The organism is Paraburkholderia sp. MM5477-R1, assembly GCF_050436385.1.
GTDB lineage: Bacteria > Pseudomonadota > Gammaproteobacteria > Burkholderiales > Burkholderiaceae > Paraburkholderia > Paraburkholderia tuberum.
The window spans coordinates 1-230,686 of the sequence record NZ_JBNDMC010000004.1; the positions used below are offsets into that span (position 1 = coordinate 1).

The following is a 230,686-nucleotide window of genomic DNA, read 5'->3' on the forward strand; positions in this document are numbered from 1 at the left end:
AACGGCTATCGGTGCACGATTCACTGGGAAGATCAGGACGTGCTGATGGGCCAGTTCCCAAAGCTCATCGTCTCCAATCGCCTCTACGAAGTGGATCGGGATCGCTACACATGCAGTGGCGGTGTCGCGCCGCTGGACCTGATGGTGCATCTGCTTGGCATGCCACCCGGCAGCCGTTCGCTTGCCGCACGCGTGCTCGAATTGCTCGTTGCAGAACGACGCAGTCACGAGCAACAGCAGCGGACATCGCTTCGCCAATACATGGGCGCGGAACATACGAAACTCGACGAAGCTTTGCAGATCATGGAGAGCAATGTCGAGGAAGCGCTCTCGGTCGCGGAGGTAGCTTCGTATCTGGGCGTCTCACAGCGCCAGCTTGAGCGCTGGTTCAACGATCGGACAGGTAAGACGCCGGCTCAGGCCTATCTTGAGATTCGCCTGCTCCGCGCCCGCCAGTTGCTATACCGGACGGGCAAGCCGCTCGAAGAGGTCTGTTCACGAACAGGCTTCACATCACTGACGCACTTCGCGACGCGTTACAAAGCACAGTTCAAGATTTCGCCCATGGCGGACCGTCGGCGATACCAGAACGCATTGTAAGGCAGCACCCGCCACACAGTTTCCTTGCTCCAGCCCACGCACGATCGCTGCGGCGGAGGCGCACGCTCGTTGAACAGGCCAATCCGACAGCTAAACGAGCTCACGGAGGTAAACCCTCAATGTCGAAATTGAGGATCGTCGTGTCGTTTTCGAAAACGTTCTAAATCCCCGACCTTCTACTATTCGCTCACACCTGCTGGCGTTTTTTCACCAAGGAGCGAGCGCATGAAACTGGAAAATCTGATTCGGATTGAGAATGGCGAGAAGGTGAAGCACACCTTCTCGGATGCGGAGTATGCGAGCCGCCAGGGCAAGCTGCGCGCATTGATGTCCAACGAGAATATAGATGCCGTGCTGTTCACGTCGTATCACAACATCAACTATTACGGGGACTTCCTGTACTGCTCGTTCGGCCGTAAGTACGGGCTCGTCGTAACGCCGAACAAGGTGGTGTCGATCTCGGCAAATATCGATGGCGGCCAGCCGTGGCGTCGTACGGTCGGCGACTACAACGTGGTCTACACCGACTGGCAGCGCGATAACTTCTTCCGTGCCGTGCAGCAGGAAATCGACAACAAGGGCCGCGTCGGCATCGAGTTCGATCATGTTCCCGTGGATGTGCTGGAAAAGCTCAAAGCCGCGCTGCCCTCTGTCGAATTCGTCGATATCAGTGCGCAGACGATGCACATGCGCATGATCAAGTCCGCTGCAGAAATCGAGGTCATCAGGCATGGCGCCAATGTGTGCGATGTGGGGGGAGCGGCGCTTGCCGCCGCTGTTCATGAAGGTGTGCCCGAACACGAAGTCGCGCTCGCGTCGACCCAGGCGATGGTCCGTGAAATCGCCACGCGTTTCCCCGATTCAGAGCTGATGGACACGTGGACGTGGTTCCAGTCCGGCATCAACACGGACGGCGCCCACAACCCGGTGACCACACGCAAGGTGCAGAAGGGCGACATCCTGAGCCTGAACTGCTTCTCGATGATCGCCGGTTACTACACGGCCCTCGAGCGCACGATGTTTTTCGACCACTGCTCCGACGAGCACCTGCGTTTGTGGAAGGTCAACGTCGAAGTGCACGAGGCGGGCCTGAAGCTGATCAAGCCGGGCGCGCGATGCAGCGATATCGCCCACGAACTGAACAGGATTTACGCGGAGTACAACCTGCTGCAATACCGCACGTTTGGCTACGGCCACTCGTTCGGTGTGCTCTCGCATTACTACGGCCGCGAAGCCGGGCTCGAACTGCGCGAAGACATCGACACGGTGCTCGAACCGAACATGGTCATTTCGATGGAACCGATGATCATGCTGCCGCAAGGCCTGCCTGGCGCGGGCGGTTATCGTGAGCACGACATCCTGGTGGTGGGCGAGAAAGATGCAACCAACATCACCGGATTCAGGTACGGCCCGGAGCACAACATCATCAAGGCCTGAATCTAAGCCTGTTCCGGTCTCATTCGAATCACCCTGCGGCTACGGCCGCAGGCACCCCAGGATGTTGCAGGAGACGTTTCAATGTTTTCAAAGGAACAAACCATTGCTGGGTTCGATCCGGAACTGTCTGACGCGATGCGCCTTGAGCGCCAGCGTCAGGAAGTTCACATCGAGCTCATCGCATCGGAAAACTACACCAGCCCCCGCGTGCTCGAAGCGCAGGGCTCGGTGCTCACCAACAAATACGCCGAAGGTTATCCAGGCAAGCGTTACTACGGTGGCTGCGAACATGTCGACGTAGTGGAGTCACTGGCGATCGCGCGTGCGAAGCAGCTCTTTGGCGCAGATTATGCGAACGTCCAGCCGCATAGTGGCTCGCAGGCGAACGCCGCGGTCTATCTGGCATTGCTGAGCCCGGGCGACACGATTCTCGGCATGAGCCTCGCACACGGTGGTCACCTCACGCATGGGGCGAAGGTGTCATTTTCCGGCAAGCTCTATCACGCAGTCCAGTACGGCGTCGATACAGAAACCGGCCTGATCGATTACGACGAAGTCGAGCGCCTGGCGGTCGAATACCAGCCGAAAATGATCGTGGCGGGTTTCTCCGCCTACTCGCGTGTTCTCGATTTCGCGCGTTTCCGGAAGATCGCGGATCGCGTCGGCGCCTTACTCTTTGTCGACATGGCACACGTGGCAGGACTCGTGGCGGCAGGACTATATCCGAATCCTGTGCCGTTTGCGGACATCGTCACGACGACTACCCACAAGACGCTGCGCGGCCCGCGCGGCGGGCTTATTCTCGCCAGAGCCAACGCCGAGATCGAAAAGAAGCTCAATTCGATGGTTTTCCCCGGAACCCAGGGCGGGCCGCTGATGCACGTCATCGCGGCGAAGGCCGTCGCGTTCAGGGAAGCCCTCGGCTCCGACTTTGTCGAGTACCAGAAACAGACGCTGGCGAATGCGCGCGCGATGGTTTCGGTATTCGTCGAGCGCGGCTATGACGTGGTGTCCGGCGGCACGGACGATCACCTGTTTCTTGTCGACCTGGTCGCGAAAGGAATCACCGGCAAGGACGCGGACGCGGCACTGGGCCGTGCGCACATCACGGTAAACAAGAATGCGGTGCCGAACGATCCGCAATCGCCGTTCGTGACGAGCGGGATCCGCATCGGCACACCTGCCATCACGACACGCGGATTCAGGGAGGTTGATGCCGTGCTGACCGCCGCGCTCATCTGCGACGTGCTGGACAACCTCGGCGATGCCCAGGTCGAGCAGCGCGTGCGCGAACAGGTGGCGAAGTTGTGTGCGCGCCTGCCGGTATACGCTGGACTTTAATGAGAAAGCCATGAACGTCAGCACCTTCGATCTCTTCAAGATCGGCATTGGGCCCTCGAGCTCTCATACCGTCGGGCCGATGATCGCGGCTTGCCGGTTCGCGACCCGCATGCGCGACGCCGGAAAGCTTGGTGAGGTGAGCGCGATCCGGGCGGACCTGTACGGCTCGCTCGGCGCCACCGGCAAGGGACACGGCACCGACAAGGCTGTGCTGCTTGGGCTCGAAGGGAATCTCCCCGATGCGATCGATCCCGACTACGTGGAAACCCGGTTGGCTCATATTCGCTCAACGAAGTCGATCGAAGTCGCTGGAGTCCAGCAGATTGCCTTCGACGAGAAGACGCAGATGGTGTTCCTGCGCCGCGAGGTGCTGCCGTTCCACGCTAATGGAATGCGCTTCACCGCTTTCGACGCAAGCGGCAAGGTGGTCGACGAGCAAGTCTATTACTCGGTTGGGGGCGGCTTTGTTGTTGACGATGCAGGGGAGCGCCTCAACGGCCAGGAAGGTGCCACACGGGTTCCTTATCCGTTCAGGACAGGTGTCGAACTGTTGCGCATGTGCGGCGAGAGCGGCCTGTCTATCGCAGGGTTGATGCTCGCCAACGAAGCAACCTGGCGCACGCCCGAAACCGCGCGCCAAGGGTTGCTGAAGATCAGGGACGCGATGTCTGCAGCGATCGCGCGCGGATGCTCGATGGAAGGCACCTTGCCGGGACCCATGAAGGTGAAGCGACGCGCGGCCGATCTGTTTCGGCAGTTGAAAGCGCAGTCAGAAGAAAGCCTGCGCGATCCGCTATCGATGATTGACTGGATCAACCTGTACGCGATGGCGGTGAATGAAGAAAACGCCGCTGGCGGACGGATCGTCACGGCGCCGACCAATGGAGCGGCGGGGATCATTCCGGCTGTCCTGCAGTACTACGTCAAGTTTGTGTCCGGTTCCAACGACGATGGCGTTGTTGAATTCCTGCTGACGGCCTCTGCGATCGGGTTGCTCTACAAGGAAAACGCGTCGATCTCGGGCGCGGAGGTCGGCTGCCAGGGCGAAGTCGGCGTCGCGTGCTCGATGGCGGCCGCCGCGCTCGCCGCGGTCCTCGGCGGATCACCAGAACAGGTCGAAAACGCCGCTGAAATTGGCATGGAACACAACCTGGGCATGACCTGCGATCCGGTGGGCGGCCTGGTGCAGATTCCCTGCATCGAGCGTAACGCGATGGGCGCAGTGAAAGCTGTGAACGCCGCCCGCATGGCACTGCGCGGCAATGGCAAACACTACGTATCGCTGGATAAGGTCATCAAGACGATGCGCGAGACAGGCGCCGATATGAAGACCAAGTACAAGGAAACCTCACGCGGGGGCCTTGCGGTCAACGTGATTGAGTGTTGAGGAGACAGACGATGAGCCGGTATTCGATATTCAGTTTGTTGCGCAACGGGTTGTCGTATCACGAGAACTGGGAGCGCGCATGGAAGAGCCCCGAGCCGAAGAAGGAATACGACGTGGTGATCGTCGGCGGCGGCGGCCATGGTCTTGCCACCGCGTACTACCTCGCGAAGGAACTCGGCGTGCGTAACATCGCGGTGCTGGAAAAGGGCTGGATCGGCGGCGGCAACACGGCGCGCAATACGACAATCGTGCGCTCGAACTATCTGTGGGACGAGTCGGCCGCGCTGTACGAAAAGGCTCTCCAGTTGTGGGAGGGGCTCTCGCAGGACATCAACTACAACGTGATGTTCAGTCAGCGCGGCGTGATCAATCTCGCCCACACGCTGCAGGATGTGCGCGACACCGAACGTCGCGTCAATGCAAACCGGCTGAACGGCGTCGATGCTGAATTCCTCACCCCCGAGCAGATCAAGGAGATCGTGCCGGTGATCAACCTGCACAGCCGTTATCCGGTGCTGGGCGCCTCATTCCAGCGCCGCGCCGGTGTAGCCCGGCACGATGCGGTCGCATGGGGCTATGCGCGCGGTGCGGACCAGCATGGTGTCGACATTCTGCAGAACTGTGGCGTGACCGGCATTCGCCGGGCCAACGGCGCAGTGGTCGGAGTCGATACCGTCAAAGGCTTCATCAAGGCGAAGAAGGTCGCGGTGGTCGCAGCAGGTAACAGCAGCGTGCTCGCGGAGATGGCGGGGATCCGCCTGCCGCTTGAAAGCCATCCGCTGCAGGCACTGGTGTCCGAACCGATCAAACCGATTGTTAATACGGTGATTATGTCGAATGCGGTGCACGCCTACATCAGTCAGTCCGACAAGGGTGACCTCGTGATCGGTGCGGGCGTCGACCAATACACCGGATATGGCCAGCGCGGTAGTTTCCACACCATCGAAGGCACGCTCCAGGCGATTGTCGAAATGTTCCCGGTGTTCTCGCGCGTGCGGATGAACCGGCAGTGGGGCGGGATCGTCGATGTGTCGCCGGATGCGTGTCCGATCGTCAGCAAGACAGACGTGAAAGGACTGTACTTCAACTGCGGCTGGGGCACGGGGGGCTTTAAGGCCACACCGGGTTCCGGGTGGGCCTTCGCTCACACCATTGCAAACGACACACCGCATCCGCTGAATGCGCCGTTCTCTCTGGACCGGTTCTACACCGGCCATCTGATCGACGAACACGGCGCGGCAGCGGTCGCGCACTAACCAGGGAGAGATCCATGTTGCTCATTCAATGCCCCTGGTGCGGGCCGCGCGCCGAGTCCGAATTCTCGTACGGCGGCGAAGCCGAGATCGTGCGTCCGCTCGACACCGAGAAGCTTACTGACAGGGAATGGGGCGAGTACCTGTTCATGCGCAAGAACACGCGTGGCCTGCACCGTGAACAGTGGAACCACGCGCAGGGATGCCGCCGCTGGTTCAACGCCGAGCGCGATACGGTGACGTACGCGTTCAGGTCGGTCAGCAAGATCGGCGTTCCGGAAGAAGGAGAATCAGCATGAACCAGCAGAACCGTTTGCCATCGGGCGGGCGCATCAATCGCGCGATTCCCCTGACGTTCACGTTTAACGGCCGCACGTTCCAAGGCTTTCAGGGCGACACGCTGGCGTCGGCGCTGCTTGCCAATGATGTGCATTTCGTTGCGCGCAGCTTCAAGTACCACCGGCCGCGCGGCATCGTGACCGCGGGCGTCGAGGAACCGAATGCGCTGGTGCAGCTCGAGCGCGGCGCCCACACGATCCCGAACGCGCGTGCGACGGAGGTCGAGCTCTATCAGGGGCTCGACGCGACAAGCGTGAACGCGGAGCCGAGCCTCGAACACGATCGCATGGCGATCAACCAGAAGTTCGCCCGATTCATGCCGGCCGGCTTCTATTACAAGACCTTCATGTGGCCGCGCAGCTTCTGGCCGAAGTACGAGGAACGCATTCGCCACGCCGCGGGTCTGGGCAAGTCGCCGGAGGTAAACGACCCGGGCCGCTACGACAAGCGCTTTGCGCATTGTGACGTGTTGATCGTCGGCGCGGGTCCAGCGGGACTGGCTGCGGCACGAACGGCGGGCGCGAGTGGCGCGCGGGTCATTCTGGTTGACGACCAGCCCGAACTGGGCGGAAGTCTGCTGTCGGGCACAGAAAAGATTGACGGCAAGCCGGCCAGCGACTGGGCGCGCGCGATCGAGGCCGAGCTTTCGTCTATGCCGGAAGTGACAGTCATGAGCCGTAGCACTGCGTTTGGCTATCAGGATCACAACCTTGTCACAGTCACACAACGTCTGACCGACCATTTACCCGTTTCAACGCGAAGCGGCACGCGTGAACGGCTCTGGAAGATCCGCGCGAAGAAGGTGATTCTCGCAACGGGCGCACATGAGCGGCCGCTGGTCTTTGGCAACAACGACCTGCCCGGCATCATGCTGGCGTCGGCGATCTCGACGTACCTCAACCGTTACGGCGTTCTGCCAGGTCGGCGTGCGGTGATATTCACAAACAACGACGAAGGGTATCGCGCCGCACTCGATCTCAAGATACACGGGGCAGACGTGACGGTTGTCGATCCTCGCGGCGCTAGCGCGGGTGCGCTGCCGCAACAGGCAGCGCGCAGCGGGGTCGCCATCGTCAACAACGCCGTTGTGATCGACGCAGGCGGCAAGGAACGCGTGCGCAACGTCACTGTTGCCCGCTATGCACAGGGACGCGTGGGGCAGCGCATTGCGACGCTCGGCTGTGACCTGGTGGGCATGTCGGGTGGCTGGAATCCCGTGTTGCACCTCTTTGCGCAGTCGGGCGGCAAGGCACTCTGGAACGACGACAAGGCTTGCTTCATTCCGGGCGCGGGGGTCCAGGAAGAATGCAGCATCGGTGCCGCTCGCGGTGCGTTCCAGCTGCCGGAGACGCTCGATGATGGCGTCAAGGCTGGTCGACGGGCTGCCCGGTTCGCGGGCTTACCAGATCCTGCCGTGCAGCAGTGGCAGGCGAAGGTCTCGAATGAACAACCGCTGTTCCCGCTCTGGCTGGTTGCGAACTTGGATAAAGCATCGCGCGGTCCCAAGCGGTTCGTTGATTTCCAGAACGACGTGTCGGCGTCTGACATTCTGCTCGCTGCACGCGAGGGCTATCACTCCGTCGAGCACGTCAAGCGCTACACGGCGATGGGTTTCGGCACTGATCAGGGCAAGCTTGGCAACATCAACGGGATGGCGATCCTCGCCCAGGCACTGGGCAAGACGATTCCCGAGACCGGCACAACGACGTTCCGGCCGAACTACACACCGGTGACGTTCGGCACGATCGCCGGGCGTGAACTCGGTGACTTTCTCGATCCGGTCCGCAAGACCTGCATCCATCCGTGGCACGAGGCGCATGGCGCGGCGTTCGAAGACGTCGGCAACTGGAAGCGCCCGTGGTACTACCCGAAAAACGGCGAGGATCTGCACGCGGCGGTGGCGCGCGAGTGTCTCGCGGTACGCAACAGCGTAGGCATTCTGGATGCGTCGACGCTCGGCAAGATCGACATTCAGGGCCCGGATGCAGCGACGCTGCTCAACTGGCTGTACACGAACCCCTGGAGCAAGCTGGAAGTCGGCAAATGCCGCTATGGACTGATGCTCGACGAGAACGGCATGGTCTTCGATGATGGTGTGACGGTGCGCCTCGGCGAACAGCACTACATGATGACCACGACCACGGGTGGCGCCGCGCGCGTGCTGAACTGGATGGAGCGCTGGCTGCAGACGGAATGGCCGAATCTGAACGTGCACCTGAGCTCCGTGACAGATCACTGGGCGACCTTCGCGGTGGTCGGGCCGAACAGCCGCAAGGTGTTGCAGAAGGTGTGTAAAGACATCGACTTCGCGAACGCGGCATTCCCGTTCATGACGTATCGCAACGGGACGGTATCCGGCGTGGCTTCACGTGTCATGCGAATCAGCTTCTCGGGCGAGCTGGCGTACGAAGTCAACGTGCCGGCGAACTTTGGGCGCGGCGTATGGGAAGCGTTGATGAGCGCTGGGCGTGAGTTTGAAATCACACCCTATGGCACGGAAACGATGCACGTGCTGCGTGCGGAGAAGGGCTACATCATCGTCGGTCAGGATACCGATGGGTCGATCACACCGTTCGACCTTGGCATGGGTGGCATGGTCGCGAAGAAGGACTGCCTCGGCAAGCGCTCGCTGTCGCGCTCGGATACACAGAGTGCGGGACGCAAGCAGCTCGTTGGACTGAAACCGGTGGACCCCCGCGTCACGCTGACCGAAGGCGCGCAGATCGTAACCACACCTGCGACACAGGGCATCACGCCAATGCTCGGCCATGTAACGTCGAGCTATATGAGTCCGATCCTGAAGCGGTCGATTGCACTGGCGGTCGTCAAAGGCGGCCTCGAGAGGATGGGGCAACGCGTATTTGTGTCGATGTCCGCCACACGCTGTGTCGAGGCGGAGGTGTGCAGTCCTGTTTTTTACGATCCGGAAGGGGTACGTCAGCATGTTGAATGATCTGGTTCAGGAGTCGCCGCTCGTCGGTATTGAAGCGCGGATTGCCGCTGCATCCGGCGGCATATCACGACGCTTTCGGTTCACCGAGCGGCCGTTCGTCACGCTTCTCACATTACGCGGCAACGGTATCGCGTTTGATGTGGCCGTGCAGCGCGTGCTGGGCGTCCCATTGCCGAAGCAATCCGGTGGTCGCGTAACGGCGGGTGAACGCGCAGTGTGGTGGATGGGGCCGGACGAGTGGCTGATCCAGTCTACCCAGGATATGGCCGTTGAACTCGAACGCGCCTTGCGCGAAGCGCTTGACGGACAACACTACGCGGTCGTCGACGTCAGTAGCGGTTACACCGTAGTCGACATTTCGGGGAGCCATGTGCGAGAGGTGCTGGCAGGCGGCTGCCCGCTCGACCTGCATCGACGCGTGTTCGCAGACGGGCAATGCGCCAGTTCGCACTTCTTCAAGGCAGGCATCACGCTGTGCCGTGACGGGGATGACCGGTTCCAGATCATCGTGCGGCGCAGCTTTGCCGAATACTGCTGCCTGATGCTGCTCGATGCGGCGCAGCCGTATCTTGCATAACAGGCGCGGCGGTTGTCCCACGGCATACAGAGGAGATTGTTCGATGAAACATCCGGATGCAGGACTGACCGTCGAATGGGAGATCGTGATCGACCAGTTGCGGGCACAGACGCGAATCGGGATCCACAATCATGAACGCGTAGCCCAGCCGGTGGTGATTGATGCGGTACTGCATTGTCGAAGTCAGGCGCTCCCGGAGGAGATCAGCGAATGCCTTGATTACGACGCGTTCTGCCGGATGCTGTGCGCCTACCTCGATGCGCAGACACACACGGACCTGGTCGAGCAACTCGCCGCCGATCTGCTGGTGTTGGCGTTCGACCGCTTCGCGATGCTCGAAGACGCCATGCTCACGCTCTACAAGCCGCACGCGGTGCGTTCGGCGGCGCAGGTGGGCGTGCGGCTGCGCTGGAGTCGTCATGACTATCTGCGCCGGCACGCCCACCATGGTGCCGCACACGTTGCCGAAGCCACGCACGCCTGACACAGGCCACATACGGAGTCGCCATGACTGAAACCACTACGAAGCGCACGGATCGGGCGCCACAGTTCGCGCTGACCGTCACCTGTCCGAGCGCACCGGGGCAGGTCGCTGCGCTGGTGCGATTTCTCGATGAGCGCGAATGCTATATCGACGAATTCGATGTGTTCGACGATGAGTTCACTGCCCGTTTCTTCGTGCGGTGCATTTTTCACTCCGCATCGACGCAGCAGCTGGACGTTGCGTCGTTGCGCGAAGAGTTTGCGAATGTCGCTAACCGGTTCGACATGGCGTGGACGATCCACGACATGTCAGTGAGACCCAAGGTGCTGATCATGGTGTCGAAGCTCGACCATTGCCTTGCCGACCTGCTGTTCCGCTGGCGCATGGACGAACTGAAGATGGACATCATCGGCGTGGCCTCGAACCATCCGGATCTCGAACCTGTTGCGGCTGCGAACGGCATCGCGTTCCACCATCTGCCGCTGACGGCCGAGACCAAGCCGCAACAGGAAGCGCAAGTATTGGCCCTGGTAGAGCGGACCGGTGCTGAACTTGTCGTCCTCGCACGTTACATGCAGGTGCTGTCCGCCGGGCTGAGCGCGTCCCTCGCGGGGCGCGCAATCAACATTCATCACTCGTTCCTGCCCGGATTCAAGGGCGCGAAGCCTTATCACCAGGCGCATGCGCGCGGGGTGAAGCTGATCGGCGCAACGGCGCATTTCGTGACCAATGATCTCGACGAAGGGCCGATCATCGAACAGGTCGTGGAACGCGTCACTCACGCGTACGACCCCGACCGGCTGCTCGCGACCGGACGTGATATGGAGTGTCTCGCGCTGGCGCGCGCCGTCAAGCTTTCTATCGAGCATCGAATCTTTATCAACGGTAACCGAACCGTCGTACTTCAGTAGGAACACGCCGGTGAAGCGGACTCAAGAGCCGCAGCCGAAAACGCAGCAATCTCACGATTCATGTTTGGAGACAACAAATGAGTAACAGGAAAGCGGTTTCAGGGCGGCAGGCGGCAACTGGCGTCATCTCACAGGTCGGCGTGCCGCCGCCGTTTGCTTCGGCCAATCGTCAGGCCGCCCCTGTGCCAGATCGGCGTCTGCTCAAGCGCGCTGCGATGGCCAGCTTCATCGGCAATTTTGTCGAGTGGTTCGATTACGCGTCCTATGGCTATCTCGCGACCATCATTGCGGTTGTCTTTTTCCCCAAGACTGACGCTGCGACGGGGCTGCTTGCCGCTTACGCCGTATTTGCGATCTCGTTTATCGTCCGACCCATCGGAGGCATCGTCTGGGGGCATTTCGGCGACAAGATCGGGCGCCGGACAGCGCTGTCGCTCTCGATCCTGATCATGTCGGCTTCGACCTTCGTGATCGCGTTCCTGCCAACCTATGCACAGGTTGGCGTCATGGCACCGATCCTTTTGCTGCTGGTTCGAGTTATCCAGGGGTTCTCAGCTTCCGGTGAGTATGCAGGGGCATCAGCATTCCTCGCCGAATATGCGCCAGAGGGCAAGCGGGGCGTCTATACCAGCATCGTGCCGGCGAGCACGGCGGCGGGCCTCCTGTTCGGATCGATATTCGTGGCGGTTCTGCACGCTGTGCTCACGACTGAGCAGCTCCAGTCTTTCGGCTGGCGCCTGCCATTTCTGCTCGCAGCACCGTTCGGACTGATCGGACGCTACATCCGGGTGCGCCTGGAAGATACGCCGAAGTTCAAGGCACTCGAAGCGTCGCACCACGTTGCGCGCGCGCCGGTCACGGAATTGCTGACTGTACATCGCGGTAAGATGTTGATCGCGTTTGGGGTCACGTGCCTGAACGCGGTGGCGTTCTATCTGGTGCTGAGCTACATGCCCACCTACCTGTCGACCGAGATGGGGATGGGGAAAACGCAATCCTTTATTGCGGCCACCATCTCTCTTGCCGCCTACATCGGCTTCATCTTCATTATGGGGGCGCTGTCGGACCGCGTCGGTCGCAAGACGATGCTGATCGGTGCTTCGGTCCTGTTCGCCCTGTTGACGGTACCGCTTTTCAAGGGACTCGTCGGTGCCAGCTTCATGACGATCGTGCTGATCCAGATCGCGTTTGGCGCGCTGCTGACGATGAACGACGGCACGCTACCGTGTTTCCTGTCAGAGATCTTTCCGACGCGCGTGCGTTACAGCGGTTTCGCGTTCAGCTTCAACGCAGCAAACGCGTTATTCGGCGGCACGGCACCGTTCGTCGCGACCTGGTTGATCCATGCGACCGGCAGCAAGTTGGCTCCGGCGTGGTATATGGTCGGCGCGGCAGGCGTCGCTTTGATAGCCATGCTCGCGAGTCGGGAGACATCGCGCGGGCCGCTCGCCGACTGAATGCCATCGGACTGAAGTCAGGCCCCGCTTGCTTCGATTGGCTCTGCCTGAGCGGATCGAAGCGAGTCGGCCGGTTGCGTCGCAGGAGGAGTTGGGCAGTAGAATTCCGAAAAAAATCGCTCATGAATGATGTGTTGAAGACGCTAGCGACGTGCGTTTGCATCTGACGCTGCCGGCCACGGGGGCAGTTGCGGGCCGACGATATCGTCTCAATCGCCTCGGTGTACTGGCGGCCCCATAAACCTTGCCATGAAGCAGACAGGAGAGCGTAGTGCCATATGTGGTGTTGGACAGGACGCCACCGATCCATTCAATTTGACATAAAAGAAATTAGCGAAGTTTGATCTGTAGTACTGAGTAACCCAGCTGGACCTAGTCGCGGTTGGAGCGGCGTCGATCACCGCTCCAGACTACTCATCACTGGCGCCGCGGTGTCAGTTGATTTCCAGAAATCCAATGCGGTCTAAAGGAGAACCGTTGCCAATCAACGCGAGCGCCATGTTGGCTTTCGCTACCAGATCGAGCGGTCGAAGATTTTGCACGTAGTGCCCGTGCGTTATGCGGTCCATGCCAGCACCAGCAAGTTTCGCCACTGTGCGCAGGCTGGCTGCCAGCGCCACGCTATCGAGCCGGCCACCGTGTAGAACGAGGTTTCGTTGACGGTATAACCGGTGAAAAGATTCGCCGATCGAATCTCGGATTGTTTGCAATTCCTGACCGGGATTAGCAAGATGCTTCTTTATCCGAGTAACTGCTGCTTGCTCCGGCACCCGTGGCATTGGTGGCATTCGGTCCTCAAGTATCATTCGAGCCAGGATCCGGCAACGCTCGCGATTCGTTTGTACGCCGTCAAGCTCGGCTCGCACGTCGACGTGAAGGTCTTTCCGATGCGACAACGCCGTAAGCTCAGCCCTGGGAAATGAGCACGTGCCAGCCTAACCTGTCCAGCGAGGTGGGGTGGACCATCCCATTAGTGGCATTTTGCATTTATCGCCTGCGATGCTACTCGACCGTTGGCGGGGTCTCAATCGCAACGCTCGATTCGTTCAAAGGACGTATTGGTGATACGTTCCAGCGCCCGGGTCCCGTCCGACGTGGCGTCATCCTCGGACTGGAAACCCAGTTGGTTATAAGCGATTACCTGAAATCCGAAACCATGTCCGCGTGGGACGGTGATGCCCCAATGCCAGGCGCCATCTTCGGCGAATACGTGAAGAGTGCCGGGTTTTCTATTCATTACGCGCCGCAGCGTAGACATCGCAGTTGCTCTCACGAAGTGTTCATTTGCAGAAGTCGTTTGCAAGCATCAGATTGTCGATTCGCCCCGTTGTTGCGAACAGCCCGGCAGCGCTTGCGACCAAGTGCGGATCGTGCTTGACCCACCTTCCGTGTCCCAGTTCGCTGCCGCGGTCCCAACGCAGCTCAGGGCTGATACCAGCTGCCCTCGCGCAAAGTACCAGTGGCCGGACCTGCAGGCCCGACTCGACCTGCCCCGAACGAACCGGAGAGGCTGTCCGGAGTCAGGCTTCTCGCATCCCCTCATGCTTTTCGTCCGGCCCGCGATCGTTAGCAGTTCACTGCGGTGATCGAAGATGAAATCCGCTTACCGCCATGCGACGCACATGCGCCTCGTCTACCTCCACGCCCAACCCCGCTTTCTCCGGAAGATGCGCTACCCCCTGCCGCACAAAAGAAGAAAAATCGGTCGGGTCCTCGGCGAGCCGTAACGTTGACATAAAGGCGTGGCCGACGTCGACGAGATTCCCTATGGTTACGGCGTGCTGCAATGACGCGGCTTGCGTCACGCCGAACTCAATCATCGAATTCATGTAGCAGGAAATCCCAAACGCCTGTGCTACCGCCACAATGCGCTGAGCGCGCAAAGGGCCTCCATTTTTGCTGCTCTTAACACTGAAGACACTAGCGGCGCCGGCGCTTGCGATCCGCGCCGCATGCGAGAGTCCGGCCACTGCTTCGTCGGCCGATATTGGAAGCCTAGTGTCCCTGGCCAACGACGCCGCGCCCTCAAGATCCGCCTTTTCCAATGGCTGTTCGACGAACGCAAGACGGGAGCCACTAACTCCTTCCAGAAACTCACGCGCTTCCTCGCGGTTCCACCCTTCGTTGGCGTCGGCGATCAGCGTTATGCGGCTCCCGTAACGCCCCTCTAGCTCAGACACCCGTTGTATCTCGTCACGTATTGGCGACGTGCCCATCTTTAACATAAAGCTCGTGAAACCTTGCTCAATCCGCTCGTCGATCACGCGGATATCGTCCTCGTATGTACCATTGCTGAGGGGCCAAAGCACCGGAAGCGACTTCCGCAGCGCTCCCCCCAGCAGCGTTGCAACGGGGACACGAAGCCGCTTGCCGAGTATATCAAGCAGAGCCATCGTCACAGCTCCCTTGGCGCTGAGGTGCCCAGCGAGCCGCGTGTCGAGTTCCTCATCAATGCACCCTGGGGCTGGAGACAACGACGCCAGGACTGCAGGCAGCAGCGACTCTTTCAGGGCACGTGCAGCATCGCTGGACGTGCCGCCGGTAAAGGCGTCGTAAGGATTGGCCTCGCCCCAGCCTACGACGCCATCGGCGTCAGTCAGCTTTAGCAATACGGCGCGTGTCGAAACCAGTGTTCCTTCCGACAGCTTGTACGGGGTTACAAGCGCCGCCTCAATTTCGAACACCTCGGCTGCGACAAGCCGCGCCATCGAAGTAACGTCGGATCCATCTAGCATCACATCTCCCCACAAACGGTCACAGACAGAGAATCACGCATCCGCACAGTACGAACCGCAGACGCTGTTCTCCTCTGTCTTTTTGAATTACGGCACTTCCCTCTCGGTCAAAGTACCGGCTTCATTCGCATCCCAAAGCACGCGCGAAAATGAGGTGAGCGCACGTTCGCCCTGTATCGCGTTTTACCCAAAAAAGGCGATATTTTCGAGCGCCTGTAGCTTACGTCTGTGGTGGATGTGGCCTCCATGCAAGCATCAGATTGTCGATTCGCCCCGTGTTGCGAACAGCCCGGCAGCGCTTGCGACCAGGTGCGGATCGTGCTTGACCCGCCTTCCGTGTCCCAGTTCGCTACCGCGGTCCCAACGCAGCGCAGGGCTGATACCAGATGCCCTCGCGCAACGTAACAGTGGCCGGACCTGCAGGCTCGACTCGACCTGCCCCGAACGGACCGGAGAGGCTGTCCGGAGTCAGGCTCCTCGCATCCCCTCATGCTTTTCGTCCGGCCCGCGATCGTTAGCAGTTCACTGCGGTGATTAAAGATGAAATCCGCTTACCGCCATGCGACGCACATGGGACTCGTCTACCTCCACACCCAATCCCGCTCTCTCAGGAAGATGCACTACCCCCTTGCGCACGAATGAAGAAAAATCGGTCGGGTCCTCGGCGAGGCGTAACGTTGACATAAAGGCATGGCCGACGTCGACGAGATTCCCTATGGTTACGGCGTGCTGCAGTGAAGCGGCTTGCGTGACGCCGAATTCAATCATCGAATTCATGTAGCAGCGAATCCCAAACGCTTGGGCCACTGCCGCAATGCGCTGAGCACGCAAAGGGCCTCCATTTTTGCTGCTCTTGACACTGAAGACACTAGCGGCACCGACGCTTGCGATCCGCGCCGCATGCGAGAGTTCAGCCACCGCTTCGTCCGCTGAGATCGCAAGCCTGCTGTCCCTGGCCAACAGCGCCGCTCCCTCCAGATCAGACTTCTCCAACGGCTGTTCGACGAACGCAAGCCGGGAGCCACTAACTCCTTTCAGGAACTCACGAGCTTCCTCGCGGTTCCAGCCTTCGTTAGCGTCGGCGGTCAGCGTTATACGGCTCCCGTAACGCGCCTCCAGGTCAGCCACCCGTTGTATCTCGCTACGTATTGGCGACGTACCCATCTTTAACGCGAAGCTTGAGAATCCTTGCTCAATCCGCTGGTCGATCACGCGGATGTCTTCCTCGGATGTACCATTGCTGAGCGGCCAAACCACTGGAAGTGACTCCCGCAGCGCCCCGCCCAGTAGCGTTGCAACGGGGACACGGAGCCGCTTGCCGAGTATATCGAGCAGAGCCATCGTCACAGCCCCCTTGGCGCTGAGGTGTCCAGCGAGCCGTGTATCGAGTTCCTCGTCGATGCAACCGGGGGTGGGAGCCGAAGATGCCATGACTGCAGGCAGCAGTGTTTCCTTTAGGGCACGTGCAGCATCGCTTGCCGTACCTCCGGTAAAGGTATCGTAAGGATTGGCCTCGCCCCAGCCCTCAACGCCATCGGCGTCCGTCAGTTTGAGCAATACGGCGCGTGTTGACACCAGTGTTCCTTCCGACAGCTTGTATGGGGTAACAAGCGCCGCCTCAATTTCGAACACCTCGGCTGCGACCACCCGTGCCATCGCATTAACGTCGGATCCATCTCGCATCACATTTCCTGGAAAAGGTCACAGACAGAAGATTAGTCATCTGCAGATCCACAGGCGCTGTTTCTTCTATCAAATTTAATTACTGCGCTTAGCACCTGGTAGAAGTGCCGGTTTAATTGGCAGATGCCCAAAGCACGCACGAGAGTCGGGTGGCCCGCGCCAATCGCCTTTCGCGAAATATCAGCAGAGGCGATTATTCTCCAGTACCGGAAGCTTAAGATCCACTTCATGGTGGATGTGATCTCCCGGAAATTATTCGAATCGGCCTAAGCAAGCAAATCCTACGTCGTTTAAACGGCTCAAACCACACCCGCCAACCCATCATGAATTTTTCGGTGTAGATAGCTTCATACTTCTCCTACTAGAGATAACTAGCCTTCGTTGCTCGTGCGTCGGTCCACTTCGTCAAATCTCACCTCCGCGAGACAGGTCATCAAGCTTGACGCATTCCCCGCTCGGGCTTGGTGTACGGCCTCAACGGTCTCGTTCTGCTGTGCCGGAAGGGCGACAAGGCGCGTCGCCATCTTGAACTTCGACTCGAGCTCCTGCCAGGTAACATGCTCGCCCTTGCCCTTCGGAACGGTATCTCCAGAGGTAAACGTTCCGCTGCCACACGTGATAGTCACGCGCGATAGCGTTTGCTGCGGATATACCGCTTCAATATCTGCGCTACACGACAGCAAAACTCTTCGAGCAAGAGCAGATACCTCATTGCGATTCAGAGCCCCCCCGCTGAGTGGCAGCAAGGCCTGCGGCCCGAAAAGAGCTACGAGTGCGAGACAGTAGGGGATGCTATATTGGATGTCCGGCAGATTTTGGGGCTCACACCTGTTTTCAAGACGCATTGCATCGTCGTAAATTTCGACTTTAATTTCTTGAATATCTGGCGCTTTGATTTTGTTCTTTGCCATTAACTCCTGCAGCGCATCCAGCGGACCGTGGATGTGTCGGCAGCAGGAATAGAATTTGAAATAGCTATCCCTGATGCGTGAACCGGAACGAATAACCTCGTCGAGATCAACGGGAAACTTGTAATGACGAACACTATCGAGAATATTTCGTGGTCCGGTCATGCCCTTCTGAGCCGCCTCCAGGGCATTTAGGCCTGTTACGACAGACCAAGGAATCCCCTCCTTTACGTCACTGCCTTCGGGGAGCGGGTCATGGGGCGCAGGAGCACTCATAAGCGCGCAGTTCGGCGCCGCTTCCCCCGCAATTGCAAGTGCGTGCGCCAATACACGTCTGCCGATGTCACGGAGCGCGCCAGCTGTCGCGACTACAGCATAGGGGGCCCAAGTTCCGGTCGTACCATAGGATGTGCGCGCGGTAGCGATCGTCGCACCGACCTGGTAGCCGATAACAATGGCTCGCACGATTTCGTCGAATGTCGCGCCGACTTCATGGGCCACGGCGAAAGCGGTGGGAATAACCGCTGCTCCGAGATGGCCGCGCGCCACTGGATCCCCGTCGTCAAGATCGAGCGCCGAAGCGGCGGCGCTGTTCGCCCAAGCGGCTCCAATGACGGAACTGGCGGCGCCTGTGAACCAGATCGGTACGCGCCCAGGCCGAAAGGTTTCCAGAGCTAAGTCGCGGCTGACGACCGCGATCTGCTCATAGATGCCTGCCCCAGCCGCACTCATGAGATCAAAAATATGCATTATGGCGACATCCGAAACGTGCTGCGGAACAGGCCTGTCTCGAGCCTCTTCGACATAGGATGCGAACAGGTCGACGACTGTAGTGTGCGGGTCCCGATATGCCACCGGCGACTTCATAGCTGCTTCCTCTTCATAGGGTCCTTCCTCGTATCATGCACGGCTCTTCGAGATTTCTCTCCCGAACCTTCTTCGCTTTGCTCAATGAGCTCGTTCCTGCTTCCATTGTGCGAGATTTCTCCGCAGAAGTTGCGCGGGTGTGCAGTAATCTCGATATATAGTCGCTTTTGGTCCCAAGCACGCGAAACTCCACGTTGGAATTGGCGGGAATTTCAGGGAGTCACGATCTGATACGGAAAATACTTTTTGGCAATCTTGCTGAGCGTGCCATCCTGTTTCAAGGAGGCGATAGCCTCGTTAAGGCGAGCTTTGAGCTCCGGATCCTGCTTGCGGACGCCGAAAGCAACTCCGCGGCCAAATATCTTCTCATCGGTCAGTGGCGGGCCAACGAGCGCAAACCCTTTGCCTTCGGGCTTGTTCAGAAAATTGTCCTCCGCGCTTTGCTGCGACTGCAAGGCAGCATCAATTCGACCGGCGGCCAAGTCCGCGTATACCTGGGTTTGACTCGGATATGTAACTACGACAGCGCCACCCGGCGCCCACTTCTGTTCTGCGTAATATTGCTGCGTTCCACCTTGTTGAACACCGACGCGCTTACCTTTGAGCGATTCTACGTTCGGCAGGATGTGACTGTCCGAGCGCGCCACCAAACGGGCCGAGGTCGCGTAAATAACGGATGTGAAATCAATTACTTTTTCGCGCTGTTCCGTGGCCCACATGTCCGAATTGATGGCGTCAAACTTCCGCGCCTGCAACGCGGGAATGAGGCCATCGAACGAATTTTCAACCCAGACGCACTTCACCTTGAGCTTCGCGCAAATAGCATTGCCGATGTCAATATCGAAACCTGCCAATTCTCCGCTTGGCAGCTTATATTCAAACGGCGGATAGTCTGCTTCAATGCCGAAGCGCAGAGTATCTGTGGCGCATGCAGAAGACGCCAGCAAGCAAAGCACAGTGGAGGCTACCAGTTGTCTCATCTCCGCTCCTTTCTTTATATATCGAATTTGTGATTGGTTAAGCTATTCATTTAAAACATACGACTTTCGGTAGTACTTTTGGCTCAGTGCGAGCCGCCCAGCGACGTAACGAAGGTCAGGAAGCCTCCTCTGCGCCAATCCGGCCGCGTCCTGGGCCGGCCGGCAGCTTGTGGCGCACTGTGCCGACGTCCTCGTGTACTAAAGGACCGGGCCGCTCGCCCTGCTGCGCGCAACGATGCGTGCGCAATTCAGCGGGCCGCGCACCTGGATCGGCGCGGACCGACGAGTGCCGCCACGCGGCCACATGATCGCCGAGATATCTCATCGAGAGGCCGAGCCTCATTTTCCGTCTTTCATCATTTCGACACCTCAATTGCGGATTACGCCACCCGACAATGCATGAGCGGCATGAGCAGGATGGTGTGCTGCCGACGTGAACGACACAATGCCGTCAAAATAGGTCCGGTATTCGAAATTCGTATAGGGGGTTTTCCCCCCATATGGCTCGGCTCTGCAATTCAGTGGCCTCGCTGAACGAACTTAATGCCAGCCGCGACTATGGACCGAGCAGGCCTTGACTCGGCGAACACGCGTCGGATGCCGGTGCAGTACGGCGCACGGAGCAGGCCCACGGCCGTCGATAGGGCCGGCACCACCGTCGCGCTGCACCTGCCGAAGGCTGGCAACGATGTCGCCCCAAGGGCGCGAAGCGCTGCAATGAGACAAGCACCGCGCACACCGATAACGATGCAGGGTTTTTCGCATGGGCAGCACATCCGGCCAGTTTCAGCCTCGCCTCAACGAAGTAAGGGAATGCCCTTATCCACTTTTCAAATAGACGGCCGCCTTTGGCGACATTGTTTATCGGACGGTGAAGCGCGATCATTCACCCATGCCGCCATGTTCCGGGCGGACCAGTCCAAGAATGGGAGCGCATGCAATGACTAAATTGGAATTTAGGAGAAACCAAAATGAAAATTAAAACGCTGCTGGTCGCCCTGTGCGCAACGTCCATTCCATTTGCGGCATTCGCGTACGATGGAAAGGAACTTAAGTTCGGAGTCGACAGCGCTTACCCGCCATTTGAGTCGAAAACCCCGAGTGGCGATCTCGTTGGATTTGACATCGATCTGGGTAATGCAATTTGCGCGAAGCTCAAGGTGAAGTGCGTCTGGGTTGAAAACTCGTTCGACGGCATGATTCCCGCGTTGCAGGCCCGCAAGTTCGACGCGATCAATTCGTCAATGTCGCAGACCGAGGAGCGCGCGAAGGCAATCGATTTCAGCCACAAGATATACGCCAACTTCGAAGCGCTGGTTGTAAGGCGCGGCTCGGCTCTGGTGGCAACGCCCGAATCGCTCAACGGAAAGCATATCGGAGTCTTGCAGGGAAGCACACAGCAAGCCTATGCACGGAAGCATTGGACGAATGGCGTTGACATTGTGCCCTACCCTTCGCAAGACCAGGTGTGGAATGACCTCGCGGGTGGGCGGCTCGATGCGGCACTGGCTTCGGGGCCGACCGCTGAATCGGGATTCCTGAAGACTTCGCAGGGTCGTGATTTCGGTTTCGCGCGAGGTCCGGCCATCCACGACACCGCCATCTTCGGTCCCGGCGTCAGCATCGGTGTGAGAAAGGGTGACAGAGCCCTGCTCGACGCAATCAACGGTGCGATCGACAGTCTCCGCAAGGACGGGACGTATGACCGAATTGCGAAGAAGTACTTCACATTCGATATTTACGGCGGTTAATCGACGTCAACTGCCCAGCAAAACAGACCGCGTGCCCGACCCAGGGTTGCGCACAAAGAAGCATCGTGCCCCACAATATAACCTTTGGAGACCTTAATGAAAATGAAACTTCTTGCAGCTTTCGTGATGTCAGCCGCCGCAGCTCCCACAATGGCCCAAAGTACCGTGACGCTCTACGGTCTGATCGATGAAGGAATCAACTATACGAACAACGTCGTTGGCAACAAGCTGTTCGAGCTCCAGAGCGGTACGGTCCAGGGTAAGCGGTGAATTAGGCGCACATGGTTTCCTGGGGCGGGACGGCGCAGTATGTGTCCACCTAACTGACAGGTGGACACATGACGCAGAATCCCTCAGATCCCTTGAAGCTTGAACCCGTCGGCGTGAGCAGTGATGGCCGGCGACGCCACTGAAACCGAGATTGTCGCCGCCTTTCTTTGCCGCAGTCGTTGTGCCGTCGCCGTGAATGATCGACAGATCGAGCAACTGGTCCTGCTGGAGTCGGCGTACTGAGGCCAGAAATATCGCGTCGAAACATCCGCTCGCCTGCCGGCGACGAAAGATCCGGTAAATGCTCGTCGGATGGATTTCGCGTCGACCCTGCTGATTCCTGTCGATCGGCAGCATGTGCCACTGGCAGCCAAGGTACAGCGCCCTTCAGGATGTAGTTGAAGATCCTGTACAACGGCAGTCGCGGCAGCGGGCCTCGACGACCCCGTGACAAATGAGGCAAGACAAATTCGTTGAATTGCGCTTCGCTCAATTCCACCGGAATCCGTTGTCGGGCTTGGCGTTGGGCCATTTTCCATCAGCAAAGCGATGGATTCTAGCCGCTTCGACGACAACCGCTCCAATCCCTTACCCAGCCGGCCTCTCCGCCCGTTTTAACCCCTCTGCAACCAGTAGCATTGAGGACTGACATGGCTTCCGAAAAACTCAAAGCAGCGATCATCGGCTCCGGCAACATCGGCACGGACCTGATGATCAAGATCATGCGTCGCAGCTTGCACCTGGAAGTGGCGGCGATGGTCGGCATCGACGCCGCTTCCGACGGTCTCGCGCGCGCCGCGCAGCTCGGCGTCGCGACAACCCACGAGGGCGTTCAGGGATTGGCGCGTTTGCCGGTCTTCGAGGACATCGAGTTTGTGTTCGATGCAACCTCCGCCGGCGCGCATGTGAAGAACGACGCTTTCCTGCGCGCGCTCAAGCCCGGCATCCGGATGATCGACCTGACGCCCGCCGCGATCGGCCCGTACTGCGTGCCGGTCGTCAATCTCGATGCGCATCTCGATGCGCCGAACGTGAACATGGTCACGTGCGGCGGGCAGGCGACCATTCCGATGGTGGCGGCGGTGTCGCGCGTGGCGAAGGTCCACTATGCGGAAATCGTCGCATCGATCAGCAGCAAGTCGGCTGGCCCCGGCACGCGCGCGAACATCGACGAGTTCACCGAGACCACGTCGAAGGCGATTGAAGCGGTCGGCGGCGCGGCGAAGGGCAAGGCGATTATCGTGCTGAATCCGGCCGAGCCGCCGCTGATGATGCGCGACACGGTCTATGTGCTGTCCGAACTCGCGGAGCGCGCGCAGGTCGAAGCCTCGATCGAGGAGATGGCGCGCGCGGTGAACGCGTATGTGCCTGGCTACCGTCTCAAGCAGAAGGTGCAGTTCGACGAGATTCCTGCCGACTCGCCGCTCAACATCCCCGGACTTGGCCGCTTCGGCGGACTCAAGACCTCGGTGTTCATTGAGGTCGAAGGCGCAGCACACTATCTGCCGGCGTATGCGGGCAATCTGGACATCATGACCTCCGCCGCGCTCGCGACCGCCGAGCGCATGGCCCAATCGCTCGCGAACGCGTAGGGAGCACACCGACATGGGCAAGAAGCTTTATATCTCCGATGTGACGTTGCGCGACGGCATGCACGCCATCCGCCATCAGTACTCAATCAAGAACGTGCAGGACATCGCACGCGCGCTCGACAAGGCGAAAGTGGACAGTATCGAAGTCGCGCACGGCGATGGTCTGCAAGGCTCCAGCTTCAATTACGGATTTGGTGCACACAGCGATCTCGAATGGATTGCGGCGGCGGCCGACGTCGTGAGCCACGCGACCATCGCGACACTGCTGTTGCCCGGCATCGGCACGATTCACGATTTGAAGGCCGCGTATGAGGCGGGCGCGCGCGTGGTGCGCGTCGCGACGCATTGCACCGAAGCGGACATTTCGATGCAGCACATCGAATATGCGCGTGAACTCGGCATGGACACGGTCGGCTTCCTGATGATGAGCCACATGACGACCCCGGAAAACCTCGCCGTTCAAGCGCAGAAGATGGAGAGCTACGGCGCGACCTGCATCTATGTCGTGGACTCGGGTGGCGCGATGAACATGAGCGACATTCGTGCGCGCTTCAGGGCGCTTAAGGGCGTGCTAAAGCCCGAAACGCAGACCGGCATGCATGCCCACCACAACCTGTCGCTCGGCGTCGCCAATTCGATCGTCGCGGTGGAAGAAGGGTGTGACCGCGTCGACGCGAGTCTCGCCGGCATGGGAGCGGGCGCGGGCAATGCGCCGCTCGAAGTGTTCATCGCCGCGGCGCAGCGTCTGGGCTGGAACCACGGCACTGACCTGTACACGCTGATGGACGCAGCCGATGACATCGTGCGTCCGCTGCAGGACCGTCCGGTGCGCGTCGACCGCGAGACGCTCGCGCTCGGTTACGCAGGCGTTTATTCGAGCTTCCTGCGTCACTCTGAGGTGGCCGCGAAGAAGTACGGCCTGAAGACCGTCGACATTCTCGTCGAACTCGGCAAGCGCCGCATGGTGGGCGGCCAGGAAGACATGATCGTCGACGTCGCGCTGGATTTGACGCGGGCACTCGAAAGCCAAAGCTGAAGCAGCACTCGCGGCGCCTGCGCTTGAACGCAGCCGCCGCGTGTTCGCAGATCCTGCCAACAGCGTATCGGAGAGTGAACCATTCCGAATTAGTAAGGACTTTCCCTATCTCGGCGGATGATTGAGACTCGCCAACCCATCCGCGAAGGAGAAAGTCATGGACACGATTACTCGAATCGGCGTGGATCTCGCCAAAAATGTGATGCAGCTACACGGCGTGGACAGCATAGAGCGCGTGGTGGTGAAGAAAGCGATTGCACGGTCAAAGTTGCTGGCAGGTTTGCGAACCTCGCGCCTTGCCTGGTCGCGATGGAAGCGTGCAGTGCGGCGCATTACTGGGCGCGCCGGTTGCGCGCGCTCGGGCACGAAGTCCGGCTCATCGCGCCCCAGTTTGCAGCCCCGTATCGTAAAGGCGGCAAGCACGTGAAGAACGATGCGCTAGATGCCGAGGCGATCTGCGCGGCGGCAAGCCGCCCGCAAATGCGCTTCGTGACGATCAAAACGCCCGAGCAGCAAAGTGTGCTCGTGATACACCGCATGCGAAATGGTTTCATCGAGGAGCGCACCGCGCTGGTCAACCGGCTACGCGCTCTGCTGGTTGAATTTGGCGTATTCCTGCCGCAAGGCATCGACGCATTGCGCGCCCGCTTCGTCGAGGCACTCGAGGACGCGAGCAACGAAATGAATGGTTCGGCGCGTACCGCGCTCATGCGAGGTCTGCAACACTGGCAAGCGCTGGATCAGGAAATCGCCTGGTTCGACGCGCAGGTCGCTGCCCACGCGAAAGCCGACAGCGAAGCGCAGCGGCTGATGGCCATCGTGGGTGTCGGCCCTCTCACCGCATCAGCGGCGATCGCGACCGTCGGTGATGCGCGCCAGTTCAAGAACGGACGACAATTTGCCGGCTGGCTTGGCGTGGTGCCGAAGCAGGCGAGCAGCGGCGGTAAGACCCGGCTGGGCCGTATCACAAAACAGGGCAACGACTATCTGCGCACGCTGTTTTACCAGGGTGCACGCTCCGCCGTCATGACGGCCCCTCGACGCAACGACCGCCTGTCGCGCTGGATCGTCCAGTTGCGGGCACGGGTCGGCTGGTACCGCACGCTGGTCGCCGTGGCCAACAAGCATGCGCGGATCCTGTGGGCGATTCTCGCCAAGGGCGAACGCTTCGATCCGTCACATGTTCCGAATGGCCGTGCTACCGCCGACCATGGCACCGCATGAAGATTCGGGCGCACGATGAACCGGTACTGCAGTACACCTCGCAAGGTGTCTTCGTAATCAGGAACGCAAAGCAAGGATAGCGACAGGTCAGACCGGCAGCAGGCGAACTCGACCAGCCCCCGGGCGACAGTTGTATGTACGCCGTTTTCCGGATGGGGTCCTGCTGCGCGGTTACTATCCGGGCCCGGGCGCGCGATGACTACGCCCATGAAGTGCGACTCTGACCGGGATATCGCACGATCGAAGACCATGGGGCGCAAGAAGATTGCGCAGGTGCGGGAGATTGCCGCTACGAACGGATGGTTGGGGCGCGAAGCGGCTTTACCTGACGAACACGTAATGGCCGCTTTACTGGATCGCAAAGAGGCGCCGCTACCATCGAGTTGCGTTTCAACTTTGGAGCCGTGGCGGGAGCAGATCACCAAGTGGCGGGCAACCGGAGTTCAATGCACGACGATCCACGCCACGCTCGTTCGCAACCACGGACACGGCGGCAGCTATTCGTCGGTCTATCGGTTCCTTCTGCATATAGACGCATCGCACACGCCCGACGTGCCGCTGCGCCTGGAATTCAAGCCGAAGCGGCACAGGTTGATTTCGGCGCCGGTCCGATGATGGCCGACGCGCTCACTGGCGAGATCCACAAGACATGGTTCTTCGTCATGACCCTGGCCTGGTCGCGCCACCAATATGTTGAGTTTGTACGGGACCTAACGGTAGCGACCTGGCTGGGATGTCACCGGCAGAGTTCAAGCAGATGGTGCCAGTCGCGCCCGTTACGTGCAAGACGTGATGCGTCCATGCATAGGACCGCTCCGACTTCGCCAGCACACAGTAGTGCCACGAGACGCTCGAAGCCAGGCCGGGCGACTGCGCCGCTGGCAGAACGGCCCATATCGTCATCGATAACCTCGACATCGCGAAATCCCCGGACATAGACCACCGCTTTACGCTTAAGAAGGAGCTCAGGCAAACGATCAACGTTCGTCATCGTTATGCTCCTTTGGCGTGGTAACGCCGGCGGCCTGCATCAGCAGGCTCGCCAAATGGGTGATTGCTTTTGCGCGCTGTGCCGCGTTCATCCTCTGCAGTTCGAGGGTGTTCCGAACGTCATGTTCATCTGACGCGGTATCGACGGTAACGATCGCAGACTTGCTGGAACGGCGTTTGGAAGCTTGCCCATTGCGTTTCTCCCGGACGATGTAGGAACCGTCCGGGGAGTTTCCTCGCAAATGCTGATCAGCAAGCAACTGATGCAGGTTACGCAACGCCGCCAAAGTGACCTTGGGTTCACCTGACTCCATGGCAGAGCATACTGCCGCATCCAGCATCCCCTCTGCCACCATTCGCACTACACCTGGGTCGGCCTCGATGTGAACTACACGCCCGCCGCCGCGCTGGTCAATGTCCCTGACCTTGACGCGGCGACCGTACAGTGGATGCCAGCGATAACGAACTTCAAGTTCCTGCCCGATATGGGCAGAATGAACGGGCAATGGCAGATGCCGAGTCAAGACAGGCATGGGTCGCATGGCAGGCGCCTGGATCAATGACGCACGTCGGCGTCGGGGGCAAACAGGATGCACCCGGACTGTCAATCCTGTTCCTTTGATCAGCAACGTGACAACACCCCAAAAGCGCTTATGCGCTGCACGCATAAGCGCTTATCCTGGCTGGCCTCGATCAACACCGTCATACCACGAAGTTAGAACTTGTGGCGGATTGCAGCACGGATCACGAACTGATTCTGCGTCGACGAAGCATCCGCGGCACCTGGGACATAAGCCAGGTCCAGTGCGGTGTTCGTTTTGTCGCCAGCCACCTTCTGATACGCGCCCTGAAGGTAAAAATCGGTCCGCTTCGAGAGGTTGTAGTCGGCCATCAGACCAACCGAGTGGATCTTCGGGCTCTCTGTCCCCGACGAAGCCTCGAAGCGCTCAAGTGTATAAACATATTGCGCACCCGCATAGAAAGCTGGGGTGAACTGGTACTTGAAGTTCAGTTCGAAGTTCTGGAACTTGAGCGCGTTCAGCGTACCGGTAGTCGGCAGAATCGAGCCGGAAATGTAGGTCGTCGAGAGCGGCGAGGTAATGTCCGTTTTCGTGTACACGAAGCCAGCGGTTGCGGAGCCGAAGGTATAGTTGACGCCACCGCCGAAAATCCGCAAGCGCTTGGCGAGGAAGTTCTCGTCACCACCGTTATTGACCGCACCACCGGCGCTCGCTGATGGGTTGTTGGCCTGCAGATAGGCTGCGGCAACCAGCAAACCACCGTTCGCATACTGGCCGCCGAGGCTGTATTGACGGTTGTTCGCGAAGTTCGTGTCGTTGCTGAAGCTGTACGTTCCACCAAACTGGAAGCCCGCAAAGGTCGGGCTCGAGTACTTGACCGTGTTGTTCACGCGGAACGTGTTGTCGGTGTTGTCGTTGTCGTACGGATGCGCGAACAGATAGCCGGCCCAATTGCCGTTCGCCGTGGTCTGTGCGAGGTAGTCGACGAGCGAATCGTACTGGCGCCCCAAGGTGACCGTTCCGAAACGGCTGTCAGAAAGCCCCACAAAGGCCTGCCGGCCGAAACCCAGGCCGCCCTCCCCGAGCTTCCCGTTGTTGACATTAAAACCGCTCTCGATCTGGAACAGCGTCTTGACGCCGCCGCCGAGATCCTCCGAGCCCTTCAGCCCCCAGCGGCTGCCTTGCGCGTAACCGCTCTGGAGTTCATATACCTTGTTGCCGCCTACGTTGTTGGTGTAGTCAAGACCTTCGTCGATGAGCCCGTAAAGGGTAACAGTGCTCTGAGCAAAGGCAGGCACCGCAGACGCAGCAACGATTAATGCAACCAGCAGCTTTTGCTTCATCTCCAAACTCCATTATAAGTTATATTTAATGTAATTAATTGACTTCTCACACACATTAATATGTATATCTAAATAAATAATATACGCCACCTCCATATATATAAATAACGCACACTCAAAGATTTTATTGCAGGGAAGGATGCGATATCAGGATCGACACCAATCCTCGCAACTTAGCGCGCTCGTACTTGTAAACACGGGGCTGAGCGGGTAGGATGCAGGCTGTCGTAGTCCTCATTATTTCACGATATGAACTCGGGTTATCCCTATACTGAGCGAGTTCATCAGCTACCTTCATTCGGCGGAACTGCGCACGCGTCATGTTGCCGATCCGAGGCATTTCATCCGTCGCCACAAGCTGGATTTCACCACACTGATCAGTTGGTTTCTCGGCTGCAACCGTGCCTGCGTGCAGACGGAGCTCGACCGCTTCTTCGCGGTGCTGCATAACCAGGCCGAACTGGTGCGAGGCGCAAGCGCCCAGGCACTTTACAAAGCCCGGCAGAACCTGCCGCACACTGTGTTCACCGATCTGACGCGGCATCTGCTTGCGCTCGCCGAACAGCACATCGGCATGCCGCGTTGGCATGGGCTGCGTGTAGTGGCCGTCGACGCGAGCGATGTGAGGCTGACTTCGCGCGATGCCACGCGTCGCGTGATCCAGTTTGCCAAGGTCTTCGCGCTGTACCTGCCCGGCGTCGAGATGATGTTGCATGCGACGCTGTACGGCACTGATACCGGCGAGCGGCAGATGCTGTTCGAGCACCTTGATCTGCTGGGCGAAAATGATCTGCTCGTGCTCGACCGCGGTTATCCCGCCTCGTGGCTGATGACCGCACTCCAGAGGCGCGCGATCAAATTCTGCATGCGTATTGACGGAATCGGCGGCGCTGCCGTCACGACGTTCCTGCGCAGCGGTGCAGCCGAGGCAATCGTCACGTTGCCACCGCCAAACCGCCCGGACGCGAGCGACTACGAAATTGAACGCGAGCCGGTCACGGTGCGCCTGATCCGCCTGCCGACACCCGAGGGCCGCGTGCGAGTGCTCGCGACCAATCTGCTGGATACATGCACCTGGCCTGCCGCCGGCTTCGCCGCGCTGTACCACCAGAGGTGGCGAATTGAGGAAGCGATCAAACGGATCAAGCATCGACTTGATCTGGAGGCCGCCTCCGGACTGAGCTGGCTGACGCATCAGCAGGATCTCGCGGCGAAGATCCTCAGCGACAACCTCAGCGCGCTGCTGTGCCTGGAAGCACTCCGCGAACGCGACGGCGTGATCGGCGAAGATACGCCTACCGTGCTCGGCTCGTCCAGCGGCGCACTGCTGAAGCTCAACCGCACTCGCGCATTTGCCCACATCCGCCAGTGCTTGCCTCGCTGGCTGCGCGATCGCTGCGCGCCACCCCTCGATGATCTGATTCGTCCGCTTCGTCATATCGCCGACAATGTCATTCGCTTCGTTCCAGACCGGGCACGACCTCGTCCCTCTCAACCCAAGCCACACAAGGCATTCGCCTCCAAGGCCGTCATGTAGTCATCCTTAAGTTGCGAGGATTGTGCTCGTAGCGGGCGACCAGCGACGACCCTGCGCCAGGACTCCAATGTGCTGCGCCCTACTTCGCCAACGCCCCGGTCACTGTTGGGATCTCACGCGTCCGACGCGATTTCGCGCCGCACCTGCGCGGAGAGTTAAAGTAGCCGCCCCAGAACACTTAAGACCCGCCGACGAAGCGGCCTTCCGCCGCAATGTCACTAAGTGGCTTGCGGTCACTAGGCATTTCCCTTGCCCGGAGCGAATCCGGAAGCAACGTTGCATCCCCGGCTCGGCCCAAGGCTACGCATGCTTCCACTGCAAAGTTGTCGGGAATAGCCAGATCATTCCGGATTTTTTCGCTGTTGATCCCAGCAAGGGCATGAGCGCCCCAGCCCGAGAGGCTAGCTTGCAGCGCAAGGAACGCCCAGGCCGCTCCTGCGTCGAACGAATGCGTAAGTAAAGGCACTTCTTCGTCCTTCCCAGGCATCCGAAATGTACACATTGACGCGACCACAATGATTGCTGCTGCGCGGGTGGCCCATAAACGATTGAAGTCACTCAGAAAGGACAGGAACATCTCCCAGGATTCTGTGTCCCGGCGGGCGTACATGAACCGCCACGGTTGCGCGTTGTAAGACGAGGGGGCCCAACGGGCAGCTTCGAGAATAGTGAGAAGCGCCCGCTCATCGATAGGATCTAATGTGAAAGCGCGAGGAGACCAGCGCTCGACAAACTGCGCATCAATTGGATAATCAGGTTTGCGAATTATATGGATAGCCATAGTCGGAATTTGATAACAGTCTATTCAAGACCAAAAACAGATCATTATGTGAGACGGACTTTTCTAGAGTTACTGCATTTCCGCCCAGGTCTGAACATATTCAGGCGATCAATCTAGGCCGCCTACGCGACTGCCGGGTTAAAAGCGTCTGGGCAGAGTCATTCATGGAGTTTGCAAGCTGCTGCGACTTCAGCTAACCATCGATCACGATGCTGCTTCATAAACGAAACAAATGCTCGCCCCACTTTCGACAACGGGCGACACTTCGGGTATAGCAGCCCAACCCTGAAGGTGATACACGGGTCCACGAGTCGAACATCGACCCGGTCAAGGTATCCGTGAACACTGAAAGGATCGATAAAACCGACACCCATTCCTAGTGCGGCCAACTCGCATGTCGAGTGAGAGAATGACGTATCGATACGCATAACACGGCTTACGTCTCGCGATTCAAATAGACGATCAACATGCGGCCGGTCTTGATAGTGCGCCGTGGTTGAGATAAATGAGCAACCTTCGAAATCCTCAGGTGAAAGCGTCGACTTTTTACCGAGATTGTGTCCCTTCTTCATAACCGCGTAGTAGGGAATGTTGCAGAATTCGTCTACCGAAAGATCTTCGCGGTCGTAAGGTACTTCTGCAAGACCAAGATCGATTCTTTCCGTCGCAATCCAGTCTTCCACCTTCGTGGAAGTTTGAACATCCAGTGAGATATCAACGTCTGGGTGAGCTTCGCAAAACCGGGCTATGACTGCCGGCAAAAAAGTTATTCCGAGGGCAGGCATGCATGCGATCGAAATGCCGCCTACGCGAAGTTTCCTCACATCAGCGGCAAGTTCTCCGATCTTTTGGTACGCACGGAATGTGTTCTCTACTTGCTCGTGGATCATCCTGCCTTCAGGCGTCGGCACGAGCCTGCCAGCAGCGCGGTTAAACAATGTCACGCCGAGCTCCTTTTCGAGCTCGGTGATCAAGCGACTCACCGATGGCTGAGACAGCCCCAGTAGATCCGCCGCACCATTTACAGTGCCGACCATCATGGTCGTGCGGAACGCTTCAAGTTGCCGGATGTTCATGATTTCCCAAGTGACTGTCCCCTTTCAGCAACCATCATCTATGGTTCGGACCGACATCGCAAGGGCGTGTCGGCCATGGTATTCACATGATCGAGGATTGCTGGTCCTTCTAAGTCGACACCGCCCAATCAAGCGCGCTTAAGACGAACGATCACACCGGCCGGCCAAGTTGAACGGGCAATCAAGACGCCTCGCATCAAGAGATTGATATCAATCCCTTAGACAAAAATCTGCAGTTTTATCTGCGATCATGCCGGACGCATACTCAGTGACATGACCGCACCAGCGTCTGCCAGTCAAATTCTTAGAGGCGCGCTTCGTGCAAAACCACGTTCGTGCCACAGAAGGCATCCCGCATCGACAGTCTCATTGAACGCAATCTCTCTAATTACGCCAACGATGATGGAGTGAGTGAATCCGTCATGCCGATCGCTGATTTCGCAGTCCAATGCGACGGTAGCATCAAGCAGGATCGGTGCACCGGTCTCGAGAGATGACCATTTGTTGGCGGCGAAACGGTCTTGCCCTTTGCGCTTGCGAAACGTATCAACGAGCCCGCAGTGCGCTGTCGAAAGAAGATTCACGGCAAAACTACCTGCGCCCAGGATTGCATCGTGGGACGAAGCGCACTTGTTCACGCAGACGATGACCGACGGTGGGTCGTCGGAGAGACTGCATACCGATGTCGCGATGAGGCCGACCGGCTTTGCGTCGCGCATTGCGGTAATAACTGTAACACCGGCAGCGAACAACGACATCGCCTGCTGGAAGTTACCTTTGGAATCGATGGTTTGCATTTCGGTCACCTGACTAGACTATGACGGATCACCCACGCTTGTAGACACTGGGTTTGAGCCCAAGGTTCTCGCGCAGAGTTCGTCCTTCATATCGGTCCCTGAACAACCCACGGCGGCGCAGTTCCGGGATGATGAAATCGCTAATGTCGTCCATACCGCCCGGAAGAATGGCCGGGCAAAAATTGAAGCCGTCTGCGCCATCATTCTTGAACCACTCTTCCATTTCATCAACGATGTCGCTGGCGGCTCCGATCACCAGGCGTACCGAGAAAGTCGATGCGACGCGCTGATAGAGTTGTCTAATTGAGAGGTTCTCGGCACGAGCCATCTCCAACAGGTTTGATGCAAGGCTCCTGAGTTTCTGCCCACCGACGTCTGGCACCGGCCCGTCGAGCGGATAGCCGGATAGGTCGCCGAGCGCGTTATAGAGCTCGGCCAGGCCGCTCAGCGGGTGGATAAGCTCCTGAAGCTGGTCGAACTTGTCTTGTGCCTCCTGCCTGGTCCTACCGACGAACGGTGTAATGCCCGGCATGATCAACAACTCGCCTGGCTCGCGACCATACTTCGCGAGCCGCCCCTTCAGATCGCCGTAGTAATCTTGCGCATGTTTCAGATTATGCGAATTGCTATAGACCACATCCGCGCATCTGGCGGCAAGCTCACGTCCGGCCTCGGAAGCTCCGGCCTGCACGATGATCGGCTCTCCTTGCGGAGTACGCGCGGAATTCAACGGGCCCCGTACCTGGAAATGCTTGCCCTTGTGGTTCGGCACGTGCAACTTGTCTTCGTGATAGAAAAGTCCGCTTTTCTTGTCTCGAACGAACGCGTCCTCCTCCCAACTCCGCCAAAGGGATCTGACAACGTCGACGAATTCGTCGGCTCGTTCGTACCGCTCTTCATAGGCAAGGTTCTCGTTCCTGTTGAAGTTTTGAGCTTCCTCATCTGACCACGAAGTGACGACATTCCATCCGGCGCGGCCGCCGCTGATGTGATCGATCGAAGCGTATTTCCGTGCGACGTGAAACGGTTCGTTGTAGGTGGTTGAGGCAGTTGCCACTAACCCGATGTTTGACGTGGTTGCACCCAGTGCGGCGAGAAGCGTGATCGGTTCCAACTCTGCATTCCGCATGTCACGCGCAAGAGATCCTTTCGGGTTGTCATTGGCGCGGATCCCAAGACCGTCAGCAAAGAAAACCATGTCGAGATGCGCCGCTTCCGCCTTGCGGGCCGTGTTCAGGAAATGTGCAAAGCTCAGCGCTCCGTCCGCCGGCACATCCGGATGCCTCCAGGCGCCAACGTGATAGCCGAGATATCTCATCGAAAGGCCGAGCCTCATTTTTCCGTCTTTAGTCATTGCATGCGCTCCCATTCTTGGACTGGTCCGCCCGGAACATGGCGGCATGGGTGAATGATCGCGCTTCACCGTCCGATAAACAATGTCGCCAAAGGCGGCCGTCTATTTGAAAAGTGGATAAGGGCATTCCCTTACTTCGTTGAGGCGAGGCTGAAACTGGCCGGATGTGCTGCCCATGCGAAAAACCCTGCATCGTTATCGGTGTGCGCGGTGCTTGTCTCATTGCAGCGCTTCGCGCCCTTGGGGCGACATCGTTGCCAGCCTTCGGCAGGTGCAGCGCGACGGTGGTGCCGGCCCTATCGACGGCCGTGGGCCTGCTCCGTGCGCCGTACTGCACCGGCATCCGACGCGTGTTCGCCGAGTCAAGGCCTGCTCGGTCCATAGTCGCGGCTGGCATTAAGTTCGTTCAGCGAGGCCACTGAATTGCAGAGCCGAGCCATATGGGGGGAAAACCCCCTATACGAATTTCGAATACCGGACCTATTTTGACGGCATTGTGTCGTTCACGTCGGCAGCACACCATCCTGCTCATGCCGCTCATGCATTGTCGGGTGGCGTAATCCGCAATTGAGGTGTCGAAATGATGAAAGACGGAAAATGAGGCTCGGCCTCTCGATGAGATATCTCGGCGATCATGTGGCCGCGTGGCGGCACTCGTCGGTCCGCGCCGATCCAGGTGCGCGGCCCGCTGAATTGCGCACACATCGTTCAGGCGGCCGCGTCCTGGGCCGGCCGGCAGCTTGCGGCGCACTGTGCCGACGTCCCCGTGTACTAAAAGACCGGGCCGCTCGCCCTGCTGCGCGCAACGATTCGATCCTCCATATCGCTTGTCCTGCATAAGCTTGTTGTTTTAAATCGCGGCGCGCGCATGGCGCGTCTCTATAACGGCTCCGGCGGCAACAATCCGACCGGCGCCGACTGCAAAGGAGATAAGATGCCGAACAGAACCAACACCCTTGACGCCGGTGTCTGCGCGACGCCCGTAAAAAATTCGGTCCGCGATGTCATCGCCGCCAACTTCGGCACGTTTTTCGAATGGTTCGACCTGCTCGTATATCGGTGAGCGGTTACCTGCCTGCCAGACGGCATACAGTGAATCCGTTCCTTCAGGTAATTGCCTAGCGTGCCATTCGGGCAATGAGAGTCGACATTCGCCGGCGATCAAATGATCTGCAAGTCGTGATTGTGGACAAGGGCGAAGGAGGCGTACAGGACCCACACATACACATGACACAATGGATGAGAGTGACAGCGCTGCGCCCGTGCTTGCGCACGAGGGCGCTCCACAGTCCGGAAATCCTTACCAATCGTTGTTACCTCTGGCGTGATCACGACTGGCAGCGCAGGCGCGGCAGGCCTAGCGCGCTTCCTACGCGGGGCTTCGTCGGACGCCCACGATGGATCACACGGAACCGCACCGCGCAAAATGAGGCTATTTCGATCCGGTAAATATGAGGAAACGCGAATCGACCGTGCAAGAATGCGCCGATCAGACCACCGCCTGAACCTGGATCTCGACGAAAATGTCTTCGCCCGCCAAACGCGATTCGACCGTCGCTCGTGCGGGCGGGCACTCCTTGTCGACCCATGCCTCCCATGCTTCATTCATCTCGTCGAAAGTACGAACGTCCCTCAACCAGATGTTCGCAACCGCGATGCGGGACTTGTCAGTTCCGACCGGCTGCAGATAACTGTCGATCTGAGCAAGGACGTCTGCTGTTTGCTCCCTGACACCGCGGGTCGTGTCTCGGGCGGTCAACCCCGATAGAAACGCAAAGCCATTGGCCACCAGAGCTTTGCTCAGCCTTCCTGTATTTCCTTGACGAATGATCATAAATTTCTCCGCTAAAGGATGAAGTGTCAGTCGCCGCATAGGTCGCAGGCGAACTACTTCCTGGCGATTCAGCCCCGCCTATCCGTAAATTGTCGGTTCCCAAACCGGAAGATGTATGGAAGATACTGCGTGAGGCATGGTCCTTCGGTGTGCGGATGTCAGCGTTATGGACGTTTGCCGCCCAGCAAACCCCAGGTGGCCGAAGTCCACCGCACGGTTCATGCGCGCATTACTTGCATAGCGTTTTATCGGTTGCAGCATCCTTGATCGCCTGGTGCTCGGTATGGTCGCCAATTGCCGCCAACTGGCCAAGTGTAAGAGGCTTTATGGGTGGTCTGATTCGGTAGTAGCCCGCGACTTCCGGGGAAACATGACGCTCTCGCGCGATAATCTCCGTGACTGTCAGTCCGCATAGTCGGCCCTGGCAGGGTCCCATGCCACATCGAGTGAACGCCTTCGTCTGATTGGGACCAACGCATCCGAGCGCGACCGACCGCCGAATCTCGGCCGCAGTGACCTCCTCGCATCTACAGACCAGCACGTCGTCTGCCGGAATTCGTGTTTCGTCGCCGGGTCGATACAACGCTTCGAGAAACGCCCGGACGTGAAGGTGCCCGGCAAGCTCCGAGCGTGCCCTGGCGACCCGCTTCTCAAACTCACCTCTTTCGATCCTGCCGTGACGCCGGCCTATCTCCAGCCCACAGACTTGTCCCTGCGTCGCCGCAGCCTTCGCTCCGGCGATGCCGCCTCCATCGCCTGCAACGAAGATGTCCGGTACGTCCAGTTCAAAAACATCGTTGCGCTTGGGTACCCAGCACAGCTGGCTCGTGTCCCAATGATGCGATGCCTGAAGCGACCAGGTGATCTGCGTATTCGGCACAATGCCCTGATGCAGCAGTATCAGGGCAGCTTCAATGCGTTGACGCTTCCTGCCTGCAATGAAGGTCAGTGCTGTGGCAACCGGCTTTCCTTCAACACGCAGTCCCGCTGCACCTCGGTACACCGGTACGCGTGCCGTTCGGAGCGCTCCCAGCAAGTTGAGGCCTTTCGTCAAGTCTCGCCACCCCAAGAGGGCGCTCCACCAATGTTTCGCCGCTCTGAATTTATCTGCAAGACTAGTGGTCTCGACGAAGGCACGGATGGGCACGCCCGCGCGCAAGTACTGCCAGGCGAGCAGATAGAGTAGTGGTCCACAACCTGCGAGCACTACCGGCTGCCCGGGTACCGTGCCCGATGCTTTCAGCAGAATCTGCGCGGCACCGGCGGTCATCACTCCGGGCGTAGTCCAGCCGGGAATCGGAAACGGTCTTTCCATTGCGCCCGTGGCGAGCACAATGTAACGGGCCAACAGGGACTTGCTCTGACCTCGTTGCGTGTAATGTACCGCACGCTCTTTGCTGACCAGCCATACCTGAGCGCCGGTTTCATGGCGAACATTGCTTGCGGAGAAGGCCTCAGCGATAGTGCTTCCAGACGCGTAGTCCGGCCCGAGCAAGTTAATACGTTTTTCGTCGGCGCGGGTAATAGACCGATAGATCTGGCCGCCAACGGTCATTTGTTCGTCAAGGAGCACAACCTTAAGTCCCGCGTGCGCGGCAGTGGTCGCGGCACTCATGCCTGCTGGTCCAGCACCGATAACTACGACATCAACTGATTCTGGCATCATCACTGCTATCCCTTTCCGCCAATTGTGCTTGCTGACTCAGCGCTGGACTGGAACATCACCTGTCGCGCGCCTTCCTGGGAGCGAATGACCATACCGTCACGCGCGCTTTCGAGACAGCTCTGGCAGTTCGGAGAACCGTCAATCTCGACGAGACATTCGAAGCAGACACCCATCATGCAGTAGGGTGCCCGCGGGGATCCGCTCACGGGCGTGCTGCGGAAACGTCGGACACCCACGGCAAGGAGCGCGGCAGCCAGGTTCATTCCGTCAGGCACTTCATAAGGTGCATCGTTGAAGGTAATGCGCACCTTCGGACCTTCAATCGTCAGTTGCTCGAAGAGCGCTTCAGTCGACATGGGAGAAAGATTCAAAATGATTTCGGAAGCGATCGGCAGAAAACGCCTGCAAATCCGGAACCCCACGCCCCCCGGTTATCCAACCCCCAAGCCGCAGCGCGTGTGCCGCGGCAAGCGTTACCCCGCTATGGCAGCTGATATTGAAGGCCCCTGGACAAATCACAGACTCCTGGTATATCGGGAAACCATCCGGAGTCATCACACGGAGTGCACCCCATGCTCGCACGAGCCGGACATCACGAAGCAGTGGAAAAGCTTTCACCCCACGCATTGCTATCTCTGAGAGCACGTCAGTTGTGACACCCTTATCGAAGCCGACGTCCTCAAGTGAGTAGCCCAATTGAACGGTGCCTTCAGCCGTCTGCCGCACTGTGGTGGTTGGAAAGCGAAGGAACGTCGCGACGCGCTCGCTAATGAGGACTTGACCGCGTATCGGCACGACGGGAGCCTGCAATCCGACCATGGGCGCAAGGTCCTTGTTGCCTAAACCCGCCGCGAGCACGACACGCGCAGAGGACCAGCGCCCTCGCTGTCCGTGTACAACGAATCCGCCGGGTTGTGAATCGATGCGCGCTACCCTCTCGGAGTTAACGAGATGTGCATTCCGGTTGGCCAGGCATCGTCGTAAGCCGAGCAGTAGCTTGAGCGGGTTCACGTGCCCGTCCATCGGCGTATATGTTGCGCCAGCGACGGACTCGCCAATTTGCGGTATCCGGGCCTTCAGGTCCGCGTGGCTGAGAACCTCAAAAGGATAGTCGCCACCGGCTTCGTTCGATAGCTGCTGCAGCTGCTTTTCACGCTCCTCGAGCTCTTCGTCCGAGAAACATAAATCGAAACCGCCCGGCTGCAGCAACTGAGTGTCCACGCCGGTTTCATCGCGCAAAGCGTCGGCGAATGATGGCCAGAGCGCTGCGGATTTCCGGGTCCATGCAGCGTAGGCGGGCTGTCCGAAACCTTTACCCTGCACCCAAACCAGTCCAAAGTTGCCCACCGACGCGCCAAACGCGTCGTCACCCTCGTCAATAACGAGTACTCGAGCGCCCTCGCGGGCGATGCCATAAGCGACAGCAGACCCGACCAGCCCACCGCCGACGACAATCGCATCATAGAGGCCTGCCAAATGGTGTGTCTCCATACTGCGTCCTTGCGCAAGATACTGATTTCGCGCTGTGGCCCGATCCCGCTGGTTGCGCCAGGCGCAGTCGAGAAGAAGATGGCCACCGGCTTTGCCTGGAGCGTCTTCGCTCCTAGCCTAGCCACACGCGTAGTAGCACGGATGTTGACGGCCCCGCCCTATGCAGTCAAATACGAATATAATGCAATGCTATGCCAAAACGAGATAGTCCAGACGAAGCTCCGTCAAATCGAGGCCTTCCGCGCAGTGATGCAAGCCGGTTCAACGACTGGCGCTGCAGAGGAGCTGCATACTTCACAGTCGAATGTGAGCAGGCTTATTACTCAGCTGGAAGCTGATACGCGGCTTGTTCTCTTCGAGCGCTCCGGTGGACGTCTCAGTCCAAAACCGGAAGCAAAAGCTCTGTTTCGCGAGGTTGAGCGCGTCTTCGTCGGGCTGACAAGACTCGCGTACGCGGCTGACAGTATTCGCAATCTTGGCAGCGGCCGCCTCCGCATTGCGTCAATCCCCGGCATCGGGATGAGCTTCCTTCCGAGAGTCGTGCAGCGTTTCAGGCGGTCCCGACCTGATGTGACCGTATGGTGCACCACTGGCCCTGTTGGGATCTCACGCGTCCGACGCGATTTCGCGCCGCACCTGCGTGGAGAGTTAAAGTAGCCGCCCCAGAACACTTAAGACCCGCCGACGAAGCGGAGCCGGCACATCCGGATGCCTCCAGGCGGCAGCGTGATCGCCGAGATATCTCATCGAGAGGCCGAGCCTCATTTTTCCGTCTTTAGTCATTGCATGCGCTCCCATTCTTGGACTGGTCCGCCCGGAACATGGCGGCATGGGTGAATGATCGCGCTTCACCGTCCGATAAACAATGTCGCCAAAGGCGGCCGTCTATTTGAAAAGTGGATAAGGGCATTCCCTTACTTCGTTGAGGCGAGGCTGAAACTGGCCGGATGTGCTGCCCATGCGAAAAACCCTGCATCGTTATCGGTGTGCGCGGTGCTTGTCTCATTGCAGCGCTTCGCGCCCTTGGGGCGACATCGTTGCCAGCCTTCGGCAGGTGCAGCGCGACGGTGGTGCCGGCCCTATCGACGGCCGTGGGCCTGCTCCGTGCGCCGTACTGCACCGGCATCCGACGCGTGTTCGCCGAGTCAAGGCCTGCTCGGTCCATAGTCGCGGCTGGCATTAAGTTCGTTCAGCGAGGCCACTGAATTGCAGAGCCGAGCCATATGGGGGGAAAACCCCCTATACGAATTTCGAATACCGGACCTATTTTGACGGCATTGTGTCGTTCACGTCGGCAGCACACCATCCTGCTCATGCCGCTCATGCATTGTCGGGTGGCGTAATCCGCAATTGAGGTGTCGAAATGATGAAAGACGGAAAATGAGGCTCGGCCTCTCGATGAGATATCTCGGCGATCATGTGGCCGCGTGGCGGCACTCGTCGGTCCGCGCCGATCCAGGTGCGCGGCCCGCTGAATTGCGCACACATCGTTCAGGCGGCCGCGTCCTGGGCCGGCCGGCAGCTTGCGGCGCACTGTGCCGACGTCCCCGTGTACTAAAAGACCGGGCCGCTTGACGTGCCTGCAACTATCCAGATAGAACTTGCGAAAACGGCGGCCGGGTTTGGTGCCAATCGCCAGCGGCCAAAGGTCCGGCATTTGGAGACCGTCAGGCTAACCAATGCCCATCGGAAAAGGGGCCGTTACCTATTCTGTTCTCCCACGCCTCTGTTGAAGGAGATGTGGGACAAGACGCTGCTGCGTGCCCGGTGAGTCCCCCTTCCGAGCCGCCGGGGATTTTCCTTGCCGCCTGGGTGACTGAATGGTTGCCGCACAACAGAGATGCGGGGGCTTTCGGCTCGCCGTTTTCTACCTATAACAAGCACGGAGACGCATGTGTTTCTATTCGGATTTGGTCCGCAGCTGCTCGCCGGCACTGTGCGGACAATTGAATTGTCGGTGCTGTCGCTTGCGGCCGCGGTTGTCCTTGGCCTCATGGGCGCCGTCGCGAAGCTCTCGCTAAATCGTGGTTTTCGCGCAATCGGCTCAGCGTACACGACCTTGATACGATCGGTACCGGACCTTGTCCTGATGCTCCTTGTCTTTTACAGCATCCAGATTGCGGTCAACAATCTTACCGACGCCCTGGGTCTCGCGCAATTTGACATCGACCCGTTCGCGGCAGGCGTCCTGACACTCGGCTTCATCTATGGAGCCTACTTCACGGAAACTTTTCGGGGCGCATTCCTTGCAGTGCCGCGCGGGCAACTGGAAGCGGGCGCCGCCTACGGAATGAATGGGGTTCTTGTTTTCCGGCGCATCCTGTTTCCTCAAATGATGCGCTTCGCACTTCCGGGCATCGGCAACAACTGGCAGGTTCTGGTCAAGGCGACTGCGCTTGTCTCCATTATCGGCCTGGCAGATGTCGTAAAGGCCACACAGGATGCGGGTAAGAGCACGTTCAAAATGTTCTTCTTTGTTATGTGTGCCGCGCTCATCTATCTCGCGATGACAACCATCTCCAATTTCGTGCTGTTCAGGCTCGAGAAACGATTCTCGACTGGCGTTCGTCACGCGGAACTCTAAGCTCATGATCGATATCCTTACACAGTTCTGGCGCGCTTTCCTGTATTGGGACGGGCAGCGCGTCTCCGGCCTCGCCGTCACCCTCTGGCTGCTGGTGGCGTCTCTCGTAGTCGGCTTCCTGATGGCGGTGCCCCTCGCGGTGGCTCGTGTCTCCACGAATCGCGGCATAAGCATGCCCGTGCGTTTCTACACGTATGTCTTCCGGGGCACGCCGTTGTACGTGCAATTGCTTCTGATCTATACGGGTATTTATAGCTTCGACTTTATTCGGTCGCATGAGCTTACCGATGCCTTCTTTCGAAGCGGTTACCACTGCGTAATTGTTGCGTTTGCGCTTAATACGTGCGCCTACACGACCGAGATATTCGCTGGCGCGATGCGCTCGATGTCTCACGGTGAAGTTGAGGCCGCACGCGCCTACGGAATGAACTGGTTCACCCTGTACAGACGCATCATCATCCCTTCCGCGTTGCGAAGGTCCCTGCCTCTTTACAGCAACGAGGTAATCCTTATGCTGCATGCCACCTCGGTTGCTTTCGCGGCCACCGTGCCTGACATCCTCAAAGTCGCCCGCGACGCCAACTCTGCAACCTACCAGTCGTTCCAGGCGTTTGGCATTGCCGCGCTGCTTTACATGACCATCTCCTTCGCCCTGGTCGTTGTCTTCCGGCGTGCTGAACGCCACTGGCTCGGCTACCTCTGACCGCGTGCTCACTAAGCTTGCGCGTCGGTGTCCAGCCAAGGTGTCCGACACACCGGTGCTTTAAAACTAACGATAAGGGATCAGAATGTTGAGGGTCACGACTCAGACAGAAGCTTGCAAGTTAGAAGTTCACGACATCCACAAGCGCTTCGGAGACCACGAGGTACTCAAGGGCGTATCCCTGAACGCAAAAAGGGGCGACGTTATCAGCATCATCGGGGCAAGCGGCTCGGGAAAGAGTACGTTTCTTCGTTGCATCAACTTTCTTGAGCGACCGAACTCCGGGCGCATCTCGGTCGATGGCCAAGCGGTAAAGACGAACACCGATAAATCCGGCTATCTCGACGTCGCGGACCCGAAGCAGCTGCAGCGTATCCGGACGAAGCTCTCGATGGTGTTCCAGCATTTCAATCTCTGGGCGCACATGAACGTTCTCGAGAATATTATTGAAGCGCCGGTACATGTGCTCGGGCTGTCACGTCGCGAGGCGGAAGAGCGCGCGCGTGAATACCTGGAAAAAGTCGGACTCGCACCGCGCGTGGAGAAGCAGTATCCCTCGCATCTTTCTGGCGGCCAACAGCAGCGTGTCGCGATTGCTCGCGCGTTGGCGATGAACCCTGACGTGATGCTGTTCGATGAACCAACATCTGCGCTCGACCCGGAGCTGGTAGGTGAAGTTCTCAAGGTAATGCAAAAGCTCGCAGACGAAGGACGCACAATGATTGTTGTTACGCATGAAATGGGGTTTGCCCGCAATGTATCGAATCATGTGGTGTTTCTTCATCAAGGACGCACGGAGGAAGAGGGGCTTCCTGAGGAAGTACTGAGCAAGCCACGCAGCGAACGACTCAGGCAGTTTCTCTCTGGCAGCCTGAAATAGCCCGCGACCGTGAGAAAACTGCAGTCAACGTCTGACATGTGATCGGTAATACGAACCACTCCGATTCGAATCGGAGTCTCGCCGCCTGCTGCGAACGTGCCGGAAACGGGTAGCATATCGCTAACCCTTATTATCGATAGGGTTGCATTTTTCGATGAAACTCTCGTTTCGAGAAACGCGCCACACCTGACCGGCAGCTCCGCTGCACCGGCGGACGCGGCCGTCCGGAACGTGAGCTCGAAGTCCGGCCGGCACCACAGGCTTGGACCGCCGGGCTGCCGCACCTCGCGATCGAACAGCGGTTTGCCAAGCGTCACCTCGACGCCGCGCGTCCTGACCCACTCCATCACACGGAACAGGCATTCGAGCGTGAGGCGCTCGTACCGGCTGTCCAGCGGCACCGGCTGCCGGAACGAGTACGCGTGCTGCGCGAACGCTTCGCGATATCGCGCGCTGCCCTCCCGGTCGCGATCGACGACGGCCAGCACCCAGTACGGTGGCTGCGTGAGCCGCTGGTCCCGGCCGCCGGCCCGGATGCCTTTCTCCGGACGTACGATGCGTTCGCCCAGGCGCGTGCGCTTGATGGCGGCACCGTCGCGGATCTCGTCGGCCACAAACAGCAGGAGCGCGCTACGCGCTTTCTTCTCCGGCCATGGCAGCGCATCGATGGCGGCCATTTTCTCGTTGATGCTGGTCCACGGTTCCGTAAAAAGCACCTGCCCCAAGGTCAGCTCCGGACTCATCGCTTCCGCGTCCGCATACGGCTTCAGGCGCTCCCACGAATTCGTCTTCTCCTTCAGCACGTCGACGTGGACGGTGGCAAAGCCGGCATCGTCCAGCAACGTATGCATGATGCGGCCCAGGCGCGGCAGGCGTCGCCCCGTTTCACCGGTCCCACTGGCCGAACCGCCCGAGCCTCCCGGACGCGCCGCGCCCTCGTGCTCGTCATCAAGGTAGTCGAGCGCGTCGCCGACCGGCTTGAGCGGATTGTGCCGACCGGGTGGCACGGCGGCATCGTCCGGCTCGTCCTCCGGCTCCGGCTGTTGACGGAAGGAAGCCAGCGCGCAGCGATGCTCGCCGTATCCGTGCATGCGCACGAAATGACGCGGCCCCTCTTCGCGGACCCGGGCCGTCAGCCGCGGTTGCGTAGTGGCTCCCGGCCAGCAGTCGCACTCGAGCCATTGCCGTACGTGCCGCCCGTCGTGCATCTCTTCAAGTATGGCCAGCACGCGCTCAACGTCTCCGGTCTGGACGTCCTGCCCGGCGCCGCAGAACCTGCGCACCGCGGCGGTCTCTTCAGCGCTGAGCGGTCGCTTGACCCTGTCAGGGTGGTCCCGGTCAATCAGGCGAATGGGTGTCTGTCCTCAGTGTGCATGACGCGTGAGCATCGCGAGACTGCGCACGCTGGCGAGCGACGCATCGTAGCCGCGCAGCGAGCCGTGCAGCTGACGGGTCACCGGTTGTGTCGCGACGCTCGTCGCGCTCGTCGATATCCCGGTTCCGACAGTGGGCCGCGATGGTGGTTCCGGCCAGAAGGTAAGCCGCTCGAAGCGGATGATGCGCGATGAGTGACTGTTCATCCGGACAAGTCCGTCTTCAACCAGCGTGCACAGCATGTCGTTGACGTGCGCGGTCGAAGTGTCAAAGCGCCTGGCCAGCTCACCCGCCTGATAGGCGCGCCCTGGCTTCATGAGCCGGAGCAGTTTTCCGGAAGTGAGTTTCATCGTGTTCTCCTCCACACCGCCGGGCAGTGTACTGCGGCCAGCGCTTGCCGACCATAGCCCGTTCAGTGATGCCGGCGCCGGTCTGATTCCCCGGTTCGATTTCCACGGGTCGACTTCATACGACGAACGACTGCTGGCCCCGCATCATGCGCCGCCGTCCTGTTTCTTCATCAGCGCGGCATGGTGATTCATCGCGGCGGCTGCGCTGCTGAACGCGCCGAACTGCTCGCCGGCGCATAAAAGCGTCCAGCGTGACTTGCCGTTGATGATCCGGTTGGTGATCGACCAGCCGCCCGGATAGACGAATTCATACGGACTGTTTTGCGTCCAGCCTTTACGCTCCGTCATGACGGGCCGCAAAGAGTAGCGCGTCCGGATTGCCCGCAGCCGCAGCCTTGCGCACAAGATCAAGACCTTTCGCCTTCACCTGCGACGCCATCAGGTTCCGGCCGAGCGTGATGAAGCGCCCGGGATGCGCGCAGTCCACCAGGATCCGGCGCATGATGAACATCGCCGTCGGCTCGCCCGCGTCCGCCTGCAGTTCCAGCAGTCCCGGATAATCCGGCCGGAAGTGCGTCGCCAGCCAGGTTCCGGCGACGGGGTTGCCGGCGTTCATCGTGGACTCCATCGCAGACCGCGTCTCGCGGTTCTCAACCGACTGCGCCCATGTCTGGACCGGCCTGCGCGGATCGGTGCCGACCATCCAGAGAACGGCCAGCACGCCAGCGAAAATCCCCAGCCGCCTGAGGCGTCTGCGCGCGGCAGGATCGGGGTTGAGCAGCAAGGCTATGCGTTCCGGCCAGCCGATTGAAGCGGCAGCCTGACGCCGGGCCAGGGTGGGTGGGTGGGTGGGTGGGTGGGTGGGTGCATTTTTCATTGCATGGTTCTCCTGTGGATGCTGTTGCGGCGACGGATTTCAACCGCGGCTTATGGATATTGGAAAAAACGCCGGTGACGCGAGAACGCCACCGGCGCGAATCCTGGCGGCCCGAGGGCGCCGCCGGGCTGAGGGATGCATTCACGGCCCGTTCTCGACACCGCCGTACTTCGAGTTGACCGAGCTTTTCTGGTCGCCGCCGACCGATTTGCACTGGTTCAGGAAGTCACCGCGGGCGCTCGATGTCCCGCTCAGATCGAAGTGGCCGTGGTGATACTTCACGATTGAAAAGTAGTTCGCCTCGTACTGGCTGCAGTCGCTGCCGCCACTCCCACCGTTCATCAGCCCGGCAAGACAGAGCACCGCACCGCACGCGTCCTCATTGTGGTCGGCGTGCGCCGGTGTGCTGATGAACGGGCCGACCAGCAGCGCGCCGGCCAGAAGCATTCCCAGAATCGTTTTCATGGTGTGTCCCCCTGCATCACAGCAGTCCGTGCAGCATCGCGAACGCGCCCAGAGTCACGACGGCCGATAACAGTGCGGCGCCGCCCATCCATACCGCGAGTTCGAACCGCGTAAGGGCCGACCTGCTGGTCCAGCCTTCCTCGCGCAGCACGTCCCTCAGCAACTGGCGGCTGCGCCCATTGGCCTCGTCGTACTGCCGCAGCGAGATTTCACCGAGCAACTGGTCGCGAGCCTGCGCGAAACTCACCGCCTGCGCCAGCACGTCGGCACTCGATTCGGAAAACTGCTTCAGGAACTGTTCGTGGCGCGACGCATACCGCAGCAGGGTCAGCTCCCCGTCATCCTTGAACTGTTTGCCGCTTGCCTCGAGCAGTTGCGACAGGTCTTTCACGTCGCGGCGCAGGAGCGACAGCTCGCCAAGCACCGCCCCGATCAGTTCCTCGCGGATCGCATCGTCTGGTGCGCCCATCAGTGCACCAGTACATCAAAGACCGCATCAAGTTCCGAAGCCGCCCGGTTCGCGAGGCGCTTGAGCGCAACCATCTGGCGGATGTAGGCGCGCTGGGCTTCGGGCGCGCCCTCCTCCATCGCCTTTGCATTCCATGCCACATAATCCGTGGGGTCGTCGCGGATTTCGATGATTGACCTGTCGAACGGCTTGATCTTTTCGAAGATCGGGTTTTCGTAGATGACCGCCTCGTTGTTCAGGACGAAGCCGCCTTTGCTCTGGTGATGATCGAATATCCGCAGGAACGCCTTGCGAAGGTCGGATTTCGTGTCGACCGTGTTAAACAGCAGCCGGATCCTGTCGGGTCGCACGCCAAGATCGCGCAGCTCGTCGAGCGTCGCGATGGTGTCGACCTGCTGTTTGGCCACCGGGACGGTGGGAACCACGAAGATATCGAAATCCTCGTGTGATCCATCGTAACGTTGCATAAGACCGATGAAGTCTTCGACGTTCGATGCGCCTACGTCAACGACGACGTTCTTCAGCATCATCATCTGCTCCTGCAGTTCGTCGAACTGGCTGCCTCGAAGGGCGTCCTCTTTTTCGTGATCGTCCGAGTTGATCGATTCGATCGCGATGACCTGCGCGCCTTCGAGGCGCGGTGCGAGAAGATGACGGGCGACGGTGCTCTTGCCGACGTTCCCGGAAAAGTTGATGACTGCAATCTTCATAATGTCCTGCTCCTGTTGTTCAATCTGACGATGACGGTCGCGAGACGAGCGCGGCCGCCCGTAGCGATCTGCCGCTTTACGGTTCCATTTCGAGGGTCGGCCCGTCGTGTTCGGCGGTGTGCGACTGCGGGTCCCGTCCAGGCTCCCGCGACGCAGGTTGCGTCGACTGCGGTGCGGCCTGCCGTGTCGCATGAACCAGCCCCCGCTGTTCGCGCGCGATCTGCTCGCGCACCGCCTCGATGGTCGCCTCGCTGACCTGCGGCATCGGCACCTCGAGCGGCCGGTTAGCGGCGCGCGCCCCGGCCACGGCGCTTTCGAACTCCCCCATCAGCTTCTCCTGCTGCTGCGCCGGCAGACCCTTGATCTCGTCACGCAGCACCTCGCGCGCGGCCTGCGCCTTGATGCGTTCGCGCGCCTCATCGAGGGTCTTCCGCTGTTCCTTCGAGTATTCCCAGTCCCCGTTCAGGAAGCGTTCGCGCGCCTCATCGATCCGACGGCGCTCATCCACGTCGCGTCGCACGCTGGCCAGCGCCTCGCGCTGCACACGCGTGGGCAGACCGGGTACATCCGGCGAGGACACCAGCCATTCGTTGCGTCGGCTCCCGACCGACTTTGGGGCGAGTTCATTACCCTTGTCATCGAACTGACGCTGCTGCGTGGTTACCGTTTTACTGCCGCCCTTTTCCAGCTCGATCCGCTGACCGGGTTGCACACCGCTTTCGCCGATCGCGCGTTCGAGATCCAGTCCCCACACGGTGTGTTCACCGCTGGCCGTGCGCACGGTCGCGTAATAGCTCCGGTTCTGTTTCGGATCGTGATTGAACGGTGCCGCGCCGTGCGCGACCAGTACGCCCGCGGTCACGCCAGCCGCAGACTGATCCAGCGGCGGCGAGGCCGGTTGGGAACCCGCTGTGGGCTGATCTGGCTGCGGCGGCTGCCTGTCAGCCTTCAGGTCAGTCTTCAAGTCAGCCTTCGCGTCAAGCTTCGATCTCGTCTGCGCCGGGCCGCGGCTCGCCTGCCGGGACGCCGGGATCGGACCGGCGACTGCCCCGCTGGCGGGATCCTGCACGGGCTTGCCCGGGCCCACGGTATCGGGTTTCTGGCCGTCAGCTGTATCCAGCGAGTTCGTGCGGGCTGCCTCGCCGTGATTCGATCTGTCCGCGGCGCCGATGCGCATCGCCTCGCGCGCGGCGGTCAGCGCGGCCCGATCCTGCGCAGCAGGTTTGAAGCCGCGTGTTGGCACGCCCGCAAGCTCGGCCGCAATCCACGCCTGCCGGCGGAATTCCTCGCTGCCCTTCAGTTGCAGCTCGCCCCAGTGCTTCGCCTTCGCGACTTCGACCATGTGCGCGATCACCTCGCGGTCCTCGCTGGCCGTGGCGAGTGAACGGCCCTTGTCCTCGAAGTGCACCGTCTCGCTTTTGCGATCGAGAAACTTGCCCTCATGCGCGACATAGCAGTTACTGACCGACTTCGGCAGGTCATAGCCGGTCTTCTCGAAAACCGGCTTCGGCCGGACGCTGTTCTCCGGACCGTCGCCCTTCTTCCCGAGCGGTCTGCCAGTGCCGACGGCCGGCTTCACCGCCTCGTCGGTCGCCGTGTCGGCGGTTGTGTCGGTCGCGACGTTGGGTGCGGCGTTGGATGCGACGTGGGGCAATGCATCGCCCTTGAGAAGCCTTTCGGCCTTCTCCCGATCGGCCGAGCGGATCTTCTTCAGGTGCTCTCTGGTCGCGTGATCAACAGGCGTGTCGGGACCGCCGGGCACGGCGCGCGCGTCCGCCTCGTTCGCCGGCGGCGTAGTACGGGCGCGGATTGACGACGCGTCGCCCGTGTTGGCCGCATCGCGTTCGCGGTAATCAATCTGGTCGGCGGGAAATTCGATTTCGTTCATATCGTCACTCCTTGAGGTTCAGGCTGCGACTGAGGTGCTGCGGTTTGCCCCGACACGGCGGCCGCCGCGTCCGGCAGGACTTCACGCAGATAGGGCATCAGCTGGAAGAGCGATGCACGGATGCTGTTGCGGTTGGCGAGGTGTGCCGGCGCCAGGACACCGATCTCGTGTTCGCGAACATTTCGGACGTCTAGCGCCTGCCCGGCGGACTGTGGGGCCGCGGCTGCGGCCGCAGCGGCCTGCTGCGCGCGGCGCGTGGCGTTCTGCGTCTGCCACCACTGTTCGACGTCGATGCTGGGCACGGGTGCGCACAGCTCACGCGCGACGAACGCGGCATGTTTCATCTGTGTTTCGTCCGGCAACTTCGGACCGAAACCGAACCACGCGCGACGGCGGTTGGTCTTCTCCAGCTTTGACATCACCCCTTGCAGATAGGGGCTCTGCCGCACGAGCCGGTCGACGAGTTCGGCGTCTTCATAAAAAAACGCCTTCTCGCACAGGATCGGCTCGCACCCTTCGATCGTGATGATCTGCTTGTTGTGCTTCAGGGCGCGCAGCTCCTGCGGCATCATCAGTGCCCTGCCGTGCTCCGATTCGTTGGTGCTGGTCGACGAACTGCGGCCGCGACTGCGGCTCTTCGAGCGCGCCATGAGCGTGAAGGTCCCCAGCATCTTCGAGTACTCTTCCGACTCCTTCACCGTGCGCGGCGCGTAAAGGCTGCGCATCTTGCAGTTGATCGCCAGCGTTTCGGCACCGTGCTTTCCATACAGCTTCGGATCCTCGAGTTGGGACATGCCCTGGAAAATCAGCATCAGCCTCAGGTTGTAGCCCGCAATGAACGCGTTGGCCGTCTCGATGATGTCGATCTTGCCGGGCGCTGCAAACTCGTCCAGGATCAGCGCACACTGGTATTTGAGCGCGGGATTTTCCGCAGGCAGCTCACGCGTGTTCAGATCGATCAGCTGCGAGAAGAAGAGATTGACCAGCAGCGCGCCGGCTTTCAGGTCCCCCGGCTTGATGCCGACATAGATCGACATGCGTTTTCTGCGGACATCAGCCAGATCGAAGTCCGAGCGGCTGGTCGCCGCGTCGACCACTGGATTGCTGAAGACGTTCAGCGGCGCGGTCATCGTCGATACGATATTGGCAAACGCCTCTTTCGATTGCGACAGGAAGCGGTTCAGCGCATCGAGACATTCGAAGGTCAGCGGCGGCAGCCCCCCGGTCGCCGGAGTCGCGTGAGCGGCATCGGCGCGCGTGCTGACGATCGACGAGATGTGCTCGCGGATCGCACGGCCCTTGCCGGAGGCCTGTCGCAGCACCTCGCCGAACGTGCACGGCAGCGATGGCGTTTCCAGCAGGTACAGCACGATGCCGATGAACAGGTTGCGCGCGTTATCGTTCCAGTACTTCAGACGCGCGTCGACGTTGGACGGATACAGGTGTTCGCCGATCGTCATCACGTCGCCCACTCGCGTATACGGCGCGCGGCGCTGGATGTATTCAAGCGGGTTGTACGCGTGCGAACGCCCGTCTTCCGAGAACGGCGCCCACAGCCAGGTTTCGTGACCGCACGCCCGCCGGTAGCCGGACGTGTACAGATAGTTCTCTTCCTTGATGTCCTCGACTACGACCGAATCGGGATAGGTGAGAAGATTCGGGATCACGAGCGACGTGCCCTTGCCGGAGCGGGTGCCGGCAGCCGCCATCAGGAAATCCTGGCCGTAGTACTTCAGGTATTCACCCTTGTACTTGCCCACGATGAACGGCGGATACAGGTGTGGCGAAGTCGTCATGGCTATTTCTTCTCCAGCAGGCCCGCTTTCACGATGTCACCGCGGGTGGCGAACCGGGCTTCGCCAAACTGCGCGAGGCGCTTGCGGCCCGACATGAGCGCCATTGTGATCACAGCCACCGGCAGGCACGTGATAACCACCGACAGCAGCGTGCATGCCTTGAGCGCGCGTACCACCGCGGGCACGTCACCGTAGGCGTGCCAGTAGTCGTACAGCGTGAATACGCCCACACTCCCCTCAGGCAGCTTCTGCATCTTCGCGAAAAGCTCGCCGGCGGCGAACTGGCCGAGGAACGCGAAGCCGCCCAGGATCAGCAGGAAGACCACGACGGGGATCAGGATTCGAAGAGGTTTGGGCATGACGGGTCCTCAATGGGTGGGCGCGTCGACTCATTCGCAGTCTTTCCCATCACGCGTCCTGGAGTCCGGTAACGCGAGTTGCCTGTGCAACCGCATCGCGTCGCGTACTTTGCGGAAAGGGCCGTGAGACGCATTGCCCCGGGCGTGGCGGCACAGATCGACGGGCTCCCACAGCAGGTAGCGCCACTCGTCGTAGACCAGGTACCGCGCGATCGACCAGCCCGACGGGTGGACTAGGGCGAAGTCGCCCGACGGGCGCCATCTGCACAGACCGGGATCGTCGGCGGCCGCTACAGCGCCCACCTCGGCGACGTCCATGGCGCTCATGAGGTGCACCCCAGCAATTGCGCCTTGCCGATCGGGTCGTACCAGATCTCGGACAGGCGCTTGTCGCACATGAAGAGAACCAGGTCCACGGTCACGCGGACCTGTTCCATGATGAATTGCCAGTCGAGCGTCTGGCCCACCACGCTCTGTTTGACGAGTGTGGCGATCCGCGACGGTGCGGAGCGTGCGTCATTGCAGTGGACGGTCGTGATGCCACCGGGCGTGCCGGTGTTGAGCAGCGTCATGTAGTCCCACGTTTCGTCGCCGCGCAGCTCGGCGAGGAACACGCGGTCGAACTTCATGCGCAGCGTCGAGCGCACCAGTTCCTTCGCGGGCAGTGCGTCGCTGAAGAACAGGTGCACGCGGTTCGGATGATTCGGCAGCGACAGCTCAGGCGTATCCTCGATCGTGCCGATGCGCTCGCCGGACGGAATCAGGTCCGAGAGCGCCTTGTTCAGTGTCGTCTTGCCGGAGCCGGTGCCACCGGCAAGCACGATGTTCAGCCGGTTTGCGACGGCGAGCTCGAGCATGCGCGTCACATTGCGCTGGCTCTTCGCTTCCAGCATCTCAAGTTCGAACGGCGCCAGGTCAAGTGTCGCTGGCATGGCGCGACGCGGCGAGACGTCGCGATAGCCCTCGAACCAGCCGTTGCGCTCATACTCGGCGACGGAAAAGCGCACGTTCGACGGGATGCGGATCGTGATCGAAATGGTGTCCTGCTCGCACGCCGGCTGCATCAGCACGTGCCCGCGCTGGCCGTCGGGCAGCACCACGGGGTGAATCGGCTCCTTGGTGGAGAACCTGCCGCCCTTCATGACCGTCAGCGCGTTGGCGAGCTTGAAGCACGCATCGAGCGTGCAGGCGGGCGCATCGTGCCGCTTCCAGCTGCCACTGCCCTGCGTCCAGATTTCGCCGGGCCGGTTAATGGCCACCTCAGTGAGGCTGCCGTCGAAGAAGTTCGCGATGCCCATCTGTTTGAGGAAACTGCGGGCGATCGTGCCTTTCTCGATCACATCGATAACAACGGCGCTCATTCGTACTCCTTGTCAGCAGGTAGACATACCCGGTCGCGGACCGGGCGCCAGTCGGGGGGCAGTTAGTCGGACGGTACGGGTCAGCGATGCGTGACGACACCGTCCTGCGGCTCGATCCGCACGGACACGCGGTACGGCTGCCGGTCGTCCGGCACGCTACTGGCCAGCTCACGCAGCGTCTGCGCAGGCGACGTCGAAATCACGGTCGCAACAAGGGAGGCTAAGGATGCAGCCGGGCGCGTCATGTTCCAGACTGCAACACCACTCACGAGCGCCACACCCAGCGCCCATGCAGGCCAGACGGGAAACGGACGTTGTGGCCTCGGGGTTGATGGTGGGGCGTCGGCCGGACGGTTAGTTGCAGCAAGTTCCGTTGGCATGCCGGCTGGATGCGCAGGATCAGCGAGCGCGGGCAACGCGCTATCACCCCATTCGGACAGCGTGATCCCGATACGCGCGCCGACGCTGTGCAGCAGGTTGCGACGCAGTGCCACTGACATGTCGTCGATGCGGCAACCGTCGAGCGCCATGCAATTGTCGAACGCGTGCTCGTCGGCGATCTGAAGAAGGGGCAACGTATCGGGAAGCCGACGCCCACGCCGCGCATCGACCCGTTCGGCCAGTTGCCGGACCGTGTTGCCGTAGAGGCAGAAACGCAGGGCATCGCGCAGCTTCGCCTCGAACATGTCACGATCGAGCCCGTGCAGGGGAAAGTCCTCGGGAAAGGTGATCTTCAGGTTCATGCGTGTGCTCCTCACTGCTGTCCGGTTAGCTGACCGTTCTGGCCGACCGCGTTACCCTGCGCCGGGTTACCCTGCGCATCAACGTTCTCGTAGACGCTGCCCAGATCGATGTCGCGTGCGACGAAGATATTGATCACCGAGCCCTGGTTCGAATACGCCGTCGGCGGGATGTTGATCGTGCTGCGCAGCGTCTCGGCGGCCACGTCCTGCGTAGCGTTCGAACTGTTCGACAAGGTGATCGTCTGGCCCGCTCCGATCGCCTTGTTCGCGAGCGCCTGACCAAAGTCGCCGATCAGGCTCACCATCAGCGCTCCCTTGAAGCGCTGCCAGAAGTGCTCGTCGACCCAGGCCGGGATGCCGGCTGCGCCGAGCGGATCGGTCGCCGGCGAATTCAGCGGAATGCGCACGCCACCGTCATCGATCTCGTCCCAGATCGCACCGATCACACCCTGTCCCTGGATGACCGCGTCGCGCTGCTCGCCCTTGGCGGTGGCGCCCTTGCGGACCAGCAGGGTCGTGCCATCGTCGGACCAGACGTCCTGCGCGATCGGGCAGCCGATCAGGCCCGGCCGGTCGGTGCGGATGGCCGTCGCCTGCCCGCAGCGGATCATCGTGTTGCGACTGAGCAGGTAGTGCCGGTTCGGCCGGAATGAGGCCTGCATCGGCTGCAGCTTCGAAGGCTGCAACGACTGGTCGAACGACGAACCCTTGCTGTCGCCCGCGTCCGTCCTGTTCGGCGAACTGGACGGCCCCCCTGCACTGCCACCACGCAGCGCCGCCATGCCCATCGACTTCGCCAGGCCGGCCAGTCCACCGGCGTCATGACTGGGCGCTCCGTCATTGCCGGCACGGTTGCCCTCGTTGTCACCTGCGGTTTCATTCGAGGCCACCGGGCCATCGTCGCTCCGGCCAGACCCGGTGTTCCCGCCCGAAACGAGCACGCTGCCCTGCAGGCGGCGCTCGGCCGGCGTGAGCGGCCGCGGCTGGTTGCTCGCCGCAGCCTGTACGTTCGTCTGCGATGCCGCGCCGGCCGGTGTCGCCAGGCGGGAATTCGCCGCAGCCGCAGCCTCTGACGCTGCGCGGGCCTGATCAGCCTCCGCTTTCCTGATCCGATCCTTTTGCGTCTCGAGATCCCCGCCCGCGTCACTCGCGCCGCTGTCTTTCGGCTTGCTGAGCGCCGCCTGCTTCGCATCCTGATGTTGCTGAAAGAGCCGCTGCAGATAGATCGTGACGCCCGACGCACCCAGCGCAATCACGGCCAGCGCGACCAGCACCAGGCGCAGTTTGCCCACCCGCGTCTTCCGGCGACCCGGCAGATCGAGCGAAGGCTGCGGGGCGGCGTTGGCAGGTGCGGGCCGATGCGCCGCATGTTCGATTTCGTTTCGTTCCGTCATGCCCTGTACGCTCCCTGATCAGTTCGCCGATGCGCCGGCATGGTCGCGCTCGATGCGCGCGCTGTCCGGCACCGACGAGCCCGCCCGGTTGTAATGGCCATCGGGCGAATAGCCATCGTTGCGAATGCCCAGCACCGACTGGCCGTAGCGGATGACAAACGACTGCGACACCTCGTGCACGACGACCGTGTCGCCCTCCATGTGGAAGTTCGCGGTCGCCTCACTGCCGTCTGGCAGCTTCGTGAAGATCGTCGGCAGGTCCCGCGCGGTCGCATACTTGAAGTACGTAAAGCGGCCGTCGTCCCAGAGCGCGGTCGGCGCGAGTGCGCGATCACCGCGCATCATGTACTGCATGTTCGCGGCCGATGCCGATGTCACCGCCTGGGCAGCGGCTCTCCGAACCGCGTTCGCCCCTCCCGCGATCGACGCCGGCACGGCCGGCCCGTTGCCCTGCTGTCCACTGAGCGCCGCGCTGACCGCCTCCTGCCGGCGCTGCTGCGCCGCAGTCAGCTTCGCTTTCGTGTCGGGATAGTCGAATCGCAGCATCCACGTCGCCGGCTGGCCGCCCGACACGTCGGCAAGCGAGAGGGAATAGGTGCGCCGGTTGGTGACGAGCACAAGATTGGTTTCCGGCTGCAACGCACCCGGCTTGAGCAGCGCCCCGCTATCGTTGATGGCCACGTGCCATGCCTTGCCATCTCCGATGCCTTCACCGCTGTCGATGATGTGTTCGCCCGGTTCGAACTGGATCATCACCACGCGCCCCGGCATGGTGGCGACGCGATACGCCTGATTGGGGTCGTAGGTCGCACACTGGATATGCGGATCCGAACCGCAGCTGCGCGGTGTCTCGAGTGCCCTGGCGTGCGACGAAGCGAAGGCGAGACCCGCGGCGATGGCCACCACGGCGGGCGGCATGCGAAAGAATCCAGCCTTCACGATGCGTTACCCGCTGCGGGCGTCGGCGATGACGGTGTATCCGCCGGCACCCGCGTCCAGTCGCGCGTGACCTCGTAGCTCGTGCAGCGAAAGCCGTCCGGGTCGATGTCCTGCTGGACCTTTTTCTCCGGCACGTCCACGCGCCCGAACGCCACTGTCGCAATCCAGTAGGTCGGATCAGGCCGCTTCACCGCGGGGTTCAGCGGAATCAGCTGCCGCGAGAAAAATACCTGGGCAGTCGAGCCGACGAACGTGATCGAGCCGACGCGCGCAAGCACGCGCACCTGATCCTTCAGCAGCTTGAGTGGTCCGGCGGGGCCGCGCACGAGCGCGTCGTAGGCTTCCTGCTCGTGCTCGTCGCTCATGAACATGACGGCCGCGTGCGTGTCGGAGATCGTCTCCCAGTCGTAGCCTTCGCGCAGTTCGACATAGCGGCGCAGATCCGCGCGGTCTGTCTTCTCGGTGAAGCTCACGTGACCGGTGGCCGTCGTGGGCAACACATCCACGTTGCCGTTCGAATCGTTCACGCGCAGCACGGCGGGCGGATTCGGTCGCTTCAGGAGTCCTAAAGCTGTCATGCCGAAAACAGCCGCGAGCGCCACACCGCCCGACAGCATCGAGCGCCGATCGGCGATCCGTGCCTTCTCTTCGGCAGCCTCGACCTTCGATCTTTCGAAGTCCTGCGCCTGCTTCAGGTACCACGCGACAGCGTCACGCTCGCCTGCGTCAATGCCGCTCGCAGGCGATGCCGGCTGCGCGGCTGCAGGCTCCCCGCCGGCGCGCCCGCGTTTGCGTGCCGTCGTGGCTCCCGCAAACCACTGTCTGATGGTAAAGATCATTCGGTTTCTCACTTCGGTTCGGTACGTGCAGCCTGTTGCTGCGCCGCCGGCTGGTTGACGGGCACCCATTGGCCCGTCGGCTCGGGAGGTTTAGGAGCGGAACTGCACGCCTGCAACGAGAGAATGAGCAGGCTCACCACGAGTGCGGTTTTCATGACTGGCGGCCTTTCGGGCGTCGTACCGCACGCCGGATTTCACCAGCCTGTTCCCGTTTTCTGTTCGCGAGTCGATCCTGCATTGCGCGGTTGCATTCCATCTTCTTCTCCCTGAGAGGGGGCCCCACGGGTCAATGTATAAGCTCGATGGAAAGGATCAATCCCACCGTACAGATCACCGCCGCAGCGAGCCACCACCGTCCGAGCCTGATCAAAAAACGTTTCATCGGGTTCTTCTTTATTGGGCACTCAGGCGACCGCCAGAAGCTTTACCGCCTTCGCCGCCAGCCTTTGCGAGAGACCCAAGCATCCTTCCGGCCGTGCCAAGCCTGCCCACCATGGTGGAAATCCCGACGCCGCCGGCGAGCGACGACGCCAGTCCGGGCAGGTTGAGCGCGATGATCCAGAAGGAAATCCCCATAATGTCGAGTTCAAAGACCTCCGCGATGCTGGGCATCGCACCACCCGCGGGTATGAAGCCCATCGCGAAATTGACCTCCAGCGCACATGACGCCGCGAACAGCGTGACGAGAAAGACGTAGTTCATGCACTGCCCCACCCAGTTCCAGAAGAACTGCCGTGCGGGTGGAAAGAGTGCGGCCGAGATGAACAGCGGTCCGAGGGCAAGCAGGATCCCCAGCGCGAATTTCGCCAGAATCAGATAAGCGATCGCGATAGCCATGAAAGGCGTACCGAAAATGAATATCAGGCAAATGACCCACAGTGCCTCAAACACCTTTAGCCCGTGCGCGTTGTTGAAAATTGCCTGTGCGGAATTCAGGTAAGCATCCAGCAGGTTGTCGAGCCCGGACACCGTGTTGCTTCCGTTTGTCACCGCTGCGGAAAGCTGCTCTCCCAGCCCGTTAAAAAATGGCACGACGTAGCTGGTGTAGAACTGGATATTCATGCCGCACGTGAGAATGAATGCCCAGGTCGCCATGCGCATCAGAAAATCGTTGATCGGCTCGTCGTTGCGGCCCTGCCAGTAGGACCACAAGATCAGCAGTACGTAAATACTGAAGCACGCGGCCATCAGCGGAGAGATCAGCGCGATCATCCGCGTCGATCCGGTGGTGATCGTGTTCACCACGTTCTGATCCATGTAGCTCGTCATTGACGAAAAAAGATGAGTATTTACCACGGTGACCTCACGTCCAGGGTTGTGGCGACCGGCACTTACTTCAGACCGGCGGCGCTGGCTTGCGCGTCGTCGCTCGCAGCATGTTCCGACAGTTCCTTTTGCTTCGCCGCGTATTGCTGCGGAGTCATGCCTGCTAGTGCGGCATCGAACTTCAGATCCTGCTGCTGCTGTTGCTCTTCCTGCAAGTTGTGCTGATGACGATCCCGCGCGAGATAGCCGAGATAGCCCGCGATCACGACCAGCAAAGCGACAATTGAGCCGAGAAGTGTCTTATTGACCATTGTTTTTCCCCATGAGAGCGTTATCGAATTCCCGGTCGCGCTGCTCTTCAGCAAGCTTGAGTTCGGTCTGCTGCAGCTGCGCGGTGAGTTGCAGCCGGGTCTGGTCATTCGTGACCATTGCCTCTTCGGCCGCCATCCGGTTCTGCAGATCCGCCTTCTGAGCCGGATCCTGCGTCGCGTTGGACAACTGCATCAGTTGCCTGATGTTGTTCAGCCGCGCCGTCGTCGCGCTATACGCCTGCTCGTTCATCGCCTTGTTGGCCGCGAGCGTGTCGTAATAGCGTTGCTGGCCGGGCGTGCTGGCACCAGTCATGCCCTCCTGCTGCTCGATCGTGCGCATCGACGAACTGATGCCGGACAGGCCGCCACTCCTCGCCTGGTCGTAGATGTTCTGCCACTGCTCGGGCAGATAGTTGCGCAGCGATGCGTCATTCATGATGGTGCCGAAACTGCTGTTGCCGGTCAGCGCCTGATACTGGGCCTCCTGGTTCTGGATCTGCTGGAACAGCTGCTGGACCTGCACCATCTGCTGCGCGAGTTCGGCCGGCGAGATCGTCGGCACGCCCTGCGCATGAACGGCGCCCGCGGCGCACAGCGCGAGCGCAGCGACAGCCACACGGCCTGCCCGGATCAGGCGCACGGTCGGCCTGACATTGTTGACGTTCATTTCATTCCTCCATTGCGTTAAGGTCAGACAGTCAGTGCGTCGGCGTCTGCTTCGACGGTCCGCGCGGGTGGATAAATGGCCGCGAGTTCGGCCCGCTTGCGCTCGAGGCCGCGCTGCAGTTCGTTATTCCAGAGGCGTTCGTCCGCACCGTGCTTCGCCGCGAGTCGCGTGCGCAGCTTGCGTTCGAACACCCGCTCCAGATAGACGGGCAGCCAGACGTCCGGATCGTCGCCGAGCTCCGCGCGCACCGCGTCGCAGATCAGCACGTTTTCGCGGTCACCGGAGAACACCGCGATCGCGTCATCGAGCCCGGTCAGATCAAAACTCGCGAAGGCCGACTGGTTGCCCTGCTTGATAAGGAAGCGCCGGGCCTGCGGCGTGAGCTTCCTGAACTCGCGAAATTCCTTCTTCGTCATGCCGTCGCGCAGATAGGCCTCTTCTTCCGCCGCCGGATCCGCCATCCAGAGCTTGGTCGCAACGAGGCTGCGCAGGGCGGGGAAGAGATCCGCTGCTTTCTGGCCCTGCTCCGGCTGCTGTGTGATCAGGGTGAGAAACTCACCCTCCTTGCGACCGCTGGCAAGTGTTTCCTCGATCTGCTCACGGATCGTGCGGAAGCGGATCGGCAGCCAGTACTCCTCGATCACCGTCTGCATCAGCCGGCCTTCGCTGCGCATCAGTTTCTTGAGGTGGAACAGGTAAGCGAACGCCGGTTCCGACGGCTCATAGTTCTCGACGAGAAACGCCTCGACGTCGAACCCGATCCAGCGTTGCTCGCTCATGTTCAGCGACAGGTTGGGTGGGTTGTCAAAGACCCACCAGAACCGGCCACCCTCTGACTTGCACCAGAGCGACAGTCGCGCACGCAGGCTGTCATCGCCTTCGTCCGGAATGCTGTCCAGCAGCAGACTGAAGCGGCGCAGGCGCACATCCTCGATGCCCATGACCGCATCGACGGCGTTGCGGCACTGGATTTTCTCAGAGGCCGTCAGATCGATCCTGATCTGACGGCCCTGGTGGTCGACGCCGTTTTTCCGGCCGCACAGTTCCGTCAACCCGTACAGGAACTCGCGGTTATCCGGGGTGTCGGCCAGCTCGAACGGCGCCCACCCAGTTGGCTTGCCTTTCTCCAGATTGACATAGGCGCCCCCCATTGCACGGATCAATACCTCCCAGCCACGCCCTTTGTCGAGCACGTACAGGAGCGGGTCAAAGCGCGACAGCATGCCGGTGATCGCCGCAGCCAACATGCTCTTGCCGGTACCGGTCGTACCCTTGAGTTCGTTATGGGCAGCAAGCTTTTCCGCCACGTTGATATCGCCTCGCCGCGTTGCGTGGTGGTTGTAGTGATACATGCCAGAGGCCGAGCGGAACGGAATGATGGCCGATCCGTCACCAATCGGGTTGCCTTCGGCCTTGCCGGTCGAATAGTCGTGACACGCGTGCATCGATGCAAAATTGCGCGACGACTGCACCTTCGGCCGGGGCTTCACCCTGGCCGCTGGTACCTGCGAGAAGTAGGTGAATGGTGCGGAGCCCGTTGCCAGCGCCCATTCGACGCCGCATTCGCTCAGCGAGCGCGACGCCAGCAGGTTGCCGTTTTCCAGTGCCTCCTTCGCTGTCTCGCCATAGACGATGGCGGCGCCGTGATACTCGCCGAACGAGAGTTCACCCGTGTTCACATAGCCCTGCGCATCGCGCAGTTCCCTGACCTGATGCTTCGCCTTGTCGCCGGCGGACTCCAGCTTGTTGATCGTAGAATCGATCGTGCGGTTCGACTCGAAGCCGGTCATGCAGTTGAACGAGTGCGCAACCGTCAACTCCACCGGCAGTGAGATGATCGGGTCGAGTTGCCCCCAGCCTGGCTTGTCCGGACAGCCGCGCAGGTCGTAGCAGGTGGCGAACTGACGCGACGCCGGCACGCCCGGGCCCTGAACAGACAGTGCGTTGTAGCCGAAATGCAGATAGCTCGACGGGATGATGTCCGTGCCTGGCTCCGCCGCCACCGGCAGATCACCCTGCACTGCATTGACCAGATCGCTTATAAAACCGTACTGCCTGGAGAACAGCATTGGCGTGCCGTTCATGTGCTTGCGCCCGTACACTTCGAGCAAGTCTGCCTCGTAGTCGGCGAACTGCAGCAGCGCCTGCTGGGCGAGTGATTCGATCTCCTTCAACCCATCGTCGAAATCTTCGTATTTCAGGATCAGCGACAGGTAATAGCGGTTCTCGAAGAATTTCTCCTCATGGAACTTCCCCACATGCACCGACGCGAACCACTGCATGAAACGCGGACGGAAACGGTACGCATGCTCGAAGCTCACGCGCCGGCGCGTGAAGACCGCGTGATAGCCAAGCCGGCCACCCAGATCGCGGCCGAGCTTGCTGTATGTTTCGGTATCGCGATCGAACATGCGCTCGATCGCTTCGTTTTCATGCACTTCGAACGGCACGCCGCGCTTGGCCAGCGTCACCATGAAGCGGTTGCCCTCGAGGTGCTGAACGTGTTTCGTGACCGGATGACCGAACTTCGGGAGCCAGTCCTCAACCGCGCCAATGGCGCCAAGGATCTCGCTGGAGACGGCGGGTCTGCCTTCCATCGGTTTGCCTTTCATCACTGATCCGTTTCGAGTTCACGCAGCCGGCGTTGACCGCTCGACAGGGGTTTGAGGAAGTCGCGGTAGACCCGCCGTTGCCGGCCGTAGCGCAGCGGGGCCAGCGTGGCCGTGTTGCCGAACTGCGGTGCCGTGCGACCCGCATTCACGCGCGCACGCACGCGCAACTGCCAGAAATAGAACCGGCAACGCAGTTCGAGCCACATGATCCGCAGGCCCTGATCATCGGTTTGGCATACGTGCTTGAAATACAGCAGCACCGGAAAACCGAGGAACACGAACAGCAGACCGCCCGGGCCGACGAAGAACGAGATCAGTACGCCCACAAACATCGAGGCGACCACGACGACCAGCATCGCCATGTAGGGGACACCCCAGATGGCCGCCGTGCGGCCGAGGCCATTAAAGCCGGGATAGGTGTTCTTTTCCGACATGACGCTCTCAGCTGAACATGTTCCACAGATACGGCGCGAGCACGCCGACCACCGAGCCCACCACCGCCACCTTGCCGCACATCGTCACAAACTCGCTCCAGTGCGCGCGATCGGCCCAGCATTCCGCGCCCTTCCACATCAGCACGCAGGCCGCACAGACGCCGAGGAACGAATAGAGCCAGATCTTGAAGGTGGTCGCGCCCTGGGTCGCCGAGTCCAGACCGCCGCCTGCAAGCGCGAGCTGCGAGCCCATGACGACCCCGATCAGAACGGCCTTGCGCACGGCGGTCAGAATGACCTGCATCCTCATGCCAGCTGCATATGCGGTAAGTTGTACTAATTTCTGTGAGCGAGGCGATACTTTGTGATGCATGATTTCTCCTTGGGCGGTGAGTCACCGGCGTCGCCATGCACGCCGGGGTAAATCATTTGCAGGACGTTCCGGCGCACGGATAGTCGCCAAACGCATCCCATGACGGGTGGGCCTGGCTTTGCGGGTCGGGGACCGCTTCGTTGCGGCTCGCGCCTGCACGTTGTGCGGTGGCCGGTCGGACGCGAACAGGGGCGCCCGACTGCGGCCGGTCCATCACGACGGAAATTGCCGGCACCACGCTGGTCGTTATCTCGGCTGGTTGTGCGTTGGCCGACACGCGCTGCACGTAGCTCGTCCCATTGAAGTCGGCCGCGAAGCCGCGGGTAAAGTTGCCGCTGTAGTAGCAGCTGATCGCGGCACGCAACGCCCGGTCCCCTGCTCCCATCGTCGCGGCGGCTCGCGTATAGCAGGTGCGCAGAATGGCTGCGCCGGCCTTGAGGTTTGCACACAGGTCGAATACGGTTTCGTAGGTCAGGCCGTAACGGGCGAGGTTCGTCCTGTTGACCTGGCCGAGCCCCATGCTGAAATTGATACCCTGGGCATCGAGCGCCTTTGCCGTCGCCACGGCTTCTGCGCGATCTCGCGGCTGACGCGCGAGATGACCACCAACGACGCCAATCGCATAGGGATTGAAGCCCGATTCAGTGCGCACGACCGCCTGAAGCGTCGTGGGGTGGACGCCGGGTGCGCATTGCTGGGCCAGCGTGTCGAAGTCAAGCATGACTGCGCCCCTCGCCAACGCTCCGGCGCTGACCAGGCTCAAACGATATGATGGCTTCAGCCATTGTCGACCTCGCAGGTTTCAACAACTGGGCAGGCTGGCTCAGATGCTCGCTACATCAGTACCAGCCGCTTCTACTACCTGTTTCTCCGCACCCACCTTCCCTGGTCCGCTGGCGCCTCGCTACACGCTGCCGCGCCTCCGAGGTTTCCCATTGGGATGTGCCACCCGTATACTGAGCAAGGTTATTCAACTTCATACAATATAGGCACGTTTGTGCCCATTGTCAATATTTGAGCACGTTTATGCCAGAAACTTTCGGTGCCCGGCTGGTAGCCGAACGCGAACGTATGGGGCTAGCACAGGGCGACATGAAAGCGATTGCTGGCGTAAGTCGTCGCGCCCAGTTCAATTACGAACAGTCAGTCCGGCTTCCCGATGTGGGCTATCTGGCTGCTCTTGCAATGCATGGCTTTGATGTTGCGTACCTGGTAACGGGAAAACGCTCGTCTCGTTACGGTGCTATCGATGAAGGCATCCTGTGTCGCGTCTTCGTCGCTATCGATGCCGGGCTTCCCAGCGCCGGGCGTTCAATTGACGCAGTAAAGATGGCTAAACTGATTTCCCTCGTCTATCAAAGCGCTTCAGAGACCGGTGAAGTGGATCCGCTTCTCGTACAGAAAGCAATCGCCCTCGTTTCCTGACCCATTCAATCGCCCAACGCACTCATAAAGCCATGTGCGCTGGGTGCGAGGAAGAACGGACTGCTATTTCAGCCGTGGCCAGCATTGCACGGATCTGTCTGGCAAACGCCACCGCATGCGCTCCGTCTCCATGCAGACACAACGACTGCGGGCTGATGCTGACCCAGCTACCGTCCGATGCCCTGACCCGGCCATCGCGCGCCATGCTGATCACCTGCTCGCAGGCGAGTTCATCGCTTTCGAGCACTGCGTTCGGCTGTGATCGAGGCACGAGCTTGCCGTGTGGCGTATACGCTCGGTCGGCGAAGCCTTCCTCGATCGCCACCAGCCCTTCATCACGCGCGGTCCGCACAAGTTGTCCCCCAGCGAGGCCGAAGATCGCCAGCCCAGGATTCATATCGCGGACGGCATGCACGATGGCGCGGGCCAGGTCGGCGTCTTCCTCCGCCTGGTTGTAAAGGGCGCCGTGCGGTTTCACATGCGTGACGCGCCCGCTGAGCCCGGCCACCACAGCAGCCAGCGCACCAACCTGATATTGCACGCCGGCATACACCTCATCCGCAGGAAGGTTCATCGCGGCACGGCCGAAGTTTTCGCGGTCCGGAAAGCTCGGATGCGCGCCGATCGCGACGCTCTGGCGAATCGCCTCCGTCGTGACACGACGCATGGTCAACGGATCACCGGCATGCCATCCGCACGCCACGTTGACTGAGGTTGCGTACTCCAGCAACTCACTATCGTGGTCGAAGCCTTCGCCGATGTCGACGTTAAGGTCAATTGCTTTTTCGCTCATGGTTTGTCTCATCCTTTTCCAATACACAACGGTTGCCGGTACGAACCATGCCGTCACCGATGAATACGTTGTCGATATCACACCGTTGATCGCCCAGACGGACGCGCAGCGACCAGGCCGACGATCCAGTGCACCGCCATGGCAGCAATGCGTCTGCACGCTCTGCCGCGGACATATGCGCGGTACTGGCGACGAGCAGCAGCCCGTAGGCGATCACGACCGCCAGAACGATCACGCGCGGGCGTGCGGACGCTGCTATTCGCGGGTACCGCGCCCTGCCTCGAGCAGACTGAGTGGACATGGGACTTGCGCCGCCGGCGCCTCCTGGTGCTGGAACGTTCTGATGATGTCGGCGTCCTCGGGCGGAACCCGTGACAGCCAGTCGTATACGCGGTTCTGGCCGGCTTCACGAAGGCGCACGTCCAGCGCGTTGTCGATCGGGGTGTTCACGCTCACCCCTGCATGCTGCATTTGCACGTCGTTCGCCCGAATCCGCGCAGGCAGGGCGGCCCATTGCTGCGACTCGGCTTCATTGGCGGCTGCGTCCAGTTTGGGCCTGAGTTTTTCCGGCAGCGCCTCATAGCGCGATTGACTCATCACCACGAATGACACGGGAAACGCGTAGTGGATCGCATTGAAATTCGACAGATTCGCCTGGAGAGTGATACCCACGGCCCCATCACCCGACGACAGGACCGCGTCAAGATGACCGTTGCGCAGGAGCGACCCGACGTCCTGGACAGGCAGCGCAGCGGCATGGGCACCCAGCGCCCCCAGCACCTCGGCGGAGGCATCGTCGTATGTGCGCACCCGCAGATTAGCCAGGTCCGCGAGCGTCGTTACCGGCTGCCGCGACCAGAGCCCCGTGGGAGGCCAGGGTGAAATGAAAAGCAGGTGCAGACCCGCACGCAGCAACGCACGCCGGTAAGCCGGTTTCGCGAGGCAGGCAAGGCGCCGGGACTCTTCCTCCGAGCGGACCGCGAATGGCAGTGTCGACAACTCGAAGATGGGATCGACGTGTGCCAGCGCCCCGGCAAACACGTCTACGGCCTGCACGTTGCCGTCCAGTACCGCCGCCACGGGGTCCTTCGTCGCGGCTTTCGCCATGAATTCGGCCCGCCCGGTCAGGACCCCGTCCGTCTGTCGGGTCAACGCTGCAACGAAGGATTCAACGCCTCGACCGGCTGCGGTATCGGCTGGATGGTCCGATGCGATCGTCCATGTCTGGCCCGCGCGTGCCGCATGCCCTGCCGTCCCGCAGGCGAGAAAGGCTGCCAGCACGGCATGCGTAATACGTTGTCCTAATCGGATACGGATCATCGGCAGGATTATTCGACAAGGAGGCGGCCGCATCGCCGCGGCAAGCGCGGGATCGGGTCAGGTGGAAGTCACTTTAGCGGAGAACGCTATGTCAAAACCGGATGGATTCTGACGTATGCAGGAGCCACATCCTTTGCTATGATGCTCTGTTCCGCTTTAAAAAACGGCAGTTCCCGCTATTCAATCAGCCCCTTGTCGGTGGCCATTGCGGCCGCCCGGGTGATATGCGAAACGCCCAGCTTCCGGTTGATTTTCTTGAAGATGTCGTAGACCGTTCTTTCCGAAAGGCCGAGGCTGTCCGCAACATTGCACGCGGTGCGGCCCGCCCTCACGAGGCGCAGGACGATCCGCTCGCGCGGATCGAGATCGATCCGGCTAGCCTCCTCCTCACGCTGCGCGACGATGCGCCACTCGAGTATTTCCTCCGTAAGCGAGCGTAGCAGCGCGCGGCTCCGGTCCTGCCAGAGCACACGCTCGCCTTCCGGCTGAGGCAGTTCGTTGCCGGCCTGCAGCAGGCCGATCAACGTACCGGAAGGCCGATGCGCCGGACAGACGATAGCGCTCCGGAAACCGTATTGCGCTGCTGCCTCCGTCGCGCGGCCATCGTCGCCGAACGACTCAATATCGCCTGCAAGTATCAGGGCGCCGTTCTTTCGCGCATACTCGATGACAGGATCCGTCCTGTACCATTGGTGACTGATGTACGCGTGAATCCAGCCAGGATGACATCCAATGAGGCAGCGTTGCCCGTCAATGGCGCCAGTCCTTTCGTCGACATGCAACCAGCGATAGGTGTAGGACTGTGCGCCCAGAGGGAGAAGCACGCCGCTGATTATTGCCATCAGCTCCGCCTCGTTCGGGCAGCCGCGAACGCGACCGATCTGGTCGAGCGGATCGCACGGGCGTTGCCGCGCTGCCGGGCGCCCCGACTGGCTTTCCAGTTGTTCGCAGTGGACCCGGCAGAGGGATTCATATTGCGGGCGCAGGTGCTCGCCATATGGATCCGCGGCGATGAACTCCTGCAATGTGTCACGGTCCCCTGCCAGCAGAATCTGTGTCATGGTCACCCCGTCGGCCCTGACAAGCTGCCGTTCCAGCACGCAGGACATATCCGGATTCCGCCACAATTGCAACGCGACACGATCGCGCGTGACGTGCACGGCGGCCTCGAAGAGCATTTCGCCGTCTCGATCCGCGCGGCCGGCAGCTAGCGTGCGCATGGCCGCACCCTATGCCGCGCGACCGGCTTGCAGACTACCCGGTGCGACCGGCCGGCAGAAATAGAAACCCTGCACCTCGATATGTCCGAAGGGGCGTAGCCAGTTGACCTGCTGCTCCGTCTCGACGCCTTCGACCACGAGTGAAAGTCCGAGATCATGCGTCAGCGAAACAATGCTCTGGAACATCGCGAGCGCCGTCCTGTCGCCAGGCACGCCCCGCGTAAAGCTCCGGTCGATTTTCACGCCGTCAACCATCAGATTGGTCAGGTGAGCCAGCGACGAATAGCCGGTTCCGAAGTCGTCCAGCACCACCCTGACGCCGAGCAGTCGCAGTTCTTTCAGGCGACGTGCAATGAGAGCGGCGTCCTCGAGAATGGCGGTCTCCGTGATTTCGAGCTTCAGCCGCCGCGGATCAATCGAGTGCCGCTCGAGACACGGGCGGATCACGCCGATCAGATCCCCGTGGACCAGCTGCGCGGCCGACACGTTCACAGACAGATAGAGCGGGCGCGGGTCGCTTTCCATCCATTCACTGAACTGGGCGCAGGCCGCCTCGAGGATCAGCTCGCCAATGGGAATGATGAATCCCGTGCTTTCCGCAAACGGAATAAACTCGCCCGGTAGGACAATGCCTTTTTCCGGGTGGCGCCAGCGCACGAGCGCTTCGACGCCCAGTGTGTCTCCCGTGTCCAGCGACACGATCGGCTGGTACTCGAGGAAGAACTCATTGTTCTGGATCGCGTACTGCAGTTCCTGCTGCCGTTCGATATCGCGCATCGCCCGGACTGCCAGGTCCGGGGTAAAAGTATGGTATCGGCTCGCATTCGCCGACCTGCCCTCTTCCTTTGCTGCATACATGGCCAGATCTGCCTGCCTGAGCAGGTCATATTCCGTTTCGAACTCCGCCGTGTAGACGGCAACGCCGATGCTCACACGCATCACATAGCTGTTGCCGCGCAGCCCGAAGGCGAGTTCGAACGCATCGATAATCGACCGGGCCATGTCGTGTGCGGCGACAGCGACATCCATCCCCTCGACGACCAGCACAAATTCGTCTCCGCCAACCCGGGCGACGATCGATTTCTTTCCGGCCACCCTCACGAGGCGCCGCGCCACATTCTGGAGCAGTTCATCGCCCGTCTGATGGCCCAGCGCATCGTTGATGCGCTTGAAGTTGTCGAGATCGACGAAGAGGAGCGCCAGCCTGTCGAGCGGCCTCTCGCGCCCGAGCCTCCGCCGCAGGATTTCAGTGAGCAGGTAGCGATTGGGGAGACCCGTCAGCGCGTCTGTTTCCGCAAGGTGCTGCATTCGTGCCCGGGCTGCCACCAGTCGCGTCATCGTCGCCGTAATGACCGCAGCCGCTACCAGCAGGACGATTGTGAGAAGGCCGGCCATCAGGATGTACAGATCTCTGGCGTGCCGATACCCGGCGAGCGCGACCTTTTCCGAGGTGCCGACCAGCACCGCCACCGGATACTGCGTCGAATGCCGATAGGTAACGATGCGAGGCACGCGGTCCACGGGATCGGTGAACCCTTCACCTTTCGCATCGACCATTTCGCGATACGCGGACGCTGGTGGTCCAACTGGCGAAGCATGCTCACCGCTCGCCAGGCGCGAGAGCAGGTAGCCGTTATCTGACATCACCACGAGCATGCCACCCACGCCCAGGGCCTCGAGATTGTTGAAGCCGGTAGTGAGAAAGTCGGGATCTTCCGACACCACCACCACGCCCGCGAAAGACCCGTCGGGGTTGTTCAGGCGACGCGTGAACTGCAGCGTCCAATGGTGAGATACGCGACCTAGCACCGGCCGACTGATATACAGTCCCATATCCGGGCTGCTTTTATGGGCAAGAAAGTGTCGCCGGTCGCTGACGTTGACGGGCTGCGCCTCGGGCGTCGTCGTCTGCAAGACTTCGCCGTCTGGCCCGACAATGGTGACCTGCAGTGCGGTACCTGCGGAAATCAACCCCTTCTCTTTATACGTGTCCAGCCGGAACGTTGACGGCGAGCGCTCGTATTCGTATTTGATCCAGCGTACGGCGACATCGGCATCGTGCACCGTCTTGTCGATATGAGCAGCAAACGACGATGCCACCTGGGAAGTAGCGCCAGCCACCACCTGCCGTGCTTCCCGTCCTTCCGCCTGGATACGCGAGATGGTTCCGATCCAGAGGACCAGGATCAATGCGAATGTGCCTGCAGGGACCCAGACAACAGACTTCGCCGGTGCCAGTCGGTGTAAGCGCTCCAGCCAGTTCACTAATGCCCTTCTGCCTCGCCGGGTCCTTGTGTCCATGACGGTTGCCTCCTGGCCGGATGCCGCGCGGTCAATTTTGTCTGAACAATTACCATACAGAGGTTTTCCCAAATATTGCGTTACAAGATGTTACTCACGCGATGCTGCGCTCCGCAGCCGCGCTTTCTTCGCTAGATTTACTATTGATAAAATACGTTATCAATAGTAAAGTCGGGGGATTGTCGGTGAGCTTATCGGGGATGGCATGGTGCAGTTGGCAGTCAAAGGGGCACGCGGCGAAATGGGCATACTCACGCAACACGAGTCGGAAACCGGCCGCCTGTGCCGTGCGCTGCGTCTGGTTGCAAGCGAGGACGGGAAGTCCGTCCTGTTGGTGGAAACCGATGCGCGCAAGGTCGGCATCCAGCGCGAAACCCGGTTCGAGATTACGACTGGTGAACTGATCGCGCTGATCCGCGCGCACGCTGCCGAGCTGCCTGGAGAAAACCATGTCCGTCCCGTCGACCCCAGTTGAACGCGAGCAGCGGCTGACCGCCGCTCAGTTTCACCGGCTCGCCGACGTGCCACCCGAAACCGAATGGTTTGCCAATCTGGACAACCCGCGCACGCGTCGCGCCTATCAGGTCGATCTGCGCGACTTCATGAGTTTCACCGCCGTCACGCGGCCCGAAGACTTTCGCCTCGTCACGCGCGCGCATGTGCTGGCCTGGCGCAAGGTGCTTGAAGACCGTGCACTCTCGGGCGCCACCATCCGCCGCAAGCTGGCGGCACTGTCCTCGCTCTTCGAATACCTCTGCGAAAAGAACGCGGTGGACTTCAACCCCGTCAAGGGGGCCAAGCGACCTAAGGTCGAGAGCAACGAAGGCAAAACGCCCGCGCTCGGCGACCATCAGGCGCGCGCGCTGCTCGATGCGCCCGACCCGGCCACGCTGAAAGGGAAACGCGACCGGGCGCTGCTGTCGGTACTGCTGTATCACGGCCTGCGCCGCGAAGAGCTCTGCCAGCTCAAGGTCCGCGACATTCATCCGCGCCGTGGTGTTCTGCATCTCCGTATTCACGGCAAAGGCAACAAGCTGCGTTACCTGCCCCTGCACGCGGGCAGCGCAGAACGCATCCACGCTTACCTCGAAGTGGCAGGACACGGCGAAACACCTAATGCTCCCCTCTTCCAGCCGGCCCGCAGGAAGACACATGCAGCATTGACGGCCGATGGCGTCTACAAGATCGTGCTCGCCTACGCAGCCGACGCGAAAATCGAGGTGCAGGGCTTCGGTGTGCACAGCCTCCGGGCGACGGCGGCGACCAATGCGCTGGAACATGAAGCCGATATCGCCAGGGTTCAGGAATGGCTCGGTCACGCCAACATCGCCACGACCCGTATTTACGACCGTCGCACAAGTCGCCCGGAAGATTCTCCGACATTCAGGGTTACATACTAAGCAAAGACTGTCACCGGCTGAGGCCGTGTGAAAACGCAAAGGTACTCGGTTTCAGGTGTCGCTTTACCCTTCCCGAAGTGCTGCCAAGCCGATATGGCGCGATCTAAAGGGTCGATTTTTTCAAACCCCATGTTCTGCATGCGTTTTTCATACGGCCTCGGCCAGAAGCAGCCTTCCAATTACCCATCCTCAATCGCTGATAAATCTGGATGGTTTGGGCCACCGTAAGGGCGCTTTGCTAATCTTCGCTCTCCTGTAGATAGTGGAGTAAAAGCAATGACAAAAATATCCGTTCGTAGGGCAGGCTTACTGGACGTACCGACGCTCACGCAGATCCGTAACGACGCGCACGCAATGAAGGTGGCGCACGGCGACTATGCGTGGGGCAAGGAAGGAGACGGATTTTCCGAGAGGTGGATGCGAAACAATGTCTCTGGAAAACAAGTGCATGTCGTTGAGCTGGATGGCACTCCGGTCGGAACGTTTTCGTTCGATCTAGACGATGAAAAGCACTGGGGACCTCAAGAACCGATCGCCGGCTATGTGCATGGGCTATGTGTGCGGAAAGGCTTTGACGGACGTGGACTCGGTAGCTTCATGCTTGATTGGTGCGCCGACAAAGTGAGCGGCTTGAACCGGCGTTTTGTTCGACTCGACTGCGACGTCCAAATTGCGAAGCTATGCGCCTACTACGAGTCGCTTGGATTTATCCGCGTAGGACTGCAACCCGACGGTTACGTCTGGTCACTGTACGAAAAATTGGCCCACTAGCTTGCCCGTGCCTGCGAATCAAAACAGTGCGCGTGTGAACAGCTACTCGGACATCTTCACAGGCAGCGACGGATTGATCGGCCTGCAAAGAGGATCACAGAAGCAGATGTGACGGCCTCGGTCGATCAGCGACATCAGAAACGCACACTCGGACGCTTAACGTACGAAAAAGTCCGAATCTTGAGGGCACGCCTGGTTGGGGCCTGCACTAATAGCCAGCTTTCTTTGCAGACTTGCTGCTGTAACCCGCAAAAAACAATCTACGCCATACTGGGTCGCAAAAAATGAGTACTTCCGTTAGCGAATTCTTTGACGCTCTAAACGCCCAAGAGACGACATTCATATCCGAGCTCGCCTCGGACACCCGCGGTCTGATCCTGAAAGCCGCAATCAACGAGCTTGATTGGTATTACTACAACCTGTCGCAGCGCGACGAGGCTGCGACCTTAGACCAGACTGAGCAGTTCTACCTGCTGCAACTGGGCGTCGCGCGCCTGATCAAGCTTTCGTTGGAAGCCAGTCCAGCGTTCAGTGTTCCAAGTTTGATGTTCCAGCGTGACCCCGCAATCGCACTTCCTGTTCTTCAGATCGTAGGAGGTCTGGGTATGATCGAGCACGGCAGACGCATTGCGCAATCGGCATCGACCGGACTTTGCAGCATCGAACGCACAGGGGAAAACGAATTCCAGATTCGCGTGCCGTCCGTGATTCCCGATGACGAATATTATGAAAGGTCAATCGCAGAACACTACCGCGCGCAATCGCGCAGGCGGATGGAGCAACTCTTTGAATCTGAGTTTGCGCGGCAGAGGGGAGAAGAAGTCGGTGAGATGCTTAAGGAACTGGTGTACCCGTTTCAGCGACATTACATCGGGTATCACGCGGATTCCCTCCTCGACGACTATTTTTTCACCGTTGCCTTTAGCGAAACCCAGTTGGCTGACGGGTACGACTCGTTTCACGGCGCAGTCGAGTTCGGCGGAATCCCCTACCAGAAATATATTCTTGCGCTGACTTTCTTAGTCGGCATCTCGATGCGTCACGAGCGATTCGCGGAGGCGCTGGTCGAAAAGGAACCCGGGGTGAAACTTGAGAACATCCTCACAATCACGTCTGAGACCGCGCCCTTTATCGAAAGCCTCAAAGACGCCATCAACCAGTTCGGTGTTGTCAATGACGGGTTTGAAGACGCGACGCTCGAGGATGCGCGGCGTATTTTTGAGGTCCTTTCTGTCAGTCGAAAGAATACGGCCCTTCTTGACCGACCGGCGTCGCCGCTGCCCATGATGGTCCAGTCATCGGATCAGAGCTTCATCCGGTCCATAACCGCCACACGGTTAAACCCGATGCAGTTCCTTCTCAACTCGCTGAGACACCACTATCCGCGTGATTACGACAAGCGTCAGCAGTCTCGCGAGAAATCGATGCAGACGGCCATCAAGCGCGTGATGGACGACGCGTTCTCCGGACTGGCATATCTCGAGAACATCAAGATCAGACTGGGCGGACGCGAGCTCACGGATATCGATCTGGTAGTGATGGAAGAAAGCACGGGTGCAGTCTTCCTCTGCCAGCTGAAATATCAGGATATATATGGGGCGGATCTCCGATCAAAGCATGCCCGGACGACCCGGCTTCGAGATCAAACAATCCGCTGGCTAACGTCACTGGACGAATGGATCGAGGCAGTCGGGGAAGCTGGTGTTCGTGCTTCTCTCAGATTGCCACGGCGATTCCCCACCTTGCGCGTCTATCGCCTCGTTATTACGAAGCACTACAGCTTTCCGCTGAAAGACGTGGCGCACAAGGTCGATACGGCCCACGCCAACTGGTTGCAATTGTTCAATTCGATCGAGCTTTTGAAGTTGAAGCTGCCCGATGGGCATACGTTGGCTGACCTCGTCGCGATGTTGAAGAGCATGGAAGCGCCTGGAGGGCAGCAAGCACACCATCACGAACCACGAAGCGAATGGATCATTGACAGTATAAAGTTTACCATCACGCAGGACGACCCTGACGCCGTCCTCCCATCTTCGTACGAACAACCAGCACAGCAGGACGATAGCCAATAGGGAAGCGCCTGACTGCTTTACCGTCTGCGTCGAGCACTCAAACAAACAGTGGTAGCGATTCCGTCGCTATCCGCCGAGAATTCGTGTCGCCGGGTACGTACTCTCCACAGATGTCGAACAGGGGTTTTTGCAGATCCAACAGCCCTTCTTCGACAAGCTGGAGCGCGACGTAGGCGACGAGCGGTTTGGTGAGAGACGCAGCCTCAAAGACAGTCGCCGCGTCGACACCGGCGCGGTCGTGCGCACCGCGAACGCCGAAGTAATGTTCGGCACTTCTCGTCCCCGCGAGAAGAGCGGCAAGCGATACGCCGTGAATCTTGCCGCTGGTAGAGGATTTATCGACCACCGCAATAGATGTCGAAGAGTGCTCGAAAGAAGCGGTCGAAAGCAGGCGCCCGTGGATCGCGCCGCTCCGAAGCCCGCATATGCAAAACATTAACAGGGTCACGATTCGTTCCTCGCCCCAAATACTTGGTTCGCTCGCCCCACACTTCCCCAATAACAGTGACGCGGCCAGCATTGCGTGCAATGTCGAGCTGCGAGTAGCACCAGAGTTGCCCCCACACGTTCGGCCAGAGGTTCGACGGTATTCGCATCCACGAATTCTTGATCTCTACAATCATGATCTCGTTGAAGCGAGGGTGGTGGTAAATCAAGTCTGGCGACACTCTCAGCGCTTCGCCGTTGACCCGAAGATGGTCGATCGTGAACCAGTTTGTGTATCCATGGCCGGGCAAGTGCAGCCCGTTGTGAATAAGGCGCCACTCCGAACCGACACTACGCAGATAACCATTGTGGACGGCACCCTGAGCATTCAACCTGTGTTTGTAGATCGCTTGTTCCAGTGCCTTACCGCGCTCGCGATCTTCGTCGTCTCCGTATGCTGTAGCGTAGAGCGAATAGAGCCACTGTGAGAACCCTGATGCCGTTGCTTGGGGGGCCTCCGGCCGCGTCTTCTCTGCGCGGCGCAAGAACGCAGACGGCAGGAGCTTGAACGGCTCTCTTGTGTCGGGTTTGTTGGCTAGATCGCTGGTGTATTTGTCGAAGTGGAACCCGTCTCTCGCTCGTCGCGTGCCAAATAGCACCTCTGAGCGATACCTGCTTTCGTTTTGGATCGACCGGTCATAGAGATGCGGTTTCCTCTCCTGCCAGAAGCTAATGACTGTATCGCGTGGCAGCTCCGGGCCAACCAACTCGGGTGGCTCGCCCTCTTCCGCGATTTTCCGCAACCGCTCTGCGTTCTCAAACTCAATGGACGCCTTAAGGAGCGCGATCCTGTTCCCGTGATTTTTTCGCCTGCCCATAGCGTTAGGATTTGACGTTTTCGATCAGCTTACCATGCGCTTACTGGCTATTGCTATCGGAGGCTCGCCTCGCTTAGTAGCCTCTTCATGCGCAATGCGGTGTGAGCCGGTCAGCGGATTGTCGATCAAATCAAACACAAGCTGCTTCGCCGTCGAGCTATGCGAAGGTGATCTTCAAGAAATGGTGATCAAATATCGCCCCCGCTGATTGCTTTTTGAGCGTCGGCTTTCCGACGACCTAACCGTCCCCTGAGGGTCGATACTGTTGAAAAAGTCGCTGCGTGAATTTTTCAGTTCTCCTGCGCGAAAATTGACCTCTCAGATCGGCCTACAAGCCGCTCGCGCACCCCGGTCGAGGGTAAGAAGACCCCCGAAAACCTCACGATAGAGATGGCCAGCGACTTTTTCAACAGTATCGGTCGCGTGCTGCCGATCGCGGCGGGTTGAGATTCGCGCAGTCCATGCCGTTTGCGTGAGGCATGCGATCGGCCAGAAGCGGTTGTCCGGCTACCCTCGCGGTAAATCGCAACTGAAGAGATGTGCCGGCTGAGGAGAATCGTCCACGACTACGACCGACTTGCGACCCTTAAGTCCTGGCCGCTTCGCCGCTATTTCATCCCGGAAGAAGCTTCGGAAGGTGATGACGTTGTCCTTCCCCTTGTAACAGGTCTCTTTGGAGTTCTTCAGCGATTCAGGCACAACCAGACAAATATCCTGCCGTCCCATGTCATCAATCGCCTCGGACGATACGCGGTCGTCGACTGTCGCGAGAAACAGCGCGGCGTTGAACTTCTCCAGCGTTACCTGTTTCCAGCGCTCCCGCAAAGTGGTTTTCGCCGACAACACTGCTGCTTCGTCAAATTGGCGTTCAAGCGACTGGAGAGTTACAAGCGATGGCAGCACGAAGTCTGGCCGACGCCCGCCGGTCACTGCTTGCTCCTCGAATGGAATGCTCCCGTCCCGGAGCACTCTCGCGATATGTTGCTCAAACGATCGGCCGGCGCGAGACTTGCGATGCTGGCTTGCGCTAAGGAACGTGGCATCTAGTAGGGGGAAGCCGCGGACGACCGCGGTCACAATGTCATGTCCTTCCGAAGTGACGATGCGAAGTACTTCTGCGGCGCGATGACGTAGCTCGGCCCTTTTGTACAACGTGTACTCGATATCACGACTGATCTTCATGATGGCATCACCAGGATTCTCGATGGAATAGGGATCGAGACTCTGGAGGCCATGTTCTGCGATGAAGATCTGCTGGGCCCCCTCAGCCAGTACGGAAGGCGCGGGTAACTTGGACACCGACGCGATGAACTCGGGAAGGCGCCCTTCGTTGAAGAACCGCGATAGCTCTTCAATCAGTGCTTCAGTTTCGTCCTTCGGCGGTGTCAACGCCTTGCGTGGATCGAACAAGCCGAAATGGAAGTCCGCACCCAGATCAAATGCGGATTCGAGAAGTTCCGCGTCTTCACCGCCTGAGTCGATTGTCATCAAACAGTAGCGGCACCCGCTCACTTCCTCTGTAAGCTTACCCACCATCAGAAGTGATGCGGGTGTTAGCCCGGAAAACTCACTCTTCGGCACGCCGGTCAGATGCATCTCATGACCCTTGTTCGAATAGTGCTTCAGGTTGGATGACTTTATCTCGCCCGTGTCAGGCCACAATGTTCGGACGGCCGCCTCGAAGATATGCGGCTTTGCCGTGTTGATGTTTGCCAGAACAGGGAAAAAGCGGGCTTCGCGAATCTCTCCGGGAATGTAGGGCCCGTTCTGATGACCTTTCGTACGGTCATCAGCCCAACCGCAGTCGTTTCGCGAGAGCTTCTTGATGAACAAAACCGAACTCCGGCTGATCCACTTCTGGATTTCCGGCCAATTGCCAGCGATTGCCATATCGCGCCCCCGTCTCTCAGTTTTTCTCTGTATGGTGCATTCACAGGGAGCGCCAAGCTGCGCGCCCCCTTGACGCTCATGTTTTTGAGACTGTCCCCCTGGAGTCTAGGCCGCGGCCATGATCTCACGCGGCGCTGACGCGTGCGACGATAGACGTTTCGCTTCAAGGATCCTCGACCGCATCAGCTTGGCGACAGCAGCAAACACCGGTACGACCACGGAGTTACCAAATTGCTTGTAAGCCTGCGTATCTGACACAGGAATTCTGAAACCGCCTTCAGCGGGGCCGTCGTAGCCCATCAGCCTCGCGCATTCGCGCGGCGTGAGCCGTCGGGGACGATTACGCAGGTTGTCCGGATGGAAGAAGTCCTTTCGCGGGGAAAATCCCCTGTCGATCAGGATTTCCGATCCATCCTTGTAGTAACGCGCCGACAAGGTCCTCGTGACATCCGAGCCAGTGACGAGACCGTAACCAAATCCGTTGCCCTTTGCCTTGTGCTTGATCGAATAGTTGAAGAGGTATTCCCACAGCTTGGGCGTCAGGACGTACTTGTCCTCAACGGCGGGCTCCAGGAGTTCGGCAAGCGATGGCCGTTTCTTCGGAAACTGCTTCCGGATATCGCTGAGCGTGAACCCTTCGTGCACATCCAGGTCTTTCCGGAATCCAACCAGTACGATACGTTCGCGGTGCTGCGGCACAAAGTGCGCACCGTCGATAATCTTTGGATCGGTCGCTCCCGACGCATCGACATCAGCGATCCAGTAGCCGAGTTCAAGCAGTGTATCCACGATGATCTTGAACGTCCGCCCCTTGTCGTGGCTCTTCAGGTTCTTCACATTTTCGAGAACGAACGCGGCCGGTTGCTTCGCGGCGATGATCCGCGCAACATCGAAGAACAGGGTTCCCTGCGTCTTGCATTCGAAACCATGAACTCGGCCCAGCGCATTTTTCTTCGAGACGCCAGCGATGGAAAATGGTTGGCACGGAAATCCCGCCAGCAGCACGTCGTGATCCGGAATCTCCGCATCAATGTTCTCGTATGCCTGACGCTCGGAGATATCTTCCCGGTCGCTCAGGGTGATCTTCCGGATGTCATCGTTGAACTTGTGATGGGTCGGGTCGCAGTAGTAGTTCGCCTTGTAGGTACGTACCGCTGGCTCGTTCCACTCGCTTGTAAAAACGCATCGCCCGCCCGCGTCCTCAAAGCCGCGCCGGATGCCGCCGATCCCCGCGAAGAGGTCGATAAAGTCGAAATCGGCTTTCTGACGTTTCGGCGGCTTTGGAAGCAGATCCTGCAACGCGCAGTACTCGGCGTGACTGAGCCGCATCGACGCTTTGCCGTTCACCCACCGGTTGATCGTTTCCCGACACCACGAACCGTCGCCGCCCATGTTGAGATATTCGGCGAGATATTTCTGGTCGTAAATTTCCAGAGCCTTTTTGACCAGAGCGAGTTCGTCGTTTGATTTTTGCATGTTCATGGTGCGGGGTGAATTGAGTGACATCCTATCACTCAGTTGACCCAGCGGGCGAGTAACATTTCGCCCCAGTGGCGGCCGAGCGGCATCACCCTATCCGCCGACAGATCGCATAGCGGTCGACATAGGTCGTGGCGCCGCATAGGCGTCCGGTCACCGCACGCACGTTATCAACCAGACTATCTAGGACAGCGTGCGTTATCCAGCGGAAAATCACGGTCGCTGGCAACGAGCGCGTCCATGATCTCGCGCAGTTGTTCGTCAGGCCAACTCAGGTGTGGACGTGACACCCCTCCCCCTATTGGTCCTTTCTGATTCGGTTGGTACGGCACGCCGCATGGAGCGCGCGTTGCCGGTGCTCGCCAAGACGGACCCGCGCCGGCAGGCGGAGTCTTCCTCCTCTAGCGGTGCGTATCGAGTTCATCCGGATCCGTCAGGCGCCGACCGTTGATCACGAGCGCGGCCGTCGGCGCGAGATCGGGAAAGCGGGCAAGTTCGGGCTCGTCATCCAGACGCACCCAGAGATCTCCACCGGCTCGCTGGTTCGCGTCCACGATGCGCAGACACGAAGTGGCGCCGGAAGCCGGACCGAATTCGCGCATTGTCAGCCGCGCGTCGTAGTCGCCTGCCATGATCGGCAGGCGGGCATCGGGCAGTGGCCCGTCCGGCTCCGTCCATCCGGCATATTCATGCGAGCGCTTCAAGTGAATCCGGTAAGTCAGATATTCAGGCACCGTGAACCCGTCCGCATTGAGCAGTCTTTCATCGAGCTCGAGCACCGTGTCCAGTAGCGGGATGTGTGCGATACGCTCGATCGCGGGTCGCGTTCCGTATCGTGGCTGCAAACCCCGCATGTTAATTACGGGTTGACCTGGCACCCGGTATTGATAGACATTGATGTTCGCCATGCTCACTGTGCTTCCTTGTTTAACTTGCGATCTCTCAACGTCAAGGGATCGCGACTGGTGCGCGCCGGCTGATCAAGTCCCTTGAAGAACACAGCCACCAGGAAAACGTTCAGCGCGTCGGCTCACCGTCCGTCAGAACAGTGACGCCTGGCGCGGGTCCCGCAGCGGCGGGCGCGACACTTTCGCAGCCCTAGCCGCACGCGCGGACACGCGGCGCTTCGCGACGCGCCGCAGGTGCGCGATTATCCGCACGGTTGCGCCGTCGACCGACAGAGTCAAGCTGAAGTGGCCGGCTTCACCTGGGGCGCTTGCGCCGTGCGCCCGTAGCGACGGATGCAAGGCATGGCGTCGCGCGCGGGCGATGAGTTGCGCGCGGCTCATGCCGGGCCAGCAGTCCGCCACCAGTCGCTTGACGGCAGCAGGCAACGCTTCGGGGGCGAGATTTGTCGGCAATGACAAGGCGACCAGTTCAAACGTATCGGGCATTTTCTTTGCATAGGTTTTTTGGCGCGCTCGCCTCCGGCGTACCACGCGCCGGTCCTCGCCAACACTCAACTAGTCGTCACGCGGCCGAGATCCAGCGTGTAACTCGCGAGTAAGACCTCGACCTCTTTCACTTTCGTCCACCCAGGAATGCTTCCATCGAGGGTGACGATCACGTCTGCACCGGACCGGGATGCCCGCCTGCACGCAACGTCATATACTCGAAGCGCCATTGCAGCAGGACTCGCGCCCGACTAACCGGGAGATCGTCTTCCGAGATTGCGAGACATCTCTTCAGCACGATGTCGGTCTTGCTCGCCAGGCGCTGATCACACACTCGCTCGACAGCTTTCACAACTTCATCTGCGGCGTCGGCCGAGGCTTCAGGGTCATCACCGGGGGGATATACCAGCACGATACCTAGCTCGTAGGGACTGTCCTTTTCCCGATCTACAATCCGACCGCCGTCTACTTCAAAATAGACGACGGATATGAGTTCCCCGTGTGGCTCCAGAATCTTCGCAAGCTTTGCGTCAAGCTTGGTGGCGGCCATGCGGCCAACGAAAGGATCTGGAAACGCGCTGCGGTTGTATCGGGCTCCAAGCCAACTTCGCAGGACGGCTAGCCCCTGCCCATCAAGGTCGAATCCGCTGTCCGGTTCGAATTGTGCCAATTCCCGCTTGGGGATCAGTCGCTTGCTTGTCGCGATCAACTCGACCGTCACCACGCCGCCGTCGCGCATCATGGAAAGATGCAGTGTCCGCGGCGCCTTTCCCCACGAGAAATTTCCGTTCGGTGTCGCCACGAGTCGACCAACGATAACTTCCACGTCAGGTTCAGCATCGAGGTTGTCGTTTGCCAGGTCACAGTCGTGACTCACTACAACAACCAGATTGGCAGCTGCGTCAATCGCATTTCGGAGCTTGAATGTCGCTGCGGTTTCCGCCCGTAGCACGTGGCCTTGGCGCCAACGGGTATCACGTCCCCACGGCTTTGGCGGCTCTTCGTTCATACGCAATCAGACATTCTCGTTGAGCGAAGGCGTCCCCATATCGGAAACCTCCGGCTTTGCCTTCCGGCCACCGAGCAAATCGTCAAGCTTAGCGCGCGAATCAGCTCCCCGTTGCGTAATACGGATGAGCTTCTTCGCGGCGTCGCGTCCGGACGCCCCTTCGCTGAGAAGTTGAAGCAATGACTTGCCATGCTCGACCGTACGGTCGAGCGAGAGCGACGTAGGCCTGAAGCCAAGTTCTGTAAACGCCCTGGCAGCCTCGGCGAGTTGTCTCAGCTTGGCCTGATGCACGTCCTTCGGTGTTTCGCCATCGAGCCAGTTGTACAAAGTCTGCCGCGACACTCCAAACACCTCTGGCAGACGCGACATGGTGCGGCCAAAGCCAGCCTTCACGTCCAGCATCAATCTGGCGAACGGAGGCTGCTGTTGTGCTGTAGCGCACTCCACCACTGCAAACGGCTGGTAGCCCATGTGCAGCCGGTAGTAGCCCCCACCTTCCAAGCCTCCGGTACCGGCCGCGCCGATACGAGGAAGAGGCCGCAGCGTCGTCGGTGCGCGCCGATAAATGGCTGGGGCCGGCCGATAACCGATACCAGCGTCTCCGGCGTTCGTTCCTAGTAAAGCAAGAGTCTCGATCATTTTTCGTCCCAGACTTTAAGAGCGTGCTGGGTCACCGTTGCCTTGAAGGCGGATCCGATGACTTCGTGAATCGTCTGCAACTGTCTGCATACAAAATCTGAGGAGAAGATCTCTCGCCCCTCAACAGAGCCATCGGTGTCCAGCAACGCGTGATGGCCGGAAAAGGTCAGAAATCTCGGATTAATCTCCATTCTCTCCGGCAACAGATCCGGTGGGAACGAAAGGCCGCCGTTCTGGATGACCACTCGCGACAGGAGCCGGACATCGCCGACAATATTCAGTGTTTCTGAAAACGAATGCACGGGTGTGCCACCGAAACGCGCACTCAGCCCAAGGACCTCGGACGCTAGATATTGGTCCAGCGAATCATACGTCTTGGGTGCCACGTGATCCAGATATCGCAAACCAACCCGGTCGGTGAAGTCGAGCTGGACCACTTCGTGCACTCGCGCGAGCCCCTCAAGGAACATTCCCGAAAAGTCCTCGAACGTCCCGTAGTTGGTCGACTGAAGCGTAAGGAACTCCGGGCCGATTACAAAACTGTGGGCCTTGTCCGTAGTACCGAACAGGAAGCGTTCCTGTTGAACTGGAGTAGGCACGGCCTGGCCGTCCTGCATTGCGATCTGGACACCGATCGACTTGTGCGTGACAAAATCGGGGAAGCCCGCTCTTCGCATAGCCTCCTGAATAGACGGCAAATACTCCGCAAGCTTCAGGAGCGCATTGAAACGGACCTGCGCTACCGTGAAGTAGACAGGCGGATTTCTTAGCGGTGCTCCCATCTTCGGCTCCTCTCGATAATACCCACAGTTTACACTTCAGTTGACAAATATGGGTGGCGAATCTTAATCGAGATTTCCCTCGGACCACAAGAGGCGGCGCCAGCATCTAGGCGAGATCGATCGTGCCACTTTCCGGCAACACCTGCTGACCGAGACCGGGAACATCTGGAAGCTGCCGATTGAACCCGCACTGTGCAACCTTGCCCTTCGTTCCCCGAAGCGAAAGCTCACCGGTGGCCCCCCTCCTCTTGTGAACGGCGGTCGAAATCCGACATTAAACGGCGGCGTCAGTCAGGAATTCGGAATGTTTTCTAGTCTTCCGGGCTAATCCGAGATGACTGATACGGGTGGCGCTGAGGTTATGGGGCGCATCGAAAGGAGCCCGTAGGGCGAGTGCAGATGCACCCCGGCGGGAGCCGGTTCAGGAAGCGCTCGGTGCCGGCGAGCTGCGCCGCGGCCTGCGCCAGCGCCGCGGCCCCGGCGCCCGAACGCTCGAAGGCCTGATGCAGGTCGGCGAGCAGCCGGTTCACGTGTTCGCCGGCGAGGTCCCGGGCCGCCCGTGCTTCGCCCAGCTCGCGATTGAGCCGCCCGCTGTCTTCTTCCAGACGGCGGATGCGCGCGTGCGTGTCCTCAAGCGCCGCCTGGAGCAGCGCCTGCTGCAACCTCGCGTCTGCGCGATCTTCATCCTGGGCGACCGCGCCGGCGTGTTCGACCGTCCTCGCGCGTTGCGACGCATACAGCGGCGCGAGCGCCTCGCGCACCACCGGGGCCAGCGCCTGTCGCATCAGGTCGAGATCGACCGGCCGGTTATCCGCACTGCCCGGCTGTGAGATCGGCGCGAGCGCCTGCGCGCGCAGGATCGCCTGCTGAACCGTCGGGGCACTCGGATGGCGCTGGACGCCGACCTGCGGCGCGACATCGCGCAGCGGCCGGCTGTAGGTGGTCGCGCCAAACACGCGGCCGGTAATCGCCCGGACTTCCGCGACCAGTCCATCCAGAATGCGCGCGTTGTCGCGTGGGAAATCCCGGTCGAGTGCCGCGATGCCATTCATGATCGCGAGCAGCTGTGCATCGTTCCACTCGATCCGGGGTCGGCCCATTTTTCAGCTCCGCAGGTCCGTCAGAAAAGCGCGCCCTGCCGCGGATCGCGTGCGGGCGGCTTCGACGCCTTCGCCGGCCGCGCCGGGCGCCGGCGTTTCGGGATCCGGCGCAGATGGGCAACCAGACGCACCTCCCTCCCATCAACGGTCACGGTCAGGCTGAAGTGGCCGGTTTCGCCGGGCGCACTCACGCCCGGGTTGTCGCCTGCGGCGCGCAGTGACGGCTGAAGCGCATGCCGGCGGGCACGCGCGACGAGCTGCGCGCGGCTCATGCCGGGCCAGCAGTCCGCGACCAGCCGCTTCACCGCCGGCGGCAGCGACTCGGGCGCGCAGCCGGCCGGCAGGGCCAGCGCGACCAGTTCGAACGGGTCAGCCATCGGCGCCCTGCCCTGCTTTCATCGCGATGATCGCCCGGGCACGCCCTTGACGTGCGATGAAGCGAAAGTAGCAGCGTCTCGGAAGTAAAAGTCGCAACAGCCACTTTGGCAACCATTTGCCCTATACCGACAGCGGCGCTCGGCGGCGGCCTTGGGCGCGCCGGCGTAAAGGCAGAGAAAGCTGTCCCAGTCAGCCCGTCTCGGAACGTCGCCCAGCGCCCTCGATGAGTCGCCGCGGAGCTTCCCGTCACGGTGCGTCCGGCCCAGCAGCGTAGGAGCCACTGCTGGACCTGTCGGTTAGGCCGCGCTCGCTACCCGCTCACCGCAGCCAGCATCGATCCTTTACACCGCTTCGTCGCACAGTGGCAGGCATAGTCGGCGACCAGTTCAGGAGTGATCGCTTCATCGAGCGTGAGCCCATAGGCGATAAACAACTCGTCGCCCTGCATCACGTCACGGATCGTCTCGATAAACACACGCCCCCGCTCGTCCTCGATCGCCTCGCAATTCGGCCGGCAGGAGTGGTTTAGCCAGCGGGCGCTATTGCCGCCGACGCTGCCGTCAATCACGCGTCCGTCGGCCAGGCCGAAGAGAAACGTGTGACCGGGTGTTCCGGAACGCTTGTGCCTGGCAGCGGCCCGCCGCCAGGAGGTGACTTCACCGCGATATTCAAGGATCCGCTCGCCAGCGGCAATTGCCTGCAGCGCGAAAACGCCCCGCCCGTGAACTGAAGATTTTCTGACCGCCACACGCCGCACTTTCGGACCCCTGGTTCGTTGATGGCAGCGAGCATAGCGGGCGCTGGGTGGCACCGCAACAGCGCCGTTACCTTCAGAACAGACTGGTCTGACGGGGGTCCCGCGCCGGCGGCCGGGAAACGGCAGTACGGCCACGCCGACGACTGCGGCCACGACTATTCCGCACCCGCTGCAGGTGGGCCAGCATCAGGCAGCCCGCTGTCCCATCACTGAAACGCAGCTCGAACAGCCCGGTTTCGCCATGCGCGCACCGCCCTGTCGCGCGAAACGACAGGCGCAGACCCCGCGACTTCGCGCGTGCAATCATCTGCGTGCGGCTCATGCGCTGCCAGCAGTCGGCGATGAACGCCTTCACCGCCCCGGGCAGCGATTCATGCGCGATGCCCACGGGGAGCGTCAGCCCGGTGAGCAGATAGATATCAGCCATGCAGCGACTTTCCAGAATGCAGTGATCTGCTGTTTATACCGCTTTTTTGCGACGTGTTCCCGGTTTGGCCGCGACCGCAGCGCGGGACGGGCGGGTCGCACGCGGGGCGCTCCGGACCGTGGAAGGAACAGGAGCTCGATGCGCGTCCCGAGCCGCGATGAGCTCCGTCTGCAGGCGCGTGTTCTCCGCCTGAACCGCATCGAGCCGCCCCTGCAGTACGCCCGTCTGATGACGCGCGTCGCCCAGTTGCGATTGCAACGTGTCAACTGCCCGACGATGATCCGCATCCTTGTGGTCCGCGCGACGCGCGGCTTCGTCCAGTTCCTTCTGCAGCTTCCCCGCGTTACCCCGCTCGCGGTCGATCTCCAGCAGGGCGCGTTTCTCGGACGCCCTGAGCCGATCCTCGGCCCGTTCGGCCGCTTCGCGCTGCTTTTCCAGATCGCGCGAAAACGCTTCCCTGACCTCCGCGAGCTCGCGATCGCGCGCAGCCAGCGCCGCGCTGATACGCCCAAGTTCCGCTTCCAGCGCCTGCCGCTGCGCATGACCTTCGGCCTGCGCCTTTTCCAGCTCCCGTACCTCGACCTGCGCGGACAGCAGCGCGGCGGTGCGCTGCTCGAGTGCGCTCTCGGTGCGACCCAGCTCATCGCGGGCAGCAACGACCAACTGCTGCGCCGCGGCCCGCTGCGCCTCGAGTTCGTCACGCAATGCGTCCAGTGAGGCCGCAGCCGACGCGCTCGCGCGCGTCCAGAGGGTGGCGACCAGTTCGCCGGCGGCCGCGCCGAGATCGGCGGGCAGGTCAGGATGGTCAATGCGCACCCGGCTTTTTTCGCGCAGTTCGGCCCAGAACTCGCCGAGCACCTGGGTCGGCGTGCCCATGCTGCCCCGCTTCACCAGCTGGTAAAGCCGGTTCGCCGTCGGCGTAATGCCGTGGCGAAAGAACAGCAGCGCGCAGACCTCGCGGTACAGCTCGCGGGTTTTGGGGAATTCCGTCTTCAGGCGCTCGATGTCGGCGGCCAGCGCCGCATCAGGGGACAGGATGTCGCTCATGAGATCACAATCAAGGTAGTTTGATAAATATTACTACGTAAACCGGCATGGATTTAATCCAAGTTGCGGTATATTTTGACATTATCCCTATAATGTTGAGATTCATGTCGGCCATGGGACGCTCGTCGCGTGACACCCCGAATCCCGCCCGCTCCGGTCCCCACGCCCATGAAAACCGCCCTGATTGCGCCGCGCCCGCTCGATGCACTCGAATTGCCCGCCGATCTGGACGGCCGCGACGGCACCAACCGGGCGCACGGGCATTCACAGATCGCCGCCCGCGACGATCTCAACGCAGTGCGCGCGTGGCTCGCGCGCGTCGCCGACAGGAAAACGACTTTCGAGAATTACCGCAAGGAAGCCGAACGGCTGCTGCTGTGGGCGATCGTACAACTGGGCAAACCGCTACCGCATTACAGAAGTCCGCCCAGCGAGCCTACCGCTATCTAGTTCCGCAAGTCAGTCGAATCAAATCCGTTGCGTAACCGTCTCGCGGGTTACTCGGGTGCCGGGCTACGCCGCCTTCAGGACTCCAGTTCGGGTGTTGAGGTTGATTCAGGTGTTGCGTCACGCCATGCGCACCTCGGACCGTATGGCGAGCGACATGGCGAGCCGACTGATGTCCGAGATAACGCCGCTGAGTTCGCGAGCGACCGCGATCACCGCAATGTTCTTCTGCTTTCCTCGTCGAAGATCAGCTTCGTGAAGCCTTCGTCGCGGCCGTTCGCGATCGCACGACCCGACGCGACCCACGGGAACACGGCCTTGCCGTACTTGATGCCTTCGGCCGTGCACTGGGCTTCCGTCTTGCCGGCCCATGCCACTTCCCGATCGGTATAAGCCACCGACGGAATCTGCAGCCCATCGAAGTACGCCTTTTCGCCGTGTGCAACTTCGGCTGCGACGTGAGCTTCATGCACGGCTTTGTGCGCGAGCACTGGCTGACCGACGATATCGCCGATCACGAAGATGTGCGGCACGTTGGTGCGCATCTGCTTGTCCACGTCGATGAAACCGCAATCCGTCACCGCAACGCCGGCCTTGTCCGCGCCGATCTTCTTGCCGTTCGGCGAACGGCCGACTGCGACCAGTACGAGGTCATAGCGTTGCGCTTCGGCCGGAGCTTTCTCGCCTTCGGACGACACATAGATGCCGTCGTCCTTCCCTTCCGCCGCGGTGGTCTTCGTCTTCAGCATGACGTTAGCGAAACGCTTGCTATTGTACTTCTCCCATACCTTGACCAGATCGCGATCCGCGCCGGCCATCAGGCCGTCGAGTGCATTTCGACCACGTCGATCTCGGCGCCGAGCGCCGTATAGACGGTGGCCATTTCGAGGCCGATGATGCCGCCGATCACGAGCATCTGCTTCGGCTGTTGGCGCAGCTCGAGCGCCCCGGTCGAATCGACGATGCGCGGGTCTTCCGGCAGGAACGGCAGCTTCACCGACTGCGGCGGGCCGGCCGCGATGATCGCCTGCTCGAAGCGGACGACTTTCTTGCCGCCTTCGCCCTGCACTTCCATGTGATGTGGATCGACGAACGCACCGACGCCCGTCACGACTTCGACCTTGCGCGCCTTCGCCTGCCGGCGAGGCCCGGCTTCAGCTTCCTGACGACGCCGGACTTGAAGTCGCCCAGCTTGTAGAGATTGATCTCGAGCTTGCGAAACGAGATGCCGTGCGACGCGAGCGCTTCCGCTTCCTCGACGACGAGCGCCGTGTGCAGCGACGCCTTCGACAGAATACAAACAACGTTCAGGCACACGCAGCCCAACGCCGAATACCGTTCGCCGAGCGCTATCTTCATGCCGGGATCGGCGGCGCAGAATGCGGCCGAATAGGCTTCTCAGAAAGGGGAAATCCGATTAGTCTCGCGACATGCTCCACCTTTCCGGGACCTGAAACGTCTGCACCATACTGCCATGTCGTGAGCTCCGAGGCATGCCTGCACGCCCTCATGACGACTCTTCAAGTGCACTGAGCTCCGCGAGCGTTATCGGCTTTAGTGGGGGCCGCACGCGTTGGAAACCAACCTCAGCAACAGAGCGACATTGCGCAGACGCAAGCAAATTAGCAATGGTATAGCCGCATTGACGGCCCTGACACGGGCCCATGCCCGCGCGCGTGAACGCCTTTAGCTGGTTCGGCCCCGGCTGGCCGAGTTCCGCGGCCAGCCGCACATCGCCAGCCGTTACCTCTTCACAGCGACAGACAATGGTCTCATCGGGCGGCGTGAAAATCTCCGTACGCGGCCGATAGATCGAATCAAGCAGAGGCCGCATCGCCAGCTCATGTGCGAGCCGCCGACGCAGCGGCGCTGCAAGCTCGCTTGCGCGCCCGGCTGAGAGTGCGCCCGAGGAAAGCGCGACGCCGATAGCAGCAAGTTCACCACGTGTGCACGCAGCTTTTGCGCCGCCGATTCCAGCGCCGTCGCCTGCGACAAAGAGACCAGTCATGCTGGTTTCACCCCACGTATCGACTTCGGGCTCAAAGCAAAGTTGTGCTTCGTTCCATCGATGGCTGCATCCCATCGCCTGAGTGAAGTGGATAGACGGCACGACGCCTTCATGAACCAGAAGAATGTCGGCAGCCACATCGCCCGACAGCCCATTCTCGGTGCGATAGACAATCTGTTCAAGACGGCCGATACCGAAAGCGCGAAGGCTACTGACGTTTCGAACAATGGGGAATCCCTTCCCGCGCAGTCTTGCCGACCACAGTAGCCCTTTAAGGAGATCATGCCAGCCGTCAACTGCGCCACGTAGAGTCGGAATGCCCCGACGGAGGGCGCCGCGGGGAGTCGTGTCAAGCCAACCTGCAATCCTACCGCCGGCGTCGAGCAGCTGCGTCATGTAGAGCAGTGGCAATGGACCACTACCGGCTATCCAGACGGGTTGATCGGGTATCTGGTGAGCGTTTTTATGCAGAATCTGCGCGGCGCCGACTGTCATAACACCAGGAAGCGTCCAACCTGGGAAAGGCATGGGCCGTTCCTGTGCGCCCGTCGCTAGCAACACATGGCGAGCGCGAATACTTTCAGCGCCATCCGCGCGGCTCAAAAAGACAATCCACTCCCTGGAACCGGCCGGTTTTCCTAGGCCAGACGCTCGCTCGATCTGCCATACACGCGTCTCCGGCAGGTAGTGCGCACCGCATTCGCGAAAGTTTTGTACCACCGCCGCGCCTGCGCTGTACGCAGCGCCTAACCCTTGATGAACACCTCGCCGGACGTTTTCTTCGACGGCGCGCCATATCTGACCGCCCGGTGCAGGCTGTTCGTCCACGAGGATCGTGGTCATTCCAAGACGAGCAGAACGTATTGCGGCACTCATGCCGGCAGGTCCTGCACCTACAATCAGAATATCGAACCTTCGCATCACAAATGCACCTCGCCACCAGGAAGATCGCCACTACCGTCGTCTGGCTCAGCGACCGCCTCACTGAGATTGCGGCGACCGTGTTGGCGTTGGATGCGCATCCCGTCGCGCACGATCGTCAGACAGGTCTGCGTGGACGCTACACCATCGACGACAGCAAGGCATTCGAAGCACACACCCATCATGCAAAAAGGTCCGCGTGGACTGCCGCTTCGCGGCGTGGTGCGAGCGACGGGGTTGTCCTCGCGCACGAGGACTGCCGCCACGGATTCGCCACGCTCGGCGTTCACACGCCTGCCATCGATCGATACCGTGACCACGGCGTCCTCGGCGGGACTAGATAACTTGCGAAACATCAAAGCGCCTATGATGGAAGAACTCGAAGTTTTCTGGCAGTACGTTGCGCGCGAGAGCATCCGCAACTGGTCCAGCATGAACCGCCGCGAGGGTGATGCCGGAATGACAGAGCGCGATCCAAGCACCAGGATACGTTGAAGATTGTGCGTACACAGGATGCTCGTCCGGGGTGATGATGCGCAGACATGCCCAATGCCTAACAAGGCGAGCCATAGCAAGGTCCGGCAAAATCCGTAGGGCGCGCTTTGTCATCCTGGCAGCGGTGAAGGTAGTAGTACCGAGATCCATACCGACTTCCTCATGACTTACGCCTATCATTACTGTACCGTCGCGAGTCTGGCGAATGCCGCTAGCGGGGAGGCGCAGAATTGGGTCGAGCCGTTCAGTTACCAGCAACTGGCCACGCTGGGGACGCAACGGCACGTCGAGCGCCACCATTGCCCCCAGTGCTGTGGAACCAAGCCCGGCCGCGATGATCAACTGTCCCGTTTCGAAACAACGCGGACCTGTCGGGGTTTGCACATGAGCACGAAAACTACCGTCATGGCATGGCTCAATCTTCGACACCGTGTGATTGCCAGCTAGAGTGCCGCCGCGTAACACAACGGCTTGCTGCAGTGCCCGCAACAGCTTAAGCGGATTGCAATGGCCATCGCCAACGCCAATTCCAGCCCCCACCACTTCTCGCCCGAGCCGTGTCCCAGGCAGCAGCTTTTCTAATACAGAACGATCGATCATGCGCGAACACGGGTCGATTTTCGGGCTTTGCGCATTCCAACTCGCGAGGAATTCGGCTTCCTCTTCAAAATCCGCTTCGCTTAGGCAAAAGCGCAAGCAGCCATCGTTTTCATACTCGACATCAATGCCAGTTTCATCGTACAGCGCTGTTGCGAAAACGGACCAAAGTGCGACGCTCTCGCGTGACAGCTGCTGGTAGCGGGGCGCGCCATATCCCTTCCCGTATGCGCCGACAAGACCGAAATTCGCTTTCGACGCGCGCGGGTCGCAATCACCCCCGTCGAGCACAAGCGCACGCTTGCCTCGCCCCAGCATCCCATGCGCCAATGCGCAGCCGACAACACCGCCGCCAACTATGACGACGTCATGGTTTTCGCGTATCAAGCCCGCCTCTTTTTCCTGAATGATTTGGTTAACTCTATGATCGTCACAGCAAGGCGTCAAAGTCGAATTTGAAGTACGAGGTATTCCCGGTGGTTATGGTCAAACGCGCGCACCCCAATAGGCGACAGATCCCCACGAAAAGCCGCGAGCGATTTATCGAGCAACACCCGCTCATCGGATTCTCCAGCGAGGTGGTAGCCATCGCTGAGGGCACGGGCCGACTCTCAGGCAAACAAACCAGCGTCGACGACACGCTAAACCATGCGTGCCCATGGCGTACGAGAATAGAGTGCGACGACGGCTTCCATCATGACAACAACCTCGGCGGCACGGGCGCTCACAAAAGCCCGAAGCTCAGCAACGAGAGGCCACACTCCATGACTGGTCCCAATGCACAACTACATTGCCAAGGCGATACGGTCAATGGACTGTGTTACGCGGCCGTAGCTGACCGCGAATTGATACCGCCTATCGTCAACAAGCGCGTGACGTGCGCTGACCGGCAATTCGAACACAAAGGGGCCAACGTGCCGACGACGCGAAAATCCGACACGAGTTGAGCAATCCTCTATGCATTAAACCGGTGGAAAGCGCTCACGCTTTATTGCGACGACAGACAACTCAAATTCGACAACCTGCCGGTCGAACGTGCATTGCGCTGCGTTACAATCGGGCCCCGCGACTATCTGCTCAGTGGCGGTGATTCAGCGGCCAACGGCTATCTGCTGCGGCGTTCGGCCGCGGTCAAGAAATACGCCTCAGTCTGAGTTGCGCCATCTCGCAGAAAAAAGGGTAACTTGATCGAGCAGGGCTTTGGTTGGGGGGAGCATCGCGGGGGCATTCGCGAGGCGACGATGTGCACGTTGAAGAAGGTAGACAGGATGTTCGCGCTCAACGTAGCCCCCTTCGATCTCGTGTTCATGCGATCCCAAACACAGGTCAGCAGATAGTAGCGGCAAATGACAACTAGAGCCGCCCCGGAATCAGGCCCGTTCGCTTTAAACTGGAAGTTTCCGGCGAGGACAACAGACGATCCTGAGCGCTGAAAGGAAAGTCGAATGGGCATTGAACGTTGCAATTGTCCAATGCAAAAAAACCGCAGCGAGAGATCCGAAAACGGCGAAGGGCGGATCCGTTAAAACGACCCATCTCAGCGTTCTGCTAGGATTGCTTTGCGGCCGACTCGCCAAATATCTCCGCCCACGCCTCTTCTGCAATCTTTTTGGCGCATCGTTCATACTCCTGCACAAGCTCGATGTTTTTTGCCGACCTCGCATGACAGAAATGAAAATACTCAGGAATATCGGGCTTGAATCGCCTGATATCTAAACGACCTTGCATGTCGATGACAGATAGGGGGTGTACCAATGAAATCCCGAGTCCGGCCGAGACGAATTCACACAGAGTCGGCGTAGTCTCGCTTTCTAATACGACGTTGAGATCGACCCCGTAAGCGCGGATAGCGTCATTGAAAGCATTGGTCGTCCGGTTATCAGCCGCATATCCGATGAAAGGGATTCCCTCGACGTGCTCTGGGCTGACGAATTCGCGTCTGCTCAGGGGGTGCCCTTTCGGCATGATGCAAACTAACGGGCTCTCCATAATAGGAGTCACCACCGAATTTGGGCTGCTCATCAAGCTCGTTGTGAATCCAACATCCATCTGACGCGTGGCGACGCGATCCGACACAATGTTGGACGCTCGCATATGGATCGTCGGACGAACGTCTGGACACCGAGAGAGGAACATCATCGTCGCTCGCCTGATGAATGATCCAGATAATTCCGGAAGCACTCCGATAGCAAAGTGACTCATTTCCTTCCGCTGGATGATGGCGATCGCCTCTTCAATTTGTCTCAGGCCCGCAAACACTCGATCGACCTCACCATACAAGCGCATGCCTTGCGCCGTCGCAGTAAGTCGGCCTTTGACTCGTTCGAACAATTGAAGACCTGTCTCCTCCTCAAGGTGGACTAGCAGTTTGCTCACGGCAGGTTGGGTCACGTGAAGAACCTCGGCTGCTCGACTCACCGTGCCTTGCTCGATGAGAGCTTTAAATGCCTCTATCTGCCGTAGTTGAAGTTGTCTTTTCATATGCCGCCGCTTTTAAAATCTCATTCCTACTTTAGTAGGTCGCTGGCGAAACGGCGTACTGGCACTCGCCGTTGCGCCCACGTCGTCACTGTACACGACGTCGCAGCTTGGAAAACGCCAGTTTTCACCCATATACTCGAGGATTATGGGGCCGACCCTCTCCAACAAAGTCGAAGTTGCATCGGCCGCTTTGCAAGAGGTCTAGAGGGCTCGCGCTCATGGCATCGGGCGCGAAACATTCTCTGAAAGGACACGCCCAACGGTAGCATCGATTAAAGCCCGGATCCGTCCCTTTTGAAGCTGTGAAGAATGCTTGCTCTAACGGTCGCAGCGTTCCCCCGGAATCCTTGAGCGTCCTTGCTCGCAGTCACTTCCATATGCGACCCATCTTCAGCTCTTTAGATGCCGGGTAAAGCGCGACCGGGGATACAAGGTTTCGCAGCCGAAGGCACGGATATCCGACATCCGGTTCGGGCGGGCATCAGCGGCGCCTGGCGCGGAATTACCCTGCGCCTTCGCGCTGACCATCCGTACGCAGGCAAGCCTCAGCGACAGGGCCCACGGCTATGTTGGACAATGCAACTCCCTCGCTGTATGCAACGGTAACAGTAGCCACCGCTTGCGGACGATCCTCCACAAGCTGAGACTATTTATTCCTTTCCTCACATCGATGACCCGTGATTTTCCGAACTACGCGGGCTACACAACTACCGTTCTTAAACGAACTGGATCTCCGACAAGCTTTCCGTCAAACCACGCATGTCGCCTCGTCTGGCGTCCGAAATGGCCCTGCCCACAATGTTCTGCTGCTCGGGAGTGGCAACGAAACGAGTGGCCTGTCGAAACTTATCCTCAAGTTTGTCCCACGGAAGACCGTTATCCTTCGGGAAGGTTACAGGCGAAACAAAGCGCTGATCCCCGCATGTGACCGTGACACGGGCCGGCAGCATGCCGCTTTCCGCATAAATCTTGTCCAGTTCCGGACTTAGCGAAAGTTCCACCTTGTGTGAAAGCGCAGTGACAGAGGGATTGTTTAGGACATCGCCAGTCAGTGGCAACAGAGCCTCGTGACCGTAGTGCGCGACCAACGCGAGACAGTAGGGATGACTATACTGAACATCCATTATATCTCGGGGTTCTTTCCAGTTCGAAATACGTAAGGCCGGCCCGTATGTTTCGACCTCAATCCTGTCGATATTTCGACCCACTAACCGATGTTCTTTGATCAGCTCGATTAATGCATCAAGCGCGCCGTGTAGATGCCTGCAACAGCAATATGGCTTAAAGCCCGTCGTGCGAATGTACTGGTAGGAACCGAGGTCTAGATCGTTCGGAAAATTGTAGTAACGCGTTGCGTCCAAGATATTGCGGGCACCGTGAAATCCGTTCTGCGCTGATGCAAGCGACTCCAAGCCGGTCACGACAGCCCACGTGATGCCCTCCTTGACATGGTTTGGCTCGGGATGCGGTTTTCGGGGAGCGGGAGCGCTCGCCAACGACTGATTGGGTGCACTTTCCCCAGCAATCGCCAAAGCGTGTTCAATCACCTCGCGGGAGGACCGGCGAAGCGCCGCAGCCGTTGCGACGACCGCATAAGGAGCCCACGTACCACTACTCCCGTAGGCGCGCGCAGCGCTAATCGCTGTACCAACTTCATAACCGATGACAATCGCGTTTAATAGCTCTCCCAAGGTAGCTTTCGTCTCTTTGGCAACGGCAATGGCTGTTGGAATGACAGCAGCTCCAGGATGGCCACGAGATGCCGGCGTGTCATCGTCGAGGTCTAGCGCAGAACCAGCGGCACTGTTTGCCCAAGCAGCTCCAATGACGGAACTGGTCTCTCCCGTGAACCAAATAGGAATGTCGCCAGGAGGTCGCGTTTCGTGAGCCGTCTTTCGGATCGCAAGGGCCCCCGCCTGCCCAACTCCAGCGCCAACAGCACTGAGCAGATCCAGGATACATTTGAGCGCAAATTCCAGCGACTCTTCTGGAGCTCGGTTTTCCCGCGCCTCCACGATATAAGCGGAAAATTTTTGAACAATCCCGCCTTGGGGATAACGCTCGTCGTCGATTACATTACTCGTCATGGTGCCTCGATAACATCAATTGAACATTTCGAACTTGATAGTTGGCTGCAAGTGGCACGTTAATGCGCAACACCGCGATGTCCGCTCACGATCCTGTTTTGCTGTCGGCCGCCATAGTCAACGCAGCCGGAGACTCTTCAAACATCAAGCCGTCGGCAATGAGAAAAAAGCTGTGCACAAGGCCAATTACCCTCGTGGACCCGGATGGAGCTGCCCGTAACGGGACAATGTCGGTTCGTGCCGTCAGGCCACTTCTACGTCATCGAACTGTTGATGCGTTCATGGGCGACGGACACCGTGCCGAAATGCTTAATGCATGGTCGCTGCTGCAGAAGATCCGAACGTGCGGCGATCGCGTTTCTTCGGACTAATCCGCCTTTCGATCATCAATATAACTCTGCTGATAAGAAAGTTCATGCTGAGATATATGCAGCCGGCTATCAGAAAGACCTCTACGGGGCGGTAGCTGTTAGAGATGATCTGCTTAGCCACTCCTGTCACTTCGACTATGGTGATTGTCGACGCAAGTGACGTTGACTTGATCATAATCATAAGTTCGCTTCCATAAGCTGGGAGTGCTTGCCGCATTGCAATCGGGAAGACAATTCTGCGGAATAAAAGGACGCTCGACATGCCGATTGACCGCGCCGCTTCAATTTGTCCCCATGGTACTGACTGAACACCACCACGAATGATTTCGCTGGTGTAGGCCGCAGTGTTCAGCGACAGAGCTAAAATCGCACAAAACCACGCATCGCGAAATAGCGCCCACAGGCCGAGGTGTTCCAAGACAATTCTAAACTGCCCCGATCCATAATAAATCAGAAACATTTGCACCAGAAGCGGCGTGGACCGCACCACATATACGTAACCATAACCGAGAGAAGCCAAAAGTCTATTGTGCGAAAGCCGAGCCAATGCAACTGGGACCGCAAGCAGGAAACCAACAAAAAGCGACACGGAAGCCAATGCGACGGTCGCAGGAACCGCCGCAAGAAGCTTGGGCAACGACTCATATATCAGCTGAAAATCCATCACCGACTCCTTACGCCGCGGTTAGCCCACTTCTCTGCTCTCAGAAATCCTTGGTTAGAAATCGAAGAAAGCAAAAGGAAAATCACGAAGGCGACCAGATAAAACGTGAACGGTTCTTTGAAAGATCCAGCGCCGATGGCAGCTGTGCGCATGATTTCAACCAACCCAACAACGGAAATGAGCGAGGTATCCTTTAACGCCAGTTGCCAGACATTCCCCAGACCGGGCAAGGCAAATCTCGCCGCCTGTGGGATAAGAATCCGACGAAGTAGCACTGCCCGCTCCATTCCCATTGCCACTGCCGCTTCAATTTGTCCTGTTGGAATGGCTATGACCGCCGCCCGTATGACCTCTGTCGCATAGGCTCCGGCACTGATGCCGATGCAGAGCACACCGACTGCGAACACGGGCAGTTCTATATAACCTTCGAATCCGAAAACAGCGTTCGCGACATACCGGAGCAACGTACCCCCACCAAAGAACACCAGAAAAATTATCAGCAGCTCGGGAATTCCGCGTACGACCGTCGTATAGACGTCAGCTAGAAAACGCAGCAAGCTGAAGCGAGAGAGTTTTGCCGCGGCAAAAACCGAGCCGAGCAAAATGCCGACGAGAAATGAACACACCGCGACGGCAACGGTCATAAGGGTGCCACGCGCAAATTCATCAACCCACGCTGTGCTTCCCCATGCGAGCACTGAAATATCCACTTTCATTCCCCATCAAATTGAGTTCGGCTATGCATAAACGACCGTATTCACTTACCTATTCCTTCGGCGAATTGTCGAAGCCGAACCACTTGATGGCAAGTCTGCGCAGGCTGCCATCCGAAATGGCTTCCCCGATCGCCTTGTCGAACATCGCACGTAGTTGATCGTCATCTTTGCGAAATCCAGCGGCCACCCGGCTGCCGAACGGCCCGTTCGTCATACTAGGGCCAAATGTCCGCAGGTCCTTGCCGTCGGGCTTGTCCATCAACGGCTTGAGGAAATTGAAGGAAACCATTCCTGCATCAATTCTCCCCGCCGTCAAGTCGAGCATCATGTTATCCGTGGTGTCATATGTCGAAACTCTCACGGTCGGCATGAACTTCTTCATGAATGTCTCGAAGTTGCTGCCCACCTGTACCCCAACGGTTTTTCCCTTCAGAGCGGAGGTGATTTTTTTTATCGCCGACTCCTCATCAGCATCAAATTTGTCCAAATTCAGATTTGATGGCGATATTTTGAAAGCGGTTAGATCGCTCGCCGATGTGGTGACGAAAACCATCGGAGTGGTTACGTACGGCCTGGAAAATGAGATAACCTTTTCTCGGGCCGGTGTGATCCCTATTGCAGCCATAATTGAATCAAACCGACCGGACAAGAGAGAGGGAATTAGGCTGTCATAGGCCTGATCGACGATTTCGCACTGCAATCCCATCCGTCGGCACAAGTCGCTAGCTACATCGATCTCAAAGCCAACCATCTTGCCGCTCGTGTCCTTGAAGGCATACGGAGCATATGAAGCTTCGGTACCAATCGTGATTCTCTTGTACTCCTTGGCCATAACAGGGTCGCAGAGCATCAATGCAGCAGACAGCATTCCAATAAGCGCGCCGATTTTTAGGAACTTCATGAACATCTCCTGGACTATGTCCTATCTTCTTCGTTTTACGATTCTCTGGATTTCAATATCGCTGTCGAAGTCAGTTAAAGTACACGCGAGAGAAATTCACGACATCTCGGCGATGCTGGATTTTTGAAAACCTCTTCTGGTGTCCCTTCTTCCTCAATGCGGCCCCTTTCAAGAAAGATCATCTTGTTGGAGACATCGCGAGCAAAACCCATCTCATGAGTAACGACTATCATAGTGCGCCCCTCTTCCGCCAACTTCCTGATGACTTTCAGTACTTCTCCCACTAATTCGGGATCGAGTGCGGAGGTCGGCTCGTCGAAAAGGAGCGCAGCCGGTTGCATCGCGAGCGCACGCGCGATGCTTACTCGTTGCTGCTGCCCACCAGACAACTCGGATGGGTAACACGCGTGCTTGTCCGCAACGCCAACTTTCCCAAGGAAATCCATTGCCCTATCGCGCACTTCGTTCTTTGGCAGCTTCAGCACATGGACTGGCCCTTCCATCACATTTTGCAGCACGGTCATGTGGGACCACAAATTGAAGCCCTGGAAGACCATACCGAGTTGCGTGCGCATCTGGTCAATTTTCTTGTGATCCATCCCGACGACGCGACCGGTTGTGTCGGTTTCCACGCGGATCTCGCGCTGCCCCACCGCGATGCGGCCTTTGGTAGGAACCTCAAGGAGATTCATGCATCGCAAAAACGTACTTTTTCCCGACCCAGAACTACCAATTAACGAGATCACGTCGCCCCGCTCAGCCTGAAGCGAGACCCCTTTGAGCACTTCCTGAACGCCGTAACTTTTGTATATGCCGTCGGCCACCAGGGCCGGTGTTTTATGGCCCACCATGCCGATCGTGGTTCCGCCCGCCTCTGGGGTCATTGACACGGCGTAACTCGCAGATTGGTACGCCGATCGAAGTGCATTGACCACCTTCATCTCATCTCCTCATGACTGAACGTCTCAGGTTTGACATTTACGTCAACCTGAGAAGGATTATCGTTATAGATATTCATTAAACGTTGTACTGCCTTGCGCTATTGGGCCTGCAATGAACGCGATGGAAGCGCCAGGCACACTCGACGGACGAAAAAAGGCGACCGGCCGGTCGTTCGCTCGATTTATGCCCCCGTCTCAGCGCCCAGCGATTGCGGGTAAGCTTCAGAATACGTATGCCCAAATTGGGTGTCAAAGTCGAGTTGAGACACGATAGTATTCCTTCGGGTTATACTTCCCTCGCGTCACATCGGGCGCAGTTGCGGGTCGCACGAGCGCATGTTGAGGTTGCGCCCAGGACTTCGGTCGCGTGGCCTCTCTTGATTTGGCACAATTTGCACTCCATACGCAAGGCGAGCATTCTGATGCCGAGGAGACCGCCCCACGCCTCGGAAAATGGCCGTCTCCAGGCGCCAACACATGACAGAACCTTCCGTGATCGAACCCCTTTTACTCTTCGATCCAATTTAACGATCGCTTGAGGGTCGGAACCGTTCCAAGGTTTTCGTTTGCCTTCGGCCGATCGGCATGACGCCCGCAATTTGACTGCCAATGTCATAAGCGACCAGTGATCCCCCTCTTGACGGGCGAGGTTAGGCGCTGGCTTGCCTCGGCTGCCAGCGGTGCGGCAATAATGCGGCGATGCGCTGGCTCTCGTGGGCAAGCGCGTGAGGATGTCCTTGAGATTGCGTGTGGGTCTTGCCTATTGAGTTGCGCGGAGCGTAGTAAGCCACCGGCCGATACGCGCGTCTCCGCCAGCGTTAAAGCGCAAAAAGCTCGCACGGCTGTAGCCGAGGCGGCATACCCATTTGCCCCCGATATGCCCCTCTAACGTAAATACACCCGGTGAGTAGTCGAGCTTCTCCCTGATGTCCTCGCCGATTCGCACGCATTTCATCACCGAAACGATGATGCGGTTAGCCTCAATCCTTGAAGTTATCCCCCCCGGAAATCATATTATTAGAGCTTCTTAGGCATTCGGCACGCGCAATACTATTTTCGAACGAAGTACTCATACAGGCCTTTAACGGCTCCAGGTCAGCTTTTGAGCGCAGATCTTCAACCGCGGCGAGCAGTTGCTCTTGCTGCGCACCAGTGGCGTGAAACCGCGTCGCCGCAACGTACTTTGCCTTGAGTTCTTCCCAGGAGAGGGAGTCACCGGCTTCGCCGCGTGGCTCGGTAACCTCCGATACATACCGACGCCCCCCGCACACGATTGTGACGCGCGCGAGTGTTCTGGCAGGGAATTGTTTATCAAATTCGGCGTCGACCGTTAGCGAAACCTTGTTGGCGAGTGCGCTCACTCCCTCGTAAGTTAAGCAGTCTATCGTGAGGGGCAAAAGCGACTCTCGCCCCGCGAGGGCGGCGAGGGCCACGCAATAAGGGATGCTGTACTGAACATCGACAAGGGTAGCCGGGCAGGTCTGATTCGCGATGCGCAGCGCCCCGCCGTACGTCTCGATGTCGATCGCCTCAATCGCCTTCGCGTCGAGTTGATATTGCTCGATCAGCCTCAGAGTGGCTTCCAAGGGCGGGTGAACGTGCCGACAGCAGCAATAGAGCTTGTAGTAGGCGTTGCAGATATGCAGAGACTCCCCGAGGGGCGATACGTCGGCAAACCTATAGAGCAGACCGCTGTCAAGTATATTCCGGGGACCTGTGAACCCGCCTTCTGCAAGATCGAGCGCGAGCATCCCGGTCACTACGGACCATGGTATGCCCTCCTTGATGTCGCTGCTCTCCGGTGTTGGGAAGGAGAGCGGTGGCGCGCTCATGAACAACGAATTGGGCCCGCTTTCGCCTGCGATAGCCAACGCATGCTCGACTACACTGCACGAGGCACACCTCAAGGCCCCGGCTGTTGCGACAACTGCGTAGGATGACCACGTACCTGTCGTACCATATGTTGTACGGGCCGCAGCGATCGATACGCCGACTTCATAACCGATGACGATTGACGCAATCAAATCTTCCAGCCCGGCTCCCATTTCAGCCGCAACCGCAAAGGCCACCGGAATGACCGCCGCGCCCGGGTGCCCGCGCGCGCGTCGATGCCCGTCGTCGAGATCTAGCATCGACGCGGCCGCGCTATTCGCCCACGCAGCACCGACGGCCGAACTGCCCGTTCCCGTGAACCACATCGGTATATCGCCCGATCCCAGATATTTACATGCTGTCGCGCGAATCGCGACAACGCCTGGCTCGTTAGCCCCTGCCCCCACCGCGCATAAGAGGTCGAGGATGCGTTTTAGCGCAGATTCCCTGGCAACCCCGGACACTCGCTTACCGCGAGCTTCGACGACATAAGATGCAATACGATGAATCGTGCTTTGCTGCAGAGCAAGCTCGTCATCAGGCGAAGGATTGTTCATGACGTTCGAGAATTATGTGACCGACTAAACGTGCGTAACGCACAGATCTATGTTCAAAATGATTGCACCGCGTGCGACCGCCCAGGGATCCGATGGAAGCCCCTGGTCGTCGCCCCGGATACGACGGTCGGGTCGCAACGTCTCCAAGGGGACTCGAAGCTTTGTCAATAAGCATGCGAGTACTTGTCCTGAAAAATCGGAATGCCGCTTTGCGCAACTAACCCGAACCGACCACCTCTGGCAACTGCTAGGCCGATCTGCGACGCCCGACCGTCCTTAATAACAATTGTGCGCTGATGCTACAGCCGACCCTCCCGATGCTCCCTCGAGTGACGAGACATGTTAGGCGCGTCTCATCGAAAAATCAAAGTCCGCTTTTCAAACGTCAACATTCCAGAAGGTTATAGCGCTGCATTGCTTTCTCCCGAGCACTTAACGAAATGCAGGGTCTATCGGCGAGTACATCGTCTCAGCATAAACGCCAGAAAGAGACGGGATATGTCGATGCACAATGGGCGGATCTGGGCGCGAAAGGAAGAGAGCTGGACCATACGCAGAACATCGCACTACGGACGGGATCCGCTTTTGTCCGGGACCGAAGCCCCTATCCACGCGCACCGTACCGAATGATGCACTGAGCTCGACGTCCAGCGCAGGAGATCACGGAGCTGCAAACATTGCTGAAACGTTGAAGACAAATGGCTTGGAGCAAAGGTACGAGGTAAACTGCCTGAGCTGCTCGTTTTCCCTGAAGGCAACTCCGCACCCATAACCTCCCAGAATACATCCACGATCAAACCGGACTTTGACACGAGATTTTTGCCTCTCTATTCTGAACCCCATTAGCTTTTCTTCTCACTGGATAAGACGGAACGTGCCTTTGCTGCCGCAGTTTGATGCGGCCAATAAAAGGCTTTACAAGGACCAACGCTTGTCTTGCAACCGATAGTGTTTTCGCACGCAATAGCATCGCATTAAGCGCCAAGACCCACCACTACTCAATGTAGTTTCGCAGACCGATGCAATCTCATATGCGAAGAACGAGTCGGTGACGTTTCGTTTGCCCTCTCCTTAAAAGCGATGGGTTCGGGCGTGGGCTGAGAAATTTAGTACATAACCGCCTAGTCGTGCACGGCCAGTGGACTATTTCAAGGTAGAAGGCACATGCAAGTGACAATCGTGGGAGCCGGCGCAATCGCTTTGGGTTATGCGGCGTATCCCCCCGCGTCACAATGGTTGTCGCCTGGATAAAATTGGAATCTGGGGGCGATAAAGAGAGAACAAGTTGGCGCGTTACGGAAAGACATTCAAGGACAGAGCAGTGGCGCGGTTGCTGCCGCCGGAGAGCGCATCAGTGGAAGAGGTTGCGCGAGAGATCGGTGTGGGCGCGCAGACGCTGGAGCGCTGGCGCAGTGATGCGCTGTCCAGGCCCGCTCGCGAGCGGGCCTGGACAGCGGCCGCGCGTTTCGAAGCGGTGTTGAGCACGGCAGCGATGGACGAGACGGCCCGCAATGCGTGGTGCCGCGAGCATGGCGTGTATCCGCAGGAACTGGCGCAGTGGCGGCAAGCGGCCACGCAGGCGCTGGCCGAGCCCGAAGAGGCCCGTGCGAGTCCACAGCAAACGAAGCAGGACCAGCGTCGCATCAAGGAACTGGAACGCGAACTGCGGCGCAAGGAGAAAGCACTGGCCGAGGCAGCCGCATTGCTGGTTCTTTCAAAAAAACTCGGGGCGATCTTCAACACGGACAAGGGCGAGGACGAATGATCGGCCTCGAAGATCGCCAGCTCCTGGCCCGGGAAATCGATTCGGCAAGACTGGCTGGCGCACGGTTGCGCCTGGCCTGCGAGGTGGCCGGGATCGACGTGCGTACCCTGCAGCGCTGGAAGGCCAATCAAGGGCTCGTCACTGGCGACGCCAGGCCCGGCGCGATGCGCCTGCTGCCCGCGCACACCTTGAGCCCGGAGGAGCGGGAAAACGTGCTGCGCGTAGCCAGCGAGCCGCGCTTTGCCGACATGCCACCGGCGCGCATCGTGCCGATGCTGGCTGACGAAGGCGTGTACATCGCCAGCGAATCGACCTTTGCGCGCGTGCTGCGCGAGCATGGGCAGATGAGGCGCCGTGGCCGTGCCAGAACTCCTTCGAGCGGCCGGCCGCCGACCACGCACGTTGCAACCGCGCCGCGCCAGGTGTGGTGCTGGGACATGACCTATTTGCCGGCAACGGTCACAGGGCGATGGTTCCACCTGTACCTGATTCTGGACCTGTACAGCCGCAAGATTGTCGGCTGGGAGGTGCACGACAGCGACGCGGCCGAACACGCTGCTCATCTCGTACGTCGTACGGCGCTCTCCGAAGGCATTGCCGCCCTTGAGGCCCGGCCGGTGCTGCACGGCGATAACGGGGCGACGCTGAAGGCCACTACCGTGCTGGCGATGCTGCACTGGCTGGGCATCAAGCCGTCGTACTCGCGCCCCCGGGTCAGCGACGACAACGCCTATGCCGAGGCGCTGTTCCGAACCGCGAAGTACCGGCCGGAGTTTCCGGTCACAGGCTTCGAGGACCTGAACGCTGCTCGCACCTGGGCTGCCGGCTTCGTGCAGTGGTACAACTTCGAGCATCGTCATAGTGGCATCCGCTACGTGACGCCTGCGCAGCGTCACGCCGGTGACGATCGTGCGCTTCTCGCCGCTCGGCATGCACTGTACGAGAGGGCCCGCGAGCGCAATCCGGCCCGCTGGTCGCGCCACACGCGCAACTGGACACCGGTTGGTGCCGTGACGCTTAACCCCGAACGCGACTCAGTCGTCGAGATGGCGTCGATCAGCGCAAATAAACAGCCTCTGGCTGCATGAGTGAGGCGACAACTTGCTTGACGCGCGCCGGTATCTCATACGGAATGGACATAAACCGAAAGTTTGGTCTCCATCGGGAGCCCGGACTGCAGACTTCGTTACTGGACTCCCCCTTCACGTGAAGGGAGCGGTCGAGGGGCACTTCTACTTAGAAGTCTGCGGGAAAGCGGAAGATGTTGGCGACGCCGACGTCATTATTTTGGCATTGCCGGCCTACGGATACCGATTCGTCCTCGACAGCATCATCCCTTATATCCGCGCACACCATAGCGTAATCATCAGCGCTCATCTTTCATTTGCCGCTCTCTACATTTCCCAGCGCCTTGCTGCGCGGGGGCTCGTCATCCCCATAGCAGCGTGGAGCACCACGGTGCTAACGTGCAAAACTCAGTCTGCCAGAGCTATCACGATAGGCACGATCCGCGCCAAGGTCGACATGGCCGCATTTCCAACCCGCCACAGCCACTGGATTCATAGCACTTGCGTTTCACTCTTCGGAGACCGGTTCGCACTGAAGGACGACATGCTGACGCTGACGCTCAGCAACATTAATCCGCAAGATCACATGGGTATTGCGCTTGCCAACTTGACCCGCATTGAGAAGGGCGAAAGCTGGAGCCAAAACTCCAATCTGACACCAACAGTCGGGAGGCTCCTTGAGGCTCTAGACCAGGAGAGACTTACCATTGCAGCAGCGTTCGGAAAGTCAGTGAGAACGACCTTTGATCATTGCAGGCTGTCTTTTGGCGTGGTTGGTGACTCACTTTCGGCAATATCGGAGCAACTTGTCCGGCAAGGGAGTGATCCGCCCGGCCCGAGAGACATCGCCACACGCTACGTGCTCGAAGACGTGCCGTTCGGGTTGGTACCGACGCTTCGACTCGCCGAACTGGCTGGGGTGAGAGCGCCCTTGCACGAGGGCGGCGTGGCAATTCTCGGCGCTTGTTACGGTCGGGACTTTGTGGCGGACAACGACATTCTTCCCGAGATTGGACTGCTTCAAATCGACACCCTCAAGAGGCTTGTAGTCGACGGCTATGCCGTTCCAACCTAGATGCGATTTACATCCGGCGCTGCGCTCGAGGGGCGTCCGAGTCCGACGCCACCGACGCTATAAAAGCAGAAGTACTATGCCGAAAATCCAGACTTGGAGTTTATGAGAAACCAAAATGAAGATTAAAACGCTGCTGGTCGCCTGTGCGCAACGTCCATTCCATTTGCGGCATTCGCGTACGATGGAAAGGAACTTAAGTTCGGAGTGGACAGCGCTTACCGGCCATTTGAGTCGAAAACCCCGAGTGGCGAGCTCGTTGGATTTGACATCGATCTGGGTAATGCAATTTGCGCGAAGCTCAAGGTGAAGTGCGTCTGGGTTGAAAACTCGTTCGACGGCATGATTCCCGCGTTGCAGGCCCGCAAGTTCGACGCGATCAATTCGTCAATGTCCCAGACCGGGAAGCGCGCGAAGGCAATCGATTTCAGCCACAAGATATACGCCAACTTCGAAGCGCCGGTTGTAAGGGGTGGCTCGGCTCTGGTGGCAATGCCCGAATCGCTCAACAAAAAGCATATCGGAGTCTTGCAGGGAAGCACACAGGAAGCCTATGCACGGAAGCATTGGACGAATGGAGTTGACATGTGCCCTACCCTTCGCAAGACCAGGTGTGGAATGACCTCGCGGGTGGGCAGCTCGATGCGGCACTGGTTTCGGGGCCGACGGCTGAGTCGGGATTCCTGAATACTGCGCAGGGTCGTGATTTCGGTTTCGCGCGAGGTCCGGCCATCCACGACACCGCCATCTTCGGTCCCGACGTCAGCATCGGTGTGAGAAAGGGTGACAGAGCCCTGCTCGAAGCAATCAACGGTGCGGTCGACAGTCTCCGCAAGGACGGGACGTATGACCGAATTGCGAAGAAGCACTTCACGTTCGATATTTACGGCGGTTAATCGACGTCAACTGCCCAGCAAAACAGACCGCGTGCCCGACCCAGGGTTGCGCACAAAGAAGCATCGTGACCCACAATATAACCTTTGGAGACCTTAATGAAAATGAAACTTCTCGCAGCTTTCGTGATGTCAGCCGCCGCAGCTCCCACAATGGCCCAAAGTACCGTGACGCTCTACGGTCTGATCGATGAAGGAATCAACTATACGAACAACGTCGGTGGCAACAAGCTGTTCGAGCTCCAGAGCGGTACGGTCCAAGGGAGTCGTTGGGGCTTGAAGGGAGCGGAGGATCTCGGCGGCGGTCTCAAGGCAGTTTTCCAGCTGGAGAGCGGCTTTAATGTCAATAATGGCAAGCTCGGTCAGGGTGGCCTGATGTTTGGGCGACAGGCGTGGGTCGGCATCGCATCCAACCAATACGGGACGGTTACTCTCGGTCGACAGTACGACTCCGTCGTCAACTATCTGGCTCAAACGACGGCGAATGGCACATGGGGCGGAGGCATGTTCTCCCATCCGTACGACAACGACAACACGGACAACACCTTCCGCGTCAACAATACTGTCAAGTACACAAGCCCTGAGATTGCTGGCTTTAAATTTGGCGGCACGTACAGCTTCAGCAACGACACCAACTTCGCCAACAATCGCGCGTACAGCATGGGCGTCCAATACGTTATAGGCGGACTGCTGCTGGAAGCCGCCTATCTGCAGGCGAACAACCAGTCGTCCACCGCTGGTGGTGCAATCGGGAACAATCCCGCTGCGGATGAAAATTTCCTGGGGAACAAGCTGCGCATCCTCGGCGCGGGGGCAACCTACACGTTTGGTTCGGCCAACGTGGGCATCTCGTATTCGAATACCTTCGTCGCCAATCCGGTGTCTTCGGGATACGTCGGCAAGATTACGCCAGCCTCGGGCACGCTTTCCAACCTGCGTTACCAGAATTTCGAAATCAACGGCAAGTACCAATTCACGCCAGCCTTCTTCGTCGGCGCGATGTATACGTACACCCTGAGCGGTTTCAACGCCACCACTGGAAAGCTAAAGCCGAATTACGAAACTGCGGGGCTGATGGCTGATTACTCACTGTCAAAGCGCACGGACGTCTATGTACAGAGTGCGTATCAGCACGTCGGTGGTGACCGTACTGGCAGCGCCCTCGACTTCGCCTTTGTGCCGGTGGCCGATGACGTATCGTCGAATCGCAATCAGGTGGTTGCACGCGTCGGCCTGCGTCACAAGTTCTAAGCGGCTCAGACATTGTCAGGAATTGGCTGAACGCTGGGTTCCGTAGTAAGGCGGTGGACCACCGGTCCCCAGGTCCATCGCAACCGAAACGCAGAACGGGGGTTGTTCTCCTCGGAGTTGGGCACCTGAACCGCTTATAAGGCCCCCCATTTTGACAAGCGGGTTTTAATGCGTCACTGGTCAAGCTTCGGTGTCGTTCGAGACGTCGGTGGTGCGGACGGCGGCGAGACAGACTGCATGCCTATAAACGGCCTTGCTGGGCGCTGTGGATGCCACGCCCGGACCCGGATAATAACCGCGCAGCGGGACTCCATCCCTAGGACGGCGAATAGATGCGATTTGGCGCTTACTGTCAAACGAAGTAAAGTTGGTACGAATTTCCACTAAAGTCGAGACGTTTGCGATTCGGCGCCGCAATCCGAGGGAATGAGCCTTATGTGGCAAGGGTTTTTGGCCGATTGACGTAAAGATGAAACTCTTCGGAGCAGTCGATGATCGCGTCTGGACGTTGGACGGAGCACCTATGCGCCAGGCGATGTGACTACATCGGATGATTGCCTTTACGACATCCAATCCCATCGGTCTTGCACTTGCACTTGCACTTGCACATGCTCGCGTCAGACCGCCACACTAAGCCAGCGCTTGCCGATCCTCACTCGACGTGCGGCAACACATCCTGCAACTGGGATTCGCCGTGTTCACCTGGTCATGAGCCGCAACACTTCTTGTACTTCTTTCCCGATCCACATGGGCATGGATCGTTTCTGCCTACCTTCGGCTCAGCCTTGGCGGGCGCCACGAGGCGTTCGCCCACCGTCTTGATGAGCGTGTCGCGATGCGAGAGACGCTCAAGGTATCGTGGATGTCGCTGACAGTACGCGGCCCAAAGTTGTTCGAGACGCGCGCGGTCGCGAATCGTCTCAGGCTCGACTCGGATGTTGCCGCCCAGATGGACATTGACGTGCCCCGGCGAGGACGTTTCCCCGGGAAGAACCGGCTCGAAGTGCAGGTTCACCTCCGCGCAGTCGCAACTGGGAATTGGGCAAATGCTGCGCCAGATCCAGTGGTTCGTTGCCGTGCGGCTGCAGAACTTGTGCAGTGTCGATATCCAGATCAAAGACGACCAGATCGGCGCGTGTCCTGGCCACCTCGAGATAGTGTCGGTCCTCCGGCCATCCATGCCTGCCGGACGGGCGCGCCTCGCGCTTCGAGCGATTCTCGCCCCTCGTGCGTCGCTAGCACCAGCGCGCTCCGGCACGAGCATCGCAGCGTCGGACACGTATGCACCCAGATCCAGGATGAGTCGGTTCCAGCCAGCCTGAACAGGCCATCGTCGGGTGACAGTCCGGTTGTTCTCTGATTCATGATGGCGTCTCATATCAGTCAAGAATATCGAGCCCGTTCTCAGTGCACCATTGCCTCAGCGCTTGTTCGACAGAGGTGGCCTCAAATGCACGCCAGAGTTCCAGGACGCCTTCGCGCTCGAGCAAATCCTTGAAGCGCGCGTAAGCCCCTTGCCGCTGGAAATACCCTTCAACCTGGTCATAACGTGCAGGCAGCTGCTGTGCGGCAAAGCGCAGGGCGAGACTGCTTCCGAGATCAAGTTCGTTCTTATGCGGTATCGCGAGGTAGCGATCCGGGTCTTCCAGATGCTCGGGAATCTCCTCCTCGATCGTGTCGATGGCATCGGAAATCCAGTAGATTTTTCCCGTATCGAGCGAGATATACGCCTGGTGTTCCATCGGCGCTGCGTAGCTGACGAAGTCGAAGGCCGAGGAAAGATCATCGAATTTGCCGGCGACCATGACGTTGACCTCATCTGGATGTTTTTGCTTTCTGTGGGGATCGTGGTGTCGCCGGCGAACGTGTGGGTGATTTTTGCGTGGCGGTTGAACGGGGCGCCTTTGGCGCGTTGCCTCGGGCCATTACCGAACACTATGCAAATGGTCTCATACGGAACGTACAGCATGCCGCTCTCGGTGCGGTGGTCGCTCTAAGGCGCCGGAGCGGATCGCCACTGTTTAAGTAGCGGCAATACCCGCGACGCGAGATGACGCGTGTCCGCCTCCGCGTCGGAACATCCAAACGAAAGCGAAACCGTAACGAGCTCCGCCTGTTCGATGAGCGGCCGCATCTGATCAAGAAAGTTGGTCACTTCGGCGTCGGTCCACAGATCGCCTGTCAACCATTGATCTGATCGGTTGAACAGGTCGAGGCACAGATCAAAGATGACGGGTGCATCGAATTTCGCATGCGAAAGTTCGGCGGCGTCTAGATGAAGAGTTTGACGTGCGCCGGCGGCGTCGAGCGTGTCCTGATCCACGCCGGGGTCGGTGTCATCCTGCAGGCAGAAAAATGCACGTCTCTGAAAAGCCCCCGAATGACAGCCGGCGCAATGAAGGAGTCGTACAACTGGTTGCGCGTTTCGAGCAGGCTCGGCGCAGCGCGGTTGGACAAGCCAATGGGATGGGAAGGAATCGCGGCGGCCAGGCGTGCGATGCGACCATGTGTGTCGTTGTGCGAAGGTATCGGCGTGGTGCGGGCGAGCGTGACCATGGCGCGATGGCCGGCGATGAAACAAAGGTCTCGAAGCAAGTGATCAGCTTCGGCAGTAGTGCCGAAGATTGATCATCGTGTACGCGAGGGTTTTCAATGCGTAGTGTAGGTGGCTGAGTCGCTCGAAGCGCAGCAGCAGGCGCCGGAACTTATCTTCCCACGCGAACACCCGCTCGATTGTCCTGAACCGTTCTTTAAAGATGGCCGGATCGAACAGCGGCTTGCGCCCGCGCTTCGGTCCTTTTCTGCCGCGCGAATTAGGGTTGATGTTAGGCACCATGCCGCGATTGAAAACGGCTTTGCGGTTGGGCCGGCAATCGTACACGCCATCCAGGCTCATGACCGTGCCCCGCAGATCCAGCCCCACCGCACGGGCGATGCTCGTGAGGCGCGGCAGCGCTTCTCGTAACAGCGGCGATTCATTGCGATTGCCCGGTGCTCTGACGATCGGCGCGATGACGTTGCAATTCCGGTCACACAGGGCAACCACCTTGCAGCCCTTGAGCTTCTTGTGGCCGCTGAAGCCGAGATTGTCGCCGCCTTTCTTCGCGGCGGTTGTGGTGCCATCGCCATGGATGATGCGCGTGTCCAGGCGGTGATCGCCATGAAGCCTGAACACCGAAGCCTCGAAAATGGCATCAAGGCATCCGTCCGATTCCCAGCGCCGGAAGGCGCGATAAATGCGTGTGTAATGGATCTCAGGACGGCCATGCCAATCCTTCTCGATGGGCAACTCCTTCCACTGGCAGCCGAGATAGAGCGCCTTCAGGATGTAGTTGAAAATCGCATGCGCGCTGAGCTTTCGCGCTGGTCCGCGACGGCCCTTGCTCAGATGCGGCCAGACAAATTGCGCGAACTCTTCGACGCTCAATTTCGTTGGAATCTCTTGCCACGACTGACTTTCGGCCATTTCGACCTTCAAAGCATCGGGATTCTAGCCGATTCGTGCCAGGCGGGTAAAACCGAAGCCCGGGGGGCCTTTCAACCGATTCCGCCAACTGGAAAAAACCCGCAACCATGCATGGACGCCCCCGGTTTGCCAAGCTTTCTTTTCATGACGGCTTGAAGGAAATGATTGCAGCCATGCATCCGGACTTTGATGTCAGGCGCATGCCTGCCTGTCCCTGATGGAATCCGCTGGTCGAGTCCCAATCAGTTGGGCGCACTGCAATCGTGCGTTGGTTGCGTCGGGTTTGATCGCCCACGGTCTGACCTGTCTTGCCATCACTGCTTGATCGCCTGAGCAATCGGTGGTTTGAATCTCCCTTGCTTGATTGCTGTTTTCGGATTCGGGCGGCCAGTTCGGCTACGCGGCCGCCTTGACGGTCGTGTAGTCGGGTCGGAACTCGCGGTCGCGGGCTAGCAGTGCTGATCCACGGCGCGCGCTCAGTGGATTTGCAACCTTATTGAACAGCGCGTATGAAGACGACGTATCGAGTCCCAGGAAGGAGTGGTAGGCGTCGAGTTGCTGATTGAACGTCGGATTGGTGACACTGGTTTGCTGGGTCAATATCTCGTGATGCAGGATTGTGCGGTTGTTCCATGCGACGTTCGCCAGCGATGTGCCAACGCCACCGCCAAACACCCGCGCGAAAGTCGAAAGACCGGCCGCCGCAGGTATCTTTTCATGCGGCTGCCCAGACAGGATGATCACCGTCAACGGAGCGAAGAACAGGGCCATCGGAATACCCTGGAGCAGCGTCGGCAGGATGATATGACCCATATCGATGCCGGTGATGAAGAACGATCGCATGTAGTAGACGCCCGCGAAACCGATGAACGCGAACGTACCAAGGATGCGCGCGTCGGTACGCGGCAGGATCTTTCCCATGATCGGCGCACCAATCAATGCGAAAACACCAATCGGCGCGGTGGCGAGCCCTGAGTCGAGCGCGCGGTATCCTAGGTACGTCTGCATCCACTGTGGCAGCAATACTAGCGTGCCGAAAAATATCGCATAGGCAATCGCGATCGAAATCGTGCCGCCGAGAAAGTTTCTTTGCCGAAACAATGTGAGGTCGACGATCGGATTGTTCTCCGTGAGTTCCCAGACGACGAAGAACGCGAAGCTGATCAGCGCGACGACGGTTAACACGATGATCGTCGGCGACGTAAACCAGTCGAGATCCTTGCCCTTGTCGAGCATCACCTGCAGCGACGCCACCCAGGTGATCAGTAGCAGCAACCCGACCGTATCAACGGGGAGTTTCCTCGTCGGCGTGTCGCGCTCGCGATAGAGGCTCCAGACCATGGCTGCGGCGAATATGCCGACCGGGATGTTGATGTAGAAGATCCACGACCAGCTATAGCTGTCTGTGACCCAGCCGCCGAGCGCGGGTCCGACAATCGGGCCGGTGACGGCGATCATCGAGAAGATCGACAGTGCAAACGAAGATTTTTCTTTTGGCCAGGAACTGAGCAATAGCGCTTGCGACATAGGAATCAGCGGTCCCGCTACGGCGCCTTGCAGCACGCGTGCCAGCAGCAGCACCGGCAATGACCACGCGATGCCGCACAACCACGACGACAGCACGAACAACAGGATGGATCCGACGAAAAGCCTCACCTGGCCGACGCGCTGCGTCAACCAGCCGGTCAACGGAATCGACACGGAGTTCGCCGCGGCGAACACCGTGATGACCCAGGTGCCTTCATCGATGGATACGCCGAGATTGCCTGAAATGGTGGGAATGGCAACGTTAGCGATCGACGAGTCCAGCACGGTCATGAAGCCCGCGAGACCCACGCTAAGCGAGCCGAGAACGAGTTTGCCTCCGGTCAACGGAGGGGGAGACGTTGGTTGAGTTGTCATTGTTTATCTCGGTTGAAAGCGTCCCGCCGTTGTGAAAGACACCCGTCTGCTCGCATTGCCTGCGTGCAGACACTGGCCCTTTACCTGTTCGCGGCGATGATGCGAGCGATCTCCGCATCGGCTTCATTGCCGTACTTCGCAAATACGTCGGTTTGGTAGACCGTGTTCTCGATGTTGCTGAGTGGGCCACCGCTTTCGTCCTTGATATCGACGTCTACCAGCATGGATAGACCGATGGCCAGTGGATGTTTTTCCAGTTCCTGCGGATCGAGTTCGATCCGCACTGGCAGACGCTGCACGACCTTGATCCAGTTGCCGGTTGCGTTCTGGGCGGGTAGCAGTGAAAACGCGGAACCGGTGCCCGCGGAGAAGCCGACCAACTTGCCGTGATAAACGACCGACGAACCGTACTTGTCAGCTGTCAGTTCGACCGGCTGACCCACCCGCATGTGCTTGAGTTGCCCTTCTTTGAAATTCGCGTCGATCCAGATCTGCTGAAGCGGCACGACCGAGACCAATGGGTTGCCCGGCGATACGCGCTGACCGACCTGGACCGTTCGCTTGGCGATGTAGCCTGTCACCGGAGCAGGCAGTGTATTGCGCGCGGCGGCCAGATACGCATCGCGAACCCTCGCGGCGGCCGCGAGTACGGCGGGGTGGTTGTCGATCGTCGTGTTCGCGGTCAGCGCGCGATTCGACGCGAGCTGCTGTTGGGCGGCGTCGAGCGCAGCCTGTGCCGACTTCACCGCATCGCGTGCGTGCGAAATTTCCTCTTGCGAGACGGCACCGGCCATTCCGGTGGCCAGCCGCCGTCGCAGGTCATCCTGCGCCTTTGACAGGTCTGATTGCCGCTGCGCGACCTGGCGCAGGCCGCGATGATGGGGCTAAACGATGTCTTTTATGCCGCGGCCATCATCATGATCGTGATCATCCCGCTGATCTGGATCACCAAGCCAAGCGGAGGCGGCGCTGCCGGTGGCGCCGCTGCGAGCGCCGCACACTGAGGTGCGCACCAACCTGCGCATCCACTCACGGGCACATGTAATCGGCGGATTCAGCGGCGACACTGAAAACTTCCGGAGCAATTGATGCTGGATATAAGGGATAGGTCGGATCGGTTGCAAAAAGCTTAGCCATCTTCTGCGATGCGCCGAACAGCACCTGCAGCGACAATACCTAAGCCGGACGAGCCGGAACCAAACAGGTAATACGATGTGTTGCGTAGCCATCCGATGACGAAGTGAGCCATGAAGGCCGATCTGATTGAGCGTTACGCGGCGAATCTGCACGGCGTGCTGTCGTGCTTTGACCGAATCCTGATCACGGGCACGCTGCCCGGCGCGTGCTACGCAGCGGGCATGACGAGTTTTCTGAACGCCAACGGCATTCGCATATTCGACTACGCCAGGTTCGCCGAACCGCTGCGCGAACGCATCCGTGTGCGCTCGCAAGAGGTCTGCGCTGCCGCCGGCATCGAGATTGAGCACGTCAACAAGAGCCACATCCGCAAGGAAGATCTGGTGGCACGCGTGCTGCAGGGGCGTGGCGATGCACCCGGGCTGGTGCACGTCATCTCGGCGATGGAGGCCTGCCCGAGCTACAAGCCGTGGCACGACAAAGGCAGCGGCAAGACCTACCTGCGCCCCGAGACGGGCAAGTGTCTGCACTACTACTTCTACTTCATCGATGACGAACTCGGGCTGTGCTACCTCCGGGTCCCGACCTGGGCTCCGTTCAGCTTGCAGTTCTACTGCAATGGCCACGGCGCCGTGGCCCGTGCGCTCAAGCGTGAGGGCATCGGGTTCGTGCAGGCCGACAACGCCTTTTTGCGCATTGCCGATGTGGACCGTGCACAGGCCATCGCCGACGCGCTGAGCCCCGATATGCTGCATGAACGGCTGGACCGCTACGCGCAGTGGCTGTGCCCGGTGCTCGACGTGTTCGGCCAGACCTACCACTCGAGCCTGCGGCAGGCCGAGTATTCCACTGACCTGATGTTCCGCAGCCAACAGACGCTGGTGCCGCTGTATGACGTGCTGTCGCGTCAGGCGGTGCTGGCCGCGCACGCCGCGAAAGTAGCCGGCTTCCTGGGCAAGAAGGTCACGCCGCAATTGGCGCAGGAGATCGGCTCGCGGCTGTCCACCCGCATCGAGGGACGCTGCATCAAGCACCACATGGGCGTTGCCAGCGTCAAGGTTTACGACAAGTTCTCCCATGTGTCGCGGATAGAAACCACCATCAACGACGTGAGCTTCTTCAAACACCACCGCAAGGTGGAACACAAGAATGGCCAAAGCACCTACGAACTCGCAGCGTTGAGGAAAACCATCTACAGCCTGTTCGACCTGCGCGAGATCATGCTGGGCTGCAACCAGCGCTACCTCGCGTTTCTGTCGAGTCTGGATGACCCCAGCGCTGGTGAGCGCGACCTTCAACGTTTGAGCCAGTCCCGGGTGGGCAGTGATGAGCGCCGGGTCAAAGGACTCAACTTCTTCAACGGCTGCGAGCAGGCGCTGCTGCGTGCCTTGCAGCGCGGCGAGTTCAACGTGCATGGCCTGCGCCGTGCCGATCTGGCCAGGCATGTGGACATGAGCGCCTCGGTGCTGTCCCGACAGCTCTCGCGATTGCGCACACTCGGCTTGATCAAGAAGGTGGCCCATACGTACCGCTACTACCTCACGCGTCTGGGCCGTGCCGCCATCGCTGCTGCCTGTTCTCTCACCCGTTTCAACATCGTTCCCATTCTGGCGCAGCACACTGAAGTCTTCTCACAAATCGCGAAGACTTAACTCCTTAGTTACTAAAAGTCCGAACGCCATTAGGAATGCACGAAGCTCCGTCCAATCTGGTCCGTTTGCAATCGGAAACAGCGTTTCGAGTAAGCCCCAGTACAGGACCGTTCCGAGCACCGCAAGGACAGCCGATATCCTGGTTAGTGAGCCGCTTGCAGTAAAGCACCCGATCCTGATCGTCGATCACAGCGACCACGGCATTGTTCGAGTGCAGATCGATGCCGCAATACTTTATATGCGCCTCCTGACAGGTCGGTTGATGGCTCGCACCGCAACTGTAGACCTTTGCCGCCCCTTACCTTGGGGGCGGCAAAGGAGGCCAGCCAGATGATTATCAACTCCGAGGCTCCCGCCCGACTAGCGGGCATTGGCGAGTGACAACATTACTTACCTAGGTTTGAACCTTCACCATATCTTCGATCACTTTCTTCGCGTCGCCGAACACCATCATCGTCTTGTCCATGTAGAAGAGATCATTGTCGAGACCGGCATAACCCGCCGCCATCGAGCGTTTGTTCACGATCACCGTGCGCGCCTTGTACGCCTCGATGATCGGCATGCCCGCAATCGCCGACTTCGGATCGGTCTTCGCCGCCGGATTCACCACGTCGTTTGCGCCGAGCACCAGCACCACGTCGACCTGGCCGAACTCGCCGTTGATGTCGTCCATCTCGAACACCATGTCGTACGGCACTTCGGCTTCGGCAAGCAGCACGTTCATGTGGCCCGGCATCCGTCCGGCCACCGGATGAATCGCATACTTCACCTCGATGCCCTTCTCGACCAGCTTGTCGGTCAACTCCTTCAACGCATGCTGCGCACGCGCGACGGCAAGACCATAACCCGGCACGATTACCACGGTTTCCGCATTGCCGAGCATGAACGACGCATCGTCCGCCGAGCCGGATTTCACCGGACGTTGCTCCGCCGAACCACCCGCCGCAGACGCGCCCGCCTCGTTACCGAAGCCGCCGAGAATCACGTTGAAGAACGAACGGTTCATCGCCCGACACATGATGTACGACAGAATCGCACCGGACGACCCGACCAGCGAGCCCGCGATGATCAGCATCGGATTGTTCAGCGAGAAGCCGATGCCCGCCGCCGCCCAGCCCGAATACGAGTTCAGCATCGACACGACCACCGGCATGTCCGCGCCACCGATCGGAATGATGATCAGCACGCCGAGCATGAACGCGATCAGCGTCATGATGATGAACGGCAGCCACGCCTGCGTGAGAAAGAAGATGATGCCGAAGCCGAGCATCGCGAACGCGAGCAGCAGGTTGATCAGATGCTGTCCTGCGTAGACGACGGGCGCGCCCTGGAAAAGCCGGAACTTGTACTTGCCCGACAGCTTGCCGAACGCGATCACCGAGCCCGAAAACGTAATCGCGCCGACGAACGTGCCGATGAACAGTTCAATGCGATTGCCGTACGGCAGGAAGCCCGGCGCCGTATTCTCGGGATCGACGAGGCCAAACGCGGCCGGCTCCGATACCACCGCATACGCGATACACACGGCGGCGAGACCGATCAGCGAGTGCATCGCCGCGACCAGTTCCGGCATCTTGGTCATCTCGACGCGCGCGGCGACGAACGCGCCGATCGCGCCGCCGATCACCAGCGCGACTAGCAGCAGGCCGAGCCCCAGCCCGAGATCCGAGCCGAGCGCGGCAGCCTGTTTCGCGATCAGCGCGATGGTGGTGAGGATCGCAATCGCCATTCCGGCCATGCCGAACGTGTTGCCGATACGCGCTGTCTTCGGATTCGACAGCCCTTTAAGCGCCTGGATAAAGCAGACCGACGCGACCAGATAAAGCAGCGTGACGACGTTCAGACTCATTACGCGTTCTCCTTGGCCGTCTTGTCTACGATGAGCTTCTTCGGTTCTTTCTTGCGGAACATTTCCAGCATTCGTCGCGTGACGAGAAATCCGCCAAACACGTTCACGGCCGCAAGCGCGACCGCGAGCGTGCCGAAGAACTTACCCGGCGCGCCCAGAGTGAGACCCGCCGCCAGCATTGCACCAACGATCACGATCGCAGAGATCGCGTTGGTCACGGCCATCAGCGGCGTGTGCAGGGCGGGCGTAACGTTCCAGACCACGTGGTAGCCGACGTAAATCGCCAGCACGAAGATGATCATGTTGATGACGGTGTGGTTGATGACTTCCATCGCCGCTCTCCTTAAGGGTTCGCTGCCGGCCAGAGTTCGCGCTTCAGCGCGCTACTCCGGTCCCATGCAATAAGTTACTCAGCTCTTGTGCGTGACTTCGCCATCACGGGCCAGCAGCGTGGCCGCAACGATATCGTCCGCGAGATCGATGTTCAGGGCGCCTTCCTTCGTCACGATCAGCTTGAGGAAGTCGAGCAGATTGCGTGCGTAGAGCGACGACGCGTCGGCGGGCACCATCGAGGCCAGATTCGTGTAGCCGACGATCGTGACGCCGTGTTTGATCACCACCTGGTCTGCTTCGGTGAGCGGACAGTTGCCGCCGCGCCGGCCCTCGTACTCGGCGCCACGCCCTGCCGCGAGGTCCACCAGCACGGAGCCGGGTTTCATCGCCTGGGCGGTTTCGACCGAGATCAGAGTCGGTGCGGCGCGGCCCGGAATCAAAGCCGTGGAGATCACCACGTCGGCCTGCCTGGCCCGTTCGTGGACGAGCGCGGACTGACGCGCAAGCCATGAAGGCGGCATCGGCCGCGCATATCCGCCGACGCCTTGCGCGGCTTCGCGCTCCTCGTCGGTTTCGTAAGGCACGTCGAGAAACTTCGCGCCGAGCGATTCGATCTGCTCTTTTACCGCCGGACGCACATCGGATGCTTCGATCACCGCGCCGAGACGCTTGGCCGTGGCGATCGCCTGCAAGCCCGCCACACCTGCGCCGAGAATCAGCACACGCGCGGCTTTCACGGTGCCCGCGGCGGTCATCAGCATCGGCATGAAGCGCGGATAGAGCGTGGCGGCCAGCAATACAGCCTTGTAGCCCGCGATGTTCGCCTGCGACGACAGCACATCCAGACTTTGCGCGCGCGTGGTGCGCGGCGCGGCTTCGAGCGCGAACGCCGTCACGCCGGCAGCCGCCAGCTTTGATGCGTTTTCGGTATTAAAAGGATCGAGCATGCCGACGAGCGTCGCGCCGCGTTTAAGCAACGGCAGTTCGGCATCGGTCGGCGACTGGACCTTCAGGACGAGATCGGCGCCAAACGCGGTCGCCGCGTCGACGATCTCCGCGCCGGCGGCCGTAAAGGCCTCGTCTGGAAAGCTCGCGCCGGTGCCGGCGCCGCTCTGGATCGTGACCTGGTGGCCCTGGGTCACGTACTTCCTGACCGTTTCGGGCGTCGCGGCGACGCGGGTTTCGTGCGCGCGCGTCTCAATCGGTATTCCGATTTTCATTTGTCGATACATTCCGGATGGAAAAAACAGCGTTCTTTGAGCGACTACGCGTCGCTCGCGGCATTTCAGATTGCGTCTTTGCTTCGCGCATTGCCAGATCGAAACTGGCGGACGTCGCAAGATGCCGATGATCCACACTGACGAGCCAGCCTTCGCCAGAGAGACACCAGCGAATACGGCGCTCTTCGAGAAGCGCCGAGAACCAGCGCCACAGTGCGGCATCTTCGACGTTGGCGGTCGCGGCGGCCCGGCATCGGGCCAACTGAAAATCGGTCGGGCCGTCCATGCTCTCCTTTTGAGTTTCCTGCGGCCAGATCCAGGCCGATACCCGTGTAGCGTTCGCCAACCAGGCCTGACGCGCTCGCCCCGCGCCATATAGAATGCACGAGGCTTAACCTGCGTCAGCGCACATCGGCCATTCGCATGCTTTCGCGCCCGCCGGCAACGGCGAGCCGCACGATCAAGGGCCAATCAGGCTGACGTGCGATCTGTTCGCTCAGGCCTTCGCTTCCGACGCGGTAAACGCCGCCGCATTCTTTTTCACGAACTCCTGCACGCTGATCGGCGGCTGACCCGTCAGGTTGAGGACGTCTTCGGACATCCGGTCGTAACGTCCGGCGCGATGCAGATCCGCCATCGTCGACAAGTGATCGACGAGATGAGGCGGCAAGCCGCGTTCGAGCAGTTTTTCACGCCAGGGTGCGAGAGGAATATCCTGATACGTGATCGGACGTCCCAACGCATTCGCATATTCCTGCGCGTAAAAGTGCATGCTCTCCGAATGCGGGCCGGTCAGATGGTAAGTCTGCCCGATGTGCGGCTGCGGATTGGCCAGTATCTCCGCCACGACGCGCGCCACATCTTCAGCCGCGACCGGCGACGTCTTGCCTTCGCCGAACGGCAGCCTGATCTGGTCGGCCTGCTTGACCGATTGTGACGAGAACATGAGGAAGAAGCCTTCGAGGAATACTGTCGGACGCACATGCACGACGGGCAGGCCCGACCAATGGAGCGCCTGCTCCGCCAGCCAGTGCAGTTTGTGCTGAGGACTCGCGGTCGTCTCGTTGATATTCATTTGCGAAAGCGTCATCTGCGACATGTTCACGAACGCTTTTACGCCATGGTGTTTCGCGACAGCCGCTGCGTTGACAGTGGCGGCCAGATACACATCCGACACCGACATGCCGAAATACATGGTCTCGCAGCCTTCGATGACGCGATGCATCGCTTGCAGGTCAAGCAGATCGCCGGTCACCACTTCGGCACCCATGTTACGGAGCGCCGCCGAACGTTCATCCTCCTTGCGCACCATCGCGCGCACGGTCTTACCCTTTTTCAGCAGCAGTTCCGTGACCGTGCGTCCTACCGCGCCGACGCGACCCGCCGCGCCCGTCACCAGAATCGGTTTCTGATCAGACATCTCACTCTCCTTGACTAATGGGACGCCCGGAAGCGGCGGCGGTCTGCCTCGACGCCGCAACGCCTTCCGGACATCTTCAGGCTGCCAGCTTAAGAATTTCGAGCACGCCGGCAGGTTCGTTGACAGGGCGCGGATTACTGAAAATGAAAAACTCAGTCATCGTGTTCTGAGCCACGAGCTCGAACTGGTCCGGGCCAACCTTCACCTCCCGCAAACTGGTCGGCAAGTCGAGCGATTGACAGAATGCCTTGAATGCCTCTGACGCCGGCGTCCCGGGTTTGCCCAACGCCTTCGCGAGCGCGGCCTGCGCGTCGGTCGTGAACGGCAGGTTGTACTCGAGGATGCCGGGCATCATGACCGGGGTGCACAGGAAGTGCGGCACATCGCACGTACCGCCCAGCACGTGCCCGATGGCATGGCTCGCACCCATCGGAACGCGAGCCTGCAAACCGAAGGAACAGAGCCATGATGCAACTTGACACTGATTAGCCGCTTCAAGGTCGTTCCGGTCCTCGCGGGCGCGAGGCAGCCACTCACGCATCAATTCGATGCCGCGCAATACCGTTGCGTCCACCAGCGGATTGCCCTGCGGCGAGCACAGTGCCTCGATCGCATGGTCCATTGCACGCGTACCGGAACCCAGAAGCAGCGATTCCGGTGCGTACGGCAGCAGTTGAGGATCGAGGATGATGGCAAGCGGCATCATCTTCGGGTGATAGAACGTCTGCTTGAGTTTCCGGCGCGGGTCGGTGACGAGGCAGCCCGCGTTATACTCGCCGCCCGACAGGCTGGTCGGTATCGCAATCATCCGTACCGACGGGCCTTTGAAGTTGCCGATCTTGCGGCGGCCTTGCTCGTCCAGTTGCACTTCAAAGCCGTCCAACCCGTCTTCGCCGGTGATTTTGTGTTCCATGCAAAGGGTCGCAATCTTTGCAATGTCAACTACCGACCCCCCGCCGATCGCCACGATCAAATCCGCCTGTGCATCGAGTGCCGCGCGCGTGGTCTCGACCGCACCTTGCCGGGTCGTGTGTTGCGCCAAGCCGTCGAACAGGCACGCATAGCGCTCGCCGAGTGCTTCGGCAATTTTTTTAATCTCCGGCGTCGTGGTGTTCAACGTCCGGCTGACGATCAGAAATACGCGCTTCGCGTTCAGCCGCTCGGCCTCCGCCTTGAGCATCGCGGCCGCCGGCCGGCCAAACATCACTCGGTCCATCATCGGGAACAGGTGAGTTCCTTTCGTTCGCATAACACTCCTCCGTGGGTTGTGACCGATCCGGGCCGCGTCCGTCTTCCGTTCGTAACGCGACAACTGGATATCGGTGCCATCTCCTCTTGCGCTGTCAAGTATCGGGAGATAACATAACACTGTCAAGTTTAAAGTGCAGCAGCTCAGGAGACCACCTCGCCGAGGTGATGGGCTGAAACGTGAAATCCATCCTTCGCGAGTGAACAATGCCAGGTTACGACGCACCAATCCGTGAAATCCGCTTCCTTCTCGAAGACGTCTTCGGCTATGAGGCCAGCACCGCCGCCCTGCCCGGTTTCGAGGACGCAACCCTCGACGTCGTGACGGCCGTGCTCGACGGTGCCGCCATCTTCGCGCGGGAAGTACTCGTTCCGATCAACCTTCCCGGCGATGACGAAGGCTGCCATTTCAGCGCAGGCGAAGTACGCACGCCGAAAGGCTACAAGGCAGCATACGATCTGTACTGCAAGAATGGCTGGCCTTCGCTCGCATCGTCGCCGGACTGGGGCGGCCAGGGCCTGCCGCCTTCCGTGGCGCTGATGGTCCGGGAATTCATCGCCTCCGGATCGATGTCGTTCGGCATGTATGCGGGCTTGTCGCAAGGCGCGTATCGAGCCATTCTGGCCCACGGCACTGATGAGTTGAAGAAAACCTATCTGCCCAAACTCGTCGACGGTTCGTGGACCGGCACCATGTGTCTCACCGAACCGGAAAGCGGCTCCGACCTGTCGGGCCTGCGCACCCGTGCCGAGCCGGACGCAGACGGCAGTTTTCGTATAACGGGCACGAAAATTTTCATCTCCGGCGGCGATCACGACCTCGCGGAAAATATCGTTCATCTGGTCCTGGCCCGCTTGCCCGACGCGCCGGCCGGCACGCGCGGAATCAGCCTGTTCGTCGTACCCAAGCGCGTCCCTGACGCCGTGACTGGCGAAGCGACACCCTCTTCGACCAACTTCGTCACGACTGGCTCGATTGAACACAAGATGGGCATCCGCGCTTCCGCGACCGCCGTGCTGAACTTCGACGGCGCACGCGGCTGGCTGATCGGCAAGCCCCATGGCGGCTTGCGCGCAATGTTCACGATGATGAATTCCTCGCGCGTAGGCGTCGCGGTGCAGAGCGTCGGCGTGTCGGAAATCAGTTATCAGAACGCGCTTGCCTACGCGAACGACCGCTTGCAAGGCAGGGCGCCGAAGTCCACCGGTGCACAACCGGTTACGCCCGCACCCATCATCGACCATCCGGATGTACGTCGGGCGTTGTTGACCATGAAGGCGCTTGTCGAAGGTATTCGCGCTCTTTACGTCGAAGCCGCGCTCCTGCTGGACGTGCGCGCGGCGCAGCCGCAGTCCGCGGAAGGCGAAGCCGCGGAAAGCCGCCTTGCGCTGCTCACGCCGGTCCTGAAGGGCTTCGTCAGCGATTGCGCGTTGCAGATCACCGATCTCGGCATTCAGATCCACGGCGGCTACGGCTACGTGCATGAGAACGGTATGGAGCATCTGTATCGCGACGCGCGCATCGTGCCTCTTTACGAAGGCACGAACGGCATTCAGGCGCTGGATCTCGTCACGCGCAAAATTGGACTCGACGACGGTCAGGTGCTCGATTCGTGGCTGGCATCGATCGACGAAGTCGTCGAGAGAGTTCATGGCAACGAGGATCTCGCGCGCATGGCGGCTGCCCAACGCAAGGCGACCGGACGCCTGCGCGAAGCAAGCGCCACGCTGCGTGAATGGAACGCCGGTGCCGAGACCGACGCCGCCGGCGCAGCGACCGATTATCTCCGCCTCTTCGGCCTCGTGGCACTCGGCGCAGCGTGGCTACGCATGGCGGAGGCTAGCTACCGTGCGCGCGACGCGCAACCGCAGCTCGCACCGTTTTATAACGGCAAGATCGGCGCTGCGGATTTCTATTTCCGGCGCCTGCTTCCCGAATCCGAGTGGCGCTTCGACGGCGTGATTCAGGGCGCCCGTTCGCTGATGACGCTTGCTCCCGCCCAGTTCTGACGCGAACGGCCGAGTCTCCTTCTTTGAAATTCAAGGACATCATTCATGCCTGAAAACCTGACCACCGGACCGCTGTCTGGAGTACGCATTCTGGACCTGTCGAGTATCGTGCTCGGCCCGCTCGCAACCCTGACACTGGCAGGGCTCGGCGCCGAGGTCATCAAGATCGAGGCGCCGGACGGCGACAACGTGCGTGAAGCCGGCTCCATGCGGCATGACGAGCAAGGCGAAGAACACATCAAGATGGGCCATGTGTTCATGCACAACAACCGCGGCAAGAAGAGCCTCGTGCTCGATCTCAAGAAGGCCCCGGCGCGTGAAGCGCTGCTGCGCCTCGTGAAGGACGCAGACGTATTCCTGTCCAACGTCCGCCCTGCGGCGATGAAACGCCTAGGCCTCGACTATGCCGCGCTGGCCGCCGTCAATCCGCGTCTCATCTATGTGACGGCATGTGGTTATAGCACGCGCGGTCCCTATGCCGACCGCCCCGCTTATGACGACCTGATCCAGGGTGCGACGGGTATTCCGTGGCTGATGCAGCAGTACGGTGCGGAGCATCCCGTGTATGCGCCCGTCTCTTTGGCGGACCGCGTGACTGGCTTGCACGTCGTGTACTCGATCAGTTCCGCGCTGTTTGCCCGCGAACGCAGCGGCCGGGGGCAGGAAATCGAAGTGTCGATGTTCGAGAGCGTCGCTCACTTCGTACTCGCGGATCATATGGCCGGCCGGACGTTCGAGCCGTCCGAGGGGGACGCCGGGTATGACCGCCTGCTCTCCCCGGACCGGCGCCCCTATGAAACCGCCGACGGCCATCTGTGCGTGCTGATCTATAACGACAAGCACTGGCGCGAGTTTTTCAAGGCGATCGGCCAGCCCGAACAGTTCCAGTCGGACGCGCGTTTTTCGACTCAACGCAACCGCTCGCGCAATATCCGTGAAGTCTACGCGTGGGTGGGCTCCATCATGCGCACGCGCACCACGGCTCAATGGCAGGCGCTGCTCGACGAGGCCGACATCCCCTATCAGGCCGTCAACTCGATCGAGGATCTGTTGAACGACCCGCATCTGAACGCGACCGGCTTTATCGGCGAGGAAATTCATCCGACCGAAGGCCGGGTGCGAATGCTCGGCAACCCCACCGTGTGGGCCGGCACTCCGCTGCCGCCGCTCGCGCCGGCACCGAAGCTCGGACAGCACAGCACCGAAGTTCTGCTTGCCGCCGGTTACTCCCGCGACGAAGTCGCGCGACTGATCGCGGAAGGCGCCACCTGCGCACCCGATACATCGGATACGTCGGCATCCGCCCTGGCCTTTACGCCAACTTGAGCCAGCACGAACCGGCACCACTCAACCATCGACTCGACCATCAAGGAACTCACATGTTCAAGAACGACCTGTTGAAAGGCAAACGCATCCTCATCACCGGCGGCGGTTCAGGCCTCGGCAAGGAAATTGCGGCACGTTATCTGGAGCTCGGCGCGGACCTCTATATCTGCGGACGACGCGAAGTCGTGCTGCAGGAAACGGCTACCGAACTGATGGACCGCTTCGGCGGTTCGGTGAAAGGACTCGCGGTCGATATCCGCAATGCCGAATCCGTCGACCAGATGGTCGGCGAAATCTGGAAGGATGGTCCGCTCACCGGACTCGTGAACAATGCCGCAGGCAATTTCGTAAGCCGCACCGAAGACCTGTCGTCGCGCGGATTCGACGCGATCGCAAACATCGTTCTACATGGCACGTTCTACGTGACCCAGGCGGTCGGCAAACGCTGGATCGCCGAAAAGATTCCGGGCAGCGTGGTTTCGATCCTCGTCACCTGGGTGATGAACGGCGGCCCATTCGTGGTGCCGTCGGCGATGTCGAAAGCCGGTGTGAATGTGATGACGAAGTCGCTGGCAGTCGAGTGGGGACGTCACCAGATTCGGCTGAACGCTATTGCACCGGGCGTGTTCCCGACTGAGGGGATGGCCAAGCGGTTGTATCCAGGGCGCGACGATGCCGGCCGCTCGGAGGGCAGCAGCCCGATGGGCCGCACGGGCTATATGTCCGAATTGCAGAATCTTGCGACGTTCCTGATGGCGGATGGATGCGAATGGCTGACTGGCCAGACCTTGACGATCGACGGTGCCAATTCGCTCGCTACCGGCGGCAACTTCTACCACTTCAAGGACTGGACCGACAGTGACTGGGAGAACGCGCGGAACTCGGTTCGTGAGCTGAACGACAAGGATCGTCTTACCCGGGCGGTTTGACCGGTGTTTGACTGGCGGAGCGGGGAGGCATTGCCGCTCCCGTTTCGACAGCCCCGGTGGCTTGCTTCGCGCGGCCGCCGGTACCCATCACTCGTTGAGAAGTCCGTGAGCGGCACGGCGATGAGTGGCTCATGCGAGTGATTCGGTGACGGTAGCCATGGTTAATGCCCGGCGCACGTTTGCGTGCATCCGGGCATTGGCTTTGAGAAGAGTCGGGGCGGCGCTCCGGGCAGAAACGCGGGGGCCTTAACGAAGAAGGATCATCGTGCCGGCCGGCGCACTCCCCGGCTCCAGCACCATAGGTCAAGTTACGACGAAGCCTTCGAAATCACGACATGTGGCGCACGAGGCTCACCAAACAACACGGCAACGTCATCCTTGCGCCGCTCGAGCACCGCACGCTGGTTGATACTGCCCTTGTCCGTCAGTTCATAGTGTTGCATTGACGGCGGCTCCGCCAGCATGATGAGGCGCTCGACGCGCATCGACGCGCCCTTTTGCCCCTCGTTGACCGCCGCAAGACACTGCTCGAGTTTCGCGAGCAAAACCGGATATGCGAGCAGATCGCTGGCAACCACACCGCGTAGCTCAGGCAATACCTGCGCACATGCGGCCGCATCGGGCCAGACAAGCGTGCCGATGGTGTCCTGACCATCATGTGCGATCACAGCCTCCTTGACGAGCGGACTGCAGGCATCGATCAGCCGCGTGCGCAACGCAGCCGTGCGCACCCACGTGCCGTTAGCAAGCTTGAAGTCTTCCGCGAACCGGCCTGCAAAGCGCAAGCCCGCGACCGGCCGCTCAGGATCGACAAACCGCACCGCATCACCCAGTATGTAAAAGCCTTCGTCGTCGAACGACGCAGCCGTCTGTTCGGGCGCGTTCAGGTATTGCCGAATGATGTTCGGCCCTTTGATGCGCATTTCGTAGCGCCCCGGCAAACTCGGATCCGCGATCAGTTTCAATTCGACATCCGACACCGGAAGACCGATGCAGCCGACATCGTCCACGGCCCAGTATTGCGTGACCGCCGGCCCCGAGCTTTCCGTCGCTCCGAACACGGAAGTCAGGACGATCCTGTGCCCTGTCGCGCGCACAGCGACTGCCTGAAAGCGGTCATAGACGTCACGCGACAGAACCGCGCCACCGTAATAGACGTAGGCAAGCCGCGAAAAGAAATGCGCGGCGAACTTCTCGTCGCGCTCCATCGCATCCACCAGCATCGACAGCCCGGCGGGAACGTTGAAGTAAAGAGAAGGCGCGACCTCGCCAAGATTCTTGAGCGTCGCGTCGAAGCGGCCGGGCAACGGACGACCGTCGTCGATGTAGAGCGTTGCGCCGTACCGCGAAATCCGGTTCAGCACGATGTTGCCGCCCATCACGTGATGCCACGGCAACCATTCCAGGTAGACCGGCGCATCATCGGGATCCTTTTCGAAAACGCGTGCGGTCATTTCCTGCGCCGCGCTCAGATTGCGCCGGCTTTGGACGACGGCTTTGGGTAATCCGGTCGAGCCCGACGTGAACATGTATTTCGCCGGCAGATCGGGATCGAGTTCGCGATGGCGAAGTTCGACGTCCGGATCGATCGCCGTCCTGGCAAGCACATCGAATTGCAGCATGCCAGGCGCGAGATTGTCGACCGCGATCACGCGCTCCGGTGGAACGCCGAGCGCGGCAATCGCGCCTGCGAATCGTTGTGCGTCTTCTACGAAAACCAGATGGGGCTCGATGAGCGATACCGCGTTACACAATCGCGCATAGTTGCCACCGAGCAATGAGTAAGCCGGCGAGACTGGCGCGACGGGAACACCCGCATACAGCGCGCCCCAGGTGAGCAGCGCCTGGGCGATCGAATTCTCCGACAGGATGACGAGCGGCGCCGAAGTGCTCGCGCCGTGCCGCTGCAAAGCCGTGGCGATCGAGCGTACCGCGCCCCACACTTCGCTCACGCTCCACGAGATCCATTCGCCGGACTTGCCTCGCCGCACCAGCATCGGGTTCGTCGGCCGAACCTCCGCCCAGTGTTCGAGCCAGTCCGTCGTACATGATTTCGTCGGCGGCAGCGGATTGCCCGATCTCAGGATGAGCGTCCCGTCCTCGCGCCGCTCGACATCGACCGTCGGCTTGCGAAAGCCAACTTGGCGAAATGGCAGTTCCATGATGTCCACAACCGTTGACGTCATATGTTCCTCTGATATGTTCCTGGTGGCACGCCTCTTTTGAACCGTGCCACGAATCTTTTTTGCTTGATGGCACCGGTCAACCTAGAGCGCTTCCAGCACCGTGGCGATGCCTTGGCCGCCGCCGATGCACTGTGTCGCCAGCGCGTAGCGTCCGCCCTGACGCTTCAGCAGCGACGCCGCCTTGCCGACGAGCCGCGCGCCCGTCGCGCCCAGCGGATGACCGATGGCCAGTCCGCCGCCGTCCAGATTGACGCGTGCTTCGTCCAGTTCGAGTTCGCGGATACACGCGACCGCCTGGCTGGCAAACGCCTCGTTGATTTCTATCACGTCGAGGTCGCTCGCCTTGATGCCGGCGCGAGCCAGCGCCTTGCGCGTAGCCGGAATCGGGCCGATGCCCATCAACTCCGGCTTGACCGCTGCGACCGCGGCGGACTTGAGCCGAGCCAGCGGAACCAGCCCATGCGACCGAGCGAACGCTTCCGTGCAGATCAATGTAGCGGATGCCCCGTCGGTAAGCGGAGAGGACGTGCCCGCGGTGACGCTGCCGTCTTCCTTGAATACCGGCTTGAGCAGGGCAAGCGCCTCGGCATTCGTGCCAGGACGAATGCAGCCGTCCTCGGACACAAGGCCATCCGGGGTCTCGATCGGAACGATTTCATCGGCGAGCCGGCCTTCCGCGCGCGCGGCGGTCGCCTTCGCATGCGAGACGACCGCAAGCGCTTCCTGCGCCGTGCGGCTCACTTCATAGAGCTGTGCGACGTTCTCCGCCGTCATCCCCATCGACGTGTACACCTCTTTATGCTCACGCTCGAGCACCGGATTGAACGACTTGTTAAAGCCGCCTTGAGGAACCCGTGTCATCGACTCTATGCCGCCGCAGATAAACGCATCGCCGAAGCCAAGGGCGATCTGACCCGCCGCATAGTGGATCGCCGACATCGACGAACCGCAGAAGCGATTGATCGTGGCGCCAGGAACGTGTTCGCCGATGCCGGCGCGGAAGCTGACGATACGGGCGATGTTATAGCCCTGCTCCGCTTCGGGATACGAGCAGCCTAAAACAAGATCCTCGATGAGCGACGGGTCGATATCCGCGCGCTTGAGCAGCCCGACGACCACTTGCGCGGCGAGTTCGTCGGGACGCATGCCGACAAGCGCGCCCTTGCGAGAGAGATGAAATGGTGAGCGTGCAAAGCCGGCTACGACAACGTTGTTCATGCCTTTCTCCTGAATTGACGCCAGCCGGACTCCGGCCCGCTGGCGCAGATGCGATAACCTGTAACGAAGCGGGTTTTCAGCGCGGGCCGTCGGCCGGACGGCGTGGAATACTGCTCAACCCATAGAGCCGCATCACGAGTTCGCCGCGCTGATTCTTCAGATCGATACGCGCCCTCGCGATGCCGCGCCTGGGCTTGTCGGGAATGGACTCTACGTCGACCAGTTCGCGCTCGACATGGACCGTATCCCCGGGCCGCACCGGTTGAAGCCAGCGCAATTCGTCCGCGCCCATGCCGATGACCGGCGTTTCGCCGAAGAGGCGCGCGCCCACGCACAGCTTCATCGCCAGCGCGGCAAGATGCCAGCCGCTTGCGACCAGACCGCCGAACGGACTGGCCTTGGCCGCTTCCGGGTCCGTATGGAAAGGTTGCGGGTCGAACTTGCGACCGAACTCGATGATGTCGTCGGCCTCGACGATCACCTTTTCACTTGTCCACGCCTCGCCAATCTTCAGGTCTTCGAGATATCGCCGGGTCATGTAGTCGTTTCCTGTGGATGCGGGTCTTCCGATGCATCGGGCTGCACTGCTATTCGAACCGTCCGCCTTGCTGAGCTAGCTGCACCAGCAGCGCGCCCGGTTGCCATTGACTGCCCTGGTAGCCCTGCTGGTACTGCTTCATCCGTGCGAGGACAGTGTCGAGGCCAAGCGTGTTGGCGTAGTGCATCGGGCCGCCACGCGTGACGGGAAATCCGTATCCCGTTGCATAGACGACGTCGATATCGGAAGCACGTTGAGCGACGCCTTCGTGCAGAATCAGCGCGCCTTCGTTGATCAAGGCAAGCATCAGGCGGTCGACAATTTCAGCTGCGGCGATATCGCGCTTCGGAACACCGATTTCCTTGCGGTACGCATCGAGGATCGCGTCGACTTCCGGATCAGCAAAGCGCTTGCGGCTACCCGGTTCATAGCGGTACCAGCCCTTGCCCGTCTTCTGCCCGAGGCGCCCTGCTTCACAGATGCGGTCGGCGACGCGCGAATACGCCATGTCCGGCCGCTCGACGTAGCGGCGCTTGCGAATCGACCAGCCGATATCGAGGCCGCTGAGATCGCCGACCGCAAGCGGGCCCATTGCCATGCCGAACTGCTCCATCGCCGAGTCGATCTGCTCGACACTGCATCCTTCATCGAGCAGGAACAACGCCTGTTGCAAATAGCGCTGCAGCATGCGATTACCGATAAAACCATCGCATACGCGCGACAGCACAGCCGTCTTGTTCAGCTTGCGGGCCACCTGCATCAGTGTCACGAGTACTTCGTCGGACGTCCTGGCGCACCGCACGACTTCAAGCAGCCGCATGACGTGAGCCGGTGAAAAGAAGTGCATGCCGATGACGTCCTGCGGACGGCTGGTGACGGCAGCGATTTCATCGATGTCCAGCATCGACGTATTGGTCGCGAGAATCGCATGCGGCGGTGCCGCCCTGTCCAGTTCGCGGAAAATCTGTTGCTTGAGGTCGAGACGCTCGAACACGGCTTCGACGACGAGGTCCGCCTTGCTCACTGCCGCCGCGAGATCGAGCACGGGCGTGACGAGTTGCAACGTGCGGTCGCGGGCTTCGGTGCTTATGCGGCCCTTGGCGACGCTGCCTTCGTAGATTTCGCGAATGATCGACATGCCGCGCTCGAGACCTTCGGGGGTCGCATCAACGAGCGCAACCGGGATCCCGGCATTTGCAAAACAGACGGCGATTCCCGCGCCCATCGTGCCCGCACCGATGACCGCCGCACGGCCAATGTCGCGCGGTCTCACATCAGGCGCCACGCCCGCGATCTTCGCGGCCTGCCGCTCCGCGAAAAAATTGTAGCGAAGCGCTTTGGATTCAGGGGTTTCGAGCAGTTCCAGAAACCGTTCGCGTTCGAACTGCCGCCCTTCCTCGAAGCTCTTTTCAATCGCCGCCTCGCAGCAGTCGACGATATATAGCTTGCCCTTGTGGCCCGGCGAGCGCTTCTTGATATCGGCACGCAGCGTGTCGAAGTAACCGGCGGGCGCGGTGTCCAAGCGCGCCCGGAGTTCGCTGGTTCTGCGCAGCGGCGCGCCGTCGGCGATCAGCTTGCGGGCAAAGGCCAGTGCGTCACCGAGCAGATCGCCCTGCGAAAGCTGGTCGACAAGTCCGTATTCGAGCGCTGCCGGCGCACCGATCGGCGAGCCGCTCAGCATGAGCGGCGCGGCGTGCTCCATCGGCATCAGCCGCGGGAGCCGCTGCGTGCCGCCCGCACCTGGAAGGAAGCCGAACTTGACCTCCGGCAGGCCGAGCTTCGCGTCCACCGTCGCGATGCGATAGTGCATCGCCATCGCAAGCTCAAGCCCCGCACCGAACGCGAAACCGCTGATTGCGGCAATTACCGGTTTGTCCAGTTTGTCGCAAGCTTCGATGAGCTCCGGCATCGTCGGTAACGCCTTCTGCGCCGGTGTATTGAATTCGCGGATTTCTGCACCGCCGCAAAAAGGCAATGCGCCCCCGCTGACGACAATCGCCTTGACGTGTTCGCGTGCCGCCGCATCGAGCACCTGTTCGTGCAACTTCTTGCGTTGCGCGGCAGACAGGCTGTTGACCGGCGGATTATCGAAAGTCACGACGGCTACGCCATCCGTGACCTCATAGGCGGACTCCATGACCATCTCGTCTCCTTTTGATTGCGACTTCTCGAAGCGCCCTGCTGACGGACAGAGCCGATCGCGCAGGCCGTCTGAATGAATGCCGGCAAACAGCGTTCGCAGGTCATCGTTGAAATTCATTGTGACAGCGTCAAGTTTGAGTGTCAACAGAACTGTTGACTCAGGCAATGAGAGGCGAGCAATGCGTGCGCGCACGCACAGGAACGGCGGCGAGAACTGGAAACAGGAGGGAGAGAAAGCGCCGCCTCGCGGATGCCGCGGGCGGTCGGCGGAGGACGCGCCCGCGTCCCCGCTGTCGGGACAGGTTACTTCTTGCCGCGGCCGCCGCTTCGCGCAGGCGCATCCGCTTCGATGTGCGGCGATTTGAGACCGCCTAGCAGCAGATTGATCACACCGGTGCAGACATCGTCGATCATCGCGTCAGGCACCTGACATAGGCCGCTCTCGCGGTCGGACAAAAGCGTCGCCAGCCCGTGCATGCCGGACCATACCGCAATGGCCGAGAAACGCGGCGGACGGTCGCCCTCGGTATGGTCAGCCATGAACTCCGCAATCGTGTTGTTCAGGAACTGAAACGAACCTGCGCTCACTTCCATGAGTTCCGGGTGCTTGCGCTTGTCCGAGATACGCGGGCCGAACATCAGGTGAAACAGCTCCGGGTGTTTCAATGCGAATTCGACATAGACGCGCATGATGACGCGCAGACGGCGCTCCTTGGTCATGCCGTCCTTCAGCGCCGCAAGGCGTTCGCGCATCAGTTGATGAAACCCCTCGGTCGCGATCGCGGCGAGGAGACCCTCCTTATCGCCGAAATGATGCGTGGGCGCGGTCTGCGAGACGCCGGCAAGGCGCGCCACCTCACGCAATGACAGATCAGCGGCGCCGCGCAGTTCCAGCAATGCGAGGCCTCGTTGCAGCATCTCTTCGCGCAGGTTGCCGTGGTGCCACGACACCTTCTTCGTCGGCTCGATGTCGCTCGATACAGGTGTAGACATAATCTTTTCACTGAAAATTTTGAACGCACCGGCTCGTTCCAGTGCGCTGACGACGGTATTTTACTCCGTCGTTCGGGTGGCCCCAGTCCGGGGCGCGCCAAAGTACCTTGGTAGCACTATGCAACAGTCGCTGCGCGAATGGGACCAAGGGAAACCCCCGACTGAAAACTGTTTGCCAGAGGGCCGACGGACTCCTATCATCGGTACTAACTTGACAATGTAACATTGCAAATTCGATGGGCAGCCGCCGAGGAGACCGCCTGCAACCGGCGCCCGGTCACGTGGACGAGACGGGAACGCCTGACGATTTTGTGGTTAGCGAAAAAGGCTCAGGATCAAACATGGAAGAGACGCACACAGGAACAACGCACTCGCCGGCGGCCCTCTCGCTTGCCGGGGTGAGAAAAGCGTTCGGGCCAACCGAGATCATTCGAGGCGTCGACTGGTCGATCCCGCGTGGCGAATGCCACGTGCTGATTGGTCCGAACGGTGCCGGCAAGTCCACCCTCTTTCATCTGGTCAGCGGCCGGTATCTGGCCACGAGCGGCACGATACACCTGAACGGCGCGGACATCACCCGCTATGGCGCCAACCGGATCAGCCGCTTGGGCTTGGGCCGCAGCTTCCAGACCGCGAATCTGTTCGGCCGCATGAGCGCCTTCGAAAACGCGCGTATCGGTGCGCTGCGAGCGGTCGGCTACGGGCCGTCCTTTTGGCGCAGGCTGCCTCGCGGCGGCGCCGCCGACATTCGCGCGCTCCAAGTGCTCGATGAAGTGGGCCTGCTCGACAAGCGCAATGAGCCGGCCGCGCTCCTCTCCTACGCCGACCAGCGGGCGCTCGAAATATCGCTGGCGCTGGCGGGTGGCCAGAAGGTGCTGCTGTTCGATGAGCCGACCGCCGGCATGAACAAGCAGGAAACGCGCAGGGTCATCGAACTGCTGCAACGGCTGCGCGCCGCCGACAGCGAACGCACCATGATTATCATCGAACACGACATGGATGTGGTCTTCGAACTCGCTGACCGGATCTCCGTGCTCGTCTATGGCGAGATCATCGCCTGCGATACACCGGCGCAAGTGCGCGCGAGCCGGGCGGTGCAGGAAGCCTATCTCGGGACGCCGGTGCCGTCCGCCTCCAACGGCGCGCAAGCGCAACAGACGCACTGAAAACATGAACGTACAAACCGCCACTCACGCTTCGGCGGCCGGCGTCGCCGCCCGGCCGCTGCTCTTCAGCGCCACCGACGTCGTCGCTGGATATGGCCAAAGCCGCGTTCTGCATGGCGCTAACGTGCGTATACACCAGGGAGAGACGGTCGGCCTGCTGGGACGTAACGGCGTCGGCCGTTCGACGCTGCTGAAAGCGATCATGAAGCTGTTGCCGTCGTCCGGTGCGATCCGGATGAACGGTCAGGCGCTCGACGCGGCGAAGACCCATGAGGTCTCGCGCGCCGGCATCGGCTATGTGCCCGAGGACCGGGCCATCTTCTCCGATCTCACCGTACGCGAAAACCTTTCGGTCGGTTTGCCGCAGCGCGGCCGCCCCCAATGCGCGTCATGCGATCACGCGCCATGGAACGAAGAGGAGTTCTTCGAGTTGTTCCCGAATCTCAAGCGCAGAGCGAACGTAGCCGGTGGCGTGCTATCCGGCGGCGAACAGCAGATGCTGACGATCTGCCGCGCGCTGATGACGCAGCCGCGTCTGCTGCTTGTCGATGAGCCGACCGAAGGCCTGAGTCTGTCGATGGTCGACCAGGTGGCGCAATTGCTAAAAGAAGTCGCACGGCGCGGCGTGGCCGTGCTGCTCGTCGAACAGAAGCTGACTATCGCGCTCGGCCTGTGCGATCGGATCAACGTGATGGGGCACGGCCGCATCGTGTTCGACGGCAGCGTCGGCGAGTTCGAGAGCAGTCCGTCCGTGCGCGCCGAATGGCTTGAAGTCTGATCACCCGCGCCGAATCAAAAGAAAGGCGACAGCGGATGTTTGCGTAAAGGAGAAACCAGAGATGTTGGAGAAGATCAGTCCCGCGATGTTCCGTTCGCTGCGTACCTGCCTGCTGGCAGCGGCGTGTGTCGCCATGACCGTCGACGCGCAGGCGGGGCCGCCGATCAAGATGATGCTCATCGAGCCACTGTCGGGCCCGCAGTCGTCGACGATGGAGGCCTCGTCGAAGAATCTGCAGTACGCGGTCAAGCGCGACAACGACGCGGGCGGCATCCTGGGTTCGAAGGTCGACCTTGAATTGTGCGACGACAAGTTCAACCCCAAGGATGGCAAGACCTGCCTCGACCAGGCGATCGGCAACGACGTGCACTTCGTCATTCAGGGCATCGGCGCCAACGTCACGCTGACGCTGCTCGACGCGATCGAAAAATACAATGCGCGCAATCCCGGCAAGGAAATCATTTTGATCAACTGGTCCGGTCTCGATGAAGAGATGACCGGCAAGTACTGTTCGTTCTGGCAGTTTCGTACCGATGGCCATATCGGTATGAAAATGAAGGCCGCCGTGCTCTCTCTCGAACCGTCGGTCAAGCGCGTCTATCTGATCAACATGGATTACTCGATGGGCCAGAACGCGGAGGTGGCCACGCGCCGCCTTCTGAAGCAATACCGGCCCGACATCCAGATTGTCGGCAGCGAGTTGCATCCGCCGAACCGGGTACAGGATTTCACGCCGTATGTAGCCAAGATCAAGGCCACCCATCCCGATGCGATTCTCACCGCGAACATCGGCACCGATCTGAACCGCCTGATCCGGGCCGGCAACGATGTCGGTCTCAATGCGCGCTGGTACACCGTGTACGCATCGCAGCACGGCCAGGTCACCGCGATCGGCGAGAAAGGCGTCGGCAAGGTGTATCAGGCGTCTGACTCGATCATGAGCATGAACAATCCGGTCATCGACAAGCTGGTCGAGCAGTCCCGCGCCGACGGCTATGGCGATTTCGAAAGCGTGCGGATCTATCGCGGCTACCTGTTCCTGACGGACGCGATTCGCGATGCGAAGTCCACGCAGCCACTGGCGGTTGCAAAGGCTATGGAGAAAACCACGGTGTCGATCGGCGACTACAAGGCGACGATGCGCGCAAGCGATCATCAGGCGCAATTGCCGATGAATCTGTCGGTAGTCAGCCCGGACGTGAAATTCAAGCAGGAAGGCACGCCGTGGGGCTTCAGGCTGCTGAAGACGTTCCCTGCCGCCGAGATAACCGAGCCCACCGACTGCAAGATGAAGCGTCCAGCGGGCGCGTGATTTCGATGGTGTTGTGGACGCAAGCAAATCAATGGACGGATAGCGATGCAAACTCTCGCATTGGGCCTCTTTAACGGCGTCAGCTACGGCATGCTGCTTTTTCTGATGGCAGCCGGGCTGACGCTCGTCTTCAGCATGCTCGGCATGCTCAATTTCGCGCACCCCGCGTTCTACATGCTCGGCGCCTATTTCTCCTACACCTTCGCGCAACTGCTCGGTCTCGGCTACTGGTGCGGCCTCATCGCGGCGCCGCTTTGCTGTGCGCTGCTGGGCGGGCTGGTCGAACGGTTTCTCGTGCGCCGTGTGATCCGCTTCGGTCTGCTCGGACCTTTGTTGCTGACTTTCGGACTCGAAATCGTGATCGTCCAGTCCGTCACACTGCTGTGGGGCAAGCAGCCCGTCGCGTATGCGGTGCCGGGCTCGCTCGACTTCCCGCTGTTCTCGCTGTATGGCATCGACTATTCCGCGTATCGCGCCTTCACGCTCGTCATGACCCTGGTTGTGCTCGCGGTGCTGTACGGTTTGCTCAAGGGTACGCGCATCGGTATGACCGTGCGCGCGTCACTGTCTCATCCCGACATGGTCAACGCCCTCGGACACAACCTGCCACGCCTGCGCACCAACATCTTCGCGCTCGGTTCAGCACTGGCCGGTCTTGCCGGCGCGCTTTCCGGCAATATGATCGGCACCGAGCCCGGCATGGCCGACCAGTTGGGCGCCATTCTCATGATCGTGATCGTCGTGGGCGGTCTCGGCTCGCTGTCCGGTGCGTTCGTGTCCGCGCTTCTGATCGGCGTGCTCCAGACGCTGACGGTGTCCACGCAACTATCGTGGGCCGACCTTTTGCTGCCTTTCCAGCATGCGTTCGCGGGCATTGCGACGAGCGACGTCCTGACACAGTCAGTCAGCCGCTTCGCGCCGCTCGTGCCGTTTGCCATCGTCATCGTCGTGCTGGCCATACGGCCGCGCGGCCTGATGGGACACCGCAACTAATGGATCTCGACATGTCCACGATGAAGGGCGAGCGCCGCCTGATTGCCGCTCAAACGCCTCAAGAACCCGTGCCGCCCGCGAGCGCCGAACGCTGGAACGCCTATCTGCCGCCGCGGCCGAAGATGGGGCGGCAGATGACGGGCTGGGGTGCCGCGCTGGGCGTCGCGATCGTCTTGCCGTTTATCTTTCCCGGGACGCTTGGCATCTCCGTTCTGACACAGATCGGCATCGCCGTCACGTTCGCGCTTGCGTACAACATGCTGCTCGGCGGGACCGGGCTGCTGTCGTTCGGTCATGCGCTGTACTTCGGCACGGGCGCCTATGCCACGGCGCACTTCCTCAACTATTTCGGCGATGCGGTCCCGGTCGTGCTGTTGCCTCTGGTGGGCGGGCTCGGTGCGATGCTCATCGGTGCCGTCGTCGCCCTTTTCACCGTGCGCAGCGGCAAAATCATCTTTGCGATGCTCTCGCTTGCCGTGGGGCAACTGGCCTACTCCGCGGCGACCATCATGACCGGATGGTCGGGCGGCGACGAAGGCATCCGGCTCGACCCTTCGCATGCAGCCGGCTGGGGAATCGACTTCGGCTCGCCGCTCGCCATCTACTTCCTCGTCGCCGCGTGGACGTGGGTCGCGGCGGTCGCGATGTACGCCCTTACGCGCACGCCGCTTGGCCGTCTGATGAACGCGACACGCGACAATCCGGAACGGATGGATTTCGTCGGCTTCAGTCCGACGATGATCAGAGGGCTTGCGCTCACACTGTCGGCGGGTTTCGCGGGTATGGCGGGCGCGCTCTACGCGCTCGGCTTCCAGGTCGTGACACTCGATACGCTCGGTCTCCCGCAAAGCACGGCCGGCATGCTTCACGCGTATATCGGCGGACATACCGCGTTCTTCGGCCCCGTCGTGGGCGCGGTGTTAATCACGGTCGTGTCGGCGCATCTGTCCACGTTGACCGACGCATGGCCGCTCTATCTCGGCGTCTTCTTCGTTGCCGTCATCATCTCGATGAGACATGGACTGACGGGGTCGCTTTCCGACCTGTGGCGCCGGACGGCGGCGACTTATCGAAAAGGAGGCGTTGCCATGGTCGCGAGGCAAGCGGCACCGAACCTGCTCGGAGGCATTGCCGCCTGCGCCGGCTTCGTCGCCGCGGTCGAGATGATCCGCTCGCTCACGGAGAACATGGGTGCGCCGGTCAGTCTGCCTTTCGCATCGGGCTTCGGTTTTGCGCTCGATCCGCACCGTCCGCTTCACTGGATCGTCTCGGCGCTGTTCCTTGCCGCCGGGCTCGCGGCCATCACCTTGAAATCGCGCGCCGTGCGTACATAGCGACTTGCCAGCAGGCGCGAGCTCGCCGCCTGCTGGCTCAACAAGCACGCGCCGCTGTCATTGCGGGCGATCAAGCGGTCCCAATCGCCTATCTGAGCGGATAAGCGAACAGCGCTTGCGCGCCCGCATCATACAGGCTGAACCGCGTCGATGCGGCGCCGCTCAACCGGTAAAAGGAATTCCCCAACGCAAGACGGATTGCCAGTCACAGTACCTGACTGTATATCGCCCTTAACTTGACATTGAGATGTTGACAGCGAATCAACGTCGCCGTGTCATCGGCCGGGCACCAAAAGGCTTACGCAAGCGTGCTGTTTCGTCAGCGGCGGAGCCGCAGAAAAAAAATCGCAGCAACCCAAGGAGATCTCAATGAAAAAGACGTGCCTCGCAGCATTCGTGTTAGCCGGAGCCGCAGCGCCAGGTGCTTATGCACAAAGCTCGGTAACGCTCTACGGAATCGTCGATAGCGGCATCCTCTACAAGACGCACGTCGGCGCGGGTGGATCCGCGTGGGCACTCGGAACCGGCATCGACTCAACCAATCGATGGGGCTTGACCGGTCGCGAAGACCTCGGCGGCGGCCTGCATGCGACGTTCGAACTGGAAAGCGGCTTCCGCATCAGTACCGGCGCGTCGATCAACGGCGGTCTGCCCGCCTCATCCGGTACGGTGCTGTTCGATCGCGGCGCGACGGTCGGCCTGAGCAGCGACGTCGCAGGTGGCATATTGCTCGGCAAGAATCGCTCCCCGTTGCTGCGCATATTGGCACGCATCGACATCGAGGGCTATTCCAACTTCGGTTCCCTGAACAATCTGCTCTACCAGAATCTGTCGGGCTATACCGGCTACCAATATTCGTGGGTCGACAATTCCGTCGAATATATGAGCCCGGAAATCGCAGGATTTCAGGGCTCCGCGATGTATGCGTTCGGCGGCGTCGCCGGCGACACTCGGACCAAGCGCGTGATCTCGCTCGGCGGCTCATATCGGACCGGCAGTTTCCTGGCCGGCGCGGCGTATTTCACGGGTCGCGACGTGACCGGTGCGACCGATGCAACGACCGCCCGCGCCTATACCGTCGGGGCGAACTATGCGTGGAGTCAGTTCGAATTCATGCTCGACTTCTCAAACTTCAAAAACCCGACGCGCAATACGAGCGACAATTTCTATACCGCCGAAATTGCGTATAGCCCCACTTCGTTCTGGATCGTAACGGCGACCTACATCCGTCAGGACGACCGGGTCACAAACGATCGCGACGCGAGCCTGTATAAGCTTGGCGCAAGCTATCTGCTTTCGCGCGCAACGTCTCTCTACTCATTCATCGGTTACGTGAAGAATAACCGGCTTGCCACATTGGGATTGCAAAATTCCACACCGGCCGGCGTCGTGGGCGCCAATCAGTTTGGCTTCGCTGCCGGTATCCGGCACACGTTCTGAAGCCGTCGCCCGGATCTACGCAGCCCCGCAGCGCGAGGTCACATCAGAGGCCCTAGCGCGACAATCCGCTCGAGATGGTGAAGCCGGGAGACCTCGATACGTACCTTCCACTGCGACTTGAAACGCCAAAGGTCGACCGGCCGCCGAACCGCAGCGCACACAACAGGTGCCGCAGTTGAAAGACAGTAATCCGACCGCCTCATCATCGTCATATCGCGCTGGCGGACAATGAGTTCGGAATTGCCTCATTGTTTTCTGCCTCATGATTCGATTACTTTCAAAGGCCGCCTTCAACCCTCCTCGTCCGCTATGACTCCGTCACCAGCTTACGCAGCCCCGAGCCCAGCACCCAAAGTGCCAATTGTCGTGCGTTCCAGGGAATACGAAGATGGTCATTTGGTCCCGCCTCACGACCATCAGCGGGCCCAGTCGATTTTGCCGCCACAGGGGTGATGGAAGTCACGGTTGCGGAAGGCATCGATAGCTGGACCTGCGTCAGATGAACGTCGCCGGCAAGGGCGATCAACGCCTGATTGTGGCGCTTGTGCGTGCACCCGGCGTTCCACTTCGCTGGTAGCCCTCGTCGCGTTGATTGTGCAAAGATGCGAGCTGCTGGGCTAGACGCGGCATGGCGATGGTCGCTCGATAAGTACCGGGTACCACCACAGCCTGTGTGCTGAGAACCGGAACGACTTCGGCAGTCAGACTCATGCCGATGCGAGGCGAACCCTGCGCGTCGGTTGCGTTGATCGCCCGCCAGAACGACATCAACGCTAATCTGCTGTTCAAGGGGCGCCGTCAATATCTCCAGGGTGCCTATGGCTTGCCGACGGTGCATGCAAACGCGGCGCCTATATGGCAGCAGGAAACGCAAACACCGTTGTCGCCCGCGACGGTTATCGACGATGTTGCGAAGCCGCTTTCTGTACCACCGGCATCGACCGCGACGACAGACGGTGGGGTCTGCGAGGTCGAGTTCGACCACGCGCGCCTCCGGATTAGTGGCGAGGTCTCGGCGTCCGTGTTGCGCCTGCTGATACGCGAGCTCTCCCATACGCCGCGCGACGCGCGATGATAGGCCTTCCCGCAGGTACTCGAATCTGGATCGCTGCGGGTGTCACTGACATGCGCAACGGCTTTAGGGTCTGGCAGCTAAGGATGCGACGAGCTGTTTGCCATGCTGCGTGACGGCGCCCTCTATCATCCGAAGTCCGCCCATACGCTTGACGAGTATATGGGCCCCCACTTGGCAGATGGTACGATGTGTCGAAGCTTGACATAGTCTTGGCGGCACCTCTGCGAAGGTTGTGGGATGGCCAAACGGACGAAAAAGGCATACGTGCCGCTGCCGAAGCGGCGCACGGGTGCCACCCAATCTGTGCCCCTCGTTTTGCAGGGCCGCGAGCAGGATATTGCTCTGATCAACCGTCTGATCGAGCGGATCAATCAAGGGGGATCGACACTCGTTATCAGCGGTGAGGCCGGGATCGGGAAATCTGCGCTTCTTGAGGTCGTCAGTTATCGAGCGAGTGAACACGGGGTCTCCGTACTGACGATGACCGGCGTGCTGGCCGAAGTCCATTTGCCGTTCGCTGCACTCGAACAGGCACTGCGCCCGCTTATGAGCCGCGCAGCGGGCCTGGTCCCTCGCCAGCGATCCGCCTTGCTGGCGGCCTTGGGCACGTGCGATGACACAGGGGCGCGGGATATCTTTCTGGTGGCACTCGCGACGCTGACACTCCTGACCGAAAGTGCATCCCGCAAGCCTATCCTGCTTGTTGCTGACGATGCCCAATGGCTGGATCAGGCAACCTATGAAGTACTGGCCTTCGTCTCGCGCAGATTGAGTTCGGACCCCGTCGTTCTACTGGTGGCCATGCGCGATGACTTCAACCGTACGCTCGGCGACGCCTCTACCCTCAGGCTGCGACTTTCGGGGCTTCACCAGGCCGATGCCGAGCGTCTGCTGGATACCCACGCCAAGGACCTCCCGGCCGGCCTGCGCAGCCGCTTTCTCATAGAGGCATCGGGTAATCCTTTGGCGCTTTTGGAGTTGCCTCGCGGCGAGCGGGCTCCGGAGGCGCAAGATACGCCGTGGCTTCCCCTCACGGAACGCCTGGAGCGCGCCTTCTCGAGTCGTTTGTCCGATCTTCCAGATGTGGCTCGAACTCTGCTGTTCGTGTCGGCGGAAAACGACGGGACATCGCTCCACGAAATCCTCTCCGCCGGCGAAGCCGTGTTGGGTGAGCGGGTGGGAATCGATGCCCTGGCGCCGGCGATCGCCGCCAAGCTGATCGAGGTCGACGGAACCGAGGTTCGGTTCCGGCACCCGCTCGTTCGCTCCGCGATGCATCAGGCGGCTGATCTGGCGACGCGCCAAAGAATTCACGCGGCGCTCGCCGCGACCATTCAGGATCAACTGGATCGTCGGCTATGGCATCGTGCGGCTGCAACCATCGGATCCGACGACGAACTCGCGGACGACTACGATCGCATGGCGACGCGGGCGCTGCGGCGGGGCGCCGTGGCCACGGCTATCGAGGTCCTTGAAAATGCGGCACGACTGAGCAGCACGGCGCTAGCCAAGAGTGACCGCCTTTTGCGGGCGGCCGAACTTGCCGCCGATCTGGGTCAGCCGGAACTGCTGGAGCGTCTGTTGCGTCAGGCCGAGGTGGACGAATCGAATCAGCTCGCGCCGGCACGGGTCGGCTGGTGTCGAGAGATCAGCCGGCCTCCGACGATCAATGATCCCGCGAAGATCCCAGCCCTGGTTGGATTCGCCGCTCAGGCCTACGGCGCCGGCGCAAAAGACTTGGCGAGCAATCTCCTGATGCGCGCCGCGCAACGCTGCTGGTGGAGCAATGCAAGCGACGAACTTCGCGCAAGAGTTCTGGCTGCGGCAAACCGGCTTGAGTTGCCGGAGACGGACTCCCGCTTAATCGCAATATTTGCCTATGTCGAACCGCTCCGCCTGGGAGGTGATTTGCACGTCAAGCTCCAGCGGCTTTCCGAAACAAGCGATGGCGATCCTGCCGTTGCGCGAATCCTCGGCAGCACGGCCAATGTCATTGGCGCTTTCGACCTCGGGGTAAGCTTTCTCTCCGAGTCGAGCGCCGCGCTGCGGGAACAGGGGCGGCTAAGCGACCTCGCGCGCGTGCTTTTCGCGCAAGGGTGGGCCGAGATGGAGGTCGGCGACTGGAGGGGGGCGATGAGGGAGGTCGAGGAAGCCGTCCGCTTCGCCGAAGAGACTGGCGGGATCCCGTGGATCGCCGCGGCCACGATCGTGAAAGCCAGGCTCGCAGGCATGCAAGGCAATCTCGAGCAATCGGAAGCACATGCGGCAGAGGCGGAACGCCTGATTCTTTCTATCGGCGCGAGCTTTTTGCTTGCGTTATTGCAGATCGCGCGAGGTATCTCAGCGATCGGGGCGGGCCGGCACGGGGAGGCGTATGAACATCTGCGGCGCCTTTTCTCCCCTGCCGACCCGGCCTTCAATTCCGATCTTCAGTTCTTCGCGCTCGCGGATTTCGTGGAAGCGGGCGTCCTTTCCGGCAATGCGGAGGCGGCCCGAGGCGTAATCGAGCAGATGGAGCGTGTCTCGGCTCCGATGCCGGTGCCGTGGGTCGAAACGATGCTGCACTATGGAAAGGCGCTGCTCGCCGCGCCTGCAGATGCCGAGCAGTGCTTCCTACAAGGCCTTGGGCCGGCCGCGAAGAACTGGCCGTTTTTGCGAGGACGCGTTCTCCTGGCTTACGGCGGATGGCTGCGCCGCCAGCGCCGGCCTGCCAACGCAAGAGCCCCATTGCGTGAGGCCCGCGATATCTTCGACGCGCTCGGCGCTTCGCCCTGGAGCGACCGCGCGCGCGAGGAACTGCGTGCTTCGGGCGAATCGAGCCGCCGGCGAACGGAGCGAGTATGGGAGGTACTGACCCCACAGGAGCTTCACGTCGCGCAGCTCGCTGCTGAAGGGCTTTCGAACAAGGAAATTGGTATCAGGCTTTATCTCTCTCATCGAACCGTCGGATACCACCTGCATCAGATCTTTGCAAAGACCGGGATTAAATCCCGGTCTTCACTGGGCTCTATTCTTGCCGAAGTTGAAAACCCAGAAGGTTGACGGCCGATCTGTCATCGGACTGGTCATTTGACAGAAGCGGCACCCCCTTCTCCCGAGCTAACCTTTCTCCATGCAAACCCTTGGAGAATGACCATGAAGCTCGTGTATTCATTGCCGCTGTATCAACCGAGAAGGATGTTGACCCCATGAAACGCATCTCTGAGCCGCTACAACCTACTTTCCCAGAAATCACGCGTCGCCAATTGCTGATTCTGGGGACTGGCGCCGCAGTGACCGCGGCTGTGCCCTTCGCAGCTTCCGCTGCTTCTACCGCGCCGAACAGAGCGGCAACCTCGCAAGGAAATTTAGCCATGAGCTACGTCACAACCAAGGACGGCGTTCAGATCTTCTACAAAGACTGGGGGCCCGCAAATGCGACTCCCATCGTCTTCTCGCATGGCTGGCCATTGAGTTCCGATGACTGGGATGCGCAGATGATGTTCTTCCTCTCAAAGGGCTATCGCGTTATTGCTCATGATCGTCGAGGCCATGGCCGCTCGTCACAGGTCTGGGATGGACACGACATGGACCATTACGCGGATGACTTGGCCGCGGTGGTAACGCATCTCGACCTCAAGGGCGCTATCTACGTGGGACACTCCACCGGCGGCGGCGAGGTCGTACGTTACCTGGCGCGCCACGGCGAGAAGCGGGCCACAAAGGCCTGCCTGATCGCAGCCGTACCGCCGCTCATGGTCAAGAGCGCGTCCAATGCAGGAGGCCTGCCGAAGAATGTGTTCGACGATCTGCAACAACAGACCGCCACGAATCGGGCGCAATTTTTCCGCGATCTCCCTGAGGGGCCGTTCTACGGCTTCAATCGGCGTGACGTGAAGATTCAGGAAGGGATTGTCCAGAACTGGTGGCGGCAAGGAATGATGGGTAGTGCCAAGGCGCACTATGACGGCATCGTCGCGTTCTCGCAGACCGATTTCACCGAGGACCTGAAGAAAATCACTGTGCCTGTGCTTGTGATGCACGGCGACGACGACCAAATCGTACCCTACGCCGACTCCGGTCCGCTGTCGGCCAAGCTTCTCAAGAATGGCGCGCTGAAGACGTATAAAGGCTTCCCACACGGCATGCCGACGACACAGGCGGAGGTTATCAACGCGGACCTCCTGGCGTTCTTCAAGTCATGACCGCGCTAGATCGGGGAGCGCTGCTGGCCGATTTGAGGCGTACGAGCGCCTGGAGCTCCCGGACCCTGGTAACCCGCCAGGCGTAGAACGCAATAAGTCTGTCAACTCAGAATGCCGCCACCACAAGGCGATTACCGCCTGAGTTGACAACATCTCAAGGCGCGTGCCACGAGACTTCCAATTTCGCCCGTAAGGCATTGATCTTATGGAAATTTCATTGCGCATCGAGCAGCCGGTACCGCTCGCCCGGCCGGGTGGCGCACATCGTAGGCGCGCCGCATCGGTGTTTTTGGGAGTACTGAACGTGAGACTCGTTTCTGAATGCCAGATGCGCCGGATCGAAGCGATGCAGACCGCGTCCTCCGTCGCGTTCTGCTGCGGTGTGGTATCGCTGGTTGCCATGGCGCTTTTTGGCGGCGCCCTGCTCAATCTAATCACTGGAGCTGACGCAAGGCCACGTTTCGAGACGCAGACGATCACGAGTCGAAGTCTCGACGGCGCATTTGCCCACATGGGACAGAGAAAACAATGGAACGTTTGACCGAATTGAGAGTATTCGTGGCCGTTGCCAGGCTGCAGAGCTTCACACGGGCAGCCGATAGTTTGAGCATGACCACGTCGAGCGTTTCGAGAGCGATCGCAGATATCGAGACGCGATCGCAGGCGCGGCTCTTCCACCGCACGACACGGCGAGTCTGCCTGACTGAAACCGCCCGTGCCTACTACGAATGTTGCGAAAGCATCCTCGCACAGATCGAGGCGGCGGACCTGCGCCTGAAGTCGGAAAGGCAGCAATTGTCCGGCACCCTGAGGCTGGTCGTGCACCCAGGCGCCGCCGCTTCGGACCTCACACGAATCCTTGTCGGATACAAGGCGCGGGCTCCGCAAGTCGATCTGGAGGTCTCAATCAGCGAAACCAGGACCGACATCGTTGCGGGCGGATACGACATCGGCATGCTTCCGCCGGACCTGATTGGAAACACCACTGCGGTAATCCGGTCGATCAGGATGTCCCGGCGGATTCTCGTGGCATCGACGTCATTTCTGGACTCGCACAGTCGCCCCCGAGTGCCCGCCGATCTGTGCGGTCATACGCTGATGCACGCCCCGGATCCGAACCGACGAACCGAGCGCAAACTCGTCCTTCGTAAGGGATCGCAGACCGAGGAATGTCGAATCAGGTCCTCGCTTTGCGCAAACGACTTTGTGCTCCAGACGTGCGCGATGGCGGGCATGGGCGTCGCACTTGTGCCGTCCGATCTGGTGAAGGATGCGCTGCGAAGCGGCGCGCTCGAACATGTGCTGCCCGACTATGCGGTAGACGGAGCCGGGGTTGCGTTGTGTCTTACCTATCCGTCACGGGAGTTCATGCCCGCGAGCAGTCGGGTTTTTATCGACTGCTGCATCGGGCTGCTTCGTCCCGAGTCTGCGGAACAACGCCCCGCGCCCGGCGTGAGCATCCGGCCTGCGGTTGGCGCCCCTGCGCGGCGTCTATGGGCGGAAAGTATGACGGGCGGGAGCGCGCGATGATTCATGGACTGAACTGGCTCTGCACGGAACACCGACACGTCGTGCTGTGCATCGCAATTCTTGTCGCTGGCACTAGCCTCGTTGCCTCGCCAAAGGTGGATGCGCTTGCTCATCGCCATGCGGATCGCACGTTATCGGGATTGGCGGAGACGACCTGGCCGTGGGTGATGTTTTGAATGCCTTGGGGTGCGCGCACAGGACGATCAGGATTTCCGGCGTCATCATCGCGCGCGCCGGCCAGCTCCCGGCGCTGTCCGACAGGCTGTTGCTGCGCACCGGCGCAGAGCAGCAGCACCGGCAGACTGTTCGCGCTCGAACTGAGCGGTAACCTTCAAACCTCAATGGGACTGTGAAATGAAAAAGATTGCTGCCAAATACATGGTCGATGCGTTGGTGAAAGCCGGCGTGAAGCGCATATATGGAGTCGTGGGCGACTCTCTGAACGGGTTTACCGATTCGTTGCGCCGGGAAGGCTCGATCGAATGGATCCACATGCGGCATGAGGAAAGCGCGGCGTTCGCCGCTGGTGCAGAAGCACATCTGACGGGAGAGCTCTCCGTATGCTGTGGAAGTTGCGGACCAGGAAATCTCCATCTCATCAATGGACTTTTCGATTGCCATCGTAACGGTGTCCCCGTTCTCGCCATCGCAGCACATATCCCAAGCACGGAGATCGGTATCGATTATTTTCAGGCGACGCATCCCGAAATGCTCTTCAAGGAATGCAGTCACTACGTCGAACTCGTATCGAGCCCAGAACAGTTACCACAAATTCTTAACCGCGCCATGCGTGCGGCAATCGGACGTAAGGGCGTGGCTGTGGTCGTGGTTCCGGGCAACGTAGCACTCGCCCCGCTTGCCACGCCTGTGCCTAACTGGATCGCACCGCTGGCACCATCGGTCATGCGCCCGGCGCTCGAAGAATTCACCAAGCTCGCAGACATGCTGAACGGATCGTCGCGTGTGGCACTGCTATGCGGCGCCGGTTGCAAGGATGCGCACACTGAAGTCATCGAACTTGCACGCAAGCTCAAGGCTCCAATTGTGCATGCCTTGCGCGGGAAAGAGCACATTGAGTATGACAATCCGTTTGACGTGGGAATGACCGGACTGATCGGATTCACTTCGGGATACTCGGCGATGAAGAGCTGCGACATGCTGCTGATGCTCGGTACCGATTTCCCTTATCGCCAGTTCTATCCGGACGGCGTTGCTATCGCACAGGTCGACATCCGCCCGGAGGCGCTCGGCAACCGGTGTCCGATCGACCTGGGGATATTGGGGAACGTGAAGGACACGCTTGGTGAGCTTCTGCCCATGATTACGGAGAAGACCGACGGCACCTTCCTCGATATTGCACTGAAAGACTATCAGGAGGCCCGGCAACACCTTGACTCACTGGCCGAACTGGAAGCCGATAGCAACATCATCCATCCGCAATACGTGACACGGCTTGTGAGCGATCTGGCTGATGACGACGCCATCTTCTCCTGCGATGTAGGTACGCCCGTCGCATGGGCAGCCCGGTACCTGAAAATGAACGGCAAGCGGCGCCTGATTGGATCCTTCAACCACGGGTCCATGGCGAACTCGCTACTGCATACGATCGGCGCTCAGGCAACGTTCAGGGACCGTCAGGTGATCTCGCTGTCCGGCGACGGCGGGTTCACGATGATGATGGGCGAGTTCGTCACTCTGGTCCAGGCGGGCCTGCCGGTCAAGGTCATCGTGCTCAACAATGGCACGTTGGGTTTCGTGGAAATGGAGATGAAGGCCGGCGGGTACCTCGATACGGGATGCGACCTGAAAAATCCGAACTTTGCTGCGATGGCCAATGCCATGGGCATCAAAGGCCTGCGGGTCGAACGTCCTGCCGACCTGGAAGAGGCACTGCGCTCGGCATTCGCGCATCCTGGTCCGGCGCTGGTGGATGTGGTGAGCGCGCGGCAGGAACTTGTGATGCCGCCCACGACCTCCGCTGATCAGGCCTACAAGTTTGGCCTGTTCATGCTGCGGGCTGTCATGGATGGACGCGGGCAGCAGCTCGTTGACCTCGCTAAGGTCAACCTGTTCCGGTAAGCACGTACGGGCCAACGCGGCCAAGGGGAAAGAATCATGTCCAGTACTGTTGCGAACACGCCGGAATCGACTCCGGCATCGACATCTGGCGACGGCGTGATCCATATGGGTTTTGTCGTCGGATGGCTGCTGTGCGCCGTCTTCTACTTCATGCAGTATGCATTGCGCTCCGCGCCCGGCGTAATGATGCCCGAATTGAGCGCGGCCTTTGCGCGCGACGCGGTCGCAGTCAGCGCTCTCGTTGGCCTGTACTACTACACCTATGCGCTGTTCTCGATCGTGGTCGGCGCTGCCATCGACAGACTTGGTGGCAAGGCGGTCATCCCAGTCTCCATCGTGCTGGTCGCCGCCGGGGCCGTTCTGTTCGGTCTTGGCCGCGCGGAAGCCGCGCAGATCGGCCGTCTGCTGCAAGGCGCGGGCTCGGCGTGTGCATTCATTGGCGCCACATACCTGGCTACGCGCGGCTTCCCGCCACGGCACCTCGCGACGGCTATTGGTTTTACCCAGTGCTTTGGCATGCTGGGCGGCGCCGCAGGCCAGCTCGCCGTCGGCCGGATGATCCACAGCGTGATCACCTGGCAGCAATTTTGGTGGATCTCCGGGCTTGGCATCCTCGCCATTGCCGTGCTGATCCTGGTTGCGATACCGAAAGAACATGAAGGCACGGCGGCACCTCAGGGCTCGTGGCTTGCCATGTTCGCGCCATACAGGACTGTGCTCGCCAATCCTCAATCGTACCTTTGCGGCTTCTGTGCCGGCTTGCTGTTCTTGCCCACGACGATCGGGGACATGATGTGGGGCATGCCGTTCCTGCGCAATGGCCTTCACGTCAGCTATGCGGAGGCAGTCAGCCGTGCCAGCACGGTGCCGCTCGGCTGGGTTATCGGCTGCCCGCTGCTCGGCTATCTTGCCGATCGTATGGGTCGGCGCAAGCCCGTGCTGATTGCCGGCGCGCTGCTCATGCTTGTGTCGTGCGCCGGTATATTCTTCTTGCCGGCGGGCGTCGTGCCGCGATACGTACTCGGCCTGTCACTCGGCATCGGTTCGGGTGCGGCCATGCTGCCCTACACGGTGATAAAAGAGGTCAATCCCGACAATGTGAAGGGCAGCGCAACCGGCGCGATCAATTTCCTAGTGTTCACATTCAGCGCTTGCCTGACGCCGCTGTATGGCAAGCTGCTTGCACATATTTCGTCAGGTAGCGCTATAAACATGGCCGGGTTTCGGGCGGGAGGCACGTGGCTGCTGGGCGGTATCGCCCTCGCGATCGTTTTGGCGCTCTTCCTCCGTGAGACCGGACCACGAGCGCGCGTGACAAAATGAGTCTGAATCTCGTCTATCCCTTCTTGAGATCCCGGCCCATCAATGATCGACGTTAGCCGGCTGACCGACGTACTGCCGGGCGACGCCGAACGTCTCAGATGGGTCGGGAACGGCCTTGCAACATGCAATACCTCGTGATGATTTCCCGCTTCATATGCCGCATCGGGCGGCGGAATGGCAGCGCATGATCACGGACCGGCAGTTGCAGGCCATTCCCTATGGCGAACTGGTGCACTGGGGCTTTGGCGACGCGGTACTGAATATGGACAGGGATATGGTGTCGGACATGGGGACCGCCTAGCATGGCATGCACTGGGTCAACCTTGGTTTGCCGCCCGCCAACAACCACTCCTGATAGTCTGGTCTGCTTTCCTGGTCTACTCGCAGAATATGTTCTGTCCAAAGGGGAGTTCCAACAAGTCATGTCTGCGCCGACTGATTACGTCTTCAAGCCGCATGAGCGGCCAACGCTGCCAGGCTCCCCCTACAATCCAGAACACCCTCGCAGCCGACGCATGGGCTATTTCGCGATCGGCTGCCTGCTCGGCATCACGCAGGGCCTGGGCAACGCGCTGGTCACGGTGAATCTGAACTTCGCGCAGGGGACACTCGGGCTCTTCAGCAATGAGGCCAACTGGCTTACCGCCGCCTATTTCATGGTCTACGTCTCGGCCAATCTCATGCTGGTGAAGTATCGCCAGCAATTCGGCTTGCAGTCCTTTATCCGCTATACCCTTGTGGTGTATGCGCTGATCACCCTGCTGCATCTGTTCGTTGAAGCGTTCTGGATGGCGGTGGCCGTGCGCGCTGTCAGCGCCGTTGCTGCAGCCGGCCTTACGACGTTGGCCATAAACTACCTGCTTCAAGCGATGCCCCCGCCGAAAAAAATGCACGGCATCATGATCGGCATCAGCATTCCCCAGCTTGCCGTTCCGCTGGCGCGCATCCTGTCGCCCGGGCTGCTGGATGCGGGCGACTGGCACATGCTTTACTGGTTCGAGTTCGCGATGGCGCTTGCGTCGCTCACCGCGGTGATGCTGCTGCCATTACCGCCTAGCGACCGTAGCAAGGTATTCGAGCCGCTGGATTTCCTCACCTTCGCCCTGCTCGGGCCTGGTCTGGCGCTACTGGTCGCCGTGGTTTCCGAAGGGAGCATCGAATGGTGGACCGAGCGTGCATGGATAGGTTGGTCGCTGGCTGCCGGCATCGCGCTGGTCGTCGCAGGGTTGCTGGTTGAACATCGACGTGCCAGCCCGCTGATCAATACGCGATGGCTGAGTCGGCGCGAGATGGTGCGGCTGATCCTGGTTGCAGCGGCGATCCGTATCCTGCTTTCCGAGCAGGCTTCCGGCTCGGTCGGGCTGTTGACGATATTCGGCATGCTCAACGATCAGATGATTACACTTAACCTGATCATCCTGACAGCTTCGATCGCCGGAATCGCTGTCAGCGTATTAACATTCAAACCGGATAATCCCGCATCCGCAGTCCGGCTGGCAACGCTCCTCATCGCGATAGGCGCATTCCTCGATGCCGACGCAACCAACCTCACGCGGCCGGAGAATTTTTACTTCACCCAGGCGCTGATCGGGTTCGCCTCGCTGCTGTTCCTGGGGCGAGCGATGGCGATCGGTATAGCTCGGACGCTACTGACGGGCGGGCAGAATTATGTCAGCTTTGTGGTCCTGTTCAATATCAGCCAGAGTGTCGGCGGACAGGTTGGCACTGCATTGCTTGGCACCTTTCAGACAGTCCGCGAGCGATTCCATTCGAACGAACTGGTCCAGACAATCACCATGGCCAATCCGTTGGTCGCCGCACGGATACATGACGACGGCGCGGCCACGTTTTCGCAGACCGTGTCGCGCGAAGCGAATATCCTTGCGTATAACGACGTATTCCTCCTCGTTGGGATACTCGCTGTGCTGACGCTGTTGTGGGGTTTTGCGATTCGTTGGTCGACGCAGCGGCGCCACGAGCTTTCGCCGATCGTCGTTCTCCAGCAGAAAGTGATGCAGGCACAGGCCGCACAGGCCACCCATGAAAAATAACGCGGCAAAGGGAAAGTGATTCGATGAATACACCGAACACAGGGCCGTCGAAGGCCGTCACCGAGCCGCCTGCTGCCGCTGCCACGCCAGACCCGCTGGCTGCGCCGCGCGGATGGCGCCCACCTGAGAAAAATCCAGCGACCATCATCGCCATCGTGCTGCTTGCGATCGTCGCGATACTGGTCGTCCTGTACGCATGGCGACTGCCGCCGTTCGCCGGCTTGCCGGAAAAAACCGACAACGCCTATGTGCGCGGCTTCGTGACAGTAATCAGCCCGCAGGTGAGCGGTTATGTCACGAGCGTAGCGGTCAACGACTTCGCCGAGGTGAAGGCCGGCCAAGTGCTCGTGACGATCGACGACAGCACCTATCGCGCCCGGGTCGAGCAGGCCCAGGCCAACCTCGCCGCGCAGCGGGCCACATTCGCCAATTCCACGCAGTCGCAGCGCTCACGCGAAATAGCCATCCAGGGCCAGGAAGCGAATATCGCGAGTGCCCGCGCACAGCTCGTCCGCACCCGGGCAGACATGCGTCGCGCCGATGCGCTGGTCAACGATGGCTCGCTCTCGAGACGCGAGTACGACCAGGCCCGCGCCGCGCTGCTCGCCGCGCATGCCACCCTGCAGCAAGCCCTTGCCAGTCGCGCGATCGGCTCGGAAGATGTGCGCACCGTGCTCGTCGCGCGTCCGGGACTGCAGGCAGCGATCGATGCTAATCAGGCCGCGTTGCTCAGTGCGCAAATCGATCTGGGCCACACGATCATTCGTGCGCCCGTCGACGGGCAGCTTTCCGAAGTAGGCGTGCGTAACGGCGCCTATGTCACCGCGGGTACCCAACTGATGTCGCTGGTACCGCACAGTGTATGGATCGTCGCCAATTACAAGGAAGCGCAGACCCACAACATGCGCGTCGGCCAGCCCGCAACGTTCTCGGTCGATGCGCTCGGCGGCGTGGAATTGCGCGGCCATATCGAAAAAATCGCACCGGCGACCGGATCGGAGTTCGCGGCGATCAGATCCGACAATGCGACCGGGAATTTCGTCAAGGTGGCGCAGCGTATCGCCGTGCGCATCAGCGTCGACCCGGGGCAGGAACTGGCAAAGCGGCTGCGGTCAGGCATGTCGGTCGAGACCGCGATCGATACCCGCGGCGGTGGCCAGTGAACCGCTGCGTCCCCCTGCTCATCCTTGCGCTGCTGCTGCCGGCCTGTGCAGGACCGGCAGTAAAAACCGCCGCTGTGCCCAATGCCACCCCACCCTCGAAGTGGCGCACCGACGCCGGACCAACGATGCCGCTGGATAGGGCCTGGTGGCGGCAATTCGGCGATCCGGTATTGACTGCGCTGGTCGAAAAGGCGCTGGCCAACAATACCGATATCGGCGTCGCTGCCAGCCGTGTGCGCGCGGCGCGTGCCAGTGTGCAATTGGCACGCGCGCAATTGCTGCCGACGCTCGATCTCGGCGCCGATGGTGCGCGCTCCCGCAGCGTCAGCCCCTTCGGCACGCCGCTTGTCCAGAGCAGCGGGCGGTTCGATGTCGAGGTGGCGTGGGAAGTGGATCTGTTCGGCCGGCTGGCCGATCAACGTTCGGCGGCACGCGATGCGTATCTGGCCAGCGAAGCGGCGCGGGACGCTACGCGGTTGTCGGTTGCCAGTTCGACAGCGAGCGGCTACATCACCCTGCTCAGCCTCGACGCGCAATTGAAGATCGCGCGCGAGACACTGGCCGCGCGCGAGGATTCATTACGCCTCGCCAAGAGGCAATTCGAGCAAGGCTATTCGTCCAGGCTGGAGCTGCAACAGGCGCAGGCGGAATACGAGTCGACCGCGCAACTCATTCCCAGGACCGAACTGGCGATTGCCCAGGCTGAAAATTCATTGAGCCTGCTCACTGATGAAGCTCCGGCGGCGATCGAGCGCGGTGCAGTCTTTGATGCCTTAGCCGAGCCCGACATTCCCGCGGGCCTGCCGTCCAGCCTGTTGTGCCGCCGACCCGATGTCGCGGAGGCGGAGTATCAACTCGCCGCGGCAGACAAGTCGCTGGTCGTGGCACGGAAGAATTTCCTGCCGCACGTGCGCCTGTCAACCGCGCTGGGCCGGTCCTTTTCCACCACGCAGGTGGACCCGATCACTATCTGGTCGCTGGGCGGAAGTATTCTCGCGCCCTTGTTCCAGGGGGGAAGGCTGACCGCCGAGGCCGAGAAGGCGGGCGCACAGCGTGATGAGGCGGCGTTCGCCTATCGTGGCACTGTATTGACCGCCTTCCGTGAAGTGGAAGATGCGCTCGCTTCGGCAAAGCGCTACGACGAGCAGTTGACGCTGGTCAAAGCCCAGCGCGACACGTTGATCGAAACGTTGCGCATCGCCACCAATCGCTATCGTGAAGGCTATACGACCTATCTGGATCAACTCGATGCGCAGCGTGGTCTGCTCTCGGCACAACTCAGCGTCGTCCAGGTCCGCGCCAGTGCGCTGAGCTCACGTGTGCAACTTTATCAGGCCATGGGCGGTGGCTGGAGCGCCGACAGTATCGACAAGGAGAACGCGGAATAACAGAATGGGTCGCTTCGAAGGGGGCACTCATTAGTTTCAGTAACCTGAAATTATCATTTGTCCATGTTCGTACTCCGGACACCAGCCCCGCCCGCGATGAGGGGCTTTGTCGCGATAAGGATCAAGGGGCGAGCGAGATCGACATGCGAAGTACTGCTTATATTGCGAGGTCGTAGAAGGGGTGCCGTCAAGATTCGGACGTTTGCCTACGCCGGAGGTCCTGAAGCCCTCGTCCCCTAAGGCTCGGCACCAACTCTGCTTTCCGTCTTTCGGTCGAGCAATGCTGGCCAACGCCAAACCGTTGATCCTATTGATTGTGCGGTGCGGCTAACGTACGTTTCCCTCCGAATCCTGATGGCGCCCCTGAAAGCACAAAGAACAAGCTCTACTTCGCGTTTCGGGAACTGGGGCGCGTGATCCGGACGCTGTTCCTGCTGAAGTATCTGGATGACCCGGAGTTGCGTCGGACGATTCACGCTGCGACCAACAAGAGCGAGCAGTTCAACGACTTCGCGCAGTGGCTGACGTTCGGCGGCGAAGGCGTCATCGCCGAAAACGTCCGGCACGAGCAGCGCAAGGTAATCAAGTACAACCACCTCGTCGCGAACATGGTGATCCTGTACAACGTGCAGTGGATGTCGCGCAAGCTAAAGGAACTGCAGGAGAAGGGGCATCCGGTCGACGCCGAGGTGCTCAAGGTGCTGTCGCCGTACCGGCGGGAGCACGTCAACCGGTTCGGGGATTATCTACTGGATCTCAAGCGCCCCGTTCCTCCGCTAGATTCGACCATCGATTTCGCATTTAAATCAGCAACTTATATCGAGATGCGGCAGATTTTTAACGAATCCCGGTCAGGCCTCATGCCGGCGCGTCTTGTCGGTCCGGACAACTGGAAAAAGCTGCATCTCGCGGGCGTATGGTTACTCGCCATCATTTTCGCGGGCTCCTTCCTCACCCGCGTCCATGAACATGCCGCTTATCTTGTTCCCGGCATGGTTATGGTCGCCGCTATGTTGTTACGCATGGCTGCGCGGTTCGAAACGCGAGGTTAGACATTCGTCACGCCTCGAGGACGCCTCCCGCACGATCCAGTCACCCGCAGGTCTTTCGGAGGACGAAACGCAAGCGTACGAGCAACTGGCTATCAACTTCAAGAAGCGCCGCGCATACGCATTCGAGATGTCGACGCGCCCCCAAACGTTTTACGGGCTGGCTGATTCTCCTGTCGCGCTGGCGAGCTAGCTGCTCGACCACGGTGACGGCTATGGCCAGCCTGCGGCGCCGATTACCTCCGCAGTGTGGGAACGCGCGGTGAATGGCCATCCCGCCGGCGCGATCACACGAGACGACGTACTCGACAACATCACGCTATACTGCCTGACGAACACGGGGGTTTCCGCAGCTCGCTTCAGGAGGTTCGCGCGGGTTTGAGACCTCTGCGAACGTAACGGATCTTACGAGGTTTTGCCTCCTTCTACGTGTGACTTGAACAGAGCCGCCGGCTCACTTATCGCGCATGATGTTCACGAATCCGTCCACGTGTCGAGGCTGTCCCGAGCACGCAACAGTCTGAAATGTAATGTCACGTTACTGGCGGCCTGTCAAAAATGCAGAGATCAATTGCGGGTATGAAACGCCCGGATCGGCTTGCCGCAGAAATCAGGAATACTTCCGTTCTACGTCTTCGCTCGCTCGACATTTAACAACGTGACAGTACTGCGATATGGACTATCTGGAAAGTTTGCGAATCTTCCGCTCGGTCGTCGAGGCGAAGAGCTTTACGCGTGCGGCGAATATGTTGGGCCTTACCACACCCATTGTCTCGCGAGCCATTTCAGGCCTTGAGCAACGGCTGGGGAGCCGACTATTTCACAGAACAACGCGGCAAGTCTCATTAACCCAGGCCGCCGAGCGTTTTTACGAGGGTTGCGCGCGAATACTTGATGACCTTGAGGCACTTGAGGCCGACGCTTCCGCGCAAACCCGTGAGCCAAGTGGAGTGCTCCGACTCGCCGCGCACACGACCGCGACTGTCAACCGGCTCGTGCCATTAATTTCAACCTTCAAGCGCAAACACCCCAAGATAAGCCTCGACGTCACACTGACGGAGAGGCCGGTTGACTTGGTTGCGGACGGCTATGACCTCGGCATTGTGCTCCCGTTCATGTTGAGCACCGACACAACCATTACCCGACTGCTTGAGCGAATGCCGCTGGCAATTGTCGTCACGCCGGAATACCTGCGTGAGCGCACCGTGCCAAAGCATCCGGCAGAACTTGTCGAGCACGTGTTTGTGGCAATGTCGCCGTCGCTTCGGAAGCCGGAGCTGACCTTTCGCGTTGCGGATGAGAACCTGACCATTCCACTCCGGTACGAAGTGGCATCTAACAACGCTCTTTTCAACAGGGACATGGTGCTCGCGGGGCTCGGCATTGGCGTGGTTCCTGCCGATTTGGTACGAACGGAACTGACGTCGGGCAGGCTTGTGTCCATTCTTGAGAACTTCGAAATTGTGGATGGGGCGATTGAAATCCGCCTAGCCTATAACACGCGGATACTACTGCCAGCCAAGGTAAAGGCGTTCGTCGAACACGCTGCGGCGTTCTTCGAAGCAATTTCATTGAAAGGAGCATAGGAATCAACCGAAAGATCCGGAACGAAGGCATTGACTGGGACTGACTGCGTGATGGGGTATCGTCAGGGGCGCACCATTTCATAGGTGACTTCGATGCCACATGTGGCCCAGCAACTCCTCGACCATACGCACCCCGCCAGTGACGTGATAGTACCCTCGCAGCAGCTCTTACGGGCCATGCCGCTCAGCGCCTGATATGACGGGCTTCGCTAGCTGGTAGCCGAAATGCGCCTTGAAGGCGCGGCTGAAGGCCGCGTCTAAAGCATATCCAACCCGCTGCGCAGCTTCCGTTACCTTCAGACCCCCGGTACGCCAGAGATCGGCGGCGATGGTCAGGCGCCAGCGTGTGAGATAGCGCAATGGAGGCTCGCCAACTGTTGCAGCAAAGCGCCCGGCGAAAATCGAGCGGGACATTGCGATGCTTGCCAACCGTAGAACGAAGGAAAACTGTCCCCGTCGCGCCAGGAATTGTGTCAATCGCGGGCGGCCACCCGGTTGCTCGGTTGAATCCGCTGATTCTTCGGTTATTTAGCGGCGAAGGAATTGTGTCACTGCCGCGAACTGCCTGACGATACAGTCCGCCGGACCTGATCCAAGCAGGACGATGCAGTGTGCCCCATCGATCCACGCCCCGCAGCAACTGGTGAGTCGATACAGGAGCCGGTTCGCGGTTAGCCACGGTCACATTCAGAGGCAGCACTCAAGATAACGGCGTGCAAATGCGCGGCGATACTCCGCCTCCATGGGTTTAGCATTATCGGGATGCCACGTCCTGCCACGTCCGCTGTTGCAATGCGCACAGAGAAACAGCGCCTCGAGAAGCTGGACATTTACGCGATACGGCGTTTCACGACCGCAGCGCCAACATTTCGTTTGGAGCTTGCAGCGATGAGCCGGACACAGGTCCAGCTTCTCAAGCTGATGCACAGTACGCGATCCATTGACGACACCCCTCAGAGTAAGGGCGCGGTTCTCATGAGATGTGGTACAGGGCTCAGTCAGCGGAGATCGATGGGCATCTTCCAGGGCAAGAGCGCGTCGTAGTCGTCGACGGTCTGTGCCAGCGGGAGACGCTGTAACAGCCAGGTGAGATAGCGATACGGATCAATGCTGTTCGCCTTGCAGGTTTCGACCAGTGAGTAGAGATTGGCGCTCGCGTTTGCGCCATCGACGGTGTCAGCAAACAACCAGCCGCGGCGTCCCAGGCAGAACGGGCGAATGGAATTTTCGCAAGGGTTGTTCGATATGGGCCAGTTGCCGTCTTCAACGTAACGGATCAGCTTCGGCCACTGCCCGTGCAGATAGGTCAGCGCCTTGCCGAGCAGACTGTTGGGGACGACGCCAGGCGAGTGCTCAAGCATCAGCTTTTCGATAACATCGAGTACGCACGCGCTGTATCGTCGCCGCAATCGCTGTCGTCGCCCAGCCGTCCACGTCTGGCTTCGCGCTTCGGCCGCGAACAGTTTTCCGATCAGGCTGATGAAGCGTGTCGCGAGCAGATCGGGCGGGCGCGCTGCTTTGGGGACATTGTCTTCCGCCTTCACAAAGTACCGTCTTGCGTGCGTCCAGCATCCGAGGTGCACGAGCTGGTACTGTTCAGCGATGCCGTTGTAGGGTTCGTATCCATCGGTCATCAGGGCGGCACCTTTACGGACACCGGCAAACAGCCTGTCAGCCAGCCTGGCGCCACGACCAGGCGTATAGGTGAAGCAACGGATGGGGATGCCCGAACCGGTCATCTGCGCCCACAGATAGCTTTTCGTTTGCGGCTTTCGCCCTTGCTCCTTCAGGACCTGGAACGTCGTCTCGTCGCCGTAGATCAGTTCGGCATCGAGCAGCGCATCGCGCATCAGGTTGATGACGGGTTGCGTCGCAAGACCGACGCGGACCATGCTCGCGGCAATCGTGTTCGACGAGATGTCGCCGCCGAAGCGACGCAGCAGACCGGCCAGGCGATAGAGCGGCATGCCGAACTGGTACTTGCCGGTGGCGATCCACGCGAGCGCCGATTCACTCAGCAGCCCACGCGGGATGATACGGGGCGGTGCCGGCGTAACCTTGATGCCGAGATCGCAACATGGGCAGGCGTACTTGATACGCTGATGCTGGGTGACTCGCAACTGCTCGGGAATGACATTGAGCTGCTCACTGATCTCGACGCCGATCTCGACGAGCGCGTGTCCGTCGTGATCGCAGAAGCGCTCTGCCTCAGGGAGTTCGTGTCGCACGACATCACGCGGCAGATTGGGATCGAGAGGCTTGCGGTGGCCGCGCTTCTTGCGCTTGTGGGCCGCGACCTCGGTTCCGGGGGTATCTTCCTGCGCGGGAGTGGCGTTCGCGCCGAGCGCTTCGGCTTCGTTGAACAGGCCGAACTGGTCCGAGGCGCGCGCTTCGCTTTTCGCGCCAAACAGTTCGCGACGGTAAGCGCGCAGTCGTTCCTCGGCGAGATCGCGCTCAGCTGTCACGAGGCGCAGTGCGCTGCGAACCTCCTCATGATCGCGCTGAAGCGAACCATAGGCCTCTCGCATCGCGAGCAGTGCCTTGAGTTCGTCGGCGTCGATGATCACGTTGATCGGCATACCGCTTAGACCGGCAAGCCGGTGACGTGTTCAGCTCACGCGTGCGTAATCTCGACTGGGATGTCGCTGGACTGCGGCAATGTCGATGCCCTCGATAAGCCAGTGCAGCTGCTCGACGCTCAGTGTCGCGACCCGGTTCGCGCTGTCAGGCCACACGAAGCGATCGTTTGCCTCGAGTCTCTTGAGCATGAGCCAGAAACCGTTGCCTTGCCAGCCCAGGATCTTGATGCGATCGCATCTCCGGTTGGTAAACACATAGAGCGAGGAATCCATCGGGTTCAAATGCATGGCCTGCTCCACGAGAATCGACAGGCTGTTCATGCCATACCGGAAGTCGACGGGTTCCCGATGCAGGTAGACCTTCAGGCCTTCGTCGAACCGGAACACGGCATCCTCCCCAGCATCTGGACCACGGTGGTCAGTTCGTCGATGCTCGCCTCGCCGAGATCAAACTCGACGCCGTTGGACAGTCGCACATGCAGTGCGAGCGTCAGCGATGGCGATGGTGACGGTGACGGTGACGGCGACGGCGACGGCGACGGCGACGGCGACGGCGACGGCGACGGCGGTGCGGTTGGCCGTGCTGGTGGTGCTGCAACGACAGGCACGAATGCCGTGGGCGAGGCGACAGGTGGGGAGCGTTTGCGCGAACCTGGGATGTCAATGGGCGCGCCATCAATCACCGCGAGCGTGCCCTCCAGTACGATTTCCTCCGGGGCATGCGGACGTTCCTGTTCGCCGGTAGCATCATCCTGCGATGCCGGCGAGATGCCTTTCTCGCGCTCCAGCAGGTACTTCGTGATCCACTTGCGTAGCAGGTTGGCGTTGATCCCGTGCTCCTGCGCCAGGCGGGCAACCGACACACCAGAACGCAGCGCTTCCTCAACGAGCGCACGCTTGCCTTTATCGTCGTAACGACGGCGACCGTCGCTGCTGCGTCGAACTACTCTTAACTCTGGATCTTTGTCAGCCATAGGTGTCCACCTCCGAATAGGTGGACACCTATGCTCCTCGCTCCTGTCCCCAGCGGCTAGACGCCGAAAATGGATCGCTTACGATGCACAACACTATGGTAGTGGCGGGCGAGACAGCGTCGACAGTAACGGAACATGTCGGTATAGCGACGCCGTCCGACCGGATCCATCAGGGCGGCTCGCAGCAGTTCGGCAGGCAACCCAAAGCTCTCCTGTAGCCGGACCACATCTACAAGTCCTTGCCGCGGCACGATGCCTTCATAGGGATCGACGTCAAGCCCCATGGTCCGGGCGACAACGACGCCCGTCAAGGCGTTGCCCATCTCGAACTTCCACAGGATGGAGATCAGTGATTCGTGCGGGTATAGCCAGCTGCGCCTGAAGACGTAACCCAGCGCCGGGGTCAGTCGGCTCTCGTCAAGGGTAAGAATGGGGAACGCCGGTTGCGCCGGCGGACCGCTGTCACCCAGCTGCGACGAGAACGCGTCCGGTTGCATGACGTGACTGGACATAACCGCAATGCCTTACCGCATGGTCCCACAGGACCTGGTCCGCACAATAGCCTCGCGCGTCCCTCAGTTCACTGTCCTTCAGCACGATCTCGACCGCCCGTGCGAAGGATTCCATCGGGATCTCAAGCTTGCCCGGCAGATTGGCCTTGTGATGCGCCGTCTCGAACGTGTTCCATAGCGTGTCGGCGTCACTGACCAGTCGATATCCCGCATCAAACGCCTGCGGAACATAGAAGCGCGTAAAACTCCAAAGGCTTGCCTCACGATAGGCAGTCTAATCGTACCCTTGCAGACAGACTGCCACGGCGTCCGCGTTGCGGATGCCGTAAAACCCCAGATCTTCAACCATCATGCGCGCGACGATCTGAGTCTTCCCCGCCAACTGCATGGCGTTTTTTTGCGCGAGCAGTTCCTGCTGACCGACGAGAAACGTAAACAGTTTGATCTGCTGCCGATCCTGGGCGTCGCGGACATCAGGGAGCCACTCGCATTCGCTGTCGTCGTAAACCTGTGCCTCGAATTCAGGATTTTGCACGCCGTTTCGCTTTACGCTCACACAGGCGTTGGCTACCGGGGCGGCCACCGGAACGGACGCGCCACGTCATCGCCAGCGGGCGCCACCATCGCGCGGCAAAAAAGCCGTCCTAGCGAGGCGATACGTTTCGATTTTTGGACATTATGACTGTAGTGTCAAAGGGTCTTCCGCGCGTGCGACAATCGCGGTGACCTGTGCCCCCACCGATTCACGCTCAAAACATGACGACGACCCTGATCGCTCCGCGCCCGCTCGACGCACTCGACCTGCCGCCCGATCTTGACGGTCGCCACGGCGTCAACCGGGCGAACGGTCGCCAGCAGATCACCGCAGCAGACGACCTGAGTGCGATACGCGCATGGCTCGCCCGTGTCGTCGACACGAAGACCACTTTCGAGAACTACCGCAAGGAAGCTGAGCGGCTCCTGTTGTGGTCCATCGTGCAGCTGGGCAAGCCTTTGTCATCGCTCACGCACGAGGATCTGCTCGCCTACAGGCTATTCCTGGGGGATCCGCAACCGCGTCCGCGCTGGGTGTCCGATGGCGGGCGCAAGTTTCCGCGTCACGATCCGCGCTGGCGGCCGTTTTGCGGGCCGCTCGCAGTCTCGAGCCAGCGCCAGGCGATGGTGATCCTTAATGCGCTGTTTGCGTGGCTAGTCGAAGCTGGCTACCTGGCCGGCAACCCACTGTCGCTAACGCGCCAGCGGTCCCGCCGTCAGGCGCCGCGCATCACCCGTTACCTGGAGCGCGATCTTTGGCAGGAGGTCAAGGTTTATATCGACGGCCTGCCCCGTGATAGCGATCGGGAACAGGAACGTTACTGGCGCGCTCGATGGCTTTTTACTTTGCTCTACCTGGGCGGCCTGCGGATTTCGGAGGTCGGCGGCAACACGATGGGCAAGTTTTTCTGCCGGCGTGACAACGAGGGGCACGAACGGTGGTGGCTGGAGGTGCTTGGGAAAGGTGACAAGGAACGACTCGTTCCCGCCTCCGCCGAGATGATGGTCGAACTCGCGCGCTACCGGCGCGCGCGCGGGCTTGCGCCACTCCCGTCCTCGCACGAGGACACGCCGCTGGTGTTGCCGCTCGGCAAATCCATGAAGCCTCTCACGCGGGCCGCGCTGCACTCGATCATCAAAGGCATCTTTGCTGGCGCAGCGGACAAATTAAGGCTTCGCGGTGAGGACTATGCCGCGCGTGCTACGCATCTCGAGCGCGCATCCGCACACTGGCTGAGGCACAGTGCCGGATCCCACATGGCCGACGGCAATCTCGATCTGCGACTCGTGCGAGACAACCTCGGGCATGCATCGATTTCGACGACGAGCATCTATCTTCATAGCGACGACGACACCCGTCACCGCGAGACAGAAGAGAAGCATCGTCTGGACTGGTGAAGTGCGGATTTCGGGCCGGACAGCATTTCACGGGAAAGCGAGACGGCTCCAGCCGGACCTCTGTGCGTGCCGCTTCGGAAAGGATAGGCTTGGGGCCGACTATCTGTTTAAGCACGAACGACCATGCCAATAATTCGGCATCGTTAGTTATAACTGCCGTGCAATGGCAATACGGTCGGCGTGCAGAGTGTTCAGTATGATTGGTACCGCTCCCCGAGCCCGCAATCGGTGTCGATCTCAGCGACCGATTGCTCCAGCTCTCATCTCTCCGCCCTGGCAGCAAAACAAGGCACGGCGTCCAGGCAGTCTCCCCGCCTGCCCTATTCGGTATCTGATGCCAACAGGACTGCGACCACCATCGCAGTAACACTGATGTCGCCACTACGATGCACACGCAAGGGGTCGGTCAATGCAAGGTCGCCGTCAGAACTCACATCGCGCCTGCGCCCCGTGGGCGTCAGCCGTTCTGTTGGCGCCAGGTTTTCATTCAGCACGCACAGATGCCGCTGCCGGTGATGTTCGCCATTGAGCTGTGGCTGTGCTTTTCTAACGATGCGGTCCGTTCGACCACGGGCGACGACTAATCGTAGAGGCTCGGCCTTCCCTTCCGAATCCCGGTCCAGCACCACCCATTCCCGTTCCGGAATGTCCACCACGGGAAACGGCATCCACACAGGCCTCGATCTGCCGGTGACGTCGTCGGCTTCGCGCAGATAGCAAAAAAAGCTGTCAAGACACGCGCGAGCGAGCGCATGGAGAACTACCCAGCGATCTGCCGCCGTGCTCCAATGTGCGAGGCCGACTGGCGCAAGAAGCGAGAGCCAAGCCAGAATTCCCAGCGGCCCGTGTTCACTCCGAGCTAACAGATGGGATGGAATGCGGACGCCTTCCCATTTTGTTCGCTATCTGAGTAGTGCGTGCGCAACCGGACAGAATTGTGTCGTCGTTCTGGCATCAAGGCACCACGTCAAATGGCGGGCCGCGCTGACAGAATAGGAGCGATGCCCGCGTCCAACGCAGCGAACGACGTACCGCTTTATCGCCTTATAGCAGGCGAGCGCGTCGATCGTTATGTCCTCGCCGGGATGTGAACGGGGCGCGCCGCTCCCGGACGTGCCGTCACGGTCGTAATACCGTGCCAGTACATGCCGGCTGGCGTCTGTATCGCCCCGAACGACCCGCTGGCAGAAGTCCTCGCCGGGATCCAGGCCGCTCCCACAATGCGGCGCAGAAGCGAGCCATGAAAGCCGTTCCGCAATTTGACCAGGTAATCGCAACAGTCGCGCTACGTTTGGAGACCGGCGTCCAAACCAACCCCGGCTAAGACGGAAGTCCTCGGCAATCGCCGCTGAGCAACTGCTTGAGTGTCCAGGCGCACGAACGAATCTGCATCCAGACTTCGAGTACGGTGCGCGTCTGCTGCCAGGGATGTCGGTATTGGTCCGCCAATCACACCCTTGACTCGACGCCGGGCCTGTTCCCCTTGTCGCGGCGGGGCGCTTGCGGGCGAGTGTTCATCGTGCTGGTTCCTGCTGCCAGTTCAGAATCCAGCATTGATCTCTCCCATTGCGTAGCAGTTGGCGCGGGCGTCGGATAGTGCGTGATGCCGGCCGCCATGCGCACGGTAATAGCTTTCCAACCGGACGAAGTCGATCACCTCGCCAACGTGGCAAGCCTGCCAGCCGGCGGGCGGCCCATCGAGCAAATCGCACAGCAGCTCCCAGTCGCCCCCGTAGTCGAAGCACAGCATCCGCTCCGGTTCGTTGGCGAACTGATCGAGCCATCCGAGCAGCGCGACGCGCAGCGCCTCGCGCGTATACAAGCGGCCCGCATGCTGGCCGAGCTGCGGCAGAACAGCCGCGCGCACGAATTCGCTGCAGCTGGAAATATCGAAATCGGACCGCTCGCCGTAGAACTCGCGGCCGTCGTCGAAGTCGGTGCCAGTAGAGCATCGGCGGCAGGTACAGCGGAACCCTGATGCGTCACTTTATTCTGGCGGTTGCGATAGCGGCGCATCCGTTCGGCATGCGCGAAGCGGCCGTGACGACTGCGCTGATAGCGCTGGCCGGCCACGCGCATGCTGGCCTGGCGTGCGACCTCAGAACAGTCACCGTCGCAGTAGATCTGGCCGCGGTCGCAACGGCGGCAAACGACGACCTGCGCCCGGCAACGGGCGCACACGAACAGACGGCCTGTGTCCGGCATCGGCAATCCCCGTCAATGCCGAAACGGTATCGACGGGAATAATGGGTCGTGCCATACTGGCCCGGCACCCGTGCCCCGTGCGCGTGTGGGGCTCGACATCGGAGTGAACTTGGCGGTTTGAGCCGGTGTCGAGCCTGTTTCTTCGGCGGTAAGCCTTCTTCTACCGCATCCCGACTTCAGCGTCACCTCTTCCTGAAGCAAGCCGAACCGGCTGCGTCTGCACGCGCCCTACGGGCTCCTTCCGACGCAGCCGGTGCCGCCTCCTGCACTTCACACAAACCATTACCAAACCGCTCAGCAGACCTGGACCATTCGGTATCTCTGATCGATGCCGCCGTCTAGTGTCGGTTTCTCACAGCCGTTCACACGGGCCCGGCGCGCGTGCTTCGGTGAGCTGGTGCAGATCGACGGCAGCGACCATCGCTGGTTCGAGGACCGGGCGCCCGGCCTGCACGCTGCTGGTGTACGTCGATGACGCCACGAGCCGCCTGATGATGCTGCATTTCACGGCGACCGAATCGACCTTCAGCTACTTCGAGGCGACGCGCGCGTATCTGGAGCAGCATGGCAAGCCGGTGGCGTTCTACAGCGACAGGGCCAGCGTTTTTTACGTGAAGCGACGCTCGGAGACAGCGGGCAAAGGTGTCACGCAGTTCGGCCGGGCGATGTACGAGCTGAACATCGACACGTTCTGCGCGAACTCAAGCCCCGCCAAGGGGCGCGTCGAGCGCGCCCACCTGACGCTGCAGGATCGGCTCGTCAAGGAGCTCCAGCTGCGCGGCATCAGCACCATCGAGGCCGCCAACACCTGGGCGCCCGCCTACATGGCAGCCTATAACGCGCGCTTTGCGAAGCCGCCGCGCAGCGCTTTCGATGCGCATCGACCCGTGCGCGCCGACGAGAATCTCGACGCGATCCTGACGTGGCGGGTTCTGCGCAAGGTCTCGGATTCACTGACGCTGCTGAACGACCGCGTGATCTGGCTGCTTGACGATACGCCGGCCACCCGCAGGCTGATTCACCGCTACATCGACGTGTGGGAGTATCCGGACGGACGCCTCGAGATCCGCGCCGATGGTGTCGCGCTGCCCTGTGTCCAGTACGACAAGCTTGCCGGGATCGACCAGGGCGCGGTGGTGGAGCACAAGCGTCTTGGTCATGCGCTGCAGGTCGCCCAGGCGATCCAGGCACAGCGCGACAACCGCCGGATATCCGGCTCACCGTCACGCACGAACCGCGGTGAACCCGTGCGTACGAAGGCGCGGCTGCCTGGCACGAGGAAGCAGCGCGAAGTCACGCTCGAGGACTGGAATGCGGCAGTCATGGGGACACACCAGAACCCGCGAGGCTAGGTGCTAAAAACCCCTCCAGAGAGAGATAAAAGGACTGCCAAACGACCCTAACCCACCACCCAAAACCGACCCTCAACCCCGACATCTGTATCTTGCTGGAACCCCGACATTTCAATCTGGCTTGGACATTAGGGTCGCGATGTAATTTCGGATAGACCCGGTTTCCGGACGCGCTGTACATGTCCAGATCGTTTGTAGTGTGCGTTGCTGCCCCTAATTCGGCCCGACCTCGCGCTAACGTCTATCCATTCCACCTGTAGGGGCAGTCGGGAGGCGACGATGGAGCATTGGGTCAGAGTACACAACGAGAAGGACCGGCAAACGATGGAATGGCTGCGCCGGAATATTGGCGACGCAGCCATCGCTGCCGCCATCCAACGATGCGAGAACTCGGGCAAGCCGTATCTTTCCGCCGTCTGCCGGCAGCTGCGCGTCCGTGTTCCGGAGTTTCCTCTGCCACGGCGGGAAAGCCCAAGCCCGGTGGCGGAACAATCTCTCGCTACCATCCGGCACATCCTCGCAGCGCGCAACGCCTTGACCGTCGCGAAGCCGATCAGTGCACGCCAGAAAGCGACTCCAACCCCATTCGCCTGATCGAGACGGGACAATGCGTCCTTTGACGCGATGCTTGTGCGACGCTGGAACAGCGATTTTCGGACGCGGGCATGGCAAACAGCTCAACGTCATCTGGATGGACCAGTCGCAAACCCCCAAGGGTTGGCCCGAATTCCATGAAGAAGTTTTCGGGGGCGCCTTTACTGACGTCAGGACTACATCATGAGTCTGGCCGGGAATGCCGGATTTGTCGCAGGTCAAATTCTCGGTCAGGACGGAGAGATTCTGGCAACCGTCGCTCCTTTGAAAAGCGTTCGCCTTCGCGGATGAACGATTCGTTTTCCAGAGCCGTGAACGGCCAACGTTCGCCGGTCCCCGCGCGAAAGCGTGCTGACTACGTTCCTCCGATCAGTGGGTCGTCCTGGTCGATTCGCCATTTGGGTCCAGCTGTCTACAGGCACTCGGTATCAACGATTCAGACAGTGAGCACCGGGGCCGCACAAGTCCGTCCTGGATACGCCGGACGCAAACGGCGCAACAGGGCCACTTCCCGCGCCGGCGGATTTCCCCGCAGGAAACTTGCGCGGCTCGCCACCACGAAGCCAGCGGCACACCCCCGGGGGCGCTCCTGCCCACGAACGCAGACCACTATAGCTTTCAGTTTATGACGTTTGCTCCCGGACGCCTCGTCCTTGCGCTGGCGAGATCGACATCGGGCTCATCGCCTCACCTGACCAAACAGCCGCGGATCCAGCGTAAAGGGCTCGCTGCTGATGACCCTGACGCTTGCCATCTCCGGATGCATCGGGTTCAGCAGCAGATTGAAATCACTCGGACAGACGACCGACGGTACCCGCAACGCCAGCTGCTCGCCCGCTTCGAGCCATTGCCGCCCAAGCGTCCTTGTCGCCGCGGGATCGCGCGTCAGGTCTGCCCAACCTTCTGGCACATCCGGGACGAACGCGGCGGCGTCGACGGCGTCTGGCACCTCCAGCGTCACCAGGAAATATCCCCCGGCCGGCAGCAAGCCCGCCATGTGCACCAGCGCCTCCAGCAGCGCTGTCGACGCGTGGCAGCACGTGTACAGTACCCGCATGCCACGCGGGTTCCAGCGGCCTCCGGCGATCGCCGCACCGTTGCCGCTCAGATCATCGGCGCGGTAATACCCGCGCCGTTCCTTCGCCAGACGGTAAAGCCTCATGCGGACACGCCGTGGATGACGCGTAGCAGAATTTCACGCACGCGATCGTACCCCGGCTGTGAGTCGAGTACTTCGAGCGGGCTGAGCCCACCCAGCTCCGCGTTCGATCGCTGCATCCATTCGGTGGCCAGCGCCGGATCCTCGAACACCTCGACAGCAAGCTGGCGCACATAGAGCACGCGCGCGACGCGATCCGACTCGGCTGGCGACAGGCGCTCCTCGCGCGCCATCTTGCGCAGGATCGTCGAACTCGGCAGATTCAGGTTCGCCAGCAGCGTCTGCACGGGCACGTGCAGCAGGTCTTTCGCAACGCGTTCGATGATCGCCGCTTCCATGCCTTCGCGGATCTGCCGGCGCTGCTCGAGCGGGTCGAACTCGACGAGGAACGTTTCGATATCGTCAGGGTGGGCGCCGGACCGGCCAGAGCCGGCCAATGCCTTGCCGGTATGCGCTGCGGCCGGGTGACGGCCTGACGGATGATGCACGGCCATGATGTGAGCCTCCCAGATGAGAACATCGTTATTCTCATTCTAGATTACTCTCAAACGGGAATCAAGATTTTCCCATTTGGTAACCTGCTACGCCGGCCGGTCCTGGCGCCGGAGAGTGAAAAGCCGCCGCAGCTCGTCGCGCAACTCCGAGATATCGAGGACATGCTGCGCCCGGGTCACGGCCACATAGAGGAGGCGGAGCTCATCGTCGTCCGGCATCGGGCTGCCATCGGCACCGCGCAGGCGGAAATCGTTGGCCACCTTGACCCGCTTCCATTCGAGGCCCTTGGCACGGTGCACGGTCGAAATCACATAGTCGGCGTCGCCTTCCGCCGCCGAGCGCTGTGCCAGCGCCCGCAGATAGCCCGTACCGAGTTCGTCGACGATGCGCACAACCGGCAGCAGGTCCTGGCCAAAGGCACTGCGCGCAAACGCCTGCGCATCGCTCCATGTCTCGAACAGCGAAAACGCCGCCGGGCCGAATGCCCGCTCGCCGGCAAGCAAGCGGTCCGCGCCGTCAGCGTAAGCGAGAATCTCGGCCGGACTCATGCGGATCGCAGGTCGATGTCCCGCCTCGAGTCCTGCGGCGAACTGCCAGATCGCCGTGACATTCTTCCGGCACAGGATTGCGTCGACCGGCGGCGCAAGCGCGGGATCGTCCACCAGGATCGAGCCGATGGTTTCCTGTCCCCGGAGGGGCGTGAGCTCACCGAGAAGTGCGAGCAGGCGACTGGCGAGCGCCGCGAATTTTGCGCCAAAGCGGAACGACTCCGTGAGCGCGCATTCGGGTGCGTCGATCTGCGCCATCGCATTGATTGCGCCCCGCCACTCGTAAATCTGCTGGTAAGGATCGCCCACGTAGATAATCTGCGCGTGGCGCTGCCGGCCAAGGACCGACAGCATCACACCGTCACTGTCCTGCGCTTCGTCGAAGAGGATGAAATCGGTCTCGATGCGTGGCTCCGAAAGCGCCCATAGCTTCAGGAGCACGTCAGGCGAAATGGCGCTCCCCGCGTGGGCAGCCCTGCTCTCTTCCCACAGACGCCGGACATAGGGCAGCAGGTAGGTGCGCAGTTGCGCGGCCAACATTTCGTCGATCTTTTCGTCGACAACAATATGCTGCGCTGCCGGCTGGATGTCAGCGGACCGGCAGAACCTGTCCCGCCCATCGGCAATCATCCGCCCGATCTCGAATGGAGCGATTTCGACGGCCGTGCCCGTTACTGTCCGCACTTCCAGCGGGCCCAGCCCGTAACGCGCGGCCAGTTCGTGCGGTGGCTCGCCCTGAAGGCTCATACGATTTCGGAGCGACAGGCTGACGGAGGCCCACGCCAGCGAATGCATCGTCCTCGAGCCAACGTGAGACGGGAAACGCCGGGCTGCATTCGCCGCGATTTCCCGGTTGAACGCGAGGTACATGCCGCGCCGATGGCCGAAGTGCCCCGCCACGAGCTGGAGCGTGGAGGTTTTGCCCGCACCGGCAAATGCCTTGATCTTCAGATCCCCGACTCGAAGCGCCGCCTCGACGACGGCTTGCTGCTCTTTCGTTGGAATAAAGCTCCTTTTCACGCGATTCCAGACGTCATGTGCGCCCGCTCCTGGCGATATGGGGTCGGCGATTTTCGCATGGCCTGTAGCCGGTCGGGCAAACCAGCGGGGGTCGCGTCACCAGAACCTTCGCTTTGATAAAAAGGGGATGGCGGGCTGGCACGGTGAAAGCTGACAGCACCCGTCACGTCTGAACAAGCTCAAGCCCGTTTTCGGCACACCATTGCGTCAGCGCGCTTTCGACAGCATCAGCTTCAAACGAATACCAGCGCTCCAGAACGCCTTCATGCTCCAGCAAATCCTTCGCGCATAGGCCCCTTGCCGTCGGAAAAATGCTTCGACCTGCTCGTAATGCGCGGGCAACTCCTGTGTGACAAAGCGCAAGGCGAGACGTCTTCCCAGATCAAGCTCGTTCTTATGCGGTATGGCAAGGTAGCGATCTGAAGTTTCAAGGTCGTCAGGGACCTCCTCGTCGAACGCGTCACTGGAATCGGAAGTCCACCAGATCTTGCCCGTATCGAGCGAGACATACGCGTTATGCTCCATTGGCGCCGCGTAGCTGACGAAATCGAAAGCCAAAGAAAGATCGTCGAGTCTGACTGCGATCATGGCTCTGCTCACATAGGTTGAACGTGCCACGTGACATGCCGGCTCAGGGCCGGATATGCCGTCCGTATCGCCGCGTCGGCGACGCGAGCTAAAGCTCTTCGCTCGGGTCAGCGATATCGAGCCGGAATTGCCATCCTTCCATGCTCATGAGCATTTGCCCAAGATCGTCCCACGAGACCTCCTTGCCGTCGACCACCGCGAGTGGCAGGTACCCCGCCTGCGACTCATCCCATTCGATCCGTCCGCGCACCGTGCTGTCAATGATCCGGCGCTCCCGGAAATCGATGTGCCTGACCGATAGCGCGCGTCGCATCCTTTCGACCAGGCGTCCGAGCAGCACGAACACATTGTCGTCAGCTTCGCCGATCAGCTGGAACCGATAACCGGTGCGAAGTTCTCCGCGAAGCTCAAAGGCATCCAGTGCAATCCGGTCGCCCAGGAGCCGGAGCTGGAAATGGAACTGGTGGGCCTCCCCCTCGCAGTCAATCATCCGGATGGGGTCAAGCCGGACATTCTCGAAATCGGTGAATCCGGTGGACTCGGCTATCCTGGCGTTGAAGCACGAAGTGCAGAGCAACTCATAGCTGCCTTCGCCGGAGCCGCAGTGGATGGCGTCCCAGGGCGGCGTCGGGTTGCCGCATTGTTCGCATCGCTCATGTGCCATGTCGTGCCTGCTGTATTGGTTCTTCCTGCGATCGCCAGGATGTTGGTTGCCGGTGCCGTTCTTGACACGGTTGATCGCCCGTTGACGGCAACATGCGGCCCCGCGAAGACGCATTTGGGTGCGCAGCAACTGGCGGTCGGATGCCGCTATTTTGACAGACACTGCGAACTGCTCCTAACTGGCGCCGGGCGTCTTGCGCCGCGGGACCCGGACGGTGACGCCATCCATGATCGACGCGTTCGATGAGGTCGCACTGCACAGTGGCTTCCGTGCGGAGGCGTTACAGGGCTGATATGCCCGAAGCTCGTTAGCCGGCACCGCACCGATGCCACATACATAGGAATACGAAGCAAATCGCGATCATTTCTTTTATGTCAAATTGCGGTCATGGATCGGTGGGCGCCCCACACAGGCGCCCATATTTACCGCTCTACCGGCACCACTTCTGAGGCCAGGCCTCCTTCTGTCCCTGTCGTTCAGTTGCCGGTACGCCGATACCGCAACTCCCTCTGGCTGCGAATGGCGGCCACCAGCACAACGTCCAGCTCAGCCACAAAACGATACAGCGCAAGATAACCATGCGCTCCATTCGAAATGACCAGCTCGCGCATTGCGCCGGGGCCACTAACAGGCCGTCCAATTTGAGGACTCGTCTGAAGGATGTCTAACGCGCGAACGATATCGTCAATGTGTTTTGCGGCGCTCGCGGGGTTGTGTTCAAACAGGAAGTCAAAGATCCGGTCAAAATCATCGCGAACTTCAGGCGCAAGAACTATTCGCGCCATCGCTTGACCTTCGGTGTTCCCGGATCGCGCCCTGCGGCCCGCTGGCCCAGATAGTCGCGCATGTCGGCCCACTCAATCCCGAGGCCGTTCTCCAGCATGTTTGCGAGGCGATCGTTACCTTCAGTGAGGAATTCGCGACGCAGTTCTTCGCTGGTGACCCTCTCGGCAATCGCCTCCAGCATGAAGCTGTGGACTGTAGTTCCCGATTCTTCAGCAAGTCTCGAGATCCGCTCGCGGAGTTCCGGCGGAAGGCGGAGCGTGGTGGTAGACATAGAGACCTCTCATGTGTCACATCTGTGCTACATCATACTCTCTCAAGTTTGCCAGTGCACGCAGTCGTCCAAACTGAAGCGAGGGAACCAAGAAAAAAGGGTCGCATCAGCATGAGGCTTAGTCAGAACCGGACATTCACATCGTGGAGATGCGGTCGGAGTCAGGGTAGAAAGCGCGAAAATCCGCTCGCTAAACCACGTCCAAACTATGCCTGAGCTTGGCGGCGGAGCGGACTGACAGGCGCCGCCGCCGGCGAAACCGATTCAACCAGCCCAAGCTTCGCTACCATCCAACGGCGCGGCAGAACCACGAAGCTTTTTTCCCCGGGAGCTTCACTACATGCCTGGATAGTTCGGCCCACCGCCACCTTCAGGCGTGACCCAGACGATATTCTGCGTCGGGTCCTTGATGTCGCAGGTCTTGCAGTGCACGCAGTTCTGCGCATTGATCTGCAAGCGGTCTTCGTTTTGCTCGTTCTTCACGAACTCGTAGACACCCGCCGGGCAGAAGCGTGACTCCGGCCCCGCGTAGGTCTGCCAGTTCACGTTCACCGGCACCGACGGATCTTTCAGCGTCAGGTGCACCGGCTGGTTTTCTTCGTGATTGGTGTTCGAGATGAACACCGAGGACAACCGGTCGAACGTGAGCTGCCCGTCCGGTTTCGGATACGTGATCGGCTTGCACTGCGAAGCCGGCTTCAGCATTTCATGATCGGAATGCTGATGGTGCAGCGTCCACGGCACGTTGCCGCCGAGCAGCTTCTGCTCGATGCCGACCATCAGCGTGCCGAGGTAGAGACCCTTACTCATCCACTGCTTGAAATTGCGCGCGCGATACAGCTCGGTGTAGAGCCACGACGTCTTGAACGCTTCCGGGTACGTGCTCAGCTCGTCCGCCTGGCGGCCGGCCTGGACGGCGTCGAACGCGGCATCGGCGGCGAGCATGCCGGTCTTGATCGCGGCGTGCGAACCCTTGATGCGCGACGCGTTGAGAAACCCCGCGTCGTCGCCGACCAGCGCACCGCCCGGGAACACCAGCTTCGGCAACGACATCAGGCCGCCCGCGGTGATCGCGCGCGCGCCGTAGGACACGCGCTTGCCGCCTTCGAGAATCGCGCGGATCGCCGGATGCGTCTTGTAGCGCTGGAATTCCTCGAACGGCGACAGATACGGATTCGAATAGCCGAGGCCGACCACGAAGCCGACCACGACCTGGTTGTTGTCCATGTGGTAGAGGAACGAGCCGCCGTAGGTGTCGTTTTCGAGCGGCCAGCCAGCCGTATGCATCACCAGACCCGGCGTGTGCCTGGCGGGATCGATCTCCCACAGCTCCTTGATACCGATGCCGTACACCTGCGGATCGACGCCGTCGCGCAGCTTGAACTTCTCGTTCAGCTGGCGGCCGAGGTGGCCGCGCGCGCCTTCGCAGAACAGCGTGTACTTCGCGTGCAGCTCCATGCCGAGCTGGAAGTTTTCGGTCGGTTCGCCGTCCTTGCCGATTCCGAGGTTGCCGGTCGCGACGCCCTTGACCGAGCCGTCGTCGTTGTACAGCACTTCGGCCGCCGGAAAGCCCGGGAAGATCTCGACACCCAGCGCCTCGGCCTGCTGACCCAACCAGCGCGTGACATTCGCGAGGCTGATCACGTAGTTGCCGTGGTTCCTGAAGTTACCCGGCAGCGCCCAGACCGGCACGCTCTTCGCGCCCGTTGCCGACAGAAACAGGAAACGGTCCTCGGTCACGTCGACCGTCAGCGGCGCGCCTTTTTCCTTCCAGTCCGGAATCAGTTCGTTGATCGCGCGCGGGTCCATCACGGCGCCCGACAGGATATGCGCCCCGATCTCCGAGCCTTTTTCCAGCACGCACACGCCAAGCTCGACGCCTTGTTCGGCAGCGCGCTGCTTCAGACGAATGGCGGCCGACAGGCCCGCAGGGCCGCCGCCGACGATGACGACGTCATACTCGATCGGCTTTGTTCGGAAGGGTCCGAGTTTCCCTGCTACAGGCGCAACTATCCATTTTTGCAAGAAACCGGCCTGCCAAACGAGTTCCATCGGTTAAGGAGGTTGGCGATGACCACACCCTCGCGTTCCTGTGACGCGGGTTGTCGTGTCAGCAGGGACGAGCCGATGCATCTCTTGATCCGGGAGATCTGCGCTTCGACCAGCGCGCGTTGCCCATAGCCATATTTTTTGTGGAACGCATAAATGCCTTTTTCCCTGATGTAGCCAACGATCCTGTCATGCCATTGAGTCCGTTCTTCGCCGTGCACCACCGCATGAGAAGGCGGTGGAATAACAGGCAGCGCGCCTGATCGCGACAGGGCTTCGGCCCGCTCGATGCTGTAGTAGGCGCCGTCTGCAATCACACGGTCAACCCGGATGTCGGCGGGCAGGACACAGTCCATCCCTTCGCTATCCGAAACGTCCGTGCCGGTGATGGCGATCGCGTGAACGTTCATGTCCGCGTCAATCGACAGGTGCATCTTGCGCCACGGCGTTTTCGCCGCCTTTTTGCCGTACTTCTGCTCGTACCACTCACTGGCCCGACCAAAACTCATCCCTGTGCTGTCCACAATGATGCTCACGTCCTCGCCGTCGGCCAGTCGTCTGGCCAGCCGTTCGCAACGCTGCGTGACCTTGACCTCCAGCGCGGCGAACAGATCACACAGGTGGCCGAAGCTGGGAACCCGAATTTCCAACCCATGGCCGGCCCAGTAATCTTCCATATAGCCGGTGATCTGCCGCATCCCCCAGCCGAACAGGCGGTAGAACGTATAGAGCAGCTCAACGTACGCCCGGGTGTACGACGGCAGCCTGCCCGAGACGCCACGCACGTACGGCGACGCCGTGATGAATTGCGCCTTGAGATCGCCCTCGGGGAAATAGAGGCTGATTTTTCCGCGCTTCTTCAGGCTCTCGTTGTATTCACGACAGTTCATCACCCGGTAGGCGGGCTTTTTGCGCTTACGCTCCTGACCGTCTTTGAGTCTGGCTTTGTACGGCATCCACGTCTTTCCGGGTCTCTTGAGCTTACAATTTTACAACGACTAGGCACCCTTCCGAACAAAGCCCTCCCGACCCAATAACAGTCACGTTTGCCGAAAAGAGAGCAGCGGCCGAATGTGTACAGAAGATTTGCCCCGGGTGGCAGGCGTTTGACCGATCTGCCGGGTACGTCGACTGGTAACAGAGGAATTGCGACGCTCCGGCGCCAAGCGCCACCTGCGATACTTGAGTCGATGCGTCAGCATCGCACCACATCGGTTCAAATATGCACTTATTGCGTGCATCTGTTATTGATGCGCTTCCGCGGCGGGCCGAACTTCTCGCGGGCTCGTTCGTAATCGCGATCTGCGCAAGGGTTCGCACCCAACCCATGCGGATAAAAACGTTGGTGCATTTTTTGCTTTAAAAATATTGTAAGGTGTGGGGCAGGTGCAGGTCTTGTGTGACGCGAGGAAGATGCAAACCTACCTGTCCACTATTGCTGCAGGCTTCAGGTTCGCGGGTTGCTACACAGCGCCCACGAAGGTGCTGCCCGACTGATTCAGCACGGTTGTGGCGCTGCTCGAATCATCGGGGAGATAGCTGCGATTGTCGTGCCTAGGGCGGACCGCCAGGTCGCCGGTCAAGCTTTGAGAAGGAGTGAATGGTATGCGTTCCGGAAGATCGCCGAAGGGTGCCACGCGAGGCTTTATTATCCCTATTGGCGGCGCGGAAAATCGGGTTCGGAACCCGGTTATTCTGCGCCGTTTCGTGAAACTTTGCGGTGGGTCGCGCGCGCACATTGCGGTCATCCCCACTGCCTCCTCGCTGGATGACACGGGGGATCTCTATGAGTCGGTGTTCCGCGATCTCGGCGCTGACCGAGTCAGTATCCTGCCATTCAAGACACGCCGCGACTGCGAATCGGACAGATACCTGAAGGTGCTCGATCACGCCGACGGGGTCTTCATGACCGGGGGCGACCAGGTACGCCTCGCCGAGATGCTGAGCGACACGCCGGCGGCGGAGAAGCTTCATAGCCGTAACGCACACGGCATGCACGTAGCCGGGACCTCGGCCGGGGCCTCCGCCATGTCAGCTGCCATGATTGCCGGGGGGAAGAGCGGGGCCACGCCCCGCGCCGGGATGGTCGACCTGGCACCGGGCTTGGGGCTCATCAGCCGTTTTGTTATCGACCAACACTTTGGCCAGCGGGATCGGCTCGGACGCCTGCTCACGGCAGTGGCTTCCATCCCGTTCGGGGTGGGCATTGGGCTGGACGAGGATACGGCTGCGTTCATCGGTCCAGACGAAATGCTGGAGGTGGTAGGCAGCGGCGGCGTCACCATCATCGACGGGTCGAATCTGCGCAACTCTGCAGCTGATTCCGTTCGCCATGACGACCCGGTAGGCTTGACCGGAATACGTCTGCATATCCTGGTTGATGGCAATATGTATCATCTCGGGACGCATAGCCTGGTAGGCGGTACGTTGTCTGCGCGGAGTTACGTCCCCAGTGGATCGAACGCTACTGCTCTGACCTGATCGGCTAGAAGAGGCAAAAGCCGGATCATCCACGAAGCGGGGCAGCGCGTATCTGTGCTGCCCCGCTCCACGTTCCGCTTGCCGATATAAAATCGCATATCATGCGTCAACCCCTCGAAGACGCGAAGATAAGACGTCAGCTGATTTTGAGCCCGGCAGCAACAAAACTCCGGCCGGAAAAGTGGGGTACGTGGTGGCTGCACGAGACTTGGGCTACTTCAAGATTTGGCCACTCTATCGGAGTGAAAGTTGAGTTGTGCAAAGGCGCCCATTGGCGGTACACGAGGCTTTATCGTCCCCATCGGGGGCGATGGAAGGCTAGTACGAAACGCTGCCATCCTGCGCCGCTTCATCGAGATTTGCGGCGGCTCCCGCGCGCATATCGGCATCATCCTTACGGGCTCCGCGACCAAGGACGCCGGCCGCCGTTATGAAAGGGCGTTCCGTGATCGGGGGGGGGATCGGGTCAGTGCCCTCAAATGTGAGACCCGAACCGACTGCGAGGCGAAGCGAAACCTGGACATGCTCGATATTGTCGACGGGCTTTTCCTCACGGGGAGCGACCCGGTCCATCTTTCCGAGACGCTAGGTGGTACTTCGATGGCGCAGAAAATTCGCAACCGGAATGCACAGGGTATGCACGTGGCCGGCACCTCCGCTGGCGCAGCATTCCTGCCCGGGCAGATGATTGCGGCCGGTGAGAGTGGCACTACGCCGCGTGCTGACATTGTTCAATTAGCGCCGGGCTTGGGCCTGATCGAGCGGTTGATCATCGATCAGCACTTTCGCCACCAGGACCGGCTCGGGCGTCTGCTCATGGCCTTGACTTACAACCCACTTGCCATCGGCATCGGCCTGGATGAAGACACCGCCGCCTTTATCGGTCCGGATCAGAGGCTGCAGGTCCTGGGCAGCGGCGGCATCACCATTGTGGACCCCTCCCAACTGCAACACTCCGCCATACATCCGGATCGCCGCCATGCCCCAGTAAGCGTAGTTGGCCTGCACCTGGACATACTGGTTGAAGGCAGCCTGTACGATTTAACAGCGCATATGGCGAGCATAAGGCGCTAATTTCGCATTCATCCCGTCAGGGAGCGACTAGTGCAACGAGGCCTCCCGGAGAATCTTGATCTGAATGTCAGGTACGAAAAGGTCCGAATACATCAGATCGTTACCGACCTTTTCCCAAGAGTCGGGCCTGCATATCTCGCACATCTTTTCCGTCCTGCTGTTTTCTATATAGATCCACGATAGAGCGCCAAAAAACCTTTCGTGCCTTTCCGGCAGATTGTCCGATGAGCTTTCCATAGGTACCCATCCTACCGCGGGGACATAGAACTCTACCCACGCATGATCATAATCCGGTACACAGACCGAGTTGACCCTTGCATATCTCAGTTTGTACTCGGGAACCTTGAAATCCCCGACCGGCCTGCATGCCACCCCGCAAAGCCTCATTAATCCTATCAACAGCTCCATGTACTTTCCGCAAGTCCCTTCGCCGCTTCTCAAGGTCTCAACGGGACTTGTATACGTGTTGTTGTAGCGGTACGCCAACCTGCTATAAACATATTCACGCACGGTTTTCGCAATCTTGACTACATTTCCGCGCTCTTTTCTCGGGATCGCCGAAATCAGGTCCGCAGCAATGCGCCTTAACTCTTGCCTATCCATATCGTACCTGAGCTCTCTCTTAAGAAATCGCGTCTTAATTTCGTCTGGATAGCCTGAATCCGGGACATTCAACTTGAACCTTATCCCATATAGTTCAATTACGGCGCTGTAGCCGAAGTAACGGCGTTCTTTATCAAGCTCAACGCCCCTGAAATCGAATTCCGCAATCTCGTTGCCGCTTTCGTCCCTTCTTATAATCCCAGGAACATCTCCAATAATCTTTACTGATTTCACCTTCTGCCTTCGCGTCTCGACCGGAATCGACAACCTGACGCACATCTTGACGCCCTTGATCCTTTCCAGAATATCATGGGCAGGCTTGAGCATTTCGGCATAAGAAAATTCCACTTCGTAACCATCCGAAAGCCCGAAATTTCCAGCCGTACCAAGCCCCATTATTTTATAATCAAGTTTCTCTATAAAGCCATCTGAAATGTTCCTGTTGAGTTTTATATTTGGACTGTTGTCGACAGCCGGCTTCGCGCCCGCATCATCAAAGACGTCCCAACTTTTCTGATTGTAGTATATATAAATGCCAGATCTTTGTATATCTGATGTTTTAACTGAAGCTATTCCAGACGCCCCCTCATGGGGTGTCGTCAGCGATGCCAAATGAGTCCCGTCAAGACTGTATATATAAATGGCCCGACTAATGTCACTCAATATGAAGAGGCGATCCCCATGCAAGGTAATATCGTTTATTCTATTGCCCACATCCACTGACCGTATTGGCCGATCCCCATCCAGAATGAACAGGATCCCGCTACTATCAGCCACGTAATATCTACCGCCTTTCCAATATAGACCGACAACATCTCTTGCGTCATTGATTGTGACGGTGTCCATAACTTCATAGACCATCCCATTTTCTATCCCGAGCGCATAGATTCTATTAAAACGCGAATAATTTATAATGCCATCCGGTCGCATACATATGGCACCTGCCCCCTTGAATTCGTTGAAGCTTTTGAAGTTGACAACTCCTTGAAAGAATCCCGTCCGAACGTCAATTTTGCCAAGAGCCCCAAGCTCCGGATCTACGACGAAGATCGCATCTTCCTCATTGCTATCTATAGAGGTGATGTTCTTTGCAAAGAGCGGTTTTATCGAGGTGATCACAAATCCCCCGGATCATTCTGATCGGTGAGGCATGGGCCGGGCATACGCCCGACCCATTCTCTCCAAGTCTTGTCGGAGGCGGCGCTTGAAACCGCAACAGAGCTCCTTGAGGGTGTGCGCTGCGCCTTCTGCGCACAAGCGCACCAAGACCGCTAATGCTGTCGGCCTCTCGACGTTTCCCGCTCCCTGCCTCTCACGTTTTCCCGCTCCCTGTCTCTCAGGTCGTCTCGCTCCCTGTCTCTCAGGTCCTCTCGCTCACTGCCTCTCAAGTCTTCTTGCTCACCACCTCTCAAGGCCTCTTGAATAAAATCGGCAAAGTCCGAGAGATGCCTTAGATTTGAATCCAGAGGATTGCGCGAAGACCCGCTCATTGCTTCATGACGTATCAGGTCCAGGGCGATTTCGACGGCCACCCTCCGCCTCGAGGAGGCATCCAGCGTGGCGTCGTTATCGTTGTAGAGAAGAAATTTCTGTTTCTCATCCATTTTGAGTCTCCAAGGTATTGAACTCCATGAAGGACGGACCTCACGCTTCATCCGCCCTGGAGCCCTGTCACCAGGTCCGCTTGCGACCGCCTGGCAGGTCGTCGTAACCACGGCGAACAGTCATTCAGTCTTCAATCTCTCGCGCCAACCGCACGCCGCGCCCGTCACGAATGATCTCCATGCTACTACTGTCCCACCCGAACCCGCCCAGGTCGTCTTGACGGATCTTGACTGGGGTCGGCCTTCTCTCAATGGCGTGCCCTGTTTGCGCGTCTGGCCTGAAACGCACGATCTGCTCCCAGGCACGTGTGTAGTCTTCGCTCAACAAGAGGAGCAAGTCGCCAGGCCCGGCCATTTCGAGCGCCGACTGATTCGCCGTCTGCTCATCGGCTATGACCTCGATCTGCTCTGCCCCGACTCCATTCTTGCGTAGTGACTCTCGCAGCATTTCCGGCACTTCAAGGTGATCCCGCCCACGCGAGTCACTGTCCCTGTGACAAATGTAGTGCTCAAAGTGTCCCGCCGCGATACGGCCGATCTCCAGGATGTCCTCGTCACGGCGGTCGCCGGGAACCGTCAGCGAAACGATCTTCGCACGCTCGGCTCCCAACCGGTCTACCAAACCGCACATGGTTTTCACGGCCGCGGGGTTATGGGCATAGTCCAAAATCACCCTGAAGGGATGCTGATCGTAGATGTTCAGGCGGCCGGGGGTCTGGAGGAAGGTGTTATCAAAGGTGCGCAGGCCACGGCGGATGCTCTCGAGATCGATCCCGAGGCCGTGGGCGAGGGCCGCAGCGAACATCGCGTTCTGCACATTGTGGAATGCGAGCCCCTGCACCGTGGCCGGGATCACGTGAGTCCACAACAAAGGAAAACGGTGACCGCTGTCCCACAGGCAGACCATGTGGCCGTTTATCTCTTCCTCCAGCACGACCGCCACGCCGCCCGCCTGGACGTGCTCATTTACCAAGGGGTGAGCCGCGTTCATGGTCACGTAGCCCAGGCGGTTTGCGTGACTATGATCCGCCATCTTCAGGCACAAGGCGTCGTCAGCGTTGAGGACGGCCATCTCCTTCGCCACCTCGACGACGATGCGCTTGACCTCCGCCATTTGCTCCACCGTTTCGACCCCGCGCAGGCCTAGGTGATCGGCGGTCACATTGAGGCAGCCCGCCACGCTGCATTCCGGATAGCCCAGACCCCGCCGCAGCAGGCCGCCCCGGGCCGTCTCCAGTACGGCGGCATCCACGGCGGGGTCCGCAAGAATCATGCGGGCGGACGTCACTCCGGTCATGTCACCCTTCACAGTCAACCGTCCGTCGAGATAGATGCCGTCGGTGGTGCCCAAACCCACCGTGTACCCCGCCAGTTTCAAGATATGAGCGAGCATGCGCGAGGTGGTGGTCTTGCCATTGGTGCCGGTAATGCTGGCAATGGGAATGGTGCTTGGAGCACCGGGTGGAAACAGCATATCGATGATGGGACCGGCAACGTCCCTGGGCGTTCCTTCAGTGGGCGCCAGATGCATCCGTAGACCCGGGCAAGCATTCACCTCGCACATGGCCCCGCCGGTCTCACGATATGGCGCGGAGATATCCGTGGTAATGAAATCAGCTCCCCCGACGTCCAGGCCGATGGCCCTGATGGCCCGGACGGCCATCTCCCGGTTGTCCGGGTGCACGCTATCGGTAACATCGATGGCGGTGCCGCCGGTGGAAAGGTTGGCGGTGGCGCACAAGTAGACGATCTCGCCCGCCACAGGCACCGTCGTGGGACCATAACCCTTGTCAGCGAGGAAGCGTTCTGCCACGCCGTCGAGCTCCACGCGGGTGAGCACGTTTTCATGTCCCGCACCCCGGCGTGGATCCTTGTTAACCTCGTCCACCAACTCCTCGATGGTGTGAACACCGTCACCTGACACATGTGCGGGGATGCGTCTGGCAACCGCCAACAATTGATCATTGACGACCAGCATGCGGTAATCAGACCCCGGTATATAGCTTTCGACGAGCACTGCCTCGCTGTACTCCTGAGCCCTCTCAAAAGCGAGCTCCACCCGCTCCGGGGTTGTAACCTGAACCGATACACCCTGCCCGTGATTAGAGTCCAATGGCTTGATCACAACGGGATAGCCGATCTGTTCGGCACTATGGACGGCGTCGCGGGCGCTATAGACCTTGCGCTGCCTCGGCACCGGCAGGCCCGCGTCACGCAGGATCCGGTTGGTCTCCGCCTTGTCCGAAGCCAGGTCTACCGCGATCTGACGGGTCTCGCTGGTGAGCGTCGCCTTGATGCTTTTCTGGAAGCGGCCGTAGCCGAGCCGTATCAGGCTGCCGCGGTTTAGGCGCGTCCATGGAATCGAGCGCTTCATGGCGGCGCTCACCAATGCGGCGGTGCTAGGTCCCACGTCGCAACCCCGCGCATAACGGATGAGTTCATCCAGTTCATGTTCAAAGTCGAAAGCGTCATCGAAGTTCCGCTCCGGCTTCAGCTTCAGGTCTTCAGGAAGCAGGTGCTCGAGCAGGGCCAGGGAAAGGTCTCCGGCTTGCCGACCGACATCCTCGTCCAGGTATTCGTAGACTATGTCGTAATGCCCGCGCGGCCCGGCGGCGCGCGTCTTGCCAAAACTCACATCCGAGCCTGCCACCTTCTGCAGTTCGATCGCTACGTGCTCCATGACATGGCCCAGCCACGTTCCTTCGCCTTCGACCATGCGCCGCACGAACCCACCGGGGGCCTGATAGGAACAGCCATGTTCCCGAAGGCCGGGCAGATAGCCAAGGAGACGTTCGATGAAGCCTTGGCCGAGGCGCCCGGTTGGCCACTCTTCAAGCACCCCCAGATCGATGGTGTACCGAATGACCGGGAAATGGGCATGAATATTGGGTCCTTGATAAGCGATGAGTGACTTGACTTCCATTTCATGACCTCCTGCAGTCTCGTTTCAGGTCATTGGTCTCCAAAGCCGCCGAAGTCCCTACAGCCATGGCCTGATCTGATGCGGTTGTGAGGTGGATGGGAGACGAAATTGGGGATCGTGCACGCCAGCACTGTCCGGCAAACCGCAAGCACCAACGTGACTCGACGGGCCTTCGCTTCGTTTTCATGCAGGGAATGGACTCGGCCAAGATGGCAGAACAGCATCGCCACGAAACGACTCCGCCTTGACAGCGCGTTGCCGAGATGAGCAGCACTAGCCTTCTTTCTCACTGGTCCTGACCTGGTCCGCTCGATGAGCGCGAGGACCTGACTGGACATGCTGCAGGGTGCCTTCACGTCGTGCTCCTGGCCGGTGGTAGATGTGTTAAACGGTCACCCACACCCTAACGCTCCAGCGTCATAACCTTGAACTGGACGAGAGTTATTACAGGTAAGACGCGCGCCACTTTGTAGTCGTCGCAACAGAGACGCACTCATGGGTGTTCCAAGCACGATGACTGCCCGGAACCATCTCCGACCGATCGGCCACTTTAAAAATAGAGGCATTTCAAGATAAAGCAACATCTCTTCCGTAATTTTCTGCCCGACATTTGAGATCTTGCCGAATCCGAACGCCTATCGGCTCTCAGGAGCAAGGGACCTTGGCGAGCAACTGTCCTTGCGTCACGGCGAACGTGGCTGTTTCCCGGGCTTGATCCCATCGATCCGCTCAGCACCCGGCAACTGAACCTCGCCATCCATGCCGCTGCCGAAGCCGCGCAGATCGACAAGCGCGTGTCGATGCACACCCTGCGCCACTATCTGCCCTTCCGGACTATGTCGGGTAACGAGAACAAGTTTTTACGATCGCCGATACTCGTGCGTCGTGGCGCAAAGAAGCCCATCCCATCCCCGACATAGTTTGCCGGCCCTACAGGCTATTCAGGAAACCGAGGAGTTGGTCTGTCGGCCGGTAGCAAAGCGACTTGCCCTGCGGCGGAGATGTCTTCGCAAGGGCTTGCTCTTTCATCGCAAGAGTTGCTTCGAGATAGATCTGCGTGGTTTCCACCGATTCATGACCGAGCCACAACGCGATCACAGAACGATCAACGCCAGCCTGCAGAAGGTCCATGGCCATCGTATGCCTCAGGCGGTGGACGGTGATCCGTTTCTGCTTCGGCGAAGGGCAAACTCGGGACGCCGCCTCGCGATGCTTGTTTAGCAGGTACTGCACACCGTGGACGCTCAGACGTTCGCCTTTGGCGCTCGGAAACAGCACTTCACCACTCCCGCGTTGAGGTTCTCGTAGCCAGCCCTTCAGCACCGCGAGCGTGGATCTGGCGATGGGAGTGCAGCGTTCCTTACGGCCCTTGCCGATCACACGCACGTGCGCGCCGGTTCCGAGGACGACGTCTTCGCGTTTGAGTCCGGTCATTTCGGACAAACGTAGTCCCGTCTGCACCGCTACGAGTATGAACGCGTGGTCGCGTCGACCTGACCACGTACGCTGGTCAGGAGCGGCAAGCAAGGCATCAATTTCCGGGCGCGTCAGGAAGTTGACGAGGGTGCGTGTGAAGCGTTTGCTGGGAATCGCAAGCACACGCTGGATCTGCGCGGAATGCGTCGGCGTCTCGAGCGCCGCATAGCGGAAGAACGAAAATGAATTGCCGTGAGCCGCAGATTGCGGCTGCGAATGCTTACGCCCTTGTGTTTCTCGAGGTCATTCAAAAACGCGACGATCAAAGGTGCATCGATCTCCTCGAAATTCAGGCGTGACGGTAGCTTATGCAAACGCTGCTGTACGAACTTCAGAAATTGACGGAAGGTATCGCGATAGGAACTGATTGTGTGAGGACTCGCCTGGCGCTGCTGCATCAGTCGCTGCATAAAGAAACGCTCGAGCAGAGGAGCGAGGCTGGCGGACGTGGTCATGGCCGGTTCTCCCAACGCTGTTCGAGTCGGCGCATGGCCTCGTGCATGAGTTCCGGTGAGCCGCTTAAATACCACTGCGTATCGGCGACATGGACGTGGCCGAGGTAAGCTGACAGGATCGGCAGGCAACGCTCCGGATCCTGTTCAGATCGGTACTAGTGCACGAGCGTGTTCGTCGCAAAGGCGTGCCTCATATCGTGCAGGCGTGGCCCATGATCGTCGGAAACGCCGCGCAGGCCGACCTGTCGTGACAGCGTATAGAAAGTCCGATGTACCTCTGCGCCATCCAGCCGATTGCCCCGGTTGGAAACAAACAGATAGGAAGACACTGGCCGACCGGCCCAGTGACGATTACGTCGCTCGATGTAGTCGGCAAGCACCTGGCGAGTCGAGTCATGCAGAGGCACGAGCCGGGACTTACCGAATTTGGTGCCACGGATTGTTAGCACCCCAGTGGTGAGGTCCACGTCCCTTAGCTCAAGATTGCGTGCTTCCCCGAGACGCATGCCCGACACACTCAGCAACCCGAGCAGGCAATAGAACGTCCAGGGCCGCAGCGCACTTCGCTCATAGCGGCATGGTATTTGGAGGGCGGCCCGCAGTAGGTCCCGAATCTCATCGTCCGAATACAGGTACGGTCGAGCCCGTTTCGGTTGGAACGGCAGCAGGCCTTGCGCTGGAATTTGCGTGCGCGAATCGGTGGCGCTGCGATGACGTGCAAACTCGCGTACGAAGCTCAGTCGAGTCGTCCAGTGTGCGGGTTGGGCTTCGAATGGCTGTTGCGCCCAGGCGAGAGCCAATGCTTGAGTAATGTAGGGAGCACGATGCTGTTCCATGAAGGTGACGAAATCGAGTAACGCTTTGCCCGCATCGTGCAGCTTGAACCCCAAACTGCGTCGAAGACTGAGATACTCAGTAACTGAACCGCCCCGGGAATCGTGGAGGCTGGTTGGTTTAAGTTAATGCCGGTTCAGCGGCAGCTGTTTCAAGTTGCCGATAGTAGTTTGCCTCAGCTTCAGCGGGCGGGATATAGCCGAGGGGTTCCATCAATCGATGATGATTGAACCAGGCCACCCATTCCAGCGTTGCCAGTTCAACGGATTCCCGCGTTTTCCAGGCGCGGCGATGAATCAGTTCCGCCTTGTACAAGCCGTTGATCGTTTCAGCCAAGGCGTTGTCATAGCTGTCGCCCCGGCTGCCGACCGACGGTTCGATGCCCGCTTCAGCCAGCCGTTCGCTGTAGCGAATGCTGACGTATTGCTTAGGTACAACGGCCATTCGACACGAGTCGCGACTGTCAAACGGTTTGGTTTGGTGGGTCAGTTCGCTTGGCGCAATCTGTCGGCAACGTACCAGGGCAGCAACTCGTCGACACGTGTGAACTTGCCATCGGCTCCTGATCAGGCTTTCCGACCGATTTGCGCCTACAGTTCGTCGCCATTGTATGCTCCGACGCGGAGCCGCGCTCAACGCCGCAAGAACCACAACAGCACGGACACCACGACCGAAAGCACGATGCACGTGACGATCGGGAAGTGAAAGTTGAATCCGTCGCGGACGATATGGATGTCGCCGGGCAGTCGGCCGAACGGGATGCGCGCGAGCCAATGCCATCCGAGGCCGGCAAGAATGCACAGTGTGCCAATAACGATCAGGAAACGGTTCATGGGGCGTCGTCACTCACGGTAGCCGACGTGGTCATCATAGCCCCACGCAGGCGGAGTATCCGCGCCGATTGAATTTTGAGCCACCGCGTCGACGAATATCTGTTCCTGGGCGACATGAAGGACGCTCGACAACGCTTTCTGCCGCCAATTGCCCCTAGGCGGGGGACCATAGCCGATCCTGCTCTGCCGTTCGATTGTCCGTCGGCCCAATGGCCGCCTTGAGACGGGGATGCGACACGGCGTCCTGCCGGCACATCAGAAAATCTGCCAGTGCGGACAAGCGGGGCCAAGCCGATTCTATCGAGCATGCACGCTGCTCGCCAGAGGGCATTGTTGACGCGTCCGCGCATTGAAGTCATTGATTAATCGGCTGATCCAACCGTGCAGTAGTGAGCAAACTGTTCTGCGGAGAGCGCGAAACCCTTCTGCCTGGCGAGTTCCCAAGGACGTTCGCATTGGTGCGTGGATTCACACCAGGAATACCCAGCCGAACCAATACAACCATGTGCATCGCGATCTGCACCGACAACGGGTGACGGGATGCCGGGCGGCGAGGCCGCGCAAGCGCTTAGCAAGTAAGTCATCGTGACGGTGGCCAGGCAAACAGAAAAGTAGTCTCGACGCATAAAGTGAGTCCCGGATTTGTGTGACAGGACGTCGGATTTTAGTCTATCGGCGGTCGGATCAGGTGCGCGAAGGTGCCCATGCGGCTATAGTCTTGCGTTCATCCGAGGCACACCACTCGGACAAGCAAGCTTCCGATCGTATTATCCGCTCCGATGTTCGCCAAGGACAGCGATGCCATGGTGGAAATCTACGTTGATCCGACACGATCTCCAGTGATGCAAGATCAGCTCGACGCCATCCTTTATCTTGGGTCGCCTTCCGAGCTGACTTGGAGTCAACCCTCTCCCGGGCTGTTGTCTGATTCGGAATACGTAAAGATGCGCTCGACCCGACTCGCCAGAGCTGGAATTCCCGATCCCGGCTAATCGGCGAGAGACCAGTCAGGCTCGTATGTTGGCTGATTCCATCGCGTTCGTTTCCCGTGTCTGGTGCGCAGGCAACGGGTCGATCCGATTGTCGACAAATTGGCCGCCAACATTGAACGTCCCAAACCGGCCAATACTCGCCCAGCCCAGCGAGAGGTCAAGCTAGCTTTGAATAGATGCGCGTATTTCGCAAACTACCATCTGGAGCGCGCCGCTCCTGTCGCAACACCCCTTCCAGTTGCATCCCGGTGCGTTCACAGACCCGAACGCCTGGTGCGTTCAGATCGTCGCAGATTGCCTCTACCCGCTTCTCGCCGAAATTGCAAAACGCATGGTTAGCCAAGGCATCTTCCTCTTTCACGGCCAGCAGCCGGCCGGGCCAGCGCAGGCTGCTGAGTATCGGGCCGCTGGGGGTCGGGGTATCCGTCCTTTCCGTGCTAAATCTGGCGGTTTCTTCGCCGAGCCTTTTTTATAGGGCTGCCATCGGCTCTGACTGTCGTCAGGAGGTCGCAAAAGGATCTGCGATAACATACCTGCCCGCGATTATGGATCGCGCGACCTTGTCGGGAGACGGAGATGCCAGGTCTGGAATCTCGATATGTGGGACAAGATCGCCTGCCCGCCCGACTTTCGGAATTCGACGTGGAGCGCTACTTCGCGTTGACTGACAGCGACGTTGCGGCGGTCAAAGAGCGTTTTCGTCGCCATCACCGTGCCGGCGTTGCGATCCAGTTGGTCTATCTGCGTGCCAGTGGCCACACTCTCGATCATGTCGGCACACTGCCACGCGAACTGTTGCGCTATGTCGGCGAGCGGCTCAGCCTACCCACCCCCACGATCGCCTCCCTCCGCACGCTCTATAAGCGTTATAAGACACTGTATGAGCATCAGCTCTGGACCTGCGAATATCTCGGCATCACGTCGATCGGACCAAAGCACTGGGCGGAACTGGAAGCGTGGATGCGACAGGACGCTGCGGAGCGGGAAAGCTTCTTCCCCGGAAGGATGATCGTCTGAGTGGCTTCCTCAGATTCATTGAACAATTCCCGGAAAGGCACCGTGAATTCGTCGAGTCAACAATGCAAAGCAGGACGTCAATTCACCCGACCCGGGCATATCCACAGGCCTCCAGAGAAGTCGTGCGTGCAGTGGCGCTGTCGATACTCATCTTCGTCCTTTTGGCGCTTCGACAATTCCGATGTCAAAGCATTTAAACCGATTTCCTGGACGGTTGTCTGCAGATCGTCACTGGCTCGCACCTTGGCCTTTTCCTCCTCTGTTTGGCTTTTGCAGTGTGTGAGCCAAAACTTCTTTGCCTTTACCGCGTCGGGGGACGCTCCAGCCTCCTCCAGCACTTCCAGCGTCTTTTTATACGGAGGGTCCGGATTTGATATGTAATAAGGCTGTGTTACGAGCATTGGCACGAATACGAAGGGGTTGTCGTAGACGGCAGAATTGCATGCCCACAAAGTCTGCTTCATCGAAAGAGCCGCGTCCATCCATGGTGTCATCCCGCCTTTATCGGCGTCATTGATACCGGACCTAACAAGATCAGATTTTAAAAGCGCTGCAACCACGTTCGGGTAGCCCATGTAGGCAGCAAACTGCAGCGGAGACCGAGCCCCTTTCTCCTTACCAAGAAGGCCGGCGGTTGTGCCACTCGCTATATATCGGCGGATTTCATCGGCAGCATCCTTTTCAGCAGCAATCATGTTGTCTGCTTTTCCGCTCAGCTCACCCGTAACGTACATTTGGTCGGCAAGACTCTCGAGTACGATCACAGGATCGCGCGGTGGCTCTTCTGCGAACGTGCCGAATGAAAACATCGCAGAAACCACAAAAGCTGCAGTGCGAAGGATTAAACTCATCGGATGATTCATATACTCTATTGCTCCCGTTTTAGTGTTTGTTTCAAAACGACGGGATCTCGATTAGGTGCGGATGTTGATCGCCATCAGTATGGAAACTCCACGGCATACCTGAAGATATCCTGAATACAGAGCGTCCCTACGTGTCGCAGCGCGTTCCAACTTTACTGAGTTGTGTATGCCCCCCCGGGGACCGGAAGTGGACGTCCGAGGGGATCGAAAGTCCCTGTCAACGGCGCGACCCGTGCCTACCATGTCCCGGCATGCTTCGGTATGGAGGGTTTACGGTCAGCTGTAGGCGTCGTCGCGGACCGCTGAGTAGGTAACCTTAGAAGGCCCCGTCTTGCGCCGCCGCCTTTTCCTGGATTGCCTTGTGCTTCCCTGCGCTAATCTGCGCCTTCATGGAAGCGTACGCCACTGGGTCGCTGTAGAACAGGTATGTGGTCGTGTCAGGCCAATCGCGAGCTACCCGGATCTGCATCCCACCAGGGAAATTCCAGACGGCCTCTACTGGGCCTTGCGAGGCGTCGCCGGAACGCGAACTCGGTGTACCGTATTTCTGGCTCACAGTGGCGATGACTCTCGTCACCTGGTCGTTATCCATGAACGAAGGAAGCTTGTACGAGGCCGCAGCGAACTTGCCGTTCGCCGTATAGCCGACGAGCAGCAGGGTGGCGCCCTGAAGCACGCTGCTGGGATCGTAGCTGTCGCCGAGCCGCTGGGAATCCTCACTAAGAGGTACCAATCCATGCGCCTTGAAGACGGCGCGCAACTGCTCTCGCGTAGCGCCTTTCAAGGGTGTGCCAAACAGTGCGAGCTGCTGGGGTTCGGCGTGCGCAATTGAACACGCCAACATCAGGAAAACGGAAACGGAATACTTTTTGAGCATCGCAAACACAATTCTCTCCGCGGGATGGGCTCTGTTGAGCATGTAAATTATTTGCCTGCTGGCGTCTGGATCGGCGCAGTTGTAGCGGTCACGCTCGGTATGTAAATGCACGACACGCCACCGTTAGTGAGAGCAGCCAAATCACGCATGTCGCTATTGGCCGCCATGAACATAACGGGCTGTCGGGCGTCGCCAAACGTCTCCTGCAAGGAAGGTCACTTTCTGTGCCGGTTTGCCGAAAGGACAATGCGGGCGCACTTGGCGATTACCGGTTGGCTTGTTGCTGCCAACCGGGGCAATAAGTAGCGTGCGAATTTTCATCTGCTTTTCCTGTTGTTCTATTCAGAAACTGAGGCCGAATGTCCGCTCAAAGAACTTTTGCTCGTCAAACCCCGATACCGTATATCGGCCTGATAAGCGCGGAGTTAAGAGAAAAACGTGTCGATAAGGCCGAAAACATCGGCCAACCCTCTTTCCGAAAGGCGTCATCGACCGGTTAGAGACAATAGCGCCGACTCTCCAAGCAGCAAGTCGCCGCCTCTCACTTGCCCGGCGGCCGGTTCTTTCAATGGAGAGCATCGGCACGCCTTTCGCGGCGTGACCTGGAATGACTCGATGCCTAGTTGCTTGAGTCTTACGGCCACCGCCGGGTGCATATCGTCGTCATTCAGACGTTGAAGCAACTCACGCGCGCCTTTGCGTGCATCGAAGCCCGCCTGCTCGGCCAATGCATAGCCGAACGTGTCCGCCTGAAGCTCCTGCTCCCGCATGAGCGGCACTGCGCATCCCGAATGAGCCGCAAGTACTGTCCATTTCCGCGGGTGGATATGCGCGCACTCCATCGTCGCGCGGAATATCTCGCTCTGGTGGTCTAACGCCATATGCCCCATCTCGTGCGCGATCGTGAAAGCCAGCGCGTTGTCCGAGTACTTGCGCGCAGCCCAGTCGCTTACGGCGATGTGCTTTCCTGGCAGGGCGAACGCGGGGACATCCATGTGTTTCGGCATCGCAGCCAAGCGATAAACCAGAACATTCCATCCCTCGTCGCCCAGCGCGAGTGCAAGACGCTCGACAATTCGACGGGCACGCGCCAGGTCCTGAGACGTCTGCGGAACAAGCACTCCGCCGAGTGCGCTCACCATGTCGTCCGAATACTGCCGTGACAATTCTTCAGGTGTTGCGCCGCGCGCCTGCGGCAAGCACGTCGTAAGCGCGAGCATAAGAAGAAGCGCTCCGACCAGCTGAGAGTCCAACGGCGTGCGGCCGCGACGTGGACGGCAAATTTCCATGGCCCCCTGCGGCACGTGGCGCGCACTCAATGAACTGCGAGTGGCATCGAGGTCATTACGCACGCTTGAACCCCCGACGAGCCCACGACCTCGCTTCAGCATCGGTGAGACAGTCGGAGGCTTTGAGCCACCGATAACCACCGTCACAACGGAGCGCGACTGTGATCTCGCCGTCGGCAAGAGCGACAGCAACGTAGACACCCAGTCGACCGTTGAAGGGAAACGTGGCCCAGATGACGTTACGAAGCTTGGAGGAATTCGGTGAGTGGCGTTGAATCGAGGAGGATGTGTTCAGCATGGTTTCCTTTGCGCCGAGCGCGGGCGAGCCTTTCAAAGGGCGCAACTAGGGCGTTGCGCCAAATATTGAAAGTTTGCCAACCGGGGGCTAGGAAACACTAGAAGCGGCTAGGATCTGCGATGGCCGCAGCGCTCACTTCGAAACACGGCGCAATCATGCGATGAAAGGGGAGAGTCTGTCAAGCGCCGGTGCAGCGACATCCGCCACTACCGCCGTCGAATCGCACAGTTCACGCCTTGCGTCACAACGGACAGCATTGCGGCACCCCCGCGCTAAGCATAGGGCTGTGCGGCTCGACTTAATCGATCGGGGGCTCACCGAGCGGCGCCTATCATCTGCTCGCGCGTCAATCTGGCGAAACGCGGCGCAGAAAGGGTGGGGGTGGCTGAAATGCAGAAAGGCCCGGACATGGTGCAATCCCGAGCCGAACGGCGGCTTCGTGGGGTGGAGCCGACGTTGCAATGTCTGAGCGCCGGTGCTCCCGAATGGCGCTTCGTGGCCGGCGGACTAAACCGCTCGCGCGGTAGGGGCTACGGTCAGACGCCGGTGGTCAGAGAGAGGCCGGCATCGCGGTTCCGTATGTTGGCGAATGAGGCAATCCGCCTCGTTCTCCAGCCGGAGCCGAATCATGACCTCCTCACAGTCAAACGTCAGTCCGCTGCGCCAGCGCATGAGCGACGACATGCGCATGCGCCAGCTTGCCCCCAAGACGCAGGACATCTATCTGCACATCGTGCGTGAGTTCGCCCGGTTTCTCGGGCGCTCACCTGACACGGCCACCGTCGAGGACCTGCGGCGCTACCAGCTCTATCTGGTCGACCACGGCACATCGGCCGTGTCGCTGAACCACGCGATCACCGGCCTGAAGTTCTTCTTCACAGTCACGCTCGACCGGCCCGAGCTGATGGTCAGGATGCAACCCGTGCGCGTGCCCCGCGTATTACCCGTCGTGCTCAGCCCCGATGAAGTGCGGCGGCTCATCGAGGCCGCCGGCAACCTGAAGCACCAGACCGCGCTGTCGGTCGCGTACGGCGCGGGGCTACGCGCCAGCGAAGTGGTAGCGCTGAAGGTCACCGACGTCGACAGCGAACGCATGACACTGCGTATCGAGCAGGGCAAGGGCCGCCGTGACCGCTACGCCATGCTCTCGCCGGTGCTGCTCGAGCGTCTGCGTGTGTGGTGGCGCGTGGCCCGTGCGCAGGGCAGGATGCTCGATGGTGGGTGGCTTCTATGAGCAGGAACTTGTCAAGGTCTCTCACAAATCATTGGTCAGATCCATGCTAGCGGATTGCAGCTCCATCACGATTACTGCAATTCGGTTTGCGTCCTTGATCTGAAGCTCGTTATCGCGCGCGTGAGACGGGAGCGTCTCACTCACTTCTATCCGCTAACGCATGGTCAGCCTCATCCTTGATGCGCGTTACGCCGGAAACGTGTCCGGGAGCATGCCCCATCTGTTAAATCGGTCGCCAAAGCAACCCGCCACCCACACGGGCATGTCCGCTTCAAAGTGTCCATCATGAGTTTCGTCGTCGCGTTGTTTCGATATCTTATGACCTTAAACTGGCTTTAGCTGTGCGCCTTCGGGTATCACGCCGTCTCTAAGATAGCGCCACAATGCAATTGCGAGGCGCCGCGCGACAGCGACGATTGCAATGCGCCGTGCGCGACGATTCGGTCCCGTGCCCTGCGTGCGCTGGTTGAACCAGCGCGTTAGCGCACTGCTGGGCTGATAGCGCAGCCAGCACCATGCCATTTCGATTAGCAGAGCACGCACCCGTCGGTTGCCCTGTTTGCTGATCCCTTGGTCCACGTGGCTCTCACCGCTATCGTAGGGCTGGGGTACCAGCCCTACGCAGGCGCCCACCTGGCGCCGGTTGCTGAACGACCGCCAGAACAGTTCGAGCGCGAGACGTGACGCGCCCACTTCGCCAATGCCTTTCAGGCGCGCGAGGTCATGGCTTCGCTCGCGCGCCGACGCGGGCAGGACTTCCTGCCGAGTCTTCTCGAGTGCCGCGAATTGCTGCTCAACCAAAGCCAACCGTTCGCATTCGCGCAACAGTCGCTCACGCAGCTCAAGCGGCAGTGCAGTGCCGTCGTGACACCGTACCTCGTCGCGTCTAAGCCGCCCGACGAAAGCTTTGCCATCAACATCATCCCAGCAGCCAAGCGTGCGTAGCAGCTTGCTCATGCGGTCTCGATGCTGAAGCACTTCCTTCTGAAGTTGCCCGCGATCGCGCATCAAGTGGCGCGAGGCTTCGTCCTGCGGCGACGGTACGTGAACCACGTGCATGCGGTCGCGCTCACCACGAAGCCACGCGCGCAGGTTGACTACCAGTTTGATGGCGTCGAGCCGGTCGGTCTTTGCGCGCCGCTTGTGACGCTCAACGGGGATGCTGGCTGGATCGATGACGTAGCATTCGACGTTTCGCGCCTGCAGCGCGCGCAAGATCCAGAATCCGTCGCGGCCGGCTTCGTAGCTTATGACGATGCGCACATTGGCTGGCAGCGACCACTTCTGCCTGTGTTGTTCGATCAGGTTGAGTACCGCCTGCAGGCGAGTGGCTGCTTGCGGCTGCGCTACCGAGTGCACGGCTGGCTTCTCGCGTTGGCCGTCGTGCAGTGCGATTTTCCAGTGTGCTGCGGCAAGCTCGATTGACACAGCAAGAAGCAGTTCCTCATTACCCGGTGCGGTCATCTGATCGGTGCGCATGATGCTCTCCTTGTAGCGGGGTTCGACTGATTGATTTTATCGATCTGTCCGTCGGCAGGTCTCCTGCTACATAGGATCTGTTTCCCGGGCTCGATCCGCTCGATCCGTTAAGCACGCGACAGTTGAACCGTGCCATTCATGCCGCCGCCGAGGCTGCGAACATCGACAAGCGCGTGTCCATGCACACGCTACGGCATAGCTTCGCGACACACCTCCTTGAACAGAAGGTGGACATCCGCGTGATCCAGGTGCTGCTCGGCCATGCGAAGCTGGACTATCTCCCGCGCGGAACTATGTCCGGTGCTCACTGAGAACCCCTGTCCGGCGTGCCTTTCCCGCATCGACGCTAGACATTGGCATTCTCCCTTTGCAGGCACTTTCGCCTGATAGGAGAAGACCATGGGTGATTCTTATGAGAGCGCTGCCGCGCTGGCCTGCACCATCAGAGGCGCAACTGGGGAGTACCTTAATGCGTTCGTCGGTTCTCTGATCGGGCAGCAATACTCGGTCAGTTATGTATGCCAGTTGGCACAACACGCGCTTGCGTTTGGGCACTGGTGCGAGGATAGCTGCATTTCCTTCCATGGCTTGAAGGACGATGACATCGTGCGGTATCAGCGCCTTCGTTCGCGACGTCGATCGCGATGCTTCGAGACGAGACGACGGGAACTGCACGCATTGAAACTGTTGACGCGTTTCTTGCGCGATCGCGGTGTGTGTCATGTCGCTCAAACGCACGCTATTGCCGCTGACGACGTTGTCGAGGGGTTTGCGCAATCCTTAAAACGCGATCAGGGTTTGGCCGTTGTGACCGTTGAGTCCTATGCAAGGTGGACACGCAAATTTCTGGTGTGGCGGTTCGGCCAAGGAGAAGTCTGCTTGCGGGACGTTCGCGTGACCGACGCCAGCGCTTTCGTTAAGAGCGAGGCAAAGCGCATGGCGCCAGCCGCCCTGAAGAACGTTGTCACGGCACTGCGGTCCTTCCTTCGTTACGCCCAGTTTCGCGGCGAGGTTACCGCGGGACTTGCTGCAAGCGTGCCAGCGGTAGCCAGTTGGGCAAGCACACCTCCCATCCCCAGAGCCATTGCAGCCGAGCACGCGCAGCGCGCAATCGACAGCTGCGACCGCCGGAGCGCGGTGGGCCGACGCGATCGAGCCGTGCTGCTGCTTCTGGCAAGACTGGGACTTCGAGCCTGCGAGATCGTCAGGTTGACGCTGGACGACGTCGACTGGGACTGCGCTCAATTGCGTGTGCGTGGCAAGGGTGGCCGCGAGAGTCTCCTGCCATTGACCGCCGACGTGGGCGAGGCGATCGCCGCCTATCTCGAGCGCGGGCGTCCTGCCAGTCCAGATCGGCACCTCTTCCTTCGATCCCTGGCACCGATACGCGGGCTGATGGAAGGGTCGGACGGTATCGGCACGATTGTGCGCCACTCGCTCAATCGCGCCAAAGTTGACGCGCCGCACCGCGGCTCGCACCAGTTCCGGCACGCCTTGGCTGTTCGCATGTTGCAACTCGGTGCGTCGTTCCCGGAGATCGGCCAGGTTCTTCGCCATCGTAGCCCGCAGTCCACGAGCGTTTATGCGAAGGTGGATGTCAGCGCACTTCGGAAGTTGGCTATGGCCTGGCCAGGAGGTGCACGATGAACTCGATTCGAGAGGCGCTCCAAGAATATCTCGACCTGCGACGCAGCCTGGGCTTCAAGATGCACGATGCCGGTTTGCTGTTGCCCCGGTTCGTCAGTTTCATGGAGACGCGGCATGTCGAGCATATCAGTACCGGCCTCGCTCTGGAATGGGCGCAAAATCCGTCGGTTCAACCCGCAGAATGGGCTAGACGCCTTTGCTTCGTGCGCGGCTTTGCCCGCCACCGCAGTGCCACCGACACCCGCACAGAAATTCCACCGGTCGGCATGTTGCCCCATCGGTCTACGCGAGCCAGACCTTATCTATACACGGAGGCGGAAGTACGGCGCTTGCTGGACGCGGCATTGGAGTTGCCGGTGGCGTGGCCGTCGACGCCGCTGCGGCCCAGGGTGTTCCATTGCCTCATCGGCTTGCTCAGCGTTACCGGCCTGCGTATCAGCGAAGCGCTAAACCTCGAGCTTGGTGACGTGGACCTCGAAGACGCCGTCCTGACGATTCGCGGTGCCAAGCTCGGTCGATCGCGCCTGGTCCCAATTCATCCGACCACCTGTACCGTCCTGGCTGACTACCTCAGGCGCCGCAAACAGTTCCTCGGTCGCCAGGTCTCGTCCAACGTGTTCGTCAGGTTTTGTCGCAGTAAGCGTTGGGTATCATGTGCCCTGACAATGCGAACGATCGGACGCTTGATGACGACTCTGAATCCAGCCTTGGCACGGGTGCTCAAGCGCTTGCACTATCCGCTCGATGTGATCCTGACGTGTGTGCGCTGGTATGTGGCGTATCCGCTGAGCCTTCGACATCTGGAAGAGATGATGGCCGAGCGCGGAATTTCGGTCGACCATTCAACCGTACATCGCTGGGCCATCAAGGTGTTGCCGGTTCTGGAGAAGGCGTTTCGCCGCCAAAAGCGAGCCGTCGGTCGGAGCTGGCGAATGGATGAAACCTATATCAAGGTCCGAGGCCAGTGGAAGTATTTGTATCGCGCAGTCGACAAGGAGGGCAACACGGTGGATTTTCTGCTGCGCGCCCATCGTGACAAGGCCGCGGCGCGGCGCTACTTCGAAAAGTCAATCGACCAAAATGGCGAGCCCGAGACGGTGACAATCGATAAAAGCGGTGCGAACCTGGCCGCGCTGGATGCCCTCAACGCGGAGCGGGAAACACCGATCAAGATTCGCCAGAACAAGTATCTGAACAACGTCGTCGAACAAGATCATCGGGCGATCAAGCGACGCACGCGGCCCATGCTCGGCTTCAAGAATTTTCGTTGTGCCCGCATCCTGTTGAGCGGCATCGAACTCATGCACATGATCGCCAAGGGCCAAATGGAAGACAGTGGCATCGGATACACTCGTGCCGAGCAGTTTTACTCACTGGCAGCATAAGCAGTCCTACTTATACCACCGTTCGTCCGCGTCTTGCCCTTACCGCGACAAAACCCTCGCTACGGAGCACGCACGTGCCGAAAGCAGCTATCCATCCCGTCCAGTGAGGCTACTTGTAGGATTCAACGCCGCAGGCGCGACAGATACGATCGCCCGATACTATGCGTCGAAACTCAGCGATGTCCTGCGAACGAGCGTGTACATTGAGAATCGCCCTGGTGCGTATCAGATGATTGCAATACGCAATCTGAAGTCCGCACCGCCCGACGGGTACACGCTGTTCCTGATCACCGGTAGCGCCGCGTCGCAATACCCCGGTTTGCAGAAGGATCTTCCATACGATCCAGAGAAGGACTTTTCCTTCATCGGCCTTGTAGGAGAAGCGCCGGGCGTGATCGTTGCAAGTCCGTCTCTTCCCGTTTCAAATGTTTCTGACCTTGTGAAATATTGCAAGGCTCATCCCGGCGCGCTGAACTTTGGTTCATCCGGCATCGGCTCGGCCAGCCACATCCAGATGGAATATTTGTCGAGCCTTGCGGGGATACGCATGACCCACATTCCCTTCAAGGCCGACGCCGAGATCATCACGGCACTGCTTTCCGGATCGGTACAGATCGGAGTGACGCCTATCCAGGGGGCGCTCCCCTCGATTCAGAGTGGGATGGTGCGCGCTCTTGCCGTTACGGGTACCCGGCGGGTCGCATCCTTGCCCAACGTACCCGCTCTCGGGGAGGCGAAGATCGCCGGCCTCGGAGCCGTCGACCCCTACACTTACTATGTGCTGCTGGGCCCAAAGGGGCTTCCCGCGGAGCTGATCCAGAAACTCAATGGGGCGATCAATACGGTGTCGCATATGCCTGAGACCGTCGCCTATATGCACAAGCTCGGATATGAGCCAGGTATCAGCACCCCCCAATCCGTGCGGGACTACGTTCGTCAAGACACGAAAAAGTGGACCGACTTTCACGCGGCGACGCACTTTGATCTGCACATCGGCCAGTGAACTAAAGTTCCATTGTACGAAACGGATATTGATGACCGGATCGCATGATACGATTGACTGGCCGACGTCGGAGCGTCGACGTCTTGGATACCGCATAGAGGCACCCGACAGGCAGGATCCAGGTACTATCAAACTATCATGTGAGGCGACAATGAATATCGGATACATAGGGCTAGGGGCGCTCGGCGGCCAGCTAGCCCGCGAGATTCCTGCAGGGCCATCAACTCACGGTATGGGACATTAATGCGACGGCGGTCAGGGAACTGGCCGACCTTGGTGCGAATGTTGCGCCCACCGCAGCCGAACTGGCGAAACGATCTGACGTGGTTTTCCTTTGCCTGCCGCGCAGCGCAGATGTGAAGAACGCGGTGTTCGCACCGGACGGGCTGGCTGCGGGGTTGACCCCCGGAAAGATCGTGGTCGACCAGACAAGCGGGGTTCCGGAGGAGACGCGGGAAATCGCGGCTGCGCTCTCAAAGTCAGGCGTACTCATGATGGACGCTGCGGTATCGGCAAGCCCTCAGGTTGTCCCCACAGGAAACGCAAACCTCATGGTGTCGGCGCCCGACGAGGTTCTTGATCGGGCAGAGCCGGCACTCCGAGCGATCACCGACAAGATTTTCCGCTGTGGAGCTCGGGTGGGTGACGGCCAGGCCATGAAAACCGTCAACAACGCAATGAACGCGGGGAACCGACTCGGTATGCTTGAAGTTCTGGCATTCGGCCGGAAAGCGGGACTGACGCTCCAGACAATTGTGAATCGCCTTTCTGAGGGAGAGGCGCGGTGCCAGATCTCTGACCGGATGCTACCAGCCCTGTTACAAGGAAAGGCATCGACCGATTTCGCGCTGTCCCTGATGCTGAAGGATATCTATCAGGCACTCTCACTTGGCATGAAGCACCACACTCCGATGCCGATTACAGGAATTGCTCAAGGTCTTCTGCAGATAGGTGGGAATCTGCAAGGTCCCCAGGCTCGCCTCGAAGACATGGTCAATATCATTGCATCCATGGCGGGGTCGAGTATCACTGGTGATCTACCCGAGTCTGCCGCTGTACATCAAGGAAAGGACGAAGCCAGCCTCCCGGAAACCCTCGCCAGCGTTGTTGCATCACAGTGCCGTGCGGTCTCGTACGAGTGCATCTCCGCCGGCCTGAGCTATGGGCTCCGATTGGAAGACATGGCCCAGGTTCTCCATGGCTCTTCGGGATGGAGTACTGCGTCGAGAAACATCTTTCGTGAACTGATCGAAGGGGAGCGGCCCAGCAATTCATCCATCGACGAAGCGACCGCACACCTCCAGGCAGCATGCTCACTCGCCAGTCGAATTGGTGCTCCGATGATGATCGCAAATGAGACGCGCTCCATCCTCGAACGCATGCGCGTGCAATCTGGTCAGGGGAAACGCATCGATGAGTTGTCGCTGCTCTTCCCGGCGACGGCATGCACCGCGACCTGATTCGCTGGTATCGATGATCAGGGCGTGAGGCATCGTGTCAACACTACGTACACGACAAACCGCCGGGCCTCAATAAAGTGCCCCGGCGACCCTTCACGCTCATTTTTCATCGTTCATGACTGTCCGCTGAATTCCTGTGTGCCTTCGATATGTGGAAGCCATGGGAACATCCTCTTTGTCCAGATCTGCCTGGCAGGTTTCTGAAGTTCGTATCTCTGCTCTAGCGCGCCCATTCGCAGCGAATAGCTCTACGTTTTCCGCAGCTGACGAGTATACGGGGCCTCTGCATGTTCTGCAGAACGCGTGGATGCGCCTGTTCCCCCGATCCGAGATTTTCAGATAAGTCTTCGGCGTACCCCTTAGCAGATGGAATGTATCGGCGGGTGCCGGTATGTTCATCCTGAAGACGGAGCCCGACTGACGCTGGCAGTCGGCGCAGTGGCAAATTGATGCAGTTCCTAGCTACATCTCTGCCTCATAGACGATGTCGCCACAAAGACAACGACCTTGCACTCGCATTCTCGTCTCCATACATTAATTCAGTTCCAAGCGACAAGACGCTCACCACCTTCCGCTATAGGAGTCGAATCGTTGTCGCCGCAAGTTAATCTCAACGTCGAAGGTCTTGAGACGGCAGATGAGCAACTGGCGCCTTCGTGATAGCGCGTAAACGTCAGATCGGAGGAGCGGCTGATGAGCGTCCAAGCGACTTAAGGGGATTGGACAACCTTCACTAACTGGCACGCTCGGCGAAGCGCCGATCCTAAGTTTGATGGATCTGGTGCAAATAAAGGCGATCAAAGGAAAAGCCGCTGCTTTGCCGTTGCCCTATCAAGCTGACAGAACTGCCTTCCAGATGGCGGACATAGTGAGATCTTTGAGGCGCAGACTCGCGAGATCGAATTGTCCTTTGCGAATCCGATGCGCCAACTCGATGCCAGCGATTGCGACGGCCGCGTGTCTGAACCGTTTGAAGCCGTGCATGGCGTTCGTCCTGGACTTGATGTTGCGATGGTCCTGCTCAATCACATTGTTGAGGTATTTCGAGGATCGGACTTGCGTGTCCTCAGGCAGCAAGCCGTCGACCTTCAGCTCGCGCACCGCGCGATGCGACGCTGCGTATCCATCGAGCGTGACGGTTTGCGGCGGCTGGCCTTGATGTTTGATTGCCTTGCTGAAGAACGCTTTCGCCGCGGCGACATCGCGCTTTGCCCGGAGCATGAAGTCAACCGTGTGCCCGGCTCGATCAACCGCCCGATATAGGTAGACCCACTTGACACGAATTTTCAGATAGGTCTCGTCGACACGCCACGACCTTCCGGCGAGCGTGTCGAATCGATTCCAACGTTTGACGAACTCCGGCGTATAGCGCTTCACCCAACGGAGGATCGTCGTGTGGGCCAGAGCCACGCCGCGCTCGGCCATCATTGCGACAAGGTCGCGCAGACTGAGCTTGCAGCGTAGATACCAGCGAACGCAGAGGCTGATCACGTCACCGTCAAAGTGACGGCCCGCAAACAACTCCTTCAGGTTCTGGCGCTTGCTCATTGGTGGCCCTCTTATCGGTCAGCCCGTTACGATAACCGAATTGATCGCCTTATTTGCACCAGATCCGCCACCGGAACGAACACTGCCGTCTCGCCCACCGTCTTGTTGTTCAGAAGACCGGAACGGTACTGCCTGCGCCACTTGAACACCATGTTCGGGTTCAGGCCGTGCGACTGCGCGAGCTTCGCCACCGAGATGCCCGGCTCGCACGCCGCCATCGCAACTTCACGCCGGAATTCAGGCGCGTAATTCGGCCGCCCCTTGCGGCTCCCAGCACAGTCGATCTCTGTCATCAAAGTGCTCCCCACTACTCGAAGTGATGGGCATCACTTTGGACACCCTCAACGTCGATGTCGATACGGCCTTCAAATGACGCTTACCAAGCAACGAATGGTACCGCGAAATATTCGCCTCCTGTGCGGTGGGTCCGTGTTCTGATCTGGCAGTGCGGCACCGCTCGCCCGCTCCGCACGTCCGCCGCCCTCGACCCAACGCGGCAGTACTCACAAACCTCGTTCGCGCCCAAAGTGTGTTCCTGCACAATAGACCCAGAAAAATGAGCAATAGACTCGGAAACGCCGCTGGATGGCCGTGCAATAGACCTTGAAAAATGAAAGCTGTTTTTAATATTTCAGATATCAGCCGCTTTCGCGCAGGGTCTACCATGGAAATTCACCATTGCAAAGCTCCAACTTCGATCTCCGGAATCGAACAATCAAAATGGGTGCGTGCCAATCCACAAGAGACCTTGCAAGCTTGAGACTTTAAACTTTCATGTGCGCTGGAGACATTCGGACTCTTTGCCGCCTTCAGCGTGTAGAGCGGGTCTCGGAGCGTATCCACTACGACCGGCGGCCTGCTCGCGTGTGCTCGTAGCGTGGGCGGCTAGGGGCAAATCCCGCCGGTGAACTGGCAAACCGGTTGACTCGATATCGGCCTGAGCCGTCATTCGAGCATCGGTGCCGGTCAGGCGGGTATGGGCGCTTTCCTGTCATTCACAGGTCGGTGGTCGCGAATGACTCGTCCCACGGAAAGCGAACGAGTACTTGCGACCCAAAGCGGACCGCCGCGAAAATTGACCGAATGACCGTTACAGACATTCTCACGGACATCCGATGCAACGTCTCGCCTTGGCCGGACCGCCTCCCTCTCTGAGTTATTCCAGACATCAGATGCTCTTATGCAGTCGCCTACCTGGAATGGCAGACGAAGACGAGGTCGTATGACTCGAACAAATCAGGATTGATCCCGGCTGCCTTGCTCGCCTGCATCATCGCCCGGTCAAGCGAGCCATTATCGAGCGACTCCACGAGAAGTAGTCCCGCGAATTCACCTTCTGAACTTCGCCGCATCGACTTCTCCTGCGTGGCAATGGCTGTCGCCCCGTTTTTCACGGCCATGATCTGCGCGTTCACAACCCAGTCGCCTTTCGCGAGCGCATCAACGATTGCCGGCCCTTGCTGGGCTGTCAGGCATTCCGGTAGTGCGTCTTCAAATCGTGCGATGGCGAGGTGACCGCCGTGTCCGGCCGAGTTCGCACCCCGAGCGAGAATAGTTCCGCCGCCTCGGCGAAACTGCTCGAGCGTCGGCATGATCCGGCGCGTCCACGCAGTCGGGTTATTCAACCGTTCCAGATAGCCAGAACTCGCCATCACGTCTGCGTTGTCGAGTTCGTACAGCATCATGTACTCCGAGGGCCGGTTGTTGCGTCGCTTGAAGACGCGCCCTGAGCGAAAACCCGGTACGCCTACCCGTTCAAAGATGTGCTCCCGGGTGAGCCAGTGCATGTAGTCAGTTTCTGATTCGGCCGCGATCGTGCTCCAGATCGCGAGAAGGCCAGTGTTTGCGTTGTCCAATTGTGTTTGCTCCATCTGCTTTCGAGTGCTCAAAGGCTGTGCTTCTTCCAGTGCAAAGCGAAGGCACAGCGCGAGATCAATATGTGGCCTGCCCAGAGACACGTTGATGCTCACCGGCGATCTCGGCCGCTGAGTCGAGGCGGTTCATGTCGATGCCTGCAGTCTCTGGTCCGATGGCAATCATGCAGAACGACAGGATGTTGAGTGCTCCAACCAATGCGACGAGCGGCCACGGGGAACCGTTGCCAAGGTGTAACAACCAAGCGGCGACCACCGGAATCGGCCCACCAGCGAACAGGCTTGCACCGGTGAATGCGAGGGCCGAACCGGAATAGCGAACATTGGTTGGAAACGCCTCAGCGAACGCGACCGGTTGAATCCCCGTTTGGACCTGCGTGAATGCCATGAAAAGCCCCATGGCTATCGCCATCGGTACGAAGCTTCGAGTAGCTAGGACCTGAAAATAAAACAGCATGATCACGAAGGTCGCGGCGGACGCGAACAGCAATGCGCGCTTACGACCAATCCGGTCACTCAGCAGGCCGCCAAAGATCGAACCTGCGATGGCGCAGGCATTGGCGATCATCAGCAACATGAAGCCGGTCTGCTTGGGCACGCCGAGCGTATTCGTCAGATAGCTCAAGGTGAACACGACGGCAAGATAGAAAAGTGCAGTCGGTCCGCAGAAGAACAGCATCATGCGAATGATCGTCTTGTAGTGAAGGCGGAACGCATCCCTTAAAGGGCTCCCGACCTTGGCAACAGCGGACTGCTGCATCTTGACGAAAGCCGGAGTCTCCGCAACGCGCAGTCGGATGTAAATGCCGACGAACACCAGCACGAAGCTCAGCACGAACGGAATTCGCCAGCCATAGCTGATGAAGGCACCCGCGCTCATCGTCGAAGAAAGTAGCAGAAGCACCGCGTTAGCAACGATTTGGCTCAGCGGAGCGCACATGCCGATCAGACCGGAGTATTTGCCTCGCCGGTCTGCTGGAGCATGCTCTAGCGCCATCAGTTGGCCACCAGTAGATTCGCCGCCAAGTGCAAAACCCTGAACAATGCGAAGAATGACAAGCAGCAGGGGCGCATAAACGCCAATCTGCGCATACGTCGGCAGCAAACCCATCAGTACCGATGTCAGACCCATCACCGACACCGTACCGAGCATGAGATTGCGACGTCCAACCTTGTCGCCAAAGTATCCGCAGATGATCGCGCCGAGTGGACGCGCGGCCAGTCCGACGCTGAAAGTTGCCAACGAGGCAAGCATGGCGGAACTCGAATCCATCGCCGGGAAGAACAACTTTGGTAACACGGTGGCTGCGACTGATCCGTAGAGCGTAAAGTCAAACCATTCAAGTGCGGTGCCCAGCGTGGCGGCGCTCACTGCCCTGTTCGCCATGGAATGTGAGGTAGGTTGCTCTGAAACATGGTTCATGCGTGTCTCCTGCTGTCTTAAAAAGAGTCTGTGCTGCTCTTGCGTCAATCGCTGATTTTGATTTGTACTGCCAAATATCGGATCTGAATCATTGGCGAATTTCAATTCGCCATGTCACTACATCAAGTCACGAACGGATAACGTCCAGCAATGGACGCCTTGGCCTAGCGCTCAGCGCCTGCTGTGCGGCTGGCGCCTTGCATCGCCTGCTTAAGCAGGGGTGACACACCGCTTGCATCGGACAATTCTGTTGCCGTCGCCATGAGCGCCGGAGCGAGCTCTTTCATTCTCTCTTCAGTCAACCGTGACATCGGTCCCGCGATGATCAGGATTGCGCGCACTTCGCCATTGCTCAAATGCACAGGCGTAGCCATAGAACTCATTGCCGGCAGAAACATGTCTTGCGTCGTTGCGTAGCCATTCTTGCGCGCAAGCTCGATCATTGGCAGTAGAGCTTTGAACGTGGTCGGCGCAAGCGGACCAAAGTCTGACGGCATGCCAAAGCCCTGTTTCGACACAAGCCGAATCGCATCTTCTTCGCTCTTGCCAGCCAGCCAGGTCATTCCTGCTGCACTGCATGAAAGAGTCACCGCCCGGCCCATCTCCGGGTCGTAGCGGATACCTTGTCGCGCGCCTTGCGCCTTGGCAACGTAAATCAACTGCTCGCCATCGACGATCGCAAGCCGAACCAATTCGCCCGAAGTAGCCGCAAGTCGTTCCAGAATGGGTTGGGCGACGTCAACAACCCCACCTGCGCTGAGAAATCGGAGTCCCAGCGAAGGAAGTTTCATGGTCAGCGAAAATTCGCCGCGCCGTTCGTCCTTGCGCACATAACCCTGCTCGACCAGATCCGCAAGAAGACGATGAGTAGCGCTAACTGGCAAATCGAGCTTAGCGGAAAGTTCTGAAAGCGTTTTGCCTTCTGGCGCACTGGCGAGCTCTTCCAGTACACGGAGGATGCGTTCGGCTATAGCGCTCATGTGATTACTCGAGTTGAGTCATTCGACGTGAGAGTCATGATAGTGGAAAGTGTTTCCAAAATGCAAATACTTTTCAAAATCGCTCAACGGGCGGCCTTAATTCTTCCGAGGATTAATGGATAAGCAGTCACGAAAGTAGCCAGTGTCCGGTCTCAGCGCATCTGCCGACGGACGTTGACCGGCTTCAACAGGCGGCTCCTGGCCGAGAGCACCAGTTCAATGAAGGTGCTGTAGAGCTGCTCTTGAAATCTTCAACGGCAGCTCTCGGGCGGCTTCCATGAATGCGTGCAGTCGGCCAACTGCAGCCGTTCGCTCTCGTCCTTACACGGCCATTCAAAGGACCGTTCCGGTCAGATAACGGACCTTCGCGCTGGGACACGGTCGAGCGCTCAAGCGGACGCGAACTTGCGACCCAGCCCGGACGTCCTGCGCCTCAGCCTCCGCGGGAAGATCCGAGACGCAGGTTTGGAACACGGATCCACGGGCAAGCAATAATCTAAGAGCCAGGTTTTGGGGACGTCAGGAAACGGAACAAATCGTACGTCGTTAGCCGCACCGCACAACGACTGGAATCAATCACTTTTGGTCGCAGCCGGCCGCCGCGCTGATTGTCGACAAGCGCGGAGCAAATATTTTTCCTACCATTGCATGAAGCAGCCGCCTTCAGGAGATTAGGGGTGGGAAGCATTGCAGAGTGGTTAGCATCACTCGGCTTGTCCGAGTACGTCCAGCTCTTTGCCGAGAATGGTATCGATCGCGCGGTCCTTCGCGATCTCACGGACCAGGATCTCAAGGATCTTGGCGTCCTGCTTGGACATCGCCGCAAAATGCTGCGCGCGATCGCCCAACTTGACGACAGCGCCGTTGCAATATCTCCAATCGTGGCCGCGCTCGTGCCACGTGATGACGCGGACCGACGCCAGCTCACCGTCATGTTCTGCGATCTCGTCGGCTCGACTGCCCTCTCGAAGCGGCTCGATCCGGAAGACATGCGGAAGATCCTCGGCGCCTATTACCGGGGTTGCGCGGATGTCATTACCAAGGCCGGTGGCTTCATTGCCCAGTACATGGGCGACGGTGTGCTGGCTTATTTTGGTTATCCTCAGGCGCATGAGGACGATGCCGAGCGGGCCGTACGTGCGGGGCTGACGCTGGTGCGATCCATCGGCAAGCTCGATTCCGGGACCGACGAACGTTTGCGAGTGCGGATCGGGATTGCTACCGGCGTAGTGGTAGTCGGTGATGTGACGGGTGAAGGCGAAGTCCAGGAGCGTGGCGTCGTCGGCGAGACGCCCAATCTCGCTGCTCGGCTGCAGACCTTGGCCGAGGCCGGAACAGTGGTGATTTCTACGAGCACGCAGTGGCTTACGGCCGGGCTGTTTGACTACCGCGACATGGGCCTGACGACAGTGAAGGGTTTTGACGAAGCAGTGCGGGTTTGGCAAGTGCTCGGCCCCAGCGGGGTCGAAAGCCGCTTCGAGGCGCTGCACACGACGACGTTGACGCCAATTGTCGGACGCGACGAAGAAATCGAGCTGTTGCTCAGCCGATGGCAGCGGGCGAAGAACGGTGAGGGCCAGGTTGTGCTGCTTTCGGGCGAGCCGGGAATCGGAAAATCGAGGCTGACCGCTGCCCTTGAAGAGCGGCTCCAATTCGAGCCGCACAGCCGCTTGCGGTATTTCTGCTCGCGCCGCGATCAAGACAGCGCCTTCTATCCGTTCATTTCCCAGCTCCAGCGTGCGGCCGGTTTGCGGCACGACGACACTGCTGAACAACGCCTAGACAAACTTGAGGCAGTGCTCGCGTTGGCGGCCGACAATCTGGGCGAAGCTGCTCCGCTGGTGGCGGCGTTGCTATCGATCTCGACGGAAGGTCGATACCCAACACTTAACCTCACGCCGCAGCAGTACAAGAATAAGACGCTTAGCACGATAATTGCGCAGGTCATGGACCGGGCAAGACGCCAGCCGCTGCTGATATTGTTCGAAGATGCGCATTGGTCCGACCCCAGCTCGCTTGAAGCGCTGGACCAGCTTGTCGATCGTATTGCAACCCTGCCTGTCCTGCTGATTCTCACCTTCCGGCCTGAGTTCGTATCTCCGTGGATCGGCCGCTCAGAGGTGATGCTCCTTGCTCTCAATCGTCTGCACCCTCGGCAACGAGCCGAGATGATCGAGCGCGTAACGCTTGGCAAGGCACTGCCGAAAGAGGTCACAGACCGGATCATCGAGCATACGGATGGAATACCGCTATTTGTCGAAGAACTGACCAGGACAGTGCTGGAGAGCGGCGTACTGTGCGAGCAGAACGGGCGCTACGTCCTCGATGGTCCGCTGCCACGACTGGCGATCCCGATGACGCTGCACGCTTCGCTGATGGCGCGTCTCGATCGCCTGGCCCCGGCGCGGGATGTAGCACAAATCGCCGCTGCAATCGGCCGGCGATTTTCTTATGAGCTCATCAGCGCGGTCGCGTCGATGCCCAAAGAGCGCCTGGACGACGCATTGGATCATCTCGTCAGTGCGGAGCTGGTTTTCCAGCACGGCGCACCACCGGATGCGGAATACACCTTCAAGCACGCCCTGGTGCAAGACGCCGCATACAGCTCCCTGCTGCGGGAGAGGCGGCAGCAGCTGCATGCCCGCATCGCAATGGAGCTCGAAGATCATTTTTCTGACGTAGCGGAGCAACAACCGGAAATCCTGGCCGAACACTGCGCCCAGGCCGGATTGACGGAAAAGGCGGCCCGGCAGTGGCGGCGTGCCGGTCACAATACTGCAAAACGCGCCGCGCATCGCGAGGCGTCGGTCCTGTTCGAGAAAGCTTTGACTGCCTATGCGGCCCTGCCGTCCTCAGCCGAGACACTTGGTGAAATCATCGACATCCGATGGGAACTTAACCACTCGCTTTATCCGCTCGGAGAATTGACACGGGACCGAGCGAATCTGGAGACCGCGAAACATCTTGCCGAAGGGCTTGGCGACGAGGTACGCCTATCGCGCGTTCTATCAAGGTTGGCTTTCACACTCGGTTCGTTAGGCGATTTGGTCGGCGCCGTCGAGGCAGGCGAACGCGCCCTGGCGTTAGCGGAGCGGCGAAGCGACCCCGATGCGAAGGCTTGGGCTGCTATGATGCTGGCAAGGTCGCGGTATGGCCGCGGAGACTATGAACGCGCTATGGGACACGCTCGGCAGGCGCTAGAGGTCCTCCATGAAGGCCCTGGCTACGGCCTCGGACCCCATGAGGCTTACGTAAGATTCACGCGCGTCAACGCTCGTATCTGGTCGGTGCTGTGTCTTGCCGAACTCGGCCGGTTTGAAGAGGCTGCCGTCCTTGGACAGGAGGCGACCGGCATGGCCCGAGGGATGAATGAGCCAGAGGAACTGATCTTTGCTGGCCACGGTGTCGGACGGATGCACCTTGTTCAAGGCAATCCCGACGTTGCTGTTGAGGCGCTTGAGCCAGCACTGGCCATGTGCAAGAGCGCTGAGTTTCCCATCTTCATTCCTCGGATAGCCGCCTGTCTGGGGGCGGCGTATGCTTCACTGGGCCGGACCGATGAGGCACTGGTTCTTCTGGAAGAGGCAGTTCGCCAAGCGGCGGCGAGTAATTTAACGTTCGGACAGTCGCTAGTGCTCTCAATTTTCGGTCGAGTATGCCAGCTCGCTGGTCGACAGGATGAAGCCGTTGCTCATGCACATCATGCCATTGACCTGGCACGAGCCTCCGGCGAACGAGGCAACGAGGCTTGGGCCGGGTGCTTGTTGGGAGATCTTGTCTCGGATGGCAACGCTACCGCACCTCGGATTGAGGAAGCTCACAATCACTATCGCATGGCGTTGATGATCGCCCACGACCTCGGAATGCGTCCTTTGCAAGCACAGTGCCTATATGGCCTGTCTTGGCTGCAAAAGATGGGCGGAGATAAAGCATTGGGCGAGAGAAGTGCAGCAGACGCCGCATCGCTTTGCCGGGAAATGGGCATCAAACCATTGACGGGCTGAAAATCGTCTCACCTCGCCCCGGTTTTTTTGCCGAGAGCCGCTTGCGCCGGTCTGCATCAAATCTCAATTACCCCAGTCGCCTTACTTACCCAGCGACCGGTTTGCCTTTTCGGCTGCCGCATTCAACGCCGCGGCGGGTTGAGCTTTTCCCAGGTAGACGGACTGCATGGCACCCGACACGACTTTCGCGGTGTCTTCCCACCCAGTGACAGTCGGTGCGAACCGTGCGTTCGGCAACAATGCGTTGAACGCCTTGGTGTCTGGGCCATTGAGTGCCGGATCGCTGGCTTCGGCCTTCGTCGTGGGCAGGAAGCCTTCCGTCTTCGAGAATTCGACGCGCGGGCTCTTTGTGAAGAGGAAGTCGAGAAACTTCCAGGCGCTCTTCTTTACCCTGGAGTTCTTGAACATCATGATTGAATCGGTCACCGCATAGGTGGCCTGCGTCGTTCCGGTCGGAATGGGATCGATACCGTACTTCAGATTCGGCGCCTCCTTCGCGATCTGCTTCGACAGTAAGGGCAAAGAGATAACCATCGCCACACGCTCCTGCTTGAACAGGTTCTGTACGCCTTCACGGTTATACCCGGTGACCCCCGCTTCGGTCAGACCCTCGTCTATCATCGTTTTGTACAGCGTTGCGGCTTTCACACCAGCCTGCGAATTGAAAGCAGCCTTGCCGTCCTTGCCGATCACATCTCCGCCGTAACTCCAGAGTCCATAGTAGAAGTAGACATCTGTCTCGATCTCTTTGCCTTGAAGACCAAAGCCGGCGATATGCATCGCTTTCAGCTTCTTCGACGCATCGATTACGTCGTTCCAGGTCTTCGGACCATTTGGATAACCAGCTTTCGCAAGCAGGTCCTTGTTGTAGTACAGCGCGCGTGTTGAAGCAGCGAGCGGCAATCCATACACCTTGCCTTTGATTTCACCCGGCGCCAGCATCTGGCCAATGAAGCGGTCCCTGAAGCTGGCGTCCATGTAGCCGTCAAGGGGCTCGGCGACGTCGTCCTTAACGAAGTCCAGCAACCAGCGGGTACCGACAATCGCCAGGTCCGAGTTCGCGCCGCCCATGATGTCGGTCTGGAGCTTCTGTTGCAGCGCGTCCCAGTTTACTTCTTCGATCTTGATTGTCGTACCAGGGGTAGCTTTCTCGAACTCGTGAGCCATCTTGTTGAAGTATGGGCCAGTCGCGTCACTGTAGTGCGAGACGGTAATCCGAACCGTGTCGGCGTGCGCCGTTACTGCAAAACCTGAAAACGCAAACGCTACGATGATCGTGGGTAGCGCGAAAGACACAAGGACCTGCTTGCGCCGGAGATTCACCGTGCTCATGGATTCGCTCCCGCTCGCGCGCCCTTGCCCGACAGGCGGGAGCGCTCCTTCCATAGAATAGGCCGAGTCAGCACGCGGCGTCCGCCATTTTCCCGCGTGGGACAAAACGGCAAGGTGGGACGCGCTGCCCAGTACCCGTCGTGACTCGAAACGCCGTCGAACATCATGCGCCGTGCGAGTTGTACGCCTACACTGGGTATTCATCGGCCCGGTTGAGTGCCAAGCTGTTGCATTGGCGAGCGGTGCGCCCGATTTTCGTCTGACGTTTGCGAATCGCATCGCGTCGCGCCGGAGCCAAACCGGTGCGGCAAACTCGCGTGTGCCGGCTGGCATCGAATGCAGGCGACAAGGACGCAATACCTAGTGAGGACGTGGAGATTGGGCAACCTATCAACTCCGATTCGTGTTCAGAAGCTGCCGATGGCGTTACACGCGAAAGCGAACGCAGAAGCCGGGTATCGCTTCTACGCGCTGTACGACAAGATCTATCGCGAGGACCTCTGCACCCCATACGCTTCGACCTCCGCGAAGTCCTGCCGATCGACACCCGGCGCGCCCTTGTTCGAGCGGCACTGGGCGTACGCATGCGCCAGCACATCGCGCAATGGCTCCAGCGTCTCAGACTAGAGCAGTACGCGCTCGCATTCGCGGCGAACGATATCGACGCAAGAAGTGACGCATATGCATATCATCCTCATCGCACCGACCGGTTTGTTCCGCGAGGGCGTTGCACACCTGGTCCGCGACTTCGAAGAGTGTATCGAGGTGACATGTGCGGACTATCGGATCACCGCTTTCGAAGACTGGACCCGCGCAGACCTGCTGATACTGGATGGCGACCATCAAAACGAAGCACTCGATGTGCTGAGCGCATTGCGGCGCGTCTTCCCGCATTTGCCAGCGCTCGCATTGCTGAGCGAGATCGGTCAGCAGACTATCGACTCCTTCATGGCTGCCGGTGTGGCGCGCTGCCTGAACAAGTCGCAGTCCGGGCAAGCGTTGCGCGACGCGCTACAGGTGGTGCTGGCTGGCGCGGCATACCTGCCGGCAACGTTCTCTGCAATAAAGCACACACAAGCATCGCGTAGCGCAACCACGGATTCGCGCGTGGTTCCCGACCCTCCGATGAACAACCGCATGCTGACGCCACGCCAGATTGAAGTACTGGCTCTCGCGGCGCGCGGCGAGTCGAACAAGTCGATCGCGAGGCAACTCAATATCGCGGAAGGGACAGTAAAAGTGCATCTCTATACGGTGTATAAAGCGCTCAAGGTCGAGAGTCGCAGGCAGGCCAGCATCGCGGCCGCGCGGCTCGATCAGGTCGGCGATGCACAGCTTCATCAGGCGCTCGATGCGCAGCTCGCCATCAAGCGGCTCCTCTCTGATTTGCCTCCCCGTCGCTTCAAACGCGGAGACGTGCTGTTTCGCAAGGATGCGCCAAGCGACGCGCTCTACTATGTGTTGCGCGGGACGGTCAGCCTTCAGGAGATCGGAGTCGATGTGGGCGCTGGCACGATCCTCGGAGAGATCGGACTTTTCTCGCCGGACCATCGCCGCACCTGGACGGCCTGTTGCAAGAGTGAATGCGAGTTGCTGACGGTTTCCGCGGCCGATGCAATGCGGATGTACTATCAGGATCCCGAGTTTGCGACTTACCTGATCCATCTAGTCACGCGCAGACTGGAGGCCGACAAACTACGCTCGAAGCAGGACAATGCGCGACGCTCCCTCGATTGATTTTCACGCGGCCGACCCTGTCCGCCAGCCAGCCTGCGACGACGATGAAAACGCCAGAAAAGAGGGCGGTGATGCTGACGGCGATGTCACTGAGGCCGTCGTCGATTTGCAGATCCGCCCACATGGACGGCAGCACGTTCAAGGTCGTCTGGGCGAACAGCCAGAACGTGACGACGGCGAGCACGATGCCGGCGATCAGCTTCTCCCCGCGGTTGTACTCGGAGAGAATCGACGGTTCGTCGAAAGACGCCATTTTGGTTTTCCCTCCTTTCTCCGGAGCCGCAGTTTGCCCGCTCCAGGCAGCTTCAGTTGCCACCTTTGTAGAGTTCCTGCAACCGCGCTGCCTCGCCGTTCTGCTGCGAGTGCACGAGGTCTTGATAGACTTCGGCGCGGGTCTTTCCGTGACCCACGCTATGTCCGCCGGACATCGAGCTTCCCGAAGGGTCGGGGCCTTCCGAATTCATCGCGTCAGGCTGTGCTGCGGTCGTTGGATTTGCAGTGATGTTTTGCGCGCTGGCGTGCCAGGCGCACGCGCACAATAGCCCACCGGCGACGAGTAACACTGTTTTCATAGGAGTCTCCGTCAAAAAAGAATGTGGACGCAACGCGCCGTCGCGACGTGTAGAGGCGAGCGCCGGCGCTGCCCCTTGCAGGGGCTACCGGCCGCACTTGCTTGCAAGCTGGAAAAACATCGGAAACTGTGCAGCGAGCTCGTGTGTGCGGCAGGTCGGAGCCAGTATGATTTCCGAGCCTCGCTGCCGCTATATCACTTTGGTAATAGGCGGCAATGGAGAAACTGGCGCCGCGGTGCGCGAGTGTGTCGCAACTGCTCTCATCAAAGCCAGTCGAACGCCGCTGCCGCCCTACGCCAGCCTTGGCAACTCGACCCGGCAGCTGCTTTGCGGTACGAAATACGCTGTCGGGCGGTCCGGAGGTTCCACCTCCATCGGCCGTGATGTCGGCGATGCATCCATAGTCACCCGACGCCCGCCCCTAGGCGCCCGCTGAAGGACCGGCGATTGCCGGTGTGAAAGCCTCTCCCGCGATCACCGTTCTGCCGTTGCGATTACCGTCGTGCTAGAGGCCCACGCGATCGGATCGTGTTCTCGCGGTATGTGGTCACGTATGCGATGCCTACGGCTGGGTTGATCGGGAAGTCGTCCGACTGTCGGCCGCCGGTGATGTTGCACGTGCAAACCTGGCGATACGGCGGGCAGTTGCACTTGAGGTTTGTTCGATGCCTGCCCATGTCCGTGGACTCGGGGTGCGCGCCGGCGCGTGCGGGCAGGCGTTGAATAAACCTGAAGGGTAGGAAACCGCGGAGTGCTCTGACGCAATGGAGTCTTCGGGGCTATGGCGATCGATTGCCCGGGATGGCGAGCGGTGTTGCGGGATGCGTGGTCAGGCGGGAGGCCGGCTGAGGGCTGAGGTTGTGCCGAAGCGGTGCAGTGGCGCCATCGTGATGGCGGAACGGACGTGCAAGGGCCTGTGCGAAGCGACAGACGCAAAGGTCTGCTCGTGGGCCGCGTTGCCGCAAAGCCGAGGGTCGGGTTGTTCGTCCTGGAACAGTGGCGCTCATATCTCGCCCCGACGCGTGGGTGGTGCGCGGATCGGTGCAGTGCGCGCAAGGATATCGATGACGAACGCGCGACAGACCCTCAGCATCCAACACCGGCAGCACGCTGGAGTGCGCTTCTAACGGACGTGTCCACTTGCCGGCCGAACTGGTCCCCCAGGCAGATGCGCGCTGGCCTATCCGTTGCGAAGCCGATGTCATCACCTGGCCAGGTGTCATAAGCTGCACACCGCACAGAATGGGATAGAAACGTCGTCCGCTGCAATCAATGCGATCAACACGGCTAATGAAAAGCGCGGTGCGCTCTCGTGGGTATCGAATGAACCGTAGCTTCCGCTGCGCGAGGTAGTAGGCGCCAACGCGTTGGATGCCACTCGCCGGATCGAAATTTGCCAGCGACTCCGTAGCATCATCTGCAGTGCTGACTTAACATCTGGTTGATGGTCGCTCCTCGATTACTTGTTGTTCGACCGACTAGCCGTGAGGTGGCGCGCACTTCGAGAGATCTGAGAGACCAGAACCGTTGTCAATCGGCGTGCGCATGCCCCTGTTGCCGGGGACCGTCCGTGAGAGGACGTGCACACGCTGCTGACATAGAGTTACGGCCATCCGGCGGTCTTCCGTCACCGGCTTTGCCAGCCTTACCCGGGTGCGTTTGTTTGCGTAACCGATGAAGCATGGAACTGTCCGCTACCGTGCACCAACGAGGTTGCTCGGTTTCGTGGCTGGGCGAATAGTCGACGCATTCCCCGCGGCAATATCGAAGCCGCGGGGCCGCGCTCTTCTCCTCGCTACCCCGATCACGCCTGTTGTTTCGTGACGTGTGAAAGAATACGCCCATGCTAGAACCCGCTTTTACGCAAACAGACGGGCAAAAGAGCCTCTTTTCGTGAAGACAGGATGAAGCTGAAACAGGGGTCATCCGCATGGGGAGTGTGGAGCCAGGGTGATCCTCCCGACTAGCGTCGAATCCCGGCAACCAATTGTCTTCCGACAAGTTGCGGACGGCGTCCCCAGTCTGATCGTCGACGTGCCTCGCCGCCAGCGGCACGCGACCGTGCGCGGCATCGCGCAGAAGCCCGCCGTAGATTTTTTGCGTCATGGCCTCGATCGTGCTCATGAACTCGCGCACCTGCGTGGCACCCCATTCGATGAAGGTCGTCGAGTTCGGCGCCCTTTCAGAACAGCGACGTCTGACGCGGATCGCGCGCGGGCGGTCGCGAGGCGGTGGCCGCGTTGCGATTGCGTGCGGATGCGCGCCGCTGTGCGACGCGGCGCAAATGCGCGATCAGGGACACGGTCTGCGCGCCCACCATAAGTGTGAGCGCAAAGTGTCCGATGTCTCCAGGCGCGCTCGGGCGATAGGCGCGCAGCGACGGCCGCAGCGCAAGGCGCCGGGCGCGGGCGATCAACTGGCTGCGGCTCATACCGGGCCAGCAATCCGCGACGAACTGGCGCACGATGGCGGGCAGTGACTCGGGGGCGACGTCGCCGGGCAACGCCAGGGCAACGAGTTCAAATGCATCAGCCATCGTGGGACACTCTCCTTCTCCAACGTCGTGCGAAGCAGGCTGGCGAATACACTTGCCTATGGCCTCGCGAACCCGTTTCTGTCATCCGGTTCGGATCTTGCCACAAGTCGCGATATGAATACCATCGCCATCTATGCCTGATCATCCAACTACGGTCTGCGCCACCGCCTTGATGTTGCAGGCGGCGCCAGTGCCTGCCAACGCTTCGTAACTCCGTGCACCACTCACCGCCGCGCTGGATCACAGCAGAAAGATTGAAGCTTTGCTCAGAATCGTCGTCTGACCGAGACGGGGAAACGATGGCAACCCTCTATCTGGCGAACGCATGTGAACGGGACGCACGAGCTCCGGAAAGTTGCATTTCACCAAAGGTGAGCTAGAATCAGGTGCATTCCTCACCAACGTGTTGCTCACCATGCAAATGCAAAGCTGGGTAGGAACGATCGAGCGTGAATGGCATCAGTTGCGCCTCGCTGACCCTACTCTGGATGTCGAGAAGTTTTCCCGTCACGTCATTGCGGCAAACAAGACCGGGTTTCTGTCGCCCGAGTCGCTCGCCGCGATCGCCAATGCTCTTCTCACCAGCACGCTCAGTCGTGCGCCGCATCTCGGCCGCTGGTTGCTTGAGTGCATTGGTGCTAACCGGCATCCCGCCTGGCGGATGGCAATGGCCATTTCTCTCGTCACACCAACCGGAGGCGAGGCGGACCTTGAGAGAGGTAATGCGATCTTCGAAGACGTGATGAAGGATGAGACCGCGGACGGCCATCTTCGCGGCATGGCCGCTGCAGCGCTGGCCGATAGCGCACGCCTTGGGCGGGGCATGCCGGTCGATACGAGCCGCGCGCTCACGCTCTACGAGCGGGCCATCACACTGGGCCACAAGGCCTCAGCATACAATCTCGGGCTTTACTGGGAGGGCGCGTGGGGTGCCGAAGAGAAGAGCGTTACCCAGGACCGCACGAAGGCCATACAGAGCTATCGGCGCGGCGGGGGTGACATGCGTTGCCAACGCCGTCTGGCAGCGCTACGGTGAAGGTGCCCTACCGCCCGCCGGACGAGACGGAGGACGAGGTTAAGAGGTGAAGCCGCGTTGAGCTGGCCGCAGATACGCCGGCAGGCAAAGTGGTGCCGCGTGTGTCAGTCCCCGGATCGAAGCGGTCAGATCCATACGTAGTCAGCACCTCACGTTCTGTCGGGCGCATTCGTGCTGACGCAGGCAGCGTCACTAAGTGTCACTATCGCGACCTCTTCCCTTGGGGACTTGCGTCAGGCATTGGCGACATCCGCCACTCGATGGACGCTGTCATCAATGGCTAGCGCCGACATTGCAGCACAGAAACTCTCCGTTCTTCGTGATACGAGGACCCGCATTGTCTGAATGCAGGTCCTCGCGAAATGCAAAGTGAGAAAATAACCGCGCCGACCGGCGAGCAGGCTTTCCCGATTGATCGATACCGGCGATGCGAATCGGCAAGGTGGTGTATGCGCTGCCCTGGTGCTTCGGAGATCGGCAGATCTCGTGCATCACTGATGGCACGTTGGCAAGAAATGCCTGGCAACCCGAATCATTCTGGCCTGCAGAAGTTCGGCCGGACTTTCGAGGGGCAGACTGACCAGCCGCGGTTCGCTAACCACCGACGCATCAACCGCCGGCCGCGCTTTGCGTTGAACGAGAGAGAGCCGGCGCATCAGTCCTCCATCGCCTGCCTGATATCTGACGATTTCGTGTGACCGGCAAAAGGCTGGCTGTGCATTGCTTCGCAGGCCAGCATCACCGGATCGCGACCGGAGAGCGCGGACGCTAACCGGTATCACACTATGGCCGGATTCCCCCGTGTGTTTTCGCGCTATCGCGTCGTTCGGCATCCACTGCCAGCATCACGTCATCTATAATCGCACTCAGCACACCAGTGATCGCATGGAGCCCTACTATATGAGTCAAACCCGCGGACGATATGCGGGATCTCGGGACAGCGGCCAGCGCCAACCTCGTCACGTCAAACAGTCCCAGCCGAACCGGCCGAAACCGCCGTACGTCAATGCACCTGCCCGGGACTCTGCCCACACTGCCTCCATTTTCAAGACACGATCGTTCCAGTTTCTGGTGGATACGGTAGGCGCGGAGAATATCGCGCTGGGACTGGGATCGAACATGGCGCGAGTGGCCGAGCTGACGAAGGGTGAAAGGTTCACGCCCGAGACCGCCTTTCACTTGGAAACCACGCTTGGATTGCCTCACGGTTTCTTTGACCAGCCCAATCCTGCGCTTGCGCCCGAAACCATCGCCCGCCTGAAATCACCGCTCGATTTCGTCCGGACCGACGACGAACCCGAGGCAGTGTCGCAAACACCCATGCCGCCTTCCGCCGTTCACGGCGGCCAGCAACCATATCCTGAAGACAGTTTGTCGGGGAAAGCGCAGATGCCGAAAAAAGCAACGGGCGACTCGCCCAGGGCCGTCAGAAACAGTCGAAGCCAGATGGCCGAATCGCCTGCCCCACGTGCGCCGCGAAAAGGTTTACCTTCGAAACCCAGGACATCTGTCGGGGGAAACCAACAGCGACCACTGGCGTTAGACGACAGCGGTGACGTAGAGAAAATTCGACGCGCGAACCTCCTTGTTTTGACGGCTCGTAACGGATCGAAAGCAAGACTCGGTGTGGTCATGAAGATGAGCGGATCCAACATGGCCCACCGGCTGTATGGCAAAAAACGGCTCGACAGTGTTGAAGCAAACCGTTTCACCGAACGACTTGGTTTGCCAGCTGGCTGGCTGGACACGCCGCGTTCGGAAGCCGACATCCCGCAGTCGGTGTCGCGTTTGCTCACGCCCGCCGCGCGCGGCCGTGCATCCGTTGAACAGAAGGAGCCACTCGCGGCCGCAACGGAAGATCGCGCATCGGCGAACCCCGCCGATGCGACGGCGAACGCGAGGCGCTCGCGGGCGGACGTTCGGACCGGGGCGAAAGACCGCGCGTCCGGTTCTGCCGATGCCTCAGAGAAAGCGACGATCGTCGTCAGCCAGCCGCATCATGTCGCTGATGCTCCTGACGAGCCTGCCGGTCGCAAATCTGGCGAAAGTGATGGTGAACCGGCGGCAGCCACGGCGGCAACCGCTGAGTCGCTCGCGGCCCCCGCAACACCTCCGCAATTGCGCGAGTCGCTATCCCCGTCCGTGACGAGCCTGGACCATCTTCACGGCATTGCACCGATCGCGGAGGCATTGCTCAAGACGCTGGCAGGCAAGGCACGCACGGGCCGATTGGACGAACTCAAAGCGCTGGAGCTTTTGCAGCAGGCAGTGCTGTTATGAGGCGGTAGTAGCGTGCCATGAGCTGATCTGCAATGACGCAGGAAGCACATCGGCCGAGCCCGGCAACGGTGCGGGCGAATGATCGCCCCGGTTCCTGAGCTACGGTGCACCGTAGCTCAATGGTCGAAAAATTGCCGTAGCTTGTCGACCGGACCCTGTTTTCTATCTGCAGGGTCCGCACGCCAGGTCGGAACTTTGTGCCCTCTCCTCGACCGCACTCCGGGATGAAGACGACCATTAACGATCAGTTATCCTGAATTTATACCTACAATCTTTTGGTGCCGCCGCCAAAGGCTATTATGAGGTTGGATCTACGTCTGGAACAGGCGAACTAGTAGTGCCGGCGAGGAATTGCCTGAGGCGGCGCTCTGCGCTGATTATTTTGTGCAGGGAAACGGTGGCGAGCTGCGCATCGTGCAAAGCCAGCAGGCCCTCAAAAACGGGAACAGCATCTTCAGGGAGCACCCACTCGTTTGCCGCATGGGCCAGTTCCAGTGCGGCCTCCACGGCATGTTCCGCGGTCTTGAAACGCCGGACCGGTTCGTTTCCGTAACCGTCCTGCTGGAGAAACCATGCGAGGTACACGGTTCGCATTAGCTCATTGAACAGGTGGCCGTTGACATGACCGTCGCGGCAGGCAACAAGCGCAAGATGGGAGACCAACGATTGCTCCCGAACCGACGCCTGGTCCATCGGCAATAACATCGCTTTTGTGAGGTGTTTTCGTGGGCGCGAAACCCCTGCTCCGCCTCGCCTTGAACTCATGTCGTCTGGAAACGTATGTGTGACAGTGCGACTGTTCTAACGAGGTCTTCTCCGCGATCGGCGATTCTGGCGTCGCGAACCCCTCACCTTCCGTCGTCTATGCGCGATACTCCGTGCTACCGGAGCAGATCTCATCCGGGCGACGACGCTGGCGTAATGTGGTGATTTACAAATTCATTGAATTATTTTCGCCGCGTACTAACGTGCTATGTGTGGCACGGATACGGGGAGGCGGCGATGAGCGGCCGGCCCAGAAGCGGAACTCGTGCTGAGCAAATCGGAATTCGAGCAACAAGGCGCTGATGATGCGGCGCAGGACAGCACACGCGTTGGGGTTGCGCGCGTGCATTGTGCTGGCCTGTGCTGAAGGGGCGGACAACAGCACGGTCGCGGGGAAACCGCAACTTGCCCAGAAAACCGTCTCTAGATGGCGTGCGCGATTTGTCGCTGACCGTGTGGACGGACTGCTTCACGCGTCCAGCCCCGGTGCACCCAGGACAATGGAAACACGGGTGTCGACGGGGTTATTGCGGTGGCTCAACGAGGTCGAACGCTGGTTCGCTACGCTTACCGAAAGGTACCTTCGTCGCGCCACGCATGGTTCGACGCGCCAGCTCCAAGATGCAATCCGCCACTACCTTGACGTCTACAACGCTCACCCCCAACCGTTCATCTGAGCAAGTCGGCCGACGAGATCCTGGGTAGTCCCGAGCGGTTTTGTGTGCGGGTTCAGAAGGCCGCGGGATGTATGTCATGAACATCGATACCGACGCAATCGACGAAGTCGCCTTGGCACTTCTATACCTGACGCTGCACGATCAGTGCCGCGCCTGGAAGGGCTTCTGTTAGCGGCGGTGTAAAAGCGCCACCAGATGGCGGCGCAAGGTTGAATAAATGCGCCAACAACAGGGGGCGGTTACGGCCCGCTGTTGTTGGGTGATGGTCGTCAGAATGGATCATCGATGTCGCGAGGATGAGGATTGTCGGGAGGCGCGCGCTGTTCGTGCAGCAGTTCATTGAGCGGAATCTGGTAGTGCGCGGCGATACGCTCGCGCAGATCGTCGATGAGTTCGACGACGGCCAGCGCCTGATCGGCGGACCAGTTGTCCGGGATCAGGAAGTCGAGCCCGTGAGTGATGCCCGAAGGCAGGTGAAGGCGCTTCATGACTTCTTCTTCTCCATGCGTGCCGCGCTGCGTTTCTTTGTGCGCTGCTCGGCCCGTTCACGTGCCTCCTTCACCCGGTAGGACTCGCCTTCGATTGCGACGACTTCGGCGCGATGCACCAGCCGGTCAACCAGCGAGACGACGCAGGCAGCGTTCGGAAACACCTCCGACCATTCTGCGAACGGCCGGTTTGTGGTGACCACGGTGCTCGCTGCGCCATACCTGCGGCTGATCAGTTCGAACAGCAGGTCGGCGTGGCGGTTCGAGTAGGACAGGTATCCGACCTCGTCAATTACAAGCACGTCGGGCGTGGCGTACCGGTGCAGCCGCCGGCGTAACGCCGAGTCACTGTCAAGCGCGGCGAGCTCGCCGAGCATCTGGCCAGCGGTTGTGAACAGCGCGGTGTGCCCGTTGACGAGCGCCTGGTAGGCGAGGTTCAGCGCCAGGGTCGACTTGCCCACGCCGTTCGGGCCGATCAGTACGACGTTGGCGGTGTCCCTGACGAACTCGAGCGACATCAGTTCTTCAACGGTGGCCCGGTCGCAGCGCGTGGGCCAGGCCCAGTCGAAGTCGCACAGCGGTTTGAAGCTACCCAGATGGGCATCCCGGATGCGTCGCTCGAGCGAACGGCGGGCACGCTCGTCTTCTTCCCACTGCAGCAGCGGCGCAACCCAGCCGGCGTCCGTGAGATCCGGCCAGTGTGCCAGCAGCCCGTACAGGCGCAGGGCGTTCGCGCGCTCCTGCAGGTTCTCAGGCGAGCTCATCAGCACCTCCCGTTATCTGGTCGTAGATGTCGAGCCGGTGAGGGGTCACCAGCGTGTCCTTGCTACGCACGTGCTCGGGCAGGTTCACCGTCACCGGCGGCGGTATCTGCCGCGACTCGCGCCGACGCTCCAGCGCCAGACGCACCGGATTCTGGTGAGGCGCGGCATCGCTGGCGAGCGTTTCCTCGATCGCTGCCTGCAGTTCGGCTGCACCATAACGGTCGAGCAGCCGCAGCAGGTGGGCGGTGATATTGCCCAGATTGGCGCCGCGTTCCGCCGCGCGCAGCATGAGCGTGTGACTGGCCGGCGCCGCGCGGGCGAGATGGTCGAGGCCGCGATGGTGACGGGCTTCGCGTTTGCGTGCAACGAGGGCGTCGATGTGCGCGACAATCTCGATCTGCGCGCCGCGATCGTAACTGCGCACATGAGTTGCAAGCAGATCGGCGCCGTCGAGAATGCGCACCTGCCGGGGATCGGCCCGGACCGTGAGTACGCGCCGCACGTGGGTATGCGGGATCGTGTAATCGTTCAGATCGAAGCGCACATACGGCTGCTTGCCGACCTTCACGGCCAGTTGCAGCTCGCACGGGTACGGATTCGCCGGCAACGCAAGCAGGCTGGGCTGTTCGCGGGCGAAGGCTTCGCGCACCGTGATCGTGGGCTCTTCCCGGCAGGGACGATCGGCGGCGGGACCGGCGCACCAGAGCGCGGCCTGGGCATTCAGGTCGTCGAGGTCAACGAACTTGCGCGCGGCAAAGAAATTCTCACGTACATACCTGATAGCTCTTTCGACGCGTCCCTTCTCGTTGCCTCTGGCCACTGCCACTGGACGGGGCTCGAAGCGATGATGAGCGGCGAACGCAAGAAGCGTCGGGTTGAAGCGGATCGCATCACCCTGACGCTCGAGCACAGCGCTCCTGAGATTGTCGTAGAGGAGGATCCTTGGCAATCCGGACCACGCCGCGAACGCGCCGGCGTGGCCCGCCAGGAAGCTGTCCATGCGGGCATCGAGGAAGAAGCGCAGATAGATCTGCCGCGACCACGACAGCACCATGACGAAGGCCATGAGCGGCCGGCGCGCGCGCCCGATCTGCAGATGATCGAAATGGGCCCAGTCAACCTGGCCCTGCTCTCCAGGCAAGGTGCGCAGCCGCAGATAAGCCTCTGGTGTAGGACGCGGACGGTGTACCGCGATCAGGTGCCGGAAATGATGAGGGTTGCCACGGTAGCCGCGCTCGGTGACCATCGCATACAGCCGGCTGGCCGTGAGCGACGGAAACCTCTTGAGCGTGTCATGAATAAACGGCAGGTAGGCATCGATCTGCGAAGGTCTGAGCATCCCGCCGACGCGGGGCAGACCGGCCTGCGCCAGCACGCGCTGGACCGTGCCACGGTGCACGTGCAACTGCCGTGCGATGGTGCCGCAGCGCCACTTCTCGACGTGGTAGTAGCGCAGGATCTGCGCCTCGAGTTCAACTCCAATGGTCATGGGTCACTTCCTGTGTAGTAGGTAGTAGTACGAACATCACGGAAGACCCGACGGCGTAGTGGCCCGAGGCGCACGGAGTCCGGACAGACGCAGTGGCAGAAATGGCAACGCTCAGGCACAGCTGGGGCGGTGGCGGACACCGCTGCTGTTGCCGCCGACGTCGTCGAAGTCGGTGCCAGTAGAGCATCGGCGGCAGGTACAGCGGAACCCTGATGCGTCACTTTATTCTGGCGGTTGCGATAGCGGCGCATCCGTTCGGCATGCGCGAAGCGGCCGTGACGACTGCGCTGATAGCGCTGGCCGGCCACGCGCATGCTGGCCTGGCGTGCGACCTCAGAACAGTCACCGTCGCAGTAGATCTGGCCGCGGTCGCAACGGCGGCAAACGACGACCTGCGCCCGGCAACGGGCGCACACGAACAGACGGCCTGTGTCCGGCATCGGCAATCCCCGTCAATGCCGAAACGGTATCGACGGGAATAATGGGTCGTGCCATACTGGCCCGGCACCCGTGCCCCGTGCGCGTGTGGGGCTCGACATCGGAGTGAACTTGGCGGTTTGAGCCGGTGTCGAGCCTGTTTCTTCGGCGGTAAGCCTTCTTCTACCGCATCCCGACTTCAGCGTCACCTCTTCCTGAAGCAAGCCGAACCGGCTGCGTCTGCACGCGCCCTACGGGCTCCTTCCGACGCAGCCGGTGCCGCCTCCTGCACTTCACACAAACCATTACCAAACCGCTCAGCAGACCTGGACCATTCGGTATCTCTGATCGATGCCGCCGTCTAGTGTCGGTTTCTCACAGCCGTTCACAGCTTCGACTGGGACGTGCTGAATCGCCTTTACGAAAAGGGCCTCATCTGCGACCCGGTCAACAAGACGAAGTCAGTGGTCTTTACCGAGGAAGGGTTATGTGAGTCCGAGCGCCTGTTCCGGCAGCATTTCGTTATCCCGGAGCGCCCGAACGGCTAATGTAACGAACTTCAAACTAATGACAGTGGCGACTGAACGGGAATCGCGACGCAGGAGCGCAGCCGTGTAATCCAGCCGTGAGAAAATTGGCGGACATCGGAACGGGTTCCCCGTGGGCCTGCGTGGGCGAGCACGCACTACGTGTCCAATGGCAGCGTCTTAGAATCGGAGAAGGAATGACCACGGTAGTAATCAGGTACGGCATGGTCCTTCTGGCAATCGCTTTTCCCGCGTTTGCCGGCGCCCGGTACATTGAAGTTTGGAATCCGCCTGAGGCACAAGGCGATACGCGGCGGGTCCAACCGGTCCGCAAGGCGCCGAAGCATCGGGGCGCGAGCATGCGCACCGGACGTAGCCAGCTGCAGCACCGCATCGTTGCGGCAGCGCCCGGCCCAAAGGCATCTGTCGCCGCGGTCGGGCACCGTACGGGGGAGCCACGCTATGACCACATTCCGCGTCAGGTTACGCCTGAGGGTAACGTACTTCGCGTGGATGGGCGTCGCGCATACGTCGAGATCGAACGCTGATGCAAAGCGAACAACATCAGGGATACATGCTATGGGGTCGTGCCATTCTGCAGCAGAAGGAAATCCTGCACCCCGAACGCTACGCCGCAAGCGCCACCATCACGAAAGACAACAAGGTCCTTGAAGCGTCCGGTGTACTCGGCGAATTCGACACAGAGGAAGAGGCGGAACTGGCGGGTATTCAATGGGCACGCGCGTGGGTGGATAGTGTCGATTGAATCGAAGCCGTCCCGATCGGTCGGGGTCTGAGAGCGGTTTGGAGTCGCGGTCTTTGGCGGATCGGTCCTAGACGAACCAGTACTGAAGAAGAATAAGCCGCCGGACCCCGGGGCGAATTTTGATTTTGGGGCAGCGCAAGCGTTCGCGCGTTTGGCCCTTGCATCGCTATGAAATTCTCCCCGCTCCGGCGTAGAGCGTAATAAATCTGTCACCGGCCGTCGCCGGGAATCGCGTTCCCGCCCCGGCGACGTCGCGCGCACGCGCTGCCGACAGCGATGACCCGCTTATCGCCTTGGAAGGCGCAAAAAGAATCGGTGCGGGGATACTTCCTTTTATGTCAACTTCAGTACGCAGATCACATCCCCATGCAACAGCACTCTCCGTTGCGCAAGTTTGAACAATGCGTGCGACCCAAAAATCGACCACCGAACACTCGGCGATATCGAACCTCTTCACAAGCGTTCGTGACCGTCTGCACGCTGATCGCCAGTTCCGCGACGACATCGCGCTGTGACAGCAAGCGCGCACGCCCGCCGGCAACGACTGGCTCCCGATGTCGCTGGCGATCGTCCTGACCAGCCGCTTATATTTCGATTCCACGCCGCGCACCGCGCGCTTGGCTTCCCGCCATTGCTCGATCACCGCTGCTCTTCACTATTGGCGATTCGTGCACTCGCGGCCCCTCCATGCTCAGTAGTTCAGCCAAACCACATTTAAAGTTAGTGTCCCGGAACATTGACCGAAAAAATTGACCTGGTTTCTGCCTTATCGGAAGCGACAGTGAGCCGCGGCGTGCATCCTCGCTGTCACTCGAAGCGTGCCTCGCGCGGTCCAGTCGTATTTTCCATTTCAGTTCGGATGCCGAAGCACAGGCAGCCTGAAAAACCAGCAGACATTGTCCAAACGATCCCAGCGGAATCGAACGTGCCGAGTTCGTGGACACGCCCCCTGCCCGCCGCCTCATCACCCCCAATTCACCGTCCTTGTCAACCGGACAAAATTGCCCGGAATCTTTCCTCGCCTTAACGTCGCAAACGTTAAATTCAGCGTCCAGTGACCTGAACGTCTGACGAGGTAGCCGCCACCCCCGCACTGTCTGTCTCATCCGTTTCAGGGCATCACGACTCACGCCGGGCAGAAAGCTCGTTGAGAGCTGCCCAGACCTGGTCATCACCCTTCGCGGACGAAACAGGAAACCCAGAAATGAGAAGGTCACATTCGGGTAGGCTTGAGTACGGCTTCGGTCCCTGCAATACACGATGCCTGACTTTTCGGGATGCATCTCCAACCCGCATTCCGCCAGCCGCGAGGCAATGGCATGCATGACCTCCTGCGCCTGCGCCTCACTGCGGCAGTGGACCACCGCATCATCGGCATAACGCGCAAAGGGACATTGCGGGAGGTGTCGCTGCATCCATGTGTCAAGCGCATAGTGCATGAACAGATTCATCAGCATCGGGCTGACCACTCCGCCCTGGGGTGTACCGCGCACCCGTGGCGGTCTCGCTCCGTCCGCAGTCTCGAACGGCGCAGTCAGCCACCGCTCGATATACAGCAGGATCCAGTCCACCTTGATGTGCCTACGCACCGCCTTGAGCAGGAGGCCATGATCAATCTGATCGAATGCCGCCTTGATGTCAAACTCAACAACCCAGTCGTATTTCCAGCAACGCTCACGCGTTACCGCAACCGCCTGTTTCGCCGACCTCCCGGGCCGGTACCCATAAGAATCTTTATGGAATATCGGCTCGAGTATCGGCTCGATCATGAGCTTGACAACCGTCTGGGCCACTCGATCTGACACGGTGGGGACGGTCAACGCGAACTGCACAAGTGCTCAACGAGCATTTGGGATGGGCTGAGATCCGTCATCCGTTTCATCCCCTTAGGGGCCAACGCTTTTCCGTGCTGAAGGCCCGCCGCGTCGCAGGCACCGAGACACTGATTCTGCGCGATATAGATCGCGGCAGCTTTAGCATTGCGCGCGAATGGACCGACTGGGGCACACCGTCTGTCCACGACGACGCCATCGCACCCGTATGCTGCTTCGATCTTGGCATGTTGGTGGAACTGGTCACGTTGATCGACCAGCTTGCCCGATCCAGGAAGTCATCGAACAAAGGAGCTTGATCAATGCATCTCCTTGTCCTATTATCAGACCAGTTTTTAACGTGGTCCGCCCATGGAAGATATTCCGTCGTCCATTTTGCGCAGACGCCGAGCGCAATTGCTGAAGCAAATGCCAGCGTTAGAGACGCTCTTGCGCGGCTCGCTCATCGAGCGCTACAAGCGCTGCGGCAAACCGGGCTGCAAGTGTGCAGACGGCCCCGGTCACGGTCCCAAGTACTACCTGTCCGTGAGCTTTCCCGGCCGCCGGCCGCAAATGGACTACGTGCCGCAAGCCGATTACACCGACGTCGCCGATCACCTGGCGAACTATCACCGCGTTCGCGAGATCATCGAGGAGATCTGCGAGATCAACCGCGAACTATTGCGCCGCCGCGAGGCGCTCTGAGGGGCGCCGGTGAGCCAGTCGTCGCTGTCGCTCGCCAACTTCATCGATCCGCAATCGGCCGGCGTACTCGTCGCCAACATGCTCGAGGCCTGGCTCACCGCCGAGCCCGCGCTGGAGCTGACCGAGGAGGCCTTCGATGAACACCAAGATCACCCCCCAACATCAGAGCAAACCGGCGTACATCTATATCCGCCAAAGTACGCTGGCCCAGGTACGGCACCATCAGGAGAGCACCGAGCGTCAATACGCGTTGCGCGACAAGGCGCTGGCACTGGGTTGGCCGGAGACGGCGATCCGGGTCCTGGACCGCGATCTCGGCCAGTCGGGGGCGCAGATGACGGGCCGCGAAGACTTCAAGACCCTCGTAGCGGACGTCTCGATGGGGAACGTGGGTGCTGTATTCGCACTGGAGGTTTCTCGCCTGGCACGCTCGAATCTGGACTGGCATCGCCTGCTCGAGCTGTGCGCGCTCACCCATACGCTCGTGATCGACGCCGATGGCTGCTACGACGCGGGCGACTTCAACGACGGCCTGATACTTGGTCTCAAAGGTACGATGGCACAGGCCGAACTGCACTTCTTGCGCGGCCGCCTCCAGGGCGGCAAACTCAACAAGGCGAAGAAGGGTGAGTTGCGCTTTCCACTGCCCGTCGGCTTGTGCTACGGCGATGACGGCCGCATCGTCCTGGATCCCGATGACGAGGTACGCGGTGCCGTGCAGCTCGCATTCCGTCTGTTTCAGGAGACCGGCAGCGCGTACGCGGTTGTCAAGCGCTTTGCCGAAGAGGGCCTGCGCTTTCCCAAGCGTGCCTATGGAGGTGCCTGGGCAGGTCGACTCATCTGGGGGCGCTTGAGTCACGGACGCGTTCTCGGTTTGATACGGAATCCTTCCTATGCCGGCATCTATGTTTTTGGACGATACCAGTATCGTCAGCGCATCACACCACAGGGAGAGGTCCATAAGCACGTACAGCCGGTTCCAAAGGCAGAGTGGCGCGTTCATCTGCCAGACCATCATGATGGATATATCACCCCGGAGGAATTTGAGCGCAACCAGGAACACCTGGCGCACAACAGGACCAACGGCGAAGGTACCGTGCTCAGTGGTGCGGCGCGTGAAGGATTGGCGCTGCTTCAGGGGCTGCTGATATGCGGCGGCTGTGGTCGGGCGTTGACCGTTCGCTACCAGGGTAACGGCGGCCTTTATCCATTGTACTTATGCAGTGCCCGTCGCCGCGAGGGGCTGGCGACCACAGATTGCATGAGCATGCGCAGCGAACTACTTGACAACGCAATTGGCGAGGCTATATTCACCGCCCTGCAACCAGCCGAACTCGAGCTCGCCGTGACCGCCCTGAGCGAACTCGAGCAACGCGATCATGCCATCATGCGCCAGTGGCACATGCGCATCGAACGCGCCGAGTATGAGGTCGCACTCGCTGAACGTCGCTATCAGGAATGCGATCCGGCCAATCGTCTGGTCGCGGGTACCCTCGAACGGCGCTGGAATGACGCGATGCTTCACCTTGAGGCGATCAGGACGGAATCCGCCCGGTTCCAGAGCCAGAAGGCACTCGTCGCGACGTCCGAACAGAAAGCCCAGGTTCTCGCGCTGGCGCGCAATCTGCCGCGCCTCTGGCGGGCGCCGACCACATCAGCGAAGGATCGCAAGCGCATGTTGCGACTGCTCATCCGGGACATCACGGTCGAGAGACGGTCCGCCACGAGACAAGCGGTGCTGCATATCCGCTGGCAGGGCAGCGCGTGTACTGATATCACCGTGGACTTGCCCACGCCGGCTGCCGACGCGATGCGTTACCCCGCCGCGTTCGTCGAACAGGTACGCGAACTATCGCAGCATCTGCCTGACCGGCAAATCGTGGCGCACCTCAATCAGGAAGGCTTGCGCAGTTCCACTGGCAAATCGTTCACGCTTGAGATGGTCAAATGGATCCGCTACCGGTATCGAATTGAAGTAACCTGCTTCAAGCGGCCGGACGAGCTCACGGTACAGCAACTCGCTCATCGGCTGCATGTCAGTCCACACGTCGTCTATTACTGGATTGAGCGCCAGGTAGTCCCGGCCCGCAAGCTCGATGGGCGGGGGCCGTGGTGGATCACGCTCGATACCGCCAAGGAGCAACAACTGCGGGATTGGGTGCGCACTTCAGGGCATCTGCAGCCGCATCATTCCAAC

At 60.0% G+C, this 230,686-nt stretch carries 203 protein-coding genes and 24 pseudogenes (1 of these 227 cut by a window edge); 87 read left to right on the top strand and 140 right to left on the bottom strand.

The window, feature by feature from the left end; all coding sequences use genetic code 11:
• The 11 genes from OKW35_RS10330 to OKW35_RS10380 all read left to right on the top strand — a co-directional run.
• A partial coding sequence (locus OKW35_RS10330) for a GlxA family transcriptional regulator (RefSeq protein ID WP_429551849.1) occupies positions 1–600 on the top strand: 600 nt, incomplete at its 5' end.
• A 225-nt stretch (positions 601–825) separates the two neighbouring features.
• Entirely contained in the window at positions 826–2,037 is a 1,212-nt protein-coding gene (locus tag OKW35_RS10335; protein WP_429550836.1) for a M24 family metallopeptidase, read from the top strand.
• Positions 2,038–2,118: 81 nt separating this feature from the next.
• Positions 2,119–3,378 carry a serine hydroxymethyltransferase gene (gene glyA, locus OKW35_RS10340; protein WP_429550835.1) on the top strand — a complete coding sequence of 420 codons (1,260 nt, stop codon included), beginning with the start codon at positions 2,119–2,121 and terminating at the stop codon, positions 3,376–3,378.
• Positions 3,379–3,388: 10 nt separating this feature from the next.
• Entirely contained in the window at positions 3,389–4,765 is a 1,377-nt protein-coding gene (locus OKW35_RS10345; RefSeq protein WP_429550834.1) for an L-serine ammonia-lyase, read from the top strand.
• A gap of 11 nt (positions 4,766–4,776) precedes the next feature.
• On the top strand, positions 4,777–6,021 hold the full coding sequence (locus OKW35_RS10350; protein WP_429550833.1) for a sarcosine oxidase subunit beta family protein: 1,245 nt from the start codon (positions 4,777–4,779) through the stop codon (positions 6,019–6,021).
• A 14-nt stretch (positions 6,022–6,035) separates the two neighbouring features.
• Positions 6,036–6,317, top strand: a complete 282-nt coding sequence (locus OKW35_RS10355) for a sarcosine oxidase subunit delta (RefSeq protein WP_187637129.1) — start codon at positions 6,036–6,038, stop codon at positions 6,315–6,317.
• Entirely contained in the window at positions 6,314–9,310 is a 2,997-nt protein-coding gene (locus OKW35_RS10360) for a sarcosine oxidase subunit alpha family protein (RefSeq protein WP_429551218.1), read from the top strand. Before OKW35_RS10355 ends, OKW35_RS10360 begins: the two co-directional genes overlap by 4 nt.
• Positions 9,300–9,887 carry a sarcosine oxidase subunit gamma gene (locus tag OKW35_RS10365; RefSeq protein WP_429551217.1) on the top strand — a complete coding sequence of 196 codons (588 nt, stop codon included), beginning with the start codon at positions 9,300–9,302 and terminating at the stop codon, positions 9,885–9,887. The genes OKW35_RS10360 and OKW35_RS10365 overlap by 11 nt, the downstream gene beginning before the upstream one ends.
• 43 nt (positions 9,888–9,930) lie before the next feature.
• Positions 9,931–10,371, top strand: a complete 441-nt coding sequence (locus OKW35_RS10370) for a dihydroneopterin aldolase (RefSeq protein WP_429551216.1) — start codon at positions 9,931–9,933, stop codon at positions 10,369–10,371.
• Between the two features lie 23 nt (positions 10,372–10,394).
• Positions 10,395–11,282, top strand: coding sequence for a formyltetrahydrofolate deformylase (gene purU / locus OKW35_RS10375; RefSeq protein WP_429551215.1), 888 nt, complete (start codon positions 10,395–10,397; stop codon positions 11,280–11,282).
• Positions 11,283–11,359: 77 nt separating this feature from the next.
• Positions 11,360–12,739 carry an MFS transporter gene (locus OKW35_RS10380; protein ID WP_429551850.1) on the top strand — a complete coding sequence of 460 codons (1,380 nt, stop codon included), beginning with the start codon at positions 11,360–11,362 and terminating at the stop codon, positions 12,737–12,739.
• 434 nt (positions 12,740–13,173) lie between these two features.
• Here the strand turns inward: OKW35_RS10380 and OKW35_RS10385 are convergent, their stop codons facing one another.
• From OKW35_RS10385 to OKW35_RS10410, 6 genes are all read right to left on the bottom strand, one after another.
• The gene (locus OKW35_RS10385) at positions 13,174–13,518 is read right to left on the bottom strand and encodes a hypothetical protein (protein WP_429551851.1); all 345 of its coding nucleotides are present in this window, start codon (positions 13,516–13,518) and stop codon (positions 13,174–13,176) included.
• A 245-nt stretch (positions 13,519–13,763) separates the two neighbouring features.
• A complete protein-coding gene (locus tag OKW35_RS10390; protein WP_429551852.1) occupies positions 13,764–13,976 on the bottom strand; it encodes a hypothetical protein in 213 nt (70 codons plus the stop codon).
• A gap of 337 nt (positions 13,977–14,313) precedes the next feature.
• Positions 14,314–15,474 carry an enolase C-terminal domain-like protein gene (locus tag OKW35_RS10395; RefSeq protein ID WP_429551853.1) on the bottom strand — a complete coding sequence of 387 codons (1,161 nt, stop codon included), beginning with the start codon at positions 15,472–15,474 and terminating at the stop codon, positions 14,314–14,316.
• Positions 15,475–16,008: 534 nt separating this feature from the next.
• A complete protein-coding gene (locus OKW35_RS10400; protein ID WP_429551854.1) occupies positions 16,009–17,157 on the bottom strand; it encodes an enolase C-terminal domain-like protein in 1,149 nt (382 codons plus the stop codon).
• A gap of 371 nt (positions 17,158–17,528) precedes the next feature.
• Entirely contained in the window at positions 17,529–18,932 is a 1,404-nt protein-coding gene (locus tag OKW35_RS10405) for an MmgE/PrpD family protein (protein ID WP_429551855.1), read from the bottom strand.
• 212 nt (positions 18,933–19,144) lie between these two features.
• Complete coding sequence (locus OKW35_RS10410; protein WP_429551856.1) at positions 19,145–19,912, bottom strand: ABC transporter substrate-binding protein; 768 nt, start codon at positions 19,910–19,912, stop codon at positions 19,145–19,147.
• 971 nt (positions 19,913–20,883) lie between these two features.
• On the opposite strand from OKW35_RS10410, the gene OKW35_RS10415 reads away from it, so the two are divergent.
• The 6 genes and pseudogenes from OKW35_RS10415 to OKW35_RS10440 all read left to right on the top strand — a co-directional run.
• Complete coding sequence (locus OKW35_RS10415) at positions 20,884–21,663, top strand: ABC transporter substrate-binding protein (RefSeq protein WP_429551857.1); 780 nt, start codon at positions 20,884–20,886, stop codon at positions 21,661–21,663.
• 96 nt (positions 21,664–21,759) lie between these two features.
• Positions 21,760–21,933 (top strand): porin, encoded by a 174-nt coding sequence (locus OKW35_RS10420; protein WP_429551858.1) that lies wholly within the window; start codon positions 21,760–21,762, stop codon positions 21,931–21,933.
• Positions 21,934–22,583: 650 nt separating this feature from the next.
• Complete coding sequence (locus OKW35_RS10425) at positions 22,584–23,525, top strand: acetaldehyde dehydrogenase (acetylating) (RefSeq protein ID WP_429551859.1); 942 nt, start codon at positions 22,584–22,586, stop codon at positions 23,523–23,525.
• A 13-nt stretch (positions 23,526–23,538) separates the two neighbouring features.
• Positions 23,539–24,561: a 4-hydroxy-2-oxovalerate aldolase gene (gene mhpE / locus OKW35_RS10430; RefSeq protein WP_429551860.1), complete on the top strand. Its 1,023-nt coding sequence runs from the start codon at positions 23,539–23,541 to the stop codon at positions 24,559–24,561.
• A 157-nt stretch (positions 24,562–24,718) separates the two neighbouring features.
• A pseudogene (locus OKW35_RS10435) lies at positions 24,719–25,785 on the top strand (IS110 family transposase).
• Positions 25,786–25,980: 195 nt separating this feature from the next.
• A pseudogene (locus tag OKW35_RS10440) lies at positions 25,981–26,534 on the top strand (IS21 family transposase); the annotation flags it as partial.
• Here the strand turns inward: OKW35_RS10440 and OKW35_RS10445 are convergent.
• The 3 genes from OKW35_RS10445 to OKW35_RS10455 form a co-directional block, all read right to left on the bottom strand.
• Positions 26,522–26,776 (bottom strand): recombinase family protein, encoded by a 255-nt coding sequence (locus OKW35_RS10445; protein WP_429551861.1) that lies wholly within the window; start codon positions 26,774–26,776, stop codon positions 26,522–26,524. The pseudogene OKW35_RS10440 and the gene OKW35_RS10445 overlap by 13 nt on opposite strands.
• Positions 26,763–27,317, bottom strand: coding sequence for a hypothetical protein (locus OKW35_RS10450; protein WP_429551862.1), 555 nt, complete (start codon positions 27,315–27,317; stop codon positions 26,763–26,765). The genes OKW35_RS10445 and OKW35_RS10450 overlap by 14 nt, the downstream gene beginning before the upstream one ends.
• A gap of 173 nt (positions 27,318–27,490) precedes the next feature.
• Entirely contained in the window at positions 27,491–28,639 is a 1,149-nt protein-coding gene (locus OKW35_RS10455) for a porin (RefSeq protein WP_429551863.1), read from the bottom strand.
• Positions 28,640–28,946: 307 nt separating this feature from the next.
• Between OKW35_RS10455 and OKW35_RS10460 the strand changes: the two genes are divergently transcribed.
• Positions 28,947–30,176 (top strand): IS4 family transposase, encoded by a 1,230-nt coding sequence (locus tag OKW35_RS10460; RefSeq protein ID WP_429552136.1) that lies wholly within the window; start codon positions 28,947–28,949, stop codon positions 30,174–30,176.
• 178 nt (positions 30,177–30,354) lie between these two features.
• Here OKW35_RS10460 and OKW35_RS10465 read toward each other — a convergent pair whose 3' ends face one another.
• The 4 genes from OKW35_RS10465 to OKW35_RS10480 form a co-directional block, all read right to left on the bottom strand.
• Positions 30,355–30,957 carry a nitroreductase family protein gene (locus tag OKW35_RS10465; protein WP_429551864.1) on the bottom strand — a complete coding sequence of 201 codons (603 nt, stop codon included), beginning with the start codon at positions 30,955–30,957 and terminating at the stop codon, positions 30,355–30,357.
• Between the two features lie 158 nt (positions 30,958–31,115).
• Positions 31,116–32,033 (bottom strand): LysR substrate-binding domain-containing protein, encoded by a 918-nt coding sequence (locus tag OKW35_RS10470; protein WP_429551865.1) that lies wholly within the window; start codon positions 32,031–32,033, stop codon positions 31,116–31,118.
• 296 nt (positions 32,034–32,329) lie between these two features.
• Positions 32,330–32,830 (bottom strand): flavin reductase family protein, encoded by a 501-nt coding sequence (locus tag OKW35_RS10475; protein ID WP_429551866.1) that lies wholly within the window; start codon positions 32,828–32,830, stop codon positions 32,330–32,332.
• 28 nt (positions 32,831–32,858) lie between these two features.
• Positions 32,859–34,184, bottom strand: a complete 1,326-nt coding sequence (locus OKW35_RS10480; RefSeq protein ID WP_429551867.1) for an LLM class flavin-dependent oxidoreductase — start codon at positions 34,182–34,184, stop codon at positions 32,859–32,861.
• An 868-nt stretch (positions 34,185–35,052) separates the two neighbouring features.
• Between OKW35_RS10480 and OKW35_RS10485 the strand changes: the two genes are divergently transcribed.
• Positions 35,053–35,247 carry a hypothetical protein gene (locus OKW35_RS10485; protein ID WP_429551868.1) on the top strand — a complete coding sequence of 65 codons (195 nt, stop codon included), beginning with the start codon at positions 35,053–35,055 and terminating at the stop codon, positions 35,245–35,247.
• A gap of 426 nt (positions 35,248–35,673) precedes the next feature.
• Here OKW35_RS10485 and OKW35_RS10490 read toward each other — a convergent pair whose 3' ends face one another.
• From OKW35_RS10490 to OKW35_RS10505, 4 genes are all read right to left on the bottom strand, one after another.
• Positions 35,674–36,018 (bottom strand): RidA family protein, encoded by a 345-nt coding sequence (locus OKW35_RS10490; RefSeq protein ID WP_429551869.1) that lies wholly within the window; start codon positions 36,016–36,018, stop codon positions 35,674–35,676.
• A 229-nt stretch (positions 36,019–36,247) separates the two neighbouring features.
• The gene (locus OKW35_RS10495) at positions 36,248–37,684 is read right to left on the bottom strand and encodes an FAD-dependent oxidoreductase (RefSeq protein WP_429551870.1); all 1,437 of its coding nucleotides are present in this window, start codon (positions 37,682–37,684) and stop codon (positions 36,248–36,250) included.
• Between the two features lie 5 nt (positions 37,685–37,689).
• Complete coding sequence (locus OKW35_RS10500; protein ID WP_429551871.1) at positions 37,690–38,040, bottom strand: (2Fe-2S)-binding protein; 351 nt, start codon at positions 38,038–38,040, stop codon at positions 37,690–37,692.
• Positions 38,030–39,175, bottom strand: a complete 1,146-nt coding sequence (locus tag OKW35_RS10505; RefSeq protein WP_429551872.1) for an NAD(P)/FAD-dependent oxidoreductase — start codon at positions 39,173–39,175, stop codon at positions 38,030–38,032. The genes OKW35_RS10500 and OKW35_RS10505 overlap by 11 nt, the downstream gene beginning before the upstream one ends.
• Positions 39,176–39,361: 186 nt before the next feature.
• On the opposite strand from OKW35_RS10505, the pseudogene OKW35_RS10510 reads away from it, so the two are divergent.
• The 4 genes and pseudogenes from OKW35_RS10510 to OKW35_RS10525 all read left to right on the top strand — a co-directional run.
• A pseudogene (locus tag OKW35_RS10510) lies at positions 39,362–39,754 on the top strand (LysR family transcriptional regulator); the annotation flags it as partial.
• 1,315 nt (positions 39,755–41,069) lie between these two features.
• Positions 41,070–41,759, top strand: a complete 690-nt coding sequence (locus OKW35_RS10515) for an ABC transporter permease (RefSeq protein ID WP_429551873.1) — start codon at positions 41,070–41,072, stop codon at positions 41,757–41,759.
• A 4-nt stretch (positions 41,760–41,763) separates the two neighbouring features.
• Positions 41,764–42,462: an ABC transporter permease gene (locus OKW35_RS10520; RefSeq protein WP_429551874.1), complete on the top strand. Its 699-nt coding sequence runs from the start codon at positions 41,764–41,766 to the stop codon at positions 42,460–42,462.
• Between the two features lie 85 nt (positions 42,463–42,547).
• Positions 42,548–43,342, top strand: a complete 795-nt coding sequence (locus OKW35_RS10525; protein ID WP_429551875.1) for an ABC transporter ATP-binding protein — start codon at positions 42,548–42,550, stop codon at positions 43,340–43,342.
• Here OKW35_RS10525 and OKW35_RS10530 read toward each other — a convergent pair.
• The 24 genes from OKW35_RS10530 to OKW35_RS10645 all read right to left on the bottom strand — a co-directional run bounded on the left by OKW35_RS10530 (position 43,246) and on the right by OKW35_RS10645 (position 63,290).
• Complete coding sequence (locus OKW35_RS10530; RefSeq protein ID WP_429551876.1) at positions 43,246–44,571, bottom strand: hypothetical protein; 1,326 nt, start codon at positions 44,569–44,571, stop codon at positions 43,246–43,248. The genes OKW35_RS10525 and OKW35_RS10530 overlap by 97 nt on opposite strands.
• Positions 44,572–44,706: 135 nt before the next feature.
• Complete coding sequence (locus tag OKW35_RS10535) at positions 44,707–45,066, bottom strand: hypothetical protein (RefSeq protein ID WP_429551877.1); 360 nt, start codon at positions 45,064–45,066, stop codon at positions 44,707–44,709.
• A gap of 144 nt (positions 45,067–45,210) precedes the next feature.
• Positions 45,211–45,414, bottom strand: coding sequence for a hypothetical protein (locus OKW35_RS10540; protein WP_429551878.1), 204 nt, complete (start codon positions 45,412–45,414; stop codon positions 45,211–45,213).
• A complete protein-coding gene (locus OKW35_RS10545) occupies positions 45,401–45,943 on the bottom strand; it encodes a hypothetical protein (protein WP_429551879.1) in 543 nt (180 codons plus the stop codon). The genes OKW35_RS10540 and OKW35_RS10545 overlap by 14 nt, the downstream gene beginning before the upstream one ends.
• A gap of 141 nt (positions 45,944–46,084) precedes the next feature.
• On the bottom strand, positions 46,085–46,408 hold the full coding sequence (locus OKW35_RS10550) for a TrbM/KikA/MpfK family conjugal transfer protein (protein WP_429551880.1): 324 nt from the start codon (positions 46,406–46,408) through the stop codon (positions 46,085–46,087).
• Positions 46,409–46,424: 16 nt separating this feature from the next.
• Positions 46,425–46,877, bottom strand: a complete 453-nt coding sequence (locus OKW35_RS10555; RefSeq protein ID WP_429551881.1) for a hypothetical protein — start codon at positions 46,875–46,877, stop codon at positions 46,425–46,427.
• Complete coding sequence (gene stbB / locus OKW35_RS10560; RefSeq protein ID WP_429551882.1) at positions 46,877–47,779, bottom strand: StbB family protein; 903 nt, start codon at positions 47,777–47,779, stop codon at positions 46,877–46,879. Before stbB ends, OKW35_RS10555 begins: the two co-directional genes overlap by 1 nt.
• Entirely contained in the window at positions 47,664–49,475 is a 1,812-nt protein-coding gene (locus OKW35_RS10565; protein ID WP_429551883.1) for an LPD7 domain-containing protein, read from the bottom strand. Before OKW35_RS10565 ends, stbB begins: the two co-directional genes overlap by 116 nt.
• Positions 49,472–51,271 carry a type IV secretory system conjugative DNA transfer family protein gene (locus OKW35_RS10570; protein WP_429551884.1) on the bottom strand — a complete coding sequence of 600 codons (1,800 nt, stop codon included), beginning with the start codon at positions 51,269–51,271 and terminating at the stop codon, positions 49,472–49,474. Before OKW35_RS10570 ends, OKW35_RS10565 begins: the two co-directional genes overlap by 4 nt.
• A gap of 2 nt (positions 51,272–51,273) precedes the next feature.
• On the bottom strand, positions 51,274–51,630 hold the full coding sequence (locus OKW35_RS10575; protein WP_429551885.1) for a hypothetical protein: 357 nt from the start codon (positions 51,628–51,630) through the stop codon (positions 51,274–51,276).
• 30 nt (positions 51,631–51,660) lie between these two features.
• Entirely contained in the window at positions 51,661–51,957 is a 297-nt protein-coding gene (locus tag OKW35_RS10580) for a hypothetical protein (protein WP_429551886.1), read from the bottom strand.
• Complete coding sequence (virB11, locus tag OKW35_RS10585; protein ID WP_429551887.1) at positions 51,954–52,991, bottom strand: P-type DNA transfer ATPase VirB11; 1,038 nt, start codon at positions 52,989–52,991, stop codon at positions 51,954–51,956. Before virB11 ends, OKW35_RS10580 begins: the two co-directional genes overlap by 4 nt.
• A gap of 80 nt (positions 52,992–53,071) precedes the next feature.
• Positions 53,072–53,734 (bottom strand): hypothetical protein, encoded by a 663-nt coding sequence (locus OKW35_RS10590; protein WP_429551888.1) that lies wholly within the window; start codon positions 53,732–53,734, stop codon positions 53,072–53,074.
• Positions 53,735–53,745: 11 nt separating this feature from the next.
• Positions 53,746–55,128, bottom strand: a complete 1,383-nt coding sequence (locus tag OKW35_RS10595) for a TrbI/VirB10 family protein (protein WP_429551889.1) — start codon at positions 55,126–55,128, stop codon at positions 53,746–53,748.
• 18 nt (positions 55,129–55,146) lie between these two features.
• Entirely contained in the window at positions 55,147–56,046 is a 900-nt protein-coding gene (locus tag OKW35_RS10600) for a TrbG/VirB9 family P-type conjugative transfer protein (RefSeq protein WP_429551890.1), read from the bottom strand.
• A gap of 17 nt (positions 56,047–56,063) precedes the next feature.
• Positions 56,064–56,906, bottom strand: a complete 843-nt coding sequence (locus OKW35_RS10605; protein ID WP_429551891.1) for a type IV secretion system protein — start codon at positions 56,904–56,906, stop codon at positions 56,064–56,066.
• 8 nt (positions 56,907–56,914) lie between these two features.
• On the bottom strand, positions 56,915–57,061 hold the full coding sequence (locus tag OKW35_RS10610) for a hypothetical protein (protein ID WP_429551892.1): 147 nt from the start codon (positions 57,059–57,061) through the stop codon (positions 56,915–56,917).
• A 238-nt stretch (positions 57,062–57,299) separates the two neighbouring features.
• Entirely contained in the window at positions 57,300–58,163 is an 864-nt protein-coding gene (locus OKW35_RS10615; protein ID WP_429551893.1) for a type IV secretion system protein, read from the bottom strand.
• Between the two features lie 74 nt (positions 58,164–58,237).
• Positions 58,238–58,483, bottom strand: a complete 246-nt coding sequence (locus OKW35_RS10620; RefSeq protein ID WP_429551894.1) for a hypothetical protein — start codon at positions 58,481–58,483, stop codon at positions 58,238–58,240.
• The gene (locus OKW35_RS10625; protein ID WP_429551895.1) at positions 58,473–59,150 is read right to left on the bottom strand and encodes a type IV secretion system protein; all 678 of its coding nucleotides are present in this window, start codon (positions 59,148–59,150) and stop codon (positions 58,473–58,475) included. The genes OKW35_RS10620 and OKW35_RS10625 overlap by 11 nt, the downstream gene beginning before the upstream one ends.
• Positions 59,151–59,173: 23 nt before the next feature.
• A complete protein-coding gene (locus OKW35_RS10630; RefSeq protein ID WP_429551896.1) occupies positions 59,174–61,762 on the bottom strand; it encodes a VirB4 family type IV secretion system protein in 2,589 nt (862 codons plus the stop codon).
• Complete coding sequence (locus tag OKW35_RS10635) at positions 61,762–62,196, bottom strand: VirB3 family type IV secretion system protein (RefSeq protein WP_429551897.1); 435 nt, start codon at positions 62,194–62,196, stop codon at positions 61,762–61,764. Before OKW35_RS10635 ends, OKW35_RS10630 begins: the two co-directional genes overlap by 1 nt.
• A 7-nt stretch (positions 62,197–62,203) precedes the next feature.
• Complete coding sequence (locus OKW35_RS10640) at positions 62,204–62,506, bottom strand: hypothetical protein (protein ID WP_429551898.1); 303 nt, start codon at positions 62,504–62,506, stop codon at positions 62,204–62,206.
• A 115-nt stretch (positions 62,507–62,621) separates the two neighbouring features.
• A complete protein-coding gene (locus tag OKW35_RS10645) occupies positions 62,622–63,290 on the bottom strand; it encodes a lytic transglycosylase domain-containing protein (protein ID WP_429551899.1) in 669 nt (222 codons plus the stop codon).
• Positions 63,291–63,595: 305 nt separating this feature from the next.
• Here OKW35_RS10645 and OKW35_RS10650 point away from each other — a divergent pair, with 305 nt between their 5' ends.
• Positions 63,596–63,994, top strand: coding sequence for a helix-turn-helix domain-containing protein (locus OKW35_RS10650; RefSeq protein ID WP_429551900.1), 399 nt, complete (start codon positions 63,596–63,598; stop codon positions 63,992–63,994).
• Between the two features lie 22 nt (positions 63,995–64,016).
• Here OKW35_RS10650 and pxpA read toward each other — a convergent pair whose 3' ends face one another.
• From pxpA to OKW35_RS10675, 5 genes are all read right to left on the bottom strand, one after another.
• The gene (pxpA, locus tag OKW35_RS10655) at positions 64,017–64,787 is read right to left on the bottom strand and encodes a 5-oxoprolinase subunit PxpA (RefSeq protein WP_429551901.1); all 771 of its coding nucleotides are present in this window, start codon (positions 64,785–64,787) and stop codon (positions 64,017–64,019) included.
• A complete protein-coding gene (locus tag OKW35_RS10660; protein ID WP_429551902.1) occupies positions 64,768–65,022 on the bottom strand; it encodes a hypothetical protein in 255 nt (84 codons plus the stop codon). The genes pxpA and OKW35_RS10660 overlap by 20 nt, the downstream gene beginning before the upstream one ends.
• Before the next feature lie 20 nt (positions 65,023–65,042).
• Positions 65,043–66,107: a TRAP transporter substrate-binding protein DctP gene (gene dctP / locus OKW35_RS10665; protein WP_429551903.1), complete on the bottom strand. Its 1,065-nt coding sequence runs from the start codon at positions 66,105–66,107 to the stop codon at positions 65,043–65,045.
• A gap of 176 nt (positions 66,108–66,283) precedes the next feature.
• Complete coding sequence (locus tag OKW35_RS10670) at positions 66,284–67,285, bottom strand: helix-turn-helix transcriptional regulator (protein WP_429551904.1); 1,002 nt, start codon at positions 67,283–67,285, stop codon at positions 66,284–66,286.
• A gap of 51 nt (positions 67,286–67,336) precedes the next feature.
• Positions 67,337–69,592, bottom strand: a complete 2,256-nt coding sequence (locus OKW35_RS10675) for a bifunctional diguanylate cyclase/phosphodiesterase (RefSeq protein ID WP_429551905.1) — start codon at positions 69,590–69,592, stop codon at positions 67,337–67,339.
• Between the two features lie 241 nt (positions 69,593–69,833).
• Between OKW35_RS10675 and OKW35_RS10680 the strand changes: the two genes are divergently transcribed.
• From OKW35_RS10680 to OKW35_RS10695, 4 genes are all read left to right on the top strand, one after another.
• Positions 69,834–70,103, top strand: coding sequence for a hypothetical protein (locus tag OKW35_RS10680; protein WP_429551906.1), 270 nt, complete (start codon positions 69,834–69,836; stop codon positions 70,101–70,103).
• A complete protein-coding gene (locus OKW35_RS10685; RefSeq protein ID WP_429551907.1) occupies positions 70,078–71,028 on the top strand; it encodes a tyrosine-type recombinase/integrase in 951 nt (316 codons plus the stop codon). The genes OKW35_RS10680 and OKW35_RS10685 overlap by 26 nt, the downstream gene beginning before the upstream one ends.
• Before the next feature lie 276 nt (positions 71,029–71,304).
• Positions 71,305–71,799, top strand: a complete 495-nt coding sequence (locus OKW35_RS10690) for a GNAT family N-acetyltransferase (protein ID WP_429551908.1) — start codon at positions 71,305–71,307, stop codon at positions 71,797–71,799.
• 284 nt (positions 71,800–72,083) lie between these two features.
• Positions 72,084–73,871 (top strand): hypothetical protein, encoded by a 1,788-nt coding sequence (locus OKW35_RS10695; RefSeq protein WP_429551909.1) that lies wholly within the window; start codon positions 72,084–72,086, stop codon positions 73,869–73,871.
• A 37-nt stretch (positions 73,872–73,908) separates the two neighbouring features.
• On the opposite strand, the gene OKW35_RS10700 is transcribed toward OKW35_RS10695, so the two are convergent.
• The 14 genes from OKW35_RS10700 to OKW35_RS10765 form a co-directional block, all read right to left on the bottom strand.
• Complete coding sequence (locus tag OKW35_RS10700) at positions 73,909–74,217, bottom strand: serine hydrolase (RefSeq protein WP_429551910.1); 309 nt, start codon at positions 74,215–74,217, stop codon at positions 73,909–73,911.
• Positions 74,207–75,100 (bottom strand): hypothetical protein, encoded by an 894-nt coding sequence (locus OKW35_RS10705; protein WP_429551911.1) that lies wholly within the window; start codon positions 75,098–75,100, stop codon positions 74,207–74,209. The genes OKW35_RS10700 and OKW35_RS10705 overlap by 11 nt, the downstream gene beginning before the upstream one ends.
• A 582-nt stretch (positions 75,101–75,682) precedes the next feature.
• Positions 75,683–77,065 carry a type II restriction endonuclease gene (locus OKW35_RS10710; protein WP_429551912.1) on the bottom strand — a complete coding sequence of 461 codons (1,383 nt, stop codon included), beginning with the start codon at positions 77,063–77,065 and terminating at the stop codon, positions 75,683–75,685.
• A 105-nt stretch (positions 77,066–77,170) separates the two neighbouring features.
• Complete coding sequence (dcm, locus tag OKW35_RS10715) at positions 77,171–78,571, bottom strand: DNA (cytosine-5-)-methyltransferase (RefSeq protein ID WP_429551913.1); 1,401 nt, start codon at positions 78,569–78,571, stop codon at positions 77,171–77,173.
• A gap of 374 nt (positions 78,572–78,945) precedes the next feature.
• Positions 78,946–79,452 (bottom strand): hypothetical protein, encoded by a 507-nt coding sequence (locus OKW35_RS10720; RefSeq protein ID WP_429551914.1) that lies wholly within the window; start codon positions 79,450–79,452, stop codon positions 78,946–78,948.
• 132 nt (positions 79,453–79,584) lie between these two features.
• Positions 79,585–79,938: a hypothetical protein gene (locus tag OKW35_RS10725; RefSeq protein WP_429551915.1), complete on the bottom strand. Its 354-nt coding sequence runs from the start codon at positions 79,936–79,938 to the stop codon at positions 79,585–79,587.
• A gap of 169 nt (positions 79,939–80,107) precedes the next feature.
• Positions 80,108–80,947 (bottom strand): hypothetical protein, encoded by an 840-nt coding sequence (locus OKW35_RS10730; protein ID WP_429551916.1) that lies wholly within the window; start codon positions 80,945–80,947, stop codon positions 80,108–80,110.
• A 6-nt stretch (positions 80,948–80,953) separates the two neighbouring features.
• Positions 80,954–81,586 (bottom strand): hypothetical protein, encoded by a 633-nt coding sequence (locus tag OKW35_RS10735; RefSeq protein ID WP_429551917.1) that lies wholly within the window; start codon positions 81,584–81,586, stop codon positions 80,954–80,956.
• Positions 81,583–82,368: a TIGR04255 family protein gene (locus OKW35_RS10740; RefSeq protein WP_429551918.1), complete on the bottom strand. Its 786-nt coding sequence runs from the start codon at positions 82,366–82,368 to the stop codon at positions 81,583–81,585. Before OKW35_RS10740 ends, OKW35_RS10735 begins: the two co-directional genes overlap by 4 nt.
• A gap of 359 nt (positions 82,369–82,727) precedes the next feature.
• Positions 82,728–83,468 (bottom strand): hypothetical protein, encoded by a 741-nt coding sequence (locus tag OKW35_RS10745; protein ID WP_429551919.1) that lies wholly within the window; start codon positions 83,466–83,468, stop codon positions 82,728–82,730.
• A 20-nt stretch (positions 83,469–83,488) separates the two neighbouring features.
• Complete coding sequence (locus OKW35_RS10750) at positions 83,489–83,845, bottom strand: hypothetical protein (protein ID WP_429551920.1); 357 nt, start codon at positions 83,843–83,845, stop codon at positions 83,489–83,491.
• 311 nt (positions 83,846–84,156) lie between these two features.
• Positions 84,157–84,603, bottom strand: coding sequence for an SET domain-containing protein (locus OKW35_RS10755; RefSeq protein WP_429551921.1), 447 nt, complete (start codon positions 84,601–84,603; stop codon positions 84,157–84,159).
• Between the two features lie 73 nt (positions 84,604–84,676).
• Entirely contained in the window at positions 84,677–85,030 is a 354-nt protein-coding gene (locus OKW35_RS10760) for a hypothetical protein (protein ID WP_116120295.1), read from the bottom strand.
• A 33-nt stretch (positions 85,031–85,063) separates the two neighbouring features.
• Entirely contained in the window at positions 85,064–86,077 is a 1,014-nt protein-coding gene (locus OKW35_RS10765; protein ID WP_429551922.1) for a DNA-binding protein, read from the bottom strand.
• A gap of 168 nt (positions 86,078–86,245) precedes the next feature.
• Here OKW35_RS10765 and OKW35_RS10770 point away from each other — a divergent pair, with 168 nt between their 5' ends.
• A complete protein-coding gene (locus OKW35_RS10770; protein ID WP_429551923.1) occupies positions 86,246–86,527 on the top strand; it encodes a hypothetical protein in 282 nt (93 codons plus the stop codon).
• A 117-nt stretch (positions 86,528–86,644) separates the two neighbouring features.
• On the opposite strand, the pseudogene OKW35_RS10775 reads toward OKW35_RS10770, so the two are convergent.
• The 5 genes and pseudogenes from OKW35_RS10775 to OKW35_RS10795 form a co-directional block, all read right to left on the bottom strand.
• A pseudogene (locus OKW35_RS10775) lies at positions 86,645–86,764 on the bottom strand (IS110 family transposase); the annotation flags it as partial.
• Positions 86,743–87,916, bottom strand: a pseudogene (locus OKW35_RS10780) (dihydrolipoyl dehydrogenase family protein); the annotation flags it as partial. The pseudogenes OKW35_RS10780 and OKW35_RS10775, both read right to left, overlap by 22 nt.
• 115 nt (positions 87,917–88,031) lie before the next feature.
• On the bottom strand, positions 88,032–89,453 hold the full coding sequence (locus OKW35_RS10785) for an FAD-dependent oxidoreductase (protein ID WP_429551924.1): 1,422 nt from the start codon (positions 89,451–89,453) through the stop codon (positions 88,032–88,034).
• Positions 89,453–89,887, bottom strand: coding sequence for a (2Fe-2S)-binding protein (locus OKW35_RS10790; RefSeq protein ID WP_429551925.1), 435 nt, complete (start codon positions 89,885–89,887; stop codon positions 89,453–89,455). Before OKW35_RS10790 ends, OKW35_RS10785 begins: the two co-directional genes overlap by 1 nt.
• Positions 89,790–90,932, bottom strand: coding sequence for an NAD(P)/FAD-dependent oxidoreductase (locus OKW35_RS10795; RefSeq protein WP_429551926.1), 1,143 nt, complete (start codon positions 90,930–90,932; stop codon positions 89,790–89,792). The genes OKW35_RS10790 and OKW35_RS10795 overlap by 98 nt, the downstream gene beginning before the upstream one ends.
• 560 nt (positions 90,933–91,492) lie before the next feature.
• Here OKW35_RS10795 and OKW35_RS10800 point away from each other — a divergent pair.
• Positions 91,493–91,654: pseudogene (locus OKW35_RS10800) on the top strand (IS66 family transposase); the annotation flags it as partial.
• Positions 91,655–92,093: 439 nt separating this feature from the next.
• Here OKW35_RS10800 and OKW35_RS10805 read toward each other — a convergent pair.
• From OKW35_RS10805 to OKW35_RS10840, 8 genes and pseudogenes are all read right to left on the bottom strand, one after another.
• Positions 92,094–93,026 carry a LysR substrate-binding domain-containing protein gene (locus OKW35_RS10805; RefSeq protein ID WP_429551927.1) on the bottom strand — a complete coding sequence of 311 codons (933 nt, stop codon included), beginning with the start codon at positions 93,024–93,026 and terminating at the stop codon, positions 92,094–92,096.
• A 716-nt stretch (positions 93,027–93,742) separates the two neighbouring features.
• Positions 93,743–95,113, bottom strand: coding sequence for an MmgE/PrpD family protein (locus OKW35_RS10810; protein WP_429551928.1), 1,371 nt, complete (start codon positions 95,111–95,113; stop codon positions 93,743–93,745).
• A 309-nt stretch (positions 95,114–95,422) separates the two neighbouring features.
• Positions 95,423–96,148, bottom strand: coding sequence for an ABC transporter permease (locus OKW35_RS10815; protein ID WP_429551929.1), 726 nt, complete (start codon positions 96,146–96,148; stop codon positions 95,423–95,425).
• Positions 96,148–96,864, bottom strand: a complete 717-nt coding sequence (locus tag OKW35_RS10820; RefSeq protein ID WP_429551930.1) for an ABC transporter permease — start codon at positions 96,862–96,864, stop codon at positions 96,148–96,150. Before OKW35_RS10820 ends, OKW35_RS10815 begins: the two co-directional genes overlap by 1 nt.
• 49 nt (positions 96,865–96,913) lie before the next feature.
• Entirely contained in the window at positions 96,914–97,765 is an 852-nt protein-coding gene (locus OKW35_RS10825; RefSeq protein WP_429551931.1) for a transporter substrate-binding domain-containing protein, read from the bottom strand.
• A 74-nt stretch (positions 97,766–97,839) separates the two neighbouring features.
• Positions 97,840–98,613: an ABC transporter ATP-binding protein gene (locus OKW35_RS10830; RefSeq protein WP_429552137.1), complete on the bottom strand. Its 774-nt coding sequence runs from the start codon at positions 98,611–98,613 to the stop codon at positions 97,840–97,842.
• Between the two features lie 743 nt (positions 98,614–99,356).
• A pseudogene (locus OKW35_RS10835) lies at positions 99,357–99,492 on the bottom strand (transposase domain-containing protein); the annotation flags it as partial.
• Positions 99,493–99,686: 194 nt separating this feature from the next.
• On the bottom strand, positions 99,687–101,135 hold the full coding sequence (locus OKW35_RS10840) for an MmgE/PrpD family protein (protein WP_429551932.1): 1,449 nt from the start codon (positions 101,133–101,135) through the stop codon (positions 99,687–99,689).
• A gap of 1,285 nt (positions 101,136–102,420) precedes the next feature.
• Between OKW35_RS10840 and OKW35_RS10845 the strand changes: the two genes are divergently transcribed.
• The 4 genes and pseudogenes from OKW35_RS10845 (at position 102,421) to OKW35_RS10860 (ending at position 107,183) form a co-directional block, all read left to right on the top strand.
• Positions 102,421–103,988 (top strand): IS3 family transposase gene (locus OKW35_RS10845; protein ID WP_429551679.1). Its coding sequence is split into 2 segments (ribosomal slippage): positions 102,421–102,859 and positions 102,859–103,988, totalling 1,569 coding nucleotides; the frame shifts between segments, so codons are not numbered across the junction.
• 118 nt (positions 103,989–104,106) lie between these two features.
• Positions 104,107–105,042 (top strand): NAD/NADP octopine/nopaline dehydrogenase family protein, encoded by a 936-nt coding sequence (locus tag OKW35_RS10850; RefSeq protein ID WP_429551933.1) that lies wholly within the window; start codon positions 104,107–104,109, stop codon positions 105,040–105,042.
• A gap of 141 nt (positions 105,043–105,183) precedes the next feature.
• Positions 105,184–105,935 (top strand): annotated as a pseudogene (locus OKW35_RS10855) (transporter substrate-binding domain-containing protein).
• A 96-nt stretch (positions 105,936–106,031) separates the two neighbouring features.
• On the top strand, positions 106,032–107,183 hold the full coding sequence (locus OKW35_RS10860) for a porin (protein WP_429551934.1): 1,152 nt from the start codon (positions 106,032–106,034) through the stop codon (positions 107,181–107,183).
• A 706-nt stretch (positions 107,184–107,889) separates the two neighbouring features.
• Here OKW35_RS10860 and OKW35_RS10865 read toward each other — a convergent pair.
• From OKW35_RS10865 to OKW35_RS10895, 7 genes and pseudogenes are all read right to left on the bottom strand, one after another.
• On the bottom strand, positions 107,890–108,561 hold the full coding sequence (locus OKW35_RS10865; protein WP_429551935.1) for an SEC-C metal-binding domain-containing protein: 672 nt from the start codon (positions 108,559–108,561) through the stop codon (positions 107,890–107,892).
• Between the two features lies 1 nt (position 108,562).
• On the bottom strand, positions 108,563–108,988 hold the full coding sequence (locus OKW35_RS10870) for a hypothetical protein (protein WP_429551936.1): 426 nt from the start codon (positions 108,986–108,988) through the stop codon (positions 108,563–108,565).
• Positions 108,989–109,176: 188 nt separating this feature from the next.
• Positions 109,177–109,506 (bottom strand): hypothetical protein, encoded by a 330-nt coding sequence (locus tag OKW35_RS10875; RefSeq protein WP_429551937.1) that lies wholly within the window; start codon positions 109,504–109,506, stop codon positions 109,177–109,179.
• Positions 109,455–109,739, bottom strand: a complete 285-nt coding sequence (locus OKW35_RS10880; protein ID WP_429551938.1) for a hypothetical protein — start codon at positions 109,737–109,739, stop codon at positions 109,455–109,457. Before OKW35_RS10880 ends, OKW35_RS10875 begins: the two co-directional genes overlap by 52 nt.
• A gap of 43 nt (positions 109,740–109,782) precedes the next feature.
• Positions 109,783–110,649: a transposase gene (locus OKW35_RS10885; RefSeq protein WP_429551939.1), complete on the bottom strand. Its 867-nt coding sequence runs from the start codon at positions 110,647–110,649 to the stop codon at positions 109,783–109,785.
• A 396-nt stretch (positions 110,650–111,045) separates the two neighbouring features.
• Entirely contained in the window at positions 111,046–112,551 is a 1,506-nt protein-coding gene (locus OKW35_RS10890) for a DHA2 family efflux MFS transporter permease subunit (RefSeq protein ID WP_429551940.1), read from the bottom strand.
• 80 nt (positions 112,552–112,631) lie between these two features.
• A pseudogene (locus tag OKW35_RS10895) lies at positions 112,632–113,414 on the bottom strand (HlyD family efflux transporter periplasmic adaptor subunit); the annotation flags it as partial.
• Between OKW35_RS10895 and OKW35_RS10900 the strand changes: the two are divergent.
• On the top strand, positions 113,397–113,555 hold the full coding sequence (locus OKW35_RS10900; protein ID WP_429552151.1) for a hypothetical protein: 159 nt from the start codon (positions 113,397–113,399) through the stop codon (positions 113,553–113,555). The pseudogene OKW35_RS10895 and the gene OKW35_RS10900 sit on opposite strands and share 18 nt — an antisense overlap.
• Positions 113,556–113,580: 25 nt before the next feature.
• On the opposite strand, the gene OKW35_RS10905 is transcribed toward OKW35_RS10900, so the two are convergent.
• Complete coding sequence (locus OKW35_RS10905) at positions 113,581–113,724, bottom strand: hypothetical protein (RefSeq protein ID WP_429551941.1); 144 nt, start codon at positions 113,722–113,724, stop codon at positions 113,581–113,583.
• Between the two features lie 74 nt (positions 113,725–113,798).
• Here OKW35_RS10905 and OKW35_RS10910 point away from each other — a divergent pair, with 74 nt between their 5' ends.
• On the top strand, positions 113,799–115,340 hold the full coding sequence (locus OKW35_RS10910) for an ArsR/SmtB family transcription factor (RefSeq protein WP_429551942.1): 1,542 nt from the start codon (positions 113,799–113,801) through the stop codon (positions 115,338–115,340).
• A gap of 394 nt (positions 115,341–115,734) precedes the next feature.
• Here the strand turns inward: OKW35_RS10910 and OKW35_RS10915 are convergent, their stop codons facing one another.
• From OKW35_RS10915 to OKW35_RS10940, 6 genes are all read right to left on the bottom strand, one after another.
• Entirely contained in the window at positions 115,735–117,189 is a 1,455-nt protein-coding gene (locus OKW35_RS10915) for an NAD(P)(+) transhydrogenase (Re/Si-specific) subunit beta (protein WP_429551943.1), read from the bottom strand.
• On the bottom strand, positions 117,189–117,521 hold the full coding sequence (locus OKW35_RS10920) for an NAD(P) transhydrogenase subunit alpha (RefSeq protein WP_429551944.1): 333 nt from the start codon (positions 117,519–117,521) through the stop codon (positions 117,189–117,191). The genes OKW35_RS10915 and OKW35_RS10920 overlap by 1 nt, the downstream gene beginning before the upstream one ends.
• Positions 117,522–117,599: 78 nt before the next feature.
• Positions 117,600–118,742, bottom strand: coding sequence for a Re/Si-specific NAD(P)(+) transhydrogenase subunit alpha (locus OKW35_RS10925; RefSeq protein WP_429551945.1), 1,143 nt, complete (start codon positions 118,740–118,742; stop codon positions 117,600–117,602).
• Positions 118,720–119,028, bottom strand: a complete 309-nt coding sequence (locus OKW35_RS10930; protein ID WP_429551946.1) for a hypothetical protein — start codon at positions 119,026–119,028, stop codon at positions 118,720–118,722. Before OKW35_RS10930 ends, OKW35_RS10925 begins: the two co-directional genes overlap by 23 nt.
• Positions 119,029–119,238: 210 nt before the next feature.
• Complete coding sequence (locus tag OKW35_RS10935) at positions 119,239–120,162, bottom strand: NAD(P)H-binding protein (RefSeq protein WP_429551947.1); 924 nt, start codon at positions 120,160–120,162, stop codon at positions 119,239–119,241.
• Between the two features lie 76 nt (positions 120,163–120,238).
• Entirely contained in the window at positions 120,239–121,474 is a 1,236-nt protein-coding gene (locus tag OKW35_RS10940; protein ID WP_429551948.1) for an iron-containing alcohol dehydrogenase, read from the bottom strand.
• Between the two features lie 143 nt (positions 121,475–121,617).
• On the opposite strand from OKW35_RS10940, the gene OKW35_RS10945 reads away from it, so the two are divergent.
• Genes OKW35_RS10945 through OKW35_RS10955 form a run of 3 tightly spaced genes read left to right on the top strand, consistent with a single transcriptional unit; the run spans position 121,618 to position 125,675 of the window.
• The gene (locus OKW35_RS10945; RefSeq protein WP_429551949.1) at positions 121,618–123,420 is read left to right on the top strand and encodes an acyl-CoA dehydrogenase C-terminal domain-containing protein; all 1,803 of its coding nucleotides are present in this window, start codon (positions 121,618–121,620) and stop codon (positions 123,418–123,420) included.
• Between the two features lie 45 nt (positions 123,421–123,465).
• Positions 123,466–124,746, top strand: coding sequence for a CaiB/BaiF CoA transferase family protein (locus tag OKW35_RS10950; protein ID WP_429551950.1), 1,281 nt, complete (start codon positions 123,466–123,468; stop codon positions 124,744–124,746).
• 53 nt (positions 124,747–124,799) lie between these two features.
• Positions 124,800–125,675, top strand: coding sequence for an SDR family oxidoreductase (locus OKW35_RS10955; RefSeq protein ID WP_429551951.1), 876 nt, complete (start codon positions 124,800–124,802; stop codon positions 125,673–125,675).
• A gap of 308 nt (positions 125,676–125,983) precedes the next feature.
• Here OKW35_RS10955 and OKW35_RS10960 read toward each other — a convergent pair whose 3' ends face one another.
• From OKW35_RS10960 to OKW35_RS10980, 5 genes are all read right to left on the bottom strand, one after another.
• Positions 125,984–127,861 carry an AMP-binding protein gene (locus OKW35_RS10960; protein ID WP_429551952.1) on the bottom strand — a complete coding sequence of 626 codons (1,878 nt, stop codon included), beginning with the start codon at positions 127,859–127,861 and terminating at the stop codon, positions 125,984–125,986.
• Positions 127,862–127,942: 81 nt separating this feature from the next.
• Positions 127,943–129,079, bottom strand: a complete 1,137-nt coding sequence (locus tag OKW35_RS10965; protein WP_429551953.1) for a thiolase family protein — start codon at positions 129,077–129,079, stop codon at positions 127,943–127,945.
• A gap of 76 nt (positions 129,080–129,155) precedes the next feature.
• Positions 129,156–129,617 (bottom strand): MaoC family dehydratase, encoded by a 462-nt coding sequence (locus tag OKW35_RS10970; RefSeq protein WP_429551954.1) that lies wholly within the window; start codon positions 129,615–129,617, stop codon positions 129,156–129,158.
• A 49-nt stretch (positions 129,618–129,666) separates the two neighbouring features.
• Complete coding sequence (locus OKW35_RS10975; protein ID WP_429551955.1) at positions 129,667–131,754, bottom strand: 3-hydroxyacyl-CoA dehydrogenase NAD-binding domain-containing protein; 2,088 nt, start codon at positions 131,752–131,754, stop codon at positions 129,667–129,669.
• Between the two features lie 308 nt (positions 131,755–132,062).
• A complete protein-coding gene (locus OKW35_RS10980; RefSeq protein WP_429551956.1) occupies positions 132,063–132,752 on the bottom strand; it encodes a TetR/AcrR family transcriptional regulator in 690 nt (229 codons plus the stop codon).
• Between the two features lie 341 nt (positions 132,753–133,093).
• On the opposite strand from OKW35_RS10980, the gene OKW35_RS10985 reads away from it, so the two are divergent.
• From OKW35_RS10985 to OKW35_RS11010, 6 genes are all read left to right on the top strand, one after another.
• The gene (locus tag OKW35_RS10985; protein ID WP_429551957.1) at positions 133,094–133,918 is read left to right on the top strand and encodes an ABC transporter ATP-binding protein; all 825 of its coding nucleotides are present in this window, start codon (positions 133,094–133,096) and stop codon (positions 133,916–133,918) included.
• Between the two features lie 4 nt (positions 133,919–133,922).
• The gene (locus tag OKW35_RS10990; protein WP_429551958.1) at positions 133,923–134,696 is read left to right on the top strand and encodes an ABC transporter ATP-binding protein; all 774 of its coding nucleotides are present in this window, start codon (positions 133,923–133,925) and stop codon (positions 134,694–134,696) included.
• 61 nt (positions 134,697–134,757) lie between these two features.
• Positions 134,758–136,008 (top strand): branched-chain amino acid ABC transporter substrate-binding protein, encoded by a 1,251-nt coding sequence (locus OKW35_RS10995; RefSeq protein ID WP_429551959.1) that lies wholly within the window; start codon positions 134,758–134,760, stop codon positions 136,006–136,008.
• Between the two features lie 45 nt (positions 136,009–136,053).
• A complete protein-coding gene (locus OKW35_RS11000; protein WP_429551960.1) occupies positions 136,054–137,001 on the top strand; it encodes a branched-chain amino acid ABC transporter permease in 948 nt (315 codons plus the stop codon).
• An 11-nt stretch (positions 137,002–137,012) separates the two neighbouring features.
• Complete coding sequence (locus tag OKW35_RS11005; protein WP_429551961.1) at positions 137,013–138,335, top strand: branched-chain amino acid ABC transporter permease; 1,323 nt, start codon at positions 137,013–137,015, stop codon at positions 138,333–138,335.
• Between the two features lie 369 nt (positions 138,336–138,704).
• Entirely contained in the window at positions 138,705–139,775 is a 1,071-nt protein-coding gene (locus OKW35_RS11010; protein WP_429551962.1) for a porin, read from the top strand.
• A 579-nt stretch (positions 139,776–140,354) separates the two neighbouring features.
• Here the strand turns inward: OKW35_RS11010 and OKW35_RS11015 are convergent.
• Positions 140,355–140,501, bottom strand: a pseudogene (locus OKW35_RS11015) (IS110 family transposase); the annotation flags it as partial.
• On the opposite strand from OKW35_RS11015, the gene OKW35_RS11020 reads away from it, so the two are divergent.
• The 14 genes and pseudogenes from OKW35_RS11020 (at position 140,485) to OKW35_RS11085 (ending at position 157,203) form a co-directional block, all read left to right on the top strand.
• On the top strand, positions 140,485–140,850 hold the full coding sequence (locus tag OKW35_RS11020) for an IS66-like element accessory protein TnpA (protein WP_429551963.1): 366 nt from the start codon (positions 140,485–140,487) through the stop codon (positions 140,848–140,850). The pseudogene OKW35_RS11015 and the gene OKW35_RS11020 sit on opposite strands and share 17 nt — an antisense overlap.
• 237 nt (positions 140,851–141,087) lie before the next feature.
• Positions 141,088–143,892 (top strand): ATP-binding protein, encoded by a 2,805-nt coding sequence (locus OKW35_RS11025; RefSeq protein ID WP_429551964.1) that lies wholly within the window; start codon positions 141,088–141,090, stop codon positions 143,890–143,892.
• A 311-nt stretch (positions 143,893–144,203) separates the two neighbouring features.
• On the top strand, positions 144,204–145,034 hold the full coding sequence (locus OKW35_RS11030; RefSeq protein WP_429552138.1) for an alpha/beta fold hydrolase: 831 nt from the start codon (positions 144,204–144,206) through the stop codon (positions 145,032–145,034).
• Positions 145,035–145,239: 205 nt separating this feature from the next.
• On the top strand, positions 145,240–145,575 hold the full coding sequence (locus tag OKW35_RS11035; protein WP_429551965.1) for a hypothetical protein: 336 nt from the start codon (positions 145,240–145,242) through the stop codon (positions 145,573–145,575).
• Positions 145,563–146,564 (top strand): LysR family transcriptional regulator, encoded by a 1,002-nt coding sequence (locus tag OKW35_RS11040; protein WP_429551966.1) that lies wholly within the window; start codon positions 145,563–145,565, stop codon positions 146,562–146,564. Before OKW35_RS11035 ends, OKW35_RS11040 begins: the two co-directional genes overlap by 13 nt.
• Positions 146,565–146,918: 354 nt before the next feature.
• On the top strand, positions 146,919–148,643 hold the full coding sequence (gene poxB, locus OKW35_RS11045; protein ID WP_429551967.1) for a ubiquinone-dependent pyruvate dehydrogenase: 1,725 nt from the start codon (positions 146,919–146,921) through the stop codon (positions 148,641–148,643).
• Positions 148,644–148,793: 150 nt separating this feature from the next.
• Positions 148,794–149,966 carry an MFS transporter gene (locus OKW35_RS11050; protein ID WP_429552139.1) on the top strand — a complete coding sequence of 391 codons (1,173 nt, stop codon included), beginning with the start codon at positions 148,794–148,796 and terminating at the stop codon, positions 149,964–149,966.
• A 115-nt stretch (positions 149,967–150,081) separates the two neighbouring features.
• Entirely contained in the window at positions 150,082–150,267 is a 186-nt protein-coding gene (locus tag OKW35_RS11055) for a hypothetical protein (RefSeq protein WP_429551968.1), read from the top strand.
• Between the two features lie 214 nt (positions 150,268–150,481).
• Positions 150,482–152,017: an MFS transporter gene (locus tag OKW35_RS11060; protein ID WP_429551969.1), complete on the top strand. Its 1,536-nt coding sequence runs from the start codon at positions 150,482–150,484 to the stop codon at positions 152,015–152,017.
• A gap of 23 nt (positions 152,018–152,040) precedes the next feature.
• The gene (locus OKW35_RS11065; protein WP_429551970.1) at positions 152,041–153,180 is read left to right on the top strand and encodes an HlyD family secretion protein; all 1,140 of its coding nucleotides are present in this window, start codon (positions 152,041–152,043) and stop codon (positions 153,178–153,180) included.
• Entirely contained in the window at positions 153,177–154,568 is a 1,392-nt protein-coding gene (locus OKW35_RS11070) for an efflux transporter outer membrane subunit (protein WP_429551971.1), read from the top strand. The genes OKW35_RS11065 and OKW35_RS11070 overlap by 4 nt, the downstream gene beginning before the upstream one ends.
• Before the next feature lie 368 nt (positions 154,569–154,936).
• Positions 154,937–155,350 (top strand): annotated as a pseudogene (locus OKW35_RS11075) (Tn3 family transposase); the annotation flags it as partial.
• 313 nt (positions 155,351–155,663) lie between these two features.
• Positions 155,664–155,978, top strand: a pseudogene (locus tag OKW35_RS11080) (epoxide hydrolase); the annotation flags it as partial.
• Between the two features lie 313 nt (positions 155,979–156,291).
• Positions 156,292–157,203, top strand: a complete 912-nt coding sequence (locus OKW35_RS11085; protein WP_429551972.1) for a LysR family transcriptional regulator — start codon at positions 156,292–156,294, stop codon at positions 157,201–157,203.
• Between the two features lie 168 nt (positions 157,204–157,371).
• Here OKW35_RS11085 and OKW35_RS11090 read toward each other — a convergent pair whose 3' ends face one another.
• The 6 genes and pseudogenes from OKW35_RS11090 to OKW35_RS11115 form a co-directional block, all read right to left on the bottom strand.
• On the bottom strand, positions 157,372–157,617 hold the full coding sequence (locus OKW35_RS11090; RefSeq protein WP_429551973.1) for a helix-turn-helix transcriptional regulator: 246 nt from the start codon (positions 157,615–157,617) through the stop codon (positions 157,372–157,374).
• Positions 157,618–158,201: 584 nt separating this feature from the next.
• Positions 158,202–159,782 (bottom strand): IS66 family transposase, encoded by a 1,581-nt coding sequence (tnpC, locus tag OKW35_RS11095; RefSeq protein ID WP_429488555.1) that lies wholly within the window; start codon positions 159,780–159,782, stop codon positions 158,202–158,204.
• Between the two features lie 30 nt (positions 159,783–159,812).
• Positions 159,813–160,169: an IS66 family insertion sequence element accessory protein TnpB gene (gene tnpB / locus OKW35_RS11100; RefSeq protein WP_090812353.1), complete on the bottom strand. Its 357-nt coding sequence runs from the start codon at positions 160,167–160,169 to the stop codon at positions 159,813–159,815.
• Complete coding sequence (locus OKW35_RS11105) at positions 160,145–160,756, bottom strand: transposase (protein ID WP_429551974.1); 612 nt, start codon at positions 160,754–160,756, stop codon at positions 160,145–160,147. The genes tnpB and OKW35_RS11105 overlap by 25 nt, the downstream gene beginning before the upstream one ends.
• Before the next feature lie 56 nt (positions 160,757–160,812).
• Positions 160,813–161,268, bottom strand: a complete 456-nt coding sequence (locus OKW35_RS11110) for a hypothetical protein (RefSeq protein WP_429552152.1) — start codon at positions 161,266–161,268, stop codon at positions 160,813–160,815.
• Positions 161,219–161,785 (bottom strand): annotated as a pseudogene (locus OKW35_RS11115) (ATP-binding protein); the annotation flags it as partial. The gene OKW35_RS11110 and the pseudogene OKW35_RS11115, both read right to left, overlap by 50 nt.
• A gap of 239 nt (positions 161,786–162,024) precedes the next feature.
• Between OKW35_RS11115 and OKW35_RS11120 the strand changes: the two are divergent.
• A complete protein-coding gene (locus OKW35_RS11120; RefSeq protein ID WP_429551975.1) occupies positions 162,025–163,200 on the top strand; it encodes a tyrosine-type recombinase/integrase in 1,176 nt (391 codons plus the stop codon).
• A 320-nt stretch (positions 163,201–163,520) separates the two neighbouring features.
• On the opposite strand, the gene OKW35_RS11125 is transcribed toward OKW35_RS11120, so the two are convergent.
• Both OKW35_RS11125 and OKW35_RS11130 read right to left on the bottom strand, forming a co-directional pair.
• On the bottom strand, positions 163,521–163,868 hold the full coding sequence (locus OKW35_RS11125) for a hypothetical protein (protein ID WP_429551976.1): 348 nt from the start codon (positions 163,866–163,868) through the stop codon (positions 163,521–163,523).
• 872 nt (positions 163,869–164,740) lie between these two features.
• Entirely contained in the window at positions 164,741–165,067 is a 327-nt protein-coding gene (locus OKW35_RS11130; protein WP_429551977.1) for a hypothetical protein, read from the bottom strand.
• Between the two features lie 110 nt (positions 165,068–165,177).
• On the opposite strand from OKW35_RS11130, the gene OKW35_RS11135 reads away from it, so the two are divergent.
• The 3 genes and pseudogenes from OKW35_RS11135 (at position 165,178) to OKW35_RS11145 (ending at position 167,351) form a co-directional block, all read left to right on the top strand.
• Positions 165,178–165,447 carry a hypothetical protein gene (locus OKW35_RS11135; protein WP_065851693.1) on the top strand — a complete coding sequence of 90 codons (270 nt, stop codon included), beginning with the start codon at positions 165,178–165,180 and terminating at the stop codon, positions 165,445–165,447.
• 325 nt (positions 165,448–165,772) lie between these two features.
• A pseudogene (locus OKW35_RS11140) lies at positions 165,773–166,757 on the top strand (ISNCY family transposase); the annotation flags it as partial.
• Positions 166,758–167,036: 279 nt separating this feature from the next.
• On the top strand, positions 167,037–167,351 hold the full coding sequence (locus tag OKW35_RS11145; RefSeq protein ID WP_018420327.1) for a hypothetical protein: 315 nt from the start codon (positions 167,037–167,039) through the stop codon (positions 167,349–167,351).
• 679 nt (positions 167,352–168,030) lie between these two features.
• On the opposite strand, the gene OKW35_RS11150 is transcribed toward OKW35_RS11145, so the two are convergent.
• From OKW35_RS11150 to OKW35_RS11190, 9 genes are all read right to left on the bottom strand, one after another.
• Positions 168,031–168,513 (bottom strand): RES family NAD+ phosphorylase, encoded by a 483-nt coding sequence (locus OKW35_RS11150; RefSeq protein ID WP_429551978.1) that lies wholly within the window; start codon positions 168,511–168,513, stop codon positions 168,031–168,033.
• The gene (locus OKW35_RS11155; RefSeq protein WP_018420329.1) at positions 168,510–169,004 is read right to left on the bottom strand and encodes an antitoxin Xre/MbcA/ParS toxin-binding domain-containing protein; all 495 of its coding nucleotides are present in this window, start codon (positions 169,002–169,004) and stop codon (positions 168,510–168,512) included. The genes OKW35_RS11150 and OKW35_RS11155 overlap by 4 nt, the downstream gene beginning before the upstream one ends.
• 87 nt (positions 169,005–169,091) lie before the next feature.
• Positions 169,092–170,573: a UvrD-helicase domain-containing protein gene (locus tag OKW35_RS11160; protein WP_429551979.1), complete on the bottom strand. Its 1,482-nt coding sequence runs from the start codon at positions 170,571–170,573 to the stop codon at positions 169,092–169,094.
• Positions 170,574–170,780: 207 nt separating this feature from the next.
• A complete protein-coding gene (locus OKW35_RS11165; protein ID WP_429551980.1) occupies positions 170,781–171,161 on the bottom strand; it encodes a hypothetical protein in 381 nt (126 codons plus the stop codon).
• A gap of 88 nt (positions 171,162–171,249) precedes the next feature.
• Positions 171,250–171,987, bottom strand: a complete 738-nt coding sequence (locus OKW35_RS11170; RefSeq protein WP_429551981.1) for a DUF7686 domain-containing protein — start codon at positions 171,985–171,987, stop codon at positions 171,250–171,252.
• Positions 171,988–172,301: 314 nt separating this feature from the next.
• Complete coding sequence (locus tag OKW35_RS11175) at positions 172,302–172,610, bottom strand: type II toxin-antitoxin system RelE/ParE family toxin (protein WP_187639667.1); 309 nt, start codon at positions 172,608–172,610, stop codon at positions 172,302–172,304.
• On the bottom strand, positions 172,598–172,882 hold the full coding sequence (locus tag OKW35_RS11180; protein ID WP_429354597.1) for a CopG family ribbon-helix-helix protein: 285 nt from the start codon (positions 172,880–172,882) through the stop codon (positions 172,598–172,600). Before OKW35_RS11180 ends, OKW35_RS11175 begins: the two co-directional genes overlap by 13 nt.
• Before the next feature lie 336 nt (positions 172,883–173,218).
• Positions 173,219–174,895: an electron transfer flavoprotein-ubiquinone oxidoreductase gene (locus OKW35_RS11185; RefSeq protein WP_429552140.1), complete on the bottom strand. Its 1,677-nt coding sequence runs from the start codon at positions 174,893–174,895 to the stop codon at positions 173,219–173,221.
• On the bottom strand, positions 174,892–175,887 hold the full coding sequence (locus OKW35_RS11190; protein WP_429551982.1) for an IS5 family transposase: 996 nt from the start codon (positions 175,885–175,887) through the stop codon (positions 174,892–174,894). The genes OKW35_RS11185 and OKW35_RS11190 overlap by 4 nt, the downstream gene beginning before the upstream one ends.
• Before the next feature lie 649 nt (positions 175,888–176,536).
• Between OKW35_RS11190 and OKW35_RS11195 the strand changes: the two genes are divergently transcribed.
• Both OKW35_RS11195 and OKW35_RS11200 read left to right on the top strand, forming a co-directional pair.
• Positions 176,537–177,412, top strand: a complete 876-nt coding sequence (locus OKW35_RS11195) for a cyanophycinase (RefSeq protein WP_429551983.1) — start codon at positions 176,537–176,539, stop codon at positions 177,410–177,412.
• Positions 177,413–177,661: 249 nt separating this feature from the next.
• Positions 177,662–178,486, top strand: a complete 825-nt coding sequence (locus OKW35_RS11200) for a cyanophycinase (protein ID WP_429551984.1) — start codon at positions 177,662–177,664, stop codon at positions 178,484–178,486.
• Positions 178,487–178,513: 27 nt separating this feature from the next.
• On the opposite strand, the gene OKW35_RS11205 is transcribed toward OKW35_RS11200, so the two are convergent.
• The 3 genes from OKW35_RS11205 to cphA form a co-directional block, all read right to left on the bottom strand.
• On the bottom strand, positions 178,514–180,208 hold the full coding sequence (locus OKW35_RS11205) for a transglutaminase domain-containing protein (protein WP_429551985.1): 1,695 nt from the start codon (positions 180,206–180,208) through the stop codon (positions 178,514–178,516).
• A gap of 152 nt (positions 180,209–180,360) precedes the next feature.
• Complete coding sequence (locus OKW35_RS11210) at positions 180,361–180,693, bottom strand: hypothetical protein (RefSeq protein WP_429551986.1); 333 nt, start codon at positions 180,691–180,693, stop codon at positions 180,361–180,363.
• A gap of 124 nt (positions 180,694–180,817) precedes the next feature.
• Entirely contained in the window at positions 180,818–183,616 is a 2,799-nt protein-coding gene (cphA, locus tag OKW35_RS11215; protein ID WP_429551987.1) for a cyanophycin synthetase, read from the bottom strand.
• Between the two features lie 695 nt (positions 183,617–184,311).
• On the opposite strand from cphA, the pseudogene OKW35_RS11220 reads away from it, so the two are divergent.
• Positions 184,312–184,536: pseudogene (locus tag OKW35_RS11220) on the top strand (hypothetical protein); the annotation flags it as partial.
• Between the two features lie 10 nt (positions 184,537–184,546).
• Here the strand turns inward: OKW35_RS11220 and OKW35_RS11225 are convergent.
• The 7 genes and pseudogenes from OKW35_RS11225 to OKW35_RS11255 all read right to left on the bottom strand — a co-directional run bounded on the left by OKW35_RS11225 (position 184,547) and on the right by OKW35_RS11255 (position 188,567).
• Entirely contained in the window at positions 184,547–185,215 is a 669-nt protein-coding gene (locus OKW35_RS11225; RefSeq protein ID WP_429551988.1) for a tyrosine-type recombinase/integrase, read from the bottom strand.
• Entirely contained in the window at positions 185,164–185,547 is a 384-nt protein-coding gene (locus OKW35_RS11230) for a site-specific integrase (RefSeq protein ID WP_429551989.1), read from the bottom strand. The genes OKW35_RS11225 and OKW35_RS11230 overlap by 52 nt, the downstream gene beginning before the upstream one ends.
• A gap of 155 nt (positions 185,548–185,702) precedes the next feature.
• Positions 185,703–186,437, bottom strand: coding sequence for a tyrosine-type recombinase/integrase (locus OKW35_RS11235; RefSeq protein WP_429551990.1), 735 nt, complete (start codon positions 186,435–186,437; stop codon positions 185,703–185,705).
• A 64-nt stretch (positions 186,438–186,501) separates the two neighbouring features.
• Positions 186,502–186,807: pseudogene (locus tag OKW35_RS11240) on the bottom strand (integrase core domain-containing protein); the annotation flags it as partial.
• Positions 186,808–187,013: 206 nt separating this feature from the next.
• Positions 187,014–187,214 carry a DUF2905 domain-containing protein gene (locus tag OKW35_RS11245; RefSeq protein WP_429551991.1) on the bottom strand — a complete coding sequence of 67 codons (201 nt, stop codon included), beginning with the start codon at positions 187,212–187,214 and terminating at the stop codon, positions 187,014–187,016.
• Between the two features lie 362 nt (positions 187,215–187,576).
• A complete protein-coding gene (locus tag OKW35_RS11250; RefSeq protein ID WP_429551992.1) occupies positions 187,577–187,840 on the bottom strand; it encodes a hypothetical protein in 264 nt (87 codons plus the stop codon).
• Positions 187,841–188,363: 523 nt separating this feature from the next.
• Positions 188,364–188,567, bottom strand: a complete 204-nt coding sequence (locus tag OKW35_RS11255; RefSeq protein ID WP_143037203.1) for a GNAT family N-acetyltransferase — start codon at positions 188,565–188,567, stop codon at positions 188,364–188,366.
• 215 nt (positions 188,568–188,782) lie between these two features.
• Between OKW35_RS11255 and OKW35_RS11260 the strand changes: the two are divergent.
• Positions 188,783–189,187: pseudogene (locus tag OKW35_RS11260) on the top strand (DUF4158 domain-containing protein); the annotation flags it as partial.
• A 113-nt stretch (positions 189,188–189,300) separates the two neighbouring features.
• Here the strand turns inward: OKW35_RS11260 and OKW35_RS11265 are convergent.
• From OKW35_RS11265 to OKW35_RS11275, 3 genes are all read right to left on the bottom strand, one after another.
• Positions 189,301–190,086 (bottom strand): hypothetical protein, encoded by a 786-nt coding sequence (locus OKW35_RS11265; protein WP_429551993.1) that lies wholly within the window; start codon positions 190,084–190,086, stop codon positions 189,301–189,303.
• 316 nt (positions 190,087–190,402) lie between these two features.
• Positions 190,403–191,074, bottom strand: coding sequence for a hypothetical protein (locus tag OKW35_RS11270; RefSeq protein WP_429551994.1), 672 nt, complete (start codon positions 191,072–191,074; stop codon positions 190,403–190,405).
• A 374-nt stretch (positions 191,075–191,448) separates the two neighbouring features.
• Positions 191,449–192,183, bottom strand: coding sequence for a M48 family metalloprotease (locus tag OKW35_RS11275; protein ID WP_429551995.1), 735 nt, complete (start codon positions 192,181–192,183; stop codon positions 191,449–191,451).
• Between the two features lie 995 nt (positions 192,184–193,178).
• Here OKW35_RS11275 and OKW35_RS11280 point away from each other — a divergent pair.
• Positions 193,179–193,778, top strand: a pseudogene (locus OKW35_RS11280) (phage integrase N-terminal SAM-like domain-containing protein); the annotation flags it as partial.
• Between the two features lie 330 nt (positions 193,779–194,108).
• Here OKW35_RS11280 and OKW35_RS11285 read toward each other — a convergent pair.
• Positions 194,109–195,263, bottom strand: coding sequence for an IS110 family transposase (locus OKW35_RS11285; protein WP_429551996.1), 1,155 nt, complete (start codon positions 195,261–195,263; stop codon positions 194,109–194,111).
• 77 nt (positions 195,264–195,340) lie between these two features.
• On the opposite strand from OKW35_RS11285, the pseudogene OKW35_RS11290 reads away from it, so the two are divergent.
• From OKW35_RS11290 to OKW35_RS11315, 6 genes and pseudogenes are all read left to right on the top strand, one after another.
• Positions 195,341–195,574 (top strand): annotated as a pseudogene (locus OKW35_RS11290) (tyrosine-type recombinase/integrase); the annotation flags it as partial.
• Between the two features lie 88 nt (positions 195,575–195,662).
• Positions 195,663–196,910 carry a site-specific integrase gene (locus OKW35_RS11295; RefSeq protein WP_429551997.1) on the top strand — a complete coding sequence of 416 codons (1,248 nt, stop codon included), beginning with the start codon at positions 195,663–195,665 and terminating at the stop codon, positions 196,908–196,910.
• 266 nt (positions 196,911–197,176) lie between these two features.
• A pseudogene (locus OKW35_RS11300) lies at positions 197,177–197,527 on the top strand (tyrosine-type recombinase/integrase); the annotation flags it as partial.
• A 69-nt stretch (positions 197,528–197,596) separates the two neighbouring features.
• On the top strand, positions 197,597–198,295 hold the full coding sequence (locus tag OKW35_RS11305; protein ID WP_429552064.1) for an IS6 family transposase: 699 nt from the start codon (positions 197,597–197,599) through the stop codon (positions 198,293–198,295).
• Positions 198,296–198,398: 103 nt separating this feature from the next.
• Entirely contained in the window at positions 198,399–199,298 is a 900-nt protein-coding gene (locus OKW35_RS11310) for a Bug family tripartite tricarboxylate transporter substrate binding protein (protein WP_429551998.1), read from the top strand.
• A 263-nt stretch (positions 199,299–199,561) separates the two neighbouring features.
• Positions 199,562–200,758 carry an NAD-binding protein gene (locus OKW35_RS11315; protein WP_429552141.1) on the top strand — a complete coding sequence of 399 codons (1,197 nt, stop codon included), beginning with the start codon at positions 199,562–199,564 and terminating at the stop codon, positions 200,756–200,758.
• 99 nt (positions 200,759–200,857) lie between these two features.
• Here OKW35_RS11315 and OKW35_RS11320 read toward each other — a convergent pair whose 3' ends face one another.
• The 3 genes and pseudogenes from OKW35_RS11320 to OKW35_RS11330 all read right to left on the bottom strand — a co-directional run.
• The gene (locus OKW35_RS11320) at positions 200,858–201,157 is read right to left on the bottom strand and encodes a GFA family protein (RefSeq protein ID WP_429551999.1); all 300 of its coding nucleotides are present in this window, start codon (positions 201,155–201,157) and stop codon (positions 200,858–200,860) included.
• A 432-nt stretch (positions 201,158–201,589) separates the two neighbouring features.
• Positions 201,590–202,306: an IS6 family transposase gene (locus OKW35_RS11325; RefSeq protein WP_429552000.1), complete on the bottom strand. Its 717-nt coding sequence runs from the start codon at positions 202,304–202,306 to the stop codon at positions 201,590–201,592.
• 121 nt (positions 202,307–202,427) lie between these two features.
• Positions 202,428–202,599 (bottom strand): annotated as a pseudogene (locus tag OKW35_RS11330) (transposase); the annotation flags it as partial.
• 317 nt (positions 202,600–202,916) lie between these two features.
• Here OKW35_RS11330 and OKW35_RS11335 point away from each other — a divergent pair.
• Positions 202,917–203,066 (top strand): hypothetical protein, encoded by a 150-nt coding sequence (locus OKW35_RS11335; protein ID WP_429552001.1) that lies wholly within the window; start codon positions 202,917–202,919, stop codon positions 203,064–203,066.
• A 430-nt stretch (positions 203,067–203,496) separates the two neighbouring features.
• Here OKW35_RS11335 and OKW35_RS11340 read toward each other — a convergent pair whose 3' ends face one another.
• From OKW35_RS11340 to OKW35_RS11350, 3 genes are all read right to left on the bottom strand, one after another.
• Positions 203,497–204,276, bottom strand: a complete 780-nt coding sequence (locus OKW35_RS11340) for a hypothetical protein (protein ID WP_429552002.1) — start codon at positions 204,274–204,276, stop codon at positions 203,497–203,499.
• Positions 204,239–205,603 carry an MFS transporter gene (locus tag OKW35_RS11345; protein ID WP_116122558.1) on the bottom strand — a complete coding sequence of 455 codons (1,365 nt, stop codon included), beginning with the start codon at positions 205,601–205,603 and terminating at the stop codon, positions 204,239–204,241. The genes OKW35_RS11340 and OKW35_RS11345 overlap by 38 nt, the downstream gene beginning before the upstream one ends.
• 164 nt (positions 205,604–205,767) lie before the next feature.
• On the bottom strand, positions 205,768–206,583 hold the full coding sequence (locus OKW35_RS11350; RefSeq protein ID WP_429552003.1) for an IclR family transcriptional regulator: 816 nt from the start codon (positions 206,581–206,583) through the stop codon (positions 205,768–205,770).
• A 677-nt stretch (positions 206,584–207,260) separates the two neighbouring features.
• Between OKW35_RS11350 and OKW35_RS11355 the strand changes: the two genes are divergently transcribed.
• Positions 207,261–210,587 (top strand): AAA family ATPase, encoded by a 3,327-nt coding sequence (locus OKW35_RS11355; RefSeq protein WP_429552004.1) that lies wholly within the window; start codon positions 207,261–207,263, stop codon positions 210,585–210,587.
• Positions 210,588–210,668: 81 nt separating this feature from the next.
• On the opposite strand, the gene OKW35_RS11360 is transcribed toward OKW35_RS11355, so the two are convergent.
• Positions 210,669–211,919, bottom strand: coding sequence for an ABC transporter substrate-binding protein (locus tag OKW35_RS11360; RefSeq protein ID WP_429552005.1), 1,251 nt, complete (start codon positions 211,917–211,919; stop codon positions 210,669–210,671).
• A 711-nt stretch (positions 211,920–212,630) separates the two neighbouring features.
• On the opposite strand from OKW35_RS11360, the gene OKW35_RS11365 reads away from it, so the two are divergent.
• Complete coding sequence (locus OKW35_RS11365; protein WP_429552006.1) at positions 212,631–213,656, top strand: LuxR C-terminal-related transcriptional regulator; 1,026 nt, start codon at positions 212,631–212,633, stop codon at positions 213,654–213,656.
• Here the strand turns inward: OKW35_RS11365 and OKW35_RS11370 are convergent.
• The 3 genes from OKW35_RS11370 to OKW35_RS11380 all read right to left on the bottom strand — a co-directional run bounded on the left by OKW35_RS11370 (position 213,589) and on the right by OKW35_RS11380 (position 216,764).
• On the bottom strand, positions 213,589–213,972 hold the full coding sequence (locus OKW35_RS11370; RefSeq protein ID WP_429552007.1) for a hypothetical protein: 384 nt from the start codon (positions 213,970–213,972) through the stop codon (positions 213,589–213,591). The genes OKW35_RS11365 and OKW35_RS11370 overlap by 68 nt on opposite strands.
• On the bottom strand, positions 213,962–214,228 hold the full coding sequence (locus OKW35_RS11375; protein WP_429552008.1) for a hypothetical protein: 267 nt from the start codon (positions 214,226–214,228) through the stop codon (positions 213,962–213,964). Before OKW35_RS11375 ends, OKW35_RS11370 begins: the two co-directional genes overlap by 11 nt.
• A 2,182-nt stretch (positions 214,229–216,410) precedes the next feature.
• Positions 216,411–216,764, bottom strand: a complete 354-nt coding sequence (locus OKW35_RS11380) for a hypothetical protein (protein WP_429552009.1) — start codon at positions 216,762–216,764, stop codon at positions 216,411–216,413.
• Positions 216,765–217,119: 355 nt separating this feature from the next.
• Between OKW35_RS11380 and OKW35_RS11385 the strand changes: the two genes are divergently transcribed.
• The gene (locus tag OKW35_RS11385; RefSeq protein ID WP_429552010.1) at positions 217,120–217,800 is read left to right on the top strand and encodes a sel1 repeat family protein; all 681 of its coding nucleotides are present in this window, start codon (positions 217,120–217,122) and stop codon (positions 217,798–217,800) included.
• Between the two features lie 900 nt (positions 217,801–218,700).
• Positions 218,701–220,080: a hypothetical protein gene (locus OKW35_RS11390; protein ID WP_429552011.1), complete on the top strand. Its 1,380-nt coding sequence runs from the start codon at positions 218,701–218,703 to the stop codon at positions 220,078–220,080.
• Positions 220,081–220,377: 297 nt separating this feature from the next.
• Here the strand turns inward: OKW35_RS11390 and OKW35_RS11395 are convergent, their stop codons facing one another.
• The gene (locus OKW35_RS11395) at positions 220,378–220,773 is read right to left on the bottom strand and encodes a hypothetical protein (RefSeq protein WP_429354957.1); all 396 of its coding nucleotides are present in this window, start codon (positions 220,771–220,773) and stop codon (positions 220,378–220,380) included.
• A gap of 377 nt (positions 220,774–221,150) precedes the next feature.
• On the opposite strand from OKW35_RS11395, the gene OKW35_RS11400 reads away from it, so the two are divergent.
• Positions 221,151–221,522 (top strand): helix-turn-helix domain-containing protein, encoded by a 372-nt coding sequence (locus OKW35_RS11400; RefSeq protein ID WP_429552142.1) that lies wholly within the window; start codon positions 221,151–221,153, stop codon positions 221,520–221,522.
• A gap of 76 nt (positions 221,523–221,598) precedes the next feature.
• A pseudogene (locus OKW35_RS11405) lies at positions 221,599–221,688 on the top strand (DUF6429 family protein); the annotation flags it as partial.
• Between the two features lie 103 nt (positions 221,689–221,791).
• Here OKW35_RS11405 and OKW35_RS11410 read toward each other — a convergent pair.
• Genes OKW35_RS11410 through istA form a run of 3 tightly spaced genes read right to left on the bottom strand, consistent with a single transcriptional unit; the run spans position 221,792 to position 224,263 of the window.
• On the bottom strand, positions 221,792–222,010 hold the full coding sequence (locus OKW35_RS11410) for a hypothetical protein (protein WP_065851699.1): 219 nt from the start codon (positions 222,008–222,010) through the stop codon (positions 221,792–221,794).
• A complete protein-coding gene (gene istB, locus OKW35_RS11415; protein ID WP_429551082.1) occupies positions 222,007–222,774 on the bottom strand; it encodes an IS21-like element helper ATPase IstB in 768 nt (255 codons plus the stop codon). Before istB ends, OKW35_RS11410 begins: the two co-directional genes overlap by 4 nt.
• Positions 222,761–224,263 (bottom strand): IS21 family transposase, encoded by a 1,503-nt coding sequence (istA, locus tag OKW35_RS11420; protein WP_184069230.1) that lies wholly within the window; start codon positions 224,261–224,263, stop codon positions 222,761–222,763. The genes istB and istA overlap by 14 nt, the downstream gene beginning before the upstream one ends.
• A 212-nt stretch (positions 224,264–224,475) precedes the next feature.
• On the opposite strand from istA, the gene OKW35_RS11425 reads away from it, so the two are divergent.
• The 3 genes and pseudogenes from OKW35_RS11425 to OKW35_RS11435 all read left to right on the top strand — a co-directional run bounded on the left by OKW35_RS11425 (position 224,476) and on the right by OKW35_RS11435 (position 225,973).
• On the top strand, positions 224,476–224,745 hold the full coding sequence (locus OKW35_RS11425) for a hypothetical protein (protein ID WP_065851693.1): 270 nt from the start codon (positions 224,476–224,478) through the stop codon (positions 224,743–224,745).
• A gap of 327 nt (positions 224,746–225,072) precedes the next feature.
• Positions 225,073–225,228 (top strand): annotated as a pseudogene (locus OKW35_RS11430) (DUF6429 family protein); the annotation flags it as partial.
• Between the two features lie 526 nt (positions 225,229–225,754).
• On the top strand, positions 225,755–225,973 hold the full coding sequence (locus OKW35_RS11435) for a hypothetical protein (RefSeq protein WP_429354960.1): 219 nt from the start codon (positions 225,755–225,757) through the stop codon (positions 225,971–225,973).
• 446 nt (positions 225,974–226,419) lie between these two features.
• Here the strand turns inward: OKW35_RS11435 and OKW35_RS11440 are convergent.
• A pseudogene (locus OKW35_RS11440) lies at positions 226,420–226,616 on the bottom strand (PLP-dependent aminotransferase family protein); the annotation flags it as partial.
• Positions 226,558–227,805, bottom strand: coding sequence for a reverse transcriptase domain-containing protein (locus OKW35_RS11445; protein ID WP_429552012.1), 1,248 nt, complete (start codon positions 227,803–227,805; stop codon positions 226,558–226,560). The gene OKW35_RS11445 and the pseudogene OKW35_RS11440, both read right to left, overlap by 59 nt.
• Before the next feature lie 2 nt (positions 227,806–227,807).
• Between OKW35_RS11445 and OKW35_RS11450 the strand changes: the two genes are divergently transcribed.
• From OKW35_RS11450 to OKW35_RS11460, 3 genes are all read left to right on the top strand, one after another.
• Positions 227,808–228,104 carry a Y4bD/Y4pK family protein gene (locus OKW35_RS11450; protein ID WP_429551032.1) on the top strand — a complete coding sequence of 99 codons (297 nt, stop codon included), beginning with the start codon at positions 227,808–227,810 and terminating at the stop codon, positions 228,102–228,104.
• A 52-nt stretch (positions 228,105–228,156) separates the two neighbouring features.
• Positions 228,157–228,489, top strand: coding sequence for a DUF6788 family protein (locus OKW35_RS11455; protein ID WP_429551033.1), 333 nt, complete (start codon positions 228,157–228,159; stop codon positions 228,487–228,489).
• Between the two features lie 136 nt (positions 228,490–228,625).
• On the top strand, positions 228,626–230,686 hold the 5' portion of the coding sequence (locus OKW35_RS11460) for a recombinase family protein (RefSeq protein ID WP_429551034.1). It continues 12 nt past the right edge of the window; 2,061 of the gene's 2,073 nt are visible here — the first part of the coding sequence; its start codon is at positions 228,626–228,628; the stop codon falls past the right edge of the window.

Coding starts and splice junctions, on each gene's coding strand:
- OKW35_RS10370 (WP_429551216.1), top strand. CDS start 9,931: ATGAAACATCCGGATGCAGGACTGACCGTCGAATGGGAGATCGTGATC.
- OKW35_RS10975 (WP_429551955.1), bottom strand. CDS start 131,754: ATGGAGTCCGCCTATGAGGTCACGGATGGCGTAGCCGTCGTGACTTTC.
- OKW35_RS10575 (WP_429551885.1), bottom strand. CDS start 51,630: ATGCCCAAACCTCTTCGAATCCTGATCCCCGTCGTGGTCTTCCTGCTG.
- OKW35_RS10535 (WP_429551877.1), bottom strand. CDS start 45,066: ATGAAACTCACTTCCGGAAAACTGCTCCGGCTCATGAAGCCAGGGCGC.
- OKW35_RS10640 (WP_429551898.1), bottom strand. CDS start 62,506: ATGAGGATGCAGGTCATTCTGACCGCCGTGCGCAAGGCCGTTCTGATC.
- OKW35_RS11050 (WP_429552139.1), top strand. CDS start 148,794: ATGCAGTATGCATTGCGCTCCGCGCCCGGCGTAATGATGCCCGAATTG.
- OKW35_RS10985 (WP_429551957.1), top strand. CDS start 133,094: ATGGAAGAGACGCACACAGGAACAACGCACTCGCCGGCGGCCCTCTCG.
- OKW35_RS10410 (WP_429551856.1), bottom strand. CDS start 19,912: ATGAGACAACTGGTAGCCTCCACTGTGCTTTGCTTGCTGGCGTCTTCT.
- OKW35_RS10555 (WP_429551881.1), bottom strand. CDS start 46,877: ATGGGCGCACCAGACGATGCGATCCGCGAGGAACTGATCGGGGCGGTG.
- OKW35_RS10400 (WP_429551854.1), bottom strand. CDS start 17,157: ATGCGAGATGGATCCGACGTTAATGCGATGGCACGGGTGGTCGCAGCC.
- OKW35_RS10590 (WP_429551888.1), bottom strand. CDS start 53,734: ATGAACCTGAAGATCACCTTTCCCGAGGACTTTCCCCTGCACGGGCTC.
- OKW35_RS11025 (WP_429551964.1), top strand. CDS start 141,088: ATGGCCAAACGGACGAAAAAGGCATACGTGCCGCTGCCGAAGCGGCGC.
- OKW35_RS10695 (WP_429551909.1), top strand. CDS start 72,084: ATGAGTACTTCCGTTAGCGAATTCTTTGACGCTCTAAACGCCCAAGAG.
- OKW35_RS11000 (WP_429551960.1), top strand. CDS start 136,054: ATGCAAACTCTCGCATTGGGCCTCTTTAACGGCGTCAGCTACGGCATG.
- OKW35_RS10720 (WP_429551914.1), bottom strand. CDS start 79,452: ATGGCGAACATCAATGTCTATCAATACCGGGTGCCAGGTCAACCCGTA.
- OKW35_RS11345 (WP_116122558.1), bottom strand. CDS start 205,603: ATGAACCATGTTTCAGAGCAACCTACCTCACATTCCATGGCGAACAGG.
- OKW35_RS10730 (WP_429551916.1), bottom strand. CDS start 80,947: ATGAACGAAGAGCCGCCAAAGCCGTGGGGACGTGATACCCGTTGGCGC.
- OKW35_RS10415 (WP_429551857.1), top strand. CDS start 20,884: ATGAAAATTAAAACGCTGCTGGTCGCCCTGTGCGCAACGTCCATTCCA.
- OKW35_RS10570 (WP_429551884.1), bottom strand. CDS start 51,271: ATGACGACTTCGCCACACCTGTATCCGCCGTTCATCGTGGGCAAGTAC.
- OKW35_RS11425 (WP_065851693.1), top strand. CDS start 224,476: ATGCGTCACTTTATTCTGGCGGTTGCGATAGCGGCGCATCCGTTCGGC.
- OKW35_RS11090 (WP_429551973.1), bottom strand. CDS start 157,617: ATGTCCCGCTCGATTTTCGCCGGGCGCTTTGCTGCAACAGTTGGCGAG.
- OKW35_RS10470 (WP_429551865.1), bottom strand. CDS start 32,033: ATGAACATCCGGCAACTTGAAGCGTTCCGCACGACCATGATGGTCGGC.
- OKW35_RS10810 (WP_429551928.1), bottom strand. CDS start 95,113: ATGACGAGTAATGTAATCGACGACGAGCGTTATCCCCAAGGCGGGATT.
- OKW35_RS10840 (WP_429551932.1), bottom strand. CDS start 101,135: ATGAACAATCCTTCGCCTGATGACGAGCTTGCTCTGCAGCAAAGCACG.
- OKW35_RS11305 (WP_429552064.1), top strand. CDS start 197,597: ATGACGACTCTGAATCCAGCCTTGGCACGGGTGCTCAAGCGCTTGCAC.
- OKW35_RS10620 (WP_429551894.1), bottom strand. CDS start 58,483: ATGGTCAATAAGACACTTCTCGGCTCAATTGTCGCTTTGCTGGTCGTG.
- OKW35_RS11085 (WP_429551972.1), top strand. CDS start 156,292: ATGGACTATCTGGAAAGTTTGCGAATCTTCCGCTCGGTCGTCGAGGCG.
- OKW35_RS11435 (WP_429354960.1), top strand. CDS start 225,755: ATGCAAAGCGAACAACATCAGGGATACATGCTATGGGGTCGTGCCATT.
- OKW35_RS10990 (WP_429551958.1), top strand. CDS start 133,923: ATGAACGTACAAACCGCCACTCACGCTTCGGCGGCCGGCGTCGCCGCC.
- OKW35_RS10815 (WP_429551929.1), bottom strand. CDS start 96,148: ATGGATTTTCAGCTGATATATGAGTCGTTGCCCAAGCTTCTTGCGGCG.
- tnpC (WP_429488555.1), bottom strand. CDS start 159,782: ATGCCGATCAACGTGATCATCGACGCCGACGAACTCAAGGCACTGCTC.
- OKW35_RS11400 (WP_429552142.1), top strand. CDS start 221,151: ATGCGGCGCAGGACAGCACACGCGTTGGGGTTGCGCGCGTGCATTGTG.
- OKW35_RS11455 (WP_429551033.1), top strand. CDS start 228,157: ATGGAAGATATTCCGTCGTCCATTTTGCGCAGACGCCGAGCGCAATTG.
- OKW35_RS10785 (WP_429551924.1), bottom strand. CDS start 89,453: ATGCGAAGGTTCGATATTCTGATTGTAGGTGCAGGACCTGCCGGCATG.
- OKW35_RS10505 (WP_429551872.1), bottom strand. CDS start 39,175: ATGGAGACACACCATTTGGCAGGCCTCTATGATGCGATTGTCGTCGGC.
- OKW35_RS10395 (WP_429551853.1), bottom strand. CDS start 15,474: ATGCTAGATGGATCCGACGTTACTTCGATGGCGCGGCTTGTCGCAGCC.
- OKW35_RS11180 (WP_429354597.1), bottom strand. CDS start 172,882: ATGTCTACCACCACGCTCCGCCTTCCGCCGGAACTCCGCGAGCGGATC.
- OKW35_RS11120 (WP_429551975.1), top strand. CDS start 162,025: ATGACGACGACCCTGATCGCTCCGCGCCCGCTCGACGCACTCGACCTG.
- OKW35_RS11035 (WP_429551965.1), top strand. CDS start 145,240: ATGGAAATTTCATTGCGCATCGAGCAGCCGGTACCGCTCGCCCGGCCG.
- OKW35_RS10970 (WP_429551954.1), bottom strand. CDS start 129,617: ATGACCCGGCGATATCTCGAAGACCTGAAGATTGGCGAGGCGTGGACA.
- OKW35_RS10885 (WP_429551939.1), bottom strand. CDS start 110,649: ATGGCCGAAAGTCAGTCGTGGCAAGAGATTCCAACGAAATTGAGCGTC.
- OKW35_RS11135 (WP_065851693.1), top strand. CDS start 165,178: ATGCGTCACTTTATTCTGGCGGTTGCGATAGCGGCGCATCCGTTCGGC.
- OKW35_RS10595 (WP_429551889.1), bottom strand. CDS start 55,128: ATGACGGAACGAAACGAAATCGAACATGCGGCGCATCGGCCCGCACCT.
- OKW35_RS11410 (WP_065851699.1), bottom strand. CDS start 222,010: ATGAAGCGCCTTCACCTGCCTTCGGGCATCACTCACGGGCTCGACTTC.
- OKW35_RS11295 (WP_429551997.1), top strand. CDS start 195,663: ATGGGTGATTCTTATGAGAGCGCTGCCGCGCTGGCCTGCACCATCAGA.
- OKW35_RS10650 (WP_429551900.1), top strand. CDS start 63,596: ATGCCAGAAACTTTCGGTGCCCGGCTGGTAGCCGAACGCGAACGTATG.
- OKW35_RS10385 (WP_429551851.1), bottom strand. CDS start 13,518: ATGCCACGGGTGCCGGAGCAAGCAGCAGTTACTCGGATAAAGAAGCAT.
- OKW35_RS10500 (WP_429551871.1), bottom strand. CDS start 38,040: ATGTCGACTGAAGCGCTCTTCGAGCAACTGACGATTGAAGGTCCGAAG.
- OKW35_RS10455 (WP_429551863.1), bottom strand. CDS start 28,639: ATGAAGCAAAAGCTGCTGGTTGCATTAATCGTTGCTGCGTCTGCGGTG.
- OKW35_RS10945 (WP_429551949.1), top strand. CDS start 121,618: ATGCCAGGTTACGACGCACCAATCCGTGAAATCCGCTTCCTTCTCGAA.
- OKW35_RS10495 (WP_429551870.1), bottom strand. CDS start 37,684: ATGATGCCAGAATCAGTTGATGTCGTAGTTATCGGTGCTGGACCAGCA.
- OKW35_RS10760 (WP_116120295.1), bottom strand. CDS start 85,030: ATGGCTGATATCTATCTGCTCACCGGGCTGACGCTCCCCGTGGGCATC.
- OKW35_RS11285 (WP_429551996.1), bottom strand. CDS start 195,263: ATGCGCACCGATCAGATGACCGCACCGGGTAATGAGGAACTGCTTCTT.
- OKW35_RS11060 (WP_429551969.1), top strand. CDS start 150,482: ATGGGCTATTTCGCGATCGGCTGCCTGCTCGGCATCACGCAGGGCCTG.
- dcm (WP_429551913.1), bottom strand. CDS start 78,571: ATGTCACTCAATTCACCCCGCACCATGAACATGCAAAAATCAAACGAC.
- OKW35_RS11210 (WP_429551986.1), bottom strand. CDS start 180,693: ATGGATGAGAAACAGAAATTTCTTCTCTACAACGATAACGACGCCACG.
- OKW35_RS10580 (WP_429551886.1), bottom strand. CDS start 51,957: ATGAGCGCCATGGACGTCGCCGAGGTGGGCGCTGTAGCGGCCGCCGAC.
- OKW35_RS11195 (WP_429551983.1), top strand. CDS start 176,537: ATGCGTTCCGGAAGATCGCCGAAGGGTGCCACGCGAGGCTTTATTATC.
- OKW35_RS10390 (WP_429551852.1), bottom strand. CDS start 13,976: ATGAATAGAAAACCCGGCACTCTTCACGTATTCGCCGAAGATGGCGCC.
- OKW35_RS11380 (WP_429552009.1), bottom strand. CDS start 216,764: ATGGCTGATGCATTTGAACTCGTTGCCCTGGCGTTGCCCGGCGACGTC.
- OKW35_RS10490 (WP_429551869.1), bottom strand. CDS start 36,018: ATGATCATTCGTCAAGGAAATACAGGAAGGCTGAGCAAAGCTCTGGTG.
- OKW35_RS11125 (WP_429551976.1), bottom strand. CDS start 163,868: ATGCCGTTTCCCGTGGTGGACATTCCGGAACGGGAATGGGTGGTGCTG.
- OKW35_RS10520 (WP_429551874.1), top strand. CDS start 41,764: ATGATCGATATCCTTACACAGTTCTGGCGCGCTTTCCTGTATTGGGAC.
- OKW35_RS10950 (WP_429551950.1), top strand. CDS start 123,466: ATGCCTGAAAACCTGACCACCGGACCGCTGTCTGGAGTACGCATTCTG.
- cphA (WP_429551987.1), bottom strand. CDS start 183,616: ATGGAAGTCAAGTCACTCATCGCTTATCAAGGACCCAATATTCATGCC.
- OKW35_RS10645 (WP_429551899.1), bottom strand. CDS start 63,290: ATGCTTGACTTCGACACGCTGGCCCAGCAATGCGCACCCGGCGTCCAC.
- OKW35_RS10920 (WP_429551944.1), bottom strand. CDS start 117,521: ATGGAAGTCATCAACCACACCGTCATCAACATGATCATCTTCGTGCTG.
- OKW35_RS11065 (WP_429551970.1), top strand. CDS start 152,041: ATGAATACACCGAACACAGGGCCGTCGAAGGCCGTCACCGAGCCGCCT.
- OKW35_RS10710 (WP_429551912.1), bottom strand. CDS start 77,065: ATGGCAATCGCTGGCAATTGGCCGGAAATCCAGAAGTGGATCAGCCGG.
- OKW35_RS11030 (WP_429552138.1), top strand. CDS start 144,204: ATGAGCTACGTCACAACCAAGGACGGCGTTCAGATCTTCTACAAAGAC.
- OKW35_RS11145 (WP_018420327.1), top strand. CDS start 167,037: ATGGAGCATTGGGTCAGAGTACACAACGAGAAGGACCGGCAAACGATG.
- OKW35_RS10935 (WP_429551947.1), bottom strand. CDS start 120,162: ATGTCTGATCAGAAACCGATTCTGGTGACGGGCGCGGCGGGTCGCGTC.
- OKW35_RS11155 (WP_018420329.1), bottom strand. CDS start 169,004: ATGGCCGTGCATCATCCGTCAGGCCGTCACCCGGCCGCAGCGCATACC.
- OKW35_RS10955 (WP_429551951.1), top strand. CDS start 124,800: ATGTTCAAGAACGACCTGTTGAAAGGCAAACGCATCCTCATCACCGGC.
- OKW35_RS10600 (WP_429551890.1), bottom strand. CDS start 56,046: ATGCCGCCCGCCGTGGTGGCCATCGCCGCGGGTCTCGCCTTCGCTTCG.
- OKW35_RS10740 (WP_429551918.1), bottom strand. CDS start 82,368: ATGGGAGCACCGCTAAGAAATCCGCCTGTCTACTTCACGGTAGCGCAG.
- OKW35_RS10465 (WP_429551864.1), bottom strand. CDS start 30,957: ATGGCTATCCATATAATTCGCAAACCTGATTATCCAATTGATGCGCAG.
- OKW35_RS10445 (WP_429551861.1), bottom strand. CDS start 26,776: ATGACGAACGTTGATCGTTTGCCTGAGCTCCTTCTTAAGCGTAAAGCG.
- OKW35_RS11005 (WP_429551961.1), top strand. CDS start 137,013: ATGTCCACGATGAAGGGCGAGCGCCGCCTGATTGCCGCTCAAACGCCT.
- OKW35_RS10980 (WP_429551956.1), bottom strand. CDS start 132,752: ATGTCTACACCTGTATCGAGCGACATCGAGCCGACGAAGAAGGTGTCG.
- OKW35_RS11020 (WP_429551963.1), top strand. CDS start 140,485: ATGCCGATGCGAGGCGAACCCTGCGCGTCGGTTGCGTTGATCGCCCGC.
- OKW35_RS11040 (WP_429551966.1), top strand. CDS start 145,563: ATGGAACGTTTGACCGAATTGAGAGTATTCGTGGCCGTTGCCAGGCTG.
- OKW35_RS10345 (WP_429550834.1), top strand. CDS start 3,389: ATGAACGTCAGCACCTTCGATCTCTTCAAGATCGGCATTGGGCCCTCG.
- OKW35_RS10680 (WP_429551906.1), top strand. CDS start 69,834: ATGGTGCAGTTGGCAGTCAAAGGGGCACGCGGCGAAATGGGCATACTC.
- OKW35_RS10725 (WP_429551915.1), bottom strand. CDS start 79,938: ATGCCCGATACGTTTGAACTGGTCGCCTTGTCATTGCCGACAAATCTC.
- OKW35_RS11375 (WP_429552008.1), bottom strand. CDS start 214,228: ATGAAAACAGTGTTACTCGTCGCCGGTGGGCTATTGTGCGCGTGCGCC.
- OKW35_RS10450 (WP_429551862.1), bottom strand. CDS start 27,317: ATGCGACCCATGCCTGTCTTGACTCGGCATCTGCCATTGCCCGTTCAT.
- OKW35_RS10910 (WP_429551942.1), top strand. CDS start 113,799: ATGAAGGCCGATCTGATTGAGCGTTACGCGGCGAATCTGCACGGCGTG.
- OKW35_RS10770 (WP_429551923.1), top strand. CDS start 86,246: ATGAAAACCGCCCTGATTGCGCCGCGCCCGCTCGATGCACTCGAATTG.
- OKW35_RS10635 (WP_429551897.1), bottom strand. CDS start 62,196: ATGTCGGAAAAGAACACCTATCCCGGCTTTAATGGCCTCGGCCGCACG.
- OKW35_RS11105 (WP_429551974.1), bottom strand. CDS start 160,756: ATGGCTGACAAAGATCCAGAGTTAAGAGTAGTTCGACGCAGCAGCGAC.
- OKW35_RS10425 (WP_429551859.1), top strand. CDS start 22,584: ATGGCTTCCGAAAAACTCAAAGCAGCGATCATCGGCTCCGGCAACATC.
- OKW35_RS10475 (WP_429551866.1), bottom strand. CDS start 32,830: ATGCAAACCATCGATTCCAAAGGTAACTTCCAGCAGGCGATGTCGTTG.
- OKW35_RS10485 (WP_429551868.1), top strand. CDS start 35,053: ATGGCGCGTCTCTATAACGGCTCCGGCGGCAACAATCCGACCGGCGCC.
- OKW35_RS10365 (WP_429551217.1), top strand. CDS start 9,300: ATGTTGAATGATCTGGTTCAGGAGTCGCCGCTCGTCGGTATTGAAGCG.
- OKW35_RS10550 (WP_429551880.1), bottom strand. CDS start 46,408: ATGAAAACGATTCTGGGAATGCTTCTGGCCGGCGCGCTGCTGGTCGGC.
- OKW35_RS10870 (WP_429551936.1), bottom strand. CDS start 108,988: ATGGTCGCCGGCAAATTCGATGATCTTTCCTCGGCCTTCGACTTCGTC.
- mhpE (WP_429551860.1), top strand. CDS start 23,539: ATGGGCAAGAAGCTTTATATCTCCGATGTGACGTTGCGCGACGGCATG.
- OKW35_RS11165 (WP_429551980.1), bottom strand. CDS start 171,161: ATGATCGCAGTCAGACTCGACGATCTTTCTTTGGCTTTCGATTTCGTC.
- OKW35_RS11275 (WP_429551995.1), bottom strand. CDS start 192,183: ATGCTCGCGCTTACGACGTGCTTGCCGCAGGCGCGCGGCGCAACACCT.
- OKW35_RS10745 (WP_429551919.1), bottom strand. CDS start 83,468: ATGGGCCGACCCCGGATCGAGTGGAACGATGCACAGCTGCTCGCGATC.
- OKW35_RS10480 (WP_429551867.1), bottom strand. CDS start 34,184: ATGACTAAAGACGGAAAAATGAGGCTCGGCCTTTCGATGAGATATCTC.
- OKW35_RS10735 (WP_429551917.1), bottom strand. CDS start 81,586: ATGATCGAGACTCTTGCTTTACTAGGAACGAACGCCGGAGACGCTGGT.
- OKW35_RS10930 (WP_429551946.1), bottom strand. CDS start 119,028: ATGGACGGCCCGACCGATTTTCAGTTGGCCCGATGCCGGGCCGCCGCG.
- OKW35_RS10685 (WP_429551907.1), top strand. CDS start 70,078: ATGTCCGTCCCGTCGACCCCAGTTGAACGCGAGCAGCGGCTGACCGCC.
- istB (WP_429551082.1), bottom strand. CDS start 222,774: ATGAGCTCGCCTGAGAACCTGCAGGAGCGCGCGAACGCCCTGCGCCTG.
- OKW35_RS10545 (WP_429551879.1), bottom strand. CDS start 45,943: ATGAAAAATGCACCCACCCACCCACCCACCCACCCACCCACCCTGGCC.
- OKW35_RS10605 (WP_429551891.1), bottom strand. CDS start 56,906: ATGATCTTTACCATCAGACAGTGGTTTGCGGGAGCCACGACGGCACGC.
- OKW35_RS10625 (WP_429551895.1), bottom strand. CDS start 59,150: ATGAACGTCAACAATGTCAGGCCGACCGTGCGCCTGATCCGGGCAGGC.
- virB11 (WP_429551887.1), bottom strand. CDS start 52,991: ATGAGCGCCGTTGTTATCGATGTGATCGAGAAAGGCACGATCGCCCGC.
- dctP (WP_429551903.1), bottom strand. CDS start 66,107: ATGATCCGTATCCGATTAGGACAACGTATTACGCATGCCGTGCTGGCA.
- OKW35_RS10420 (WP_429551858.1), top strand. CDS start 21,760: ATGAAAATGAAACTTCTTGCAGCTTTCGTGATGTCAGCCGCCGCAGCT.
- OKW35_RS10355 (WP_187637129.1), top strand. CDS start 6,036: ATGTTGCTCATTCAATGCCCCTGGTGCGGGCCGCGCGCCGAGTCCGAA.
- OKW35_RS10670 (WP_429551904.1), bottom strand. CDS start 67,285: ATGCTCTTCGAGGCCGCCGTGCACGTCACGCGCGATCGTGTCGCGTTG.
- OKW35_RS10405 (WP_429551855.1), bottom strand. CDS start 18,932: ATGAAGTCGCCGGTGGCATATCGGGACCCGCACACTACAGTCGTCGAC.
- OKW35_RS10790 (WP_429551925.1), bottom strand. CDS start 89,887: ATGCTGGACCAGTTGCGGATGCTCTCGCGCGCAACGTACTGCCAGAAA.
- OKW35_RS10805 (WP_429551927.1), bottom strand. CDS start 93,026: ATGAAAAGACAACTTCAACTACGGCAGATAGAGGCATTTAAAGCTCTC.
- OKW35_RS11245 (WP_429551991.1), bottom strand. CDS start 187,214: ATGAACCGTTTCCTGATCGTTATTGGCACACTGTGCATTCTTGCCGGC.
- OKW35_RS11320 (WP_429551999.1), bottom strand. CDS start 201,157: ATGAACATACCGGCACCCGCCGATACATTCCATCTGCTAAGGGGTACG.
- OKW35_RS10540 (WP_429551878.1), bottom strand. CDS start 45,414: ATGACGGAGCGTAAAGGCTGGACGCAAAACAGTCCGTATGAATTCGTC.
- OKW35_RS10880 (WP_429551938.1), bottom strand. CDS start 109,739: ATGGTCACGCTCGCCCGCACCACGCCGATACCTTCGCACAACGACACA.
- OKW35_RS10335 (WP_429550836.1), top strand. CDS start 826: ATGAAACTGGAAAATCTGATTCGGATTGAGAATGGCGAGAAGGTGAAG.
- OKW35_RS10820 (WP_429551930.1), bottom strand. CDS start 96,864: ATGAAAGTGGATATTTCAGTGCTCGCATGGGGAAGCACAGCGTGGGTT.
- OKW35_RS11175 (WP_187639667.1), bottom strand. CDS start 172,610: ATGGCGCGAATAGTTCTTGCGCCTGAAGTTCGCGATGATTTTGACCGG.
- OKW35_RS10825 (WP_429551931.1), bottom strand. CDS start 97,765: ATGAAGTTCCTAAAAATCGGCGCGCTTATTGGAATGCTGTCTGCTGCA.
- OKW35_RS10525 (WP_429551875.1), top strand. CDS start 42,548: ATGTTGAGGGTCACGACTCAGACAGAAGCTTGCAAGTTAGAAGTTCAC.
- OKW35_RS10925 (WP_429551945.1), bottom strand. CDS start 118,742: ATGAAAATCGGAATACCGATTGAGACGCGCGCGCACGAAACCCGCGTC.
- OKW35_RS10630 (WP_429551896.1), bottom strand. CDS start 61,762: ATGAAAGGCAAACCGATGGAAGGCAGACCCGCCGTCTCCAGCGAGATC.
- OKW35_RS11110 (WP_429552152.1), bottom strand. CDS start 161,268: ATGTCCAGTCACGTCATGCAACCGGACGCGTTCTCGTCGCAGCTGGGT.
- OKW35_RS11265 (WP_429551993.1), bottom strand. CDS start 190,086: ATGAATCATCCGATGAGTTTAATCCTTCGCACTGCAGCTTTTGTGGTT.
- poxB (WP_429551967.1), top strand. CDS start 146,919: ATGAAAAAGATTGCTGCCAAATACATGGTCGATGCGTTGGTGAAAGCC.
- OKW35_RS10750 (WP_429551920.1), bottom strand. CDS start 83,845: ATGGCTGACCCGTTCGAACTGGTCGCGCTGGCCCTGCCGGCCGGCTGC.
- OKW35_RS11350 (WP_429552003.1), bottom strand. CDS start 206,583: ATGAGCGCTATAGCCGAACGCATCCTCCGTGTACTGGAAGAGCTCGCC.
- OKW35_RS10765 (WP_429551922.1), bottom strand. CDS start 86,077: ATGAGCGACATCCTGTCCCCTGATGCGGCGCTGGCCGCCGACATCGAG.
- OKW35_RS11190 (WP_429551982.1), bottom strand. CDS start 175,887: ATGCCGTACAAAGCCAGACTCAAAGACGGTCAGGAGCGTAAGCGCAAA.
- OKW35_RS10565 (WP_429551883.1), bottom strand. CDS start 49,475: ATGAACGAAATCGAATTTCCCGCCGACCAGATTGATTACCGCGAACGC.
- OKW35_RS10610 (WP_429551892.1), bottom strand. CDS start 57,061: ATGAAAACCGCACTCGTGGTGAGCCTGCTCATTCTCTCGTTGCAGGCG.
- OKW35_RS10380 (WP_429551850.1), top strand. CDS start 11,360: ATGAGTAACAGGAAAGCGGTTTCAGGGCGGCAGGCGGCAACTGGCGTC.
- OKW35_RS11360 (WP_429552005.1), bottom strand. CDS start 211,919: ATGAGCACGGTGAATCTCCGGCGCAAGCAGGTCCTTGTGTCTTTCGCG.
- stbB (WP_429551882.1), bottom strand. CDS start 47,779: ATGCGACACGGCAGGCCGCACCGCAGTCGACGCAACCTGCGTCGCGGG.
- OKW35_RS11395 (WP_429354957.1), bottom strand. CDS start 220,773: ATGGACCAGGCGTCGGTTCGGGAGCAATCGTTGGTCTCCCATCTTGCG.
- OKW35_RS10615 (WP_429551893.1), bottom strand. CDS start 58,163: ATGGATCAGAACGTGGTGAACACGATCACCACCGGATCGACGCGGATG.
- OKW35_RS10995 (WP_429551959.1), top strand. CDS start 134,758: ATGTTGGAGAAGATCAGTCCCGCGATGTTCCGTTCGCTGCGTACCTGC.
- OKW35_RS10960 (WP_429551952.1), bottom strand. CDS start 127,861: ATGACGTCAACGGTTGTGGACATCATGGAACTGCCATTTCGCCAAGTT.
- purU (WP_429551215.1), top strand. CDS start 10,395: ATGACTGAAACCACTACGAAGCGCACGGATCGGGCGCCACAGTTCGCG.
- OKW35_RS10690 (WP_429551908.1), top strand. CDS start 71,305: ATGACAAAAATATCCGTTCGTAGGGCAGGCTTACTGGACGTACCGACG.
- OKW35_RS11010 (WP_429551962.1), top strand. CDS start 138,705: ATGAAAAAGACGTGCCTCGCAGCATTCGTGTTAGCCGGAGCCGCAGCG.
- OKW35_RS11250 (WP_429551992.1), bottom strand. CDS start 187,840: ATGCGTCGAGACTACTTTTCTGTTTGCCTGGCCACCGTCACGATGACT.
- OKW35_RS10915 (WP_429551943.1), bottom strand. CDS start 117,189: ATGAGTCTGAACGTCGTCACGCTGCTTTATCTGGTCGCGTCGGTCTGC.
- OKW35_RS10860 (WP_429551934.1), top strand. CDS start 106,032: ATGAAAATGAAACTTCTCGCAGCTTTCGTGATGTCAGCCGCCGCAGCT.
- OKW35_RS11390 (WP_429552011.1), top strand. CDS start 218,701: ATGAGTCAAACCCGCGGACGATATGCGGGATCTCGGGACAGCGGCCAG.
- OKW35_RS11325 (WP_429552000.1), bottom strand. CDS start 202,306: ATGAGCAAGCGCCAGAACCTGAAGGAGTTGTTTGCGGGCCGTCACTTT.
- OKW35_RS10965 (WP_429551953.1), bottom strand. CDS start 129,079: ATGAACAACGTTGTCGTAGCCGGCTTTGCACGCTCACCATTTCATCTC.
- pxpA (WP_429551901.1), bottom strand. CDS start 64,787: ATGAGCGAAAAAGCAATTGACCTTAACGTCGACATCGGCGAAGGCTTC.
- OKW35_RS10350 (WP_429550833.1), top strand. CDS start 4,777: ATGAGCCGGTATTCGATATTCAGTTTGTTGCGCAACGGGTTGTCGTAT.
- OKW35_RS10865 (WP_429551935.1), bottom strand. CDS start 108,561: ATGAGACGCCATCATGAATCAGAGAACAACCGGACTGTCACCCGACGA.
- OKW35_RS10360 (WP_429551218.1), top strand. CDS start 6,314: ATGAACCAGCAGAACCGTTTGCCATCGGGCGGGCGCATCAATCGCGCG.
- OKW35_RS10890 (WP_429551940.1), bottom strand. CDS start 112,551: ATGACAACTCAACCAACGTCTCCCCCTCCGTTGACCGGAGGCAAACTC.
- OKW35_RS11230 (WP_429551989.1), bottom strand. CDS start 185,547: ATGACCACGTCCGCCAGCCTCGCTCCTCTGCTCGAGCGTTTCTTTATG.
- glyA (WP_429550835.1), top strand. CDS start 2,119: ATGTTTTCAAAGGAACAAACCATTGCTGGGTTCGATCCGGAACTGTCT.
- OKW35_RS11150 (WP_429551978.1), bottom strand. CDS start 168,513: ATGAGGCTTTACCGTCTGGCGAAGGAACGGCGCGGGTATTACCGCGCC.
- OKW35_RS11335 (WP_429552001.1), top strand. CDS start 202,917: ATGAAAGCTGTTTTTAATATTTCAGATATCAGCCGCTTTCGCGCAGGG.
- istA (WP_184069230.1), bottom strand. CDS start 224,263: ATGACCATTGGAGTTGAACTCGAGGCGCAGATCCTGCGCTACTACCAC.